Below are 230,686 nucleotides of genomic sequence, written 5' to 3'. Positions count from 1 at the left end.
TGTTCGACCGTTTCGAATTGTGAAAGCTTTTTGATGTCTTCCTCGAAGGTCCTGAGAAAGTTTTCTCTCTGTCCAACACCGTATGGGGCACCATTGAGAAGCTTTCTGTCTCTACGAAAGAAAGCCAAAGTTGGAGAGTTCCAAAGCAGTGTGGCCATCTCGCCACCGACGGTCATCAGAATCGTTTTTTCGAAGTCGTCGCTCACTGCGTTCAACATAACGGCGACCATTCCACCGAGGCAGAAGCCGAACAGGTGCGTTTTGGAATGCCACAGATTCTGTTGTTTCGCCCAGTCGACCACACTGAGAATGTCCACCACGGATTGCTCCCAGAACCTCGCGGCGCGCTCAACGTTCGGATCGAAGAAGTCCTTTCCACTGGTGGATCCGTGCGCGACGCGCGTGAAGTTCCCTGGCAGTATGGGCATGAACACACGAACGCCCGCGTTGGCAAGATGTGTCGCCATCCAGAGCAAAAAAGGAACGTTTGTCGAACCCAGTCCGTGCAGGACGAACAGGTTTCCCACAGCGGTTTCTTTTGGCTCGAATAGGAACGTTTCCACCGTTTCGGTACCCTTCACAGGTTTTTCGTAAAGGGTGCGGAACCTCAACATGGAGGCTCTGAACTTTTTTGCCTTGAATATGTAACCGAGGGTGAAGTCGATGGGTCTTCTTTGATACCCAAACGAAACGTTCGTTCTAACCACCTTCTGTAAGAAATTCTACCGTCCTCTGTAAGATCTCTTTGGTCTTCCCATCCTTCAGGACGAACTCAAAACCGTGATTGGCTTCATGATGTGTCAACAACACGACTCGACAATTGAGTTGTTTGAGCTTCCTGTAAAGTTTCACTGAAGAATCGTACGGGACGACGGAATCTTTCTTTCCGTGGACCAAAAGCACCGGAGGCATGAATTCGTGCACGACGTTGACGGGGGAATACTTCGCAAGTGTCTCGCTCGATCCTGACGGGAACCTCTTCAGTGTGGCGAGCAAGGCGATCTTCGCGAACAACGATGGCGATTCCAAGATGTCCTTCAAATCGCATGGAGCATAATACGCAACCACATTCTTGACAAATTTGTGCATCTTTGCGGCCGTGAGCAACGCCAAATGCCCTCCGGCAGAGAGCCCCATGAGCGAGATGCGCGATTTTGGAAGATTCAACTTGTCGCTGTTCTCATCGAGGAAGATCAAGGCTCGACTGAGTTCCTCGATGAGTTGGTCGATCTTCGCCTTGTAACCTCGAGAATACTCTATCGCCGCAACGATGAAGCCTCTTGAAACCAAGAACCTGTACCAAGAAAGATTGTTGGGTTGTCTTCGATAACCACTGATCCAACCACCACCGTGGGCGAACAAGACCACCCCTCTCGGTTCGCCACGGGGATAGAAGATGTCGACCCACAAGTTTTTCATGTATTCGAAGGTCACAACTCTTGACCAAGGTTTCTTCTCGGTCTTGAAGGGCAGCTTTCCGAAAACCGCGCGACGAATGTAAGGAAGATTGAACAAAAGCACGACGAAGAGAAAAATCGTGAAACCAAAAGAGGCGCTGATGAACAGCACAAAGAGCTTCAACAAGAATTTAATGCGGTTCAGAAATTTCTCTCGTTTCTTCACACGTTACCTCCCTGAACGCAAAACCCTGATGGATCATGATTACAAAAGATCACATCCAAAGCCTCAGAATTTTGAGGACAAATTCCGTCTCTCGGTTCCTGTCACGATACCACACAAATAGACGAGTGAGCCGAGCTCAGAATGAGAATTCTAAAGCTGTTTCGAAATAAAGTCATCTCTTTCGAAATTCGACCAGCTCTGCAACGTATCCTTGTTCTGGTATTTCGAACTTGAGGGGTAGTTCTATCTGCTTCGATGCCACCCAAGTGAAGAGCTTTTGATCGCTCGAGTACAAGCTGAAACGTTTGCCAGTGTACTTGCCGACCTTTTCGTCTTTCTCGTACACGATCTTAATACCGTAGAGGTTGACCGTCGATGGATTGTCCAAATCGATCATTCCTAAGAACGGCAAAAACGCTGGATTGTAGATGTAACTCATCATCAGATACATGTAAGGCACCGCGAAGACTTCGTAGTCGAGCTCGTCTATGACGGAAAATTTCACGGTGTAGATTACTTCGTATCCACCGGTATTGGTTTCGCTGATCTGAAGTGAAATCAACGCCGTTCTGTCCTCCACACTCACTCTGTAGACTACGAGCTCGTAATCGAGCAAGTTCAGCTGGTGTTGCGACACAACAATCGACGCGACCATGAGTACCATCAATGCGAAGATCAGCCTTTTCATCCTATCGCCCCCTCAGTGGAATTTTACAGTTAATTTTACCACATTTGATCCGAAAGTATCAAGCTGTTCTCGTTCGTCGTGAGATCAAGACGATTTGAATTCTTGATTGTACGTTGTGCGAACTGTTTGTAGTTCTTTCAAAGAATAAAATGATTTTATACCGGTAAAACAGCATTTTAATAGTTGACTTAACGATCTAAAATTCATATAATTTTATGGCCGTACCCTTACGTGCAAATTCAACCAATCGATCAAAGGAGGCGTAGGCTGTGAGATCTCTCAGAGGAAAGATGCTGGTTTTGATACTCATCCCCGTGGTGGCAATCGTGGCAGTCATAGCGCTGTTGACCTATTTGCAGGTCAAGACATCTTTCACTTCGACCGTCGAAGAAATGGCGCTCGAAGTAGCAAGTAAAGCTTCCGATATAGTCGATGAATGGCTGAATGGAGTTGTTAAGGAAGTTGAAACGTTCGCCGACACGAACGCAGTCAGAAACGCTCTGAAAACTGGCGATTGGGAAGATCTGATGAAAAACTACCTGCCACCTCGTTTGAAGGACAGAGCTCACATCGAGATGGCTTTCATCGCTTATCCTGATGGTTCTGCGCCGACCACGTTGGGAAGTGTTGCACAAGTTGCCGACAGAGACTATTTCATTCAGATCATGAAACAAGGTCAAGATGTTGCGATAAGCGATGCGCTGGTATCAAGAGCAACTGGTCAGAACATATTCGTTGTTGCAGCTGCGGTGAAGGATGAAAACAACAAAACCATAGGCCTTTTCGGTGCAACGGTGTTGTTGGATACCATAAGCAAGGTTGCCGCAGAAATCAAAATAGGCAAAGCTGGATATGGCTGGGTTGTCGACTCAACCGGTTTGATCCTCGCACATCCGAACAAAGAATTGGTCATGAAGCTGAAAATCACAGAGGCTTCCAAAGAAGGCTACAAGGGATTGGAAGAAATGGCAAAAAAGATGCTTGCCGGCGAAAGTGGATTTGGAAAGATCACAAAACCAGATGGTCAAGTAGATTATGCCTTTTACGCACCAATACGTGTGGCAAAAGGTTGGTCCTTTGCAGTGAGCGTTCCAGAAAAACAAATACTCGCACAGGTCAACCAACTTTCCATAATGGTCTTAACGCTCTTTGTACTTTTGATAGCCGTAGCAGCCTTGCTCATATTCTTCGTTGCTTCATCGATCTCCAAGCCTATCAAAGCTCTCGCAAACAAAGCAATTGAGTTTGGCAAAGGCGACCTCACGGTGAAGTTCGAAGCCAAGGGTAAAGACGAAGTTGCGCAGATGGCACAGGCTTTGACCCAGATGGCAGATGCTTTGAGAGAGTCCATGAAGAGCATAGACGAATCTTCCGTGCAGGTGAACAGCTCTGCACAAAGTTTGGCGAGCACGGCAGAAGAGTTGAGTGCTTCATCCGAAGAACTCGCCTCACAGATGGAAGAGGTGAACAGATCAGCACAGAACGCATCTGCTTCCATACAGGAAGTCACCAGTGGCATAGAAGAAGTAGCAGCCAGTGCGCAGAACGTATCCAAAGCAGCACAACAGCTCACAGAAAGATCGAGCCAGATGAGTATGGCAGCCAAGGAAGGAGACAATGCCATAAAGAGCATCGTGGAGATGATAAAACAAGCCAAAGACAAAGTTGAACAGACTGCGACTGTGGTGAGTGAGTTGAGTGAGCAGGCGAAGAACATAGTACAGATACTGCAGACGATAAACTCCATAGCGGAGCAGACGAACTTGTTGGCATTGAACGCGGCGATAGAGGCAGCCAGGGCAGGGGAGGCAGGCAGAGGCTTTGCAGTGGTTGCGGATGAGATAAGAAAGCTTGCAGAGGAGAGCAAGAAAGCGACGAATCAGATAGGACAGATACTTGGACAGATAAGCCAAGGAGCGATGAGGGCAGACAATGCTACGAAAGAGACAGTGCAAGTAGTGGAAGGTATGAGCAAGCAATCAGACGTTGTAGTGGGAACAATTCAGCAAGATAACAGGGCAGATAAACAGCATGGTGAGTCAGATAGAGAGTTTGGCAGCGAGCGCAGAGGAGCAGAGTGCTGCTGCAGAAGAGATGAGCAGTGCGATGGACACAGCTACCAAATCGATCACAACGATAGCGCAGCAGGTGGAAGAGATGACGCAGGCGGTGAAGCAACAAGCGAGTGGAGCGCAGAACGTGAGCAGTCTGTCGGAGGAACTATCTTCGATAGCAGAAAGCTTGGTGGAACAGGTGAGAAAGTTCAAGATATGAAGAATTCATCCAAACGGGCCCTTCGGGGCCCGTTTTTTATGCGACTTTGGAACCGTCTGGTAACATTAGAGTTCCATTAGAAATAGCCTATCTTTCAAAGTGGGGGTCTAAAATATCGATGACAAACGAATCTGGGAGGGTTGCACATGAGGCGATACGTTGTTCTAAGCCTGATCTTAGTGTTGGTCTATTCGATCTTCGCAGGTGTCCCAGACGCTTTGGAAAGCTTCAAGAACAACAGCCCAGCGTACTTGAAACTCACGTTAGATCGTCAACAAGCGGAGGATGACTATCAAAAGGCGCTGCTCGAGGCGAAGAACAAACGACAAGAACTTTCCGCACAGCTTTCGAAGCTTAAGTCCGACAATTCCCACAGGGAATCTTTGAAAAGTTTCGTCAACGATTTCATCGACACGTATTTTGCGTTGCTGGAAGCTCAATCCGCTCTCGAAACGGCGCAACTGAACTTGCAGATCGCTCAGATCGATTACAACGAAAAGAAGGATCTCTACGAAAAGGGTGTTGGAACGCTTCAAGATCTGAAAAACGCGAGTGCCACTTTGATTGAAGCGAGCAAGGATTTCGATGCTGCGAAGCTGTCTTTCGAACAGGCGAAGCGAGACTTCGAAACCCTCATAGGTGGGAACGTCAAGGTGGAGGAACCGACGAAGCTGAATTTGAATTTCTCCCTACCCACGGTTGACCAGTTGATGGATAAATCTATCACGCTGGCGATGGCCAGATTGAACGTTCAGATCGCACAGATGGATCTCGACGGGCTGGTCAATCCGTCTCAGTACACGAAGAATTATTACGAAAGAAATCTCAAAAAAGCTCAAGCCGATGTTCAATCTTACTTGCAGTCGCTGAGAAAATCTTACGAGAACCAACTTCAAACGATTCAAAATACTGTCAAATCGATACAAGCGCAGATGGAAAAGATAGAAGTTGCAAAACTCCAACTCGAGACCGTGCAGAAGAACTTCGCAGCTGGTGTGGCTTCGGAGAGAGACGTTCTGAACGCAAAACTCTCCCATCTGAATGCGAGAAAAGCTTTCTTGACACAGCTGAAGTCTCTTTTGAAAAACGTGTGTGCCGTCTACATCGATACCGAGCAAGATTTCTCCAAGGTCCTATCGACGATCCTTGGAGAGTGATGCACAATGCTAAGGAGAGTGCTTTTGCTTTTGCTGTTGCCTGTCTTCGCGCTGGCTTCGTTTCTTGACGAGGTTCAGAATAACCTGCGAACGGATGCAAGCTATCTTTCTGCGAAGCTTTCCTACGAGGAAGCGGTGTTTCAGGTTCAAAAAGACAAGAGTGTACTCATACCTTACGTTTCCTTAGACAAGTTCAATTTCAACACCTCGATCTCGGAGAGCACGGTGACTTACGTTGTGAACGTGCCGTTCTCAATAACTTTTTCAAACGTCGCGGGGTTCAATTTCTCCATCTCCAACAGTTGGAAGTATTCTTCTTCAGACGACAGATGGAGCGATTCTGGTTGGACCATTTCTGTTTCGAGGAGTCTGTTTTCAAACTTCGATCTGGACCAGTTGCAAAACCAGAGGAACCTCTTCGATGTCAGCTGGAAGCTTCTGTCGGCGAAGAACAGCGTTTTTGTGAACGTGGCGAACGACGTGTTCAACAGTTTTTATTACACCAGGAAACTTCAGATCACTTCCAGAAGGCTTCAGCTCCTGAACGATCAGGTGGAAGAACTGAGGAAAGTCTACGAAGTCGGTGGCGTTGCCTTCGAGGACATCGTGAACACGCAAAAGCAACTGCAGAACCTTGTCTTGCAACTGGAAAAGATCAGTCAGGCCAAGTTCAGTGTTTCGAAGGACTATCCTCAAACCATGTTGGATGAGATGATGAACCGTCTGTGCGAACTGACGTCCAAACTTCCGACCGAACAAGAAGCGATCGAAGCGATCAAGGCACGCTACGACGTTCAAGCTTCCTACATAGCCTTGGAGATCGCCAGAAGACAGAATGAGAGGGCTTATCAAACGTGGTTGCCGAATCCAATTTTGAGCGCAGGGATGACGTTCAAAGAAGATGGTTATTCCGTCTCACTCGGCTTTTCCTTCAGTTACAACTTGATCGACAGGGGCGAAAGATCGTACAGTTACAAAAGCGTTCAAGACAAGTTGAACCTGCAACGCGCGAGCTACGAAGATAAATTGCGAAGTCTGGAAAAAGCCGTGAAAGACACGTACGCATCGATAAGAATTGCCGAGGTCTCAAAACAGCTCGCCGAACTCGACTTGGAACTGAAGAAAATGAACCTGGACAGGCTGAGCAAGAAGAAAGAGTTCGTTTCAGCACATGACCTTGAGACGGCTACACTCGACGTTGAGGAAGCTGAACTCGAGTTGTTCAAGAGTGAGTTCGACCTTCTCATGAACAAGGTGAACCTTTTGATGATTCTCGGGATCGACCTGATCGAATTTTCAGGAGGTGCTTGAGCGTGCGCAGAACACGTTGGATAGTGATGACTTTGTTCGTGATTCTGTTCTTCGCCGCGTGTAGTAGAAACACCGCACAGACCAGCACCGTTCAAGTGAGCGAATATGTTGTTTCGAAAACGAACCTGACGGATACGATAACGCTCTCCGGGACCGTTCAGGCAAGGGAATACGCTGACATCAAATCGCTCGTTTCCGGTATCGTGAAAAAAGTGAACGTGTCGAAGGGTGATACCGTCAAGGCGGGAGACGTGATCGCCGAACTCGATGATACAGAGTACAGACTCGCCTACATCAAGGCTCTTCAAAACTACGAGACAGCGAAGAACTCTGGTTCGAAACTCTTGATTCAGCAGCGTGAAATCGAGCTCGAACTGGCCAAAAGAGACCTTGAGAACTGCAAACTGCTCAGTCCCATCGATGGTGTGGTGATTTCGATCGACGTCAAGCAAGGTGATCTGGTAAGTTCTGGAAAAACCATCGCCAGGATCGTGAACCTCGAAAAACTCTACGTTTCCGCCTCGGTGGACGAGGTGGATTATTCGAGGATCGCTTTAGGACAGGTTGCGACGGTCAGTTTCGATGCGATAGAAGGCCTCACAGTTGGAGCAAGGGTAACGTACATCTCGAGTGAGGCACAAACATCTCAGGGCATCGTTGTCGTGCCTATAGAACTGGACTTGTTGAGCGTGGATGTTCCACAGTTGAGAAGCACACTGAGTCAAGCTGGAATCGATCCAACTCAGTTCCAGCAAAGATTGCAACAGCTTCGAACTCAAGGTAACTTGGCACAAATGCCTCAGAGACAGCTGCAGAGCGGATCACAGAATCAGAGCACCAGGATCATACCTGGACTTTCGTGCGAAGTGAACATCGTCACCATGAGCAAAGAAAACGTTCTGGCCGTGCCGATCAACGCGGTGAAGTTCAGCTCTGGAAAGGCTTATGTCACCGTGAAGAAGTCGGACGGTTCCACGGAGGAGAGGGAGATAAGCGTCGGAGTGAGAACGAACAACTTTTACGAGGTTGTCAGTGGCCTTCAAGAAGGCGAAGTGGTGCTGGTGACCGGTAGAACAACCACGACGAACAGAACTCAACAGATGCCTGTGCCCGGCGCCAACATCATGTTCAGACCGTGAGGTGGACCGCGTGGTGGAGATCATAAGAGTCGAGAACGTCAAGAAGATATACAGAATGGGCGATAACGAGGTCAAGGCGCTCGACGGTGTGAGCCTCGTCGTTGAAGAGGGAGAATTTCTGATCGTCATGGGACCTTCTGGAAGCGGTAAAACCACCTTACTACATTTGATGGGTTGTTTGGACAAACCCACCGAAGGTGAAATATACATAGCAGCGACAGCGGTTTCCAAACTGAACGACTCACAGCTTGCGAAGATAAGGAACAAGATGATCGGATTCGTGTTTCAGCAGTTCAACCTGCTCCCCCGCCTCACGGCACTCGAAAACGTCGAGTTGCCTATGATCTACGCCGGTGTTCCAAAGGCAGTGAGGAGGAAGAAGGCAAAAGAGTTGCTCGAATTGGTTGGCCTCGGCGATAGACTGCACCACAGGCCAACGCAGCTTTCCGGTGGACAAATGCAAAGGGTCGCGATAGCCAGGGCGCTCGCGAACGATCCAATGGTGCTGCTCGCGGATGAGCCAACTGGCAATCTCGACTCGAAGAGCGGAGAAGAGATCTTGAAGATCTTCTCTGAGCTGAACGAGAGAGGACAGACCATCGTCATAGTCACCCACGATCCAGAGGTTGCGAAACACGGAGATCGAATCGTTCGCATGCGCGATGGAAAGATCGTCAGTGAAGAGGTGAACGTGCATGCTTGACATGCTCAAAGAAGCCCTTCGCTCGATCGCTCACAACAAACTTCGCACGGCCCTGTCCATGATCGGAATCATCATAGGAGTTGCGGCCGTCATAGGAGTTGTGTCTGTGGCCGAAGGTACGAGCAGGAGCATCAGACAGTCTCTGACTTCCATAGGTTCAAACCTCATACTCGTCTCGCCGGGCTTCACGAGAGGCGTGGGTGGACGTACCGCCACAGCGCTCACGGAAGTGCTCGAGAAAGAAGATGCAGACAGGATATCCCAACTTTGTCCTTCGGTCAAGTACGTCACGCCCGTTCAGCAAGGAAACTTCATCGTTCAGTATGAACGTCAGAACAGTATGGCGACGGTCATGGCCGCACGATCCGTTCTGTTCGACATGATAAACGTTAAGCTCGCTCAAGGAGAGTTCTTCGACGAATCTGACGAGAAGGCCAAACGACGTGTGGCCGTTATAGGAAGAGAAGTGGCAGACGAGCTCTTTCCGAACGGGGATGCCATTGGACAAACCATAAGGATCACGAGCGGTTCGATCAGGCAGACCTACGTGGTGATAGGAGTGCTCGAAAAGAGTGGAAATCTACTCTTTCTAAATCCCGACAGATCGATCTTGGTACCGTTCGCCTCTGCGGAGAACAGACTCTTCAGACGCAAGAACGTCTCGATGATAGTCGCTCAAGCGATCTCGGAGAACATGGCAAATCAAGCGGTTTCTGAGATAGATTCTGTCTTGTTCGAGAAGTTTCAAAGCGAAGAAAGGTATCGTATAGTCAGTCAGGACGCACTGCTCGAGACGGTCAATCAGACCATGGCCATGCTCAGCTTCATGCTCGGGAGCATCGCCGGTATCTCTCTGCTGGTCGGTGGTATAGGCATCATGAACATAATGCTCGTCACAGTGACTGAGAGGACCAGAGAGATAGGCGTAAGAAAGGCCATCGGAGCCAGTAGAAGACACATTCTACTTCAGTTCTTGCTCGAATCCGTCGTGCTCACTCTCGTGGCAGGACTGCTCGGTATCGCGGCAGGTTTTGGACTATCCAGGCTCATAGCGAGCATAGGATCGATTCAGACAGCAGTGACACCCACGGTTGTTCTCATAGCGGTGTCTGTTTCCATAATGGTTGGCTTGTTCTTCGGTGTCTGGCCCGCGATGAGGGCTTCCAAACTTGATCCTGTGGAGGCACTCAGATACGAATGAACTGGTGGAGGCGGGGGGAATCGAACCCCCGTCCGAATGTGAGCACCCCCAGGCTTCTCCGAGCGCAGCCTGTGTTTAGTTCTCGGCCCTCAAGAGCCCACAGGCAGGCCCTTGCAAGCCACAGCCCCTGCTAAACCGCTGAAAGTCGGGGCGAACCTTTCAGCGGTCGACCGGCTGTCTCACGCCCCTTCCGCGGGCACCGGTCAGACCTCGCGGGGGACGGCTGCCTATTCTCTATTAGGCAGCGAGAGCCATTTCGTAGTTGGCACTTCTTTTTGGTTCCACCTTTTTTACGAGGTGGTGGAGACCTCGGCTCGCTTCCTGGGGGATCTCACACCCGTCGAAACCTTTCGCCCCCAGCGTAACTATTATACCCCATCTTCTCTGACGGACACACTTCGAAAAAGTTCAAAGCATGTACGCTTCGCTGATCACATGAAGTGCCACGGGTGGAAGCACCTTGAACGGCTCGACCAGCTGACCCTCCACTGGTGAGTAAGCTCTGCTCTTTTCGGCCAGATAGGAGAACAGCACCTGCAGAGATGTTTCATCGAACTGGCTCTTGTGCTGTGAGATGGCCTGAAATTTCCTGTTCAGATGTTCTTGCTCGATGGGATAGAACGTGTTTGGGAACGCCGTGTTGAAGAATCCAATAGCTGTGACGTCGTGGTTCGATGTGCCGGGAACAAGTTTCGGTAGCCTGTACAGACTCACAGCCTGTGCCGTGGACATACCACACCTAAGATGGTCGGGATGAACTTCGTAAGGTGCGAACGGATCCACGGTGAAAACCGCATCAGGCTCGATCTTTCTGATGATCCGTATTAGTTTCTCTCGCACCTGTTCGATCGTGTAATCACCGAGGTCTTCAAAATCGAGCCACAACAGCTCGTGAACACCCAGAATCTCTGCCGCCTTTTCTTGCTCTTTCTTTCTGATCTCAGCCAGCTTCTTTCCGACCAACGATTCGTCACGTGTTCCCGCCGAACCATCGGTCACCGTGACGTAGTAGACCCTGATCCCTTTCTGCGAAAGTTTTGCGATCGTTCCACCCATGGAGATGTCCGCATCGTCCGGGTGAGGCTGTACGCAAAGGACTTTACCGAAAGAATCCAGTTCTGGGAGTTTCATCATGCCCTTGAGCTTATGAACTAAGTGTTGCAAGTTCTTCACCCCTTTCTGAACCAGATCTTCTCAACAGCCCAAGAAAAGATCGTGAGAGACATCGCAATGATACCAAACGTGAGATAAGCAGGTTCTGCTCCCATCTTCTCTACAACAACGCCCCCAACGCTGGAGCCCAAGAGTGGGCCTATACCCTGCAGAGACATCCAGAAGACTATCTGTGTACCTTCCAGTACGTGTGCCGAAAGTTTTTGTCTCATCAAGAACAGCGTGGCGTAGTAGATCACGATGTAAGTCCAGCCATGAAGGAGCTGGGTCAGTAACAACTGCACTTCCGTGGTCACAAACGATGCGAGTATCAACCTCAATCCCACGACGAAAATGGCACTCGATAGCAACTTGAAACTTCCGAACCTTTTTGTTATGCGTTCGGCGAAAAGCAGAAAAGGAGTCTCACTCAGCGCCATCAGTGTGAAACTCAAACCAACACTCGCCGCGTGGAAGTTCTTGGATTTGACGAGCACCGGCAGAAAGACGGTGTTGAACAAATTGAATCCCACCGCGACGGTAACGATAGCGAAGAGCACAGAGAATCTCTTGTCAGTCGCTCGTACCGATGGCCTTCGGTGAAAACTCATCTCGAGCTTGCTCTTCTGCACCAGTAACCCTATCGAGAAGAAAAGCATCGAATAAACTACAAACAACGTCACGAAGCCTTCATTCACCAGGTTGGCCACCAGGAAAGAAGCGGCAGCATAACCGAAGGTACCGAAGAGCCTTATCCTGCCGTAAGAAAGCTGAGCCCGACTTGCAAGTTCTACCAAAGAAGATTCCAGAAGAGGTACCAGACCACCTTGCGAAAGCATCAGCGAGAAACAGAAGACGAATATCATGAAGGCATTCTTCGATAAGAACAAAATCCACAGCGAGGCGATCCCAATTGTCGCAGCGTAAAGGACCACTCTTCTCACGCCAAACCTGTAGGCCAGCAAAAAGTAGAACTGGTTCGCCCAAAGTGCGTTGACAGAAGGAAGGGCCATCAAGACTCCAACGAAGGACGGGGAAAGGCCGATGTGTACAAAATACTGACTCAACAGAGTCATGCAAGCGAGCAAGGCATATGCTAAGAATTCACTTGAGAAAAGCGCAAGCTTTTGTTGTTGTTTCATACGATGATTATACTGTACCTTGTTCTAAAGCCATGTTTCAATACAGAGACATGAATTGAAGCGTCGGACCCATATCACGGTTACATGCTTGATAGAACCCCGAACCCAGCCTTAGTTTGGACCAAAGTATCAAGATCGATCGTGCATGAAGAAGCTTGGCACTATCATTCAGATGGTGAATAAAAAACTCAGGCCGCGACGTTTGCAAGATCTCGATGCGAATTTCAGCTCTTCACTGCCGCCTTTCTCTCCTTCTCAACTTGCTCTTGCTGAGCGTTGGAACCGTACAGGACTTTGAGCTGTCTTGCTTCTCTCAGCATCCTTTCTTTCTCCGCTTCCCTGATGAGCTGGTCATGTCTGATCTTCGCCAACATGTACTCCAACATGCTCCCACCTCCGTGAATAAGTTTATCACCTCCTTCAAATTTTGTCAAGTAGAAATAGAAAATATCAATAACTAATCTGAATATATATTAGTATCCCAGTCTTTCTATCAATATCTTTGAACCATGAGTTCGAGTTTTCAACAAAAAACCCGCCCCATGGGCGGGTCACTCGGTCGAATGTCCCCGATCACTTCTTGTACTTGGTAATCTGTCTCAAGAAATTGTGCCTCCACTCTCTGTCCTTGTCTGACTCAACCCCTTTGACGGCGAAACCGTCCACCACACCTATGACCGACCTACCCTGGTCGGTCTGTACCACCAGCACCTGCAACGGGTTTGCAGTGGCAGCGAATATTCTGCACACTTCCTGAACGTTCTTGATCTGATTGAGTATGTTGATGGGATAACCGTTCCTGATCAAAAGCACAAACAGATGGCCTGCTCCGATTCTTCTCGCGTTGTCGATCGCCACATCGATGAGCTCTTGATCGTTTCCTTCGTACCTCACTAAGCACGGTCCACTCGCCTCGTTGAACGCGAGGCCAAACTTCATGTTCGGGTTGGTCGTCACCACGACTTCGTAGAGATCTTCAACTGTCTTGATGAAGTGTGAGTGCCCTAAGATGACGTTGGTTCCTTCAGGTATGTTCAGCTGAACCACTTCGATGTTCATACGATCACCTCTCGTGAACGCTCGATTTGCTCGAAAAAATTATACACTCGACAAAGCCGATTTTTCCCCTTGCATTGTGGTGGATGTTGGTCTATAATTTGAATTGCTGGGGCCGTAGCTCAGCTGGGAGAGCGCTACCTTCGCAAGGTAGAAGTCGTGGGTTCGAATCCCATCGGCTCCACCAAGCGGGGCAAAATCGCCCCGTTTTTTTGTATGATCTCATTGAGGTGATCTCTCATGCCACTCTTACCCCCGCACAACTTGGAAGCGGAAGAGGCGGTCATCGGAAGCATATTGATCGATCCAAGCGTTGTGAACGACGTTATGGAAGTTCTCAGAAGCAACGATTTCTATTCAAAAAAACATCAAGCGATATTCGCTGTCATGGAGAAGATGTACGAGCGCGGTGACCCCATCGACGTGTTGTCGGTGTGCGAAGAACTGAAGAAGACAGGACAGATGAAGTTCGTCGGTAGTGAACTGGACGTCGCAAGACTTGCAGAGGCTGTGCCGACATCGGCACACGTGATGCATTATGCCAAGATCGTGCGAGACAAATCGATCCTGAGAAGCTTGATAGAGGCTGGCAGAAACATCGTCGAATCGGCCTACGAGGAACGCGAAGTGGACGAGATCTTAGACGAGGCTGAAAGGATCGTCTTCGACATCGCCGAATCGAGGGCCACGAAAACTTACGATCACATCGGCTCGATAATGCACGCAGTTTTTGAAAATCTCGAAGAACTCAGGACGAAAAGTTCTACAGTTCTCGAACCTGGTGCTGTCGTGAGCGGTTTGCCCACAGGTTTCAGAGTGTTGGACAGGCAGACCTCTGGTTTTCACAAGTCTGATCTGATCATCATCGCAGCCAGACCATCTGTGGGTAAGACTGCGTTCGCACTCACGATAGCGCGCAACATGGCCGTCAAATTCAACTTGTCCGTGGGCATATTCAGTCTTGAAATGTCCAAAGAACAGCTCGCACAGAGACTTTTGTGTAGCGAATCGAGGGTGGATCTGCACAAGATCAGGACGGGTTATTTGAGCGATCAAGAATGGGAGAGATTGACTATAGGTGCCTCAAAGCTTTACAAGGCCAACATCGTTGTGGACGATGAACCTTCTCTGGATCCACGTACGCTGCGTGCGAAAGCGAGGAGAATGAAGCGAGAGTACAACATCGATGCCATTTTCGTCGATTATCTTCAGCTGATGCATACACGCGGAGGTGGCCAGGAGAGCAGGCAACAGGAAATATCCGAGATCTCGAGGTCGCTGAAGTTGCTCGCCAGAGAACTCGACATCGCCGTCGTTGCGCTTTCTCAGCTCTCACGTGCTGTGGAAACCCGCGAGGACAAAAGGCCAAGGTTGAGTGATCTGAGAGAATCTGGAGCGATAGAACAGGACGCCGACATGGTGCTGTTCATTTATCGAGAAGAGTACTACAAGAAGAGCGAAAAACTGCACGAACCTCACGAAGCCGAGATAATCATCGGAAAGCAAAGGAATGGTCCCATAGGCACGGTGAAGCTGATGTTCGAACCACAAACAGCCTCGTTTCACGAGGTGGAAAGGATCGAGGTGGAATGAACCTAAGGGTCGGGATAGGCACCGACAGGCACGCATTGAAAAAACCTGGAAAGATGGTCCTCGGTGGCGTCGTCGTGAGCGAAGAGGTGGGCCTCAAAGGTCATTCAGACGCAGATGTGGTCTGCCACGCACTGATCGATGCGCTCCTCGGTGCGGCGGCCCTCGGGGACATCGGTGAGTACTTCGATCAGAGCGAGCGTTGGCGGAACGCTTCGAGCTTGGTGATGTTGAAACGAATGAGAGACCTCTTGGTGGAGAAAGGTTGGACCATAGTGAACGTCGATGTGACTGTGACCTGTGGAGCTGTGAAGCTCTCACCTTTCAGAGAAAGAATGGTTGAAACACTCGCGAACAGCCTGGGAATCGATAAGGATAGTGTGAACGTGAAATTCAAGACGGCCAACAACCTGGGCTTCGAAGCGAGTGAGGGAGCTTCGGCGATCGCGGTCTGTTTGATTTCAAGGAGCTCTTCCGGTTGACGGTCTTTCGCCCTTCAACACCTGCTCGGCAAGCTTCAAGATCCATTCCTCATCACTGAAGACAAGCACGCCCGTCACCGAGAAGGGATCGTTCACCGAAATCTTTTTCACAGAGCGATTCAAAAGCACGATCGCTCCCTCGAGGGCCTTCCTTCTAATCCGCTCGAGGTCTGAAAGATCTATCGGCGGCTTCACGTTCAAAGTTGGTAGCTTTCCGAGCAACTCACCTTTGCCCGTCACGAACACAACATCGAACCCCATTTTTCGCAATGTTTTCGCTTTCTCTTTGTCCTCCACCAAGGTTGGACAACTCATCTTTCGAGTCAGCAACGATCTGACGACATCGGGATTGACCGTCCCGGTCGCGTTCAGTATAGGCACTACACCCGCCGAGACGAAACCTTCTATCATGTAGGAGATGATCTGGGCGGTTATGAAAGGAGATCGAGAGATCTTACCCAAAGGATTTGGATCGTTGTCCGTCAACACGTCGAGTGTTCCAAAAACAACGTACTCAAAGCCGTGAGAGCGTGCCACCATGCCAGCGACGTATGCAACGTCCCTCGCAATCTCCATATTCTGATTACAGCCGAGTGCCAACAGCGATACGTCCTTCAAAAGGTTCTGCAGAGGCGCGTTCAAAACACAGGATTTCTCACAGATTGAAAGTTGTTCACATAGTTCAATCGAACCAGCCGCGATCGAATAGGTCGAGAAGAAAATTGCCAGGACCACCAAGAAAATTCTCCTCGACAACGACATCCGCCACCTCCTTCAGGCTCTTCGTGCCGTTGCGCACAGCCACTCCGAGACCAACGCTCCTCAACAACGCCACGTCGTTGTCGTTGTCACCGAAAGCCACGGCTTCTCGAAGATCAAAGCCGAGTTTCTCAGCCAGGACTTTCAGTGCACGTCCCTTGTCCGTCTGAGACGGAACAAAATCGAGATAGTTGCTGAAAGATTTGAAGATGAGTACGTCATCAAACTCATCTCTGAGCTCAGGAATGATCGCATCGAGCCTTTCTGGTTCAGCTATCGCAAGCAATTTCGTGGCGCCGTGTTCTGCCACGAGCTCTGCAAGATCATCCACGAAGGTCAACTCGATCCCTGAGTGTTCACTGTAGGCCCTCGCATGTTCGTTGTCTTCTTCCACCACGAGTTTGTCATCCACGTAGGCCTGTCTGTGAACGTTCAACGATCTCAGTTTTTGAACTATCTGGGACGCACGCTGTGGTTCTATTTTCAGTTCCATGATCTTGCCGTGCTCATTTGTCCACACGACGGAGCCGTTGTACGCGATGATGGGAAACTCCACATCGAAGTAGCGCTGCAACAGTTTTCTGACCGAAGGGAGCATCCTGCCACTGGCGAAGACGATCTTTTTACCCTTTTCCAAGAGCAGATTTATGGCTTTCAGATTCGAAGGGTGGATGTTGTGAGAATCCATCAGTATCGTTCCGTCCAGATCGAAGACGAATACTTTCAAGGCTCACTTCCCTCCTGCCATATGTGTTCGAAGAACTCTCGATAATGTTGTACTAAGGACGTTTCTCGAATCAACATCATCAACTCCACGTTCCTTTCGTAAGCACTCTTCGTCGCGTTGGCCGAACCGCTCACGACCACTCGCCCGTCGATTATAAACAATTTCGTGTGCAATGTGAATGGTTCAAAGATTCTCAGTTCAATACCAGAGTCTGGAAGATTTTTCAGCATGGAGTTGTTCAAAAACCAACGATCTACGAGCAGTCTGATCTTCACGTTCTTGCTCGAGAGGATTTTCAACATTGACCAGACCTTCGGGTGCGTCAAGGCGAACATCGCAACATCAACGGTCTTGCTCGCTTTGGAGAGCTCCTTCAACAGGAGATCTTCAAGATCAAAATTTTTCAGCAGAATCTTGCCGTGTGACACTTCGAACCGTTTCAGTTCCCCGTTCCACAGGGCATCGAAAAAGCTCGCAAGTTGAAGTCCAACTGCACGATCTTCGATGAACAGAAGATCGTTGATCGATCTTTTCAGGCTGTTTTCCGTGAAGTTCGCAGAACCCAGAACGATTCTTTCTCCATCGACCACGATGAACTTGAGATGCAACAGAGAACTCTCAACATCCATTCTAACGCGAACGTCCTTGGGTGCCACACCTGTTTCGAAGATCACCCTCACATCGACGCCGCGACGCGCCGCCTCACTCAGAGCGTGCAGGAAACTTTTCTCATCGAGCGAATAACTGCACACATAGACGGAGTGTGAAGCCTGATCCACCAGTTCACAGAGCCAGTCCGTCGACTCAATGGGTGTGAACATGATCTGAACACAGAAAGATGAAACTGCCACGAAGCACAGCAACAGCGCTTTCATGGTCTATATTATAAGCCGAGGTGATGTGCGTGCGCATTCTACACATCAACGATTCGATTCGTTGCGTCGTCACAGGGCCTATCGGTACGAACAGCTATGTGATCGATGCAGAACCCATCGTGGTAATCGATCCGGGTTATGGTATAGGAACGTTCGTTCAGAAACCTTGCATCGTGTTGCTCACCCACGGGCATTTCGACCATATCTGTGGCCTGAAAGAGTTAAGAGTCGAAAGGCTTTACATTTCCGAACAGGAAGCATCGTGGTTGGTTGACCCTTCTTTGAACCTGTCACTGTACTTCGGAGAGCGGTTCGTTTTCAATTGCGAAGTTGAATATCTGCCGGAGAACTTCACGATGGGAAAATTGGACTTCAAAGTGTACCGTACACCCGGACACACTCCAGGCTCCGTCATGTTCAAGACCAATGGGGTTATCTTCAGTGGTGATACAATCTTTTTAGACAGCATCGGAAGAACTGATCTTCCTGGTGGCGACGAGGCAACGATGAGGAAAACGTTGATGTTCGTGAAGGAGCTTCTGAGTTCTTTCGAACCGCATGAGCTCGTGCTTCCGGGTCATGGTGAGATCGGGACGGTTGAGGAAGTTTTGAGGGACAATTTGTTTCTCAGGGAGGAAGAAAGGTGAAAAAGATCTTTCTTGCGCTGGTGATCTTGCTGTTTTTGAGCGGTTGTGTGATGAGAATCGCAGAAGTTCCTCCGAGAATTTATTCGCTCGAATCGGCCGTGCAGATTCCCAGCGGTAAGTACAAACTGATACATCTTGAGAGTGTGTCAGGTTATGAGAATATCGAGTTGAAGGGCATGGTCGCTGTCTACAGAGGCCCAGACGGGTCGATGTATCTCTTCTACGGTTTCAAGAGCTTCGACGATGCTCCAAAGAAAGTCTGGAAATCGATCGTCAAGAAGTACGGTGTCTGGAATCTTGGAGTCTACATCGATCTTCCATCGGTTGGTTATTACAGCGTCGAAAAGAAGGACAAACACGTTGTCGCGTGGTGGAAAGATGTGTGGCTGTTCGTCGTTGAATCGAAGGGTAATCCCAGAGATTTCGTGAAGGATGTGATGGACGCCTTCGCTCGACTGGGAGGTATGCTGAGATGATCGTGCTGGGTCACAGAGGCTATTCGGCGCGCTATGTTGAAAATACGATGATCGCGTTCAAAAAAGCGCTCGAGCTTGGTGCGGACGGCATAGAACTGGATCTGAGAGGTACGAAGGATGGCAGAGTCGTTGTCATTCATGACGAAGATCTGAAGAGATTGTGCGGGGTGGATGTGAAGGTCTCCGACCTTACCTTCGAAGAGTTGAAAGAATACAAGCTGAACGGCGAGACCATACCGACTTTTGAAGAGGTGCTTTCGATTCTCGATGACAAGCACATTCTGAACGCGGAGATCAAGGAAGCGAACGTTGCGGAAAGAGCTTTGCAGCTCATAGACGAGTTTCGCCTGACCGACAGCACCGTCGTTTCATCCTTCGACCATGAACTCATCGCACGTTTGATCAGAAAGAGACCCGACATGAAGTTCGGCTTCCTCGTGGGAGAAGAGCTGAGGAACGATCCCATCGGCCTGATAGATAAACTGCTCCAGCACAAACCTTACTCTATGCACCTGCCACACCAGTTGTTCGATTATCCGATGGTTTTCAGAAAGATCGTGAAGATGATAAGGAAAGCGGGCGCGAAGATCTACGTCTGGACCTTGGATGATCTAAAAAAGTATCAGCGGATCGAGAAACATATCGATGCGGTCATAACGAATCAGGTCGAACTCTTCGTGAACGCGTTGAAGAAACCTCAGCGGGCTGAGGGAGCGTGACATGTGCCGCCAATTTTTCGACGAGCCACTGAGTTTGCACACAAGTTTCAGGATCGGTGGCCCAGCGAGGCTGTTCCTGGTGCCGAAATCTGTGGAACAAATGCTGTGTGCTCTGAAGCTGTACCCCGGTGCGAAGTTACTGGGCAAAGGTACGAACGTTCTCGCGCCCGACGAAGGTGTCGACGTGGTGATAAGTACGCTGGGCTTGAGTAATTTTCTCTTCGATGGGGACCTTTTGATCAGCGAAGCCGGGGTCTTGCTCAGTAAACTGTGTGTTGAATCGGCAGAGCGTGGTCTTTCTGGACTTGAGCTGCTTTACGGCATACCCGGTACGATCGGTGGAGCGATCTTGATGAACGCAGGTGCGTACGGAGCCCAGATCGCCGACGTGGTAGAATGGGTTGAATGTTTTGATGGGGAGCAAATGAGGATTCTTCATCGCAGTCAACTGGAGTTCTCTTACAGGGACAGCGTTTTCAAAAAGAGAAACTGGTTGGTGCTGAGAGCCTGCCTGAGGCTGACGAAATCTGACCCCGAAGCGGTTCGTTCAAAAATGGAAAAAATCATGAAAAAACGTTTAGAAACACAGCCACTGGATCTTCCGAGTGCAGGCAGTTTCTTCAAACGTCCACACAGCAACTTTTACGTGGGAAAGGCCATAGAACAGCTTGGTTTGAAAGGTTTCAGAATCGGAGATGCGCAGATCTCAACGAAGCACGCAGGCTTCATAGTCAATCTTGGTTCGGCGACGGCCAAAGACGTCATCGCGTTGGCACAGACGGTGAAGCAGCTGGTCGAAAAACATTTCAACGTTGTGCTCGAACCCGAAGTCGACATCTGGTAGGTGCTGAACGTGAAAATGAACCTCGAGAAGTTCCTTTTGATTTTACTCACGATCTTTGCCTTTCTGTTCCTGCTCAGCTTCCAAATGTTCGTGTCCGCGAGATCTCAGTTGAAGAGGAGCGAGAAGATCTTGGAGGCTTACAGAATGTACGTAGACGAAGACTACGAGAATTTCGAACGATACGTTGAAAAGAACGATCTGAAAGAGTTGAAGAGTCTCAAAGACAGTCTGAGACGGAGGTTGTTTGAGAAGTACTACACTTTGGGTGTCACGAAGTTGAACGCGGGCGATTTTTCTTCGGCCCACGAAGATTTCAAAAAAGCTTTACAGCAGTTGCCACAGCAGGATGAAAGGCGCGCAGAAGTGGTCTATCTCATGGGCCAGAGCCTGGTGAAAGCTGGACGTCTTGTCGAAGCGAAGACCCAGCTCAGCGTGGTGCTCGAGATGCCAAATTCGTTTTACAGGAATCAGGCAATCAAGCTGTTGATAGATATCTACGAACAAACTGGAGAGGGCGCGAAGGCCGAGGAACTGAGAAAAATCTACGAGGGGGTCGTGGAACGATGAAGAACCTTTTCGGAACAGACGGACTGAGGGGTGTCTACGGAGACGACCTGACGGATGAACTCGCCTATAAGCTCGGATTGGCTCTGGGGGAAATGTACGGGCCATCGCTGTTCGTTGTGGGACACGACACGAGAGAGTCTGCGGAACCTCTGCAAAAAGCTTTGGTGAAAGGTTTGCTGGAAAAAGGTGCGAAGGTCAAGCTCGCAGGCGTTCTCCCCACTCCCGCCGTGGCCATGGTCAGCAAACTGCTGGACTGTTTCGGTATCGTGATCTCCGCTTCCCACAATCCTTACCAGTACAACGGAATAAAGGTGCTCAGATCCGGTTTCAAACTGCCGGACGAGGAAGAAAGAAAGATCGAACTCGTCATGGAGACAGTCTCAGCCGGTGTCGAGAAAGGTTTTGCAGAGTTCGATCCGCATCTTCGTGAACTCTACATAGAGACGCTTTTGAAATCCTTCCACGGGCTTGATTTGTCCGGTTTGAAAATCGCAGTGGATTTGGCCAACGGTGCCGCCATCATGACCACACCTGAGGTTCTGAACGCTCTCGGTGCGAACGTGACGTGTTTTTCGAAAGAACCGAACGGAAAGAACATAAACGAGAACTGCGGTTCTCAGCATCCAGAGTTCCTCTCCGAACGCATGAGGGGGTTCGACTTAGGCATTCTGCACGACGGCGATGCCGATAGGTGCATCTTGCTCGGTGAAAATGCCGAAGAAATACACGGAGACAAGATCATGGGAGTCGTCGCGGTGCAACTGAAGCACGAAGGCAGACTCCGCAACGACGTGGTTGTGGCGACGATAATGAGTAACAAAGGTTTAGAGGATTATTTACTGGATAGGGGTATAAAACTCACCAGAGTGAAGGTTGGAGACAAGTATGTCCTCGAGGGCATGATAGAGCTCGGCACGAACTTCGGCGGAGAAAGATCTGGCCACATCATCTTTCTTGACAGATCCACGACTGGCGATGGGCTCATAACAGCCCTCGAGTTCCTGAGGCTTATGCTTTCGACGGGCAAAAGCGCCTCTGAACTTTCGAAAGAGGTGGAAGATTATCCTCAGGTGCTACTGAACGTGCCCGTCGCGGACAAGTCCGTTGCGGAGCACCCGACGCTCAAGAGAGAGATAGAAAAGTATCTTGAACGGTTCAGGATTGTTGTCAGAGCTTCAGGCACCGAAAGGTTGGTCCGAGTCATGGTGGAGGGAAAGGACGAAACCGAAGTGAAAAGGGTGGCGGAAGAATTTTGTAGGCTGGTACGCGAGCTGGATCGGGGGTGATAACACAGATGCGTCTTGCTATCTGTGTGGGTTCGTCCAGCGTATCAACCTTTGGAGAGCAGGGATGGTTGTGGATTCCGCACAGTGGCGATCCTGTTGGGATTGTCAAAAAAATCCTGGAAGATTCACCTGAAGAGCTCGAACTCGTCTTCACAGGTAGAAAGCTGAGAAAGATTTTCAAAGCTCCGAACATTCCCGAGTCGCTCGCTATACAGTACGCCTACAGAAAGCTCAGAGAGAAGTATGGCTGCTGCGATGGTATCGTCAGTGCTGGTGGAGAAAACTTCGTGCTCTATCAACTGGATGAGAACGGTGAAGTGAGCATGATACACGTTGGAAGCAAGTGTGCATCGGGCACCGGAGAGTTCTTCCTTCAACAGTTGAAGAGGATGGGACTGGACCTTTCAACGATAGATTCGGTGAGTGTGGATGGTTTTTACAGACTCTCTTCACGCTGTACGGTCTTCTGCAAGAGCGACTGCACTCACGCCTTGAACAAGGGCATTCCGAAAGAGCTCGTGCTCAACGGCCTCGGCAGGGTCATGGCGGACAAGATCTTACAGCTCGTGGGCAACGCAAAGGTGAGCAAGGTCCTTCTGGTCGGAGGTAGCACAAAAAATAAACTCATGCTGAAACACCTGGACGGCCGCATAAATTACGTGATCCCGGACGAAGCAACATACTTCGAAGCTTACGGGGCTTATCTGTGGTTGATAGAGAATTCGAATCAGAAGATCAAAAAATACCACGTTATACCGAAAGAGATACCATCGGCTTTCCTCAGACTTCCCCCACTGTCAAAGTACGCATCGATGGTCGAGTTCAAAACCATGGAGAGGGCCAAGGCCGAGGCGAACGACGAATGCATTCTGGGTGTCGACGTTGGTTCAACCACAACGAAGGCTGTGCTGTTGAGGGTGAAAGATAAGAAGATACTCGCGAGCAGTTATCTCAGAACACTCGGCGATCCCATCGGCGCAGCGAAAAAATGTTACGAAGAGATCCGTTCACAACTTGATGTTCCCGTGAAGATCGTTGGAGTCGGTGTCACAGGCTCTGGAAGAAAGATCGTGGGTTTGCACGCGCAGACCAAGGCAGTTTACAACGAGATCATGGCGCATGCGAAAGCTGCGGCGCATTTTGATCCAGAAGTGGACACGATCTTCGAGATTGGTGGCCAGGATGCCAAGTACACTTACTTGAACGAAGGTGTACCCTACGACTACGCGATGAACGAGGCGTGTTCGGCTGGAACAGGTTCTTTCTTGGAAGAAGCAGCGCGCGAGTCGTTGAACATAGACTACAGAGAGATCGCAGACTACGCATTGAAGGCAAACAATCCCCCAAACTTCAGCGACCAGTGTGCGGCGTTCATAAACAGTGACATAAAGACGGCGATCCAAGAAGGTATGTCGGCCGAGGACATATGCGCCGGTCTGGTTTACTCTGTCTGCATGAATTATCTCAACAGGGTGAAGGGCAACAGACCTGTAGGGAACAAAGTCTTCGCTCAGGGAGGCACATGCTACAACAGAGCCGTTCCACTCGCCATGGCGGCGCTGACCGGGAAAAAAGTGATAGTTCCCCCCGAACCCGGTTTGATGGGAGCTTACGGCGTTGCATTGATGACACTCGAAAACATAGAAAAAGGCTTGCTGGAAAAAGGTTGTTACGATCTTCGAGAACTCGTGAACCGTGAGGTGAAGTACCTGAAACCGTTCACGTGCATGGGTGGAAGAACGGCTTGCGATAGAAAGTGTACCATCAGCGTGATAGAAGTGAATGGGAAGAGAATACCCTATGGTGGTGCGTGCAACCGTTACGAAGCGTTCAGGGAACACGTCTTTGATCCCTCTGAACTCGACTTCGTTGCGAAGAGGGAAAAGAAAGCGTTCGAGATCGAAGAAAATGGTCACGGAAAGAGGGTGGGTATCAGCAGATCGTTTGGTATGAACGTGTTCTTCCCGTTCTTCTCAACCCTGTTCACCGAACTGGGGTTTCAAGTCATCCTGCCTGACGAGCCTGACGAGTCGGGCAAAGACAGAATGGGGTCAGAATTCTGTTTTCCCGTTGAACTGTCGCACGGTTTCGTACTCTCCCTGTTGAAGAAGAACGTCGACTTCGTTTTCATTCCGAGGATTCGAGGAACAAGGCCTGCTGGTTCGGACAGGAACGGCGTGTACTGTCCGTTCGTTCAGAGCGAGCCTGACTGGCTGAGAGCAGATATCGAAGAGCTCGACGGTGTTGAGGTTCTCACGTGCAACATCGATTTCAACGATCCGGAGGATGTTGTGTTCGAAAACATATTCAACATGTTCAAAACCTTCGGCTTCGATAGAGAAAAGGTCAAAATCGCCTTCGAGGAAGCTAAGAACCGCCAGAAAAGTTTCGAAGCGGACCTGAAACGGCTCGGTGAGGAGTTTTTGAAGAAAGTAGAAGAGATCGGAATGGGTGTTGTTATCGTTGGAAGAGCCTACAACGCGTTCCAGAGTCATGCAAATTTGGGTGTTCCGAGAAAAATCGCCAGCTACAACGTTCCTGTGGCAAGCTTCGACGTTCTTCCGTTCGAATCCAAGCAAGGTTACGAGAACATGTACTGGACCTGGGGAGAAATGATCTTGAAGGCGGCCAGGTACATCAAGGACCATCCGAAAATCTATCCCGTCTTCATAACGAACTTCAGCTGTGGGCCCGATTCGTTCATCCTTTCGTATTTCAAATCGATCATGCAAGAAAAACCCACGCTCGTTTTGGAACTCGACAGTCATACGGCGGACGCTGGTCTCGAGACGCGCATCGAGGCGTTTCTGGATATCGTCAAATGCAGAAAAGAGAAGAAGAAACAGACTTCAAACACCAAACCGCTGGAAGTCATGATCGACAAAAGCGGTGTTTTCATCCTGAAAAATGGTGAGAAGATCTCTTGGACCGATCCCAGGGTGAGACTCGTCTTTCCCACAATGGGTGCGTTTGGGGCCAGATGTTTGGCCGCAGCGATCGCACGTTTCGGTGTTCGAACCCACGTTTGTCCACCGCCAGGCGAGCTCGAATTCAAACTGGGCAGGGGCAATTCGCTGTCCAAAGAATGCTTGCCGTTGCACTTGACACTCGGTTCGTTGATAAATTACCTTCAAGAAAGACCGAAAGATGAGATCACCCTGTACTTCATGCCCACGACGTCTGGTCCATGCAGGTTCGGTCAGTACAGCAACTACATGAAGCTGTGGCTCGAGCAGAACGACGTCAAGGACGTCGGCTTGGTCTCTTTGAACTCCGAGAACGCTTACGGGGGTTTGGGCGTGAGTTTCACCTTGCGCGCATGGCTCGCGATACTCGTATCGGACCTTTACTCGAACGTGGAAAAATCATTGAAGACCTTGATCAAAGACGAAGAATATGTGCGCTCTCTCATTGAGAGACACCACAAGATGATCCTCGAAAGTCTGCAGAAAGATTCACTCTCGGGTTTCTTCAAGACGGTAGATAGAATCTGCGACGAACTCGAATCGCTTCGTCTGAAGGATGCTCACGAAAAGTCTGCCAGAGTGATGATGACCGGAGAGATATACGTCCGTTGGGACGAATTCAGCAGAAAGAGAATGGAGGATCTGTTCGCCCAAGAAGGCATTATCCTGCAGATCTCACCGATACACGAATGGATCTACTACACTTATTACATTTTCATACAGAAACTCGTGAGCAAAAACTCCACAGTTGTTGAAAGAATGAAAAAGCGTGTAGAAATGCAAGTTTTGAGGCACTTCGAGCGGAAGATCAAACAGTTGTTCGCGCGAGCGGGATTGTGTGACGCGCGCATGGTGAACGTAGCACACGTTGTGGAGACGGCAGAAGCTTATCTTTCACCAACTCTGACGGGAGAAGCTATCCTGACCATAGGGAGCACTCTTGCTGAGATCGGTGAATACTACGACGGCGTCGTGGCGGTGGGACCGTTCGCGTGTATGCCGAGCCGCATTGCCGAGTCCATACTCAAGAAAGCTATCGAAGACAAAAAGACAAAGCTTGGAAAGTCCCTGCCGTTCATCTCCATCGAGCTGGACGGAAATCCCTTCACACCATCCATAGAGGCGAGATTGGACGCGTTCATCGCACAAGTCAAGCAACTGAAGAGGGGAAGTGAGGCGGTTGCCAGCGCTCTTTCTCGTCGGTAACGCGAAGGTTCTGAAAGATGAGTACGTGAAGGAGATCTGTGAGAAGAAGAAGCTCAGGAGAATGAAAGTGTCTATCGAAGAGAAAGAGGCAGCGTTCAGTCTGCTGTCTCAGGGAGACCTCTTCTTCGGTGACGTTCTGCTCGACATAGTCGACTTCGATGACTGGAAAAAGGACGAGCGGAAGAAACTTTTGCAGCTGGCGGAAACGGCGAAAATCGATGTGATAGTCAGGACCGAGGAGAGCATCAAAGCCAAGGACGTTCTGGTTCTGGCATTACCCAAACCGTGGGAACAAGATAAATGGACAGACTATGTCCTGGAACGGCTGAAAAAACACGGAATATCGGCTTCACGAAGTGTGGCAGAACTGATCTTGGAGAGAGTCGGACCAAACGACGAACTCATCGAGAGAGAGATCGAAAAATTAGCCTGCGTGACGAACCAACCGACCGAAGAGCTCGTCGAACAGATCATTTCTCTTCATTCAAGGGGTGACATCGAAGAACTTTGTTTCAAGGTCTCGATGGGGAACTTCGAAGAAGCTCATCCACTGCTGAGTACGATACTGAAGAACACCGAAGCGGTGGTCGTGGTGTCGGTGCTCGCCAGACATTTCCTTGATCTGTACAAACTCGTGCTCTTCCTCGAAAGACGAGAAAGTTACCCTTGGCCCGTGATAAAGAAAGCATCCGAAAGTCTCGGTATAGGGCTCGGGAAAACGGCCAGATTTCTGGGCTTCTCCTTCAAAGGTGGCGACAAAGTTTTGAACCACATGATGCTGTACGACACTGAAAAAGTTGAGAAGATTCTGGATAGACTGTACTGGCTCGATTTGACGGTGAAGAGCACCACCACACCGAACTTAGCGATCCACAGCTTTTTAGATCAGCTTCGACAGATCATCGGTGAAGGCGCATGAAGTTGATCTTCAGACAGACAAAGTTCAACCGCTACAGCGTTGTGGCTCTGCTCAGCGCGGTTGTGAGCAAGCTTGACTTTGTTGAGGTTCACATCGCAAAAAAGATCGAAGATGTCCTGACTTTACCCAGTGACAGCTTCGTGGCGTATTCTTTCATGAGTTTCGATCTGAGGCAGGTTCAGGAAGAAGTCAAAATACTCAAGTCGAAGGGTTACACCCTTTTGGCTGGAGGACCTCATGCCACGGCGCGAGCGGAAGATTGTCTCAAAATGGGCTTCGATCACGTCTTCGTGGGTGATGGAGAGGCGAACCTGATCGAGTTCCTGAATGGGGAAAGAAAACCCATTTTCGATGGTCTGAGCAAAAGGGTTGATCTGAACGATTATCCTCCCTTCTGCGTGGAACAGTCACAGTTCATCCCCATCGAAATCAGCAGAGGCTGTCCATTCAACTGTGCTTACTGTGAAACTTCTTTGATCGCTGGAAAGGTCGTTCGACATAGGAGCGTTGAACAGATCGTTCATTACTGTCGACTCGGCCTGAGAAAGCACAAATACGTGGCGAGATTCATAACACCCAATGCTTTTGGTTACGGCTCAAAGGATGGAGTGACACCCAACGTGGAAGCCATAGAATCGCTGCTGTTCAACCTCAGAAGAATAGGTATGCGCGAGATATACTTCGGCACTTTTCCTTCGGACGTGAGACCAGATTCGGTGAACGACGAGGTTGTGGGCATGATCAAAAGGTACGTGAACAACAGGAGTGTAACCATCGGAGCCCAGAGCGGTAGCGATAGGATTTTGAGAATTCTGAGGAGGGGACACAGCAAAGAGGACGTTCTGAACGCCGTTGAAGTTTTGCTGAGACATGGCTTCACCCCGCATGTGGACTTCATATTCGGTTTTCCTTTCGAAACTCGGGACGATCAGCACGAGACGATGCAATTCATCGAGAAGCTGGTCCAGCTGGGATGTAGAATCCACGCACACAGCTTTTTACCCTTGCCCGGCACGGAACTGGAGAAGGCTGGCTGCGCTCGTTTACCCGTCTGGCTCAAGAGAAGTTTGTCCAGGCTTGCGTCCGAAGGAAAACTCGATGGTTACTGGCAGAAGCAGGAACAAATGTCCCACGAGCTGTTTTCGGAAGCCTGAGTACAAGTTCGATGGGCAGATCGTTATATTTTTCGTGAAACGGTGTTAAACTAACGTCACGGTGATCGTGTTACAATGTTTGCACGGAGGGATTTTCATTGCCGGAGAAGTTCTGTTCTTTCTGTGGTAGACCCGCGAGCCAGGTTGGAAAGTTGATAGCTGGTCCGAGCGCTTACATATGTGACGAGTGCGTGGAATTGTTCCACGATCTCTTGACGAGCGACAAACGTGTCAAGAGAGAACGCAGAAAACCCCTTCCAAAACCTGCCGAGATAAAGGCGGAACTCGACAAGTACGTGATCGGCCAGGAGAGGGCCAAAAGAATCATTTCCGTGGCCGTGTACAACCATTACAAAAGAGTTTTCTACGGTGGGAATCTCGACGACGTCGAAATGGAAAAGTCGAACATCATGATGATAGGCCCCACCGGGTGTGGTAAAACGTTGATAGCCCGCGTTCTGGCAAAGATACTGGACGTACCTTTCGCTATAGCCGACGCGACCCCACTCACTGAAGCCGGTTACGTGGGTGAGGACGTCGAGAACGTTCTACTGCGCCTGTTGGAAGTCACTAATTTCGACATAGAGAGGGCTCAATACGGGATCATCTACATAGATGAGATCGACAAGATTGCAAGGAAATCTCCGAATCCTTCGATAACGAGGGATGTTTCCGGCGAAGGTGTGCAGCAGGGATTGCTGAAGATCGTCGAAGGTACCATCGCGAACGTACCACCCCAGGGTGGGAGGAAACATCCGTATCAGGAGTTCATCAAGGTGGACACGACGAACATACTGTTCATAGTGGGTGGAGCCTTCGATGGGCTGGAAGAGATCATCAAGAGAAGGATCCAGAGCTCATCAATAGGCTTTGGAGCTGAGATAAAGAGTAAGAAGCAAATGAGAATCGGTGAGATCCTCGCACACGTCACGCCAGATGATCTTGTCCAGTACGGTCTGATTCCCGAGTTCGTGGGACGCTTTCCCGTCATCGCAACTCTGGACGATCTCACTGAAGAAGATCTTGTGAGGATACTCAGTGAGCCAAAGAATGCGCTGATAAAACAGTACAAAAAGCTGTTCGAATTGGACAACATCCAGCTCGAGATAGAGCCCGAAGCGCTGACTGCTATCGCCAGAAAAGCTCTGTCTCTTGGCACAGGTGCAAGGGCTTTGAGAAACGTTTTTGAAGAGATCATGATGGATGCGATGTTCGAGTTGCCCTCCTCACACGACGTTGAAAAGGTTATCATTACCGCGGCGGCAGTTGAAGGAAAGGAAAAACCAAGACTGGTGATGCGAGAGATCGCGTGATGGTAGTACTCGCCGTAGAGACCTCGTGCGACGAAACTTCAGTTGCAGTGATCGATGAGGAGAGGATCCTTTCAAACGTTGTGTCATCCCAGGTGAAGCTGCACGAACCCTTCGGTGGAGTGGTCCCAGAAGTCGCAGCAAGGCAACATCTGAGGAATTTACCCCAGATCTTTCAAAGAGCTGTCGAGGAAGCGAAGCTCGATTTGAACGAGATCGATCTTGTTGCTGTCACCCATGGTCCCGGGCTCATCGGCGCACTGATGGTCGGCGTTTCCTTCGCCAAGGGTCTCAGCCTGGCTTTGGAAAAACCCATCGTCGGTGTGAACCACCTGTTGGGACACGTCTACGCGGCGAAGTTGAGTTTCCCGCAACTTGAACCACCGTTCCTTGCCCTGCTTGTTAGTGGCGGGCACACCGAGTTGCTTCTCTTCACGGACGATCCCACCAGACCCGAGCTGGTAGGACGAACTGTGGATGACGCTGCGGGAGAGGCCTTCGATAAAGTTGCGAGATTGCTCCAGCTGGGTTATCCTGGAGGTCCTGCGATAGAGAGGGCGGCCAGATCTGGAGATCCGCATCGCTACCATTTACCAAGGGCGATGCTGGAGAAAGACAATTTGGACTTCAGCTTCTCTGGTTTGAAGACAGCGGTGCTTTACCTGCTCAAAGACGAACCGAACGCGAACAGATCTGACGTGGCGGCCTCGTTTCAGGAGGCTGTGGTGGATGTGCTCGTTTGGAAAACCTTGCGCGCCGCGGAGTTGAAGAAGGTAAAGAGGTTGGTCCTGGTGGGTGGCGTGGCTGCCAATCTCAGATTGAGGGAAAGACTCGCGGAGGAATGTTCGAAGAGGAACTATGAATTCTACGTTCCGCCCGTGGAACTCTGCGTGGACAACGCGGCCATGATCGCTCGGGCCGCGATAGAACTCGCGCGTAGAGGAAAGTTTTCTGATCTCAGCTTGAACGCCGTTCCATACCTCTCTTTTTGAGCAACTTCTGTCTTATCCTCGCGGCTTTCTCGGCAAGGATCAACACGTGTCCACTGTCGATGTAGATGGCACTTCTGGCCTGCGCACCGTAGGTCAAATTCACCATCTTGTTCGAGTAGGTTGCGTTTTCTCTGAGTTGCTTGGCTGTCATGTTGTTGACGGGAACTATGGCCCTGATCCTGTCAGCGTTCACGAACACGCCTTTCGTGATCTGTACAAACATACCGTTCACTTCCAATCAGAACCAGTCTCTCATGGAAAAGAGCATCGGTTCTCCATGTGGGTTCAACAGTTTGTGGTTCACGACCAAACCGTTGTAGATCACATGATCGCCACTTTCAAACCTGCCGACGAGCTCACACTCAAAGTACGCGATCACACCTTCGACGATTGGCAACTTCAATTTTTCACTTTCGAACCATCGAACCTTCGAAAATTTGTCCACGTTCCTGCTCGAATAATACCCGAAGAGTTCGCCGATCTCTTTCTGCTTCTTGTCCAAAACCTGGATCGAAAATTTCTTGCTTTTCTCCATGACCTCCGCCGTTTTTCTCGTTGGTCCCAGCGCAACGGCCAACATGGCCGGTTTGAAAGAAGACTGCATCACCCATGCCGCAGCAAGACCAGCCCTCTCGTTCTCCGTACAAGTGGAAACTATGTAGACACCTTGAATCAGACAGTCGAAGGCACTCTTGTACACAGATTCTCACCTCGCGAGAGGTTTTCACAACAATTATACCTCAAACCGAATAGTGCTTTCTCAGCTCTTCGTTGAACGGCAGGCTCAAGATCTCATCGATGACCGCAACGACCTGTTCGTACGATCTGGTTCGTGGGTCTCTGATGAGAATCTCTTCCAGCACTTTTCTGTCTCTCGAGAAGAACGCCTCCAGGTTCCACTCCATCCTCAATATTCGAGGCCAGAGGTAGAATTTCTTTATCCTTTCTGTCAGATCCGGCTCGACTTTCTCTCTGTGAATCCCTTCTTTGTCCACCCACACGGGCAGTTCCATCACCAGATCGTCGGGGAAATCCTTCAACGTTCCCTGGTTTTCCACATTCAAAAACAGTCTGACTTTTTTGTTGTTCGAAATCGCGTTGATGAAAGGAACGTGTTGCTCACCGCTCATTCTGCCCTTCCTGAAGATCTCGGCAAAAGCTTCCGTCAACTTCACACTCGGATCGAGTTCGACTTGTCGTGCGAGCTCTATTAACCTTTTTCTGGCATTCCTCAGCAATTCATGAAGCTTGGGCCTCTCCACTTCGTTGTCTATCCCTCCAAATTCGCCGAACCATCTCCTTTTCGTCTCGAGATTGTAGTGATACTTCCATGTCCCGTTCCTCACGGTGTCACCTATCGGGAGCATGCCGTAGAACCTGTACATGTCCATCGCGCAGGGCGACATTTGAATGTCCCAAGGACTCTTCGCTTTCCAATGTGGAAGTTCCTTCTCTATCCATTCATCCAGAAGTGGATAAGCATCCTTTCCTTCGTATCTGAACCTGTTCAACCAAATGCCGTGGTTCACACCGGCAACCTGCCAATCGACTTTTTCCGGCTCGAGCTTCAGCCTCTCGAAGACTTCGTACACGCCGGCCACACCGTGGCAGAACCCCACGATGTTGACTTTCGTGGTCCGTCTCACCGCCTGCGTGATTTCAAAAACAGGGTTTGCAGTCTGCATGAGATAGGCACTCGGTGCCAGTCTTTCCATCTTTTTTGCGATGTCGATCGCAAGCTTTATGTCCGGATAAGACGAAAGAACGTAGGTGTATGTCGAAACCATGCTCAGCTTTTGACTGTCTATACCCCTGTAATAACCATGTTTCTCGGCGATCTCCGTGACGGCGTCCCACCTTCGAAATCCATCCTCGTGATGTCTTGGGTCGTACGGAAAAGCCGTATTTATCACAAAGTCTGCACCCTCGATGGCTTCGTCCATTTGAGCTGTCTTAACGATCTTGACTGGTGAGCCGAGCTCGTGAACGTACTTCTTCGCAAGGACGTACGATGCGTTCAGTCTCTCCTCGTTGATGTCCATCAAACAGATGTGCGTATCACTCTTGGAGAGTTCCTCCGTCTGTGCTATGTCGCCTATGATTTGTTGCGCAAACCTCACGCTTCCTGCGCCTATTATGGTGATCTTCATGCTCACTACCTCCCCGATTCACGATCCCTTCAACGTGAAGGTCTTATCCGTCAGATTCACCTCGAGCTTGACGTCGCCCGACTTTGTCCCAAAGGCTTCGATCAGGTACGAAGGCTCATCGTTGAAGACGTTCAACACCTTTGCCCTCCCACCGAGCAATCGGAGCGTCTGTTGAAAGATTCTATCGGACGAATCGTCGTAGAGTGACAGATCATCGCTCAGAATTATCATGTTGTCCAGCACAGCACAGGTGTACGCATAGATCTCTCGCTCAGTCTGACTCAGCTCTGTTTTCTGTGATCTGAGCAAAAGGCAATCTGGATCGTTCTGCCAGAGCCTTCTGTTCATGAAAGATCGTGTGATCGCATTCCTCAGCGCCCACTTCGCTGCAGGAATACCACGATCGGGCAGATCCTCTCCCCAGTACGGTGCGGTGTCTGGACCTATCCTCATTCCGTCCACCAAACCGACCGCAGGGAGCAAAGGTGAACCGCAACCCAACACAAAAGCATCTCCGACAGCTTTTCTTATCACTCTCAATCCCTCTCTGAAAGCCTCGACTGGACTGATCGGTCTGAACCTCTCACCAGGAATTGCTCCCGCGAAGAGAAAATCGATCTTGAAGTAAGAAAACCCCATCTGCCGCAACGAGCTGAAGAGGTCGAACAACCACTTTTTGACATCCTCTCTGCTCAAATCAAGCGCGTAGATTTTTCTGTTCCAGTTTCTGTACGCCAGTTTCGGTGCGCCGTTCTTTTTCACCACCCAGTCTGGGTGCTGTTGAAACAGCTTAGAAGTCTCAGAAACACTGAACGGTGCAGTCCATATCCCAGGTTCAAACCCCTTCTCAAGGATTGTCTTTGCAATCTCATCGAGTTTTGGAAAACCCTCTTTCGTGTCCAACCAATCTCCTATGTCTGCCTCGTAGCCATCGTCGATCTGAAAGACCCTCACCGAATATTTCCTCGCCAGTTCCAGATTCTTTAAAACCTCTGGCCAGGTCAAGTCCAAAAAGTAGTGATACCAGCTGCACCATCCAGTGAATCGATCTTCTTTGAAGCGAGCTTCATTCTGTTTCGCCACCATCTCGGCATACCGAGTGAGCAGTTCATAGTTGTCGGAATTCTCCATCAAAACGAAAGTTTCCAGGGGAACGTAGTCTTCAAAAAACGTATCGAAATACTCTAAGTAGGCCACCAAATCTTGATCCTCGAACGCAAAGAATGGATGTGCGAACTTCGAGGTGAGAAAACCATACAGCTTTCCGTCCTCCGCCACAAAATAGTCACTCAAGAGCGTTCTTTCCAGCAACTCAGGCACCAAAGATACTGCGTACTGCCAATCTTTGTCCACACTGCCAACTTGGAATTGCCCAAGATCCATCATCCTACACGGACCCCACGATTGCCAGTTGTTCAGAAAAGCTCGCTTTGGAGCCTTGGTCCTGAAGATCTCGATCCTTCCGACCTTGCCCTTCAACCATCCGTTCAAGATCCAGCCGAAGTCAGTCTTTCGAAGTTCGGCCTTCAAAGAAAAATCTTTCGTTTCGACCTTCAACTCACCCTCCATCATTTTTCTTCCGAAAATCTCCATGTCCATCCCCCCAGTTTCATTCCGAATTTTTCTTGATAAACTCCACGATCTCTTGAACATAACCAAAGGCGAGAGCCACGTAGGTGTCTGCAGCACCGTAGTAAATCGCAAGCCTTCCAGTTTTTCCATCGCACAGCGCCGCGCACGGAAAGACCACATTAGGAACGAAACCACACACTTCGTAGTCTTCTTCGGGTGTCAGCAAATAATACTTGCTCCTGTACAAAACCTTCGCGGGGTCATCCAAATCCAGCAGCGCTGCACCGAAACTGTAAACGTAGCCGTTGCAAGTCAATGTCACACCATGATAGATCAAGAGCCATCCTTCGCTTGTCTCTATCGGTACAGGCCCTGCTCCTATCTTCAAGTTTTCCCACCAGTTGTTGCTACTTCTTCCCATCACCCACCTATGGTTGCCCCAGTGCACCATATCGAAACTCTCGCTCAAGAAGATGTCACCAAACGGTGTGTGGCCCATATCGCTTGGTCTGTTCAACATCACGTACTTGCCGTGAATCTTTCTCGGGAACAGAACTCCGTTTCTGTTACACGGTACGAAGGCGTTCGGTAGTCTGGTGAAGTTCTTGAAATCCTTCGTCATTCCAACTCCTATCGTTGGACCGTGATCGTCCGTGCAGAAGGTTATGTAATGGGTGTCCTCTATCTTCACGAGTCTTGGATCGTACGCGTAGACTACGGGGAAATCTCGACCATCGAGATCTCTCCACTGGATGGGTTCTTCGTCTATCTTCCAATCGATCCCATCTTCGCTCCAGCCGACGTGAAGGAAAGGTTTCGTGTTCTTGTGATCGATTCTGAAGATTCCCACAAACTTACCGTCGTAAGGCAATACTGCGGAGTTGAAAACACGTGCGCCCTTCCTGATGGGATTCCTCTTGGTTATCGGGTTCTTGCTGTATCTCCAAAGAACACCCTCAAAACCTGATGGTCTTTCCTCCCACGGCATGAACGAAAGCTCTTCACAATAGATCTTCAAATTCACCACCCCCGAATGTTCTGCGTTGAACGCACAAAAAAAGCCGCCTGACAGCGGCAAACGAGCCTCGTGAATCAATAACTCGGTGGGCTGACGACCCATACACCGATCGCTGTGACTTTGCCAATGTTTTTCCATCTGTGTGGTACTGTCGAAGGATAGGTTATGCTGTCACCTTCGTTCAACACGACTTTCTTGTCTCCGAGGGTTATCTCCACAGTACCCTGTATCACGATACCAGATTCTATTCCTTCGTGCGCGTAAAACGCATCGCCACTGTCGCAACCCGGTTCGAGGTAGGATATGAACATCAAATAAGCCTTGTTCTTCGCTGAGATCAGTTCGTAAGTCAGACCTGGAGAGACAATCACCTTGCGTCGTTCGTTCTTTCTCACTACCCCCTTGAGTGCCTGCTCGCCCACCTCCTGCTCGACGAGCGAAATGATCGTTTCGCCAAGTGCGGTCAGTATTTTCTTGAGTGTGCTCAGAGAGGGCGACACTCTCCCATGCTCGATCTGGCTGATCAAACCCGGGGTGACTCCCGCAAGGCTTGCGAGCTCTCTCACCGTCATTTGCTTGGCTTGTCTGAGCGCCCTTATCTTTTGACCTATGTTGTCAAGTTCTTCGCCCATCCACTCACTCTCCCATCACCAAACGTGTGAAGTCACCGTAGAGTCTTAGCAATCTCTCGAACTCAGCTTCGTCGTAGAACTTGATTTGTCTTCGACCGAAGTACTTCGCCACCTCAACGCAGAAACGAGCCGCAAGTTCTATATCGACTTCGTGTGAAGCCCCAGTTGCACAACCAGCCACCGGCACCTCAGTCGTTATGGCAACCCCCACGACAGGCGTGTTCGGTGCGACCGTACAAGGTTGCATGATGCTGTTTATGTGATACACGCCGTTGTCATAAGCTGTTATGTCCTGCATGGTGATCGGGAGCACGAACGCTGCCGTGCCACATACCCTTTCGTAGATGTCCAACAAGTCTTCCGACACTCTTAGTATATAACCTCTTAACACAGTTGGTGAAATTGCAAAACCTTTTTTCTTGGCGATCCTGTTTCCCTTCGTCGTGTCGATCGACAGGATCGCATCGACGCGCCTGCTGAGCATGAGTTTCAAAGCTTCCCTGACACCAATCGGTGAGTCCATGAACGGTACGGGTTTGTGCTCTTTAGTTGGCGCATCCGGACAGATGTGCGTGGTGACGAAGACGGTTCCCACGAGCTCTTCACCTTTTTGCTTCATCTGGGCGAGCTTCAGGGCGCAAGCCAGCGCGGCGATCGCTCCATCCGCATCGCTTACCAGTCCCACCATCTCCGGCCTTGCGCCTACTCCACCCAACTGACCAACTATGCCCAAAACTGGTGCCGAAGCATCGCTTCCAGAGATCGTGATTCTCACAATATCCGTCTTGCCACGCGGTGTTTTCACAGTCTCGTACTCTGCATGCACGCCTTCAAAATCTTTGAACAAATCACACACCTTTCGACCGTCAACAGCAGGATCGTCGAGAATCTCCATTGCCGTGAGAACTTGCATCAACATGTTCACACCTCCGCATAAAGATGGCATCTCACCTTTCGGCCTCTGAAGTCTATCAGCGGTGGTTTTTCGTCACATTTGCTGAAAGCGAAATCGCACCTCGTTTTGAAGGGACACCCTTTTGGTGGGTTCAAGGGGCTTGGTATCTCACCTTTGAGTGAGAAATCGTTCAGATTATCAGTTCCAGCGGTCGGAATCGCCGCCACGAGGGCTTTCGTGTAGGGATGTAGGGGATCTTGAATTATCCTTTCCGTCTCTCCCATCTCCATGACCTGACCGAGGTACATCACCATCGTGTGATCCGAGAGATGGTAAACGACCTTCAAGTCGTGCGTGATCAAAATATAAGTCAAAGCGAACTCACGTTTGAGTTCCATCAGAAGGTTCAGTATCTGCGCTTGGACCGAGACATCCAACGCCGATGTGGGTTCATCAAGGATGAGAAGTTTCGGCCTTAAAACCAAACACCTTGCTATCGCCACTCTCTGCTTCTGCCCACCACTGAGCTGGTGAGGATATTTCGACAGCACGTCCTCGGTCAATCGCACAGCCTTCAGGATTTCGAGTACCAGCTTTCGTCTCTCTTCTTTGCTCCCCATTTTCTGTATTCTCAGGCCTTCTTCTATGCTGAACAGAACTGTCTTTCTTGGATCGAGCGAACTGTCTGGATCCTGAAAGACCATCTGTATCTCTCGATGGCCCGATCCCTTCAGAGCTGTCCCCATGAATTGGATCGAGCCCGTTGTGGGTTTGTGTATGCCACAGAGGATACGTGCGATTGTTGATTTTCCAGAACCGCTCTCACCCACTATGCTGAACACGGTGTTCTCTTCGACGGTGAACGAAACATCCTGAACAGCCCTCAAGAACTTGACAGGCCTTCCAAACACATCGAATTCGACAGGAAAATCCTTCGAAAGATTTTCAACTTTCAGCATCGTTCAGATCCCAGCCTTCTCATACAACCAGCACTTGACGATCCTGTCCTTCATTTGAACTTCAGGCGGTTCCTGCCGAGAGCACACTTCCAGCTTCTTGTTGCACCTCGGATGGAACCGACAACCCGACGGTGGGTCGAGCAAGCTCGGCACGTTTCCTTCGATCGAATGCAACTTCGAACCTTTCCTCTTCAGATTCGGCACCGAAGCGATCAATCCCTGAGTGTAAGGGTGCAGGGGATCTTCAAAGAGCTGTTTCGCTGGCGATATTTCACAGATCTTTCCTGCGTACATGACGATGATCCTGTCAGCTATCTGTGATACAACACTCAGATCATGGCTTATGAACAGTATCGAAGTTCTCGAGCTGGATTTCAACTGCTTGAACAAACGCATGATCTGTGCCTGTATTGTCACATCCAGTGCAGTGGTGGGCTCATCGGCGATGAGCAGTTTCGGCTCACACAGCATCGCCATAGCGATCATAGCCCTCTGTCTCATGCCCCCACTGTATTCGAAAGGATACCTCTCGAGCATTTTCTCCGCTTCAGGGATACCAAGTTTTGCCATCGTTTCTATGACCCTCTTTCTGGCCTCCTCTTTGCCCATCTTGAAGTTCTCTTCCAGCACTTCACAAAGTTGTTGGCCTATCTTCATGTTGGGATTCAGCGAATTGAGAGGATTCTGAAAGACCATACTCATCTTCTTTCCCCTGGGATGATCGTTTCCCGAGGTTATGTCGACACCATCGAAGAGGATTCTGCCTCTCGCCACTCTCGCATTCTTGGCCAGCAGTCCCATGATCGCCAGGGCCGTCACGCTCTTTCCAGAGCCGCTCTCACCGACGAGACCTACACACTCACTTTCGAACACGCTGAAAGTAACTCCATCAGGAGCACAGAATTTTCCGAGTCTGGTTTTGAATTCAACCGCGAGATCTTCCACGAGCAGGAGGGGATTCAAAACTCCCTCCTCCTTTCCTGAAAGTACTGCTTCACCTCTTGCAACAGTTTCTCGTCCGTCGCGAGATCGTACACGGTGAACGCGAGTGCCTTTGTCGCTCTCAGCATCGCCTGGTAACCCTCGGGTGAGTTTGCCGCTTTTGCGAATTCTCTCGTGTGCGTCGGTATGGGCTTGCCATTCGTGATGTTTATGTACGCATGGATGGAAGGTACAACGTGGCTCACCTCTCCCATGTCAGTCGATCCAACTCCCTGTTCGTACGTTCTCGGTACAACTTCTTCACCCACGAGCCTGTAGTTCTCTTCCAGCTTCTTGGCGAGCGGTACGTTGACGTACACTTCCAGCATCTGCTCCTGACGAACCACGTTCGATCTGCAGTCGGCCATGTCGCCCGCAGCTCTGACGAGAGTGAAGAACCTCTCTTCGAGCCCTTCAAGTTGTTCAACCCGCAAGGCTCTGATACCGATCTCCGCACTCGTGTACTCCGGTATGGTGTTGAAAGACTGACCTCCATTCGTTATGATCCCGTGGATCCTGACTTTCTCCGGAAGTTGCTGTCTCCAAAGACCTATTGCATTGAACAAGAGAATCATCGCATCCAAAGCGTTCTTACCACTTACAGGATCTGCGGCGGCGTGGGCTGAACGTCCAAAGAATTCCACCTTGTAGCGACGTATCGCATAAGATATGTCGAAACCTGTACTCATGGAAGCTGGATGTATCATCATCGCGACATCAACGTCTTCGAATACTCCCGCCTTTATGAGCTCCTTTTTCCCCGCTCCTTTTTCCTCCGCGGGACAACCCACGACCAACAGCGTGAACTGTAAATCTTGCAAAGCCTTCTTGAGAGCCACCGCGGCTCCACAACTCATGACACCTATCATGTTGTGTCCGCACGCATGGCCTATCTCGGGCAACGCGTCGTACTCTGCGAGCAACGCGATCTTTGGCCTTCCTTTTCCTGTTTCTGCCAAGAACGCGGTGTTCAACCCCGCGACGTTTCTTCTGACCGAAAAATCGTTTTCTTCTAAGAAGTTCGCGAGCAAGCTGGAAGACTCCTTCTCTTCGTAGGAGAGTTCGGCAAGATCGAAGATCTTTTTCGCCAGATCGATGAGCTGTTCTTCCATCGAATCCACCATTTGGGCGATCTTTTCCTTCATTTTCTTTCCCCCTCAGCTCTTCAATCTTGGATCGAGCAGGTCCCTCAACCCGTCACCAAGGATGTTGAAACCAAGACATGTGAACAATATCGCGAGTCCTGGGAACAACGCCATGTGTGGCGCAGTTTGCAGATAGTTCTTCGCCTCAGCTAACATGCTACCCCAAGAGGGCGTAGGTGGTTGAATCCCCAACCCCAGGAAACTGAGAGTCGCTTCACTTATCACCGCACCAGCAAAGTTCAGCGAGCTGTAGATGATCAGCACGGGCACGATGTTGGGTAAAATATGATGAAAGATGATCCAGAGGTGCGAGGCACCCAAGGTTCGAGCGGCCAAAACGAATTCTTCGTTTTTGACGTTCAAAACCGCACTCCTAACTATCCTCGAGAAACTCGGTACCATGACGATCCCTATCGCCAACATCGCGTTGAACAATCCTGCACCAAGTACAGCCATCATGGCGATAGCCAAGAGCACGTACGGAAAAGACAGCAAGGAATCCATGAAACGCATGATCAGTGCGTCGAAGAATCCACCAAAATAACCTGCAACGATGCCGAGCACAGTCCCGATCATCGCGCCTATACCAACAGCAATGACTCCAACAACGAGCGAGATACGGCTACCGTAGACCAGCCTCGAGAATATGTCCCTACCGTAGTCGTCGGTACCGAGGATATGCCCACCTTCGCCAGGTTTGGCGAAGATGTAGAAAAAGTCCATCTCATCGACTTCGTGCGTGGCGATGAGCGGTGCGAAGATGGCGAAGAAGACGTTCAAAAGAACGATCGAGAGTCCGAACAGAATCTGCTTGTTCAATCTCACCTCAGACACCCCTGTAGGTCTGCCTGATCTTCGGATTTATGAAAGCATAGGCTATATCGACGGCCAGATTGACGAAGATGTACAAGATTGCAGTGAAGAGAACTTCTCCCTGAACGAGCATGTAGTCACGCCTGAATATCCCATCGACCATGAGTTTTCCGAGTCCTGGCAACGCGAACACAGTCTCGGTCAAGACGGCACCTGCGAGCAGATTCCCCAACTGCAAACCTATTACAGTTATGACTGGTACAAGTGCGTTCCTCAGCGCGTGCCTGTAGAGGATCAAAGTTCTTCTTAGACCTTTGGCGTAAGCGGTTCTTATGTAGTCTTGGTTCAAAACTTCCAACATGCTCGAACGCGTGAAGCGCGCGATCGTTCCAGTCGAAAGGATCCCGAGTGCTAGCGATGGCAAAATGAAATGACTCACGACGTCCCACAACCCCTTGGTTGGATCGCCCAGGCCAACCGCCGGGAGCCAACCGAGTTCCAAGGAGAAAACTATGATGAGCATCATGCCGAACCAAAAGATCGGCATGGAAAGGCCCATCAATGCCAAGATCGTGACCAAGAGATCTATGAAGGAGTTGTGCTTCATCGCAGCCATGACGCCTGCTGGTATACCTATGCTCACCGCGATCACGAGTGCACACAGACTCAGCGTGATGGTTACAGGAAGCCTTTCCAATATCAACGAGAGTACGCTCTGTCTGTAGACGAGCGATATGCCAAGGTCCCCCATGAGAACCCTCTTCAGGTAGATGAGAAATTGTACCGGCAAAGGTCTATCTAAACCGAGTTGTTGTCTGAATCTGGCGATGTCTTCAGCACGGGCCTGTGGACCTAAGAGAATCATCGCCGGATCGCCCGGGATCAGTTTCATCAACAAGAACGCTGTCAAGATGACGAAGAAGAGCGTGGGTATAAGCTGGATGATCCTCTTCGCAACGTACTTCCCCATTCGATCACTCCAAAGAAAGAGAGGGCGCTCGCGCGCCCTCTATCACTTCTCAACCCATACATTGGTGCCAGGTGCGTACAGTCTGATCATCATGTCCGGTGAAGGTTTGTAGCCCCTCACCTTCTTGTTCACGCCGTTCACGACCAGCTTGTGCCACAACGGGAAGTAGTACAGATCTTTCATGATCAATTCTTCAGCCTTCCTGTAATACTGTGTTCTCTGCTCTTGATCGACAGAAGATTCACCGAGTTCAATCAGCCTGTCCACCTCGGGATTGTTGTATCCACCACCATTTCCGTAAGTTCCCTTTCTCGACGAGTGGAACATGTAGAAGATGAAGAATTCTGGGTCTGGGTACCATGTCCAGCCTATCGTGTACGCGTCCGCATCAGCCTTCGACGTGACGGCGGTGAAACTACCCCACTCGAGTGACTGAACTTCGATTTCGAACCCTACTTTCTTCAACATGGATTGGATAATAACTGCAGCCTTTCTCCTGTTCGGATCTTCGGGCGTGTATATGGTCATCTTCACAGGTTTGCCGTCGTATCCTGCCTCTTTCAACAACTGCTTGGCCTTCTCTGGATCGTATCCTGTGTAGAAGGATTTCACGTTCGGATTGTACGCCCAAGAGCCGGGTGGTATCGGACCGTAAGCAGCGATCCCCGTTCCGTTGGGGAATATGACCTTGACGAGCTGTTCGATATCTATACCTCTGAAGAAAGCTTCTCTGACTCTCTTGTCCGTCGTGGGACCTTTCATCGAGTTCATGTACACGGCATAGACGTTGCAGCCACCCACCGCCATCGCCTGAACGTTGGGGTTGGCGTTCAGCTTCGGTATGTCTTGGTCCAGCACATCGCTGGTGATGTCCACCTCTCCACTGAGCAACGCCATGGTCAACACGGACTTGTCGGGTATGAACTTGTAGATGATCTGCTTCAAGTAGGGCCTTTCTCCCCAATAATCTTCGTTCCTTTCGAACACCATGTGGCTGTCCTTGACCCATTCGACCATCTTGAACGGGCCCGTCCCAACGGGATGCAACGTGAACTGGTCCTTCCAACCTTCACACTCCTCCTTCGGCACGATGGCAGCTCCGACGTCGGTGAGCACTGTCAGGAAAGGTGCGTACGGGTATTTCAGTACGACTTTCACCGTGTAGCGATCGAGCACTTCGACGTGGTCAACCATGTACAACCTCACCATCGGTGAAATGGTGATTGCTCTCTCAAAGCTGTACTTGACGTCTTCTGCCGTCACTTCTCTACCGTCCTGGAACTTGCCCTTCTGGAATCGAACACCCTTTCTCAGTTTGAAGGTCCATTCCTTCAAATCTGGGCTGACTTCCCAAGATTCCGCGAGCAACGGATGGATCTGTTTGACATCCGCGTCGTAGGCGACGAGCGTTTCGAAGACGTTCCTCATGACCTGGGCTGAGGCGAGGTCCTGGTACATCGCTGGATCCATCGTTGTTGGGTTCTGATCCGAACCCACACGGATCACAGAGTCGTAACTCGGTGCAGCAACGAGTGATGCGAAGAATGCCAGAACGATTAACGAAACTGCCAACCTTTTCACGCAACACACCCCCTCTCAGAGTAAAAAATTCCTCAGATAGTTCGCAAGGATTCTGCGTGCACTCAACACGATGCCATTCGTTTTCGTTCTGAAAAGTTCTTCGTGTTTCAACCCAAACCCCATGCAGTCGAGATAGACGAGCTGTTCTTGCGACAAATCCACGTTCAGGTCTGAGCTTCGATAGGGTGAGAACACAACACAGTTCGTTCTCGATCCGACCTTCGACCAACGCTTCATAGCATTCGCACACTGCTGCGGTTCAGGAACGACGACTGTGACTCGGTCCAGCTTGGGCATAGCCGAGAAAAAGGAATCGATAACCCTGTAAGGCAATATGAAACGATCGCTGTCGAACTCACCTGTACAGAGAAGTACGCAAAGACCCTCACACTCGATCTGAGTAAGCTTTTGAATCACCCACTGGTGGGAGATGTAGGCAACAGAACCGTCACGTTTTCTGCTCACCAGCAAATCGTCGTCGTTCGAAGGTTTGTAGATGCTCGGATCCACACCGTCTATGAGTCCTATCTCTCTGTAAGGTAGGTCCGGTTTACCCATCAAGTTCAACAGTTCCGGTATCACATCGTCCCGCGGTGTCTCTCCGATGGTGATGAAGCAGATCAAGAGAAGACCTCCCTCGTTTTGATTTAAATAGTAAACGCCATATAGTTTGTCAATAGAGGACGAGCAGGCTCGAGAACAGTTGAGGGAGGCGACTAAACTTCGAACACCTTGCGTGCGAAATCTTTGAGGAGGCACAGTTGATCGAGCAAATCGAGAACGGTGCATCTTTCCCTTATCGTGTTGGAAACCAAGATCAGTTTCACAATGAATTCGGGATCGTACTGTGCGAACAACTCTTCGACACGGATCGCTTCGAGCGCTGATTCAACTTTTTCGAGGAATTTCTCGTACGTGGGCTTCAAGGTTCTTCTCACGTGATCGAGGTCTATCTGCTTGGGTTCGATCTTCCTCTCGTACAGGTTCATGAACCTCTTCGCTTTCTCCTCCCCAAAGAAATCTGAAAGAACGCGAAACCTTTCCTCGTTAGTCAGGCACGTTCTTTTCAATCTGACATCCTCGAAGATCACCCTGTACGCCTTCAGCGTGACGTAGGTTCCCATCGCCACGGAAAGCCCGTGGAACGGTGGTATTTCGTTTATAGCTTCGTGGTACATCTCGAGCGTGTGAGAAATCAAATGTTCTGCTCCAGATGCCGGCCGAGAATTACCAACAATGGTGATGTTCAAACCTGAAACCAAAAGAACATTCATGAGTCTCAAAACAGCCTCTTTGCTTCTACTGAGTACTCTTTCTGAATCATCCAAAACGACCTCGAGTTCATCTCTCAGCTGGTCCCAAGCGAAGTCGCAGATGGGTTCACCAATCAAAAGATTGCTGAGCATCCAGTCCAGTCTCGCTGTGACCTTCGCCGCGATATCACCGATGCCTGCCCTCAAAAGATCAATCGGGGCTTCACTCAGAATCGTCATGTCCACCACAACTTTCTTTGGAACAACCGCTTGCGCCGTGGTTTTTTCACCGTTCACAAGTATCGCCGCAACGCAGGAGGTGTATCCGTCCACGGAGGGAGCGGTGGGAAAGCATGAAAAACTTTTACCAGCCAGATGCGCAGCGTACTTGGCGATGTCCGTCAAGCTACCGGAACCGACCGAGACGATCAGATCACTTCTGAGTTGTGACATCACTTTCTCGACGTTCTCCATCGTGGCCAGAACTCTGGGAGAACCTTCAAGTTTGATCGTCCTCGCAGCAGGTGTTTCCACCAGCTTCGCGGTGTTTTCATCTACCAGGTAAGTGGCATTCTCGAAGAAATCGTCGATGTTTTTGAATGCGTTCTCTTCAAAAACGATCTCTATCTTCGGCACGCTGTGGACTTTTCCACAGGTGCATTTGAAACTCTCTTTCAGATCTTTCTGCAACGCGATCACCGAAGCAAGTATACAACGTACTTTTGAGCAAGATCGACGAAAAACAAAAAAGCCCCATCTTTGGGGCTGGAACTTCAATATTTATCTGTTCATGTTGCTCGTCTCGTTCGATCAAATGTTGCACACGCTGTTGATGGTACTCTTTCTGATTTTCAATTCTTCGCGTTCGATTCGAGAGATGATCTTTGATCTTTCATGCCGAGGAGCACGATTTTTTTCTAACTCTTCAACGAAGAAAACGTCATTTTAGACCAAGGCCAATGTACGATCCCACCCTCTGAACGGTTCAGTTTCTTGAGGAGCGTTCCCCATAACTTTGTATGCGGACAAAGAACGGTGAAAGTGTTCATTTTCGAGATTGACAAGGCGTGTCGAGCTTGGATCAAGACATTCTGTGACTATAGGTTCATAAAGTTTAAGTACTTGACAGTCAAAACTTTTAACCATATAATCTCCATGGTGATCGATGTGGATAGCAGAAGAATGATCGAGTCCATTGTGGAAATCACGTTGAGGTTTTCGCAGATGATAAAGTTTCACCCAGAGCTGGAGAAACTTCGAGCGGTGGAACTTTACGCGCTCTTCTACCTGATCAAGTATGGACCCTGCAAGATGAAAGAGCTCGCGGACGCACTCTCGATGACAAAAGCGAACGTGACGCACCTCGTCGACGTCCTGGAGAAGAAAGGGTTCGTGAAAAGAACACCCGACGAATCTGACCGCAGGGTGATACAACTTCGCGTCACACAGCATGGTGAAAGAGTCTACAACGAGCTGATCGAGGAACTATCGAAGCTTGTTGACAGAGTTGTGGCTGAACTCGATCCAGACGATTCGATGCTCATATCCAAAGGTTTCGAAAAGTTCCTTGCGATCTTCATCGATTCCAAGGGGGCGGAAGTATGATCGCAGTCACCGGGGCTACTGGACATTTGGGAAACGTGCTCGTGAGAAAATTGGTCGGCATGGGTGAAAACGTCCGCGCACTCGTGGCGCCGTTCGAGGACACTAAACCATTGGAAGGTTTGAACGTCGAGATTTTCAAAGGTGACATAAGGGATCGGCAAACCATCGAGAGGTTCTGCGAAGGTGCACGAACGGTCTTTCACCTCGCGGCTGTCATCTCCATATTTGGAAGAAGAAAACTCGTTTACGATGTGAACATGAACGGGACGAGAAACATCGTTGAAGCCTGCCTCAAAAACAACTCCAAACTCGTCTATGTGAGTTCGGTCCACGCTTTCGCCGAACTTTCCAAAGGTTCGCTCATAGACGAAACTGTGCCCATAGATCCAGCTAAGGTCACAGGGTGCTACGCCAAATCGAAAGCGATCGCCACGAACCTGGTTCTCGAGGCGACCAAACGCGGGCTCGACGCCGTCGTGGTCTGTCCCACCGGGATAGTAGGTCCTTACGATTGGCGTATCTCAGAGATGGGGAATTTACTCTTGCTCCATCTGAGAGGTAGGCTCAAGGTCGCGGTCGAAGGAAGCTTCGATTTCGTCGATGTGAGAGACGTTGCGGACGCATTGGTGTCGGCATCCAAAATTGCAAAGACTGGAGAAATTTACATCGTCGGTGGTACACATGTCACCGTGAAGGCACTCGTTCAAACCTTGGACAAGATAGAGCCCAAACGTTCTGTTAAGATGTTCCTTCCCATCTGGCTCGCATACATCGTTTCGAGTTTCACATCACTCGCACAACTGTTCGGCAAAAAGAGCATCTTCACACCCTACGCAGTCTACACGCTCAGCAGGAACTATGTTTATTCACACACGAAGGCTTCAAAAGAGCTCGGATACACACCGAGGCCCATAGAGGATTCGTTGAAAGACGCACTCGAGTGGTTCAAGCGAGCTTTCCATTTCGAATCGAGAACGGCCATGAACACAGTGTGAAACTCATTCGTTCTTCGTCACGATGAGCGTGTTCCCGCTCGTTGTGGCGGTGCTCGGATTATTCAACCGAAACGAATTCAGAAGGTTGATCGTGGCTTCCAACTTCACAGAGGGATTCTCGTGGATCAAGGTCACCTTCACGTACTTCTTTGGTTTCGGAGGAGGAGAGTTGATGGTCTCGACAAAGAACACAGTCGAAGTCGAAGAAAGATTGATTTCGGCTATGAGCGTTGGCGTTGAATTCGTCGAAGTCTTGACGTAGAACGCTCCGTTTTCATAACCGAAAGCAAGTTCAGTCGCGGTGAGTGTTATCTCTTGTATCGACGTAGTGGTGGCGTTTGCGTCCTCTGCCAGCGTCAGTTCTTTTCTGAGTATCTCGAGCACCTTTCGCATTTCTTCGAAGGTCGTGTATTCTTGCTGTGTGAACTGCGCATTCTTGATGGGAAGATAGAAGAGCATCGAAATTATCGCAAAAACGACACCGAGGATTATCAACACGATCAAGAGTTCTATCAAGGTGAAACCGTCCTTACGAGAGAAGATGAGTTTTGACATTCAAATGCCTCCACGGTTTTATTGAGTTGCTGGCTCGAAGATGAACAGAGCTGTGTTTCCAAATTGATCGGATTTGGGTTTCACGATCTTCACTTCAATCGACGTGGCCAAGGAAGTTGAAGTTATGGTCAACGTCGAAAACTGAAATTCAACTCCGACTGTGGAACCTGTGGAGAAATACTCTTCCAGTTCCGTGTTCGCTTCAAATGTTTTTCTCAATTCGCGATAAACCCTTCCTATACCGCTCAAAGCGTTACTGAGCACTCCAAAGAGTGCGAGCGCACCTATGGCTATGATCAGCAGAGCCGTTATGACTTCGGCGAGCGTGTAGCCTCGCTTCATTGACCCCAACTCCTGTATTTCACGTACAAACCATAATGACCCGTGCTGGTGGCTGACGGATCGAACCCTATTGGGAACCAAGGTATCTGCGTTCCCGACGGATTATCTGGAAGCGCAAGATAAAGATTGTTCTGTACCTCAATTTTTTTAGCTACTATAGCTCCAAAGACATCTTCTTTTTGTTGATTCGGACTGTTTCCTATCTTCACCGACTTTTCTGGCGCATATATGTACAGTCCACCGCCTTTGGCAACGGAAAGACTGTTCCCAAAGTTGAAAGTGCCTGATTTGTTCGAGTAAATGAGCAACCGAAAATGACTTTGGGGTCCTTTAGGTTTTATCTCGATATTATTGCCAGCAGTGATATCACCTTCAACGTATATCATCACGATACCGCTACCATCAACTTCGATCGTCGCGTTGTTCCCAAGAGTGAGACTGGTGGTAGCGATCGAAAGCAACCCTGTCGATGGTATTTTGAGAGTGAGGTTTCTCGACACCTTCAAACCGTCCTGTAGACTATCTGTATAGTACGTTTTATCGCTCTCAGATATCACCGTGCCGTTGAGCTTGACCGCAGGATTCGGGAAAAAGGACGGTGTCGCGGGCAAAGGTGGACTCATTGGTGAACTTGCGTTCACGCGCCTCGAGATTTCATCGAGAACGTAAGCGCTCGATGCATTTTCTGTTTTATCCCCCAGCACTGTAACATTTCTTTCCACTGTTCCAGTAACAATAACGTTGCGCCTTATTGTACCACTACCTGTTACGCTCCCAACGGCCAAAACATCATTCTCGACAACGCTGTTGTTACCCAGAGTCAAGTTTCCATTTCTTAGATATATGTCACCAGTAACAACCGAGTTGTTACCGACATTCAGCGATCCATTCATTAGGTAGATGTTACCCGTAATGGCTGAGTTGTTGCCGATATCGAGCGATCTATCTCTGACGAGTACATCCCCCACGATCTTCAGATTGTTGTTGTTGACTTCCATCGTCACGGTATCGATTGCATATCTGTAGGTCAAACCACCCATCAAAATCAAAGTCAAGCTGTAGCTGTCCTCAACTCCATCGAGTCGTGCAGTACATGTTATTTTGTATTCATTCGAAATGGAAGTCACGCTGCATTTGATCGTCCCACGAAACTCAGGCACAGACAGAGAAGTCGGGGTGGCCGCCAAGTTTTGTACAAGATCCCCCTTGCCTTCAGTGAACCACTTCGCAACGGTCTCAGCCATCGCGTAAGCAGCGCTCTTCGCCACGTTCGAGACGAGTAATTTCTTCTGCTGCAACACATAATTGTTGGTCACTTGAGCGTAGATGGCCAACACCAGCAGAACTGTCAACGCAAGGAATATAACTACAAAGAGGCTCAAGGTGAGGACAGAACCTTTCCTCATGATCTCACCATTTTCATTGTAACGCATTTTATCGTAGTTTAAGCCTTGGTAGTCATCTCAAATTCACAAAACTTCGTGAAACTTAGACAACATTCAATTTCAATCGCTATGCTTGACTTCTCCAACCACCTTCATGATGCGTTCACGCAACTGAGTTTCGTAGTCAGGCTGAATTTTCTCGTACTCACTTTCAAACAAAGGAGAAGAGATCAAAAAGTCCGCCGTGGAACGATTGATCGCCACGGGTATGTTGTAGACCGTCGCGAGCCTTATCAAAGCTTTGATGTCCACATCGTGTGCGAGTGGCTCGAGAGGATCCCAGAAGAATATGAGTATGTCTATCTCACCCTCCGCGATCTTCGCACCTATCTGTTGATCGCCTCCGAGAGGACCACTCTTGAACTTGTGAACCTTCAGATTCGTCCTTTCTTCGATCAACGTTCCAGTCGTGCCTGTGGCGTACAGTTCATGCCTCGAAAGGGTTCCCTTGTTGAACTCGACCCATTCGATGAGATCTTTTTTCATTCGATCGTGCGCGATCAGCGCGATCCTTTTCTTTTTGGCAAGCTTCAACCTCATCACCCCTTTCATTCATTTTAAATCAGTTGCGTTAAAATCGCTCTGAGGTGGGAAGATTGAGCCGCACCAGAGCGGTGTTCTATCTGATTCTGACCTCCGTTCTTTGGAGCCTCGGTGGGTTGTTGATCAAGCTCGTCGATTGGAATCCCATCGCCATCGCTGCAGGTCGAAGCGCTATCTCTGCACTTCTGATTCTCGCGTACGTGAAGAAACCCAAGTTCACTTGGTGTAAGGATCAACTTCTTGCCGCTTTATTCTATTTTGGCACCGTCACGCTCTTTGTGACCGCGAACAAGTTGACGACGGCTGCGAACGCGATACTTCTGCAGTACGGCGCGCCCATCTACGTCGCGATCTTCGCACCCATGATTTTGAAAGAGAAGACCAGAGCTGTGGACTGGCTCGCCATATCGTTCGCACTGTTCGGAATGGTGCTCTTTTTCTTCGACGAACTGAAGATCGAGAACGTCGTTGGCATACTCGTCGCCATCGCGAGTGGAGTTTCTTTCGCACTGTACATCATCTTCATGAGGAAACAGAAAGATGCTTCTCCAATAGAATCAACCTTACTTGGAAACATCTTGACGGCGTTGGTCGGATTCGTGTTCATCTTCAATCAGAGCTTTGAACTTCGAAACATCCTCGGCATAGTGTTGCTTGGCACCGTGCAACTCGGTTTCTCATACATCCTCTATTCGATCGCAATCAAGTACGTCGAAGCACTGGAAGCGATACTGATTCCGATCATCGAACCCATCTTGAACCCCATCTGGGTCTTTCTGGCTTACGGTGAAAGACCAGGCAAATGGGCCTTACTCGGCGGTACCATCGTGCTTTTGTCTGTGACGTTGAGATACTCTCTGCCACTTTTGATGAGGAATTTCAGAACAGCCAGATGATGTCGATTTTGATTCACCAACGCTTAACCACTGGTTCATGTTTCGTGGCACGTTTTGGCTGTAGAATGACTACAAAATAATTATCAAAGCTAATCATAAACTCGAGAGGATGAGTTGAATGATCGTTCGCTGTGGGGTGTTGTTCACTCCGTTCGAAGAATTGAGGAACGTTGATGTACTGATCGACGGAGAAAAGATCAAAGAGGTGCGTCCATCCACGACTGGTAATGATGACAATATCATCGAAGCAGAATACGTGATACCAGGTTTGATCGATCCGCATACCCACATGGGACTCTACAGACTCGAAAACGAAGCGGGTGATCACGGCTTTGAAATTAATGATCCTGTCACACCACACTTGAACGTTTCAGATGCGGTGGATCTGTTCGATCCTGCGTTTAAAGACGCACTCTCGGCCGGTATCACTTGCGTGGGGATCTTGCCAGGCTCGTACATGTCGTTCGGATCCCCCGTCGAAAGAATCACGATCATGCCTGGTCAGGGTAGCGTGTACAAGACCAACGGAAAGTTGATCGAAAGAACTGCTTGCTTCAAAGCCGCCGTGGGTGAGCACGCAAAGAGGTTTCTTTCCGAACAAAAGGCTGTCCCCACCACGAGGATGGGTATCATGGCAGAGTTGAGAGCCATCCTGACGAAGGCGAAAGAGTACGCCGAATCAGAGAAGAAAGACAAGAAAGATCCCAAGCTGGAAGCCTTGATACCACTCCTAAAGGGGGAGATTCCCCTTCGTGTGCACGTTCATGTTGAAAGAGATATTCAGTCCGTTCTAAGACTCGCCAACGAGTTTGGCATCCGTGTCGTTCTCGATCACGCCACGGAAGCTCACATGTTGTCCGATTCACTGCAGAATGTGCCTATAGTTTATGGCCCCATTGTCTTCGCCAGAAGGGGTGTGGAACTCAAGAATCTCGACAGCGCGAATCTTTCCAAGATGAAAGGACTTCAGTTTTCCCTCACAACGGATCATCCAACGATACCGATCCAGTACCTCGATTTGCTCTGCTCGCTCGCACTGGCGCACGGCTACAGCTTGAAGGAAGCTCTGCAGCTCATCACCATCAACGCTGCGCGAGTCTTAGGGTTGGAAGGAAGAATAGGCTCAGTCGAGGCAGGTAAAGATGCAGATCTTGTCCTTCTGTCGGGAGCGCCGTTGGCACCGGAAACGAAGGTCTTGATGACGATCGTCGACGGCCGAATCGCGTTCAAGGCGGGTGAGCGTGAATGATAGCGATCAAAGGTGGAACCGTTTGGACTGGTATCGACACAATTGAAAACGGTGTTGTTCTCATAGAAGATAAGAAGATCGCGGCTGTGGGTCAAAATGTCAGCATCCCGTACGGTTGTGATGTTATCGATGCGCATGGAAAGTTCGTGACACCCGGCTTGATAGACGCACACAGCCACATTGGGTTGATCCCAGAGGGTTTGGATTGGGAATACAGCGATGTGAACGATTTTTATGGACCGATCACGCCCCAGATGCGGGCCATCGACGCGATAGATCTCAGAGACGCAGCCTTTTCGGATGCTTTGAACGGCGGAGTCACCACAGTTTACACGGGTCCAGGCAGTGCGAACGTGATCGGTGGGATTGGTCTGGTACTGAAGACCACAGGTCGCGTCTTGAAAGAAGAGACGGCACTGAAAGCGGCTCTGGGACCGAAGAGATCGAGAGAGTACAGATCGAAAGAGCCCTATCCGAGCACTCGCATGGGAAGCGTGGCTTTGCTCAAGCAGGTTTTGGAAGAAACGAGACTCTGGATGGAGGAACCAAACAAAGTGGATCAAGGCAAGAGGCATGTCTACGCAATCGTGGCTCGAGCCTTACGGCGTGAACTTCCCGTGAAAATCCATTTATCTACATCTCCGGACGAGATAACGGCAGCGATTCGTTTGATCAAGGAATACAATCTGGACGCCAGCATAGATCACGTTTTTGGTGGGGACCTCCTCGCTGAGGAAATCAAAAGAGCTGGCATACCAGTTGTCTACGGTCCCATGATGCTCAGCAGACTCTATTCGGGTTTCAAATACGTCAATGATAGAATCCCAGTAGAACTCTCGAAACACGGTGTCTTGGTAGCCCTCATGACCGATCATCCAGTTATACCTCAAAAGCATCTCAGACTGCTCGCCACCGTTGCGGTGAGAAATGGTGCATCCTACGATGAAGCTCTCAAAATGATCACGGTGAATCCGGCGAAGATCCTGCACATGGATGATTCTGTGGGCACGATCGAGGTTGGGAAAGATGCGGATTTGGTTGTTTGGAACGATCATCCGCTGAGGCCGAGTTCCTATCCAATCTGTGTGGTCGTCGATGGAAAAGTGGTGTTGAGAAACTTCTGAGAGGGAGGTGTTGGTATGAGGAAGTTCCTGGTCGTGGCATTCTTGCTAATGACCGCCGTCTTGTTCTTTGCACAAACGCCCAAGAAGGGCGGAACGTTGGTCATCGCACATTGGTCAGATCCGATCTCTTTCAACCCCTGCGCCAAGATCGACGACGCAGGCTACGGTATATACCATTGTATATTCAGCAAGCTCGTAACCCTTGATCATGACTACAACGTTATTCCAGATCTTGCAGAGAGCTGGGAAGTTTCGCCGGACGGATTGACCTACACGTTCCATCTGAGAAAAGGTGTCAAGTGGCACGATGGACAACCCTTCACATCTGCTGACGTCGTTTGGACGCTCACACAGATCAAGAACCATCCTGAAGCACCTGCATCCAAGCATTTCGAGAAGGTCACAGCGATCGAAGCACCAGACGATCACACTGTGGTCATCAAGATGTCCGAGCCACAGGCGCCTTTCATTGGATTCTTGGCTTGGTACGGCACCTTCATTATGCCGAAGCACATCTACGACATAACCAAGGACGGCCAGCCCGTAGACTGGTTGGACAATCCCGCCAACCAGAAACCGATCGGCACCGGACCTTTCAAGTTCGTCGAATGGGTGAAGGGAGACCATGTCACACTCGTGAAGAACCCAGATTACTACATGGGCGAACCGTACCTCGACAAGATCGTGTTCAAGATCATACCCGATCAAAACACAGCGTTCCAGGCGTTCATGGCTGGAGAAGTGGATGTGAACGGCAATGTGAGCAACGCACATATCCCTCTGTACCAAAAATCACCTGATACTGTGGCTTTGCAGCGACCCGCTCCGAGCAGGTACTACATGGGCTTCAACGTGGCGAGGAGACCTTCGCCCTTCAACGATGTCAAGGTGAGGTTCGCAGCGTCTTACGCCCTGAACAGACAAGAGATATTCGACAAAGCGATAAGGTATGGTTCTGTGAGCGATGGTTTCTACACCCCGGCGATTCCGTGGGCTTACAATCCCAACGCCAAGGCGCCTGGATACGATCCGAAGTTGGCGGAGAAGCTTCTGGACGAGGCAGGTTATCCGAGAGGAAAGGATGGCTACAGATTCGAGGCGGTTCTCGTCTACTTCCAGGGTCAGGTTTGGGCCGACATGGCTGCCGTGATAAAGGAACAGCTGGACAAGGTTGGAATAAAGGTCAAGCTCGAAGAGTACGAGATTGCGGCTTACATTGAAAAGGTTCTGAAAGCTGGAGATTTCGATCTGACAGTTCTGAACGGCTTTCAGGGGCCAGATCCAGACAACCTGAAACTGAGAGTCGGAACGGGCGGAGACATCAACGTCATGGGCTATTCAAATTCGAAAGTGGATGAACTCTTGGACAAAGCTGCAAAGGTTTCGAACCTGGAAGAAAGACAGAAGTACTACTTCGAGGTTCAAGAAATACTCGCGCAGGACCTGCCGTTTTATCCTATCGGAGAAGTCGCCGCGAACTTCGTGCACAAGAAGTACGTGAAGAACATGCCTTACGAACTTGTTGGAAAGGTTGGAATAAACAACTACGCTAAAACCTGGCTGGACAAGTAATGATTGTTCAAGGGCCACCCTGCTTTTGCGGGGTGGCCCATCTCTGTAAGAGGTGAATTTGATGGATGTTCTGTTCGTCAAATATCTGTCCAGAAGGATCCTTTCAGCTGTCCTTCTAATCGTTCTGGTCATAACGATCAATTTCTTTATAATCCATCTCGCACCTGGTGATCCAGCAACGATCATGACGGGACTCGAGAACCCTTCGCCTCAGATCATAGAAGCTTTAAAGAGGAAATACGGTTTGGACAAACCCCTCGTGGTACAGTATCTCAAGTACATGACCAACCTTTTGAGGGGTGATCTGGGATTCTCCTACGTTTACGATCAACCTTCTTGGAAATTGATAGGCCCGAGGGTTTTTCCCACTCTGTCGATAACCGTCACCGCGAGCATCCTCGCATTTGTCCTGGGGACCTATCTCGCTGTGCTCGCGAGTAGGCTGAGAAGGAAATTCGGTGATCTTTTTCTGTCGCTGATTTCGTACATACTCTACGCGATGCCATCTTTCTGGTTAGGTCTCATTCTGATCTTGGTATTTGCATCGAAACTCAAGTGGTTTCCAACTTCCGGCATGTTCGATATGAGGGCATCCTACGAAGGCTTCAGAAAGGTTTTGGACTATCTGCACCATTTGTTCTTGCCGGTCTTCACGCTTCTACTAATACAGCTTCCTGTCTTTTACAGAGTCACGAGAGCGAGCATAGTTCAAAACTTGCGTGAAGACTACGTCACTGTTCTATCGGCCGTTGGCATCTCGAACGACAGACTTTTCAAGAAGTACGTGATGAAGAACTCCATCATCCCAGCGGTCACGATATTCGGTATCACGCTGGGTTTCTCGATCACCGGGGCTGCCCTGATCGAGATCGTCTTCGCTTGGCCCGGCATGGGGAGGCTCCTGCTGGATGCGGTGTTCAGAAGAGACTACCAGCTCTTGTTGAGTATCTACTTTTTGATGGCCGTGTTCATCAGTGTGGCCATGATCGTGACTGATATAGTGATAGCCATCTTGGACCCAAGGGTCAGATTGCTCTGAGAGGTGGTTTTTTTGAGATTCAGAACAGACTTTGCTAAGCGATATCTTTCAAGCAGGTATGGACTGGCTGGACTAATCATGTTCCTTCTGATGTTGATCATGGCGCTCTTCGCACCCGTGATAGCACCCTACAAACCGACCGACATATCCCACGACATGCTCAGTCCACCGAGCAAGGTACATCCGTTCGGAACGGACCACCTCGGTCGAGACGTTTTCTCGCGCGTTGTCTATGGTGCGAGGGTATCACTGACGGTGGGGTTTGTGGCCGCAGGTCTCTCAGCACTCATAGGCATCGTCATTGGGGCGCTGTCTGGGTACATCGGAGGAGTTTTCGACGAAGTGATAAGCAAGATCATCGATTCTTTCCTGATGTTCCCCGTATTCTTCCTGATCCTAATCATAGTGGCCGTTTTTGGTCGGAACTTAGTCTACATAATGCTCGTGATAGGTTTGACTACCTGGCCGTCGAATGCGAGGATAATGAGAGCCCAAACGATGAGCATAAAGGAGAAAGCCTTCGTCAAGATCGCGAGGGCCAACGGTGAGAGCCCAATGAGGATCATATTCACACACATCATTCCCAACGGCATGTACCCCGTCGTGGCCAACAGTGCGATGCAGATAGGCGGAGCGATACTCACCGAGGCCGCGCTGAGCTTCCTCGGTTTGGGTGATCCGAGTGTCGTGAGCTGGGGTAAGATGATAAACGACGCACGAAGCTACATGTCGTTCGCGTGGTGGAGCATCGTGTTCCCGGGGATCTTCACGGTGATAACCGTCGTCACCTTCTCTTTCATCGGCGATGGTTTACAGCAAGCGCTGTACCCCAAGCTCAGCGAGGTGAGAAACGAGTGAAAAACGTTGTGCTGAATGTGCAAGATCTGACTGTGCACTACAAAATCAGTAAGAAAGTGATACATGCAGTCGAAAACGTGAGCTTCAAAGTCGAAGATGGGGAGTTCGTGGGCATCGTGGGAGAATCCGGTTCGGGAAAGAGCACACTGGCTCATACCATCATCCGTTTGCTTCCCATCAATGCGATTGTCGTCGATGGAAGAATAGAACTTCTCGGATACGACGTTCTCTCCTTGGGCGAAGAAGACATGAGAAAGATACGTTGGAAGGAGTTCTCGATGGTTTTTCAGAAATCTCTGAACGCCTTGAGCCCAGTGCACAAGGTCGGAAATCAATTGGCCGATGCGATGAAGGCCCACAATCCCAATCTCACCGAGGAAGAGATCATCGACAGGTTGAAACAACTCCTTCGGATGGTGAATCTTCCAGAACGAGTTCTCAAGGCGTATCCACATCAACTGTCTGGGGGAATGATGCAGAGGATAATGATAGCCCTGGCCCTTCTGAACCATCCAAAATTCATCATCTTCGACGAAGCCACCACTGCGCTCGACGTTGTGACGCAAGGACAGATCATCGAGGAGATCAAATCTCTGGTGAAGAGCCTTTCCTTAACAGGCTTGGTGATCTCGCACGATCTTGGTGTTGTGTCTGAGCTCTGCGATGAGATCGTTGTCATGTACGCCGGCAGGTTGGTCGAACACGGAACAACCGAGCAGATCCTCCAACAGCCACTCCATCCGTACACGCAGGGGCTGGTGAGATCTCTGCCAGATTTTGCTCGTGAAAGAAGACTGTTCGGCATACCAGGCAACCTTCCCGATCTGTCGGAATCAATTCATCGGTGCGTTTTTGCACCGAGATGTCCCATAGCAAACGAAGAATGTTTCACGACTGTTCCGAGTACGGAGGAAGTCGATGGTCGAAGAGTCGCCTGCTTGAAAGTGGGGGCTCGCGTATGAGTCTGCTCAGCGTCAAAAATCTGAAGAAGTATTACTCAGCCGGTCTGATCAAAAAGCATTATTCAGTCAAGGCACTCGACGGGGTTTCTTTTGATATAGAACCAGGTGAACTCTTCGGTGTGATAGGAGAGAGTGGCTGCGGGAAGACGACTCTGGGGCTCGTGCTGAGCAGGTTGGAGCGTGAGACGTCTGGAGAGATAACGTTCAAGGGCCTGAAATTGAGCGGCACGTTGAAGCTCGATTCGGACACCAGAAGACAGATTCAGATCATCTTTCAGAACCCTTACGAATCTTTCGATCCGAGACTTCGTATCGAGCAATCGCTGTTGTTACCGATGAGAATAAACCGCATCTGCGACAACGATGCGGAGAGGAGAGAGAAAATACTGGGATACATGAAAGATGCTGGTTTTGAGCCACCTGATGCGTTTCTGAACCGTTATCCCCACGAACTGTCCGGAGGTCAGCTGCAGAGGATATCCATAATACGTGCGATGTTGCTGAAGCCGACTTTCTTGGTGGCCGATGAATGTGTGTCGATGCTCGATCTATCGGTCAGAGCGAGCGTTGTGAATCTGTTGCTCGATCTGGTCGAGAGGGAAAAAACCACGGTCTTGTTCATCACGCACGATCTGTCACTCGCAGGACACGTGTGCGACCGCATCATGGTATTGTACCTTGGGAAAACTGTGGAACTATCGACGGCGAAGCGCATCGTGGAATCTCCTCTGCATCCTTATACACGCATCTTGATGAGCTATTCTCCCTCGATATTCAAGAAGCGCGAGAAAATCAGTGTTAAGAAGTTGGACGTTGAGACGGCGATTGGCTCAGGTTGTGTTTTTGCACCAAGATGTCCGTACAGTTTTGAAAAGTGCGTGGAGCAGATGCCACCTTTGATCGAGATCGAACCGAGCCATTCAGTGGCGTGCTGGCTCTATCTGAAAACATAGGAGGTGTTCACAGTGAGTGTTCTGGAGAAAGTGATCGAGAACGTACCGAACTACACGGGGTTCATGATCGTGGAAGAGTTGAACGAGTCTTCGAAAGCGTTGGCAAAGCAGTTTCCAAACCTCGTGGAGATGAAACAGGTGGGTGAATCTGTCTCAGGGGAGCCTATTTACTGTCTCAAAATCGGTCACGGGAAGAAAAATGCGTTGCTTTACGGTTTTCCACATCCCAACGAACCTGTGGGAAGTCTCATGTTGGATTATCTGTCCTGGGAGTTGGCGCGGAACGAGGAGCTGAGAAAGCTCTTCGACTTCACATGGTACATCGTGAAGGTGGCGGACGTAGACGGAGCGATGCTGAACGAAGGTTGGTTCAAAACACCGTACTCTTTCAGAAAGTACGTTTACAACTACTATCGTCCCGCGGGAAACGAGCAAGTGGAGTGGTCCTTCCCCATAGAGTACAAAACCTTGAAGTACGATAAACCATCGCCCGAGACGAAGGCTCTCATGGAAATAATCGATTCCGCCAAGCCTGATTTCATCTACAGTCTTCACAACGCGGGTTTCGGTGGGGTGTACTACTACGTGAGTGAGGACGCACCTCTGCTCTATCCGATATTCGAAAAGGCTGCCCAGGACAGAGATGTACCCCTCTCACTCGGCGAACCCGAGGTTCCATTCGTGAAACAGTACCACCAAGCCGTGTTCCAGATGCCCACAACTGTGGATATCTACGATTTCTATGAAAAGTACTCCCAGAGAGATCCCGCAGAGATCATAATGAGCGGTGAGAGCAGCCTTGGCTACGCGAGGAGGTTCAACCCGAACCTCTTCGAAATAGTTTGTGAGGTTCCATACTACTACGACGAAAGAATTTGCAATCTCAGGCAAACGAAATCCGTGCGTCGAGATCTGGTTTTGGAGAATCTCGAGTTCCAGAAAAAAGACATGGACACGCTGAAAGAGATCTACGAAAAGATCAAATCCCACATAGACACCCACACGAAGTTTCAGGACGCACTGGAGTATTTCATGAAATCTTTCGAGAAGGCTTTCGAAGCCGAGAAGAAGTGGGCAGAGACCGCTGAAGAGCTCTCAAGGAATGCCACCGTCGCCGAGAAGTTCGACAACGAGGTCGCGAGCAAATCCTACAGCCTTTTCAAATGGGGTATGCTCTACAGATTGGTCAAAAGCCAGAACAGATTCAAGAAAGATCCCATTCTGAAACAAGCAGCGGGCCAAATCAAGAAGCTGATCGATTCTCGCATAGAGCAACTCGAGAAGAAAACGAAGTTCAAAGTGATACCCGTGAAGAGTCTCGTTCAAATCCAACTCACAGCGGGACTTTACGCCAGCTTGTACGCGTCACTGAGGAGTTAAACTCAAGCCCCCACTCGGGGGCTTTTTCGCTCTCAGTTTGTCTCGGCCACGATCCATCTTCCACTGACCAGCTTGACTCCAAGATAGACAAAGGGTGTGTCTATGATTGCAATGATGAATTTAACGATGTACTGAGAGAAGATCATGCGCACGAGGATTTCTCCAGGCACAACGTTGAGAAATGCTATCGTGATGAACAGGCACGTGTCGATGAACTGAGAAACGAGCGTGGAAAGGTTGTTTCTCACCCAGAGGTGTCTGCCTTTGGTGAGCTTCTTCCAAACGTGAAATGCCCACACGTCGTGAGTCTGTGAAGCTACGTAAGCAACCATGCTCGCAAGGACGATCCTGGGTGTGGAAGAAAAGACCTTCACGAAAGCTTCGTTCCCTTCGAAGAAGTCCGCCGGTGGGTAGACCACAACGATTCTCGAGTACAGTGCCAGAAGGATCGAGACGAAGAAACCCGCCCAGACGATCCTTCGGGCGATCTTTTTTCCATAGACTTCGCTCACTATGTCTGTGATCGCGAAGGTCACAGGATAACAGAGTACAGCTATCGGGACAACGAATCGTCCGAGGTTCACCAACTTCGAAGCCGTCACGTTCGAAGCCACTATGGCGAAGACGAAGATGCTCGTCAGTGTGATGAGCTTTTCATTCAACTTTTCTGTCATGGCCTGCGAGGTCCCCCATCTGGGTCGTGGTCTTTATGCCTCCACGAACGTTGTACACCACGGTGACCCTGAGCCTGTCGGTCTTGAGAAGACGTTTGAGATCTTCGTAGATCCTCTTCGTTGCCTCTTCTTGGTAGATACCAACGTTTCTGAAGCTCACGAAGTAGTACTTCAGCGATTTCAATTCCACGATTTTCCCACCGTCTGGATAGTACTCGATGATCACGCGGCCTATGTCTGGTAAACCCGAGAAGGGACAGACCGCCGAGAATTCATCGGTCTCGATCTTGATGTACTCGTCTTTTCCATCGAAATCTATCGTTTCGAGAAAATCCGTCCTTATGGATTCGTGCCCTTCAAACTGAAAGGTCTTCCCTTCTGCTTTGGGCATATTTGCACCTCCTTCAGCGATCTTTCCAAGTTTTGTGATGACTCAGAGGCACAACGATCTTACTCAACTCTAAGTATACGAACCACGTATACCATATAAAACTCAATTTCCCGTGGTATGTTACCACAAAGTCAGGAAACAGGCAAACCTGAGAACGAACCTGCTATGAAAGCTTGTTCCTCAGGAACCTTTATCTTCTCTCTCGCGAGTTGCTTGCTACCAGATTTGATGTAACTCGTTTTCACGTGGGTATTTTAAGTGAAAGACTCCTTTCCTGAGTAGCCAAAGACCAAAGCCATTGACAGTTGACGTTGCGGAGCGTAGACTTATTTTATACGAAGTGTAACAACAGCGATATACCCACCCATTCGAGGATTCAAAACCGATCCTAAGTTTGCTTTCGGTGAGGATAGCAACAGAGAAGGCGTAGTTTATACAAAAGGTGTACAATCACGTAAGGAGGCCGACACGATGAAGAAGATCTTCCATCTTCTCTTGCTGCTCTCGATCTCCCTCTTGATTACGCAGTGCGCAGCTCCAGTCGAACAACCAAGAGGGTCCGTACGGGGTACTGTGAAGGACAGCGTGAATCAACTGGTGGAAGACGCAACGGTTGTTGTGAACACCACTAATTTGAGGACCGTGACTGACTCACAGGGTTCCTACCAGATATCGAACGTTCCTGCTGGTAAATGGACAATCACGGCATCTAAGAATGGGTACACCCCTGAAAGCAAGGTGGTGTACGTGGAAGCTGGACAGACTGTGACGGTGAATTTCACACTCGCGCCTGTGACCTCCACTGGGACTGTACGAGGTACCGTGAGGGACAACAACGCTCAACCGATACAGGATGCAACGGTTGCTGTGCAGGGCACAGAATTACAGACTACAACCAACTCGGATGGACAGTACGAGATAACAAACGTTCCTGCTGGTCAGAGAACGATTATAGCTTCCAAGAGTGGTTACGTCAGCGAGAGTAAGGCGGTGAATGTAGAAGCTGGACAAGTTGTCACAGTGGATTTCCAGCTCCGACTTCAGGAAGTTCAGCAGGTCGTTTGGCAGAAAGTTTTTGGTGGAAGCAACGACGACAGGGCATATTCTATTCAACAGACAAGCGATGGTGGATACATCGTCGCAGGCTACACATGGTCCTCTTCTAATCGGGAGGAGGTTTACATCCTGAAGCTTGACGCGAATGGAAACAAAGTGTGGGAGAAAACCTTCGGAGGAAGTTACGATGACAGGGCATACTGCATTCAACAGACAAGTGATGGTGGATACATCGTCGCAGGGTACACGTCCTCCGCTGGAGTGGGATCGTACGATGTTTACATCTTGAAGCTCGATACGAGTGGGAACGAGGTGTGGAGCAAAACTTTTGGAGGAAGTTACGATGATCTGGCATGGTCCATTCAACAGACGAGCGATGGTGGATACATCGTCGCTGGATATACATCGTCTTTCGGGGCAGGAAATTACGATGTATACATCATAAAAATGGATGCCAACGGTAACACCGGAGCTTATCCGATGGGTGAAGAATAGCCGGAATCGGCGGAGACGAGGACGAATTCTCGGTAAACACTACTCCCAAGTAGAACGTCGATAAGCGCAAAAGATAGCAAAGCGGGAAAGAATGGAACGCTCGTTGAACGTGGCCAAGTATATTATGTCGTAAAGCACACGAGTCGGGTAAAGGAGACTGTCGTTGCATATCTTCGTGACGTTCTTGAGGGCCTCAGCTGAGAGGATAGATTGGACTGGTGTCTGTTTACATGACGGTACTATAAGGAACCAGCCATCATTTGCCACGCATGCAAGCAGATAGAAGTTTCTAAGCGACTCACAGTGGTGTCATACCGCTTAGAGCTACAGAGTGTCGCGAATTGAAGCGCAAAAAACCTTGCATGTATCGTCGATGATGCGCATCAATGTGTCGGAATGATACCACCGCAAAACTTTCTGCTGATCCTCTTCGAAAAACGGCATTTATGTTAACACAACTCTGGGTAACCCTGTGATATCATAATCGGGGAATATGAATATTGTAATGACATTCTTTTTTGGGGAGGTGTTGCTATGAGGAAGGTCCTTTTACTGGTGCTTGCACTTCTGGCCTGTGCAGTATTTGCAACAGAGTACATGGTACAAGACGAACTTCTGACACCTGATCCATCACCTAAGACCGGGGGGACCCTGAGGCTCGCTTTGGCTTCGACCCCTGAATCTTTCCTACTGTACGGAACACTCGATGGCTCAAGCTACAGTGTCATCATGGGACCCATGTTCTCACCGCTGGTGGAGATGCATCCCGTGACGAACGAGATCAAACCTGCGCTCGCTAAGTCTTGGGTCGTTTCAGCTGACGGAAAAGAAGTTACATTCAGGCTCCGTGAAGCTTACTGGTCGGATGGAACTCCCATCACTGCGGACGACGTGGTGTTCACTTTCCAGTACTTCGTCATGAACCAGTACGCGCGAGGCAATTCGATCGCCAGGTTCACGATACCGGACGAAAAAGGTGTCAACAAGATGATCGAGTGGGTCAAGATCGACGACAAGACCGTCAAGGCCATTCTTCCATCACCTTACGGTGCCTTCTTCACGGTGCTTTCACACGTCTACATTTATCCAAAGCACAAGCTTGAACCTCTCATCGACAAGAACGATCTCGGTTCGGTCAACAAGGTTTGGCTGTCCAACACCGACCCGAAGGAAATCGTCGTGAACGGTCCCTTCAAACCTGTTCAGCTCATCACGGATCAAAAGCTCGTGCTCGAGAGAAACCCGTATTTCTGGAAAGTCGACCGTTTCGGAAACAGACTGCCCTACTTTGACAGAGTGGAATATTTGATCATCAGGGACGCAGAGATAAGACTTGCAAAGTTCATGGCTGGCGAGATCGATTTCATGGCGATCTCCTCGAGAGACTTTCCGATGTTGAAAGAACAAGAATTGACTGGAAAAACACCTTACGTCGTTTACGCGACCCAACCAACTCAGGCAACGCCGAGTCCGATACACATTTCCTTCAACTTCGACGTGGACGATCCAGAACTACGTGATCTCTTCAGAAAACTCGAATTCAGAGAGGCCATGGAGTACGCTCTCAACAGAGAGAGAATCATAGACGAAGTCTTCGCCGGTTTGGCGATACCCGATGCGGGCTTGATACTCCCGTCCAACAAGGCCTTCTACAACCCGAAGGTGGAAGAACTCTTGAGACCGTACGATCTGAAGAAGGCCAACGAACTGCTGGACAAAATCGGCCTGACGAAGAGAGACAAAGAAGGCTACAGGCTCTTTCCGAGTGGCAGGAGAGTCGAGTTCAATCTGCTCGTTCAGAACTCGCCGAAGGAATATCAGGATGTCGCAGTCATATTTGCTGAGGATTTGAAGAAAATTGGGATAAAGGTCAACTTGCAGATCCTCGATGCGTCCCTGGTCGGACAGATGTTCGGCGCGAGCAATTTCCAGGCCGGCATAAGGGCGTTCGGTAACCAACCAGACCTGCAACTCAGAAAAGCCATATGGCAACCTGGAACACAACTCTACTACTGGCACTACTCGACCATGGACAAGACCAAGACGCCTCCACAACCAGTCTTTGAGGAAATGTTAGACTGGGAAAAGAGGATCTGGGAACTGTTCGAAAAGGCTCAGATAGAGATGGATCCTGCCAAGAGAAAGGCTTACTATGATGAAGTTCAAGAGTTGTACCACATCTATCTGCCTGTGATCTTCGTGTGCAAGGGTATGAACATCTGGGGCTTCAACAAAACCTTAGGCAATGCGGGCGTGACAGAAGAGGGCGTGCCCATCTTCACCGTCTGGACCAGCTACAGGAAATGATCATTCTGGGCTCCCCGCCCGGGGAGCCCTTTTCAAAGGTGATCTGAGATGTGGACTTTCATCGTGCGCAGGATTTTGATCATGATACCGATGATGTTCTTCGTGTCTGTCATCTGCTTCGTCGTCACGGAACTTCAACCGGGTGATTTTCTTTCGCAGTATCTCGAAAATCCACGCATCTCTCCCGAACAGATCGAATCTCTGAGAAGGGAATTGGCCTTAGATAAACCAGCCTACCAAAGGTATTTCATGTGGATAAAGAACATCGTCACCAAGGGAGATTTCGGTTATTCCTTTTCCTACCAGAGGCCAGTGGTTGAACTGATATGGGAAAGACTCGGTTGGACCGTGGCGATCTCCGTGCTGACGATAGGTTTTCAATGGCTCTTTGCAACACTCATGGGCATCTATTCCGCGCTGCATCCATACACGCCGGGCGATTACACACTCACGGTTCTGGGATTCATTGGTCTTTCAATCCCAGAATTCTTTCTCGCGCTGGTCTTAACGTATCTCGTACTGAGACTGGGAGGAACTGCGGTGGGTGGTCTGTTTTCACCACAGTTCATAGGCGCTCCGATGAGCTGGGCAAAGTTCATCGATTTGCTCAAGCATCTGTGGTTGCCCATCGTGGTCATAGGTGTGAGTGGGCTTGCTGGTTTGATGAGGATCATGCGTGGAAACATGTTGGACGTGCTGGGTTCACCCTTCGTCACTGCTTTGAGGGCGCGGGGTCTGGACGAAAAAACCGTGAGGAGACACGTGATAAAGAACGCGATGAACCCCTTGGTGAGCATAGCTGGTATGGAGCTTCCCAACGTTTTCAGTGGCACGATCATCGCCTCGATAGTTCTGAACCTCCCGACTATAGGACCGTTCTTCTACAGCGCACTGTTGAACCACGATCAGTATCTGGTGATGGCCTTTCTCCTGTTCATAGCTCTGATAACACAGATTGGAAACTTGCTTGCCGACATTGCCTTGGCTTTACTCGATCCCAGGATAAGGATCAGTTGAGGTGAAAACATGAACACGTGGCAGAGAGTTTTCTACCAGTTCAGAAGACACAAGCTCGGTTTGATCGGTTTTTGGACACTCGTGGTACTGTACGTCTTGATAATCTTCGCAGACTTCATCTCACCATACAACTTCACCGAGACCCACAGTCGTTTCACGTACGCACCTCCCACAAAGATCAGGTTCTTCCACGAAGGAAAATTCAAAGGGCCCTTCGTGTACGGACTCAAAAGAACGAGGGATCCTGTCACGTTCAAAGTGAAGTACGAGGAAGATAGGTCGAAGATTTACCCGATCAAACTGTTCGTCAAAGGTGAAGAGTACGAGTTCTGGGGACTATTCAAGACCGACGTGCACTTGTTTGGGATAGAGTCAGACCCAAATCAAATGATGTTACTACTCTTCGGGGCAGACAGATTCGGCAGGGATCTGTTCTCCAGAGTGCTGCATGGTGGCAGGGTGTCACTCACGGTGGGTCTGGTTGGCACGTTCATCAGTGTTCTCATTGGTTCGATTGTTGGATCGGTATCAGGTTACTATGGAGGTTGGATCGATGTTTTGATCCAAAGATTCATAGAACTGCTGAGGTCTTTCCCGCGAATCCCACTGTGGCTCGCCTTGTCCGTCATACTGCCTCCGAGCTGGCCGAGCACGTGGGTGTACTTCGGCATCGTGATCGTCCTGTCACTCATAGGCTGGATGGGTGTTGCGCGTGTCGTGAGGGGAATGGTTTTGAGTATGAGAGAAAAAGAGTTCGTGCTCGCAGCGAAAGTAGCAGGTGTTTCGAATTTCAAGATAATCACAAGGCATCTGATACCCAACATCATGAGTTATCTGGTGGTCGTTTCAACCTTATCAATACCAGGAATGATCCTGGGAGAGAGTGCGATAAGCTTTCTGGGCTTGGGCATAAAGGAACCCATGACGAGCTGGGGATTGCTGTTGAACCAGGCTCAATCGCTCTCGGCACTTTCGACGAGCCCATGGTTACTGATACCAGGCTTTTTCATCATGGTTTCGGTCTTGGCCTTCAACTTCGTTGGTGATGCGCTCAGAGACGCACTCGATCCCTACAGGACGGTTGAGAAGGTATGAAGCTCCTCGAAGTGAAAGATCTCAAGGTCCACTTCAACACACTCGATGGTTTGGTGAAGGCCGTCGACGGTGTCTCATTCACACTCAACGAGCAAGAAACGCTCGCGATCGTCGGAGAATCTGGTTGTGGCAAGACGGTTACCGTGCTGACGATCCTTGGACTCATCAAGAAGGCGATCGTGAGTGGGAGTATCCTGTATCGTGGTGTGGAATTGACGAAGATTTCACAAAAAGAATTCGAAGAGATTCGCGGTAAAAAGATCTCCATGATCTTTCAAGAGCCGATGTCATCCTTCGATCCACTCTACACGGTGGGAAAGCAGATGATGGAAGTTGCCATGAAGCATTTGAAGATAGATGAAGAGCGTGCGAGGCAGCTGTGCGTAGACATGCTGAAAAAGGTGCAGATACCTCTGGCAGAACGGCGGTTCGATGAATATCCCCACCAGATGAGCGGTGGAATGCTCCAGAGAATCATGATCGCGATCGCTCTGCTCACCAATCCGGACATCGTCATTGCGGACGAGCCCACCACGGCGCTGGACGTCACCATACAGGCACAGGTGCTCAATCTCTTCAAACAGTTGCAGAAACAGTACAAAACGTCTGTGATCTTCATCACGCACGATCTCGGTGTCGTGGCGGAGGTTGCCGACAGGGTGCACGTAATGTACGCTGGAAAGATCGTGGAGAGATCAGATGTCGTGAAACTCTTCAAACAACCCTTGCATCCTTACACGAAGGGATTGCTCGAATCGAGGCTCAAAAAGGAGTACAAGAACAAGAAGCTTCCGTTCATCGAGGGCGTCGTTCCCCCTCCCACGAACTGGCCGAGTGGTTGTAGGTTTCACCCCAGATGTCCAAAGGCCATGGAGATCTGTCGCAGAGAAGAACCTGTGGAAGTTCAGCTGAATGGTTCCTCCGTAGCGTGCTGGCTGTACCACGAAGGTGGTGCTCGATGATAATCTCACTCCGCAAGGTTAAAAAGTATTTCCCCATCAGGGCAGGAGTCTTCTTGCAAGTCATAGGTTGGGTCAGGGCACTCGAAGAGTTGGACCTGGACATAAAAGAGAACGAGACGGTGGGCGTGGTTGGAGAATCTGGCTGTGGAAAAACAACGCTCGGAAGGATCGTTGCGAGAATTCTCCAACCCACTTCTGGCAGGATCGAATTTCAAGGTCTCGATGTGACGAAGAAGGCTCCCAAAGACATCGAAAGACTCTTTCGAAGAACCGTTCAAATGGTCTTTCAAGATCCGTTCAACTCGCTCGATCCGAGGATGACGATCGTGGACGTGGTGAAGGAACCACTCGAGGCGCACAGAATCTTCACATCAAAGAAAGAAATGGAAGACTACGTTACGGACCTTCTGGTGAGAGTTGGATTGCACAGAGAGCACTTGTCACGCTATCCACACGAGTTCTCAGGTGGGCAGAGACAGAGGATAGCCATAGCAAGAGCCATAGCCTTGAAACCGAAGTTGATAGTATGCGATGAGCCGACATCCGCCTTAGACGTTTCTGTGCAGAGTCAAATAGTGAATCTGCTTCAAGAGTTGAGAGAGGAATACAGGATGTCGTATCTTTTCATATCCCACAACCTCGATCTGGTTTATCACATGAGTGACAGACTGATCGTGATGTACTTGGGCAACGTGGTGGAAGAAGGTGAAGCAGTGGAGGTTTTTGAAAATCCACTGCATCCCTACACGAGGGCGCTCATGTCGGCCGTTCCAAGCTGGGACCCGAGGCAAAGGAAGCTGTCGCAGGTGAAACTACACGGAGAACCGCCAAGTCCGGTGAATCCACCATCTGGGTGCGTTTTCTCGACGAGGTGTCCCTACAGACTCGAAAAATGCGAAAAGGAAAAACCACAGTTGCAGGGTGAACAAAAACACAGAGTTGCCTGCTTCCTGCACGAGGGGTGAGGAGATTGAGCGAAAAACTTTTCAGGTGTGTGGACAGGATCGTTGAAGAAGGTTTGAACAGGATCTATCCTGGCGCAACATTGCTGATCGGATGGCCCGACGAAATCGTCTACGAGAAAGCCTATGGAACTCTCGATTTTGAGAGAAAGACCAACATAGACACCATATACGATCTTGCGAGCGTGACGAAGGTCGTTGCGACCACCACCGCAGTGATGAAACTGTTCAGCGAAGGTTATCTCCACTTGCACGACACAGTTGGAAGGTTCTTGAACGTTGAAAAGCCCAAGGCCGACATCACCATCTTGCAGCTTCTTTCACACACCTCAGGCATGCAACCTTACTCGGAACTTTGGAAATGTTTCAGGGGCAGAGAGTTGCTCGAAGAGATAGTGAAAATACAACCCGTCGAAGAACCCGGCAAAAAGATCGTTTATTCGTGTCTCAACTTCACCACACTCATGGCGATCGTCGAGAGGATAACCAATCAACGCTTCGATGAGTTCATCTACGCGATTTTCGAACCACTGGGGATGAAGAACACGAGGTTCTCACCGGGATATGCGGAAAACACAGCGCCCACGTCAGAAAGGGACGGAAAGAGGCTCGTCGGACTTGCGGATGATGAACTTGCTTACTACCTTGGCGGTGTGAGTGGAAACGCGGGTCTGTTCTCGAACGTTAGGGACCTGTTCACGTTCATGAGTTCGCTTTTGACGGGCAAAATAGCGCCGAAACCTGTGGTGAAATTGTTCACTCAAACAATTGTCGAAGCGAGCAACGGAAAAAGACACCTTGGCTGGATGTGCCCGGCGAGTGGTACGAGCAGTGGGGACATGCTGACGGAGAAAGCCTTTGGTCACAGCGGTTTCACAGGCACAACGATCTGGTGTCGCCAGGACGGTCTGTTCGTCATCTTTTTGACGAATAAAGGTTTCATAAAGAGGCACGAAGAAGAGATCATGAGAATCAGGGCACTGTTGCACAACGTGGTGTTCTTGAACATCGATGAGAGAAAAGAACTGTTCGATTGAGATGATTTCTCTCACAAGTAAAAGATCGAGCTCGCAGGCGTTCACTTTTTCGGACAGCGAACAAATGAGGACATTCTGCGATCTTTCCAAACATTTGGACTTCTTTGATATTCGTAGATTTGGTCCATAGAAGATTTGAAATCTGTCATATCGAGTTGACATAAGGTAGGTAGATCGTCTATACTCGTTTCAGATAATGTTTCTTCGCCAGTGGTATGGAGGAGAATTGGAGAAGGCCATACCTCGACAAGGGGTATGGCCAATTTTTTTGAAGGGGGTGTGTCTGCGTGAAGAAGGGTGTTTTCTGGGTCTTGCTCTCGCTCGCATTGGTGTTCGTCGGTTCTCTCATCGCTCACCTGGTCCAGACAGACTTTGGAAGGGTTCAGGTCAAAGACGTGCGTTTCGTCAGCAGCGACGGTAAAATTCTGAGCGCTTTGCTTTTCATCCCCAAAGGTGTCTCTCCCGAGAAACCCGCACCAGCAGTTTTAACCATGCACGGATACATCAACTCTCGAGAAACGCAGAGTGGCTTCAACATCGAGTTCGCGAGGCGAGGTTATGTGGTCTTCGCCATGGACATGGCCGGGCATGGTTATTCTGAGCAGATCAAGGGCGGACTCGCCAACCCTGCGCGCGGTGCGGCCGATGGACTGCTGTATCTGGCCAGCCTGCCATTCGTCGACAAAGACAACATCGCCGTTGAGGGACACTCGATGGGTGGTTGGTCCACGCTGAGTGCGGCCGGAAGATACCCGCACCTGGTTCGAACAGTCATACTCGTTGGCTCTTCTTCGGAAACGTACGGAGCACCGAAGGTGACAGCCGAAACACCGTTCAACTTCGCCGTCATATTCAGTAAATACGACGAGTTCAGTCGGTTGATGTGGGGCGTTGAAAAAGCTTCGGACATCGTCAAGACACAGAAATTGAAAATCGCTTTTGGAACAACCGAAGACGTCGTTCCCAACAAGCTTTATGGTTCCTTTGAAAACAAGTCTGCAAGAAAACTCTACATTCCCAACTGCACTCATCCCGGGGACCACTTGTCGACCGAAGCGATCGGCAACGCCATCGAGTTCTTGCAGGACTCCATCAAGCCACCGAAGTACATAGACCCAAAGAACCAGATCTGGCCATGGAAGGAGTTTGGAACTCTGCTCGGTTTGATAGGAGGTATCATGTTCCTGCTGAGCTACGGTTACTGTCTGCTCCAAACGGCGTACTTCTCGTCTTTGAGAAGCAGACCGATCGGTTTCCAAGTGAACAACAAAGCCTTGAGCATCATCACGTGGCTTGTAGGTTTCTTCCTCGTGACCGCGATCCCAGCGTTCACGTTCTTCAGATTCCAGCAACCGGGTGGGAGGACTCCAACACCAAATGCATTCTGGCCGCAGAGCCTCACGATCGGTTTCGCACGATGGGCGACGTTCAACGCCTTGATCGCGATCGGTTTGTTCATCGTCTGGCACTTCGTGTACCATCGCAGGATCGGTGGGAACTTGGTCAGTTACGGTTTGGCCACGAATCTTGAGAAACCCAAGTTCCACCTTGGACAACTTTGGAAGGCATTCGCGTTGAGCGTTTGTACGGTGTTCGCGACGCACATAGTTTTGTCAATTGTCTATTGGGCGTTCAAGGTGGACTTCCGCTGGTGGGTTATAGCTCTCAAACCGATGGACTTCGCGAGATTTTGGATATTCATCAAATTCCTGCCACCGTTCGCACTGTTCGCCTTCGTGAACGCACTGGTTCTGAACGGTCAACTGAAAGCGAAAGAATCCAAGAGCGAAGTAACTTCCACAGCTGTGTGGATGGTTTCATCCGCACTTGCTAACTGTCTTGGGATACTCATCCTCGTGTTGCTCCAGGTGGGCAAGCTTTTCGCCACACAGACTTTGTACTTCCCAACGCAACCTTTGCTTGGAATCGTCGCGTACCAGTTCGTCTTCTTGACCGCCGTTGTTGGAGCGATATCATCGTTCTTCTACAGAAGGACTGGAAACATCTACGTTGGTGCGTTCGTGAACGCTCTGTTCGTGACCTGGTACATCGTGGCGGGTCAAGCCATACAGTTCGCAGGATAGAGAGTTTGAAAAGCCGGCGCGTACGCGCCGGTTTCATTTTCTATGTCTTTTCAGTTTGAGCCACCGGTTCAAAGACGGATCTGGACAACTCCAGAGCATCGTACAAAGGTTTGAATTTCAACAGTCTCATTATCGCCTCCACCAAAAGGCAAGCTGGCAACATTACGATCAAGAGATTGAATTGATTCGACATTTCACAAACCAAGAGCGCACTCGAGATTGGTATCCTCAACACAGCCGTGAGTGTACAACCCATGCTACAGGCGACGAGAACTGGTAGGTCTTGACCAGCGTCGAAGAACGAACTTGTGAACATCCCAAGCATCGATCCAATAGCGAGTGAGGGAACAAACAAGCCGCCAGGAAGTTTCGCAGCGAAGCAAACCGCAGTGAAAAGCGTTTTGATGAGCAAGAGCGAAATCGTTTTGGTTTGAGGAAGCGTGCTCGACAAACTGGTTTTGATCAGCAACGTACCACTACCAAGTACCTTTGGAGAAAGAATTGCGAGCAGCAGTGTACAAGAGATCGGCAAGGAAATCTTGGCTTTCGAGCTTTTCCAACGGGTCAGGCCAACACAGATTGAAGTCAGAAGAGCTCCCAGCATGGCTGAAAGAGCGGCTAAGATGAAAACGACCTTCACGTTGGAAGGGATCACCACGGAAGCCAAAGGATGATGTGTTTCTCCTTTGAAGATCAACCCGGTCAGGTCAGACAAAACCAAAGTGAAAAACAACAAGAAAACTGTTTGCTTCAACCTTGGTCTGTAACGTAAGCCTTCCACCAAGAAAGCAACGCTGGCCAGAGGCGCATCGAAAGCCGAAGCCATTGCCGAACAAGCGCCAAGAGAGATGAAGAACTTTCGCCTCTCGCGCCCCTGTCGGGACCTTTTTGCAACAAAATGCCCCACCGTCGAGCCGAGTTGAACGGTTGGACCTTCCGTGCCCAAGGAGTAACCACAGAACATGGACAGAACTCCGGCGGAAAACTTGGTCAGAAACACTTTCAGCGGATCGTAATCCAGTTGTCCCGAGAGAACCTTTCTCACCTGTGGAATACCACTTCCGCTCGCGCAGGGTTGTTTCTTCAACATTTTGATGATCAAGAACGTTGCGAAGAGGATCAAAGTGAACCAACATAACAGCAATTTGCCGCAAGACATGAAGAACAAAAGCTCTTCCATTTTGCTTGTGACGAATTTGTACGAACAACCAATGAACGAGGCGATCAGGCCAACTATAATGCTCAATCCCAGGCTCCTCAAAAGAGATCAACTCCGTTTGTCGATCTTCTCCTCAACGATTTTACACAGCCTTTCTTCTTCCTCTGTGACGTTCAAACAAGGAACATCGAGTTCTCGCTCTATGGCCTTCGAGAGCTCACTCAGATCGATCCGTGCCAATGTGTAACCTTCCATCCTTCTTTCCGGGTAACATGGATTCACCGTGACACAGAGGAGCTCCGGTTTTCTCATCACCGCGACGTTCGTCTCGTTCAAGAGTTGTTCGAGTTTGGTGAGGTCATCGGTGAGAAGAAGGTGCATGGGGGATTCCACCAAGACATGCTCACCGCGTAAGGAAGAAAGCTTTTCGAGGCTGACCAATCCCTCGACGATCTTTCGACCTTGTTTGTCAATCGGTAGTCTCAACGTCTTCACGATGACTCTCGTTTCTGAGAGCAGAAAGTCGAGGTTCGTGGACCTCGAAGCTCCAACGGCGAGTATCACGAAGTCTGAGTGTTGGAACGGAACGATCCTGTTTATCGCACCATCGATCAGGAAAACTTCGACCATGTCTTTTTCCAGAACTTCTTTGATCGCGAGCAGATCTTCGCTGCTGTGCGGACCAACCAAAACCACCGTGCCGGATCCTCTGACTCTATACAGACAGATCGATCCCAAAGCCGTTTTGATGTCGAATCTTCTGAGCAGATGCAACCTTGCGGTCGAGTGTTTTGCGGCCTCCTCGCTCGTCACAACGAAGTTTCCTTCCTCTACCAAGACCTTGGGCTTCGGAAGGCCCGTGATGTGGTCGAGGTCCTCTCCATCGAAGCCTATGCTTGTGATGGCTATCGATTTTTCACTCAAACATTTCAGCAATGCGTTGAGCGTGGTCGTCTTACCTGTGTTCTTCGCCGTTCCCAAGACACCAAGGCTCAGCACTTTCTCACCGTACCTCTCCCAGCCCTGCCAGGATTCGCACCCTCTTCACGTGTTCCGAACAAACCTTCGTACAGCGCGGCTACGAAATCTTGCCTTTCCGCCACTTTCTTGAGAGTCTCGTAGATACCGTTCAAGATCTTGTCCGCATACTCCTCTGCCTTCTTCGTTGGTTCTATCTTCGCGTGACCGAAGAATCTGAACGCCTCAGCGATCGCCCTCAGTGTGTCGATGCGTGCAGTCACACTGATCGCACCACGTGCGTAGGCTTCGTCGGTCGAAGCGATCGTTATCGCATCCAGCCCCAGTGAGCTCGCGAGTGCGGCGTGCAGCGCCGTCGTCATGGCGGATTGAACCCTGTCTTCCGTGTGGGTCATGAAACCGATGGGTTCACCGGGCCAGATTGGGGCGTCCATGATGCGCCTGAGTGCCAAGATCTTCGCAACGTTGTAGTCGACGTAGTTGTCTTTCATGTAGTCGTTGATCATCACGTCTGGTGAGTAGCAGAACAAAGGTTTCAGAATGGGCCTCGCACCGAGCTTCACACCAAGGTGCGCCACGACGAGCATGCCCGCGAACGCTTTGTGTGCAGGCACCCCACCGAGTTCCTCGTTCGTGGGTATATCGTAGGGAAGTTTGTACTTGGCCGAGAGCTGTAACGCGTACACACCGTCCACGGTGAGTCTTTCTGGATCTGTACCACCGTTCAGTGAACCGTAGACCATGTTTATCTTCGTCAAGTCTGCACCGGCATGTGCAGCCAGCAAGACAATCTCAGGTGTGTTCAAGCCTCTGTGAGCTCTGACACACCAGAGCGTTGAATCGCTGAGTGCAGATTTGATCAACTTGAGGTTTTCGAGCGTTATTATCGATCCATCCTCTTCGTGTGCTAAGGAACCTTCCAGCAGTCCTTCGCACCTCGCACCCCAAGATGGATCGAAGTGTAACACCCCGTCCGCACCCCACGCCTCGCTCACCTTTATGTGCATCGCGTCCATGAAGGGACAACCCGTTCCGTATTGAACGAAGACGAGAGGTTTATCGAGACCGTGACGAAGGATCTTACCGTCGAAGTTGATCTCACGTACGAGCCGTTCGAACTTCTTTCTTTCTTCTTCGGTTATGAGTCTCACCTTTTTTGGAAGAACGTTCTTTCTGAAGTATGAAACTACGACTTCGTCGCACAACCTCAAATATTCCTCAAGCAAGTGTTCACCTTCGAGCATTTTTTCCTTGATCTTCGCTCTCTCGATCCCAGGACTCGTTCTGTCCTTCGCCCAATCGAGTATTTGATCCGTTATCTTATCGAGCAGTTCTTTGAAAGTTCCATCGCGAACTTCGTAGGTGTAACCACAGGTTATGTCGCGCTTGGTCTTCCTGATTGTGACCTTCTCTCCCTCGAACTTTCCTCCTTCGACGTATGCGATCACTTCTTCCCAGCTCGTTCTCTCACCGAATCCCGCATCGTAACCCAATTCCGCAGCAAGTTTCTTCGTGATCGCCTTGCCACCTACCACCACCTTGCATTTCTTTCTGAGCCCTGCGGCGTCCAGCACGTCTATGAACCTGGCGAGCAATTCTGCAGCACCATAACCCACGGTCCTGCTCACCATGATGAAGTCGGGTATCTCTCTCTGACAAATCTCGACGACCTCTTCCATCTTGGTGTCCGGTGGCAAAAGTACGGTCTGATGCCCTCTCTTCAACAGTTCTCTGTTCAACATCTTGAGTGCAACGTCGTGAACAGGATCGAGTGGAAACAGTACGAACTTCATCATGCATCGCCTCCAAAGATCCAGGCGTACTTGTCACCGGGCCTGAACACGTAGGCACGCAGACGAATCCGAGAGGCGAAACCGGTGTGCTCGACGAACACGACGTCGACATCTTTGAAACCGAGAGACCTCAAATACTGAATGGCCGTGTTCTTCGCGTCTTCCTCGTCCTTAGAGAGCAAAGTCGTTTCGATATCTATGGCGTCCACAATTCTTTCTATCATCAAACCCACCTCGCTTTTGGGTCATTCTTTCCACGCATCGGGTAGGATGTAACCTTCAGCAACAACGCGCGCATCGCCTTGGAGATAGACGTTCTTGAACTCATCGGCGCATCTCTCAAACCCGACCTTCAACTCTCCACCTCTCACCTTCACAGTCACTGGTGGTTCCACAGCATGGATCAGGAACGAAACGATGCTCGAGGCGATCGAGCCAGTCCCACAGGCGAGCGTCTCGTTCTCCACACCCCGTTCGTAAGTTCTGACAATTATGTGAGACGGACCCACAACTTTGACGAAGTTCACATTCGTTCCTCTTGGAAAAACATCCAAAGCGTACCTGATCTTCCTTCCCCAGTTCAGCAAAAGCTCATCTTCCATCGACTCGACGTCTCCTCTGAAGATAACGACGTGTGGTACCCCAACTGTGCCGAAGTGGTACTCGATAGGCCCAAAGCCAAAATCGTGTCTCTGCAAGAGTTTGAAGTCGTTCACCTTGAGATCTGGAAACATTATCTGGACCTCTTCGCCCACGATCACGGCTTCGTGGATACCAGCGATCGTTTCGAATCTCATGTGCTCTTTCGCAACATTCATCAAATTTGCGAACCTCGCGATGCACCGTGCTCCATTACCGCACATTTCACCTTCTGAACCATCGCTGTTGAAGTATCTCATTTTGAAATCAGCGGAATCTGAACGCTCGAGCAACATGAGTCCATCGGCACCTATCGATTTGCCACGTCGACAGACCATCCTGACGAAGTGGCTTATGTCGAAATCTTTGAGCGCGTTCTCTCTGTTGTCGATCACGATGAAATCGTTTCCCGCTCCGTTCATTTTGAAAAATTTGATCTTCACAGTTAAAAAACCTCCCAAAGAAAAGGGGCGCTCGAGGCGCCCCCTTCTTCACATGAGGAACATCGCGACTATCGTTGCAGCAACGTAGCCCAGAATGACGGGCAAGAAGTTCCTCCTCGCGATCTCTTCGGGCTTCGTCTTACAAACGGCTGCGACGGCTATGAGTGCCCAAGGAACGATCGTTCCACCACCGCAGTTCACCGCGGTGAGCTGACCGAGAGCCGCCAAGAACGGTGTCTTCACATTGGCGATGGGCGCCAGACCACCTGCGAGTGTACCCATCAGCGGAAGGCCAGAGAAACCAGAACCGTCCAAGCCTGTTATTGCTCCTACGACGGCCTGCATGGGTGCGACTGCGAACTTGTTCAGAGGCACTCTGTCAGCGAGGGCGTTCGCCAGATCGAAGAGCAAGGGCCTTCCAGCGTCACCAAAGATCTGTTTCGCCGCACCGCTACCCATGTAGAACATTGCCGCGATGATGAAGACTGGTGCGAAGATCTTGACACCGAACATGAAACCATCTCTGAGAAAGCCGACGCCGGTTTCCAAGCCTTCGGTTTTGTACTGCAGTAGCGTAAACACGAACAAGAGCACAGCAGCCGTTCCACCGAGCAACGCCGTAGCATCGCCGCCGCGCAACTTCAGCGCGAGCATCAGAACTATGTTGATCAGGAAGGCGAGACTGACTATTGCGGCTTCCGCTTTGGCGAAGGTGCTGAACTCTTCGCTCTTGGCCTTCATGACGCTCTCACCGAACAGTTCAACGTCCTTGCGAGGATCGTAGTTCTTGTTCGCCTTCATCGTCCAAAAGTAAGCGAGCGGTATCGTCACAACGGCGTAGGCGATGATGAGTGGCACCATTGCGCTCATGACTTCTCCCACACTTATCCCCGCGGCCTTCGCTGTGAGCGTGGGCGCACCCTGAATGACGAAATCCGTCGTGAGAGACACACCGTAGGCGAACATGGCGATCGCGACACCTGCACCCACCGGTGAAAGACCCGCGCTGACAGCCACAAGAACCAACAAGCTACCAATCAACGCAACAGAGGGCGTGGGCCAAATGAACAGTGCGAGTATCGCCGTGATGATGCCGACGAACCAGAACGCAGACCTGGGACCCTTGATGGGTTTACCCAGAGTCCTTATCAGCACGGCGGCAGCCCCACTCTTCTCCATCTGTTTCGAGAGAGCCACCATCAATGAGATGACGACCACGATGCCGAACAATTCGATGCCAGCGACGACGATGGCGTTGAATACGGACTGAAGGGCCCCAATGAACGATTTGGTCACCGCCCAACCGATGAGCAATGAACCAAGCAAACAGATGAGTGGTGTGTCCTTTCGCAGAAACATTGCCACGATGACTGCGATCATGAAAGCCAGATACAACCAGTGGGCCAACGTCAACTCCACCACGACCGAAACACCCCCTCACACCAGTTTGGTGTTAAAGATGTCCTTCAAATTGGCATTGTGTACCCTCTTCTTGATCTCTTCAACGTTCGTGGTGTACAGATTCTTCTGGACCATCCGCTTGAAATAGATCGAGCCTGAGAATGTGTACTTGTACTGACGGCCTTCCTCTTTCTTCATTTCTTCGATAACGTGGTTCACAAAGTCTCCCACGGCGAGTTCATCTGGATATCTGAGCAGCTTCTCACCGATCGCCTTTCTCACTGCGTTGTGTCCAGCCAAACTACCCGTGACGATCGCTTCGGTGTGTCCCACCATGGCTCCTGCCTTCTCACCCGCACAGAAGAGGTTGTCCACCGGTCCGATCGCTTGAAGCTCGGGCGTGCAATTTGCGAAGCCGAAGTATCTCATCGAGTTGCCCTTGCCACCGGCGATGGGATCTTCATAACGAGCCCTCTCCATACCCGGAATCTTTCTGAGTTGCTCGAGTGGGAAGAACGGGGTCATCAGCTTCACCGGGCCCGTGTCGAGCAGAACCAAATTTTCGATGAATTCCGGTAGTGCGTACTGCTGACACGCCTTCATGCTTAACAACTTCTCTTCTTCTCTTACATGTTCGGGCACAGGAACGAGTGCACAACCTTTCTCCTCGAGTTCTCTCACTATACTCGGATCGATCGAGTCTTTGCAGAGTTTGCAAGAACCACTCATGGCACCCAGGCTACCATCCGGCTTCTTTCCGATCCACTCTTCAACGCCGACCCTCGTCGTAAGGCTCACCCTGGGGCCGAAACTGTGGCACCTCAAGATGCACATCGCACAACCGTTGCCGTACTTCGTGCAGTTCGCCGGCACGGCCGATGTACCGGTCGCGTCGACGAACACGTCCCCACGCACGGGTTCATGCTTCTCAACAACGACACACACGATCTTGTCTTTCTCCTTGGCGACGTCTATAACACGCGCGTTGGTCATAATCTGAACGCCGAGACCCGTGAGGTATTCTCGAACGGCGGGTTCGATCTTGTAAACGCTGTACAAGCTTGCGTGCTTGTGTCCGGGAAACTCCACGTTCGTGTGGATGGCGCATCTGTCCATCACGGCGAATATGTCCGCACCCATCTCCAACATTTCTTCTGCCGCCGTGAACCGACCGTTGTTTCTGAATATGCCACCGACGAGGCCGGTTCCGAGCAGCATGTCCGCTCTCTCTATCAAAACGACCTCGGCTCCAGCTTTACGTGCGGCCGCGGCGGCCGCACAACCACCCCAACCTCCTCCAACGACAACCACCCTTGGCACCTTCGCCATACCACCACCCCATCACAGAACGTTCGAATACTTGGCAACGATCTCGATCAACTTCACAAGACCTCTGATAGCCAGTCTTGCTTTGTCTTCGATGATGTCACCGTTTTCGTCTGTCGTACCAAGACCGAGCGAGATGAATATGTTTCCATCGTACGCGATCGTCTGGATGATACCCATCGCATCGGTACCGATCTGGAGTATGTTTGTACCCGCGTACATGTCCTCAATTGGAAAGATCGGGAAGGGCACACCTTTTTCCCAGCAATCGTCGTAGTTGACCTCGACGGCGCCCGAGTTGTAGCTCTTGGAGATCCTGAAGATATGTCTGATGCGTGAATCAAGATTGGAGAACTCCTCGACGGTGATCTCGTAAAGCCTATCGACGTTCCTCTTGAACTTGTCTGCTTTCTCTTTCAGAGCTTTCAAAGCGGCGATCGCGCCGGCGAGCGCCTCTTTTCCTGGATCGAAGGTCACGTAGGCCGCCTTGCCGTAGCTCGACCAAGTTCCGTACCTGTCACCGTGCGTGCCCATTGCTCTCCTTATGGGGACCATGATGTCTTCTCTTCCGATGATCAATCCACAGGTTGGTGCGCCCGCGGCCTTGTCCATGCTGTAGGTCATGACCCACGCACCAATCTTCCTCGGATCCGTCCCAATGAACGGAACACCCCACGCGTTGTCGACGATGTACGGTACGTTGAACTCTTCTGCGAGTTCACCGAGCCTCTTCTGCAGTATCGGCGCACCGTCTTTATCTTTCTCACCGTAGCCATAGCCAAACGTGTCGTATCCGAGAGAAGAGAAACCTGCAAGCATCTCGATGTTCTGTTCCGCCACCTGTCTTATTCGTTTCGCCGTCTCCTCAGCTTTCACACCGCTCAAGAGGATCGTCGGATGGTACTTTATTCCGTGCACCGTGTAGCGCGCCCCAACCATGGGAACGATGACGACATCAACATTTTCAAGTCTCTTGCCATAGAATCCCAGCTCCCCTGCGGTGCAACCTCTATCTGCGAAGATGTCCTTGTACTGAGGTGGGAAGGGTCTACCGTAACCACCGTGATGGTGCAAATGTCTCTCATAAGGCACGATGTATCTGGTTCTGTACTTGTCACCCCTGCCAGTGAACGGTGGTGAGACCAACACGTCGAAGCTCAGCCAGAGAGCCGCCTCACACGTGCTCACGAGCAAAGCATCGTACTCGTCACCGTAGTGATCCTTCACTATGTCCCTGATCTCGTCCGCGAAGACCCTGTTGGGAATGACCTCGCGTGCAACCGCACTGATCGCTTCGTCCACTTCTTTACTGATGAGTCCGTGACAACCCGATATCGCACCGGTGAGGCCGAACTTACCTCTCCATTCCTTGGGGATACCGATCTCATCTGCGGCTTTCCTCGCTTCTTCCAGAATCTTCGGCAAAGACTGTTTCAGATGCCTGTACAGATGGTATCTGTACTTGAACATGCTCATCCCTCCTTTTCAAAAACGATCATCTCGCCAATTTCCAAGCCGAGTTCTTCACCGCTGATCAACTGGTCGGAGTAAATCACGATGTTCTGGTGGTTCGGCATGTGAGTCTCATCGAAACCGACCAGCCTTCCGATCTGTCTGCCATCGCCCAGTCTGACGATGTCGTTCGAGACGATGACGCCAGCCTGAACGATCTCCACGAACGCGATGTATGCCACACGGTTCACCGTTTTTCCCGGGATCGCTTCTTTCTCGTCGGTCATTAAAATTTCGTGGATCTCTCCGATTCTCAGAGCCCTCGAATGAGGTTCTATCAAACTGAGGCTCCTGTTGTCCAATCTGCCCCTAAGAACCACCACCACCCTGCCGATCACAGGTTGTTTCTTCGCATAGGGATCAAACTTCAGCATACCGGTGGAGTACGGTTCTTTCATGATTTTGCCTCCTTGACTGCGATGACCTCGATCTCCACCTGTGCGTTCCTCGGCAACGCCGAAACTTCCACGAAAGATCTGGCGGGTTTGTGAGCGTTGAAGTACTCAGAGTAGACCTCGTTGATCGAGGTGAAGTTGGAAATATCGTTCGTGAAGACTGTGACCTTGACAACGTTGCTCAGATCACACCCTGCAGCAGCCAAGATCGCTTTGATGTTCTCGAACACCCTCTTGGTTTGTTTCTTGATGTCTCCATCGACGAGCTGACCCGTCTGAGGATCGAGCGGTATCTGACCGGACACGAACACGAAACCGTTCGCTTCCACAGCTTGAGAATAAGGCCCTATGGCCTTGGGCGCTCCATCGGTTTGAACGATTTTCACCGCAAACACCTCCTCAAATCATTATTGAGTCGCCCTTCTTCCTCGCTTCTCTCAGATAAGCGTAAACTGTGAACTTCGAATTTCCAAGCTCCTTCGCAAGCATTTCCACGGCACCCTTCAACAAGAAGAAACCTTTCTCGTCGAGCTTCTTGATGACCGCCAGCTTCTCTTCCTTGCTGGCGAATCTGAGTGGTTTTCCCGTCAGACTCTTGATCTCCTGCATCGCTTCGAGGAGCAGTTCCTCAACCTTGCTCACGAACCTCTCTTCTTTGGTACCAGCGATCTCCTCGAGGTTTTGGAACTTCAGATACTGTTCGACGAACTCTTTCACCGCGAACGCTTTGGTCGTATCGTAGTTGATACAGAGAAAACCTATAACCTCACCAGCTTCGTTCCGTATGAACACCGTGGTGGATCGAAGTTTTCTTCCATCGTTGGTCCTCGTCATGTAGTTCGCAACGTAGTCGACGTTCTTGAACCTGGGCGATCTCAGCAAATAGAGGCCAAAGTCCGTGAGTGGAGAGCCGACGGTTCTGCCGGTCACGTGGCCATTCTCTATGGCAACAACAGAACGCTCCGGATCGGAAACATCGTGCAGGACCACTTCACAGTCTGGCCCTAAAGTTTCAGCGAGCGCCTTGACCATCGGAACGAAGGCCTTGAGAATCGGATGCAATCTCTTCATCCTACGCCCCTCCTTATTATACAACCCGTTGATATGGCATACAAATTTTTGTTGTACGAGATACAACAAATTATTTGAAGCGCCCACGAGATCTTTTATGATATTTAAGCATATTCAACCGGATTCTACGAAAAACAACCCGAAACCACCAGAAAGTATTGCAATCATTTGTCGGCGCCGAACGAGGTGATTCTTCCTGCAAGACTTGTCAAATGGCTTTGTTCGTCCGAGTTAGGCAAAATCTCGTTCGTGTTAAATGATTCACAATTTTTTCGATCGGTCTGTACGTTCGCATGCGTTTTGGACTGACAGAATCTATAATTCTTCTGGGAGGTGCTGAGGTGCGAGCTGAACTCTACAGGTTCAAGTACGAATCTCTCTGCAAAGCCGTCAAGCCTATACTTGAGAGAAAGGGCTTTGAAGTGTACATCGCCGAGGACGAAAAACAAGTACTCGAGTTGGTGGAGAAACTCATACCAGCCAACTCGGTCGTGAGTTCGGGAGGTTCTTTAACACTTTCAGAAACGGGTGTTTTGGATCTTCTCAGGTCCGGCAAGTACGTCTTTCTGGACAGGTACAAAGCATCTGACAGGAGGGCCGTTGAGCTTGAAGCCTTCAAAGCAGATTTCTATCTGTGCAGTGCCAACGCTATCACGATGGATGGAGAACTGGTGTTCATGGACGGTTGGGGTAACAGGGTTGCGGCGGTAACCTACGGTCCGAAGAACGTGATACTGATCGTTAGTGCGAACAAAATCGTTGAGGATTTGGATGCTGCAAGAGAAAGGATCAGATACATTGCGCCCATGAACGCGAAGAGATTATCTCTGTCAACACCGTGTGCGGTGACTGGCATGTGCCAGGATTGTGACTCACCCCAGAGGATTTGCAGGCACTATCACGTCATCAACGATTCGAGAAACCAGCCAGGCAGGATAAAGATCATTTTAACGATCAAGGAATTTGGGCTGTGAGGGATCAAAATGCATAAGAAATGGCTTGAAATTTTCGAAGCACTCGTCAACACAGACACGGGCTTCGATCTGGACAGTTCAACGAAACTCGAAAGGACTCAATTTGTAGCGGATTTTCTTGAAAACCTCGGCTTTGAGCTCCACAGAGAAAGAGCCGCACACGTGGCTTTGAAGGGTGAAGCACCGTATCTGACGCTCATAGGACATCTCGATACGGTGTTCAAGGAAGGCGAAGCGGTTCGAAGACCGTTCAAGTTGGAAGACAACGTTGCGAGAGGCCCAGGCGTTGCCGACATGAAGGGCGGAGTAGTGGTGCTTCTCGCCGTGGTCGAGGAAGCAATCAAAAAAGGTTTGGACGGTCTGTGCGTGATCCTCAACGTCGATGAAGAACTGGGTTCAAAAGAGAGTAGAGAGACCTTCGAAAAGTACGCGAGACAAAGTTCATGTTGTCTCTCTTTTGAGCCAGGAGGAGTTCACGGTGAGATAGTTGCTTCGAGGAAAGGTATCGCATCGCTCGACATTCAGGTGAGAGGTATAAAAGGACACGCGTCGAGACTTCAAGAGGGAGCCAACGCCGTCGTCGAAGCATCACACAAGGTTTGTCAGATATACGCACTCAACGGCCAGATAGGAAGTTTGAGTGTGAATCCAACCATCATCAACGGTGGAGAGAAATCGAACATAACACCCGATCTTTGCAGAATCTACTGTGATGTGAGGTTTTCGAACACAGAGGAACTGGAAGAATTCAAACGAAAGCTCTCTGAGATAGCCCGTACCAACCATATAGAACGCACCTCTTGCGACTACAGTCTCAATGAGAGAAGACCAGCGATGGTTCTTATGGAAGAGATGAAGCAAGCGCTCGAAGAAGCATTCCAAAAATTAGGAAAACGTTTTGAGCTTGAACATTCCAGTGGAGGTGCTGATGGTGCTTTCTTCACAGCACTCGGTGTACCCACGTTGGACGGGCTTGGACTGTGCGGTGGAAGGTTTCATTCGGAAGAAGAATTTGCACTCATCGATAGCTTCGAAGAGCGCGTGAGATTATCGTCAGAACTGCTGGATCACTTCGACAAGAAGAGAAGGTGATAACATGAAGTTCGTTGACACAACGCTCAGAGATGGCCATCAGTCGCTCATCGCCACTCGCATGTCTATTAACGATATGCTTCCCGCACTCGAGGCGATGGACCAAGTGGGATTCTATGCACTCGAGATGTGGGGCGGGGCGACCTTCGACGTCGCAGTGAGGTTTCTCAACGAAGATCCATGGGAAAGGATCAGAAAGATCAGAGAGAAGGTCAAGAACGCCAAGCTTCAGATGCTTCTTAGGGGTCAAAACCTGGTGGGTTACAGGCATTATGCAGATGACACAGTAAGGCTCTTCGTCAGAAAGATGGCGGAGAACGGGATAGACATCGTGAGGATCTTCGATGCGTTGAACGACGAGCGCAATCTGATCGTAGCCATCGACGAAGCCAAGAAGTGTGGATTGCACGTTCAAGGTGCGATCTCTTACACCGTGAGTCCCGTGCACACGCTCGAGTACTATCTGAGCTACGCCGAAAAGCTCGTGGAACTTGGGGTAGACTCGATCTGCATAAAGGACATGGCCGGTCTACTCACACCCCAGGATGCGTACAAGCTGGTGAAGGCTCTCAAGGAAAGGTTTGCGCTTCCTGTAGACGTTCATACGCACTGTACGTGTGGCCTTGGACCACTCGCATATCAAGCGGCCATCGATGCGGGTGCAGACATCATCGATACGGCCCTCTCTCCCTTCGCACTTGGCACTTCGCAACCTCCGTTCGAACCGATCTATTACTCGCTCAGTAAAGAAGGCTTGCTCCCACCGCCTAATTGGGACTCGCTATCTTATTTGAACGAACACTTCACGAAGGTGAGGCAGAAATATGCGCAGTACGATGTGAACATGACGAGCATAGATTTTCGTGTGCTGTACGCTCAGGTACCTGGAGGAATGTATTCCAACATGATAAAACAGTTGCAGGAACAGAAGATGCTACACAAACTCCACGAAGTGCTCCAGGAGATACCAAAGGTCCAGAAGGATTTGGGTTATCCTCCTTTGGTCACCCCAACCAGTCAGATCGTGGGCGTTCAAGCTGTACTCAACGTCATGAGCGGTGAGCGCTACGCGAGGGTCACGCGCGAGGTGAGAGATTACGTGAAAGGTCTGTACGGAAGGCCTCCCGCACCGATCGATCCAGAGTTGGTGAAGAAGATCCTGGGAAATGAGAAACCTATAGACGTGAGGCCAGGTGAGTTGATAGAACCTGAAATCGAAAATGCAAGAAAGCAGATAGGCCTGCTGGCGAAAAACGACGAAGAACTTTTGATCTACATCATCTTGGGCGAAGTCGGCAAGAAGTTCTTGCAGAAGCGTTATTACGATCAATTGAAGATAGATCTCGAGCTGGTCAAGGAGTTCGAAGCTCCCGTGCACCCCGTATGATCATCGGAGTCGGCGTCGATGTGGTCGACATCGAAAGAGTCGATGAAAGACTCGCCAAGAGGATCTTGACGGATCGTGAGCTACAAGAATTTCAACGAATTCACAACAAAAAGCAGTTTCTCGCATCGCGCTTTGCTGTGAAAGAAGCGTTCTTCAAGGCGCTGGGAACAGGCTTGAGAGATTTTTCTTTCAAGGATGTCGAACTGACGCACAATGAACTGGGAAAACCTGTGCTCGTCTTTCACAGGGACGTAGGTTTCAACTTCGCCCACGTGAGTGTGTCGCACGACAGAGTCGCGATGGCGATGGTCTTACTCGAGAAACGAGAAGGTGGCATTTACGTTGCGCTGGGCTCGAACATGGGTGAGAGGCTGAAGAACATACAGCGGGCGTGTCGCTTGATGGAAAGCTCTGGCATGAGATTGCTCAGAACTTCTCCGGTGTATGTGACGAAACCCTACGGATTTGCGGATCAACCCGATTTTCTCAACTGTGTCGTCGAGATCGAAACAGAATTGACGCCCTTTCAGCTTCTTGAAGATCTTCTGAACATAGAAAAGTTTCTGGGAAGAGTTCGTGACAGGAAATGGGGACCGAGAACGATAGATTTGGACATCGTCCTGTACGGCAACGTTGTCCTCGAGACTGAGAATCTGACGATACCTCACTACGACCTGACGAACAGACAGTTCGTGCTCAGACCTCTTCTCGACATTGCTGACGTCGAACACCCTTTGAAGGGCAAACTCAGAAACTTCCTGAAAGAAGGTGGAGAATGCCTACTGATGACGAAGAACTGGTACAGCAACTGATACAAATCGAAAGTGAACTCGACAGGGCGCTGGAGCGTGAGGATTTCGAGCGCATGAACATGTTGTTGGAACAACGCGAGTTGTTGCTCAAGACGCTTTCCAAGATCCCTGAAGAACTCGCCAACAACATAATTGAAGCCGACAGGGTGAGGCTGGAAAAGATGAAGAACTTCATGGAGAACATCAAGAATCAGGCGCTTCAGACTCGAACCTCACAGGCTGCTTTGAAAAGTTATTCGAACCTACAAGAAGGAACAAAACTGGACGAAAGAAAATGAAAGCGGGGTCTGCGCCCCGCTTTCTTTTATGGATATATGCCCCTCAGTTTGACCGCCTTTGCCACTCGTTCGATCGCCACGATGTACGCTGCGGTTCTGAAGTCTGTGTTGTACTTCTCCTTCGTCTTCGCCACTTCTGCGAAAGCAGCTTTCATCATCTTGGCGAGCTTGTTCCTCACGTCGTCCAGGTCCCAGAAGAACGACTGCAGATCCTGTACCCACTCGAAATAGGAGACCGTCACGCCACCAGCGTTTGCGAGGATGTCCGGTATGATCGTCACACCCTTTGAGTACAGGATCTTGTCAGCCTCGGGTGTTACAGGTCCGTTTGCGCCTTCCACGATGAGTTTCGCCTTGATCTTGTCTGCGTTCTCCTCCGTGATGGCGTTCTCAAGAGCGGCTGGAACGAGTATGTCCACGTCGAGTTCGAACAGCTCCTCATGCTTGATCTTCTGAGCCTTCGGATAACCGTCGATGAGTCCCTTGTTGCTGTCCCTGTAAGCCATGAGATCGCTGATGTCGATCCCGTTCGGATCGTAGTAAGCCGCTGAAACGTCGCTCACGGCAACAATCTTCGCTCCGAACTCTTCCTGAAGTATCTTTGCAGAGAAGGAACCAACGTTACCAAAGCCCTGAACGGCGACCTTGGCTTTAGAGACGTCCTTGCCCAAAAACTTGCATGCCTCAGCTGCCACCACGGCAACGCCTCTACCTGTGGCTTCGTTTCTGCCGACCGAACCTCCGAGTTCCACAGGCTTTCCCGTCACGACTCCGAGCGCGGTGTAACCAACGTGCATGCTGTAGGTGTCCAGATACCACGCCATGACCTGCGGGTTCGTGTTCACGTCAGGAGCTGGAATGTCCTTGTGTGGACCAACGAACTGCGATATCTCGAAGAAGAACCGTCTCGAAAGCCTTTCAAGTTCACCCTTGCTCAGTTTGCTCGGATCGACTTTGACGCCACCTTTACCGCCGCCGTAAGGCAGGTTGAGCAACGAACATTTCCATGTCATCCAGAACGCGAGGGTCTGGACTTCGTCGAGCGTGACGTTTGGATGGTACCTTATGCCTCCCTTTGCAGGACCGAGTGCCGTGCTGTGCTGACACCTGTAACCAACGAACATTTCGACCCTGCCGTCGTCCATTAAAACCGGGAACTCCACGATTATGGTGCGCTGAGGCCTTTCGAGGAACTTCTGAATGTTGGGATCCAGCTGCATGACTTTAGCTGCTTGTCTGAAGACCTCGAGCGCCTGTTCATACAGTGACTTTTCCATTGAAGAACCTCCTTTCACGTAGGGTGAATAGCTTGTCTCGAGTCATTCGTGAATTAGTTCACAATTGAATTCTACCACCAACCTGTCCGAAACGAAAGCATCGCAAAACAGAACTTTGGCCTTTTTTTGACCATCGTGCTTGAAAAATTTGCACCTTCTGTCTCTAATCTCTTCAAATCTCGAGTATGCACGGGTATGCTCCGTGTGTTAACATAACTTGCTCTTCTTGACGCTGCTGCTTCGAACGTGATAATCTAATGTTGCGGAGGTGGTTTCATGAGGAAGTTGCTCATCGTGGTGATGGTGCTTACGACACTGCTGATCTTTGCGCAGACGAAGCTCACCATCTGGTGCTCCGAGAAGCAGGTCGACATCTTGCAGAGGCTCGCGGAAGAGTTCAAGGCCAAATACGGCGTGACTGTCGAAGTCCAGTACGTGAACTTTTCGGACATCAAGCCGAAGTTCTTGACGGCGGCACCGGAGGGTCAGGGAGCAGACATCATCGTGGGTGCGCACGACTGGGTAGGAGAACTGGTGGCGAACGGCTTGCTCGAACCCATACCGAACTTCGCAGAGCTGACGCAGTTCTTCTCGAGTGGTTTGAACGCCTTCTCGTACGGTGGTAGACTCTACGGCCTGCCCTACGCACTTGAAGCGATCGCCTTGATCTACAACAAAGACTACGTGCCCGAGCCTCCGAAGACGGTGGAGGACATGATCAAGATCGCGAAAGAAATCGATGCAGAATTCGCAGGAGAGGTCAGAGGGCTCATCTTCCCAGTCACTACTTTCTACTTCGTGGTACCTTTCATCTTCGGACACGGTGGTTACGTCTTCAAAGACACTCCAGCCGGACTCGATGTCAGGGACATAGGTCTGGCGAACGAAGGAGCAATAAAGGGAGCCAAGCTTCTCAAGCGCCTGGTGGACGAGAAAGTGGTGGATCCAGCCGACAACTACCAGATCATGGACTCGATGTTCAAAGAGGGCAAGGCCGCGATGATAATCAACGGACCTTGGGCGATCAAAGACTACAAAGACGCAGGCATCGACTATGGCGTGGCGCTGATACCGGAACTTGAGCCCGGTTTGGTTGCAAGACCTTTCGTGGGCGTACAGGGCTTCATGGTGAACGCCAAGTCCACGAACAAACTTCTGGCGATCGAGTTTTTGACCAACTTCATCGCCAAGAGAGACACGATGTACAGGCTCTACCTCGCAGATCCAAGGCTGCCTGCAAGGAAAGACGTTCTCGAACTGGTCAAGGACAATCCAGACGTCGTTGCCTTCACACTGAGCGCAGGTAACGGTATACCCATGCCGAACGTACCGCAGATGGGATTCGTCTGGGGCGCGATGGACGATGCGCTGAACCTCATCGTCAACGGTAAAGCCACACCAGAAGAAGCCCTTAAGAACGCGGTCGAAAGGATCAAGGCTCAAATTCAATGAATCCTCACCCGGGGCTGTCCGCCCCGGGTTTTGGAGGGAGAGTACGTGATCAAAAAGCTTTTGAGCTTTTTCTTTGTCGGCCTTCTGAACGTTTTTTTCTTCTGGATAGCCTTCTTTCTGTTCAACAATGCCTACCACGTTTTGGGTGCGCTGTTTCTGGTTCTCGTGTTTTTGATCGATTTTTTCATTTTCAATCCCAAGGGATACCCATACAGGTACGTTGCCCCCGCGTTGGTCCTGCTGACCGTGTTCGTGATCTATCCGATCTACTTCACCGTGAAAACCGCCTTCACCAACTACGGCACAGGACATTACATGTCGAAAGAAGAGGCCATCGAAAGACTTCTTTATGATCCAGTCTACACGTACACGATCGAGGACAAAACTGTTCAATACAAAGTCTTTGTCGCTTACGACGGTCTGACGCCGATCCACGACGACTTTTTGATTTTGTTCAAAATAGAAGGAACTCTGTTCATAGCTGAAAAACCGATCCCCGTCAAAAAGAAAGGAAAAGACGTGCTTCTGAGTGAAGCTCAGCTGGTACCGATTGAAAGTTCATCCTATCAGCTCGTGCCGTGGTCTGAGGAGCTCACAGAGATCAGAATGATCACTTCGGGAGAAAAAACCTACAGGGCTTTCTACTCACCACGGGAGGAATTTCTCAAACTGAACGCACCTTTGTTCAAGAGCCGAATCGCACAGTTCTACCTTCAGAGGTCGGATTTCGTCCACCCCAGCGGAAACAAATACGCGTTGAGAATAGATCGAACAGGTGAATGGAACTTCCTCAGGATAGAGAGGTTGTACAGGCTCGATCTGGTTCAGACGTTGGAGAACGATAAGCCCAGAACGAAATTGGTCGTTGTGAACAACAGAACGAACAAACCTTTGATCGAGAGGGAAGGTTCTTTCTACGACGTGAACGAGAAGAACGAAGAGGTCTACCTGATAGGCTACATAGACTTCGTCGGTTGGAAGAACTTTCTCAGAATCTTGAGAGATCCGAGAATCTCAGGACCGTTCTTCAAGATCTTCGCTTGGACCTTCTTCTGGGCGTTGTTCAGTGTGGTGTTTTCTTTGGCTGTGGGTCTGCCCTTCGCTTTGGTTTTGAACGATCCAAAGCTCAAAGGAAGAAACATCTACAGAACCTTGCTCATCATACCTTGGGCGATCCCCGTGTTCATCTCGGCGCTGGTTTGGAGGAACGGACTCCTCAACGAGAGCTACGGAGTGATCAACAAGTTCCTGCTGCCTGCACTCAAACTCCCCGCGATCAGATGGATGAACGATCCTTTCTGGGCGAGGGTTGGTGTTCTGCTCGTCAACGTTTGGCTCACCTATCCGTACATGATGACCATCTCGCTCGGGGCGCTTCAGGGTATACCTTACGAACTCTACGAGGCAGCCATGATCGATGGGGCTGGAAAGTTCAGACGGTTCACGGGCATAACCTTTCCGCTGCTCATGACCGTGATCGCACCGCTTCTCGTGAGTAGTTTCGCGTTCAGCTTCAACAACTTCACGATCATCTATCTCATCACGGCTGGAGGTCCACCCATACCAGGTTCGACCACACCCACGGGTTACACGGACATTCTCATATCCTACGTCTACAAGCTCGCGTTCCAGGCTGGAACGGGTCAAGACTTCGGCCTGGCGGCGGCCATATCGATCCTCATCTTCTTCCTTGTCGGTGGAATCAGTTACATCAATTTCAGATTCTCCGGCGTCTTCGAAGAGGTGGGAAGATGAAACTGCACGTGCACGCGATCTTGATATTTCTGATCATCGTCATTCTCTTTCCGACCGTTTGGGTGGTGACGACCTCTCTGAGAAGGGACGAGGCAGCCTTCTCGACCGATCTGTTTTCGAGCAGGCTCACGCTTCAAAACTATGTAGATTTGATCGTTCAGGAACAGAATGTGCCGGTGCTCGTCAAAGAACTTCAAAAGCTGATATCGCGTGTGAGCCCTTACGATAAACTCACCTTGTCACGAGCCCAGGAGAAAGCCTCGGAACTTCTCAAGAAGTTGAGAAACTATCTCAATGAATCCAACAGCAGGAATGATGCTGCCAAGAAATCTTACGAAGCTTTGGTGAAGATCTTCGAGGCGAACGCCGATCGTGCGAAGCAGTCGACCTTGAACGATCTGAAGCAAATCGAAAAGAGTGTGTTCGAAACTTTGAACGAGTTGAAGATCAACGAAGAAGAGCTGACTTTCATCCTTTACGAAGTGTTGAGCAAAGAGAAATTCAACTCCCAGCTGGAAAAGATTTTGAGATCCAACGTTGAGACTATCGTTGGCTTCAAAATCGAAGACGAACAGTCTTACACGCTCGCCTTGGATCGTTTGAGAGGCGTGTACGAAGAGCTCGGTGGAATGTCTTTGAAGGATCTCGAAGCACTATCGACTCAACTTTCTTCGATCAGCTCAGAAATAGAAGCGCTGAGAAAAGCTCTGCAACCTTTGGAACGATCCATCTTGGAGGCGCAGCTTTTACTGAAGGGTGATCTGTTGTCCGAGCTTCGTTCCTTGATCGGTGCCATCGAAGCGCTCAATAGAATGAAGGATTCGCTCGCACGCACGACTGCCAAGAGCATCTTTCCCATCGACGATACGGCGTTCTTGCAGAGTCTTCAAAGCGTCGCTGCTCAACTGAGAAACGCTTCGAACTCTCTACAAGGTTTCGAAGACTTATTGGAAGTTCGAAAGACCACAGAATCGCTTTCTGAAAAACTCCTCGAGCTCACTTACGTGGATCAGCAACGAAAGAACTTGAAAGTTTACGCCGACATGGTGAAGACCTACGAAGAGATCAGACCGAGGCTCGAGAGGATATGCGACGATCTGGGGAGGCTATTGGAACGATACAGCTACGAAGTTTCAAAACTTCGAGAGCTCAACAACTCTATTTTGATGAAAGAATCTGATCTTCAGCAAATCAAGCAGAGAACGGTGAAACTCCAGAGAACGAAAGAATCGCTCGAGGTCAGCCTCACAGAGGAAAGGGCATGGCTGCAGCTCATCCTCTTCGAAAACGATTTGAAAGTCAGACTTTCCACCGTTGAAGCTATCAAATCTTTGTCCAGGACGGATCTTACACGCTACTCTGCTCTTCTCACGTGGCTGAGGAACTTCGCGAATTCCTACGAGCGAAACGACAGAACGAAAGAGAGCGTGCAAAAGGCCATCAACAACCTGAGATGGATCGAGGATTACAGGACTTTCACGTCGCGTTTCGAGAACTACGCGAAGAATTACGAGCAGACCGTCAAGGAATTCGAGCAGGTGATGGTCGACTTCGAAAAGATCTGCAACGATCTGTTAGCGCTCTCTCACAGTGGAACCTTCGTGACCTCGGAGCATCTGACAAGGTTGCTCGATTTGGTGAAGCTCGACTTCGTGAACAAGGTTCGTGCGGACCTCGCGGTGGTTTCGCGCCGAGCAGGTACTCTGATGAAACTCTCCCTCTTTCCCGAAGCACAGAAGTTGTTCCGCAACGTGGACAAACAGCTCTTCAGGATAGATCAGATCTGGAAGGAGAAGATGAAGCACTATTTTGGCTGGTGGGTGCTCAACTCGATAGTCGTTTCCACGATCGTCGCACTCATCACGACCTTCGTTTGCGCCACGGCCGCGTATCCGTTCAGCAGGATGCGTTTCGTCGGCAGGAGGTATGGTATACTGAGCTTTCTTTTGATCCAGATGTTCCCCGGCGTGATATTCATGATCGCGATCTACAACCTGCTCAACTTCCTTGGAAAGTTCGTACCCTTCCTCGGCATAGACACCATAGGTGGTCTCGCATTGGCCTATCTGACGAACATCGCTTACAACGTTTATTTGATCAAAGGCTTCTACGACCTGATACCTGCCTCGCTCGAAGAGGCTGCGATAGTCGACGGCGCCACCAAGTTCCAGAGTTTCTACATGATCGTTCTTCCACTTGCAAGACCCATACTCGTCGTGGTCTTCCTTCTGACCTTCATAGGTACTTTCAACGAGTACGTGGTTGCAAGGATCGTGCTTCAGAACGTTCGAAACTACACCTACGCACTCGGTCTACAATCCTTCGCCGTGGGACCGTACGAAACGGAATGGGGTTTGTTCACTGCTGCCGCGTTGCTCGGCATGTTACCCATGGTGATACTGTTCTTGGCAATGCAACGATACCTCGTGAGCGGACTGACGAGAGGGGCGGTGAAGGAATGAAGGGTCTATGGAAGGTGGGTGTGATAGTCTTGATGCTCTCAAGCCTGGTCTTCGCTTCTGAAAAACCTTTCATCTTTGGTGTCGATGTTTCGATGCTGTACGAAATCGAAAGGCTCGGTGGGCGATTCTACGACGCCGGAGTAGAGATAGACTGTCTTCAGATCCTGAAAGGTTACGGCGTGAACTGGGTCAGACTCCGAATTTGGAACGATCCAACGAACTTGGGCGGTGGGAACTGCAACCACGAGAACATGACCGACTTGGCTGCCAAGGCAAAGAAGTATGGTTTGAAGGTCTTGGTAGATTTTCATTACAGTGATTGGTGGGCAGACCCTGGCAAGCAGAACAAGCCGAAGGCGTGGAACGATCTTCACGGTGAAGATCTACAGAAGGCGCTGTACGACTACACGAAGTTCGTGCTCGAGTACATGAAAGAGCGAGACGTTCATGTGGACATGGTGCAGGTGGGTAACGAACTGAACAACGGCTTTCTCTGGCCCGACGGTCAGATATCTGGTCCCAACGCGGGTGGTTTCGACGGTTTCACAGCACTGCTCAAAGCTGCGGTGAAGGCGGTACGAGATTTCGATCCAAACGTTCCCATCGTGGTTCACCTGGCCGAGGGTGGAAACAACTCACTGTTCAGATGGTTCTTCGACGAACTTGTCAAAAGAGACGTTGACTTCGACATCATCGGAGTTTCCTACTATCCTTACTGGCACGGTACGTTGGAAGAGTTGAGCTTCAATCTGAACGATGTCTCACAACGTTACAGAAAAGATGTGCTCGTCGTCGAGACGGCGTACCCATGGACGTTGCAGGATGCAGATGGTCATGCGAACATCTTCGGTGACGAAAGTCTCCAATGGACGGCAGGTTATTTGGCGACCGTTCGAGGACAGATGAGTTTTCTCAGAGACCTGATCAGAGTTTTGAAACAAGTACCCGAAGCTAGAGGATTGGGTCTTTTCTACTGGGAGGGTGCGTGGATCCCAGTGAAAGGGGCCGGTTGGAAAACTGGTGAAGGAAACCCTTGGGAGAACCAGACGCTTTTCGATTTTCAGGGTAACGCGCTTGAGACTTTGAAGATCTTCCGCAACTACGAAGAATTGCTCGAAGAGAAGGCTGAGCTCGTTCGAGTGTTCCCTGTGAGTTTGGAATCGATCGTGGGCGAGAGGATGGAACTTCCCCAGAAAGTTCAAGCACTCTTTTCGGACGATTCTTTGAGGTCCGTTCGTGTGGTTTGGCAAGTAGAAGAAGAGGAACTGAAGCAAGTGGGGGAACATCGAATAGTGGGAAAGATTCTTGATTACGACTCCACCGTTGAAGCCAAACTGTTGATCAAGGAGCCGACGAACTATCTTTCTAACTGGAGCTTCGAGACGGGCAACTTCGAACCATGGATCGTCGAAGGCAACAAGCAGTCGGTCAAAGTTGTGCGTGCGAATCCTCCACAGAATGCGCACCACGGTGTGTATGCCGTGAACTATTGGCTCGACAAGCCCTTCGAATTCGAAATGTACCAGATCGTACGGGATCTTCCCGAAGGAACATACAAACTCTCGATGTGGATCCAGGGCAGTGGTGGAGATGAGGTTGAACTATCGATCAGCGAGCATGGTGGTGAAAGAGCGTCTGTGAGAATAGAAAACAGAGGATGGCTCCAGTGGAACCATCCTGTCTTAGAGGTAAGGATCACGAGCAGAGTTGTCAAAATCAGCCTTCGTGTGAAAGGCAAAGCTGGAAACTGGGGCTGGGTCGACGAATTTCAGCTGATCAGGGTGAAGTGAACCTGCGGATCAAACCCCTCCTGACGAATTTCACCCCGGTGATAAGACTGTCGCTGTTGAAGATCTTCACGTTGATGGTCAACAGAACGGCGGCGAGGGCGAAGTTGTAAAGACTGCCGTAGATCAACAATGAATAGTTGTCGAAAAGAACGTTCCTCACCGAAGTCATCGCATGGGTGAAAGGAATCGCGAAGACGACGATCTTCAGGGCAGTGGGCATCGTTGAAAGGTCTTTGAACATGGTCAAGAGCATGCTGAAGACGGCCAGTGCGACGAGTGGAAAGGTCAACGTCTGCGCGCTCTTGAAGTCTTTCGAAATCAGTCCCAACAACATGGCGAGGCTTATACCACACAACAACGTTGAGAACATGGACAACGCAACGAACATATAATCGACGACGCTTGTGCCGAGATCTATCCCCGCCGACGCCGGAATTTCGAAAGATCTCATGTATAGACTGAAACCGACCATGTATATGCCAGCCATGACGAGGCCTGCGATCGTGGCAGCCAAGATCTTCGCCAATATTATGTGACTTCTCGCCACGGGCATCGTCAAAAGCGTTTCGAGCGTTTTGTTCTCCTTCTCGAGTCCCAAAGAAGAGATTACGGTGCTTCCAGACATGATGATCAGCATCATGACGACGATGGAAACGATGAGCCACCTGTTGGAGAGGTAATTCAACAGTTGTGACGGGGACATCCCTTCCAGAACCTTACTCAAGTACACCGTCGCCTCCTCTCTGTCGATGGGATCGAGCACGAAGTTCGGATTCTCCACGCCGTACTTCGTCAGCAAGGTGAGAACCATCTGGTGTTCCAAAGCTCCCAGAAACTCCTTGAAGACCTCGGACTGCACGGTATCCATGATGCCCAGACCTTTCAGGATCGAGACTACCTTGACCTTCGCCTGCTGGTTGGAAGTCAGCTTCTCGGTGAAATCTTCCTGCACGATGAGCAGAGCAGAACCGTTGTTTTTCTTCAGTTTTTCCATCGCTTCATCGACATTGTCACCTTTGTAGATCACAGTTGCGTACGACTCAACGGCATCCTCGATCGCTTTTGAAAATTCCCCCTTGTCCAAATTCACAACCGCAACGGTCAGTTTCTTCGAAACTTCTTCCGTTATGCTACCAACGCTTTTTCCTATCATCGCGTATATGAGGGCCATCGCAACGATAGAAATCACGCTCGAAACGGTTAGCACCTCTCTCAACTCTTTTTTCAGCAGGTTCCAGAACATCGAACCACCTCCGCAAATACTTCTTCGATGTTGGAAGCTGAGTATTTGCGCTTCAGTTCTTCTGGCTTTCCGATTTCGACGATCTGCCCGCTGTTGATCAACGCGATCCTATCACAGAGGAACTCCACCTCGAGCATGTTGTGCGAGGACAGAAGGACCGTTCCTCCATCGCCCGCGAAGTTCTTTATGATGTTCCTCATCTCTCGTGCGTTCAGCACATCGAGGCCAGATGTGGGTTCATCGAGTATGGCAAGTTTTGGATTCACCATGAGTGCCCTGGCGATGAGGAGTCTTCTGGTCATTCCCTTACTGTACGTGGACACCTTCGATTTCAACCTCTCGTTGAGGTTCGCGATCTGAACACCTCGTTCCAACATCGCTTGGAATTCCTTTTCTTCTCTTGCAAAAAAACGAGCTACGAACTTCAAATATTCAAGCCCCGTCAGTTCCTTGTAAGCCCCCGCGTCCTCGGGAAGATAACTTATCAGCTTTCGAACCTCGTGAGGTTCCTTCTGCACGTCGTGGCCGAAGACCAAAACTTTTCCTTCGTCTGGTTTCAACAGAGTCGAGATGATCCTGAGCGTGGTGGTCTTTCCGGCGCCATTGGGTCCAATGAGTCCGAATATCTCCCCACGTTCGATCTCAAAACTTATGCCCTTGACTGCCTCTATGGGGCCGAACCTTTTTTTGAGCCTTTCAATCACGACGACCAAATCGAACACCCCCTTGGTGCGATTATGATGGATCGAGATTTCTCTGAAGTGAATCTCTCATTTCCATTCGACCAGTGAAGATCTCGGTCTATGGTACAATGAACAACGAGGTGTGATGTAATGAGAAGAATCATCAATCCCAGCCTGAACGACTTTGAGAGGTTCGTCCTGTTCGAAAAGCGAACAGAACCACCTTTCTCTGGTGAGTACACCGATCATTTCGAAAAGGGCATCTATGTGTGCAAAAATTGTGGAATACCGTTGTACAACTCCTCAGACAAGTTCCATTCTGGTTGTGGCTGGCCCGCCTTCGACGACGAGATACCGGGTGCGATCAAGAAGCAACTCGACCGAGACGGTGTCAGGATCGAGATCCTTTGCTCCTACTGTGGGGCACACTTGGGCCACGTCTTCCACGGCGAAGGATTCACCCAGAAGAACGTTCGTCACTGCGTCAACTCAGTCTCTCTCGTCTTCGTCCCAGAAGGCCAGAAACCACCCATAGATAGGATGTTCTTCGCGGGTGGCTGTTTCTGGGGAGTTGAACACCTTTTCAAACAACTGGAAGGTGTCTTCGACACTCGGGTCGGATACATGGGTGGCAAAAGGAAGAATCCAACCTACGAGCAAGTGTGCACCGGATTGACGGGGCATTACGAGACCGTTGAGGTCATCTTCGACCCCGGGAAGATCGACGAAGAATCGCTCGTCAAATATTTCTTTGAGATCCACGACTTCACACAGGAAGACGGTCAAGGGCCAGACATCGGCGAGCAGTACAAGAGTGTGATCTTCTACACGAACGAAAGACAACGCGAGGTGGCCGAGAGGATAAAGGATCAACTCTCACAAAAGTACAGAGTCGCAACTCAAATAAGAAAAGCGAGCGACTTCTGGCTCGCTGAAGATTATCATCAAGATTACTACGCGAAAACGGGGAAAAAGCCCTACTGTCACTACAGGAGAAAGATCTTCTGATTCGCCATCGTTCATGCTTTCACGGGGAAAGGGGATAAGAGAATGAAGCGCCATGGCTGGATCATCATCGTATTGATAGGTCTCGGTATCTGGACGCTGTTGCCCATACCTGGAGCGAGCAAACCTTGCCTTCTGGGTTACTACGCACACTGCAGTTTCACACCCATCAGCACGATCATGTGTTGGATTCCGGTGGGTATTCTCTACTGGCGCAAGGCAAAACAAAGCGCAAAGTGACCGTTTACTGAGTTGATCGAGCCCGCTATCTCAACTTCAACAACCTCGTCAGTTTATCGACGCTCTGACTCAGTCCGCCCGGTCTGTTCGATTCGAGCCACAGGTTTTTGTATTCCTCGACGATCCTACTGAATCTGGTCGTGAAATCTTTCCAGATCACTTCGTCGATCCGATCGATCCGTCCAAACCTTTTCGCCATCAAGATCCATTCCATCGCGAGTTTGAGCATTTCTGCGTTGTTGACGATCCCATCCACGAAGATCCTGTTGGACTCGTTTCGAAGTTTGAAAAGCTCACGACATACACTCTCTATCTGCTCGAGACTCTCTCTGATCGTTTCGACGTCCTTCTCGTTCAGGGCGTCCAAGTTTTCGAGAAATCTTTCAGGAAACATCAAAGCCATGAAATAGGCACTCGCGTTCGGCAACTGAACGCTCAATTTTTTGTACATGTTCCCGAGGACGCAAAGTTTTTCAGAAAAAGACTCAATCTTAAAGATGTGAAGGTCTGTTTCCTTCGAAAGTTCACTCGTCGGAAGGTCCACCGACGAGTTCCAGCCCAATGTGGCCGCGTAGACGATCGGAAGTATCGAAACCGCAAGATGCTGTGGATGGCCGTTGTCACCCCAGTCGGTGAGAAGAAATCCCAAAGCACCAAACTTTTTTCCATTCTTAACGGCATTTCTTACGTTTCCCAATGCGTTGTCGAGCCTACCCACGAAGGAGTTCCAGCTGGAAGTGCCTGGGCAGACGTAAAAACTAACGCCTTTGCTCGCGAACAGTTCACACTCACTCTCGTAAGGATGATCTTCTTCATAACCCCACAGCAAAGCAATGACGTCTTTTGGAAGTTCACCCACCAACTCTGGATAGTTCTTTATGATATCTCCCCAGAACATCATGGTCTTGCCGTGTCTTTTGACGATTCTGTAGAGATCGAGCAGAAAGTTCAGATAGACCCTGCCCTTCCCCAACCTCTCGCAGAGTTCTTTCGATCTACCCAGCCCCAGATCGAAGGTTTCATCGGCACCGACGTTGACCTTCGTGCTGGAAAAATGTGGCAGAAGCTCTTCCAGCAATGATCCTACGAACTTCAAAGATTCCTCCACTGTGGGCGAAAGCGAAAATGGACCGGATGGAACGCCCCAGGGGAAGACGAAACCGTCGGGACACTCTGCCAGATGTTTGTACTCATCGTGCATGAGCCATTTTTCTAAATGGCCAAAACAATTCTGGTTCGGTACCAGCTCTATGAAACGTTCACGACAGTATTCGTCGAGCTCCAAGATTTCTTCGTGCGTCAGAGGAGAATAATCTTTCCAGACCTTCTCGTGCTTTTCGTAGGCAAACGTGTGTTCCATGTAGAGCTGAAGTTGATTGTATTTGAGTTCAGATAGAAGATCAACGAGTCTCTTCAGCGTCTCCATCTTGGGCACTCTATCTCTGCTTATGTCGAGCATGAAGGCTCTGTTCTCGAAGTCTGGTTCGTCCTCGATCAGAACGGGTTCGAGTGAACCGTTCCGCTCTCTCAAGAGTTGCTTGAAAGTCTGAACCGCGTAGAACAAACCTTGGTTCGTTGCGGCAACGAAACTGACTTTCGATCCTTGAACGACGATCCTGTTACCTTGTGGATGGTTCACCAAGTTCTCGTCGAGCAAAAGCTCGAAGGTTGAACCGTTACTGGAATGTGAGACGATGGAAAAATCTTTCCCCCAGGAAGCTAACTCTCGCTTGAGCATCTTCGCGATCTTGAAAGATTCAATCCTCGAAAAGATCTTCCCAGATTCGGGCAGATGGAAAACTCCTTGAAGCTTGGTGATCCTCTTCGCGGTTGGTATCACAGTCTCACCTCTCTGATATCATTCTCCAAAACCAAAGTTGTGATGAGCTGACACTTGAGATTATACAATTGCTTAAAGTTTCCAACGGTATCCTCCACTGTAGCTCGGTTGTGAGGACCACTTATTAAGTTGGATTTTCAAAATAGATATGCTATAATTCAAATCAGTAGAGTAAACTGTGAGTAAAGAAGTTAGGAGGGGCACCATGGAAAAGAGGAGAAAGAGATGGCTCACGGATTGGTGGCCAAACAGGCTGAATCTGAAAATTCTCAGGCAGAACTGTCCAAACTCGAATCCTTATGGAACCAACCACGATTACGTCAAAGAAGTTGAGGCTCTCGATGTCGATGCGGTGATCAAGGACTTGAAGGAACTCATGAAGACTTCTCAAGACTGATGGCCCGCGGACTTTGGTCATTACGGTCCTCTGTTCATCCGTCTTGCATGGCACAGTGCCGGAAGCTACAGGATCCACGACGGTAGGGGTGGGGCAAGAAACGGAAGTATTCGATTCCCACCCAGAATAAACTGGCCGGACAACATAAACCTCGACAAAGCCATCAGACTCCTTTGGCCAATCAAGAAAAAGTACGGTAAGAAGCTCTCGTGGGCAGATTTGATAATCCTCGCCGGGACAGTTGCTCTGGAAGACATGGGTGTGAAGATATTTGGATTTTCACTGGGAAGGGAAGACATCTTCGAAGCAGATGAAAGCCCAGATTGGGGAGCCGAAGAAGAAATGCTCACGGGGAAAGAGCGGTTCAAAGAAGGTGAGCTCGAAAAGCCGTTCGCGGCAACTGAGATGGGCTTGATCTACGTCAATCCAGAGGGTCCAGGGGGAAAGCCAGATCCCTTAGGATCTGCTGAGGAGATAAGGCTCGCCTTCTCAAGGATGGGTATGAATGACGAAGAAACGGTAGCTTTGATTGCCGGTGGTCACTCTTTCGGTAAGACACACGGCGCTGGATCGAGCAAAGAACTCGGTCCAGATCCCAGCTCCTCACCTTTGGAAGACATGGGCTTGGGGTGGAAGTACGGTTACGAGACCGGTAAAGGACCTCACACCTATACATCTGGCTTCGAAGTCATATGGTCCTCGAAGCCCACACGCTTTGGAATTCAGTATCTGAAGTTCCTCTTGGAATTCGAATGGGAACTCGAAAAGAGCCCAGATGGAAAACACCAATGGGTGGCGAAGAACGCCCCAGAGATAGTTCCAGATCCATTCGATCCCAACAAGAAGCATAAACCGAGGATGCTCACCGCTGATCTTGCCCTCAAGTTCGATCCTGTCTATTCGAAGATCGCGAGAAGATTCCTCGAAAACCCGAAAGAATTTGAAAGAGCCTTCGCTGTCGCTTGGTTCAAACTCACCCACCGAGACATGGGACCCAAGTCATGTTACGTCGGACCTTACGTTCCAAAAGAAGAATTCATCTGGCAAGATCCGTTGCCAACGAGGGACTACGAGCTGATAGACGAGGAAGATATTAAACAGTTGAAAGATAAGATTCTCGGATCTGGTCTGAGCATCCAACAGTTGGTCTACACCGCATGGTCTTCAGCTTCCACTTACAGAGATTCAGACAGAAGGGGCGGGGCAAATGGAGCGAGAATAAGGTTGTATCCATTGAACCAATGGGAAGTCAACCATCCAGATGATCTGAAGAGAGTTATGGCTGTTTACGAAGCGATACAACAACAGTTCAACCAAGAACAAGAGGAAAAAAGTAGTAAAAAGAGAGTTTCCATTGCCGATCTGATAGTCCTTGGAGGATGTGCAGCCATCGAAGAAGCTGCGAGAAAAGCGGGGTTTGATGTGAAAGTTCCGTTCATTCCGGGTAGGGTGGACGCTTCGCAAGAGCAAGTGGAGGTGGAATTCTACAAGGAGATAGAACCTTTCGCGGATGGCTTCAGAAACTACTTCAAAGATCCGAGCAAGATAGATGAGAAAGATGTGTACACCACGCCAGAGTACCATCTTGTTGACAAAGCCGAGCTTTTGAAGCTCAATGTGCCGGAGCTCGTCGTGCTCGTTGGTGGTCTGAGAGTATTAGGAGCGGTCTACAAATACAATAGTCTTGGTGTTCTGACACAAACTCCTGGTGTTCTAACGAACCACTTCTTTGTGAACCTGCTCGACATGTCAATCGCGTGGAAGTCAGCGGATGAACATCGCTACATCTTCGAGGGGTACAACAGAAAGGATGGTTCTCTCAAATTCAGAGCAACGCGAGTGGACCTCATCTTTGGACACCACGATGAACTCCGCGCAGTCGCAGAGGTTTACGCTTGTGACGATGCGAAAGAAAAGTTTGTCCAGGATTTCATAAAAGCGTGGGACAAGGTCATGAATCTTGACAGATTCGATCTCAGAAGATGATCTTTTCAGTTTTTAAAAATTCCCAGCCACTGTGCTGGGAATTTTTTCGCTTCATTATAGGGCGTAAGGTGGTCCAAAGAGTTCTCTGCGAACCTGAAGATCGATCGTGTTATGATGTTCTTGGTGATTCGAATGACACTTAGAGGAAAGTTTCGAAGTATCATTTTCGTCTTGTTCATGGCGCTTTCAGCGTTGCTTTTGACAAACTGTTCAGCACGCAACCTAAATTTTCTGCAACTGTGTATGGGAAGGTCTCTGCGTACGTTGGGGATGTGACGAAATCGATGAGCTTTCCGACTGTTTCATCGTTGAGCAAAAAAGTTGAGTCGGACATCATCGACAATCAGTACGTGGTTCGATTCGATGCAAGATCGAGTGTGAAACAAAAGCTTTCGTTGCTGGGTAAGGTTCTGGATCAACTTCGCGTGCAAGATGAGATCTATTATCTTTTGGAAACCTCCACCGAAATTTCCTCGTTGCGTGAGGAACTTTCCAAAATTCCAGGTTTCCTTGGCATCGAACCCCACCGTCTAATGACCCTTTCGAGCATCACACCGAACGACACTCACTTTCCTCTTCAATGGAACCTTGGACTCATCAGAGTTCCAGAAGCTTGGTCTGTGACAAAAGGTAGCGACATCGTAACGATCGCCGTCATCGACTCGGGTGTGGACTTTTCACACGAAGATCTTCAAGGCATCTTCGTGCCAGGTTATGACTTTGTCGAGAACGACGCCTATCCACAGGACGACAATGGTCATGGAACACACGTGACTGGAATCATCGCAGCTTTGACGAACAACAACAAAGGTGTGGCGGGTGTGACGTGGGGTCAGAGGGTAAAGATAATGCCGTTGAAAGTCCTCCGCGGCGATGGGACTGGCGATGTATTTTACTTTGCCAAAGCCGTCGTCTATGCCGTCGATCACGGCGCGAAGGTCATAAACGCCTCACTGGGTTCTCGAGATCCATCTCCTGAGGTAGAAGCTGCCGTCAGGTACGCTTATCAAAACGATGTCGTCATGGTCTGCGCCGCTGGAAACGATGGAAGTTCTGGTATCGACTATCCTGCCGCCTATCCAGAAACCATCGCCGTTGGCGCCGTCACGATAGATGCCAGAAGAGCCAGCTATTCAGACTACGGACCAGAACTCGACGTCGTGGCACCGGGTGGGGATGAAAATCAGGCGATCTTGAGTACTTACAGAGGTGGAGCGTACGTTTATAGCTTAGGAACTTCCATGGCAGCACCGCACGTGACCGGCATCGTCGCTCTCATGATCTCTCAAGGCATCGTGGGTATCGAGAACATAAGAAACGTTTTGAGGGCAACGGCGATCGACCTTGGCCCTTCGGGACACGATATCTATTACGGCGCAGGCTTGGTAGATGCCTACGCGGCGGTGACTTTTGAAGATGGCTGGAAGCCGTTGATCGTCTTCAGCGTGGATGAGAATGGCAAGTTAGACAACATGACTGTAGCGAACGGTTTGGGTCAGTTCGTTCTCGAAGTCAAAAAACCGAGGGTGAAGATCTACGCTTGGCTTGACTTCGATGGTGACGGACAGTTGAGCTATGGTGATCTTTACGGTTACTATGGCTATGTGGGTGGAAACCCTTCAACAGGTTCAGCCATCGTCTTGACACTCGACATGTTCGAAAATCGTGAGATCAACTTCAACATCGCTCCGATCGTCGATACTTCCAACAGACCGAACCTGCAGGCTCAGGATATGCAAATTCTCACGAATTACAAAAGATCGATCGTTGAGAAACACTATCTGAAGTTGAAGAATCGCTGAAGCGGGGTGATAACGTGAAAGACTATCTCTCGCTCACGTGTGAGGAAGTCTCGAAGCTCGACAGAGAAAAGACCGTCTTCGTTTCGGTCGTTTCTCCCACCGAGACGCACGGAAGACATCTTCCTTTAGGAACCGACGTTTTCATAGCGCGAAGAGTGATGGAAGAGACCTGCCAGATTCTAAAAAAGGATCACGAGGTTGTGAAACTGTTTGAGATTCCTCTCGGCAGCGACGCACAACCCGTCTTCGGCTCGATCTGGTTGAGTTATGGAACGTTCAAAAGACTCATCTTCGAAATAGGCTCTCACCTTGCCAAGATGAACTTCAAACACTGGATCATTTTCGACAACCATGGTGGTCCAAGACACCAGCTCGCACTCGCTGAAGCTTCGAAGAAGTTGAAAGAGAAGTACGGTTTCAACTTGGTCGTACCGTTCCTTCACATCTTCCAAGACATGCTGAACGATTTAGAAGAGATCAAGATTCCCGCAGGTATGAACGGCGATGCGAAAGATCTTCACGCCGGCACGAACGAAACTTCACTGATGCTCCATGTGGATTCAAGCATGGTGAGAACGAAAGATCTTCCACGATACTTTCCAAGTAGAGAAACCTTCCTCGGCAAACTCTTGAGATTTCTCAAAGCCGAGAGTTTGGCGGTTACGGTCGACTGGATCAGTGACCAACAAAATCCTTACTATCTCGGAGATCCCTCGCTGGCCGATCCAGGAAGGGGAAAAAAGATGATCGAATATCATGTGAAAAAATCTGTGGAATTGTTCGAAGAGGCAAAAAGAGGAACCTACCGGCCACCAAAACTGTTCAATCCTATCGTGAAACTTTTGCTAAAGCTTGCCAAATGAAATAAATCCTTTCCCATTTTCCTTTTACAGCGTTACCTCTTCAAGAGATTGGGAGTGTACCAATCTTACCGTCTTTCTTTCGCTCTATCATCACTTCTCACTATCTCGAGCACAGTTTGGACCGCCTGATCGACTCCTTGTAAAACAGAATGGGGATCTGCTCGAATGACTACATCTGGTATCACGCCTCTTTTGTCGTCAAACCCCCCACAGCGAACGAAGTATTTGAAGGATACGCCGAGCCGAAGTCCCGTGTTTGGTAGGGTGAGAGGCAAAACGTCCCCATAACTTGATGCGAGCCCTCCTGTTTCTTCGCCAACTATCGTGGCGATCATTAAGTCCTTCGTCATGGCGGCAAAGTCGGTAGCGGCTGAAAAAGTCTGTGATCCAGTCAGCACAAAGATGTTTCCGTTGAACAACAGATCATTCTTTTTCGGTTTCTTTAGACTGTTTCTGTAAACAATCGTTTCTTGCTTCAGCACCTTGATTCTAAAAAGCAACAACGGATCGAAGATCTTCAATTTTCTGATCGCATCATCCGAATATTTCACGTGTACTTCAGCATAAATTCTGTATGGCTTGTCACTTATAAAGGAATAAAGATATTCCGCAATTCTTGAGTCCCCACCGCCGTTTTCCCTGAGATCTATTATTAAGTTCTGGATGCCTTCTCTCTTCACTCGCTCGAAAGCTTCCTTTATGAACTGTTTAAGATCTTTCTCGTAATACGAGCCAAAGGTATCGATTCTCAAGATTGCCGTGTTCTTCCCAGCTGTTGAAAAATCCCACAACTTTTCGTTCGAGAGATTCAGTTGATCTCTGCGGCTTTTGTATTCTTCAAAGCTCACCGGGGCAAGCTCTATTTTGTGTTGTACACCCTGTTTTGTCGAATATTCGACTCCAAAGCTTTCTGGTTCTTTGAAGATCACCCAGCAATATTGATGAAACAACTTTGAGGCCTTAACATAGGCAAAGGAGACTTTTTCATAACTGATCATCCTGAGAATTTCGTCCTTCAACTCCTCTGCGGGGATTCCGTTCAAAGACATCAGAAGACACGGTTCATTTATCTTTCCTTCGACGTCTGCTAAAATGATTATTCCTTCATCGGTGAAGGAAACTAAGATGGGCACAATTTTGCCATCCGCATCGAGATACTCGTAAAATTGATCGGTGATAGATAAATATGTGTGCCCGTCCTTAAATAGAGCAACAAACTCAGAGAGCAATTTGAAGGCCTCGCGGAGTCCCAAGTACTGTTGAGCACTGAGACGCGATTTCAGTTTGGAAAACTCTTCCTCTGCCTCGATTTCAGAAAACGTATGAAATATGTTGACGTGCACATCTTTCAACTTCTGATAGACAAACTCGGCATCTTGTAAGACCTCAGCGGCAGAAAACATTTGAGCGATCGCACAACTACCAATTAAGAAAAACAAAAACACCACAGATCTCATTCGAATACTCACCATCCGTTGTTAATTTCTTTTATTATACATGAAGCACAACTTTTAAAGGGAAAAGATACACATCTGTTTCATTTACCACCGCACACGGCCGTTCAACGAGAATCCAAATATGGATGAACTTTCCGGCTCGGTTCTGCGGAGATCTTGATCTTTCTCCGGAGCGGAGTATAATGTAATACGTGGAAATGCTGTGTGGTCTTAATAAAGACATCCTGGCATAAGCCAGCCAAATCGCAAGATCGGCGTCTTCAGGTTTAAGGCTCTGTCTGGTTGTGTTAGAATAGATACCAGCACAGGGGCTTTTAGCCTCTCGACGGGAGCGGTTCGGAGAGGTGGCCGAGTGGTCGAAGGCGCTTGCCTGCTAAGCAAGTGTGGAGGTATTCCTCCACCGAGGGTTCGAATCCCTCCCTCTCCGCCAGTGCGTGCCCGTAGCTCAGCTGGATAGAGCGCCAGACTGCGGATCTGGAGGCCGGGAGTTCAAATCTCCCCGGGCACGCCAGTCTCGAAAAATCACCTCAAAGAATTTTTCCTGCCGTCGGTCCTAATAGATCACACGAGAACCACGGCACAAATTTCAGCGACCCCTGACCCAAGGTCTTTGTATTCCTCCTTCTTCCAACATTCTCGCGAGGGTGTGTCTGAAACCCTTCGTTGAAACCTTTATTGATCCACGTTTCGCTATCGCGAGCGCAACGGCGCAGCCTGCAACGATGGTTTTCTCTCTTCCAGCTGGTATGATGTTCCAGCCACGTACCTGCTCGAAGGTGTTTCCCCTTAGCTGTTGGATCACCGCTTCCACATCGTGGTGAGTCAGAATGAGACCTTCGACCGCTTTCAAATCCCACTTTCCTATCCTCATCGAGGCGATCGCGACGAAGGATCCCCCAATACCGACAGGATTCGTAAAAGAAGGAAGCATTTCTTCAACGTGTCTCAGGGCATCTTCGAACTGCTGGATCGATGGAAGTGACAGATCGAAGAGATTGTTCAGAACGTGCGTCCCGAGTGGAAGACTCATGAACCAATCTTTTCTCACCACTTCCAAACTTCCACCACCCAGATCGAACACGGTGATGTCTTTCTCGAAGCTTGGATCCACGCTCATGTAGGTGAAATAAGCTTCGTCTTCCTCAGAGAGTATTTCTCCTTTCAAGCCAAACTTCCGAACGATCCTCTCGAACAGATGTGGCTTTTCCCGAAAGATAGCCGTGCCGAAGACGTGAATGGGTACATCCGAAACTTTGGCTTTGATCTGAGACACCACTCGACTCGCTGATTCGAATGCTTCGTCTTCGTCTCCGATAGACTTCAACCCAACTTCGTACACTTCCTCCAGTAGCGTTTCACCTTCGTGCTGAACCAAGAGTATGAACGAGTTCGAACCCAGATCGACCACCGCCACCACACCGATCACCTCGCAAAGCTTCGACAACAGATACCATACCACCTGTCTGCCACGGAGCGTTTCTCTCATTGTGTCTTGTCACGACCTCGTGACAAAAATTGTCAATGACAAACGCCAGGGCAGAGCCTTCAAAGATGACTGGCGAGCTAAAGTAACATCGGGGCGGAAGTGTGATACAAAGAACGCTGGCTTCGTTCAACGTGATTTTGAGGAAGAGTTTCTTCAAAAACGAGCTCTTCAAGATGTCTATCTTGCACGATCGGATCGACTTTCGATGTGTTGAAGACAAACGCCACAGTTTCAGTGTGCCTTTCAAGGCGATAACCCGCGTTTTGATCTGCAAAACTTCCAACCGTGAGATAGAGATAGACACGATCGAAGAAGTCATCTTCGGAAACTTCAAGTCCAACAAGTCTGTGGATCGAGCCTTCAGACTCCTTGAATCGCTCTTGAAAGAAAGGGTATCGTGCATCGAAGTATGAAATGAAGTTCGGGTGGTATCTGCTGAGCTTTCCAAGGGGCGCGGGGTCGTATCTGTAGAATCTTCTGAACGCCACTTCGGGGCCGTACGGCCCTTTTTTATTAGGAGTTCTCCATCCCTCCAAAGAAAAATCTGTTGGGAGGATCTATTCTGGCAGAAGCGCAGAAGAAAAAGAAAAAATTTGCGGCGTTCCTGAAAGCGTTCGCAATAATTCTTTTCCTGGGTTTCACCGTCTTGGTGTACGGTTATTTTGCCTTCGAGTTTCAGAGGCTTCAGGGTCTTGGTGTGAGACCGATCGAAGACTGGAGAAGCTACATTTCGTTCTTGCTCTCGAAGATACCTTATGTGAACAGATACATAAAGTACGAGCCTCTGCAGATGCTTTTTCCTTCTCAGTATTTCGAAAGAATGGCGAGCGCCACAACGGAGAGAGTACAGCAGCTGCTGCAACAGCTGAACCAGGAGAGAGAACAACTCGATAGAGAAAGACAGCAACTCGAGGCACAGAGAAAGCTCGTCCTCGAGATGAAAAAGACGTGGGAAGAAAAGAACCTGCAACTCGAAGCGGTGTTGAAGAAAATTCAAGTTCCAGAAGACGTCGAGAAGGTCTCTCAAACCATCGCGAGCGCCGATCCAGCGGCCATAGCGTCGGTGCTCGCGAGCGAGAAGTACTCAGTGGAATCCATCGCCATGGCGCTTTCGAAGTTGGATGCAACCACACGCGCAGATGTGATTTCAGAACTCGGGAAACTGAACCCAAACAAAGCTGCCGAGGTTATGAACAACATTGCGAGCTTCGAGTTGGTGAGCAAGAATCTGTCTGAACTGAACAAAGAGCTCGAGGAGAGACAGCGGTACATCAACGCACAGCTCTCTTCACTCATCGAAGCGAGCGTGGTTCAAACACTTTCCATCGAATTTTTGAGACAGATGAGCGACGAGGAAATCCTGAACATGATCGATTCACTGTCTCTGGATGAAAACGCCGTGCTGGTTCTCTTTTCCAAACTTGAGCCTGAACGAACCAGAGAGATCATGAAAAAACTCAAAGACCAAAACGAGCGACTCTTTCAGAAACTCGTTCTCAGGGGGGTGAGTCTATAAAACCTCAACCAGTGAACGAACAAGGTCAAGTGATCGTCGAAACACACAACTTCGTCAAGAAAGGATCCATCTCGTTCGCAGACGTTTTGAAAATGGTACAACAAAAAATACTCAACCAACAAGCCGAAGGCTTCGTCACGTTGCAGAAAGCTCCCAGTTCGACTCAAAGTATCGTCCAGCTCGCACAGAACATCAATAAAGTTTCACTCGAAGGCTTCAACCCGCTCACCATCGAAAAGAAAGCCAATGACGAATCCGCCGAAGGAAAAATGCAGAACGATGTTGATCACTCTTTGAAAGTACCTGTGAAAGACCTCCCCACGAGCCAAGGTCCCGAGGAAGAATCTAACCAATCTGAACCACAGATCAAGAAGGACCTCCCCACAGGTCAGTCAAGCTCGATCGAAACGAAAACTTTTGAGAAACGTGAGAACGAATCAGAACAGGACATCACGGCGAACGTTCAAAAAGTTCACCCCAAGGCACAACATTTCGTATCGAATCCAGACATTTTGAACGCCACGGTCTCGAAGCAGAACCAACTGGTCCAGAACGGCAACGAATCCACACGCACTCAAAGCACCGATCAGAGAGGACAAGTACAACGATCTGTGCAGAGTCAGAACGTGTCGAACGTTACGTCAGTGAAGCAAACGAACCAAGGTGAGCAAATCACACAGATCAGTGAATTTTCACGCGCTCAAGACGTTCACCAAACAACGCAACGAGCTGGACAGAACCAAAATGTTTTGAACGACGCGTTGTTGATACAAACGCAGAAAAACGAACAAGCAGCTTCAAAGAGCGAAGAGCAAAACAGACGAGAAACCGTCGTTGAAACCGCGCAGAAAAACCTGACGAACATCAACGTGAAACCTTCGCATGGTGCGTCGAATTTCAGACTTCAAAGTCAAGAAAGCCAGAACGTCGCGAGGTCCGAAAATCTCACCCAATCTCAAGGCGCTCAGATTTCACAAGCTGCGCAAGTGACGTTCTCACAGGAAAATCTTTCGAACGTGAGCTCAGCCATACAGGTTCAGTTCAACAGAAGTCCGCTGAAGAACAGCGTCGAAACTCAGCAAAGGTTCGAGTCAAAACAACTCCAATTTTTGAAGAAGGAAACCACACACGAGGAATTGAAACCGATCCTTTCAAAGGTTCAAAACCTCGAGGCTGACGCCACCGAGCCAGAACTGGTCTCGCCATCCCGCCAGAAGATCGCGTTGGTTGCACAGCAAATAGAGATCAAGACCAAAGATGTGAAGAACAACGAAGCTGATGTGACGAGCAAGAACGTTTCGATGTCTCAGCCAGGACCCGCGATCGTTCTCAGCGCCGCACAAGTGAGATTGATCGTGGACAACCTTTCTCGCTACGTCAAAGAGGTCAGCAGTGAAGCGACGCAGTTCAAACATCTGAAGAGAGAAATGCCAGAAACGATCAAGGTGAGAGAGCCCATAAAGATAGAAACCTTCAAACTCACGGTCGCGAAAGAGGTCAAGCAGGTTGAACAAGAACCACTTCAGCAAAGAACCGAGAAACTCCAAAGCACTGAGCAACTCAAAGAAACCATGAACAACAAACTCGCCAAGAGAGCTTACGAGCAGGAACAACCATCGATCCAGCATGTCAGAGTCGAACACAAGAGCGTCGATCAGATCGTTGTGAGGGTGGAGCAAGAGCAGAGGTCTCAGAATCTACAAACGATCGTCGAGACCATCAAACAGATGAGAGAAACCTTCAGTGAGAGAGCAGAGCTTCAACTCTCACCACCTTCACTTGGAAAACTCGAAATAGAACTGGTCAAACAACAGGACAGACTGACGATCCTCATGAGAGTTTCAACGCAAGAAGCCAAACAGATGATAGAGAACAGCTCCAAGGAATTGGCCTCGAGACTCTCGAGTTTGGGTTTCAAAGTCGAACAGATCGAAGTGAGGATGAACCCGAAGTTCGAGCAGGAACAGACGAACGAAGAAAGAGAAAACAACCAGCAATTCACACAGCATGAACAGCAGCACCGAAGAAAAGAACAGGAGGGTGATGAAGATGATCAACGCGATTGATCCTTATTCGAGCCTTTATGTTCCCTCCCAGAGAACCGCGAGCAAAGAGCTCGACAAGAACGCTTTCCTGCTTTTGCTCGTGACACAGCTGAAGAACCAAAATCCTCTCGAACCCATGGAGAACAGAGAGTTCATAGCCCAACTCACGCAGTTTTCAACGCTCGAACAGATCACCAACATGACCAAGTCCATCCAAGATTTCCTGAAGCTCCAGCAGGGATCTTTACAAGCCCAAGCCGCTTCGTTGATAGGAAAACACGTCGTGGTTCAGTCGAACCAGATCACTGTTGCCAACCAGCGTGCAGAGAGCATTGTGTTCGATCTCGATGAGAGAGCTCCAGTTGTGGTGAGAATCTACGATTCGAACGGCAATCTGGTCAAACAGGCAACGAGTGGTGTTCTCGACGCTGGAACTCACGCCTACGTGTGGGACGCGAGGAACGATGCGGGGCTTCCCGTAGCCGACGGCACCTACACCTATACCGTCAGCAAGATCACTGAAAGCGGTGAAGTGTTGATCGGAGGTGTTCAGGCTGGAGTGGTGGAATCTGTGAAGTTCAAAAACAACCAGATCTACGTCTACGTCAATGGTAAAGAGTATCCTTTGGCTTCCGTCATCGAGATCTCACAGGAGGTGTGAACTGCCATGATGCGCTCAATGTTCAGTGGCGTTTCTGGAATGAGGAACTTCCAGTACGAGCTCGACGTGATAGGTAACAACATCTCCAACGTCAACACTGTGGGTTTCAAAGGTTCACGCGTCACCTTTCAAACCGCTCTGCTCCAGACTCTCAAAGCCGCGCGTGCTCCGCAGAACAACGTCGGAGGTACGAACCCAATACAGATAGGCCTTGGTTCACAGCTCGCCACGGTGGACAAGATCATGACTCAAGGTTCTTTCCAGAACACTGGTAGAAAACTCGATCTGGCGATCCAAGGAGATGGTTTCTTTGTACTGAGCGACGGTCAAGGTTACTACTACACGCGCGCAGGTGCGCTCGATGTGGACATGAACGGAACGCTCATCCATTCTTCCACGGGTATGAAGGTGCAAGGTTGGACAGCTGTTCAAGATCCAACCACGGGTCAGCGCTACATAGACACGAACCAACCCATAGGGGACATAGTCATAAGTGCGGGAATGACGATGCCGGCGAACGCGACGAGCTTGGCGAGGATGGAGGGTAATTTGAACTCCACTTCGGGCATACTTCCTTTCGCAATGACTGTTACGGACGATAACGGTCAACAACACACCGTGAGGTTCGTGTTTTCAAGAACTGAGGCAGATATTGCAAGGCAAAACGGTCCGTTCACGGAGAATCAGAGCTACACCTGGAGAGCCTACGATGAGAGCAACACCTTGATAGGAGAAGGCTACGTCGTCGTGAACCAGTTCGGCAGGGTGGTGGAGTCTGGAAATTATCTGTTTTCCACCCTTAATCCTACCTCCTCTTACACAATCAACGCAACGGTGAATGGGACTTTAAGTGTAAACGATGCTACTCGGCCGAACGGTACGTACTACGTCATGGTGACGGACAGCAACGGTAGGATAATCTACCAAGGAGAGAATACTTCCACCGGTGGAACGATGACGATAAACGATACGGATATAGTGAGTGGAAGAAGTTACAACGTCTATCTCTACTTCAGGCGAAACACAGTCTCAGGCGTCACTCCTGCAAGCGATGATCAAATCACACATACGGACATAACAAACTCATTGGACATCCCACCAGACGGAACCTACAGGGTGAGGGTGATAGATGAGAGCAACGATCAAGTCATCTTCGAAGGACCCGTGGACGTCAGCAATGGGCAATTCACCATCAGTGATGATGGTATATCAAGCGGTCAAAATTACACAGTCGAGTTCGTCTCGACCGTGTCTTTGCCATTGAACGAAGTCGTTGTTGCCCCCGGTGCGTCCATCTCCATCCCGTCCTCCGGTGAGCTGAGGTTCTACGAATCCGACAGTCCTTCCAACTTCGTCACGGCGAGCTTCGAAAGTCCACGCTACGTCACCGCCGTCGAAGTTTACGACACGCTCGGAAATCCATACTCACTGTACATCGAGTTCATCAGGCTCGGACAGTACGATGACATGAAAAACGCTTGGATCTGGAGGGTCTACACGGCGAGCGGTGAACCGATCACTTACATAGATGCGAACGGTCAAACGAGCTACAACAACACACCTTACATTGGTGGTGTGGTTGACTTCAACGAATCCGGCCGTCTGAGCACCCTGTACGGTATCACCTGGGACGAAAATAATCAAACTTTCCAGGTGAGCGATTCGGAACTTCGCACGATACAGTTCGACGCTTCGCACATGGGTGATGGCACGGTGACGATCGATTTGGACTTGACCGCGCTCACGCAGTTCGCCGGTGCCAACAGCGCCACGTTCACCTACCAGAATGGAAACGCACTTGGAACGCTTCAGTCTTTCGCGGTCAACGAAGCAGGACAGATCATAGGGACCTTCAGTAACGGTTTGACGGACCTGCTTGGGCAAGTGGCGCTCGCCATATTCAACAACCCCGCAGGTTTGACGGAAGTCGGTAATTCTCTCTATGTGCCATCTGCGAACAGCGGTCTTGCGCAGATAGGTGCCGCCGGAACGGGTGGAAGAGGCACGCTCATTCCCGGTGCGTTAGAGATGTCGAACGTCGATCTGGCAGAGGAGTTCACGAAGATGATCATCGCCCAGAGGGGTTTCCAAGCGAACGCGAGGGTGATAACGACCGCCGATACGATCCTTGGAGAACTCGTGGCGCTGAGAAGATAAGGTGATGGTGAATGATCTGGCTGACGCGCCTTAAAGGTCAAAGATTCGTGCTCAACGCTGAGATGATAGAGACCGTCGAAGCTTTACCGGACACGACCATAACCCTGTTCAACGGTAAGAAGTACATCGTTCAGGAGAGCGTCGAGGAAGTCATTCGCCGGGTGATAGAATACAAGAGACAGGCTTACCCGGTGCTCGATCTAATCAAATACATCCCTCGTGAAGGGGAGGGGTGATGCGTGGACATATCGACAATTCTCGGCGTGCTGATGGCCTTCGGCATGATATTCTTTGGAATATTCATCGGTAAATCTGCACCGAGCGCGTTTTTGGATCTACCGTCTGTTTTCATAACCATCGGTGGCGCGTTCGCCTCCACGATCGCCTCTCATCCCAAAGAAAGGAGTTTTCGTATCTTGGGCGTCATCATGTCCACTTTCAAAGAGCCCAAGATCGACAACATCGGACTGGTGAGAACGCTCGTGTCTTTTTCGGAGAAGGCCAGGAGGGAAGGTTTGCTTTCTCTGGAAGAGAACCTGAACGAGATCGAAGATCCGTTCATGAAGAAGGCGTTGCAGTTGGTTATCGATGGAACAGACCCAGAACTTTTGAAGAGCATGATGGAGGCCGAGATGGACTTAATCGAGGAAGACCTCATGGCGAACAAAGCGATGATGGACTCGGCAGGTGCTTTCGCGCCAGCCTACGGAATGATTGGAACACTGATCGGTCTCATAGGCATGTTGAGAACGTTGAACAACCCCGAGACCATAGGTCCGAACATGTCGGTGGCTTTGGTCACAACCTTCTATGGCTCGATCCTTTCGAACGCTGTCTTTCTTCCCATGGGTGAGAAACTCGGAAGGAGGGCCATAAAGATCCTGAGGCAGAAACAGATGATCCTCGAGGGAGTGCTTTCTATTCAAGCTGGAGAAAACCCGAGGGTCTTGGAAGAAAAATTGAAATCGTTCCTCACCAACGAGGAAAAGGCTGCGTACGAAGCATCCCTCGGTAGGGAGGCTGCCTGATGCCTCGCAAGAAAAAAAGTTACGAGGCACCGAAGGCCAGCTGGCTCACCACCTACGGTGACATGGTGACCCTGCTGCTCACTTTTTTCGTGCTTTTGTTCTCAATGTCCACGATAAGCCCTGGAAAGTTCCAACAGATCGTTGTGGGTTTGAGATCACCACTCACAGGTTTACCACCGAGCGTTCTGACTGGTGGCAAGAGCTTGGCCGAAGAACCGTTGATCACGTCGAAACGCGGTGTCTACGAAGAACTCATGAGGATCGCCGAAGAATACAAAGGCAAGATCACCGTACAGGAAAAGGACGAAGGAACAGTCATAATAATGCAGGACATGGCGTTCTTCGAACCGGCGAGCGCGAAACTCACGGTCGAAGCGAAGGAGTTGCTCGGAAGGATAGGCGCCATAGTGATCGAGCACACGATGAACGTGATCAACGTCTACGGTTATGCGGACGATCGACCTGTTCCGGCGGATTCCATCTACGTTTCGAACTGGCATCTGAGTAGCGCGAGGGCTGCGAGTGTTATACAATTCTTTACGGACGAGTTGAAGCGTCGTAGATCCATCGAGAGGCTCGCCGACGTCAGGGCTGGAAGGTTCGATCCAGATTATTTTTACGATCCTCAGCGTTTTTATCCTATAGGTATGGGAGATTGGCCGATAAGAAAAGAGATAGAAGCACTCCAAAAGGAGATCGAGATCGAGAGAAATTTGGTCTTGGAACGCTTCAAGGCTGGGGAGATATCGGCTTCGCAATACACAGCTTCGCTGAACGAGCTCGAAAGACGCTACGAGGCCCGATTGAACCAGTTGAGAAACGTCTACCGCAGGATAGATATACTCATAAAGAGAGAACGAGCGAAGTAGGTGATCCAAGATGGCGGATGAAGAGGTTAAGGAAGCCAAAAAGAAGGGAATCGGCGGTTTGCTGATGTCGATAATCGTGCCGGCGATCGTCGCGGTGGGAGCAACCATCGCCACGATCATGTTGCTGGGTTCGAATCTGACACAACCGAAACAGCAGACAGCAACCCAACCTGCACCCACTGAGATCAAGGCGGTGGTCATCCAATCGGGTACCTACACCACCTTCATGCTGAAGGGTGGAAAAGAAGTTGCCGTCATAGAATCTTTGACGCTCACGGTGGCGAGTGATGCGTGTCGTGCGGCGATCGGCGAACGAAGGGACATGATCATGGACGGGCTCATGCTCATTTTCTTGAGCAAAGAAAGATCTGAACTGAACACGGCCGCGGGCATAGAACTGCTCAAAAAGCAAATACGCGCCATGGTGAACGAAGTGACAGGATTCACCGGTGAAAGGGAAAGGCTCGGGGTCATAGGGGTGTATCTGTACATAAAGGCTATCAGCTCCGTCGAATGAGGGGTGATGGAGCTTGTCCGATGTGCTCAGTCAAGACGAAATAGACAGGTTGTTGCAGGCGCTGAAATCCGGTGAGCTTTCGGCTGAAGAGATCAAGCGAGAAGAGAAAAAGGTAAAGCTGTACGATTTCAAGAGGCCGAGCAAGTTCTCGAAAGAACACGTGCGCGTGTTCGACATGATACATGAAAACTTCGCTCGGTCCGTCTCCACGTACCTCTCCGGTAGAGTGAGAAGTTTTGTGAGCATAAACTTGGCGAGCATAGACCAGATCACTTACGAAGAGTTCATAAGGTCTCTCCCTGCACCGGCGTTCATAGTTGTTTTCTCAGCTCCTGAGTTCGTTGGAAACGCCATTTTGGAAATGAACCTCGAGCTGTTCTACACGATCTTGGATCTGATACTCGGTGGACCAGGTATGCCAAACATAAAGAGGCCACCGTCGGAGATAGAGATAAGTATCATGAGAAAAGAGCTGATGAACATTCTCGCGAATTTGGCACAAGCTTGGAGCGACGTGTTCGGTTTCTCACCGACGATAGAGAGCGTCGAGAACAATCCGCAGTTCGTTCAGATAGCACCACCGAGTGAGATGGTACTGCTTGTTTCGCTCTTCCTCACGGTTGGTAAGACGGAAGGGTTCATGAACATATGTTGGCCTTCGTCTCTGATGGAACCGTTTATGGACCGATTGAGTTCCCGGAACTGGTTCAAGGTGGTAAAGAAGGAACAGGTTTCTGAGAAAATCCAGCAGGATCTGACGGCAAACCTGAGCCAGATGAAGGTCGTTCTGAATGCGGTGCTCGGTGAAGCTGTCTTGACGGTGAGGGAGATCTTGGAACTGGAAGTGGGGGACGTGATCAGGTTGAAGTCCCACAAAGATGAAGACATCGCCGTACACGTTCAAGGCAAGGCTAAGTTTTTGGCAAGACCTGGGACCTACAAAGGCTACAGGGCTGTGAAGATCACCAAGATCGTTGAACCGGAGGTGAAAGAATGAGCGACTTCCTCTCTCAGGATGAACTCGACGCGTTGTTGAAAAGCTTTTCAGAATCTTTGCCCGAAGAAGATAAGAAAATGATAGAGGCCATCGCCACACTCATTTTAGATCCGGCTTCTTCTGCGCTCGGTATGATCGTCGGTAGAGAAACTCGAATAAAACCCGCTCAGATAACACAGACGTCTTTGAAGGACTTCATTACCAAGTCCAAGGAGAAGATCGTGCTTGCGGATGTCAAACTGAGCGATGCTTTGCAACTGAACTTGTCCATCGCGATGCCGGCATCTTTGGTGTTGAAAATAGCCGATCTCATGATGGGTGGATCGGGTGAAGTTACCGATCAGAACGTGGACGAGATAAAGCTCAGTGCTCTGACAGAAGCGTTGAACCAGATGCTGGGGGCGAGCATCACCCTGCTCGCCGAGAAAGCGAAAGGAAAGGTTTCTCTGGGAAAGCTCGAAGTGAAGCTCGTGGACGATGTCGAGAGCATCAGTACCATTTTCAATCCGACAGAACTTCTTGTGTGCGTCGAGTGCCAGCTGGAGATGGAGAACAGTTCTTCTTCAAGCCTCTGGTTGCTCACACAGCTTACGGCGATCAAAGATGTTCATGAGAAACTCTTTCCGTCGAAGAAAGAAAAGGAAGAGGAAAAGGTCAAGGTTCAGCCAGCGAAGTTCGAAGAATTCAGCCCCGCTGAGACCCAGATTCCGCCACAACCGTCTGAGATCCAGCAGAAGCTCGAATTGCTCTTCGATGTGCCTTTGAAAGTAGTGGTCGAGCTCGGCAGGGCACGCATGACGCTCAAACAGGTTATGGACCTAACCATAGGTTCACTCATAGAACTGGACAAGCTCACTGGTGAACCTGTCGACGTGCTGGTCAACGGCAAACTGATCGCCCGCGGAGAAGTGGTCGTCATAGACGAGAACTTCGGTGTGAGGATCACGGAAATCGTCAGTCCGAGGCAGAGACTCTACTCGATAAGAGAAACGAACGGCATATGAGAAAATTTTTCTTCGTGTTCTTCATCCTCTTTACCGTACTGTCTTTTGCGACGAGTTTGCTCTTCGAACTCGTCGAGCAGTTCGCCGGAGTCAGAGACTTCATAGTGGATTTCGATCTCGCAGCGGAAATAAAACTGGACGGTGTCAAGCCTTTCCGTATGTCGGGCCTGCTCGTGGTGAGAAACTTGGAGGACTTTTATTTTCTTGTGAAGAAACCTGATTTCGTTTCGAATCTATCTTTTGCTTACTTTTCACGAATCAAGCGACTCGTTTTTGGTGCGGAAAGCTTTCAGGATTTTGAGAACTTAGAGATTCCGATATCTTCCATCGTGCAGGCGATCCAATCAGCCCTCAGGATGTTGCAGACACCGTTGGTGAGCGTGAGATCGGAAGGTGATTACGCTATTCTGACGTTCTCGAGGTTCGTGGCCCAGCAGTTGCAGGAACCCATAAAGGTGAGGCTCGAGATGAAAGACGCACAACTCAGATCGATCGAGATACTTAGTCCCTCGGAAGAAGAGAAAATAATCCTGAAGATCAACAACCTGATTCTCAACGCGAAAACTGACGAATACTTTCAGCTGCGTCGCTGATGAAGAAGGTTTTCCAAACTCCAGCTGAACAGTTCCGGAAACTTCCTCTTCGAAAAGTTCTCGTCCGACATCGCGTCGTGAAGGTTCAAAGCGCCATCGAGTAGTCTCTTCATTTTCACCAAATAGCGTTGCATCGCTTTGAGACACTCTAAGGTTGCGACTTCACCGTGTCCAGGTACGATCCAGGCAGGTCTCATGTCTTCGATGAACTTCAGAGCAGAGAGCCATTCGTCCAAATCGCTGTCCGCAACGATCTCTGCGTGAAAACCGTTGAAGATCAAATCACCGGCGACCAGAAGTTTTTCCTGTTTGAAGAACACGATGGACGAATCGAGAGTGTGTCCACCAAGACGTTTGATGAACAGATTCTTGTCCTCGTATTCTTCGTCGAAGGTGAAGTTCGGCGTGACGATCTTTTCAATCGGTGGTAATTTTGATAGATAGCGCTCGTCAAAAACCTCCATGAACGACTTGGTGAGCTCGCTCGCGAGTATCTTCGTTCCTTCGAATGCAACGTTTCCAAAGGTATGGTCCGGGTGATAGTGTGTGTTCACGACCATCTCTATGGGTTTTTTGAAGAAGTCGTCCAACAGTTCTTTCACCTTACGTGCTTTCTCAGCGAACAGCGACGTGTCAACAACGATGACGCTGTTTTTCACAAGCACACCTGTGATGTTCGAAGAACCCTCCGCTCCGATGACCACCACACGATCGTTCAGGACCTTTATCAAACGTGAACACCTCCGGTATAATCCAATTGATACTTCTCGCTGAGGAGATGTTTTTCCTTGAAGAGAGCGATGCTGTTCGGTTATTACGGTTACGACAACCTTGGCGATGAACTGCTCTGCGAAGAGAGCATCAGGTTACTCAAAGAAGCTCGTTTCGACAGGATCTACCTCTTGCTGAAAAGGGACAAAGTGAGGGATTTTTCTCAACCACAAATTGTCCCCATCGACAGGTTCAATCCTTTCAAGATCCTGATGGCGATCGCCAAAAGCGATGTGATCGTGTGCGGCGGTGGTGGCATCCTACAAGATCAAACGAGCGTGAAGAGCTTGCTCTATTACGCTTCCATCGTTCTGACCAGCCTGATGTTTCGAAAACCTGTGCTGCTCTTAGCGAACAGTCTGGGTCCTCTGAAGCACAAGCTTTCCAAATGCGTGGTGAGGTTTCTTCTCAGCAAAAAGAATGTCTTCTTCATCGCTCGCGACGAGGTGAGTTACAGGTACGCCAGAATCGTTGGAGCGAAGAACGCATCGCTTGGAACGGACCTTGCGATCGGAGCGATCGAACGCTTGCCGAACTGTGAGAAGCAAAAGAAGATAAGTCTCTGTTTGAAGAGCGAACTGAAACTCGATATCGTCATCGAAACGGCAAAATTGTACGGCTTTGAGACCATCCTTGTTCCTCTCAGTCCACAGGATCGACCAGCATGCGAAAAGATGGCTCGCAAATACGGCCTTTCAATCTCGAACGAATCAATGAAGGAAATTCTGCGTTCTTCGCTTGTTGTTTCCCAACGCTTCCACGGTTGTCTTCTGGCTTGTCTTGTAGGTTCACCCTTCGTTTCCCTGAACAGTTCCAAGAGCAGAAGGTTTTTCGAACGTTACTTTCCAAAGTACGAAGGATTCTGCGCGAAAGAAGACCCAACGCAGATCGCTCTGGCAATCGCTAAATTGAGTAACTCCAGACTCGAATCAGGCAGGATGATCGAAGATTTCAAGAAAATGCGTGATGACGTGATCGCGCTCTTGAAGACTCTCACAAAGAGAAAGAGGGGCTGATCAGCCCCTCAGCACGCACACGGATTTCGGCTCTCTGACAAGCAACGCGATGCTTTCAGACACGGAGAACTCCAACATGTGGTCTTTCGGACCTATGAAACCTATCGACAGATCCTGACCGACTATCAGCGAAGCGTAGAAAGGTGAATCACAGATCAACACCCCGGCATTCTTCAACGCGGGTGCCTTGTAGATCTTTTTGACCATCATGGAAACGTGTTCCAGTTCGGTCTGATTACCGCTCTCGTATCTTCTCATCAGCTTGTTGTATCTGTCCGGCGAGAGTGCGAGTAAGTATGGGCCGTGAAAACCTGACTCGTCGAGCTTCGTGATCGCTTCGATCACATCTTCCGCAGCCTGACCGATCTTGCTCCACTCGCCCATGTTCAGCTGAACGGCCTCGTCGAGGTTCAACAATCCTTTCTGATCTGCCAGACCGTGGAAGATCAGCTTCTCTTCGAATTCGAGACATTCGAGCACGGCTTTCCTGAAACTGGTCAGATCGAGCGTGACCTTTTCCGATTCGAACGCGGCGATGTCTCTCATGGAGAGTTCGAACGTTCTGTGAACGTAGTACAGTGGCAAGCTCTTGGGAGCGAAGACTCCCTCATCGATCTTCACATCACCAAGAGAAACCTGCTTGACTCCGAATCCGAGAGGACCGATCATGTTGAGGAGTTTTCTGCCTGTCAGGTTCGTCTTTGCCAGATCTACCATCACATCGTTCAGCAGTTTCCAAAGCTCTGCACTTATCGGGGCATCTTCCTGCATCAGATACCTGTTCGCCATGTCAGTCACCTTCTTTCAGTGAACCTATAGTCGGTTCTTCATCGTCACCCTCGGACATGAGTTCTTCAACTTCTTTGAAACCTTCTTCCATGAACTTGGATTCATCCTTGGTGAGGATATCCAAAAGTTTTGTGAACTCGCCGATGTGGACTCTCTCTTCGTTCGCTATGTCGATGAGCACCTTCTTCGCCAGAGGATGATCCGTCGCATCTGCAATCGCCATGTACTGATGCACCGCTTCGTGCTCAGCGGCAACGCTCAGTCTTATCGCACGGATGAGTTCAGAAAGCGTGAGTTTCCTTTCTGGAACCTTTCCACTGAACGGATTAACGAATTCTGGCATCTCATCACCCCTATTAGATTTTAGCACAAAAATGTAGCGAAACCATTTGTTATATTCGAGGAAAGGCTCATGTTTGGCTCCACGAATCTTTTGTTCGTTGGGCGAAGCAAGGTTTTGGATTAGAATTTGAATCGGAGGGGAAGAGCTTGAAGAAAGATCAACGCATCTTGCTCAAAATGCAAAAGGCAGAGATGACCGAATACATAGTGTACACGAAACTCGCCAAAATGGACAAGAAGAACTCGGAAGTTCTGTCCAAGATCGCCAAAGACGAGCTGAGCCACTACAAGAAGTTGAAAATACTCACGCAAATCGATGTTGCACCGAGCTGGTGGAGGGTGATCTTCTATCTCTTTCTCGCTAAATTGCTGGGTATAACGTTCGCGCTCAAGTTGATGGAACAGAACGAAGAAAAGGCGCAGAAGAGTTATAAAGCGCTCGAGCAGACAGAAATCCTGAGTGACGAGGAAGAACACGAGAAGGCGTTGTTAAAACTCATAGACGAAGAAAGGATCGAGTACATAGGTTCGATGGTGCTGGGCCTGAACGATGCGCTCGTTGAGCTGACGGGTGCGCTCGCTGGGTTGACGCTCGCAATCCGAAATTCCAAGATCGTGGCACTCTCTGGCATCATCACGGGTCTGGCTGCGGCCCTTTCGATGTCAGCTTCGGACTATCTCTCTCGCAAATCTGAGGGTGGAAACAAAAAGCCTCTCAGATCCGCACTGTACACGGGAATTGCTTATCTGATCACGGTCCTGTTTCTGGTCTTTCCGTACATGGTGCTGGATCGACCCATGGTGTCGCTGTACTGGACGATCGCGAATGCCGTTCTCGTCATATTGATCTTCACGTTTTTTGTCTCTGTGGTGAAGGAGGAGAATTTCAAAAAGAACTTTCTCGAGATGCTTTCGATCAGCATGGGCGTTGCTGTCATTTCGTTCTTCATCGGCATGGTCGCGCGAAGATTCTTCAACATAGAGGTGTGAGCTTTGAAAATTTACTGCGAATCTCTCATGAGAAAGCTTGAATTTCCCGACAAAATTGAAAGAATCGTCAGCCTCGTCTCTGGTTTCACCGAGACCATCTTCGAGATGGGTCACGGTGAAAGAATCGTCGGTGTATCGAAGTACTGTTCGCGCTATGTGAACCATCCAAGTGCCGAAGTGGTTGGAGATTATCTGAAGGTGGATCTTTCGAAGTTGAAATCGCTCAGACCAGATCTTGTGCTTTTGACCACAGGTGTTCAGACGCAACTCGCGCTGGACCTTTTACGCAAGAACCTGCCGGTCTGTGTTTTACCGTTACCTCGGAGCATCAACGGCGTGTGGGAGAACGTGATGTTGATTGGAGGTCTGTTGAACGATGTCAAAAGTGCGCGAGAACTGGTGCTGAAGTGGCAAGAGGTGTTTTTTAATGGTCGCGAAACTCTCTCTGAGCGACCTTCGGCGTATGTTGAGCTGTGGTTTGGAAAACATATGAGAACCGTCGGCGGTTTGAGTTTCGTGAACGATCTTGTAGAATACGCAGGCGTCAAGAACATTTTCAGTGATGTCAATGAAAGCTTCTTCGTACCTCCACTGAAAGAAGTTCACAGGCGAAGGCCGAAGTTCATAATCTTTTTCTACGAACCAGAGTTTCCCATAGACCCTTATCGGATTATAGAGTCGAGAGGTTGGGATTGGAAAGCGAAATTGATAGAATCCACAGTGGAATGTGGAAAGAACCTGATACACGATGGTCCTTCCATGATGAGAACGATCCAGTGGCTCAGAGAACAAATCTGGGGGTGAACCTCGTGGAAGATTTCAAGTACTGGAAGGTGTATCTACTGGGGTTAGGGTTTTTTGGAATAAGCGTGCTGTGGCCACTGTACAACGCTTATGTGCCCATTTTTCTTAAAGACTTCGCCCTGCCATCGTTTCTCATAGGTCTCATCATGACGATCGATAACTTCTTCGCCATCTTCATGTTGCCGTTCATAGGAACACTGAGCGATCAGACAAGGACGAGAATTGGACGGAGAAAGCCTTACATACTCGCTGGTGCTCCACTTGGAGCTCTCTTCTTCGCATTGATACCTCTATGCAAGGACCTTGGTTCGCTCGCGCTCATGATGTTCGTCATCATCCTGATGAACTTCTCGATGGCGCTCTTCAGATCTCCCCTGATCGCCTTCATGCCAGACATAACCCCGTCTGAGAAGCGCAGTCAGGCTAACGGGATCATCAACTTCATGGGAGGTTTTGGGGCGCTTTTGGCTTATTTCGCGGGCAAGCCTCTCTACGATGCGAACAAAGCTTATCCGTTTCTTGCCGGTGCCGCTCTGATGCTCCTGGCCAACCTTCTGGTCGTACTCTTTGTTGATGAACCTTCACAGTATAGAGTCAAAAATGAAAAATTGAATGTCTCAGACACGCTTAGAAGGGGTTCGAAAGAACTAAGAGAGAATCTACGCGACGTGTTCGCCTCGAAGGAAAAGAGTTTGATGATGATGCTCGCCTCCATATTCCTCTGGTTTGTTGGATTCAACGCGATCGAAACCTTTTTCACCAGCTATGCAAAGTTTCACATGAACATAAGTGAGAGCACGGGAGCGCTCGTCTTGGGAGTTTTTTCCTTGTCTTTCATGATCTTCGCTTTGCCCTCTGGCTTCATAGGAGCAAGACTCGGCAGGAAGAAAACCATAAGGCTTGGACTCACGATCATAGTCGTGTGTTTGCTCATCGCCGTCGTATTCTCGCGCCTGTTGAGGGATTCTGCGCTTTTGTTTCTCTTCTATCTCGTCTTTGCGATCAGCGGTGCTGGGTGGGCGCTGGTGAACGTGAACTCTTTGCCCATGGTGGTCGACATGACCAGATCCGAGAAGGTCGGTGGTTACACCGGTCTGTACTACTTCTTCTCGATGGCCGCCAACATCGTCGCACCACCCCTTGCGGGCGCTTTCATAGATCTGGCAGGTTATGGTTCGCTTTTCGTGTTTTCAATAGTATTCCTGGTGACTTCTTACGTGACGATGGGCTTTGTGAGAAGGGGAGAAAGGGCCGAGAGCTGAAGGGAGGAATTGGATGAACGTTTCGGAAAGGATCAAGAACATTGCGGGTTCAAAAACGCTCGAGATCAATGCTCTGGCGCAGTCGATGAAACAAAAAGGTATCGACGTGGTTAACCTCACGGCGGGCGAACCCGACTTTCCAACGCCACAGCCCATAGTGGAAGCGGCGATAGAAGCTCTGAAGGCTGGTCTGACCAAGTACACGGACTCTTCGGGTATCCCACAGCTGAGAGAAAGGATCGCTAAGCACGTTTCAGAAAGGCACAAGGTTCCTTGCACCATGGAGCAGGTGATCGTGACGAATGGTGGAAAACAGGCGATCTACAACTGCCTTGCGGCACTAATACAGGAAAACGACGAGGTTATCATCATAGACCCGTCCTGGGTCAGTTACGAACCGATGGTTCGCATTCTCGGAGGAAAAGCTGTGCACGTGAAAACGAGCTTTGAAAACAACTTCAAACCCTCGATCGAACAGATAGAGAGCGCGATCACTCCCAGAACGAAGGTGCTCGTGCTGAACAGCCCAAACAACCCGACGGGAGTCGTGTACGATGCCGATTTGCTGAGACAGATACACGCGCTTTCGATCGAGAAAGGCATATTCATCATCTCGGACGAAGTGTACGACTGTCTGGTTTACGATGGAGAGTACGCCTCCATGTACAGCATTTCGCAAGGAAACAACGTCGCGCTCGTGAACGCCTTTTCGAAATCTCACTCCATGACCGGCTGGCGTGTGGGGTATCTTGTGGCACCGATCGAGATCGCGAAGGCGGCGGCAAAGGTTCAGGCGCACACCACTTCGAACATAAACACCGTTGCCCAGTACGCCGCGTTGAGGGCCTTCGACGTGGACACGAGTTACATGTTCGAAAGGTTCAGACAGCGACGGGATCTGGTGTGCGAGCTACTTAAAGAGGCTGGATTCAGTTTCGTTCGACCCAGCGGAGCGTTCTACGTGCTCGTCAACGTGAGCGAGTTCGACGAGGATGATGTGCGCTTCTGCACCAAACTTTTGCAGCAAGCCCATGTCGCTCTGGTACCGGGCTCTGCGTTCAACGCACCCGGTTTTGCAAGACTTTCTTTCGCAACGAGCGAGGAGAACCTGATCGAAGGGGTCAAGAGGATGAAGAATTTCGTTGGAAGGTGATCGCGTGCTTCTGGATTTCATAAAGAAATACTGGTACAGATACCTTACAGGCATTTTAACTCTGATCGTTGTTGATCTTCTGCAATTGTACATCCCCAGGTTCATAGGGCGGGTTGTGGACCATCTCAGATCTGAACAGCCCACGATGGGTTTCGTCACCGTGATGGTCAGCTGGATCGTAGGCATCGCCCTGGCGATAGCCATCATGCGTTTCTTTTGGAGGTATTTCATCATAGGTAACGCGAGACGATTCGAATACCTTGCCAGAAAGACCCTGTTCGACAAACTGCTTTCGCTCTCTCCGGGTTACTTCGATAGAACGAGAAGTGGCGATCTGATGGCCAGGTTCACGAACGATCTTCAAGCCGTCCGAATGGCGCTCGCTCAAGGGGTCGTCATGACGGTGGATGCGACTTTCATGGCGATCATGACGGTTCTCTTCATGGGTCGCACGGTGAGTTGGAAACTCACCTGGCTCGCTTCGATACCGCTACCAGCGCTCGCGCTGGTTGCGCTCTTCTTCGGTAGGATCATCCACAACAGATTCATGGAAGTGCAGAACCAGTTCTCCGCAGTGAGCGAGCTGACCGAGGAGACGATCTCCGGGATAAGGATCGTCAAGAGTTTCGCTGCGGACGAAAAGTTCTGGGAAATGTTCAGAGACAGATCCTGGAACAACTACAGGGCGGGCATATCCTTGGCGAAGGTCTCATCGGTGTTCTTCCCTCTGATGATTTTCCTGGCATCCCTGGCACACGCTTTTGCGTTGTTTTTCGGTGGTCCAATGGTGGTGCGGAGCGAGGTCAGCCTTGGTGAGTTCATCGCCTTCAACTCCTATCTGGGCATGCTGACCTGGCCCATGATGGCTCTGGGTTGGGTCCTCAACGTAATTCAAAGTGGCAGGGCTTCTTACAAGAGAATCATGCAGGTAATGAAAGAGATGCCCCAGGTTGAAGAGCCGAAAAATCCTGTGAAGATCGATCGCATCGAAACGATAAGCTTTGTTGATCTGACCTACAGATACCCCTCGAGCCAGAGGGATGTGTTGAAGTGCGTAAGTTTCTCGATAAAGAAAGGTGAGATGGTCGGGATCGTTGGCACGGTGGGTAGCGGTAAGTCTACGATCGTGAAACTCCTGGCAAAGCTTTATCCGGTGGAACGTGGCAAGATCTTCATCAACGATGTGGACATAAACGATATCGCTTCCGAGAACATACGCAGTCTGATAGCCTTCGTCCCACAGGAGTCTTTCCTGTTCTCGGACCAGATAAAGAAGAACATAGCTTTCGCTCAAGAAGATATCGATATGGAAAGAGTCATCGAATGCGCGAAACTTGCCGCCGTTCACGATGAGATAGTGAAGTTCCCAGAAGGTTACGACACCGTGGTCGGTGAGAGGGGAGTCACGCTCTCCGGTGGACAGAGACAAAGAGTCACCATCGCCCGTGCGCTGTACGAAAACAAAGACGTGCTCGTGTTCGACGACTGTCTCTCTGCGGTCGATCCCGAAACGGAGGAAAAGATCATAGACTCGCTGAGGAGCCAGTTCAAGCAAAAGACCATGATCATCATAACGCACAGACTGAAGGTGCTCAGAGATGCCGATCTGATAATCGTACTCGACAACGGCGTGATCGTCGAGAAGGGCACGCACGAAGAACTGATGAATCTGGACGGTTTGTACGCGCGCATGTTCAAACGCCAGATGATCGAAGAGGAGCTCGAAGCATGAGAAACCTGACCTTATTTTTGCTCTTCACGAGCTGTTTGGTGCTCGCTGCGGTGAGCTATCAGTTCAAGAATTCGCAGTTGCTCATCGTGGGCCTTGAAACCTACGACGAGGTCGAGTTGGAGATCGATGGAAAGAAAGTCATTTTGCCCGTTTCTCAGCTGAACATTCCTTGGAGGAAAAACTACAACACGACGCTGGTCCTCACGCCCATCAAAAATGGTGTGAGGGCCTCGCCTGTTCGTTTGTACATAGATGCCAGCAAAGACAGAGCACCAAAGGTGAGACTGAAGGTTCCAAGTTACTACGTACCACTTGGAAAACTGACGCTGGAAGTCTTCGCGGAAGACGACTGGGATGATCCAGAATCGTTGCGTTACAACGTCTATCTTGATGGTGTCAGGATCGATCCTCCGAAAGGAGGAAAACTGCTGCTCGACACCTTTTTCATGCACTCGGGCGAGAGAAGGTTGAGGATCGTTTGTAGAGACAGCGGATCGAACGTCGTCGATCAAACCTACAGGTTCTTTGTGGTGCCGACCCCACCGCGTCCACCACAGTTCAGTCAGGGAAGGATCGTTTCGGACCGCACTCACAGAGTTTACATCGTTCAAGACGGATCGATCGAAACCTACGAGACAAAATCCAGCAACCTGGAAGAACAGCTCGCGTTCGTGTGCGATCTGGATGCAGCCTCGAACGAGAGTATTCCTGTTCTGTACTACAAAGAAATGGAATTTCTTCAGCACCAGAATCCCATTCTCATGAATCTCAACGACAGTTGTTCTCTCTCCTCAGAACACACCGTCTTCGGCAGGGTCGTCGTGCCTCCAGAACAGACAGTCATTTTGAAAGCAGGCTCCACTCTGAGAATAAACAGCGGCTGTGAACTCATAGTGCGTGGAACACTTCTTCTGGAGCGAGGTGCGAAAGTTACGGGATCGGGAAACCTTTTGGTCGTGGAATCCGGTAAACTCATCGCAACCGGTGCGACGATCGAAACGAACGTTTCGGTGGATGGTGCAACAACGTTGTGGCTCTCAGATGTGGATCTTTCGAAAGCGAAACTCGAGATCAACAGATCCTTCTTGACTGCCCTGAAGAATGTCAAGGCTTCCCAAATGATCATCGACAACGTCAGAAAGTTGTGGATTGATTCGTCAAACTTTGGTACCTTGGAGCTTCTCAACTGTGGCGATGCCATCATCATGAACTCGAAGATGTCTCAGCTGAAAGTTTCTCGAGGCAGTCGAGTGAGGATGTATTCCTGCTCGATCTATTCAACAAAGACCGCAGTTTCTGTGTCGGACCTTTCGATACTCGAAACCATCGACAGCTGGATCAGTGGAAAGATCGGCGTGAATGTGGAGAACTTCTCCAAACTTCGTGTGAGAAGCACACAGATCAACGCAGACACCGCTGTCGTAGCGAGCGGTTATTCCGTGATAGACAGTTTCGCATCTGTTCTTGCCGGAACAAAAGCCTTACAGTTAAGAGATGCCAAATTCACATTCTCGAAGACTCAGGTCCTTGGGGGGACGGAGAAGTTTGGGCTCGTCGAGGTCAACGAGAAATGAGTTCGATCCGGACCTGCTGAGGCACGTCCGTATCCCAGACGTCAGTAAAGATCACAGACCGACACACGCATCCACTCTGCTCGCATGGTACACAAGACCTAAGAAAAACGATCTGGTGATCGAGCTGGGCTGTGGTACGGGCATCGTCTCGGCGTTTCTCGCCATGAACCACGATATTCTGGTTCACTGCGTTGAAAAGAATCAATTCTTGGCCGAGTTGGCACGTGAGACAGTCAGGATGAACTCTCTCGAAAACAAAATGTTCATCCACAATGCAACGTGCCAACGGGTGAAAGAACTCTTCGACGCCGAGCAGTTCGATCTCGTGGTATCCAATCCTCCCCACCATCTTGCAGGCGTTCCGAGTCCTTCGAAGTTGAGGAGTGAAGGCAGATCCGCAAGCTTCGATGAAGCTACATCCTTCGTCGAGGCCACGGCTTATCTTTTGAAAAACAGGGGCAAATTCATCTTCGTTTTGTCCTGCGACTATCTCATGTTCTGGTTGAATGAGTTCGTCAAACGAAAGCTGCAGTCCAAAAGGCTCGTACCTGTCTACGGCGACCCCAAAAGACATGCCGTGCTCACGATCGTTGAAGGCGTCAAGAACGGGGGTATCGGCCTGAGGCTCGAACCCCCGATCGTGCTCAAAAGAGTTTGAGTTCCTTCACCTTGTTCTCAACTATGTACTTCGTATCCCGCGCGATCACGAGTTCTTCGTTGGTTGGAACGATCAGAACGGCGACTTTGGAATCGGGCGTGCTTATGATCCTTTCCACACCCTTCACATCGTTCAGTTGTTTGTCGATCTTTACTCCGAGAAAGCCGAGATATTCGCACACCTTCTCCCTGACGTAAGGCGAGTTCTCACCGACACCAGCGGTGAACACGATCGCGTCCACGCCGTTCATCGCAGCAGCGTAAGCACCTATGTACTTGGCGATCCTGTACACGTAGATGTCCAGAGCGAGCTGTGCGATTTCGTTACCTGATTGGGCCGCATCCTCTATGTCTCTCATGTCGGAACTGAGATTGTTCGTTAGGCCCAGCATTCCACTCTTCTTGTTGAGCAGATCGTAGACCTTTTCGACGCTCATGCCCAAGTTCTGCTGCAAGTAAATCACGATCGCAGGATCGATATCACCGCATCTGGTGCCCATGACCAGGCCTTCGAGTGGTGTGAATCCCATGGAGGTGTCGATAGATTTTCCATGCCTCACGGCCGCTATGGAAGCACCGTTGCCCAAGTGGCACGTGATGACCTTGAAGTCGTAATAATCTCTACCGAGTATCTCCGCCGCCCTCTTGGAAACGTACCTGTGGCTCGTGCCGTGAAAACCGTACCTTCTGATCCTGTATTTTTCGTACAGTTCGTACGGCAAAGCGTACAGATAAGCCTTCTTGGGCATGGACTGGTGGAACGCCGTGTCGAAGACGCCCACGTTCGGAACCTTAGGTAGCAATTTCTGAATCGCTTTTATTCCCAATATGTTCGGTGGATTGTGAAGTGGTGCAAGATGAACGTTCTCTTCCAAAGCCTTCATAACCTCTTCGTCGATCAACACTGAGCTTGCGAACCTCTCCGCACCGTGGACGACCCTGTGACCAACCGCATCGATCTCGGACAGATCTTTGATGACCCCGATCTCCGGATCGACGAGGACGTCCAGGACCAGTTTGAGAGCCTCTTCGTGATCCTTCATGTTCCTTTCGATGACGTGTTTGTCGTTGTTTACCCTGTGCACGAGCCTTCCACCTTCTATTCCGATCCTCTCAGCTAAACCTTTGCACAGGACCTTCTCTCCGTTCATGTCGATGAACTGATACTTTACAGAGGAACTACCACAGTTCACAACCAGTATCTTCAACGCGATCTACCTCCCCAAAATATGATAGCGTCCGTCTTCAAGTTTGACCAATTTTCCAGCCAGTTCGTACTCGGTGAGTTTCACCAGAACGTCTGCTGGATCCATCTTGAGCACGCTCACTATCTCATCGAACATCAGCGGACCGATGGAAAAGAGTTTCAAAATCTCGTCCTGCTCCTGGCTGGATTCACCCGACAAACTGAAATACTCCAACAACTCCGAAGGATGAGTGAGTGGAATAGCGCCCATTCTCAACAACCAATTGGAACCCTCGCTCGAAGCTCTGTCTATATCGGCAGGGACTGCGAAAACATCTCTACCCATGTCCGCAGCGAAACGAGCCGTTATGAGCGCGCCACTATCCTTGGGAGCCTCGATGACCACAGTGGCTCTGCTAAAACCAGCTATGATTCTGTTGCGCATCGGAAAGTTCTGTTTCGACGCCCTGGTTTGTAAAGGAAACTCACTCACAACACAACCTTCCTGGACGATTCTTTCGTACAACTTCCTATTCGAAGCTGGATACGGCACATCAACTCCCGTTCCGAGCACCGCGATCGTTTTTCCAGAAGCTTCCAGAGCCGCACTGTGCGCGCAACTGTCTATGCCGAACGCGAGCCCACTCACCACGACCAGACCTGCCCGCGCCACCGCCAAGGCCACTTCGTGTGAGACCTTCTTACCGTAACTGGTCATTTTGCGTGTGCCGACGATCGAGACACACTCTTTCTTCAACAGTTTCTCATCCCCAAGACAGAAGAGCACCACGGGTGGAGAAGAAGATTCTCTCAAGAGTGGCGGGTAAGCTTCATCCCAGAAGCTGATGATCTTCGCTCCGACTCTTTCGGCGAACTTACGTTGTTGATCAGCAAACTTTTGAACGGCATCGAAATCGATCCGCTCCAGCTGGAAAGCTTTGGCTTTCCTTGCTTCTTCCAAGTTGTCGAAAGCCTCGTTGAGATTTTTCAAAGTTTCAAGATCGTACCTTCCAAACTTCCACAGTGCAAAGATCTCAACTGGCTGCATTCTGTTTCAGGATCTCCTTTATCTTTTCCGCCACACCGGCTGCCCTGCCAGGAGTGCACATGTCCGGTGTGACCTTACCTGCAACGACGGCTTTCGCGAAGGCCTCGCAACCGGCATAGCCACAGGCTCCACAATTTGCGCCGGGTAAAGCTTGCTTCACCAACTCAACACGAGGATCTTCTTTGACCTCGAATTTCTTCGCAGCATACGCGAGGAAGGTACCGAAAGCCAAACCAAGGACCGCCATGAGCAAAGTTGAATAGACAACGACCATCGTCGACCACCTCACAGTTTTATGAGACCTTGAAAGCCCATGAAAGCCATCGAAATGATGGATGCCAGTATGAGTGCGATCGGAAGACCCTCGAAGGACTTTGGCAACTCATAGAGTTCCAACCTTTCTCTGATGCCTGCGAAGATCACCAGAGCGAGGAGAAATCCCAATCCCGCGCCAAGCGCATGAAAGATCGCTTCAAGCAAGCCGTACTTTGCTTGAGCGTTCAGTATCGCAACGCCCAATATGATGCAGTTCGTCGTGATCAGAGGAAGGTATATACCGAGCGCCTCGTAAAGCGCTGGGCTGTTCTTCTTTATGACGAACTCGACGAACTGAACGAAGGTCGCTATGACCAAAATGAAGGAAACCGTTCTCAAAAACTCGAGGCCCGAGACGACCAACAACTTGTTCACAAACCACGTTATCACCGAGGACATCACCAAAACGAACGTGGCGGCAAAGCCCATCCCAACTGCTGTATCAAGCTTTTTTGATACACCGAGGAACGGACATATGCCGAGAAAGCGTATGAACACGTAGTTGTTTATCAACAACGCAGAAAACAGTATCAGAAAGACTCTCATTTCTGCTCACCCCTCTTGCGTTTCAAACCGATCGCCGTGAACAGAGCCGCCAACAAACCCAGTGTCATATAAGCTCCCGGAGGAAGTATCATCGCAAACACGTTGAATCCACTCCACAGTCTTACACCGAAGATCGTTCCGTTGCCGAGTATCTCCCTGATCGAGCCCAACAGCACGAGTGAACCTGTGAAACCTAACCCGACACCGAGTCCGTCCAACGCTGAGTTCAAAACGTCGTTCTTCGAAGCGTAAGCCTCCGCACGGCCCATGATGATACAGTTGACAACTATCAGTGGTATGAATATTCCGAGCGCCTTCCAAAGCTCGTAAGTGAAAGCGTGCATGAGTAGATCAACAATGGTGACGAACGTGGCTATCACGGTTATGAATATGGGAATCCTTATCTTGGCGGGTACACCTTTTCTGATCGAAGAAATCACAATGTTCGATAACGTGAGAACCGCTGTGGCCGCAAGTCCCATACCGAAACCGTTGATCGCGTTCGTGGTCACGGCTAAGGTGGGGCACATGCCGAGCACCTGAACGTACGTCGCGTTTTCTTTGAAGAAACCTTTCGTGAACTCCGTCATTCGGCTCATCGTTTCACCCCCGATAGATAATCGAGCATCGCGTTCAAAGCGTTCGCCACCGCACGAGGTGTGATCGTGGCACCCGTCATGACGTCACTCACCTTGGCGACACCTTGCTTTTTCGCTTCATCAGCTGAAAGGTGCGACAGATTCGCATCCTTGTCGACTCGAACCCCGTTCTTCAAAGCAGAAGCCTCCATGGGGTAAAACCTCTTTTGTACTTCTGGATCTCCTATCTTCGCACCCAGTCCAGGGGTTTCTTGCGAAAAATCCGTCACTTTCAAAGAGAAGAGCGAAAAGCCCTCTGGCTTTTTTATGAAACACGCGACTACCGTGACCGGCCCCCCATAGCCCAAACTGGAACCTGTAAGCACGTAGACCTTGCCAAGCTCAGAATCGAATTCGTAAACTGGAGAGAAAACCTTGCCCTTCTCGTTTTCAAAGATCACCTTGACTTCCTGATCGACTTTCTTAACGGCTGATCTCAACAGGTCCAAAGCCACTATGTAATTACCAGATTCGTCCTTCAAAACCTGCTCGACGGCGCCGAGCTTTTCCTGAACCTCGGTCAAGGCGATCCTGTCCTTGGTTATCTGATACACCAAACCGAGTGCCAATCCAGCGACGGCACAATAAATCATCAAAATGAGCCCTGTTTTGATGTATTCTTTCATACTTTGACCTCCCCGAAAATCTTCGGCTTGAAGGCCCTGTCGATCAGAGGCACGAGCGCATTCATCAGAAGGATCGCGAGCGAAACGCCTTCGGGATACCCCGCGAACAGCCTGATGATCATCGTCACAGCACCACAGCCGATACCGAACACCGCTTGGCCCTTCAAAGTCATCGGACTGGTCACCATGTCGGTCGCCATGAACAGAGCTCCCAAGAACAATCCTCCACTGAGTATGTGGAACAGCGGTGTTCCAAACCTTTCTGCGTTCACTAAGTACATGATGCTCGCAAAACCGAAGACCGTGCCTATGTACGTCGCAGGTATGACTGGATTGACGCGCTTCCTGACCAACAGATAGATGAAGCCAAGCAACAGAACGAACGCACTCGTCTCACCGATACAACCACCCACGTTTCCGAAGAAAAGATCGACATAGCTGAACCTCTGGATCGCTTCGGAAAATCCGGAACCCTTGAGTACCCCCAGAGCTGTTGCTGAAGTCATGGCATCCCACGGCATTCTCGTGAAACCCCTGACCGGTGCTGTCCATTTCGTCATCAGGGTTGGGAAGGAGATCAGCAAAAACACCCTCCCAACGAGCGCTGGATTGAAAATGTTTTGACCTATGCCACCGAAGGCGTGCTTTGCGACACCCAGAGCAACCAGCAGTCCTATCAACAAGAGCCACCACGGTGCCGTGGGTGGAAGATTCATCGCGAGCAACAGGCCCGTCACCGCCGCACTGAGATCGAAACTGAAATCTTTCTGTTTGCGCAAAATTCTCACTATGAACCATTCGATCAATTCGCCAACGATGGCACCAAACAAGCAGAGAAAGAGTGCGTACAGGCCAAAAAAGAACGTGGCCACGGCCACAGCTGGGACAAGTGCCAGAAGAACGTCCAGCATTATGGATCTCACGGAATCTTTCGTTCTTATGTGAGGAGCGTCGCTCTGGATGAGTTTCATTTCTTACCACCTCTCAATGCTTGGTAAACCTTCTTCGTGAGCTTTATGACCCTGACATGATCGATCTTCGATGGACAGACGTACGCACAAACGCCACACTCTATGCAAGCCATTAGACCCTCTTCAACGGCCTGATCGTACTTTCTCTTGTTACCGAGCAAGTATAGTAAGTACGGTTGTAGTCCCATGGGGCAAGACACGACACATTTCGTGCACCTGATGCACGGCTTCTTGATTGGTTCTGCTTCGTGAGATAGCACAGTGATACCCGAAGTGCCTTTAAGGATCGGAAGATCGAGTCTGTTCACCGCGATGCCCGTCATCGGGCCACCCATGATCAGTTTTTCGGCATCCTCCTTCAAGCCTCCGGCGAAGTCAACGAGTTGTTGGATCGTCGTACCGATCCGCGCGATCACGTTCATGGGATTGTTGATGGCTTCTCCCGTTATAGTGAGCGCTCTCTCGATCAACGGCTTTCTGTCCACGACGGCTCGTTTTATGGCAATGACCGTTTGAACGTTCTGAACGACGACTCCAACGTCCATGGGCAATCCACCGACTGGAACCTTTCTGTCCGTGATCGCATAGATGAGTTGCTTTTCCGCACCCTGCGGGTACTTGGTCCTCAGAAGTACAACTTCTATCGAGCTGTCGCTACAGAGCCTCTTGAGATGCTCGTACGCATCCATTTTGTTAGATTCGACACCTATGTAGGCTTTCTTGGTACCGAGGATCTTCATCACGATCTTCACACCGAGCACGAGGTCCTCTGCCTGTTCGAGCATGAGTCTGTGATCAACCGTCAAGTAAGGCTCGCACTCGGCGCCGTTCACAATGAAAGTGTCTATGGTCTTACCCGCGGGCGGGTTCAGCTTGACGTGCGTTGGGAACATGGCGCCTCCGAGCCCCACTATGCCCGCCTTCTTGATGACTTCCAGAAGCTGTTCTTTACTCAAACTCTCCCACTCTGAATGATCGAGAAATTGCCAGTCATCCTCGCTCGTTCTCTCGATAACGATGGCTTCCATGGGTCTGCCTTGCACAGGATGATAGAGCTTGTCTATTTTCCTCACCACGCCGGTCACCGGTGAATGCAAGTACGCTGAGATGAAACCGCCAGGTTCGCCTATGATCTGCCCCGTCTTGACCGTATCGTTTTCCTTCACGACGGGTTTGGCAGGGGCTCCAGCGTGGTTCGAGAGGAAAACGTAGACGAACTGGGGTGGATCCATCCTCAACAGGGCTTTATCCTTCGCCAGTTCCTTCTTTTCGGGTGGATGGGTTCCACCTTTGAAGGTTAGGAGCTTCATCCTTTCACCTCCAGCGAATTCAACATCTCTTCCGAATGAACGTTGTAAAGTGGCCCAAGAGGATTCTCGTTGTAATACGGTCTTGTGCAACTGGGACAACCACTCGTCAGGAAGGCCTTTTCAAATCCGCCTGGCAGTTCTTTGAAAGCCTTTATCGAATCTCCTTCAAACTCAACATACTCTTCGAGCCCTCTGTAAATCAAGAATCGCGCCAGCTGAATCTTTCTGTACCTTTCGATTGGTGGTCTTGGATGGTTCTCCAAAGGCGTGCCCCTCAAGGGTGTGAAGGCGAACAGCGCCGTTTCAACGTTGATATCTCTCAGCCAGACCATCGTTTCGAACAATTCTCTATCAGTTTCTCCGAGACCCACCATGAGATGGGTCGTCACCCCGCAGGGATAGAGAGTGGCGAGTTTCTCAATGAATCGTTTCAGACGGTCCAAACTTCCGCCCCTGTACTTTCTGAACAGTTCCCTGTTCACGACATCTATCGCTATTCCAATCCTGTCTATACCAAGCGAAAACAGCTGCCGGACGAACTTCAAATCTGTCGTGCGAACAGACACTGAGATCGCTTTTTTCAAAATCTTCAACTTTTCAACGAGTTCGAGCAGATCCTTTTCGAATTCGCGGTAGGAAACAACCTGAATGCACACTCTTTCAAAATCGCTCTGACTGAGTTTCTCAAGGAAGGCGGGGAAGTCTTCTATCTCGGGCCAGAGGACCCTGCTGAGAAAAGGAAGCTTCGCGACGGTCAAAGCGTGTGTGCAGTAATTGCAGTTGAACTGACACACACCATCGAGCATCAGATACGCCGTTTTGAGCTGCTCCACTGGTCCTTGCCTCAATCCAAGCTTGTACAGCGTGCCCGCCGAAGATCTCAGCTTCAACGTTTCTCACCTTCAAACCGATAACCAAAAACGTGATCGTTGATCTTTAATACAATCTTACCATCGTGGTGAACCAATTCAAAACCGTTGAGTGATGAGAGAATGTCATGTTCCATAAAATCTCTCACTAAAACGTTCACGACCGTTCTCACTGCCAGGTCCGAGATGTACAAACACTCGACGATCGTTCTCTGGTTCTTAGTCCAGAAGAAAACGATCACTGTCATCGCACTTATGATGCACATTCCCACAACGGCATCGATCAACAGAAAGCCTCTTCTGAACTTCATAGCATGAAGAAATAAGACGCGATGAGCAGTATTCCGATTATCAGTAGCGTTATCAAGAAGGCGATCAGAAAATCGCCACTGCCGACTTTCACGGTCGAGCTCACTTTGGGCTCAACACGCTCAATTTGTTTGGGCTTTTCGGAGTTCAACATCTCGTTCAGCTTCTGTTCCCAGTTCTGCTGACCTCTCGCCACGGAGGAAACTTTCTCCTGAAACCGCGAATAATCCGCCATGACCTTGACGGACTTGGGCACCAAACCCTTTCCAACCAATCCTTCTCCAAGATCGACCTTTATCAGGTAGTACTCACCCTTCTTACCCTTCACCAGTTCTTTGGCGACGAGCGTACCGGAGATGGGAACAACGTTCCTCGTTTCGGAAAAGTGTTTCGGATACATCTGCTTCAGCCTCTCGAGTTTATCTTTATTTTTCACACTCAAGATCAAAAAGAAGACCATATCTCCCAGATCGAATTCCGAGAGGGGTTTACCCATCACCGGATCCACCAGCGGAAAGATCTCAGGAAGATCCGCCAGATCCGCCCGCGTCATGACCTCTCCGAGTCCCTCGGCCTCGAAGTCTTCCCAGAACTGCATGTAACTTTCGGCGGATATGTCTTCATAGCTCAGCTGTTTGCATGCGACGTCCACTTCGATCTTCGGTGCCCACTCTTTGAACAACTCCTGAACTATGTACATGACAAGCTCTTCATCGTTGTCTCTCACAGCGGCGGTGAGTTCCGCACCGAGCAGTTGGGGGCCTCTCCTGTTGATGGTGCCTCTGAGATAATTCAAGATCTCCCTGGACATGTCGTCGGTCTCAGGGTACTGAGAGAAGAATCTGTTCTTCTGCTGCGTGAAAGCCTTCATGAACGACCCGTAGTCCGCCCTCAGATCGATGACGAGCTGGTTGGCGAGCCTGGTCGGAACGACAAACACGTCGTATTCGGGCACATCGTTGCTCTTACCGAAGAAAAAACCTATGCCGAATTCCGCAGTTATTCTGCTCTTGAGTCTGTAAGTGACGAAGTAGAAGTCCAGAAATTATCACTCCCCGTGCAGTATGAATCCACCAGACGGGAGTTCCTCCACGCTGAAGTCCTTCTCTGTCACACCCACGCCAACAACACAGTTTTTACCAATACGAATGTTCTCTGGGATCTTCGAGTACATGCCAACCACCGTGATCAAACCCGTGTAAACTTCGGGGTCCAGAGCGCTCGGGGCATCATCACCAACGCCGATCTGAACCTTGTCACCGATCATCACTCTCTCTGCCACGACGCTGTTCTCTATCACACAGTTCTTACCAACGATCGTACCCGTCATGATCACACTGTTCTTGATGATGCTTCCCTCACCAACGTGAACACCCTGAAACAGCACACTGTTTTCCACGGCTCCGTGTATTTCACAACCTTCACTGATGATGGAATTCGAAATCCTCGATTCTGGTGCGCAATAAGCCGGCGGCATCTCTTCGGTCTGCGTGTAGAATCGCCAGTGTCTGTCGTAAAGGTTCAAAGGTGGTAAAGGACGCGTCAGTTCAAGGTTGCTCTCCCAGTAAGATCGGATCGTCCCGACATCTCGCCAGTATCCGGTGAACTTGAAGGCGAAGATCCGCCTACCTTCCTTTATCATTCTCGGAATAATGTCTTTTCCGAAATCGTGTGAACTGCCCTCATCTTCTGCGTCCCTTATGAGGTACTCTCTCAAAAACGACCAGTTGAAAACGTATATGCCGAGCGATGCCAGGTTCGATCTGGGTCTGGGGGGCTTTTCCTCAAAATCCACGATCCGCGACTCAACGTCCGTCACCATGATTCCAAACCTGCTTGCCTCGTCAAGGGGCACTTCCATACAGGCGATCGTTCCTTCGGCGTTCTTGAGTATGTGAAAGTCCAGCATGTCGTTGTAATCCATCGCGTAGACGTGATCTCCTGAAAGTATCAGCACTTGTTCAGGGTTCGCCTCTTCGACGAATTCGATGTTCTGATAAACCGCGTCCGCCGTACCCCTATACCATCCAGCCACACCACCAAGATAAGGTTGCAAGATGACCAAACCACCCTTCTTCCTGTCCAGATCCCAGGGCCTGCCGATTCCGATGTGGCTGATCAGAAGGTGTGGTCTGTACTGCGTCAACACTCCAACGTGATATATGCCCGAATTGACGCAGTTGCTCAGCGTGAAGTCTATGAGCCTGTACTTGCCTCCAAATGGTACTGCGGGTTTGGCGATCTTTTCGGTGAGTACACCGAGCCTCTTTCCATGTCCTCCCGCGAGTATCAGTGCGAGCACACGCCTCATTCGGACCACCTCACAGTACCGCCCTCTTTTCCATCACCGCCAATTTTTCCTTTCCCACGAGTCTGCCCTGCTGTCTGATCAGCACTTCTTTGTCCAGTATCGCGTTCTTGACCACGGCGCCTTCCTCGATCATTGTGTCCTGCATCACTACGGCATTCTCCACAACTGCACCGGCCCTCACCATCACTCCTCTGAAGAGAACAGCATTCTCTACATGCCCGTTGACGATGCAGCCATCCGAGATGATGCTGTTCTTCACGACTGCGCTTGAACCAATCTTGGGTGGTGGCAGGTCCTTCAGTTTCGTGTAGACCTTTCCATGTTTGTAGAAAAGTTCCTCACGAATCTCTTTCCTCAGCGCGTCCATGTTTATTCTGAAGTACTCGTCTATGCCCTTCTTCACGTTCCTCCAATAACCGTTGAAGACGTAACCATGAACTTTCAACTTGCCGAGCTGAGAGATGACGATGTTCAAAAGATCGTTCTCACCCTTCGTCACGTAGTTGTACAGAAGTTCCATCAAGAGGTATTTGTTCATGAAGTAAACGCCTAAGAAAGCCAAGTTACCCCTGGGATTCTGGGGCTTTTCCTCTATCGACACTATCTTGTGATCTTCCATCTGGACAATCCCGTACTTGGTCAGATCGTAGGTCTCGTCGAGATACTTCACCAAAAGTGTTATGTCGGCACCGGTTGAGAAATGAAAATTGAACATTTGTGTGAAATCGATTTTGTATATGTGATCGCCCGAACCGATGAGCACGTAGTCTTCTTCTCCACGCCTCAGGATGGTCATGTTCTGGAAGATGGCATCCGCGGTGCCCTTGTACCAGTACGAACCCTCCGCGCTCACGTAAGGCTGGAGAATGAACAGACCTCCGTTCTTCCTGTCCAGATCCCATTCTTTGCCCGAGCCGAGGTGATCCATGAGGCTTCTGGGGTTGTACTGCGTCAACACACCCACCTTTCTTATGCCCGCATTCACCATGTTACTCAGCGTGAAATCGATGGCTCTGTACTTTCCGAAGACCGGGAGGGCCGCACTCGCACGTTTCGAAACGAGAGATCCAAGCGACTCACTGTGGCCACCCGCTAAAATCAAGCCGAGGACCTTCAAAAGCATCCCTCCGTGATTATTCTACCACTACGATGCTACAATCTTTGAGGAGGAAAGGACATGTGGTATCCGGGTCACATGGCCAAAGCATCGAAACAAATTTCGAAGCTCATCAAACTGGTAGACGTGGTCATAGAACTTCTGGACGCGCGTGCGCCTTTGGCCAGTCGGTCTTACAGCAAAGCACCTTTCAGAGCGAAAAAAAGGCTGATCTTCTTGGGCAAATCGGACATCGCGGATGCGAAGACCACCGAACTCTGGGAGAGACATTTTCAAGCCAGCAACGAGGAAGTATTCGTCTTCGACAAAGATACGGACAGAAGAAAGGTCATAAACTTTCTCGCCAAACACACCGACAGAGGCTCTCTCCTGATCGTCGTTGGTGTGCCGAACGTGGGAAAGTCCACATTGATAAACAAGTTGAAGGGCAAGCGGTCGGCGCAGGTCGGCGCCACACCGGGCATCACAAGGTCTTTGCAGTGGTTCTCGGTCGAAGGTCTGTTCAGAGTTCTGGACACACCCGGGCTATTGTTGCCAGAACTCTGGAGCGTTGAACTCGGTGCGAAGCTCTTGTTGATAGGCAGTTTGAGCGTTGAAATGGTGGACGAGAAAGTCATGCAGCGCGCGTATCAGATATACGCCCGTATCGCAAACCTTGAAGAACGGGATCTCAACGCGTTCTTAGAGAAGTACGCATTAGAGAAGAGAATGCTCTCCAAAGGTGGCGTACCGGATCTGGACAGGGCGCGCGTGAACTTCTTCAACTGGATCGCACAGGGAAAATTTGGAAGAATCAGTTTCGAAACTCCACAGGAGGTGGATCAAGATAAAGGCGATAGTGTATCTTCCGCTCAAAGCTGAGAAGGCAAAACAGTTGAATCTTCCTCTAAAGCTACCGGTTCTCGCCGAAGATCTGGCCTTGATAGCAGATCAAGACAGAATTCCACTGGACGTGATCGTCCGGGGGCTCGAGGCGGAATATTCGATCTCAAAGGATCCGTACTATCAATCGTACCTGATATATTTCTATTACGAAAAAGTGAAGTCGGCTCTGAACGTGGACGATCTCGAGACGGCAAACGACTACGTCGAAAGGGCCGGCAAGTTAGAGAAAGATTATCGCTACGATTTCTTCAAAGGTCTCATCTACGTGAAGAAACAAGAATACGAGTTGGCCGAGATCTGTCTCAGATCTTGTATTTCGAGGAATCCGAACTTTTCATTGGCCCACTACGAGCTCGGCAATATCCTGCGTGCAAAAAAAGAGTTCGAAGACGCCATAGAGGAGTACCAGAAGGCCTTCGAGCTCGATCAAGAATTTCTTCTTCCCGTGGTTCGAATCGGAGATTGCTACTTAGAGATGGGTGAGGTGAGGATCGCCTGCGACTTTTACCAGGTTGCCGCACAGCGAGATCCAAACTTTCATCTTGCCCACGCTCGGCTGGGTGTGGCGTGCAACATGTTGCAGAAATACGACAGGGCCGAGAGGGCGTTTAAGAGGGCACTGGAGTTGAACAGCGAAGATTTCGAAAGCGCGCTCAATTTGACTTACACACTTTCACGGCTTGGAAAGCATTTCGAGGCGTTACAAATTTTCAGAAAACTGCTTGAGAAGAACCACGAAGATCCCGTACTGCTAAACGAGTACGCATTGTGTCTTCGAAGGCTTGGCTTTTACGAAGAAGCGAAGGTTCAGATGGACAAAGCAAGCGAGTTGAGTAACGAGCCTTTTATCGTTTACAACAAAGCACTGCTCACACTGTTCGTGAACGAGCGAGAGGGAATCAAATTGCTCGAGAAGGTGCCCGAGCAGTTTCAAAGCAGGGCGCTCGAACTCATAGACTATCTGAAGTCCTGGACAGGTCCGCTGGTAGCTTCACGATGTGTCGAAGAACTGGTCTTCAAGATCAAAAAATGCATCGTTCGAGGTGAACTGGACCTTCAGAGACTCAGCTTCGTGTTACCGCAGAACGAGAGGACGAACTTGGTGAGAGAAGGTTTCCTACCCATGCAGGACGAACAGATCGACGATGCCAGTTGGATGAAGTTCCTGCTGGCCGTAGCCGTATCGAGCAGCGAAGATCCCATTCAAATGGAAAAGAACGTCACCAAAACCGTCGTCGCGTTCTGCTCAAGCGGTACCATGCTGGCCGTCGCGATAGCCTTGATCCGACTTTTAATGCACGTGAAAGTTCATGGGGGGTTCGATCTGGAATCCTACGTCAACGATACTGTCTTCGATCTTCAAGAATACCACTGGGAGTTCGCGAGAAAGGTTTCGCACACAGACGATGAAACCTTTTCTCTGGATGAGATCGAGAGCAAAACTTTCACGTCGGCCAGCGAACTGTTCTTAGCGCTGCTCAAAGTGCTTTCTGTGAATCCAACCCTGGAGGAAGTGAACACAATGAGGGATGAAAACCTGAAATGTCTCTGCAAGAACGTTCTGGAGGTGATGGGATGTACGACAGACAACAGATCCTGAGCGAACTTGTTCAAACTGCGAGCACCAAGATCGTTCTGCTGTTGATGGATGGGGTCGGAGACGTGCCGGGTGAGAAAGACAAGACTCCGCTTCAGGCTGCCAGGAAACCCAATCTGGATCGCGTCGCGAGGGAGTCCGACCTCGGTCAAACGATTCCTGTGATGCACGGTGTCACACCAGGTAGCGGTCCTGGACATTTGGCGCTGTTCGGCTACGATCCTGTGAAGTACCAGATCGGTCGTGGCATACTCGAAGCGCTCGGTTCGGACGTCGACGTGGGTGAAAAAGACGTCGTCGCAAGGGCCAACTTCGCGACCATTCAAAACAACATCGTTCTCGATCGTAGGGCTGGCAGACCTTCCACTGAGGAAAGCTCGAAGGTCGTCGAAAAACTTTCTAAGGCGATTCAGTCGATCGAAGACGTGAAGGTCTCGTTCTACGCCGGCAAAGAACACAGGTTCGTGGTGAAACTCACGGGTGAAGATTTGGACGACAGACTGTCCGATGCCGACCCACAGAAGGAGGGCAAACCTTTCGTTTACACACAGGCTCTGGCGCCCGAGGCGGAAAGAACGGCGCGCATCGTGAACAAACTTCTCGACGAAATAAAAAGGGTACTGTCGGACGAACCAAAAATGAACTGTGCCCTCATGAGAGGATTTTCAAAGTATCCAAATCTTCCGCAGTTCCCGGCGGTGTACAAACTCAAAGCCGCGGCGATAGCGACCTATCCCATGTACAGAGGCATAGCGAGGCTTGTTGGAATGGAGATCGTTCAGACGGGCGACACCATCAAGGAAGAGTTTGAAACCGTGAAGCGCGCATGGAACGATTACGATTTCTTTTACGTGCACGTGAAGAAAACCGATTCCTACGGAGAAGACGGTAACTTCGAAGCCAAGGTGCACGTTATAGAGGAAGTCGACGAGGCCTTGCCGATCCTTCTCGATCTTCAGCCCGACGTGCTCATCGTCACGGGTGATCACTCAACACCAACTGCCCTGAAGGCGCACAGCTGGCATCCTGTTCCTCTGATGATCCACTCGAAGTACGCGAGAAAAGGCTTGAGCAAGGCCTTCGACGAGTTCGAGTGTGCGAGGGGAACTCTGGGAACCATCTACGCCGTGGATGTGATGGGATTGGCACTCGCACACGCTCTGAGGCTTGAAAAGTTCGGTGCATGAAATACTTCTGGCTCACAGTCTTTTGTGCTCTCTCGGCTGGGGTGATCCTTTCCCCAGCCTTTCCTTTAACTGCATTGGCATTGTTACTCCTGCTGTTCAGAAAGAAATCTCTAACGTTTTTCGCGATATTTCTCTTTCTCGGAAGCTTTCTCGCCACGGTTCACAGAATCAGCGGTACTCACGAAGTCGTGGGGTATGCGAAGATCGAAAGATCGAGCTACGTGATCGCAACTAACGTTAAAATCTTCTCAAACGGTGAATGGAAAGGCCTTCTTCACAATCTCAAACTTTACAGCAAAGAGGTTCACGCAGGTGAGTCCTCCTACGCTGTCGGGAAAATCGAGTTTCATTTTGCATACCCACCTCTAACCATGAAGCCAACCTTCGGTGTGGGAACAGAGTTTGGAAACAGAGGCTTTGAGAAAGTTCATTCAAAACTCGTCGAGTTCAAGAGAAAGATCATCGAATTCTTTCAAATCAACGCGCCCGACTATTCTGAACTCTTCTCCACACTCGTCTTTTCAGATCCTTCCTTCGACGCGTCTCAAGCGGAGAAGGTGAGAAAGAGCGGTCTTGCACACCTGTTCGCGGTCTCCGGGTTGCACGTTGGTATCGTTTATACGCTGTTCGACGTTCTCATCTCTCTCTTCAGCCACAGTCTTTTCGTGAGAAGACCACTTTCAGTACTGTTCACGCTCGTGTTCGCAACCATGACGGGACCTTCACCCTCGGCGCTCAGGGCCGCTCTGATGCTCGTCGTATGGAACTTTTTCAAACTGATCGATTATCCGATCGAACCGCTGAACCTGCTCGGTTTCGTCGCAACGTTGAATTTGTTGTTCGAACCTTTTATTCTTCTATCCCCATCTTTTCTCATGAGCTACTGCGCGGCGGCGACGCTCGTGGGGATGCAGGAACATCTGAAAACCTTCAGAGGCATTGTTGCGAACCTTTTGATCTCTCTCTTCGCCTTCTTGGGTGTGGCACCATTCCTGTCACTGTTTTCAACGATGAACCTACTCGCTCCATTGATCAGTGTCCCGGCGGTTTTGCTTGCAACACCATTGCTCTGGGCCAGCGTTTTGAGCATGTTTCTTTTCGCAATGAATCTTCAAAGCGCTGCAGCCATCCTGATCCGCGGCGCCACACCTTTAGCTTGGGCAATGCAAAAGTTGATCGATCTGTCGTCTTACTTTTTGAACCTGAGTGGAAACTTTTTGGCTTACTCGCTTTCGTCAGCCTTACTCTTGTTCTTGCTCTGGCATTTCGGACACAGCCCGAAGAACTTCACATCGTAGTCCGTCACAACGTATCCTGTTTGCTTCTCCACGTTCTTGACCAGCTGTTTGACAAGTTGTTCGTCTATTTCCAGAAGCTCACCACAGTTTCTGCATATCACGTGCTGATGGACCGTCTCCGCATCCGGTGTCGCCAGCTCGTATCGATAGACCCCCTCACCGAACTCGAGTCTTCTCAGAAAGCCGAGCTTGCTCAACAGTTCCACGGTCCTGTACACTGTCGCCTTGCTTATCCTGTACCTCTTTTCCAGAAGCTTTCTGTAGACATCCTCCGCACCGAGATGTCTCTCGCCGGACTCCGCAAAGACTTTCAACACGATCTCCCTCTGGGCAGTCATTCTGTACTTACGCGATCTCAATTCTTTTCTGAGCGATTCGTAGAGCATGCTTTACCTCCCTTCACACGTTCATGACAGGCTTTATGTCTATCTTCCAACCTGTCACTTTCACTGCCAGCCTCGCGTTCTGACCACCCTTGCCTATAGCCAAAGACAACTGCGTCGGAGGTACCAAGACTCTGGCCGCCTTCCTTTCTGCATCCAGTATCTCAACGCTCACAACCGAGGCTGGAGCAAGCGCGTTCGCTATGAGTTGCTTTGGGTCATCGACCCATTTGAACACGTCCACTTTCTCGCCTCTGAGTTCCTTCAAGATCGAAGAGATCCTGCTACCACCTTCGCCTATGCACGCGCCGACGGGATCAACCTGCGGGTTTGTCGAGATCACACCGATCTTCGTCCTGACACCCGGTTCCCGAGCTATTGCTTTTACCTGCACGATCCCGTTCTCCACTTCCGGCACCTCGAGTTTGAAAAGACCAATCACAAACTCTGGAACGGACCTGCTCACCAGGATCTTTGGACCCTTCCTGTCCTTCAGCACGTCCACAACGTAGACCTTTATCAGATCGCCTGGTTTTATCGTTTCACCGGGAATCCAATCTCTCTTCATGAGTCTCGTTTCTATCTTTCCCACTCGGATGTCCGCCCAATCGGCCGTGACACGAATCACTTCGCACGTTGTAACGGAACCTGCGAGTTCAGAGTAGTGCTCATACTGTCTTTCCTTTTCGAGCTCTCTGATTCTCTGTATGAGCACCTGCTTGGCAGTTTGTGCGGCGATTCTTCCGAATTCCTTGACACTTATTTTCTTGTAAATCTTTTTGCCAATTTCAGCGAGCGGGTCGATCTTGCGCGCATCCTCCAAACTGATCTGCGTTAACTCGTCGGTCACGTTTTCCACCACATCGAAAACTTGGTAGAGCTGAATGTCTCCCGTCATCCTGTCTATCTTCACTTCGACGTTCTTGCTCGTTCCGAAGTTTTTCTTGTACGCACTCACCAAAGCCTTTTCGAGTATCTCCATGATCTCATCTTTCGAGATGCCTTTTTCTTCCTCAAGTTGCTCCAGCGCTTCGAGAAGATTCAAGTTCATATCGTTTCACCTCCTAAAATTCTATTTCGAGACGACTGCGTTTCACGTCCTCTGGCCTGAACGTGATCTTTTCGCCGAGCACATCAAGAACGATCTGATTCTCTTGCGCGCTCTCGATCCTCCCAACGTGCACCTGGCCGTTCACGAGCCAAAACTTTGCAAGTTTTCCGACGAACCTCTTGTAATCGTTTAATCCCCTGAGAGGTCTGTCCAATCCGGGGGAAGAAACTTCCAGCACGTAGCTGTACGGGATCGGATCTTCCCGATCCAGATAATCCGATACCTTCACCGAAACATTCTCACATTGAGCTATACTCACGTAACCGTTCGGATCATCGATGATGATTCTGAGAACCCACCGGCCACGTTCTTTTTTGAACGAGATGTCGAACAGTTCCAAACCCATGCTCAGCAAGATCTTCTCCACCTCGCTCTTTACACTTTCCAGCACGTCTTTCATCGTGACGCCTCCCTACTACTGAAAAACCGGGACCTTTGTCCCGGTACCTGGCGGAGAGGGTGGGATTTGAACCCACGGGTGGCTTTTGACCACCACACGCTCTCCAGGCGTGCGCCTTAGTCCACTCGGCCACCTCTCCAACTGCTTTTTCACTTGTATTTATACCACATCTGGACGGGTCTGTCCAACTTTTCATCTTTTTTTAATGTTACGAAGATTTATGATCAGGCACATTTCGTCGTTTTTGAGATGTATAATATCGAGTCAGTAAAGTGAGAGGGGACGGTAATGAAGACTTTCAAGAATAAAGAATCTGATTTTGATCGAACAACGAATCCTCCCAAGTTGGAAGCCCATCTGAAAAAGAGCATCACCAAGATCGTTTTTCTGTCCGCAGCGTTGTTATCTTTTGTACTCTTCGTTATCACGTTTCTTTTCGTCTACCACATCGTTCAAAACCAACAGTTCGTGCGGATCATTGAACTGGAAAGAAACTGGGCGAACGCGGTGGAATCCTTTGGAAAACTTCTGAACGTCTTTTCCGAACAAACCGAAATCTTCGAAAACGAAGAACGCGTTGTGAATTTACTTCAACAAATCTACGAACATTATCATCCTTTGGTTTCCTACCCAGCGTTCGGTCGATCTGACGGCAAGATGTTCACCTATCCAAAATACGACTACGGACCAGATTACGATCCGAGAAAAAGACCGTGGTACCAAGCTGCGGCGCAGAATCCTGAAGGTCACGTGTTAGTGAAACCTTTCTTGCACGCTTTTCTCAAAGAACCCACCATCGCCTTAGCCAAGGCTGTGTACGATAAAGATGGAAACTTGCTCGGTGTGCTTGCACTGGATCTGCTTGCGAGCCACGTGGCTGAGGCTTTACTCATCGATCGTTCTTACATCGTCGATGAAATGGGACAAATCCTGGCAAAGAAGGGAACACTGAAGACCTTTTCCCATCTCAATTTTGTTGGATTAGAGAAGATCGCGTCTGGTAGGGTTGGTCTCACGAACTACGTTGCAAAACCTTCCATAGCGGGAACTTACGTGGTCGTTGAAGATTCTTTGCTTGACGAAATCTTGATCTCGCTGATAGCTCCTCTGAGTGTCGTGTCAAGTGTTTTCATCGTGAACCTGTTCGCAGTTCGAAGATTGAGAAAAGCACTGAAAAAAACTGTGGTCCAGCCCATGGAAAACATCGTCGAGGCGGCGAGAAACTATCTTTCAGGAAGAGGTTTCGAGATCGAAGAAATCGAAGAACCGACGTACGAAATGAAGATGCTCGCAAGCGAGCTTTCCGACATGGTGACGATCATAGATTCCCAGACCCAGGAACTCAAAGCAAGTTACGATCAACTCGAAGCTTCGCAGAGAGAGATCGAAGAAGCGTACGAAAGATTGAGATTGGAAGAAGAGGAAATAAGGTACGCTTACAATTTGCTTTCAGAGAAGCTCAGCGCCGTGATTGAGAACTTCGACGAGCCGACGGGTGAACACGTCCAAAGGGTGAAAAAACTTTCGAAGTTCTTGGCGGAGAAGTTGAACCTACCACGAGAGCTCGTTGAGCAGATAGAACTCTACGCACCACTGCACGACATCGGAAAGATCAAAGTGCCAAAGGAGATACTGAACAAGCCAGGAAGGTTGACCTACGAGGAATTCGAGATCGTGAAGAAACACGTCCTTTGGGGTGCGGAAATGGTGGGAGACGATGAGAAACTGAAAGTTGCAAGGAACATCGTGCTGTACCACCACGAAAGGTACGATGGTTCGGGTTATCCTTTTGGTCTGAAAGATGGAGAAATCCCCATAGAAGCGCAGATCGTTGGCTTGGTGGATGTGTACGACGCCCTTCGCTCCGACAGACCGTACAAGAAAGCTTTGAACCACGAAGAGGCGCTGAGAATCATCGTTGAGGGTGATGAAAAAACTTTGCCAAGACAATTCTCCCCCGAGCTTCTCGAGATCTTTTCGAAGTATTCGGACGAGATAAGAAGGCTCTGGGAAGAGCTGTGATCTTGGCCAAGACGCTCGATGAGTCTTCGACATGCTTTCGAAGATTTAACCTAAGCGGTAGGCTTTTGCCATATCTTTGGCGTCAATTCTTGCGTTTGTTGCCTCCACGAGAAACCGGTTTCGACAGCGGAACACTTGGTGGAACAGGTGAGAAAGTTTAAGATGTGAAGGAAAAAATTCACTCAGACGAGCCCTTCGGGGCCCGTTTTTATTTTGGAAGGACGGGCGGAGAATCCTCCCGAGGAAAGATTCCAATGCTTTAGAACATTGCAAATTCTTGTTACAAACATTCTGCGCGCAACTCATGTAAAATTCCCTTGGAAAGTTGCATACTTGTTTAGTGAATAGACAAGTATGCAACAATCGGGAAAAACAACGGAGGCCATCTGATGGACCTCCAAAACGGGGGAGGTAAGGTTATGAGGAAGCTCGTCGTCATCGCCGTGATCTTAGCGCTTGTCACCCTGGGCTTCGGTAAGACGAAACTCAGAGTCGCAAGCTGGGCGGGAGCACTCGAGGCACAGCTGGACGAAAAGATCCTCGCAGAATTCATGAGAACGCATCCAGACGTTGAGGTTGTCTATGAGCCCATACCTCAGAACTATTACCAAAAGATCCTGACAGACATAGCGGCCGGAACTCCTCCAGATGTCTTCCTGTTGGACGCAGAAATGGTGCCGAGGTATGCGGAAGAAAAGCTTCTCTTGAACCTGGCACCGTATTTGTCTGGGTTGGCCTCGGAAGGAGTTAGCGGAACGAATCTGAGCGAATACTTCGAAGTTCTCGTTGACATTTTCAAACTCGGCAGGTCTATTTATGCACTCCCCAAAGACACAAGTCCCGTCGCAGTGTTCTACAACAAAAAACTGTTCGACATGTACGGAGTACCTTACCCATCCGCAAAGGGATGGACATTGAAAGAATTCGAGGAGACTGTCTCAAAGCTCGCCAAAGATACCGATAAAGACGGTAAGAACGATGTTTGGGGATTTGCTTTCCCGAGCTGGGTCGGTGTCGCCGTACCGTTGTTGTGGGCTGGCGGAGGAGACGTCTTCTCACCTGATTTCACTCAAACCACAGGTTATCTCAACAGCGAGACGAACGTGAAGACCTACAGCTTCTACGTCGACCTTTTGAAGAAAGGCTATGCGCCAACTCCAGAGGAAGCAGCAGCCCTTGGAGGTGCTTCGTCACTCTTCTTCACTGGAAGAGTTGCCATGGTCATCACTGGTAGGTGGTTCTGGATCAGCGTGAAGAAGCAGATAGAACAGGGCGCACCGATCGATGCAGGTGTTGCTCCGCTCCCGTGTGCTGTGGGTGTTCAAAACGTTACTGTGACCTACGCTTCCGGTTGGGCTGTTCCAGCCAACGTCGCAAACAAGAAGTTAGCCGTCGAGCTGGCAGCATGGCTCTCCAGTGAATACGCACAAAGAGAGAGGTGTTTGGTCGGTGGGCTGGCCATATCTGCCAACAAGAAAATAGCTCAGGAGCAGGCCAAGGCGAGCCCCATAGATGCAGCCTTCATAGAGATGCTGAGTTATGCGAGGGTACCAGTGGGTTCGAGAACGAAGTTCTACAGACCTCTCTTCGAAAGAACATGGGCGGAAGCCGTCGACAGGATCATAATCAAGGGCGAAACGGTAAAACAAGCGTTCGATTGGGCGGCTGAACAGATCGACAAGGCTATAAAAGAGGGCAGAGTGGAATGATCTGAGGAGGGGACAGGATCCCCTCCTTCATTTCTTAAATTGGGGTGACCGATCGTGAGCAAGAAAGCGAAAATGTATGCGATCTCATCTGTGGTATTTTTCACCGCTGTCCTTTTTGTTGTTTCCATTTTTTACACGGAACAGAGCGTCATGAAATACAAAGAAGATCTGGAAAAAGAATCTGTGAGGACCAGCTCCTTCGTTTTGAACAGCTTCTTGTACAGTTTCGAGAAAAGGGTATCTGACATCCTTTTGAAGGAAGATTTGTCCATTTCGAGGTTGGATGAGTTGAATCAAAAGTTCCTGCAATTCTGTTCTTTCGTCATCTGGATGGATCTGGCTGGAAACGTGGTCAAAGATCTTGGCAAGCTACCTGCCGATGATTTGTACAACGATCTTTTGGTCCAAACAGTTCTCTACGAAGACTATGGGACTTTTCTAACGGATCTCTACCCTCTGGGCGAAGGTCTACAGATCAGGACTGCGACGATCCTTCAGTCTTCGGAAGGTGAGGATTTAGTCTTCGTGTCAGGAACCATGCTCCCGAAAGAGTTTTTCTCTCAGATCGAGCGACTGACTCAACGGAAGGTGTTCTTCGTATCAAAAGCTGGAGAGATCTTCGGTGAAGGATTCGCTGTGGACAAAGATGTTCTGAAGAAAGCTTCGGAGAGTCATTCACCCGAAATCCATCTAACTGCGGATGGGAAGTTGTTGACTGTGATACCAATCTTCGATTTCCAAGAATGGAATCTCAAAGGTTTTATCATAAATTGCTTACAGATTGAGCCATTCAAGAGGAGTATTTTCCGATTGCAACTCATCGACTTCTTCCTGTTCCTCGTTTCTTCGATTTCTTTGGTGGTGGGAATACTCGTCGCTGCAAGAAAAGGTGCAAGGGGTCTTCGCTTCTTACCATTGTTTTCTTTTCCGTTGTTCTTGACCGTTCTGTACATCTTCATTTTTCAAATACCTGGAACGATGCAGAGAGAGTACGCGAACTACGTTGAATCAACCGCGAAGGTGCTGAGCGATTGGGGCAACACCTACTTGGAAAATCGACGTTTCGAAGATGTCAAGAAACTGATGAACGTTCAAGTCATGTTGAGTCATAACGGGAGAATCGTTTTATCGACTTTTCGGGGAGGACTTTCGCAGACGTTAGAAAACTGGAAATCAAAATACGAAATCGGAAATGTTGAAGTGGGACAAGTTCACGTAAATAAAGTTCGTTACACTTACTGGAAGATGACCTCGGGTGAGCGAACCTTTATCGCACTGAAGGAAGAAACGCCGCTTGTGAACAGTGCCGCAAAGGTGAGGCTCTTGGGAATGATCGTGGTTGCCGTCTTTGTCATGTTCCTGTGGGTACTCTCTTTTGCGATCAAAAACGCAGAACGACCTCGGTTCCTCAGAGCCACGTTGATCGGATACATCTTTTTGGCACCCGCACTCATCCATTTGATTTGGTGGGCAGTTGGACCGGTTGCCTTCTCCATGATACTGGCTTTCCAAAGGTGGAACGTGGTGGATCCCGCAAAACCTTTCGTCGGTTTGGACAACTTCAGAGAGCTCTTCCGTGACAAACTCTTTTGGAACGCTATGAAGAACACCGCTCTATTTTCTCTGCAGGTCCCGATCAGCATGTTCTTTTCTCTGTTAGTCGCAATCGCAGTCAACAGACCTACGAGAAGTATGGCACTGTTGAGAACTGTATACTATCTTCCCGTGGTCACGGCGGGTGTTTCGACGACGATCGTGTGGAGGTGGATATTCAACAGAGATTTCGGCCTCCTGAACTACATACTGGGTATCTTTGGTGTCCCGAAAATCCCATGGTTGACGTCTCCCAACACTGCTTTGATAGCCATAATGTTGTTGAGTATCTGGCAGTCTTTGGGAAGTCAAATGGTGATCTTCTTGGCGGGTCTTCAAAGCATACCACAAGCATTCTACGAAGCTGCAAGTATAGATGGTGCGAACAGATTCCAAAGATTCAGCAAGATAACGCTTCCTCTCTTGAAACCAACCACCATGTTCGTGTTCATCACGAGCGTCATAGGTTCGTTCCAAGTCTTCACCCCTGTTTACGTACTCACGCAGGGTGGTCCTTTGAGAAGTACGGACGTGGTCTTCTATCACATATGGGAAGCAGCTTGGATAGAGCTGAGAATGGGATACGCCGCAGCACAGTCTTGGATGCTCTTCCTTGTTTTGCTGGTTCTGACGTATTTCCAGTTCAAACTCTTTGGAAAAGAAAGCTGGCAACAGTACTTTTGACGCAAGGAGTGATCGGCTTGATTGCGAAAAGAACATTTTCACGAATCTCGTTGAAAGTCGTTTCGATATTCCTGTTGACAGTTTTAGCCATTTCCACGCTGTTGCCGTACATTGTCATGGTTTCTTCATCTCTCATGGCACAGTTCGAGATATACAGTTTCCCACCGAAGTTGTTCCCAACCACTCCAAGATTTCAAAATTACGTTGAAATGTGGAAGTCCCAACCTTGGGGTAGATACATCTTCAACACAGTCTTTGTGTCCATCTGTGTTCTTGCGGGTCAGCTTTTGCTGGTATCCATGGGAGGGTACGCACTATCGAGGTTGAATTTCCCCGGCAGGGATACCATCTTCAGAATATTCATAGGTTTCATGATGCTACCCGGTGTGGTTACGCTCATACCTGGTTTCATAATACTTCGCAGCCTGGGGTGGATAGATACCTACATGGCGTTGATAATTCCGTCGCTCGGGAACATATGGGGTATGTTTTTGACCAGACAGTACATGCTCACGCTACCACAGAGCTTAGAAGATGCGGCAAGGATAGATGGCGCTTCAGAGTTTACGATCTTCTGGAGAATAATACTGCCGCTGTGTAAACCTGTCCTCGCAACCGTTGCGACATTCACTTTTCTCGGTACATGGAAGTCTTTTCTGTGGCCTCTCATAGTGACCAGGAGCAAAGAGATGAGAATGATAGAGGTCGGGATAGCGATGTTTGCAACGCAGTACACGATAGACTATCCGATACAGCTTGCGGCCGCCACTCTTTCGTCGATTCCTTTGATCGTAGTTTACTTTGTGGCACAGAAATGGCTCCTTCAGGGCATCAAATTGTCCTCGGGTTATGAGAGATAACATCGTTGAGGGCATAGCCCTGACTGGTATGAAAGAATAGATGAAAGAATAGGGGGTGATTCGTACGATCGAGACGAGCAAAGAAAGAAAGGCGAATCTGGTCGCTGAGGCGATCAAGAAGATGATTTTGGAGGAGAACATCGAAAAACTGCCGGGAGAGAACAAACTCGCGGAAACTTTCAACGTGAGTCGAACGATCGTGAGAGAGGCGTTGAGGCTCTTAGAACTGGAAGGCATCACCAAGACGATACATGGGAGTGGCACTTACGTGATTAAAAAGAACGGCTTGAACATCTCCTTCAACATCTCTCTGAAAGTCAAGTCCGACGAGCCGAGAGACATACTGGAACTGTTGGAAGTCAGAAGGTGTTTAGAAAGTGGTGCGATAAGACTTGCCGTTCTCAACGCCACCGAAGAACAGCTGAACGAATTGAAGTTCGTGTTCTCAGATCTTGAGAAATCCATAGAGAGCCATGAGCATCTTGCCGAGACCGATGAAAGATTCCACAGAAAGATATTCGAGATCGCGAACAACAAGATCCTTTTGAGCATCTTTGAAACTCTCTTTCCCATCCTTTCCATCCTCTGGCGCTCACCACTCGGCCTGACGGACTTCGGTGATAGAGGTTTACCTTACCACAGGGAGCTGTGCGAAGCGATACTGAACAGAGATCTTCCGAAAGCGTTAGAAGCCTACGAGAGAATCATAGAGCTTGATGTAGAGGACGTAAGAAACTACGTTCGAACCCACGAGGTGAAAGAAGGATGAAAAAAACCTCAAGACGAGACAGAGGCTCTACTTGGAGAGCATCGGTAAGCGTTCCTGCATGATGGGTTTCTTCGGACAAGGTTGGGAAGTTTGGAGCTGGCCCGTCAAGCTGATCGCCAATCTCAAGACGAGCGTTTGGATTCCCAAGACCATGGACACGCACGATTTGACTCTGTTCACAAACGATATCGTCTTCAGACCCGAGATAGTGAAGATTTCCTACGCACATCCACTTTTTGAACTCGAAGAGCGGGCTTTTGCTCCGATAGATTTTCCAGGTTGTTTTCTGATCTACGATGTCAACGCTTCCACAGATTTGGAGATGATCGTTTCCTTCAAGCCTGAACTGAATCTCATGTGGCCCGGCGCGATCGGTGGTCAGTATTGTCATTGGTCCGATTCCTTGAACGGATTTTTGATCTCCGAACCCACCGACAGCTTTTCTGCGATCGTTCGATCCGTTGGAGCCATCAAGTATTCAAAAGAAGGCGATCACGCCTTCTCTGACAATCCTCACACCTTCAAGTTGCATGTTTCTCGAGGTGTGAATCGTTTCGTGGTGAGCATCGTCGGTGGTGCGATGGGCAAGAAGGCCTGCCAAGAGTTGCTGAAGATCGAGGAGGGTCTGGATCAAGAGATTGAGAAAGCCAACGAACACTACAGAAACTATTCATCGAGCACTCTGAGAATTGAAACGCCAGACGAAGAACTGAACGAATTCTTCGAATGGGGTAAGTTATCGATGCTGAAGGGACTGATCGAGAATCCAAACCTCGGTGAAGGTCTGATCGCCGGCGTTGGTCCCTCGGGCAAGTCCACCAGAGCTGGCTTCGCATGGTTCTTTGCGGGTGATGCTTCCATAAACTCGCTTTCGATCTGTGGATTCAACGATGTGGAGACGGTGAAAAAGAGCCTCGCTTTCTATTTCTCTTTCCAGAACGAGGAAGGTAGGATCCCACACGAGATATCTCAATCTCACGGTTTCATCGATTGGTTCAACAAGTACAAAGGTTTTGCCTTTTTGCACGCGGACACGACAGCGTGGTTCTTGCTCGCGTGCGCGAACTACGTTTTGCATACAGGCGATACGAAGTTCGTTGAAGAGTACAGAGAAAAAATCTTGAAGGCCCTGAAGTTTTACGACTCGTTGTGCGATGAGACTGGTTTGATAGTCAACTACAGAGCCGGTCTTGGAGCGCTGGAAATCAGTGACTTCAGAAGATCGAAGTACGAGATATACACGAGTGGGATCTATCTTGCTGCCATGAAGAAGTTGGAAAGAGTCTTCGAAAGAATGGGGGAAGAAGAAGTCTGCCGTGAGCTGAGAGAAAAGATCGAGAAGGTTGAAACCTCCATCGAGAGATTCTTCTGGGACGAGGTCAAAGGTTCGTATTTTCTGTCCATCAACGCTTCGGATCAACTCTTCCCTTATCTGACCCCTTGGCCTGCCTTTCCAATCTCTTTCGGTGTGCTCGATCCAGACAGATCGAAGCGATCCATGCGGAAGATGTTGAGAAGCGATGTCATGACGAGGTGGGGTGCCAGATCCATAGACGTATGTGAGCATTACGACCCGATAAACTACAACCTCGGTAGCGTTTGGTACTTCATAAACGGGTTCGTTGCCAAAGCTGCGTACGAAACGGACCATATCCTTGAAGGATGGCAGATCGTGAAAGCCGCGCTCAGAGCATTTTCGGAGGAGAATTCAACCCATCTCTCCGAGCTTTTCTCTGGAGACGTTTTTGCTCCAATCATCACGGCAGTTCCCCATCAACTCTTCTCCGTTGGTCCTATTCTTTGGTCTGTTATGGAGGGAACGTTCGGTTTAGAGGTCGATGCGTTCGAAAAGATTCTGCGTTTCAGACCGAGAGTACCCATACACTGGGAAAGGTTCGTCATCGACAATCTGAAGGTCGCGGACAGTACGGTGAGGATCGAGTTCGTGAGAAAAGGTAAGAGCTTTGAATACCGTTTCAAGAATTTGTCGCGGAAACCGATCAAGGTGACTTTCGAACCGAAGAAGCCACGATTTGGGGAAATCGTTGCAGAAACTCCGTTCGAATTTGTCCTCGAAGACGAATTCTCAGTCAGATACAATTTGCAAGGTATTGACTACGCTTTGGAGTACACAAATTTGAAATTCGGTCTTTCCAACGCGAAACCAGCAATTTTAAGTGAAATAAAAAGTGAGAACTCGTTCCGTCTCGAGTGCGAGAACGTCAACGACAGCGTGATCTACTTTTTCTGCCCCGAAGGCTTCGCCGTGAGAACGGAGCCAGATTTGACGGTCTCGAGACTGGACGATTTTCTGTACAGAGTCGAAACGACAGGAACGAAGAATTTGAAGATCACGTTCAGAAAGATTTGAGGGATCTTGCATGAAGAAAAAGATCTTCTACACCTTCGGCAACCACATGCACTGGATCGACATGGAATGGATGTGGGGAATTGGGACTCTTGAGAATTCCACGAAAGACATGCTGAAACTTGTGCAAAAGGGTTTGAAAGGCGCCATCAACTTCGACGCCATCGGTTATGAATATTTGGCCTTCAAACATCCAGACACGTTCGAAAGATTGAAAGAAGCCGTTCGACAAGGAAAGATCGAAATAGCTGCAGGAACGTACACTCAACCTTATCCACATCTCATAGATGAAGAAAGCAACGTCCAACAGATAATCTTCGGAGTCAGAGTTTGTGAGAGACTCTTCGGCGTTCGTCCAAAGCTCTTTTGGGAAGAGGAGTTCTATTTCTTTCCTCAGCTTCCACAGCTCTTGCTCCAAGCCGGTTACGAAGTTTACTGCTTCTTCTTTCAAGAAACCTGGCACACACCGAGCGTTCCAAAGTTCGAAGAACCAACTCTCTTTTGGGAAGGCGCGGATGGTTCGAAGATACGTGCCTTATCTTTCACCGACCTGTGTGTTCACCAATGGCCAGAAGATCTTGAAAGAACGATATCGAAACACGTTGAGAAGAACGAGGAGCTCTTCTTGATACAGTGGCTCGAGCTGATGGACTCACCAAAGTGGATGTGTAGGTCCGAGTTGATCGAAAAGGAACTGGAAAGGTTGCGTCAGATCTTCGAATTCCAACCCATAAGACCTTCCGAAATAGTCGATCTACGAAAACCTGAACGTATCGTTCGTTTCAAATCTACAGACCTTTACCACGGACTTTCCTTAGGCAAAAACGGTGACACGTTGAGGATCGAGAGAAGAAAGATCGAAAACACCATCAACGATGCGCAGATCCTGGCAAGCATAGCGTACGTGAACGGATTATCACCTCAGTGGTCTGCCTATCCAGACTGGGAAATCGAAGAAGCGAGAAGGCTCTTGATGATCTCGCAAGCCCACGACATAGACGAGTGTGAAGGTTTTTGTGGAGACATCGGCAAGGTCTACCTTGAGACTGCGAAAAGTTTGGCCACTCCAATTGTCGAAAGATACATGGACATGTTCTCAAAGAACGTCGACGGGACATCTCAGCTGTGCGTTTTCAATCCCTTACCGTGGAAGCGAAAAGGCTATGTGCGTGTCGAAGGAACAGATCAGATCGTGGCAGTTGAGGATGTGCCAGCGCTCGGTGTCTTCGCTTTAGACGAACAGAATGGCTCTTGCAGAATCGAAGCGTGGGAAACGGAGGAAGGAATCAAAGTCCTCTGGCACGGTGCCCAGTGGACAGTTCAGCCCAACGGGATCGTGAGGACCGAGTCGAACGGGAAAGTCTACGAACTGAACGAGCTGATCTGCGAAGGATACGAAGTTGTCCCCTTGTCAAAACCGACTTTGAAGAGGATCCTGCCAGACCTGATCGACGTGAGAACGAGTGTGAAAGTTGGACCTTACGAATGCCGACAGAGTTTCAGATTCGGCGAGCTGAACGATTATCTGGAAATAGAAACTGAGATCGAAGTGATCGAAAAACCCAAACCAGGTTACGCAGGTGCTCTGATGGTTCGAATGGATTTGAAAGAAGAACTGAAAGAGCTGGTCTACGATTATCCGTTCGGTGTGGAGAGAGGTATACCGAATTTGAAGCACTATCGGTACTATCCGAAGGGAGATTGGATGACCTCGGAGAAGTTCTTCGAAGACGTGGTGAACCACTTCGCGAGCCTCAGGTTCGTTCAGCTTCGTTGCGATGATGCGAACATGTTGTTCCTCCATTCGGGGAATCAAGGGTTCGTGAGGAATGGGTCCGAGCTGTACGCGGTTCTTTACCTGTACGATCCCTGGGATGGTGAGAATTTCGCCAAGAGCGTTCGTACCAGATACGGTATCGCCCTCAACGTAGAGTGCGATCCTTTGAGAATGGCTCAGGAATTCAACAGACCCATGATTGCAAAAAAGGCTCAAGGAAGAGTCGGTTCAAAATCCTTTCAACCTTTCGAGATCGTTGGAGAGATACAACTGAGCGCAATTTACGTCGAAGGAAACTCTCTGATCGTGAGGATCTGGAATCCCAAAGAGGAACAAATCTTTGCGAGCATGGAACCGAAGTTTGATTTCGTGAAGGTCGAAGAGATCAATTTGTTGGGTGAAGTCTTGGAGGAAGTGTCAACACAGATCACGCTCAAACCCATGGAGATCAAAACCTTGAGATTTCATCTTCCCGCACGCGTTGAAAAAGGCTTGGACGAATACAGATACGTTTGGTCAGAGTATCAGAAGAGGGAGTGAGTCTCGGTGAGAGTCTTGCTGGTGAAAAACGATTTCTTCGATCTGTCGCTCGAAAATGTCGAGATCGTTCAGAACGTTGACGAGGCGGATGTGGTTTGGTTTCATGGCATCTTCGATCCTCACATCGTTCAAAGGGTGTTGGGACATCGGCATGCGGTCTTCTACGGAGAAGCTGCAGCTGAGGTGAGCAAGATCATCGAACAGAATGACGTGGTCGAATCCTTCGAGCTGGTGATGTCAAAAGATCCTTGGGACAAACGAGGTTTTCAGTCTTACAAGTACCATCCCATCTTCGAATCGTTGCACGGTGGTTTCTACACCTACCTCGTCTTGGACAAAGACACTTCGGAGAAGGTCTTCTGTTACAGGGGTAAAAAGGCGAGGATCGTGGCGGTCGAGAAAAGGTACATCTCTGTGATCAGGGAAAACGCTTTGATCTGGGAATACGAACTCGATTCGAAGAAGATCCTGTGCATCGGTGGATATCTCAATTTCAAAAGTTCTCACATACAATACAACATCCACGAGGCGAAGCAGTTCGTGAAGAACATCCTCGAGTACATGCTGAGTGGTTCCAAAAAACCAGCTCTTTACTGGCCCAGTTGCTCGAACGAGACGAAACTCGATCGTGGTCTTGAATTCACTAAATTCAGGATCAAACCTCTCAAAGATTTCGAAACATTCGAACTGCTCGTTCACGAAGGTTTCGGTGAAGATTACGCGAACCTCTGTGGACGAAGGATACTTGCAAATCTGAAAGAAAACGGTGAGTTCGATGAAGTTTGGGTTCATCCGTTCAGAATAGTCAAAAGTATTTCGTTCAAGATAGATGAAAAAAAGATCTCCGAGCAGAAGATCTTCCACCGCATCTATCCAGACAGGGTCATCCACGAAACGGAGAACTTCAAACTCACATCCTTCGTGAGCCTCGAAAAACCCATCTTCATGATCCAACTGGATTTCAAAGACGGAAAGACTCAGGAGCTGGAAGTCGATTTCAACATCGACTCTCGCATCATGTGGCCGTTCGATGAAGCTTTCAACTGTGGAAAGTCCTTCAACATCTGCGATGAAACTGGAGAAGTGGTCTTTCAAACCTCCGACGGTATGTTGAAAGCCTTCATAAAGATGAACGTTCCCACGCAGACGAGATGGTCCAACGATGAAAATTCGCTGACTTTCACGATGAGCACGAACGTGGACGATTCTGTTTCCATCTGCCTCGGTGGTTTCTTGGAGCAAGAGCAAGTACCATACGAGGTCGATTTCACTGCGGAACTGATCGAGTACTCATCTTTTCTGAAGAACTATCTGAACACCACACTACAGTTGGAAACGAACGATGAACTCTTCGACAGGATGTTCCAACTGGCGAAAATAGGTACCATAAAGTTCTTAACGTCTGTACCTGGCATCGGTGAAGGATTGATGGCTGGTTATGCGAACAGCAAACCAGGTTGGTTCTCGGCACGACCCGGCTATGCTTGGTACTTCGGTAGGGACAGCGAATGGGTAAGCATGGCACTACTGGACATAGGTGATTGGGAAACGGTCAAGAAGAACTTGCAACTGCTGATGAAGTATCAGAGGATAGATGGAAAGATCTTTCACGAACTGACTTCGAGCGGTGTAGTTCACTTCGATGCGTCCGATTCGACGCCACTCTTTCTCTTGGTTTTCCACCGGTACGTTAACCACAGTGGCGACGTTGAGTTCCTTCGAGAAGATTGGAAGAACGTGGTTAAGGCGTTCGAGTTCTGTCTATCGAGCGATCGCAACAACGATGGACTGATCGAGAACACGATAGAAGGCCACGGTTGGATCGAGGGTGGCAAGCTCTACGGATCGGACGCAGAGCTCTATCTGAACGCCATATGGCTTTCGGCGCTCGAGGGAACGATTGAGCTTGCAGAGCTCATGAACGATTCCGAAGTGAAGAGGAAGGCTGAAGAGGCACTCCAAAGGACGAAGCGAGCGATCGGAAGATTCTACGATGAGAGAACTGGCTTGTACATCCTTGGAATAAAGCACAATGGGGGAAGACTCAACCATTTCACCGTCATGACGGCCGTGGCGGTGTACTTGGGTGCGATAGGTTTTGAGGACGCGAAAAGACAAGTCATTCCCTACGCGAGCAACGATTTCTCAACCGACTGGGGTGTGAGGATCATCTCAAAGAGTTCTGGCATCTTCAATCCGAACGGTTACCACGAAGGGACCGTTTGGCCACTCTTCACAGGCTGGGTCAGTTTGGCCGAGTTCAAAGCAGGTTCGACGCACAGCGGTTTCAACCATCTTCTGTGCAACCTCCTTTCGGCGAGACACTTCGCGAAGGGTTACATAAGCGAAGTGTATCATGGCGAAGTTTACAAGCCGTCCGGCATATGTCCGCACCAAGCTTGGTCCGAAAGTATGGCGATTCAACCCTTGGTCGAAGGTTTGCTGGGTTTCGAAGCGAATTTTCTGAATAGAAAGATACTCTTGTCCCCACAGATCCCCTGGAACATGAACGAGCTCAGGGTGAAGAATTTGAAAGTGGCAACAGCTTCAGCTGAACTTTCGTTCAAGAGAATTCGAACAGACGAGAACCACTTCCAAGAAGTCTACCAAACTGAAGTTCCAGAGGGGTATCGAATGGATTTTTCGGTCTGGGTCCCCAAGCAAGCAGAAAACATCGATGTACTGTTGAACGGGCAAAGAGTTGATTTCGAAGTTTTGGAGGGTGTGTTCAACAAAAAGCTGAGGCTGAAAGAAGAAAATTGCTCTGAATTGAACGTGATCGTATCCTACACGTTACCCTTCGAGCTCGCTGCCGTTCAGCCTGATCCGTCGCCGTTCTGTCCTTCGAGCACTTTCAGACTCGTTTCGCTGACGAAGGACGAATCGGACTATCGACTCTTACTCGAAGCGAGTTCAAAGGATGAAGCGCTGGAAGAACTCTCAAAGATTTTCAAGGTCCACAGAGGTTTCACTTTCGACGTCTTCGAAGAAGCTCCGCGGAAGAATACCTTCTGCGTCTTGGTGAAACGCAACGAGAGGTGATGGCTTTGAGTTCGAGAATCGTGTCGAAGTTTAAAGAGATCGATCTGGGATACGTGAAACCAACCGGATGGTTGAAGAAGCAACTCGAACTTCAGGCGGAAGGTCTCACGGGTCACCTTGACGAGATTTGGCCCGATGTTGGCCCGAACAGCGCGTGGTTGGGTGGAAATGGGGAAGACTGGGAAAGAGGTCCTTACTATTGTGACGGGCTGGTTCCACTGGCGTACATCCTCTCTGAGAAAGGTCTGATCAGCAAAGCTGAGAAATGGATGAACTCAGTCCTCTCGAGTCAAACAGTGGAAGGTTTCTTTGGACCGAAGAGCAACGTCGATTGGTGGCCGAGGATGGTCATGTTGAAAGCCCTGACGAGTTACTACGAAGCGACGAAGGATTCGAGGGTTTTGAGCTTCATGATCAGATATTTCGAGTATCAGTCGAAAGAGTTGAAGTACAGACCTCTCGAACACTGGGCTTGGGCGAGAGGATTTGAAAATCTCATTCCGATCTTTTGGCTGTACGAAAGGACCAACAAGCCTTTTCTGTTGAAACTGGCAAAAGAGATCTTGAAACAGACCATCGACTGGTCCAGCTTGTTCCAGAACTTTCCTTACGTTGAGCCCACGGAGAGATACCTTCCCAAGGAGTTCATGAAAATGCTCGGAACGTACAACGGATGGAAAGAACTACTTCGTGATCCTGCAAAGGTTGGACTGACGAAGGAAGAGATCGAGAAACTGTTCTTCATTTACCACACCACACACGTCGTGAACGTCGCCATGGCGTTCAAGGAACCCGCCTTGAGATACGCACTTTCGCACGACGAACGCTTTCATTCGGTCGCCTTGAAAGGTCTCGAATCGCTGACGAAACATCACGGTCAACCGAACGGGATGTTCAGCGGTGATGAGCATCTGAACGGTAGAAAGACAACACAGGGCACCGAACTGTGCGCAGTCGTGGAATTCATGTACAGCTTGGAGAACCTTTTCAAAGTGTTCGGAGATCCTTTGTTCGCAGACAGACTCGAAGTGGTCGCGTACAACGCACTGCCTGCAACGATTAGGCCTGGTTTTTACGCACACCAGTACGACCAACAGGTCAACCAAGTTCTGTGCAATGTTCAAGAGAGGAACTGGTACAACAACAAAGAGGATTCGAACATCTTCGGTTTAGAACCGAACTTTGGTTGCTGCACGGCGAACATGCATCAAGGTTGGCCAAAGTTTGCAAAGAGTCTCTGGATGAAGTCGTCTGAGGATTGCTTCGTCAAAATGGCCTACGCTCCATGTGTTTTGGAATACAAATGGAACGGCTCTGAGTCGGTTCAGATCGTCGAGGAAACGAACTATCCCTTCGATGACGCCGTCGAATTCTTCGTCACCACGGACAGAGAAATAAGACTCATGTTGAGGATACCTTCTTGGTCTCGAAGCACAACTGTGGTTTTCAACGATGAAAGAAGAGAGTACGACAACACCCAGTTCGCTGTGCTCCACTTACCCAAGGGAAAGAGCAGGGTAAAGGTCATGTTCCACTTCGAAATCCAGACCATACCTTGGTCCGATCACACCGCTTTCGTTCAGAGAGGACCCTTGGTGTTCAGCCTCAAGATAGAGGAGGAATGGAGAAAGATCAAAGGGAACGAGCCCTTCGCAGACTACGAAGTCTATCCCAAGAGCGATTGGAATTACGCACTCATCTTGCCCAACGAGTTCAACCTCGAAAGAAACGTCGCGAAGCACTCCACGCCATTCGAAGGAAAAGAACCGTTGATGAAGATCAAAGTCAAGGCTTTCAGAGTCGAAGGTTGGACCTTGTTGAACGGTTCGGCCGCCGAGCCACCGCGAGTTGACAAGAACACACTTAAGAACGCCAAAATCGAAGAGATCGATCTGGTTCCTTACGGTTGCACTGCGCTCAGGATCACGGAATTTCCAATCCTCTTCTCAAACGGGGGGTCAAAAGATGAATGACACTTTCCTCATGCGTTGCGAAGAAAGCCCAGCCGCTCTTTTAAAACCTGTTGCCTTGGAAAACGTACGTATCAACGGTTATCTGGGACGGTACTTGGAGAGGGCTTTAGAGATAACCATTCCAAGCCAGTACGAGCTACTCGAAAGCACGGGGAGAATAGACAACTTCAGGAGGGCGAGTGGAAAAATAAATCGTGAATTCCAAGGGTACTTCTTCAACGACTCGGACGTCTACAAGTGGGTCGAAGGTTGTTCTTACGCTCTCATCTATGCAAATCCTGAACAGCGCGAGAAGTTGAAAGCCATGCTCGACGAGGTCACAAAAGAGATCGCCGACGCGCAATCTCCAGATGGGTATCTGAACACGTATTTCACCTTCGAAAGAGAGAAAGATAGATGGACCGATCTTGCCAACATGCACGAGCTTTACTGCGCAGGCCACTTGATCCAAGCGGCGATAGCACACCACAGAGTGACCAAGGAGAAGACATTGTTGAACGTGGCATTGCGATTTGCAGATCACATAAACAAAACTTTCGGCCCGGATAAGAAAAAAGGTGCGAGCGGACATCCAGAGATCGAGATGGCGCTCGTGGAGTTGTTCAGGCAGACCAAGAACCGAGATTATTTGAATCTGGCACGCTTCTTCATCCTCGAGAGAGGCAAAGGATACGCCGGCGGCAAGGAATACACGATAGATCACAAACCTTTTTTGGAATTGAACGAGGTCGTGGGCCATGCCGTGAGGATGTTGTATCTGTGCTGTGGTGCTACAGATCTTTATTTGGAAACGAAAGAAGAGAGTTTCTTCAAAACTCTGATCGAACTCTACAACAACATGATCACGAAAAAGATGTACATCACTGGTGGAGTTGGATCGAGGTACGAAGGAGAGTCCTTCGGCGAAGATTACGAGCTTCCCAATCGAAGGGCGTACGCAGAGACGTGCGCCGCGATAGCCAATTTCATGTGGAGCTGGCGAATGCTCTTGGCAACTGGAAAGAGTGTTTTCGCCGACACGATGGAACTTGTCCTCTACAACGGTCTGCTCTCGGGCATCTCCATAGATGGGAAGCATTACTTCTACGTGAACCCGCTGGAGGATTCTGGCAAGCATGTCAGACAAGAGTGGTTCAAATGCGCTTGTTGCCCCACCAACTTGGCACGCTTTTTGCCGAGCATGACGAACTATCTGTACACGGTGTCAGACAAAGGCCTTTGGGTTCATCTCTACGAGAACAGTCACTGTGAAGCTACCTTGAACGGTGAAAAGGTTTCGATCTGGCAGAACACACATTATCCTTTCTCGAGCGAAGTAGAAATACTCGTGAAAACAGAAGATCCTGTTCGTTTCGATCTGTTCTTGAGAATACCGAGTTGGGTGGAGGACTTCGAGATTTTCTTGAACGATGGAGAAGTGGATTTCAACCTCGAGAACGGTTATGCGAAACTCTCACGAGAGTGGAAGGGTTTGAACAGAATCGTATTGAGGCTCAAAATGAACGTGAGATTGGTGCAGTCTCACCCGTACGTTAGAGAGAACACCGACAAGATAGCGGTCTTCAAAGGACCAATTCTTTTCTGCGCAGAGCAGATCGACAATCCAGACGTTGACGTGTGGACCTTCACGCTGGATCCAAACGAACCTCTCAAAGAGAACGTAGAATACGACTCGACGTTGGGAAGGACAACATTCTTGACAGGCCGAGGCTTTGAAATAGAAAAAGACATGCAGCTCTACAGACCATATTCGAGGTGCACTCTCAAGACAGAACGAAACATCACGTTGGTGCCGTACCATCTTTGGTGCAACAGACAGGCTGGAAAGATGGCGGTTTGGTTGAATTGTACGTGATCCGAAAAAGAGCCGTGAGATTCACTCACAAATGCGAATGAGTGTTCGTTGAAATTCCGATGTTGCAACGCTGTTCACTTTTAGAGTGTACGCATTATATTTGATTTTGTTCACATCAAGCTTCTTTATACTTTCCTTTCGTTCTTGTTTACTTACTCGTTTAATTACATTCATTTTTTCTAACGTTGTGCTTGTTAGTTTATTCAAAGTGACAACTTTCCCCATTCAACTTGGAAGCAAAACCTAAGGAGGTTGTGCAAAATGAGATTGTCTCTGAGGGTCTACGGCATAATACTCGTCGTCGCCGTTACGCTCATAGGTTTGGTCCCACTTTTCATGGCGACGAGCTTGCAAAACAAAAGGACCATCTCCAACGTCACTGATGAAATGTACACACAGCAGATCAACGGCGCACTCGAAGTTCTAAAAGAATACGTCAAAAGCGAGTACGGAACGCTCTCTTTGAAAGACGGTCAACTCGTGGACAAGGACGGTAAACCAATCAAAGACAGATTCGAAGTGGTTGACAAGATAAGCAAGCAGATGAACGTGGTCGCAACGATCTTTCAAGCCGAAGGCGACGACTTCAAAAAGGTTTCAACTTCCATCCGTAAAGACGACGGAACGAGAGCCGTTGGAACTTTCCTTGGAAAGGAAAGCGCAGCCTATAAACCAATAACGCAGAGACAAAGGTATGTGGGACCATCGAAGATCTTGGGCAAAGATTATTTCACAGCCTACGATCCCATCTTGGACGAGAGAGGCAACGTCATAGGAATACTGTTCGTGGGCGTGCCACAACAGAGGGTGAACGAGATCATTTCGGCTGGTAACAAGACGTTTTTGAGGAACGCGATCATCGTTGTTGTGATAGCCGTAGTCGCAGCGGTGGTGATAGGATATCTCTTCATTCAAATCGTGTTGATCAAACCGTTTGGCGCACTATCATCGTTCATCGTCAAGACCGCTCAAGGTGATCTAACACAAAAACTCGAGGCAAAGTTCAGAAGCAAGGAATTCTACGAACTATCACAGGCCCTCCAAAAGATGCAGCAGGATCTGAACGGTATGGTGACGGAGATATCCCAAAGTTCTGACAGAGTTGCATCCTCGAGTGAACAGTTGGCCTCGTCAGCTCAGCAGCTGAGCGTTTCTTCAGAAGAGCTTTCATCACAGATGGAAGAAGTCAACAAATCGGCACAGAACGCATCTGCTTCCATACAAGAAGTCACCAGTGGCATAGAAGAAGTAGCAGCGAGCGCACAGAACGTATCCAAGGCGGCACAACAGCTCACAGAAAGATCGAGCCAAATGAGCATGGCAGCCAAAGAAGGTGAAAGTGCCATAAAGAGCATCGTGGAGATGATAAAACAAGCCAAAGACAAAGTGGAACAGACAGCTTTGGTGGTAGGAGAACTGAGCGAGCAAGCGAAGAACATAGGTCAAATACTGCAGACGATAAATTCCATAGCAGAGCAGACGAACTTGTTGGCGTTGAACGCTGCGATAGAGGCAGCCAGAGCAGGAGAAGCAGGCAGAGGCTTTGCAGTGGTTGCGGATGAGATAAGAAAGCTTGCAGAGGAGAGCAAGAAAGCGACGAATCAGATAGGACAGATACTTGGACAGATAAGCCAAGGAGCGATGAGGGTAGATGGAGCTACGAAAGAGGTAGTGAACGTTGTTGAGGGTATAAGCAAGCAATCACAGATGGTGTCAGAGCAGTTCGGCAAGATAATGGGGCAGATAAACAGCATGTTGAGTCAGATAGAGAGTTTGGCAGCGAGTGCGCAGGAGCAGAGTGCGGCTGCAGAAGAGATGAGCAGTGCGATGGACACAGCTACCAAATCGATCACAACGATAGCGCAGCAGGTGGAAGAGATGACGCAGGCGTTGAGACAGCAGGCGAATGCTGCACAGAACGTGAGCAGTTTGTCTGAGGAATTGAGTTCGATAGCAGAAAGCTTGGTGGAACAGGTGAGAAAGTTCAAAATTTAACATCAAAGAGGGCTGACGACCGAGCCTGTTTTGTTTAATTCTTTATTATCTTTTTACCCGAGGCGTAGTACATCACTTCTTCTTGGGTAACTTTCTTTTCCCTGTTGTCGAGAACGGCGTTTATCTGACCTTCCCACATGACGATGATTCTATCGCTCAGGTTCAATATTTCCGGTAGTTCTGAGGAAATCAGTATCACTCCCTTTCCTCTCGCAGCGATCTCTCTTATCATCCTGTGTATTTCGGCTTTAGTTGCGACATCGATACCCCTGGTTGGTTCGTCGAAGATGATTATTTCCGGATCTGTTGCCAACCATTTCGAGAGAACGACCTTTTGCTGATTCCCTCCAGATAGATTCTCAACAATCTGGTTTACTGATGGGGTTTTCACGGAGAACTTTTGGACTAAGGATTCTGAAACTTGAATCTGCTTGGCTTCGTTGAGAATGAATCTAAATCTGCTTATTTTTTCAAGAACAGGTAGGCAAATGTTGTCTTTAACAGTCATTCGGAGGATCAAACCTTGCAACTTTCTATCTTCTGGTATCAAAGCTATGCCTTGTTCAATAGCATCCTTGGGAGAATTTATCTCGACCCTTTCTCCATTTATGTATATTTCCCCTGAATCCTTTTTGTTTATGCCGAACAGAAGGTATGCAGTCTCAGTTCTTCCGGCTCCTATCAATCCGGCAAAACCGATCACTTCGCCTCTTCTGAGATAAAAGGAGACATTTCTCACCTTGTTTTTCCACGACAGGTTCCTGACTTCGAGTAGGATCTCCTTTGGGTTCGTTTCCAAATGCGGAAAGTATTCGATGTTCCTACCGACCATCAGTTGTATTATACTATCTTCGTTGAACTCGTCCTTGAACAATGTTCCAACCCTTTTTCCATCCCTCATGACGATGATCCTGTCGCTGATTTCCATCACCTCGTTGATCTTATGAGAAACAAACACGACGGATATGCCTCGATCTTTGAGCATTTTAATGATCTCGAATAGTTTTTTCGTTTCTTCCAGCGTCAGAGATGAAGTTGGCTCATCCATGAAAATTACCTTCGGTGAACGCGTCAGAGCTTTGCAGATTTCGACCAACTGTCTTTGCGCCGTACTCAGGTCTCGGACTAACATCCGTGAAGAAAAGCGTGCACCTATCATCTCGAGGAGTTCTTGAGACCTGTCGTACATACTTTGGTCGTTCACAACACTTGTCAAGCTGTAGCTCTTTCCTTTTATCATCTCATGTGCCAAGAACATATTCTCGGCGACTGTCATGTTGTCACAGAGGTTTAATTCTTGGTGAATGACGCTTATACCCTTTTTGAAAGCGTCTGCGGGACTGTGAAATTCTATTTTCTCGCCACTCAAGAAGATCTCTCCCGCATCTTTTTTGTATACGCCCGAGAGGACTTTTATGAGGGTTGACTTCCCAGCCCCGTTTTCACCTATGAGAGATAAAATTTCACCCTCTTGAACCTCAAAATCTACTCCGTCGAGCGCTATCACACCAGGAAACCTTTTCGTGACCTTCTTCGCCACAAGAAGTTCTTGCATACAACTATCAACTCTCCTCCATGTCAAAGAAGGGGGATGAACCCCCTTCTTTTTCAAAACCTTATTGGAATGCCCAATGTTTCCATTTCTTTCAGATACTCCGACAAATTCGCTGGGGTAACCACATCGACGCCCGTGTCGATCATGTAATCGGTTTTACCATCGACGGTGACCTTTGGTAGTAAGGCTAGAGTGTTTTGCACGCCTATCTTGTTCATTAAGAACAAGACCGTGACAGACAAGTAACCCATCATGTACGGTCTCTGACCGATCGTAGCTTGTATCACACCATCTTTTACGTAAGAAAGGATATCTGGTGTCGTGTCAAAGCACACGATCTTCACTTTGTCTTTCTTACCAGCGTTGGCCACGACCAAAGCTTGACTTGGACCGTTATATGCGTACACACCGAAAAACGCTGACAGATCTGGATGAGCGTTTAAAGCAGCTTCCGCGAGTGCAACGGCCCTCGCACCATCTTCTTCGTCGTTCAGTATGTCAATTATCTTTATATCAGTATCAGCGATTGCATCTTTGAAACCTTGAATCCTCTCGAGAGAGTTCATCGCAGTCAGAGAACCTGTCCCAATCATGACTTTCCCTTTTCCTCCAAGCAGTTCTTTCATCATGGTACCGGCGACGTACCCAGCATTGTAGTTGTTTGTACCGATGTAAACGTATCTCCCACTCCCGGGTGAATCCGTATCGAGTGTTATAACAGGTATACCGAGCTTTAAAGCTTTCTCAATGACGGGTATAACAGCGCTCGGATCTGAAGGAGCTATCGCTATACCGTTGAATTTTTGAGCAATGAAGGCCTCGAGCATCTGAAGTTGGGCGTTAACGTCTTCCTTCGAGGGAACGAAGAATCTGACGTTAATCCCCAGGGCTTTACCGGCTGCTTTGACGCCTTCCTCAACTTGCGACCAGTATGGGTGAACGGATTTGCCAATAACCCCTACTGTGAGAGCCAAAGAGATAACCCCTACCAAGGCTGTTAGTACAGCAACCAGAAAGAGCCTTCTCATAAAAACACCTCCCATTAGGATTGCGAGGGAATAGTCATCCCCCGCTTGATCTTTTCCTCAAAACGTCGAGCGTGACCGCAACGACTATTACTAAACCTATGACCACGTTGTGCCAATAGGTCGAAACGTTTAGCATGACGAGGGCGTTCCACAACAAGCTTATTACGCTTGCACCTATAACAGCTCCGATTATGGTTCCTTCACCGCCTCCCAAACTCGTTCCTCCGATCACCGAAGAAGCGATCGCAAATAGTTCGTAAGAAGTTCCAACACCTGGTTGACCTTGGGATAACCTCGAAGCCACTATAATCCCAACGAGTCCAGAGAGTAAAGCGCACACGGTGAACGCTATGAATCTGACTTTTTCTACGTTAACTCCGGAAAATCTCGCAGCGACTTGGTTGCCTCCCACGGCGCGTAAATGCTTACCATAAACGGTTTTTGTGAGAAAGAAATGAGAAACCACAGTAATAATCGCGAATATCCAAAAAGATATCGGCACACCCATCCAATTCTCTTGACCTATGGTCAAGAAACCTCTGGGTAAACCCACGATTGGCCAGCCTTTGGTTATCACAGCTGCAGCTCCTCTGGCGATCGTCAACGTGCCGAGCGTGACAATGAAGGCTGGCACTTTCAACTTTGTCACGGCAAGACCATGCCACATCCCAATGACATTGCAGATGAGTAAAACCAGTAGAATGCTCAACCAAATAGAGAGTTGCTGCTTCATAAACCAGGCAACCAAGACTCCACTGAGAGCAACCACAGAGCCGGCTGACAGATCTATTGAACCACCACCAGAGATGATCACGAACGTTTCTCCAATTGCTAAGAGACCAAAAATGGCAATCTGTCTTCCCAAGGATTGCAAATTGAAGGACGTCAAAAACCTCGGATTGACGATAGCTGTGAAGGTAAAAAGTGCAACAAACGCTACAAGTGGTCCAAGTTCTTTGGAAAATCTCAGTTTGAAAATATCATTTTGCTTGACCAAAATGCATCACTCCTCGATTTGTGCTTTTTATTTTTTTACAGAGCTGAGCAATTCCATCGAAGTACCTAAATTTTTCTCTACAAAAAAATTATGATTTTGATTAAAAAAAGTCAAGGATCTTGAAAAGTGATAATCAATTGTCTGACGTAAAAAGCGCTGATTAATCGGCAAAAATTCCCTTTTTCTCACGGAGGCTCGTTTTTTCTTTGGGAATGTGGGGTTTTTATGTTGTGAAATCACATCGGTAGAATAGGTTAAGAATTTGGGTAGAAATATTCCTGCTTGGAGTTAATTTAACCTGACGAGACAAACACACGATTTCTAAGGGGAACGAAGGAAGATGCGAAAAGATCAACAGATAACCTTGACGATCCAACAAAGATACAAAGTGGACGATAGAACGTCCTACGCACAATAGCTTGGATCGAGAATGGAAAGTTACGTTGTATCTCCCAATTCAACCCTTGAGTTCTATGTGGACGACGTTGTGATGATAGACAACGAAGATCGAGTCCAAGTGGAAAATATCGGGTTGGTACAAATTAAAGTATAGTGCGGCCAAATTTGGCAACCTAAGAGTTTTTGTGAAATAGTGAGCTTCAAAATCGACGGATGTCTTTGAAGATCACCTTCGTCGGCGCTGGAAGTGTGAGGTTCTCATTACGACTAGTGGGAGATGTAATCCAAACCGATGAGCCCTCAAAACCGACTGAGGTATGTTTGATGGGTATAAACGAAGAACGATTGAACGCTTCGTTCACCCTTGCGAGGAAGTACGCGTGGGAAATGGGATCAGATGTCAAGATCGAGAAAACCATGGATTCGAGCAGGATGATTGTTGGTTCGGGTTTCGTGATAAACACCGCATACCCGTATTCACCAAGGTACCACCCGGACGGTGTCGAGAGTGGGATGTAATGACGAAGATCAGAGAAAAACACGGATACTACAGGGACATAAACAGTCAAGAGCTCCACATGGTTTCAATCTATTCATACATTCTTGCCTTCTTATTCATCCTGGATGTAGCAGAGATGATGGAGGCATCCGCTCCAAACGCTTGACTTTTGCAAACCGCCAATCCTGTCTTTGAAATTACCCAACTCGTTCGCACTTCACCGAACGCAGAAGTCGTTGGTTTTTGCCATGGTTTCTCCGGTTTTACGGAGTCTTCAAAGTCTTGAACTTGGATTCAAGCGAAGTTGATTGGCAAGTTACCGGCGTCAACCACGGTATTTGGTTGACAGGTTCTTGTACAAAAGGGGATGGGATTCTTAGCAGCCCGTCAGGCTGCCTTCCACGGAGCGGTTGTTTACGCCCAAGTAGTTGTGGGGTAGGATACACCAGAACTTTTGGATTCCACTCATGCGGTCTGTGCCATGGAGTTAAGATAACTCGGTGTAAGACAGCCTGAGAGCTACCAAAAATCCCATTCTCACAACAAAGATCGCGTTGGTGTGGAGCAACAAACAATGGTTATTGAGCTTCCTAGGTTGAATCCAAAGAAAAAGATGTTCCAGGGCATCAGTTATGGATTCAAGAGCTTGGTCATTTCGATTTTCAAGGTGATTGTCTTGCAGGTGTTTTTCGCCTATCTGTGAGGGAGGAAGAATCTATCTGAACTTCTGCATCAACAGAGAAAGCAAGGTTCGGCAGAAGAGCACGCCAACCTTCACTTGTGTCAAATCCGTGGCCTTGAAGAGCTCATCAAAGTAGTGAGTGTTCAAAAGCTCGAAGGTGTACAGATCTTTCTTTCCATCACCTATGTCTTGTTGAGTTGTTAAAGAATCTGCATCGACGAGTATCTGACCTAAGCCCACCGAAATTGCTCGAACTGTGCCGTCTTTGATCTCACATCTGAAAGCTCCAGGAAAGAACTTCGATTCGACGTAGCAGATCGCCAAGACGAGCTCGGTTGGAACCAACGAGAGGTCGACTTCGTCTGTGAAAAAGGTGGAATATCCTTCTGATGTCTTTTTCAACGTCAGTTTCGAGGATGCTTCACAAGCGTTCACCAAGAACTGTGCATAGAGGCTCAGATCTTCTTCACTCACACCGATGGAATACTTCTCACACCAGCTGTAGAAGAATCCTTTGATCTTCCAATCGTTCAACAGAAGCGCGTGAACCCTCTGCACCAAGTCTTGATCGATCTGGTCCACTTGTGGATCCCACTCGTTTTTGGCAGGAGGTTCATCGAACGCGTCGATGATCGTTGCAGAAGCTGTTTCATCGATGGGAAGATTTTCCTTCAAGATGTTGAGGATCCTTTGATCGTAAATTTCCGCAGCCTTGGTTTGGAAGAATTTCGGTAGATTTCCTGTCCTGAAATACTCGTAGTAAGCGAGCACTTCATCGTCGTAGCTCGTACGCTCGGCGATCTGCAAGAGTTCTTCTTCACTCAGATTGTAGCCGAACCTGTACGCAAGTACGACGATGCGAAGGTTCTCGTCGCTCGATGGTTCGTTCAACACAATACAGGAAGAGAGAAACACCAACAACACAACGATCAGAACGAATCTCATACCATTTATAATAGCATTCAAGGGGGTGTCCGATGTGGATTTCACCAAGCTTGAAGATTTCATCTTAGAGAAGATGAGACAGACCAAGATGCCTGCTCTGAGCATCGCGTTGATCAGCGATGGAGAGATCGTCTACAAGAGGGGTTTCGGCTTCAGAGTTTTAGAAAGCTATGCGCCCGCCGATGAAAACACCATCTACGGTGTCGGATCCATAACGAAGAGCTTCACTGCGTTGGCAATCGTCAAACTTGCAGAGGAAGGAAAGATCGATCTTGAAAGACCCGTTGAAGATTACTTACCGTTGAGACTCAGAGCATTCGGTGAACCAATACGTGTGAAACATCTGCTCTATCACGCTTCGGGTATTCCGTCGCTGGGTTATGCGGAGGCTTTCATAGATGGGATGTTCAACCTCGGAGAAGGTTGGCTTCCCGTGAAGGATCCTGAAGATGTGTTGATGTTCGCGAGGGACGCAGAATCTTGGGCGTTCACAAAGCCTGACGAAAGGTTCTTCTACTCGAACAGCGGTTACGTGATGCTGGGAAGGATCGTTTCGAAGGTCACAGACATGAAGTACGAAGACTACGTAAAAAAGTACATTCTCGAACCCTTAAAGATGACGAGGTCTCACTTCTACAGAGAAGAGGTCGAAAAGGATCCCAACGTCGCGGCAGGTTATGTACTCGATCCACAGAGCCACACACACGTGAGGAAGCCGTTCCCCTACGGTATCAGCTCGGATGGGGGACTGTTGAGCAACGTGCTGGACCTCAGTAAGTACTTGCTTTTCTACATCAACAAAGGTGAGTTGGAAGGAGCGCGCATCGTTTCCAAAGAATCGATCGAATCCATGGAGGAAGGCCGTATCCCTGTGCCTTGGGAGAGCTTCGGCGATGAGAAGTACGGTTTTGGTTGGATCATCCATCCGAACTTTCTGGGTGAAAAACTCGTCGAACACAGTGGCTCGGTCTTGATCTACACAGGTTTTGTTGGTTACATACCAGCCAAGAAGATCGGCGTTGCGGTGCTGTCGAACTGTGCGGGCTATCCTCTATCGAACATCGGCATGTACGCGCTCGCGCTGATGCTCAAGAAGGACCCCGACGAAGAGTTCGACTTCGTCAAGTTCGACAAGATCTTGCACAAGTTGGTCGGCAGATACGAAGGTTATAAAAAGAGTGTGGCCTTCGATGTCAAAAGGAATGGAGATTTCTTGCTCATGGAGATGGTGAGCAGGAACTTGAAGTTGAGCTCGGTCCTCGTTCCCGAAAAGGTAGAGAAAGAATATGTCAAGTGTTTCACGCTCCAGAACTTCAGAAAGATGGACGTCGAGTTCTTCATCGAACCGAACAGGGTCACGATGATCTACGAGAGGTACAAGCTAATCAAGTCCTGAAACGTTCATCAGAACTGATTCAATTTCGAGCGAGAGCACAAAAACATCCTTGCCTGTGATCGGGTTGTCCGATTCGCCGTGGATCAAGATCTGACCGGCCCAGAGCACGACACCTCTGACCGTTTGATCGTTGGACAGAGGGACAATGTTTTTGTTGTGCAAGCTTCCATCTCTGTTGATTGCGAGCATCACAGGATCGAAACGTGTTTCTCGGTTCCACACCACACCGTACACGATGATCCAATCTTCGATCGCGAGCAATCCAGATGGAGAAAAGTCTGAACCGAGATCGAGAAGATGCTCTTTGATGAGCTTTCCACCGAGCGACATTTCGAGCAACAGACCAGACCTGTACGGGGTGTGAGAATTCGTCCAACCCAAGACGAAGATTCTATCGTTGAATTCGAGCGCATCGATCGCTTTGTCCCAATCTGTACCACCGAAGCTCGTTTCGAAGATCTTTCTTCCGTTCTCGTCGTACAGAACGATCAACATATCGGCCTTGCCCTTGGTCTTGCTCTCGGTTGAACCCACACACAAAAGCTGTGAGTCAACGCGCTTCACGCGGTGAAACCAATCGTCCGACAGACCTCCCGTGGTCCTGCTCCAAACGACTTCAAAGTTCCAATCCAATTTCAACAAAAACGCATCGAACCAACCTTTCTTGAGCGTGTTGTAACCACCAGCGAGGTAAATGCCTTCTTTGTCGAGAACGAGCGCTTCGGCCCACGTCTCGGCACCGGGAAAGTTCAGAAGCTTCTGTTTCAAAACATTTCCATCAAGATCAATCAGACAGACGTAGACCGATCTTTGGTTTGGTCGGATCGAGGAATGACCCACCAAGATCAACTCATCATCGAACAGGGCGACATCGTTGATCCTGTCGGGCCTCACATGCGCCAATCTCACGATTCTCGAAGGTTCGAAGGTCTCACTGAGAAATATTAGCAAGATCTCTTTGCCATCGTCTTCCTGTGCGATGAGCAAAGGACCTCCATCGATCATAAACAAACCGATGGAGCGCTCTTGATTGACAAGCGGTATCGACGATCCGACGAGAACGGCTGGCAAGAGCAGAAGAACCACGGTGCGCAAGTGTATCCCTCCGATGTCCTGCGATGATATGATAGCATTTAGCGTGTGGAGGTGATCTTGCGACATGATTGGTTTTCTGACAGATTGGTCCGTGAGAAGTCATTACGTGGGCGTGGCGAAGGCTGTGATGAAACGCATAAACCCTTCGGCAGAGATCATAGATATAACGCACGAGATAGAACCTTTCAACGTGAGGATGGCTTCGCACATCCTTCTGAGGGCATCGAAAGATTTCCCAGAAGGTTCCATCTTCGTCGCAGTGGTCGACTACGGTGTCGGAACGAGCAGGAAGGCCATATGCATGAGGACCAAGAACGAACAGTACTACGTGGGCCCAGACAACGGTATATTCACGCACGTCGCGCTCGAATACGGTGTGAAACAGATCAGAGAACTGAACAACAAGAAATACCACTACGCTTCTTCCTACACCTTCCACGGCAGAGATATTTTCGCACCCGTGGCGGCACACTTGTCGAAAGGCGTGCCGTTCGAAGATTTGGGTGACGTGCTTCCCAACTTCGTAGTCCTGCCAACGAAACAGGCGCAGATACTCAACGAATCCGTCGTCGGGGAGGTCGCTTACTTCGACAGCTTTGGAAACATTCAGACGAACGTTCCGATCGAGCTGGTAGAAAGGCTCGATTGGCAGATGGACGATACGATTGTTATCAACGACAAATTCGAAGCGAGCTACGTTAGAGCTTTTGGCGATGTGGCGAAGGGTCAGTTGCTGATCCATCCAGACAGCTCTGGATTTCTCGAAATTGCTATCAATCAAGGTTCCGCTGCTGAAAATCTTGGATTGAAACAAGGTCAACAGATAACCCTGAGGAGGAAGAAATCTTGAAGCTCATCGTCGGGCACAGGAATCCAGATTTCGATTGTTTCGCTTCGTGCGTAGCGGCGCAAAAACTCTATCCGGACCACGTGGTGTTGATGAGTGGTGCTCCTCAGCAAAACTTATCGCAATTTTTGGGTATCTACGAAGAAAAGTACAACTACATCACGGAAAGCGATCTCACAGACGAAAACGTGGAATCCCTCATCGTGGTGGACACGGCCTCTTCTGACAGGCTCGGCCAGAAGGTTCAAAAGATCGTGGAAAAGGCGGCGAGGATCGTCATTTACGATCACCATCCCGAGATCAAGGAACAAACGATACGCGGAGAAAAGCAGATAGAGAACATCGGTGCAACGGTTACATTGCTCGTCGAGGAAATCATGAAGAGAAACATCGAGATCGATTCCATCGACGCCACGCTCTTCGCCATCGCGATATACGAAGACACTGGCAGTCTTCTTTACACCAGCACGACGCTGAGAGACCTCGAAGCAGTTAAGTTCTTGCTTCAGAAAGGTGCAAACCTCGCAGAAGTTGCAGAGTACATAAGGTACGATCTGAGCTTCGAGCAAAAGCAACTGCTCGAACAGTTGCTTTCAAACGTCGAAACCCACCAGATAGACGGTTTGACGGTGCACGTGGCGAGCGCAGAAACCGAAAAATTCATTGGTGGGCTCGGTGTCGTAGTGAGCAAGCTCTGGAGTCTGGAGAACGTGGAAACTCTTGTCTGCATCGTGAGAACGGGCAAGAAATCCCACGTGATAATGAGAACTTCCTCAAACGAAGTGGATCTGGGGGGCGTGGCGAATGAACTCGGTGGAGGCGGTCACAGGAAGGCTGCGAGCTTCACGGTGAACGAATCTGATATTTCTTCGATCAAGAAGATCGTTCTCGAAACGTTGAAGCGCTATGTCAACAGGGGCGTTCTTGCGAAAGATATCATGTCTTCACCTGTGCGCGTGGTCTATTCGGACATGACCATAGGTGAGGTCAACAAGATCATGGAAAGGACGGGCCACAACGGTCTGCCAGTCATCGAATGGAACAGACTGGTGGGGATCGTGACGAAGAAGGCCGTTGACAAAGCGATGAACCATGGCATGCAGAATCATCCCGTGAAGGCCATAATGTCGAGCAAGCTGATCGTCGTGGACACCAACACACCATTGAGCAGGGTGAGACAGATCATGGTGGAAAACGATATCGGTCGTATACCTGTGCTTGAAAACGGCATACTGGTGGGCATCATAACGAGAACCGATGTGATGAGATCGAGCTTTGCAGATGCTGTGAAGAAAGCCCCAAGGAAGGCCGTTTTCGAAGAGGACCAACAACAGTTCGTGAACGTCAGAGATTTGCTGATTTCGAGACTCCCGAAGAAGGTGTCCGATCTGCTGAGACTACTCGGACGCTTCGGAGACGAACTGAACCTTCCTGTTTACATCGTTGGGGGGTTCGTCAGAGACCTGCTCATGGGAAATCCAAACCTGGATTTGGACGTTGTCGTGGAACGCGACGGACTCTCCTTCGCAGAGCACGCCGCGAAGAGACTCGAAGCCACCCTTGTCAAACATGAAAAATTCCTCACCGCTTCGTTATTCTTGAAAGATGGCACCAGAATCGATGTGGCCACCGCACGAACCGAGTACTACGAGGCGCCAACGGAACTACCACAAGTGGAGGTCAGCACCATAAAGAAGGACCTCTACAGGCGAGACTTCACGATCAACGCGATGGCGATAAAGCTGAACCAGAAAGATTTCGGCCTGTTGCTCGACTTCTTCGGTGCCAAGAAGGACCTCGAGAACAAAGTGGTGAGATGTTTGCACACGCTCAGCTTCGTGGAAGATCCAACGAGAATTCTGAGGGCGGTCAGGTTCGAAACGCGTTTCAGCTTTCGCATAGAAGAGAGAACTTCTCAGCTCATGCTCGAGGCCGTAAGGCAGGGTTATCTCGAGAAGGTGAGCGGGCAGAGGTTGAGACAGGAGTTCGAAAAAATCCTGGAAGAGCCAAAGTGGCTCGCCGCACTCAAGAGACTGTCCGATTTTGAAGTGATCAAACGCATGTTCCCGGGTGTTTTCTACACAGTCACCATGGAGCAGAAACTCAGATCTTTGGCAGACTTTCTACCTTGGGCCGAGGAATTCTTCGGCAACGTTCAAAGATTTTACGCCGTGATGTTCGTCTTTTTGGAGTATCACGGCGATACGGCGATAGAAGAGATCAAGGCGAGGTACGGTCTGTCGAGCAAGTTCGTGGACGAACTGAAATTGCTGAAGAAAATGATCGTACCGCTGTCGAAGGTCATCTCGAACAAGCTGAACTTCTCAGACATCTACAAAATGACCAAGGGTATCTCACCCGAAGGTTTCTGCTACATCGCCGCTTATCTCGATCCGGAATCGCAGGAGTACCTCAAGCAGTTCTTGACCAAACTGAGAGAAACGAAGCTAAGGTATGTGGACGGTAGAATCATCGTGCAGAAATTCGCACTCAAACCATCCAGGCTGATCGGAGAACTGCTTGAAGAAGTTTACTGCGCGAAGCTCGATGGATCGATCGACGACGATCAAGAAATGCAGTTCGTCGAGAAGAAACTCAAAGACCTCGTCTCTTCAAAAGCTCCTGCACAATGAAGTTTGCCACTTCACTCGGTGTGGTCCCACTGCCGAAACCTGCATCGTACCCCAGTTCGAGTGCGAGCTCGTGTGTTATCCTTGGACCACCGACTATGACGAGCAGATTGTCCCTCAAATTCTCCGCATAGAGCAGTTCCATCAGTTCGGTGAGGTGCTGTATGTGAATGTTTCTCTGGGTTACCACCTGAGAAACGAGCACCACGTCCGCGCCCACTTCCCTGACCTTTCTGACCAGCTCTATGGGTGGAACCTGCGCACCGAGGTTGTACACCTTGAAGGCCTTGTACCTCTCCAGCCCGTAATCGCCGTGGAAACCTTTCATGTTTAGAATCGAATCGAGCCCCACAGTGTGTGCATCAGTGCCGATCGTCGCACCCACGACCACGATGGGGCGTCTAAACTTCTGCAGGACCAGCTCGTCGATTTTCTCTCTCGGAAGTCTCTGAATTTTGGGTGCAATTACCTTTATCGATGAAATATCCACCGCCATGTCCGTTTTTCCATATACAACAAAAAACGTGTAACCCTCATGCAGATCTTCCATTGTGGCTATCGTGACCTCGTAAAAACCAAGCTTTTCGCAGAACTTTTTCGCTGCTTCCCTCGCCAGAGGCCCGAACTCAATGGGTAACGTGAAGGAAAGCTGTACCGCTCCATCGTTCAACTGGTCACCGTACGGTTTGACGAGCTTCTGCTGGCTCATCCTTTCACCCCCAGCTCTTGTTCAAGCGCGTCTCGAATTGGGTTCTCGTAAGCTTCACCTTTCTTGAACACACCCTCCAGCCCCTTACCGGCTTCCCTGCTCCTTCTTATGTCGGCGAAGATTCCTTGCTCTATCGCACTGAACAATCCCACATCGCTTATGTGCTCGAGTAGTTCCACCGCCTTTTTCAGCACCTCGTTCGCCCTCTTCTCGATGAATCCACCGGGTTTGAAGAGTATCTCGTCACCCAGGTGCCTCGCGGCTGAAAAGACGTAGTTGGCGTTGACGAGCGCGAGGTATCTGTCGTGCATGTAGGGTGTGTGTATCGCTTCTGTCAGAATTCCCAGAAGCTGAATCGATTGACCCGTCATCGAAGAGACAAGATTGAAGAGTGTGTTCATCGCGTACCCTTTGAATATGTTGCCCGTCATGTATCTGGTGGGAGGCATGTACTTGACTGGACAATCTGGAAAGAGCTCACGCGAGAGCATGGCATGCGCAATCTCGTACAGGAGCGAGTCTTCGATGTCGGGATTTATCTCGAAAGCGTGTCCAAGGCCCATCAAGTGTGGCTTCAGACCCGCCTTGATCGCGAACTGTTCGTTGATGAGCTGTGAAGCGGTCACCGTGTGGGCCTTCTCTATGGCGTCCGCAGTCGTCAGGTAGTTGTCCTCGCCGGTGTTTATAGTGATGTTCGCGTAAGCGCAGACCAGCCTGGAGATGTACTGATCAGTGAAGGTCCTGAGCATGTTGATGTCTCTGAACAGGATTCCGTACATGGCATCGTTCAAAAGTATGTCGAGCCCCTCGAGTGCCGCCATGACAGCGATCTCGGGCATGCAGAGACCTGACGCGTAGTTCACCTGTCTTATGTAACGTCCAACCTTTCTCGCCGCATCGTCAAGGGCTTGTCTCATGATCCTGAAGTTCTCCTGTGTCGCGTAGGTTCCTCCGTAACCTTCTGTGGTCGCCCCGTAAGGCACATAGTCGAGCAGACTCTGCGCCGTGGAACGTATCACGGCGATGATGTCTGCGCCCTGAAAGACGGCTGCGCGTGCCTGGACAACGTCCTCGTAGATGTTTCCAGTTGCCACAATGAGGTACTTGTAAGGCTTTGGAGGATCACCGAGCTCTCGAAGCAATGCGTCTCTCTCTTCACTCTTTCGCTTTATCCGCATCAGAGCCTTCTCGACCAGCTCTTGTGAGAACACCTCGTAGATATGCCGCTTCGGCTGTGGTAATGTGCGCAGGTCCAAACCGTCCGCTATCGCCTCACAAACCTGCTGAACATCTTTGTCCAAGACGATCGCAGCGCTCACGACAGGCTTGAACGCACCTTGATCCAGCATGTTCCATTCTTTGAGCTTGTCCAACACGACGTTCACCAGAGGCACTTGGTCTTCACCAACGACGCCGTCCACACCCAGAAGTCTCAATGTTGCACGCTCGGTGGAGACGGTTGAGTGTTCGTCGATGATCATTTGAACGTCGTCGGTGATCTTCTTCGCAAGAGATCTGGCATACTGAACAAGCTTTGAATCCAGTTCGATCGTCGGTCTACCCACCCAACCACCTCCGGTATTATCGTATCATATCTGTTTCGTGAAGGTGAATTAGTGAAACATCGATGCAAAAATGGTAGAATCTTTGCTGGGTGATCGCCAACGAGACTTTTTCTCAAGATTCTCATCTACATGGTTCTCTTCTCTGTTCTCCACTTTGGTCACGAACTCACAGGTTGGGATTTTCTCAAAATCTTCTGTGGTACGGACGAATCCGTCTTCGAGCACATCAAGATGGGATTCTGGGCTTACCTCTTTACGAGCGCCATCGAGTTCTTTGTGTTCAAGAAGAAACAGAATTTTTGGTCATCGAGGTTGTTCTCAACTTCACTCGTACCATGGTTCATAGTAGTGGTGTGGTATATGGTGCCGGCGATTTTCGGAAAAATCGAGGCCGTTTGGATTGAACTCATCTGGGCCTTTGCAATCGTCATCATCTCTGGTCTCTTCGCTACGGTGGTAGAGAGACAGGTCGAGACTTTGAAGATTTCAAAAGGTTTCAAGACAGTGATGGTTGTTCTCGTTGCCGTTTCGATCATCTTTTTCGTGCGCTTTTCCTTCGCAAAACCGTGGATCGACGTTTTCGTTGACCCGTACACGTTGTAAAACTTTGCGGTATTATTTTCTAAAAGGGAGAACACAGGAGGTTGATGTATGCTGCGGACACACACTTGCGGAGAACTCAGACTCAGCGATGTGAACAAGAAGGTCGTGCTGGCGGGTTGGATCGACAGAATCAGAGACCTCGGTGGCGTGAAGTTCGTCATGCTCAGAGACAGGTACGGTCAGACACAGATCGTGCTGTCGAAGGATTTCGATCTGGACCTGAAGCGCGAAGCGGTGGTTCGTGTGGAGGGTGTGGTCAGAGAAAGACCAAAGGATACCGTCAACAGAGAACTCCCAACGGGTGAGATCGAAGTGCTCGCCGAACGCGTTGAGGTCCTCTCTTCACCACAGAGAGAGCTTCCTTTCTATCCTGGAGAACCGAACCTGCCGAGTGAAGACGTCAGGCTCAAGTACCGTTACATCGATCTGAGAAGGAAAGAGATGACGGACAGGATCATAACGCGTCACAGGGTGGCCCAGGCCGTGAGGCAGTATCTGAGTTCTTTAGGATTCATAGAGGTGGAAACACCTTTTTTGACCAAGAGCACTCCTGAAGGTGCGAGAGACTTCCTGGTACCATCCAGACTCAAACCCGGAACTTTTTACGCACTCCCTCAGTCTCCACAGCTGTTCAAACAACTCCTCATGGTTGGAGGCCTGGACAGATACTTCCAGATCGTTCGTTGTTTCAGGGACGAAGATCTGAGGGCGGACAGACAACCGGAATTCACGCAGATAGACATTGAGATGTCCTTCGTCACGAGAGAAGACGTTCTGGAAACGGTTGAGGGCATGGTCAGATACGTCTTCAAGCAGGTCCTCGATATAGATCTAGCTGAGAAGTTCGACAGACTGAGTTATCAATACTGTTTGGACACTTACGGTTCGGACAAGCCGGACAGAAGGATCGGCATGGAGTTCGTCAACCTGACCGAACATTTCAAAAACAGCGATTACAACGTGGTGAAGAACATCGTAGAGAACGGTGGGGTTGTGAAGGGCTTCGTTGTCAAGAACTTCGCTTCCAAGATGAGTAGGAAAGTCGCAGAAGAGTACGAAACGATCGTAAAGAAGAACGGACTCGGTGGTATACTGTGGTTCGCGCTCGAGAATGAGATGAAAGGCAGCGCACTGAAGCATTTGAAAAACATCTACGAAGAAATCTCCAGGGCGACTCGAATGAATCAAGGCGATGTGTGTTTGATGGTGGCGGGAAAACCGACCGATGTGAATGCTGCCCTTGGTGAACTGAGGAAGACCATAGGTGATATGCATTTTGCCCATCTGAAGGTTGGCTTCGATGTGTTCTGGGTTTTAGACTTTCCCATGTTCGAGTACAGTGAAGAAGAGGGTCGGTATGTCGCGCAGCACCATCCCTTCACGATGCCCAACCTCGAAGATCTTGATCGATACAAAGACGAGGATCTGTCGAAGATAAGAGCACAATCTTACGATTTGGTCATCAACGGCTACGAAGTAGGCTCTGGAAGCATCAGGATACACAACAGAGATTTACAAAGAGAAGTGTTCAGGCTCATGCAGCTCTCTGAAGAGGAAATCAGGATCAAATTCGGCTTTCTCCTGGAGGCCTTTCAGTACGGTGCCCCACCGCACGGTGGTATCGCGCTCGGTCTGGACAGGTTAGTTGCTATAATCTGTAATGTCTCGTCGATAAGAGAAGTGATAGCATTTCCAAAGACTGCGAGCGGTGTGTGCCCACTGACGGGTGCACCGGACGTGGTGAGCGAACAACAATTGAGAGAGCTAAAAATAAAAATAACTGGAGGGAACGAAGTATGATCGATGTGAACATCAAGTTCGAGGAGCAGAACGACAGATTGCTTTGCAAGGTCAACGGAGACTTCGACGCGTATCATTCTGCGGAGATCAAGAAACAGATAAAGGACAGGATGGAGAGCTCCAAGATGTCGAAGATCGTCATTGACATGTCTGAAGTGCCATACATAGACAGCGCTGGCCTGGGTGCAATGGTGGCCATACTGAAGGACGCGAGGCACCTCGGTAAGGAAATAGTCTTGGCGAGCCTGAGGCAGAACGTGAAGAGGATCTTCGAGATGACGCGCTTGGACAAAGTTTTCAAAATCGTCGAAGTTCTGGAGGAGGCTTGAATTGAGCAACTTTCTCGTCGCCATAGATGGCCCCGCTGGCTCTGGAAAATCAACCATAGCAAAACTGCTCTCTGAGAGACTCGGTTTCAACCACCTCGACACGGGTGCCATGTACCGTGCAATCGGAGTTTACTTGGATTCGAAGGGGTTCACACCCGACAACGTTCCTGATGAAGAACTGGAAAAGATAGATATGCAATATGTAAACGGCGAACTGTATCTGAACGGTGAGAAGGTGCGTGAGGAAGTGATAAGATCAGCGAAAGCCGGCCAGCTCGCCTCAAGCTTCGCGGTCGTGCCGAAGGTCAGGGAAAAGTTGACCCAGCTACAGAGGAGAATCTGTGAAGGTGGAAACTTCGTCGTCGAAGGCAGAGACATCGGTACCGTCGTTCTGCCCCACGCTCAGGTTAAGATATTCCTCACCGCATCCTTCGATGAAAGGGTGAAGAGGAGAGCCGAGGAGCTCAAAAGCAAAGGTATCGAGCTCCCCTTGGAAGAGGTGGCGAGACAGATAGAGGAACGCGACAAGCGAGATTCCTCCAGAGACCTCGCTCCATTGAAACCCGCCCAAGACGCCATAGTCATAGATACAACAGCCAAGAGCGTCGAGCAAGTGCTTGAAGAGGTCATCGAGATCATCAACAGGAGGAAAACGGATGAAGCTGTGCGTTGCTGAGAACATCGGTTTCTGCTTCGGCGTGGAGAGAGCTTTGAAAACGGTGGAAGAATATCTCAAGAAAGAACGAAGTGTGTACAGTCTTGGTGAGCTCGTTCACAACAGAAATGTCGTCGAGAGATTGGAGGAGAAAGGACTCAAAGTCTTGCACGACAACGATCCGATCCCAGAAGATGCGAAAGATTCCGTGCTGGTCGTGAGGGCCCACGGTGTGCCACCGAGGATCTTGAAGGAACTGGAAAAGAATTTCAAACGAGTGATAGATGCGACCTGTCCGATCGTCCTTAAGTTGTTCGAAAGGGCGAAGGCTGCAAAAGAAGCTGGTTACACAGTGATCGTCTTTGGTGATGAGAACCACGACGAAATGAGGGCTTTGAAGGGACACGTCGAAGACGCGATCATTACTACACGTCCCCTGGCTCTGCGAGGGAGAATCTGTGTTCTGTCACAAACGACGATGTCGTTGGATGATTTCCTGAGCTTCGGTGCTGAAATTTTAAAGGCCTCCGAACCGACGGAGTTTCTTTTTTTGAACAGTGTGTGTGAGGTCACACACAGACGTGAGGTGGAAGTGAAGAAAATGGCTTTCGAGTGCGATCTCATTGTTGTCGTTGGGGGTAAGAACAGCTCCAACACTAAAAAACTCGCAAGAATCGCTTCGAAGACGACAAGAGTGTTGCACGTGCAGGATGCTTCGGAACTTGAAGGGTTCGATTTCAAACGTTTCAGGAAGATAGGTGTGACGGCCGGAACGTCCACGCCTCTGGAGGATGTCAATCTGGTCGTTAAGAAAATTCGCTTGGGAGGATGAGCGTATGGAAAAAGAAAACGCGAGCATGAAGGATTTTGAGAAATATCTGGACCTTGCCGGATTTGGGCCGGGTCAGGTTGTTGAAGCAACCGTAACTGGCGTCGACCCGGCTGAGGGTTTGTCGGTGGACTTCGGTGGAAAGCAGGAAGGCAGGATACAACCTTCGGAGCTTGTGAGGGAACCTTCGAGCTACAAGGTTGGTGAAAAGATCACGGCTCAGATATTGAAGATAAACGACGAAGAAGGTTACGCTATGCTCTCCGAACTGAGACCCCACAGGAGGATGGCTGAACGCAAGGTCAGGGAAGCGAAGGATTCCGGAACGCCCGTCAAAGGTTACTTCGTGCAGCAGGTCTCTGGTGGTTACATCGTCAAGCTCTTCAACGTGTTGGATGCCTTCCTTCCAGGTTCCGAGTCTCTGCTCAGAAGGGACGCGGAAATTCCACAGGGTGAACACGATTTTCTAATCATCGACTACACTGCGGGCAGGCGTGGCAGGATCGTCGTTTCGAGAAAAGCACTGGTTGAAAGGCAAATTCAGACCTTTTTTGAGTCGCACAAAGTCGGCGACGTCGTTGAAGCGAAGGTAGAGCGAGTGAGATCTTCTGGAGCCACACTGAAGATCGGGCCACTGACGGCTACGCTCCCGAGGGAAGAAGTTTCCCACGATCCTTCTGTTTCCATACACGACGCGCTGAAAGAGGGAGAAACCATCAAAGTGAAGATCGTAAAGCTCGATCCTGCACAGCGTCTGATCGAAGTCAGCCTGAAGGCGCTCGAACCCGATCCATGGCAAACCGCGGCCGAGAAGTACAGAGTTGGCACGATCGTGCGGGGAGTGGTGAAGAACATTGTCCCATTTGGCGTCTTTGTGAATCTTGAGCCAGGGCTGGATGGACTCATACACGTTTCGGAGATCTTCTGGAGCAGCAAGAAAGTCGATTTGAAAAAGTTCTTCAAGCCCGGTCAGATGGTCGAAGCCGAAGTGGTGGAGGTCGATCCAGAGAAACGCAGACTCGCGTTGAGTTACAAGAGGGCGCAGGGAGATCCCTGGGAGAACGTGATGGAACGCTACAAGGAGGGTGACATCGTCGAAGGCACCATCGTGAAGGTCCTTCCCACCGGTTTGATAGTCGAGATCGAAGACGGTGTAACGGGGCTCGTGCCAAAGTCGGAGCTCTCGTGGAACAAGGTGAGTGATCCGGGCAAGCTGTTCAGAGAAAGACAGAGTCTGAAGATGAAGATACTCTCCATAGATTCGCAGAACAGAAGGATGAGACTCAGCGTGAAGCAGACGACTCCAGATCCATGGGAAAAGGCCGCCGAGAGTCTGAAGGAGGGCAGCGTCGCACGGGCGATCGTGAAGGCAAAGCTCAATTCAGGTTACGTGCTCCAGTTGAAAGATTTCTCCGTGGAAGCGTTCATGCCATCCAGCCACGCACCCGAGGAGATGAAGGAAGGAGCAGAGATCGAAGTCCTCGTACTGAGGATAATACCCGAACGCAGAAAGATCCTCGTCAGTCAGAAAAAACTGGAAGAGATGAAAGACTACGAGGAATACAAGAAACAGATGGGAGGTTCTCAGAAAACGCTCGGCGATTTTCTGAAGAAGTGAACCATGGCAAAGGTGGTCATTGCGGGAAAGACAAACGTTGGTAAATCGACGCTCTTCAACAGGCTCATAGGCAGGAGGAAAGCGATCACTGAAAAAGAAGAGGGCGTCACCAGGGACACACTCAAAGGTATCGTGGTGCATGGTGACACCTTCTTCATGTTATTCGACACGTGCGGCGTGTACGAAAAGGCCGACGATGAGATGCTCCAATCCATGAAGCAACGTGCGTTGAAGGCTTTCGAAGAAGCCGATCTGATCCTTTTCGTCGTCAGTGCGAGGGAAGGGATCACGTCAGAAGACGAATACATCGCACAGGTGTTGAGAAAAATCGGAAAAAGAGTGATACTTGTGATCAACAAAGCGGAGAACATGAAGATCGTCGAAGAGAATCTGCCCGACATCTTCAGACTCGGCTTCGACGATTACGTGCTCGTCTCGGCGCAACACAATATCAACGTGGACCAATTGCTCGAAAAGATCGTCAACACTCTGAAGGAAATGAACGTACCGCTCGACCAACCCGCCAAGGATAGAGATTATCCTTCCATAGCCATAGTCGGTAAACCCAACGTGGGCAAATCATCATTGTTCAACGCCATTTTGAATGAAGACAGGGTCAACGTCACACCGATTCCAGGAACCACAAGAGATCCGGTGGATGAACTGGTAGAGATCGATGGCAAAAAGTACGTTTTCATCGACACGGCAGGTTTGAGACGCAAGAGCCGGATAGAAGAGAAGAGCTTGGAGTACTTCAGTGTGAAACGCGCCATAGACGCCATGGAATCAGCAGATGTAGTGGTTTTGCTCATAGACGCTGTGGAAGGCGTTTCTCGACAGGACAAGAGGATCGCCCGTCTCGTGTTGGATCGAGGTAAGGCTCTGGTGATCGATGTGAACAAGTTTGACCTGATCGACGTGAAAAAAAGCGAATACGAGCGTGCCGTCAGGGCGGAGATGCCGTTCGTGGATTTCTGCAGGATCGTGTTCACGAGCGTTGTGAAAAAACAGGGTTTGAAGTCTCTGCTGAGTGCCATAGACGAAGCATACGCATCCTACTGTAGGAAGGTCGAACAATCAAAACTGAACAAACTGCTCCTGCAGCTTCCAGTCCTCGTACCGAATCTATCGGACGTGAGGGTGTACGCGATCAGACAGGTGAAGATCAAGCCGCCGAAGTTCGTTTTCACCGTGAACAGAAAGGAAAGAATTAGACCAGAAGCGCAAAATATGTTGCAAAGACTCATCAGAGAACGCGTTGATCCCTTCACTGGCTCACCCATCTTTTTCGAGTTCAAACCAAGGGGGTGAAATCCTTGGAGTATTTTCTCGTGGGGTTGATTTCTTATCTGTGCGGTGCCGTTCCTTTCAGCTACCTTTTGCCCAGGCTGAAGAAAATCGACGTCAGAAAAGTGGGAAGTGGAAACGTGGGGGGCACCAACGCGTTGAGGGCGGCTGGACCCGTCATAGGTTTCACATGTATGGTTCTCGATGCTCTCAAGACCTTCATACCCGTGCTCGTCTTTGCCCAACTGTACAATTTTGACAAGAACTTCGTTGGAGTCGCCTCCATCGCCGCGGTGCTTGGTCACGATTTTCCCATCTTCTTGAAATTCAAAGGTGGTAAAGGCGTCGCGAGCACCTGTGGCGTCTTCTTCGCACTGTGTCCCGCGTGCGGTTTTGTTTTTCTTGGAAGCTGGTTGATTTTGACGATTCTCACCAAGTACGTTTCACTGGCATCGATCTCGAGTCTTTTCCTCGCATCGATCGTTGCACTGTTCTTCGACAAAGATATCGCGGTTCTGTTCTTCCTTCTTTCGGCGTTCTCAACCTTCAGACACTCGGACAACATAGAGAGACTGCTGAAGGGTGCGGAAAGGAAGACCGATCTCATCGGCATGGTGAAGAAGAGATGAAACAATTCGTTTTGGTCCTTCTGGTCATCGCGTCGCTTTGCCTTGCCATCATCAACGAAGAACAGGCGAGAGAACTGTTCGCTCGCGCTTTGGAAAGCTGGTACGCTGGAGATGTCGTGGCAGCGAGGGAGTCGATGTCTCAAGCGCTTTCGGGTCTGATCTACATCACGGACATACCAGAATTTTGGTTCTTCACCGCCAAACTGGACATAGACTCTGGTAATGTGGCGAGGGCTTTGGAAGATCTTAGAACCTTACTCGTGCTCGCGCCCACGAAGGACGAGGCAATCTCGCTGGTCAAAGAGATAGAGACCTTCACCAATCCATTGGCTCCTTCGACACCCACTCTGTCGAGTGAAATCTTGAAGATCGAAGGTTTCAAGAACAGTGTAGAGTACTTCTACTCACCCGTTTCCGTGACGACGCTGGGACGAAATGTTTGCATCGCGGACAAGGTGAATTATCGGCTCATCATCTACGGTCCAACTGGCTACATTGTTCACAAACTGAGTTTCAAGCCTGAGAGCGTCATTTCCAACGCATTCAAGTACCTCTACGTAGCTGGTGAGGACAAGATCGCACTGCTCGATTTAGAGAACAACCGCGTTGAAGTGCTCGCTTCGAACCTGTTGAAACCTGTTTTGGCTGGCTTCGATCGACTCGGAAGACTTTGGGGTGCGGATGTGGACAGATTGTTCTGTCTGGAAGACGGCAAGATCAAATTCTTCGAACTTGACGATTTTTATTCGATCCAGGACGTCGAGGTCGGTTTGAAGGGCATCTGGATTCTGGACATCTTCAAGAACAGGATCGTGCTGTTCGATTTCAACATGAGGAAGATGCTCGAACTTCCCGCGTATGGATCTTGGAACTTCGAACTCACAGTGTTCGAAGAGCCTTTCATTTTGAAGGACGACACACTCTTTCTCGTCCGAAAAGATGGACTCTTCGAGCTGGGAAAGTTCCCACAAGCCTTCGTGACGATGGAGTACAACTATCCCTTCTTGTTCTTGATGGATTTCAAGGACCACAGTGTTTATGTGGTACCTTTCAAAGGTAACGAGCCGATCTTGGTGAAGATAGATTCGTTGAGCTTCGATCAAGACTCGTTGATTTTGTCGGTGCGAGTCGAGAACATCTTCGCAGATCCCATTCCCATACTCGGTGACATGTTCCAAGTGAGGGAGGGTGGAGGTCCCGTCTTCTCCGAACTGAGTCTGTCTCACAGAAAGGCCGTTTGGCTCAACGCGGATAAGGATTTCTTCAAGAAAACGCTGCCCACCCTGAAGCGTGGCAGTAGCTACGCTGTCGTTGTGAAAGATGTGAGTCAGCTGAAAAGAGACATCATAGTCAGCTTGCGTGGCAAGAACGTACGAATTTTCACCGAAGATGGGGCAAATGAGGAAGTCATCCTCAGCGGTGGTTTTGGACACTTCAAATCCAGTTTCGAACTGCTGCAACCCGTGTGGAACGTCAAGTTCACGAGGACAAGGCCGACGCCTTCGGACATCGTCCCCGTCAAGTTCGAGATACGTCTGGTGGGCGAGGTGTTTTCCGACACAGTCTATTACACCAAAGGAATGATCGCGAAATGATCGAGGAGCTCTTCAAGAAGGCTTTCGAGGCAGCCAAGGTAGGAAAGTTCGAAGAGGCCGAAAGGTTCTACAGAGAGTGCCTCAAAATTCGCGAAACTCCAGAGATCTGGAACAATCTCGCGAACGTGTACGTGCGCATGGAGAGGTTCGCGGAGGCGATGGAATGTTACAGAAAGGCCATCGCATGCGATCCTTCCTTTACGATGGCCTACGTGAACCTTGCATCCCTGCTTCTGAACCTCGAGAGGTTCGCCGAGGCCAAGCTCCTGCTCCTGAGCCTGCTCGAAAAGGGCGTGAAGAACGAACAGGTGCTGGCCATGCTGATCGTTTGCGATCTGGTTTTGAACGATCTTTCTCAGGTCGTGCAACTCTACAGGGAGAACGCTTCGGAGGCTTTGAACCGAGAACTCGCAGAGTACGGAGTTTTAGAGAAAGTTCTTGAACTGATCTGATCATCTTTCTTCGAAGAAACTTCTGAGAATTACGGGGTCTATCTTTTCCTTCACGACCCTTTTCACCTTTTGAACGGTGTTGTCCACCTTCTTGAAGTTCACACCCAGTGCTTGCTGTATCTCTTCGTAGCTGAACCCATCGAGCCACATCTGGAATATATCGATCTCGATCTCGTTGAGAAACGCCTTCACCCGCTCCACGATCATCTCCGCCAGAGCATCACGCGCAGTCGACCTGACACCATCTTCGAAGGAGTAACCCGTCTCCTCGGAATCTTCAGACGAGGCGAGTAAATCGACGCTGAGCGCATCGGTGAGGAGTTTGTTCTTCTTCCTGTTCAGAAACGTCAAGAACGATTTCAGTTCGGATTCCACACTCCTCCATGCGAAAGAGGTGAAGCCACTTCTATCTGGTTGATAGTAATACACCGCCTTTATGAGCCCCACCAAAGCGCTCTGAACCATGTCGTCGAACTCCGCCCACGGTGCATAGTACTTGGAGCATATTTTGCAGACCATAGGATAGTAACGCTCCACGATGAGATCGAGCGCTTCTTTCAAACCTGCCTGTGCGAGGTTCACCAACTCTTCGTTCCGCTTCGCCCTCAGTCTGTGCTTTACGGACAAGGCATCAACCTCTCTCGAGCATTCTCGCCAGAACAGCTATATCTTCAACGACGAGGTGTGGTTTGGTCGAACTCCTTTCGAAGTCTTCCCTCGTTGTCTCACCGCTGAGCACTAAGATCGCCATCGCCCCGGAGCGAATGGCGAACTCCATGTCCGTGTAAAGTCTATCACCCACCATGGCGATTTTCGAAGTCGGAAGGTTGAACCTCTTAGACACTATCTGCATCATCAAAGAGTTGGGTTTTCCCACCACGTAGTCTGGAAGTCTGCCCGTGGAACGTTCGATCAAGGCGATGAAGGAACCTGTGTCTGGCAAAGGACCCTCCTCCGAAGGACAGTTTATGTCGGGATGAGTCGCAATGTACGGTAGGTTTCTTCTGATCAACAGACAAGCTCGAGCAAGCTTTTCGTAAGTCACCTCCGTATCGTAACCCAGCACGACGAGCTGTGGATCTCTCCATTCTATCGTGTGGCCGTACGAGCAGAGGGTTTCTTCCAGAGCTTTGGTGCCCACGAGGAAGAGTTTCGTTTTGCCGTAGCGTTCGAGTAAGAACAGCGCCGTGGCTTCGCCCGAGGTGAACACATGAGTTTCGTCGACGTTCACACCGAGCCTTCTGAGTTTCTCAACGTACTGTCTCGGACCTTTGGAGGAGTTGTTCGTGAGAAAGAGAAAGTTTTTCCCCTGAGACTTCACCACGTCGAGGAACTCCAAAGCACCTCGAATGAGCTTGTCCCCGAGGTAAAAAGTGCCATCCATGTCCAGCAGGAAGAGTTCTACATCGCGCAATTTCAAAGCTTGCACCTCCTAAACAAAAAGCAGGGCCTTTTGGCCCTGCTGTTTTATATTATACCACAAACACCAATTTTTGTCAAGAACATTTTTCACTCCCTCGTCTGTTTTTATCATAGCACAGTTTCCTGGTCAGCGCAAGCTGTTACACCTCCACGAGCGCACCGAGGAACTGACTTCTGTAAAGCTGTGCGTAGAAACCTCCGTTCGCGAGCAACTCTTTGTGCGTGCCCCTCTCTATGATTTTTCCTTCGTTCATGACCAGGATGAGATCGGCGTTCTTTATCGTTGAAAGTCTGTGGGCTATGATGAAGCAGGTTCTTCCCTTCATCAGCTCGTCCATCGCCTTCTGAATGTATATCTCGGTGAGCGTGTCGACGTTACTTGTGGCCTCGTCCAGTATGAGCACGTCTGGGTTGGCTAAGAACGCCCTCGCGATGGTTATGAGCTGCTTTTCGCCGTAGGATATGTTCGTCGCCTCTTCGTTGATCACGGTGTCGTAGCCATCCGGCAGAGCCATGATGAAGTGGTGCGCCTGTGCCATTTTCGCAGCCTGTATTATTTCCTCTTCTGTGGCGTTCTCCTTTCCGTACGCAATGTTTTCCCTTATCGTGCCGTTGAAAAGCCACGTATCCTGCAGAACCATGCCGAAACATTTTCTCAGATTGTTCTTGTGTATGTCTCTGATGTCTATCCCATCGAGCTTGATGCTTCCTTTCTGTATTTCGTAGAACCGCATCAACAGATTGACCAACGTCGTCTTCCCGGCACCCGTTGGACCAACGATCGCGATCCTTTGGCCACTGAAGACTTCTATGTTCAGATCCTCTATGAGCGGTTTCTCTGGCACGTAGCTGAAGTGCACGTTCTCAAATCTGACGTCCCCCTTCACCTTTTCGATTCTCAGCGCGTCGGGCTTTTCGGGCTTTTCTTCCTCTTCATCGAGTATTTCGAAAACCCTCTCAGCGGCCGCAATCGTCGATTGAATGAGGTTGACGATGTTTGAGATCTGCACGATGGGTTGCGTGAACTGTTGAGAGTACTGTATGAAGGCTTGAACGTCGCCTATGGTTATGGCCCTCCTCGTGACGAGGATACCTCCCACCACCGAGACGATCACATAACCCAGATTGCCTATGAACCGCATCAACGGCATGATCATGCCAGACAGAAACTGTGCCTTGTGGCTCGCATCGCAGAGTTGCTCGTTTATCCCTTCGAACTTCTCGGTGATATCCTTCTCTCTGCAGTAGGCCTTCACAACGATGTGACCGGCATAAACTTCCTCCACGTGCCCACTCAGTTCTCCAAGCTTCTTCTGCTGTCTGGAGAAGAACCTTTGCGAATGTTTCGCGATGAAGATCGTCGTGACGATGCTCAACGGCAATGTGAGTACCGTAACACCCGTGAGCAGAGGACTTATCGTGAGCATCATGATCGTGACACCCGCCACGGAGACTATCCCAGAGACGAACTGAACGAGACTCTGTTGCAGCGTATTGCTGATCAGATCTATATCGTTTATCACCCGGCTCAAAATTTCACCGTGAGTTCGAGAATCGTAGAATTTCAAGGGCAATCTCGCGAGCTTTTCAGAGACGTCCTTTCTCATCTTCATCACGATCTTCTGAGTGACTCCCGCCATGATGAACTGCTGCAGATACATGAGTAAACCGCTCAGAGAATAGATTGTGCCCACCTGAATGAGTATCTTCGCCACGTACGAAAAATCTATCTTCGCGTTGGGGAGTCTGAACATCTTCGCCATCACGCCGCGAAAGATCTCGGTCGTTGCCCTTCCGAGAATCTTCGGTGCGATTATCGTCAAGACTGTTGCGGTGATCGTGAGACCCAGAACTATGATCATGGGCACGAGATAGGGCCTGAGATAAGCGATCAATCTCCTCAGAGTTCCCTTGAAGTCCTTGGCTTTCTCCGCGGGTATGCCTATTGGGGGACCACCCGGACCCGGTCTTCTCATCGGCAGTCTCGTTGGTTGGGCTGGCTTTTTTTCATCTGCCATTGAGTCCACCTCCGATCGTTGCTTCCTCCTCAGAGATCTGTGAGAACACGATATCTCTGTACACCAAACAACTTCTCATGAGTTCCTCGTGCCTGCCTATGCCTTCCACCCTGCCATCCTTCAACACCACGATTTGATCGGCATGCATGATCGTGGCCACTCTCTGTGCGACGATTATCACGGTCGCATCCTTCAATTCCTTCATGAGCCTCGCACGGATCTTCGCGTCCGTTCTGAAATCGACAGCTGAGAAAGTGTCGTCGAAAAGATAGATTTTGTGCTTTCCCGCAATCGCGCGCGCTATCGAGATCCTCTGCTTTTGCCCACCGGACAGGTTCGTCCCACCCTGCGCGACCTGGGCGTTGAGTCCTTCAGGCAACTTCAAAGCGAACTCGTTCACCTGTGCAATATCGGCAGCTTTGAAGATGTCATCATCGGTGATTTCCCTTCGACCGAACCTTATATTTTCAGCGATCGTACCTGAGAAAATGATCGGCCTTTGTGGCGCATAGCCTATCATCTTTCTCAGCTTTTCGAAAGGTATCTTTCTGACGTCCACTCCATCGATCTTGACGGAACCTTCAGTGACATCGTAGAACCTCATTATGAGATTGAGAATCGTGGTCTTTCCAGAGCCTGTGTTCCCAATGATTGCTGTCACCTGTCCGGGTTTTGCGATGAAGGAAACGTTTCTGAGCGCTGGTTCCTTCGCTCCTGGATAGTGGAACGTCACGTTCTCGAACTGCACCACACCTTCACCTGCGGGTTCTTCGAACTGTTCTGGTTCCCTCACGGACGGTTCGGTTGCGAGCACTTCGAGAACCCTCTGTGCAGAAACCGAAGCGCGGGGTAAAAAGACGAATATGAGCGATATCATGATGAACGAGAACAACACTTGCATGACGTACTGCATGACGGCCATCATGCCACCGACTTGGAGCTGTCCAGCGTCTATCTGTTTGGCCCCGAACCATATCAAGGCAACGATCGTGAAGTTCATGATGATGGTCATGATCGGAAAGACGATGGCTCCTATTCTGTTCACTTTCAGTGCCGTGCGCGTCAAATCCAGGTTCGCTTCTTCAAACCTGTTTTTCTCGTACTCTTCCTTGTTGAACGCCCTGATCACTCGAATTCCCGTGACCCTTTCTCTCAGAACGAGGTTGAGTCGGTCGATCTTCTTCTGCATGCTCTTGAACAGAGGCATGACCTTTGAAAAGATCAGATAGAGCGCAAGCGAAGCTAAAGGAACAGAAATCAACAGTATCATGGTGAGTTTGGCGTTCTTCGAAATCGCCATGAAGATGCTCCCAACCGCGACGATGGGAGCCCTTATCACCATTCTTTGGATCATGACGAGCGCCTGTTGTATCTGGGTTATATCGTTGGTCGTTCGGGTTATCAGAGAGGCCGTACTGAATTTGTCGATCTCCGCGAGTGAGAAACTTTGGATTTTCTTGAAAAGATCGGCCCGAATATCTCTGCCGGCACACATCGCCGCTCTGGAGGATGTGTAACTCATCACTACGATCGCGACAACTTGGATCAGAGAGACGAGCAGCATCTTGCCACCAATCTGCCATATGTAGTCCACATTGCCTTTCGTGATTCCCTTGTCCACAATTTGTGACATGAGATCCGGTAAGTACAGCGTCACGTACGAATCGACGATGACCAGCGAGACCGTCACGATCACCAACCACAGATAGGGCTTCAGATACTTCAGGATCTTAATCATCCGAATCACCTCTCGTATGATTCTTGAGATTGTGGATGATCCTGTCCAAAAAGTTTGTGAGTTGGAGCTTTTCTTCCTCGCTGAATCCCTGCGTGGCTATGCTTTCCATTCTCTGCATCTGCTCTTTCAAGAACTCGCAGTGAGATCTTCCTTTTTCCGTCAAATAAACCCTCTGAATCCTTCTGTCATTCTCATCCTGCTTTCTGTGTATCAGTCCTGCCTTCTCCATCCTCCTCAGCATGATCGCGACCGTCGCAGGCCTCAGGTTCAGTTTCTCGGCGATCTGGTTCTGTGTCATGCCTTCATGTTTTGAGATGATCATGATCATCGGTGGTTGACCCGGATGAATGCCGTGCTTTTCCAACTCTCTGTGGAGGATGTGAAAGTGCAATCTTTGGATCACGAAGAATCTCTTCAAGATGGTGTCCTCGTTCATGCTGTCACCCTTCCGATTGACGTCAAACATTTAGACGTCAATATATTATCACCGAACATCGTCCTCGCCAAGCCCTGCTCGAAAAGACCGTGAGCAGATGGGAACTTCCTCGATCAACCAAAGCAAAAAGCCCCATTTCTGGGGCTTTGGTTTTTATCATCGACCTTTCGTTCTGTTGTTGTGTGCATCAGTGATCTGACGATCCATCTGGATCTTCAACGAAAATCTTTCTCATCGGGAGCGCTTTTATCCTTTTGAACGTATCTGAAGAGCAGATCAACGAGTTAGACCAATACCAATGTAAACGGATACCGTCTGCACGGTTGAGTTCCTTTTGGAGCGCTCCCATTGTGATGTATACGAACGTGCGGGTTGGAAAAGGTAACAGAATGAAGAAAAAAAGATGAACCCACACATGCGTGAGTTGACATATATATTCATTCGATATATAATATTCCCGGAGGTGATGAACATGTACGGTCCTAAACCTTGGTGCTGGGGTCTGGGAATGCAATACAGACACGGCTGGTCTTGGCACAGACCGAGGTTCTTCCGCTGGGCTTTTCATCCCTGGTACAGACCGAGTAAGGAATCGCTCCGCGAATACAGAAGATGGCTCGAAGAAGAAATGAAGCTCGTCGATGAAGAGCTCAAAAGGGAAGAAGTGCAGTGAGACACTGTCACGGTCACGGAATGGGGCGCGGGGGCCATTTTCTTGAGGCCCTCGTGCTCCTCTTGATCGCAGAAGAACCAGCTCATGGCTACGAAATCGCCAAGAAGTTGAGCGAGCTCGGCGTGGGATTCGAAGGCGTGGGTCCCATGGGGAATCTCTACAGGTTGCTCGCGCGTCTCGAGGCTGAAGGTTTGGTGCAGTCCGAATGGGACGTGCTCGGTGGGGGACCCGCCAGGAGAATGTACAGGATCACCGAGGATGGCAAACAGAGACTTTCTTTCCTGGCAGACAGACTGAGATTTCAAAAGAATTTGCTCGAAGAGTTTTTCAAAAGGTACGAGCAACTATTTGGCCAGGGAAGAGAGTGAGAGACAGACTCTGAGCAATCTGTAAGCTTCCAGATAATTTTTGGCCGTGTATCGGATGGTTCTGGCGTCGAGTCGCTCAACGTTCGGAAGAAGTGAAGCAGTCTCAGCAAAAGCAGAACTGTAGAAGGTGAGTTTCACTTCCACAGGCTCTCGCTCGACCGTTGGCTTGAACTCTTTCAATCTGCGCATCGCTTCTTCGACGCCAGCCTTCAACTTTTCTTCCACAACCTCGAACGGATAGATCTTCGCTGCGTACCTTCCGACGGCTTCTTTGACGATCACACCGACGAAATCGTTCAGTTCCTGTTTAGCACACTCTATGGTGAGTTGATCTCCCGTCACGAGCGCGACGGGAACGTTGAAACAACCTGCGATCCTCGCGTTCAATCCAGCTTCGCTCAATTTCTTTCCATTCACCTCAACACAGAAGACTCTTCCAGTGTAAGTGTGGTCCATGATTGCGGGCGCGCTTCCTGCCCTTGCGTGGTAACCCACAAAGAAAACGGCATCGAAACTCTCATCTATGCCTTCCATCATGCTCATGGGCTTTGGACTACCGCTGATGAGCACAGCCTTAGGATGCAATTCTTCAATCAAGATGTTGTCCATCGTGTTGTGAGAATCGTTGATCAGAACTTGCTTCGCTCCACATTGGACCGCTGCCTCTACGACTGCGTTCACCTCACGAGTCATCAGTTTTCTGAACCTCTCATACTCTTTATCTCCAGGTGAAACGTGACCCAGCCCCACAACGCCGGAGATACCCTCCATGTCGGCAGAAATGTAGATCTTCACGTTCGATCACCCCTTCTTTGCACATTCTTCAACGAAACGCCTGAACAGTTCGAAGTGTTCTCTGTGTCGTTTGAACATTCTTTCTGGATGCCACTGGACTGCCAGGACAAATCTGTCGTTGTTGGATTCCACCGCCTCGACGACGCCATCCTGTGCCCTCGCAACGATTCTCAAGGCTGCCGCGACATCTTTCACAGCCTGATGGTGGAAACTGTTGACTCTCAAACTTTCCCTCTTCACAATGGAGAACAACAAGCTGTCCTTTTCGATGGACACCTCGTGCGTTGGACTGTGGGCTGGGGCTTCTTGGTAGTGTTTCAGGACCTTAGGTAATTGTGTCTTTATGTCTTGATAGAGTGTTCCACCGAGCGCAACGTTGATCAACTGAATACCTCTACAGATGCCGAAGATGGGCCTTTTCATTTCGTAGAGGATTCTGCACAGCGTTATTTCCAGTTCGTCTCTCTCTGGTGTTATCTGTCCCAAACCTAGGTGTGGCTCTTCGTTGTAGTGGTGAGGATCGATGTCCACTCCACCGGAAAAGATCATTCCGTCCAGAAGATTGGCCAACTGGTACAGGTTATCTTGCTCTTTGAGGATCGGTACGAGGATGGGCAAACCACCGGCTTCCTCGACGGCTTGGTAATAGTTCATGTTGAGTTTTAAAGACTCTTCATCCATCGAACAGCTGATGCCCACGATCGGTCTCACGGTTATATGTTAACTCAAAACTCACTGAACATCGAGCGCTTCGTTCGTGTCGAAATCGAAAAGCATCAAATCTTTTATATCAACACACAAAAACAGCCTTTGACCCACCTGGAACTTTTCTTCGGAGGGCCTCAGCACTTTCACCATCGTCTGTTCTATAGAAACGGTCACGATTTGTTCTCTTCCCATGGATTCGACCTCGTAAATCTGTACCTCGATACCGACGGCGTTCTCTGTGATGCGATCAAGTAAGATTCCCTTCTCTGGCCTGAAGCCCAGAACGATCCTTCTTCTGCCAGAGATCTTCTGCAGCAATTCGACCGGGGCCTGGAAAGTTTTAGTCTGTATCGTCAATTTCGTTCCATCGAACTCAACGTTCAAGAGGTTCGCGGGTGGATTTCCCACAAAGCCGGCCACGAACGTGTGTCTCGGTTTGTAATAAATTTCCTCCGGTGTGCCCACTTGAATCAGTTTTCCATTGTTTATCACTGCAATTCTGTCTGCGATCGCCAAAGCTTCAGCTTGATCGTGCGTGACGTAGACCGAGGTGATCTTCAAATCTTTCTGTAACCTTTTCAGTTCCGTCCTGACACCGATTCTCAAAAGCGCGTCGAGGTTGCTCAGCGGCTCATCGAACAGAAGGATCTGAGGTTGCTTCACCAATGCTCTCGCAATGGCGACACGTTGTTGTTGCCCACCGCTCAACTGCCAGGGGTATCTCTCAAGGAGGGCTTCTATTTTGAGCATGCTTGCCACTTCGTGAACCCTTTGTTGGATCGTGTTTCTGTCAGTCTTCTTCAAGGTCAGAGGGAAGGCTATGTTGTCGAACACCTTCATGTGAGGATAGAGCGCCCAGTTTTGAAAGACCAGGCCCACATTTCTCTCCTTTGGAGACAGGTTCGTCACGTCCCTTCCGTCGAAGAGGATGCGTCCAGAAGTTGGTCTGTAGATGCCTGCGATCAGGTACATCAACGTGGTTTTGCCGCTACCCGATGGACCGAGCAACACGATGAACTCGCCGTCGTCTATCTGTAAATTCACCCCATCGAGCGCCGTAACCTTGCCGAACTTCTTCGTGATGTTCTCGAGCACGATGGATGCCAAGACCCTTCACCTCCTGATGCCACCCGCGTAGACTTTGAACAGAAGCTTCTGAGAACTTATGTAGAAGAAGATCGTGGGTAAAAGATAAAGCGTGGCTGCAGCGGCGAGCAGAGGCATGTAAGCCATCTCAGCTTCCAGATTCGATTCGATGAAGGTTGCGAGCGTCTTGTCTATGAGAAACGTTCTGACATAGATGATGTCCTGCCAGCCAGCGAGAAAACCAAAGATCAGTATAGCCACCACACCGGGTTTTATCAAGGGCATCATGATCTTCGCCCAAGTCTTGAGTCTCGAAGCACCATCGACCAGCGCGGACCACTCTATCTCCCAGGGCAGCAGATCGAAAAAGCCCTTCATGAGCCACACTGAGAGTGGAACTTCGAGTGCGGCGCGGGCGATGATGACATAGAAGAAAGAAAAATATCGGAGCGCGTTGAGACTCGTCGGCATCCACAGCCTGTAGAGAAAGTAGACTCCGACGATGAGGATCGAACCGGGCAGAGCGTGCAACATGAGCATCATCAAGAGTACGAACTTTCTCCCTTTGAACCTGATCCTTGAGATCGCATAGCCAGAAAGAGTCCCAACGAGCGTGGTGACGATGGCCACTCCGAGTGCGACGATCGCCGTGCTGATTAAGTAGAGGAATATGTTCTCCCTCAGCCCTCCAGTTATGGCGATCCTGCCCTGAAACAAAAGTTGCCAGTTCTTAAGCGTGAATCTCACCTTGGAAAAGTCGAAGTTCGTCACCATCTGGTTTGCGAAGCTCGAAAGAACGAGCATGGAAAAGGCCATGATCACCGGCACGGAGAAGGCTATTAGAATGATGGAATAAAAGATCTGTCTGCTCTTGCTTCGAACTTCCACATCGCCCAGACTCATCAGATATCACCACGCGGCTCCGTCATGAGCTTTCCAAAGCCCAGTATTCTGAGCGTCATCAGACCGAGCAGTCCTCCCACCAGGACCAGAAGGGTTCCCGCCGCGGCCGCCAATCCTTGGTCGAACACACCTGTGAACGCAAGATCGTACACATATAGAGCCCAGGGGGTTCCGTAAGACTTGTTCACCAATCTCCAGCTCACCAGAAGGTACGTGTGCGCGTAAGAAGTGAGCAGACTCAGCAATTGCCATGTGGTGACGTACATGATGTGCCATTTGATTTGAGGTATCAAAACCCTCCTGCAGATCTGCCAGTCCGTCGCACCATCGACCCTCGCAGCGATGACGAACTCGCTCGGAATGCTCTTGATGGCCGAAGAGAGCACGATCATTCCGAAACTCACACCCACCAGCCCGTTGACGAAGATGATCACGCTCCACGGACCATAGGGAATGAAGGCCTGACCCCAAGCGACGGGTTTGTCGATGAAACCGAGTTTCAAAAAGAGGGAATTCAAAGTGCCCACACTGCTGCCATGGAAGAAATAGTACCAGACCAGTCCGTACACCGCGATGGGTGACATTCTTGGTAACAACCAGATCGTGCTCGCGATAGAGTTCGTCCTTTTATCAACGAAAAAGGTGAGCAAAGCTAAGATCAAACCGCCGAGCACGTTCACAAGCAACGTGCAACCGACGAAAACTGCGGTCGTCAAAAAGACCGCCCTCACCGACGGATCGTTCGCTATGGCGTGGAACAATTTCTGATAGTTGTAAAAACCAATCAGTCTCGTCGCGTAACGTTGTATGTTCCAGTTTCTGAGAGGGGTGAAGCTGGTGTATACAGTCAAGATGAGCGGTACGACGTAGAATATCACCACAACAACGAGAGCCGGGGCCAAGAAGGCCCACAGCTCCCACTTTCTTGAGTATCTTTCCTTGGTCATTTACCAGCAAATCTCCAATCTTTCGGTATCTCGTTGATGATCTTCACGCTGGCCTTGAGATCGAGATCCGCGTTGATTTTACCAATGGCGTAGTCGATCGCTTTGGCCGGATCCATCTGACCTCTCAACACGTAGTCGACCACCTCTGCGAAGATCGCCGCAAGCTTCGCGTACATCGGGTGTATCGGCGGGAAGTTGGTGTGATCGAGCATGTAGGAAACATCGGACAAGAATTTTGCGTTGATTGGATTGACAGTCGCTTTGACGATGCCAGCGATCTTCTCTTTCACGCTCGGATCGAGGTCGATTTGGAGGTTGTACAGTTTGTCGAGCCATTCTTTGTTGGCGAGCAACGCGGCCGAAGCTTTTCCAACTGGCAAGTGCGCACTTATGATGCTGTGTATGGCGTTGATCTCTGGATCGGACGCCTTAGCGACGATCAGGAAAGCGAGTTCATCGTAGGTGGACTTCAGAGCGCTGTACTTGGGGTTCTGCGCGCCGGCCTTCGAACTGACCATCCACATGAACGGCTGGCTCAGCGTCACGGGTTTCTTTCCAGGTTCTCCCGCCGGGAACAGCGTGTAGTAGAACCACTGCTCGACCTCTTCGGGTTTCAATCCCCTCATCTGCCCGGTCTTCGGATCGGTGTAGTAATCCTTGGTTTGCCACTCTGTCCAGTACCAAGTCCCACCGATGTCGAACAGAGTCTTTCCATCAACTATGGCCGGATGAACCTGCTTTGCCCAATCCCAAGCCATCATGTCGGACGGAAGCAGTTTCTCTCTCGCAAAGACCCACTCGATCGTGAGCCACTTGTAGATCGCTTCTTTGTCGAATACGAGCTTCCCATCTGCAGGATCGTACAGTTTGCTTCCAAAGGCGAGTATGAACTGCATCAGGTCAGGATGTGCGCTTCCTCTTCTGTGAATCAGACCCCACTGCGAGGCTCCCAACTGAACAGTCTTCTTCGCCCACTCGTAGACATCGAACCAGGTGAACTCACCTTTCAAGACCTTCTGGTCCAAGCCGTGCAGGTCGAGTCCAACCTTGGCTGCGATGTCTTTCCTGATGTAGAAGGGTCTCGCCTCGGTGTCCTGTGGCAGGCCGTAGATCCTTCCTTTGTACTTGGCCACTTCGATGTGAGAGGCAAAGAAGTCATCGAGGAGCTCTTTGTGTTTCTCGAGGTACGGCGTCAGATCGAGCAGATAACCTTCTTCGGCGAGCGGTGCGATGTACACGTACGAGTTCACCAGAAAATCACCAGCAGTTCCAAGAGGTTGCTTGCTCAAAAATTCCTGATACATCTGCGTGAAGTCCAGTTCGTAACGCGTCTCTCTGATGATCACCTTGACGTTGATGTTGTTCTTAGCCCAGATGTCGTTGATGCGCCTCGCCGCCTCAACGATACCCAGAACCCTGAGCACGCTGTTGGGATCTCCAGTGCCCCATACCGCGTAACGTACCTCGTTGATTCCGTTCTTCTCGAGCGTGCGTCCCACTTGAACGATGCTGTCCTCAACGCTTGCGAAGAGCAAGACCGCTGCGCACAACAGTACCACGAAGAGCAACCTTCTCACACAAATCCCTCCTTTTAGAGATAGAATAAGACTGAAAGATCAGACCAAGTTCAAGGAACGACAGGATATCTTAACAGACACCCAAAGGTTCAAGTGGTGGACGGTACTTTTTCTCTGAGGTCTATGAAGCCATCTATAATAACTATAGCAAAGGTTACGATTGGTGTCAATCCATTACAGACTGTTTCGAAAAATTACAAAAGACGAAGGTGACAGTGTGGTCAGATTGATTGGAATAAACATCGACACGAAGCGTCTGTCTGGTTCAGAAGAGAAATTCAAAGAAGAACTCGAGAAGTTTGAATGTCTTGGGTTCGACTGTGTCGAGATTCCCCCCGCAGGTCTGGATGTCATCTTTAACGGTGAGATCGTCCCCGAAAGATTGAACCGTATCGCACAGGTTCTGAAGCGTTCGAGTCTGAAGTTCACAGTTCACGGACCAGACCCTGTGGATCTGACTTCAGACAGGAAAGAAGATCTTCAGATCCTCTCGGCGACCATTGACTTCGCTTCCAGTATAGGCGCGCTGACGGTCGTCCATCACTCCGGTTGGTTTGGTAAAGACGAAGAGAAAAAACGTAGAGAGATCGAGAATCTGAAAAGACTCTGCACCAAACTTGAGAGGACGAACGTCTGTCTTGTCGTTGAGAACACCAAACAGCTGGTGGAACACACTTTGCAGATTGTTACAGCCGCGAACCATCCGCAGGTGAAACTCTTGATCGATGTGGGACATCTCTTCCTGAGAGTGAAAGGGGACGAGCAAAAGTTATTGGAACAGCTCACTCTCGGACTTCCCCATACTTTCGAACTGCACGTTCACGACAATTTTGGAAAACCAGAAGACGATGCTGAAAGTTCACTCTCGAGAGAGCTCCATTTCGCTTACTTGTACGGGGTGGGGGATTTACATTTACCTTTAGGACTTGGAAAAATTCCGTTCGAGCGAGTGTTCGAACTGGTGCGTGAAAGATTCGATGGCATAGTCGTTCTCGAGATAAACGATTTGAACAGGTTCGAAAGGGACATTCCTGAAACATTAGAAAAGTTGAAGGCCTTGTCGAATGTTGGGGGTGTTCAACGTGCATGAGTTCCTGGTGTGCGGCATTCCTGAGAACGTGCGACGGTTCGAAGAGATCGGCGACTGGGAAGCGGCGATGGCGTTGATTGACAGGTGGTTAAGAGACACACGGATCAGCGATCTACAAAGGCAGCGACTCGAGTACGAAAAGTTCAGGATCAAGAGATTGCTCGCTGCATACCCGTACGACGAATCGGACGCTCTGGAAAAAGCAAAAGAAATGATCAGAGATCTCGATTACGAAGAATTCTACAGACTCATCGACGAAGGTTGTGTTGACTTCATACTCGTCAACAGAAAGAGAAGGTTCTTCGAGAGGTTCATTCAGAACATCGGTTTCGCTCGGCCAGAGTACAAGAACAGGATGAAAAGAGATCCGGAGGAAGAAGAACACAGAGAGTTGATCGAGCGAAGAATAAGGGCGCTAGCCGAAGGGGCTGCACCAAAGACTTACACGATACAAGTGAAATTGAAGGTGAAAGTGGATTCACACGATGACTACTTCAGAGTCTGGCTTCCGTTTCCAAAGAAGGGTCTTCAAGTAGAGGATGTGAAATTGCTCTACGTCAGCGACGAGAATTATTTCTTGGCGGACAATGATGTTCCACAGAGAACGATCTTTTTCGAAGGGACAAGCAAGGAATACGTTGTAGAATTCGGATACAAGATTCGAGAGTGGATCAACAAGATAGATCCTTCTGAGGTTCAAACGTGCGACATGGATGAATTCTTGGATGAAGAACCTCCCCACATAGTTTTCACGCATTACATAAGACATCTCACTCAGCAAATCGTGAACAACGAAACGAACCCTTATCTGAAAGCTAAACGTATTTACGACTGGATCACGACTAAGGTGAGGTATTCTTACGTGAGACCCTACTCAACTTACGAAAACATATCCCAATACGTCGCAGAGAACCTGAGAGGTGATTGTGGCTTTCAAGCGCTCTTGTTCATAACCATGTGCAGGATCGCGAAGGTTCCTGCGAGATGGCAGTCGGGTTGGTACGTGACACCTTACTTTGTCTCGCCACACGATTGGGCGCTCTTTTATGTCGAACCGTACGGATGGCTCCCTGCGGATCCCTCTTTCGGTGGTGCGAGGAGGTACGATGAGAAACTCCGCAGCTTTTACTTTGGGAACCTCGACGGCTTCAGAATGGTCGCCAACGACGACTTCATGAAACAGTTCGTGCCCGAACCGAGGTTCTACAGAGAAGATCCCACGGACAACCAGCTTGGCGAAGCCGAGACGCACAACAAGAAAGTGCACCTCGAAACACACATAGAAGTGGTGCGCTTTGAAGGTTGGGAGGTGTGAAGGTTGGGAAAGATCAAAGATGTTCGCCTCATTTTGAAAAAGTACACTTACAGAAAACCTTTCCACATCACTGGTAGCGTATCCACGGAGGCGAACAACGTTGATGTGGAGTTGCTCCTGGACAGCGGCATCGTGGCACGCGGTGAGGCATCTCCATCCTTCAGAGTCAACGGCGAGAAAGTGGAGATGCTCTTGACGATGGAAGACTTTTTGAGGGAGAATCTGATCGGTCTGGACGTGCGCAACTACGCAAAGATTTTCGAGATCACAGATAAGCTCTTGGCGACGCCAAGTTTGAAGGCCGCCGTTCAGTTCGCCGTTCTCGATGGGCTGTGCGAAGAGCTGGGTATAACCGTGGCGGAGTTCTTGGGTGGTGCAAAAGAAGAGATCGAGACGGACAAAACGGTGGGCATAGACACGGTTGAGAACAGAGTGAAGGATGCGGAAGAGATCTTCAAAGAGGGTTTCAGAACTATCAAGGTAAAGGTGGGGGAAAATCTGAAAGAAGACATCGACGCAATGCTGGAGATCGCGAGAGTAACGAAAGGAGCCGACTACATAGTCGATGCGAACATGGGTTACACGCCCAAGCAGGCTGTCGAGTTTGCGAACGTTCTGTACCGCTCTGGCGTGGACATCGCAGTCTACGAACAGCCCGTGGTTTGGTACGACGTCGAGGGGCTCAGGTACGTGAGGTTCCACTGTCCCTTCCCCGTGGCGGCGGACGAGTCTGCCAAGAGGAAGTACGACGTGTTGAGATTGATCAAAGAAGAAGCGGTGGACTACGTCAACATAAAGCTCATGAAGAGTGGTATCAGCGATGCGCTCGCGATCGTCGAAATGGCAAAAGCTTCCAACATTAAATTGATGATCGGATGCATGGCTGAGTCGAGCCTTGGGATCAATCAGAGCGTTCAATTCGCACTGGGAACTGGCGCCTTCGATTTCCACGACTTGGACAGCCATCTGTTGCTGGAAGAACCTTCCTTCAGAGGAAAGTTCGTCCAGGATGGTCCAAAGATGAAGCTGAGGTGATTTTGGTGAGAATAAGAGAGTTGCTGAAACTGTATGCGCAGAGAAAAATCAGACCCCGAGAGGTCGTCGAAGAATGTTTCAGGAAGATAGAAGAAACGAAGCACCTTGGAGTCTTCATCAGTCTCGACTACGATGGAGCGATGAGAACTGTGCAGATATTGGAAAAATCTCTCACAAAGAAACTTCCACCGTTGTACGGAGTGCCCATAGCCGTGAAAGATCTGATCGACGTTGCGGGTTTGAAGACAACGGCCGGAAGCCTGTTCTTCAAGGATAATTTTGCGAAAGATGATGCCTTCGTGATACAACAATTGAAGAAGGCGGGGGCAATAATCGTTGGAAAGACGAACCTGCACGAGATTGCTCTCGGTGTGACGAACAACAATCCACACTTCGGACCGTGTAGAAATCCACACGATCCAAAAAGGATCTCGGGTGGTTCGTCTGGAGGTTCTGCGGTCGCAGTCGCCACAAACGCGGTACTGGCAGCGCTCGGCACGGACACCGGCGGTTCCATAAGGATTCCCTCGGCACTGTGTGGCGTCGTGGGATTGAAACCCACCTACGGTAGGATCAGCGTGAGGGGTGTAATGCCTCTCTCTTGGCATCTGGATCACGTCGGACCGATCGCAAACTCTGTCGAGGATGCTTGGATCGTGCTGAAAGTGATTTCGAAACACGACGTGCAGGATCCTTTCTCTCAGAGAGCACCGCTCAGAGAGCCCGATTTTGAGAAGTTTCCCAAAGGAATAAAGGTGCTGAAAGTTGCGGGTGATTTTGTTTCCAAAGCCGACGAGAGAATCTTGAAGATCGTGGATGAAGCGTGTCATGTGCTGAAGCGACTTGGTGCGGTCATCGAGGAGAAACCTTTGGAATGGCTCAAGGACGCAGCGGCGGCCAACGGTTTGATCACCCAGACAGAGGCAGCGGCCTTCCACAGAGAGAGGTTGAAAGATCGTCCAGAACTCTTTTCCGACGATGTCAGACAGAGACTCATGGAAGGAGCTTCAACGAGCGGTGTCGATTATGCTCAGGCGAGGAAGGTTCAAACGATGACAAAGCACAATTTCAAACAGCTCTTCTCACAATACGATCTTTTGGTGCTCCCAACCGTGCCCATCGTTGCCCCGTTCATTGAGGGCGAAAATGCCGTCGAGATGGCAAGGCGTTTGACACGCTTCACAGCCGAGTTCAACATTTCTCATCTTCCAGCTATCAGTGTACCGTTCGGTCGCGTGGACAACTTACCAGTCGGTGTCCAATTCGTCACGAAGTGGTGGCGGGAAGATCTGCTTGTTCAAATTGCGCACGCGTTCGAGCGCGCGACGAGGGAGGCACCTTGAAGTTTGAACCTTCCCGATGAACCAAGCCTGTTCTTCTTGGGTCAAAGTTTTTGACCACGGAGGTGAACAGATGGCAAAGTGGATTGCCTGTCTGGTCGTGTTTCTTGGTTTCACGGCATTCGGGCAATCTCACTTGTTTTTCTGCACCAGCTTCGTTCAAGAAGACTACGGTTTTGCAACGTTGGAAGCACAGGAAGGTGTGACTGAGAGAGCGGTCCTTCCGATCGAATATGATTCTGGTGGTTTTGTACATTGGCACGCTGTTCTGACCGTTTTTGAGAACCGCGTGGCTTCACTCACACGTGAGATGCCGGAAGGTCCCAGAACCGTGTACCTCAAAGTCGAAGAAAGTGATTTGGCCTTGATCTTGAATTACGTTTGCAGCATGGCACAACAACAGATAGGAGAACCAGAAGTGAACAGCGACCTCTACAGAATAAAATGCTTAGAAAAGGAAGATGCCGAATTGATCATCTACGTTTCTCCTCGTTATTACGAGACCAAAGATCATCCCGTCGCGCAGTTGATCGAAGTTCTGAGAAAATGGCTCCGGTCAGACGAACACTGAAAAGGTCTCTCTGAAGAATGTCCCGTTATCTTGTGAATGCCTTCACTTCGGAGATCAACTTTTGATCCGCAACCTTCTCGAAGTGGTCCCAGAGCTTTGGATCTTTCATCGTCAGCATTGAGATCGCCTGTACGATGTCTTTCTTTATGTCCTGGGTGAATCGCTCGTCTCTGTAAGCTCTGGCGAGCACTTCTATTGTTCGTGGTGTTGGAACGTGTGAGAGTGCCATGATGACCTGCGTGGCAAGCTCTTCTCTGTATTCATCCTCAAGCAGATAGTATGCGAGCACGTCGAGGATCTTTTCGCCGTCTTTGAGCTTGCAGATCGCTTCGTATATGACGAGCTGGGCGGACTCGTCGTCGTACTTGCTCAGAAGATTGTACAGATCCTTCTTTATGCTCGTTTCACCAAGATCAGAGAGTATGTCCACAAGATAGAGCAACACCACATCGTTCTGTTGGCACATCTTGATGTGCTCTCTGTACTTCTGTAGTAGAATGGGACGCGCGGTGTCACCGAATCGGTATATGATCTGCAAGACCGTCTCTCGAACCTTTTCGTCCTCGTCCGTGAGGAGGTTTATCAAACTCGGTATCGCCTCGATTCCTTTTTCCGATATTATTCTCTCAACGAGCCGTTCGACATCGTCGTTCACGTCCATCGCAGTTTACCACCCTTCTCAACGATCAACTTACGGTCGAAGTAATCCGCAAACTCCGGTTCGTGTGTGACAAAGCCTATAACCTTATTGAGTCTTTCGAGTCTCTTCAATGCGTCTGCGACCTTCAACTTGTTGTCGCTGTCCAAGCTCGAAAAACCTTCGTCGATGAAGAAAGCTTCCATCTCGCCTGTGGCTTGCTCTGCGATGCTCATCGCCAAGGCTATCGAAACCAAGGTCTTTTCACCGCCGGAAAGCCCGTTCGCATCCCTTTTGACAATCCCATCTCTCACGACGAAACCCGAGTCGTCGATCGAGAGCGAGAACCTTCCATCGGTCAGGAAGTCCAGCAAATGGTTCGCGTGTTCCACGATCTCACTCAGAACCGTGTTTGCCACGTAAGATTGAAATTCTCTCGCTGCGAGCGTCTCTCTTACCATGGAAAGTATCGAAGATAGCTTGCGCGCCTCTTCGAACCTTTCTTGGAGTTTCTCCAACTGCTTGGACAGTTCCTCTTTTCTTTCCATGAAATGCTTCACGATCGCTCTTCTGTTGATTTTTTGATCTCTCTGGTTCTTCAAAACCTCCAGCTCCTGGCGCAGCGACCTCTCCATTCTCTGACATTCTTCTCTGCTTTTCTTCACCGACCCCTTCAACTGTTCTATCTGACTCTCGAGCTGTCCTATCTCTGCGTCTATCCTGGAAAGCCTCTCCTGCGCGCTCACTGCGGGCAAATCTTTCACGACGTACTGTTTGAAGGTTTCGAAGTCCATACCGATCTTCGTGAGTGACAGGAGCAATTCATTTTCCACGCTTTGTTTTCGCGAGGTCAGCTCTTTCTGCTCTTCGACAAGAGCCTTCAAATCCTCTTCGAGTTCCTTCAACCTCAATTGAAGTTGCTGCTTTGTGGCTTCTTTCTTCGAAACGTCCGCGGCCAGCGCAGATTTTTTCATCAGAAGTTTCTGAAGCTGAACGTTGAGCTCTCTGAGTTTCTTCTTAATCTGTGGTGTGTAGCCGAGCTCGTTGAGCTTTTGAGAGATCTGACCTTCCTCCAACTCGATTTGGCGTAACTGTTGTTGAACCGCGGTGAATTCTTCGTTCAGCTTGCGGTCAGTCTCGGAAAGGTTTTCAAGTTCTGTGAGAATCTGCGCTCTTTTCTCTTTCAACTTTTCGATCGTCTCGCGTATCTGTTTGTATTTTTCTAAATCATATTCGAACTTGCCAACGCTTCTCTTTTTGTACGTTCCACCGCAGACGGGGCATCTGTCACCATCCTGCAGTTCTTCTGCGATCTGATCGGCCATCCAGAGAATGGCTGAGGATTTGACTCTCTCGAACTCTTCGGTCAAGGAATTCAACTCACGTTCCAGTTCAACGTGTTCCTTCTTTTTTTCTTGAATTCTCCTCGTCGTTTTTTCGAGATCCTGCTTTCTGTTTTGAAGATGTTGTTCCAGCATTGTCCTGCGCTCTTTGAGATTGGACGATCTTTCCACCAGTTGTTCGCACTGCTCGTCGATCTTCGAGAGCCTTTCGATCTCTTTCTGAGTCTCTTGAACCACGGCATCGCACTGAGAAATTTCTAGACTGGCCTTTCGCACCTCTTCTTCGAGTCTCTGCAGTTCTTGCTGAATTTTGGAGCGGTTCACCTGAAGCTTCTCGATGTTGCTTTCCACCTTCTTGAGCGATTCACTCGCGTGGAGAAGTTCTCGATAGGGCAGCTCGAGCGATTTGGCCGAAGATATCTTTCTCTCCTCCTCGAGCAGAATCAAAAGTGTCTTTCTCTCATCGACTTTGGAACGCAACACCTTTTCAAGAGAATCTATCTGTGAATGCATCTGAAGATCGCGCTCGACACTCTTGAGCTCTTCTTCTTTCGAAGATATCTGTCTGTCCAGATTCTTGATCTCGCTTTCCAAAAGGTCTAAGGGCGTCTCTTTGATATGCGAGTCCAGTCTTTCGATCTCGTCTTTCATTTCGTTGACCCTGCGCAGAAGTTCATCCCTATCGCGCTGAGCGTCTTTGAAGGCGTCGTTCACCTTTTCGATGACCTTCGCGAGTTTTTTCTTCTCGAACAGCACATCGAAAACAATGTCGTTTATCTTTGAACGCGTTGCTGTGAGCAAACTCGAAACCATACCCTGCGGCAGAAAGAAGGTGCTCGTAAAACTCTCATAGCTCGCTCCCATGATCTCTTTGAGTTTCTCGTCGACTAAACTTCGTTGGGAGGCCAAGATTCTGTCGTTCACGAAGAGCACGGCTTCGCTCGATCTGTCTTTCGTTCTGACGCGCCTCACGACCTCGTACTTTTTCCCACCCCTCAAGAAGGAGAACTTCACCTGGCAGTGATCCGCCCCAGACCTCACGTAGTCGAGAGGACTCCTCTTACCGTACCGAACGCCCACACCGTACAGCGAAAAGACGATCGCCTCAAGCAATGAAGACTTTCCTGCGCCGTTCTGTCCGAGGATGAGGAACACACCATCTTTGAAATCGAGCACACATTCCTCGATACCGAGAAAGTTCTCTATCTCAATCCTGAGCGGTCTCAGATTGCTCGACCTCCCTCAACAGTTGTTCAACGATCTTGACTATTTCTTCCTCGAAGTCCGGATACTTCCCCTTAACGTAGTCACGGTACATTTCGATCAAACTCTTCTTCTCCACGGGTCTGTCGGCACCACGTTCCTGCCAGTCCGTCTCGAATTCCACCTTCACGACGGATTCATAGCGTTCGAGCAAGTGTTTCCTCACCTCGTTGGATGGAACGCATTTGAACAGGACGCGCGCATAACCCGAGAAGTTCTCGAGCTCCGACTCGAGTCTGTTCAGGTTCGAAAGGCTGTAATCTTCGTACACGAAGGTCTTCAGAGTCACATGGGGTGTCCTCACGGGTTTGACGATGGTCCTCTGCGAAATCTCGATGAGCAGTGCGCCCTTCACATCCTTCTCTTCACCGAAGTCGAGAGCTATCGGTGAACCGCAGTACCAGCCGATCGGTTGTTGCAAAATCTGCATTTGGTTGTGCACATGGCCCAGCGCCACGTAATCAAAACCCGTTGGAAAACTGCTGGGTTTGAGATCGTAGAGTATCGCGTTTTCTCTCTCCGATTCGAAGCAACCTTCCAGCATTGCGTGCGCAACGAGCACGTTCGCCTTGTTCGATGAGATGCGTACTCTGAAATCGTTGAGATAAGAATCTAAGAGGTCCCTCATGGCTGAGATCGGATCTTTAGTCACACCGAGGAGCCTTTGATAATCGGTGTACGGTAGAAAGGACAGGACCACGTCGTCCAGCTCGATCGTGGTCGGTCTCTCGATGATGTGAAGGTTTTTCAGCTGAAAGTTCTTCCAGCAGTTCAACCCTTGCCAATCGTGGTTTCCGAAGACCAGAAACGTGGGAGCAATCGCCGCGAACCTCGCCACCACCTCGCTCAGAACGTTCAAAGCATCGATCCTTGGATTGATTCTGCTGTGTATCACATCCCCCGCGATGAGCACAAGATCGACTCTCTCTTTTTCCGCAACGTCCACGAGAAAATGAAGAGCCTGCCTGGTCTCCTCGAGCCTGTCCACGGCCTTGGAGCCGACCCATGACTGAAGTCCCACGTGCCAGTCCGAGGTGTGAAGGATCTTCATTCAGTTTCCTCCCAGCCTGAAGACGTTTTCCTCAGATGGAAACTCTCTCGTTCGAACTTCCTCTACGTACTGAGAGATAGCTTTGAGCGAAATCTCGTACAGATTCGCATACCTTTTTGCAAACTTCGGCAAGAATGCAGGGTTCAAACCGAGCGCGTCGTGCAACACGAGCACCTGTCCGTCACAGTATCTGCCCGAGCCTATGCCTATGGTTGGCACGTTCACACTCTCGGTGATCTGTTTCGCCACCTCTTCGACCACCATTTCGAGCACGATCGCAAAAACTCCAGCCTCTTCGAGCGCTTTGGCGTCCTCCAAGAGTTTCCTGGCAGTGTTTTCGTCTTTGCCCTGGACCCTGTAACCTCCAAAAACGTTCACGGACTGCGGCGTGAGACCCAGATGTCCCATCACGGGAATTCCGCTCTCCACCATTCTTCTTATCAAAGGTGCGAAACTGGAACCCCCTTCGAGTTTGACCGCGTTCGCACCGCCTTCCTTCAGGAATCTTCCCGCGTTCCTGATGGCCTCGTCCTGTGAACACTGATAGGAAAGGAAAGGCATGTCACCGATTATGAACGCGTCCGGCGCACCTCTCCTGACCGCTTGTGTGTGCCTGATCATGTCGTCCATCGTGGCGGGTAACGTGTCGGAGAAACCCAGAACGTTGTTCGCGAGAGAATCTCCGACCAATATGGCATCCACACCCGCCTCGTTCACGATGCGTGCGAAAGGGGCATCGTAGGCGGTTATGAGAACTATTGGTTGTTTTCCCTTCATCGAGATGAATTTCTGAACGTTCATGCTCACAGTCTTCCCTCCTTGAGACTCCTCAGCAGTTCCACCATCTGGTCATAGAACGATGCAAACTGAGGAAAGATACTTTTGAACAGCTCCCTTTCTTTCTTCACCACTTCCCAATCGCCCCTCGCCACCGGTCCTGTCAGCGAGCCTGCCACACCCTTGATCTTTATGTTCTGCGCCACGCTGTCGATCAGATTGCCCATCAGTTCGCGAGATTCCTCGACGCCGCTCTTCTCGTATATCCTTTCCGCAAGCGCGGCAAGACCCACAACGAAGTTCGAGCACACCACCGCCGCGAGATGATAGCCAGCCTTTCCATCCTCCGGCAGAACCACGTACTTGCCGGATATGTCCTCAACTAATTCTATCGCGATTCTCAATCCCTCTGCGTCCCCTTCGACGCCGAAGATGCAGTTCAAAAGGTTCGACTGAGCGACAACAGGATCGGCGAAGGAAAGGTTTGGATGCATCGATGCCCTATGGAAACCGAGTTTTTCAGCATTTGCGAAAATCTTCGACGAATGAAAACCGCTGAAATGTATCAGACAGGTGCCCGGCAAGATCCTATCTTTCGTTCGCTCATAAACCTGCGCGATGGCAGAATCCGGCACGGCGAAGAAAACGACGTCTGAAAGTTTTTCTATTTCATCGTAAGTTATTGGAACGCCGCTGCCGATGTCTTTGACGAACCGTTGTGCGTTCTCCTTGAAGCGAGAAACGACGAAACCAACCGTGTGGGATTTCTCAACGAGCCTACGACAGATGGTCAGTGCCACCTTGCTGGTACCGAGAACGTTTAGTTCCACACGAGCTCACCCGATAAGTTTTTAACACGTGGCTCAGCTTTTGTTGCGCCTCCGATTCAACAGATGTTTCAGGGTGAGCAGGCTCTGCGTGATGTCCTCGTTCACCACGAGCACGTCCTCGGGCACTTCGAGCTCGATCGGGGCGAAGTTCCAAATACCTTTGATGCCACAGGCAACGAGTAGGTTCGCAACTTCCTGTGCCGATTCCTTCGGCACGCATATCACACCGATCTCGACGTTGAACCTCTTCACCACTCTTTTCAGATCCTTCAAGGGAAGCACGACGAGGTCCGATACGAACTGCCCGATCTTTTCTGGATCTTTATCGAAGATCGCGACGATCTCTATTCCATACTTCGCAAAACCCTGATAATTAGCAAGGGCGGAGCCGAGCCGGCCCGCCCCAACTATGACGACGGCCGTCTCTCTCTTGATGCCGAAGAGTTCGTCCAACTCTTTCTTCAGCTCCTCGACCTTGTAGCCAACCTTAGGTTTTCCCGTCGTCTTGAGATAGCTCAGATCCTTCCTGACCTGCTCGGGCTGTATCTTGAGCAACCTGGCTATGGTTTCAGACGAGATGTACTCCTCCTCAACGTCGAGGAGGAGTCTGTGATAGAGTTTGAGTCTCTCAAACGTTGGTTTGGGAAGCATCATGAACCCTTCGTTGGAGTTGTTTTTCAATCTCGGCTTCCACCTTTTCAAGGTTCGCTTCACCTATCAGTTTATCATCCACGAGCACGTTTGGTGAGTGGTCACAGTTCTCCAGACAGAAGGTACCCACTATTTCCACGGACGAGTAGTCTTTGCGCTTCGCAAGTTCGATCAACTCTGAAAGCAATTTGTAGGAACCTTTCAGATAACAAGAGGTCCCAAGGCACACCTTCACCATCACTTTTTCGCCGTTCGACGCTGGCAGAACTTCCACGTCTTCCTGCACGATACGCTTTCTCGGTCTGTAGGTTGTGTGTATCAGCTCATGCAGGTTGGGGACCTCTTCGTAGAGTTTCCTCATGTGGTAATTCTCCGTGGGTGAGATGAGGCTCTTAACGGCTACGAGTTCTTTCAACTGTTTGGATCTGCTCTGTCTGGCTTGAGTGTCGTTCGGATAAGGCTGACCTCCTCCACCTACGCAGCCGAAGTTACAGGCCATGACCTCGACGACATCGACGTTCATCTTTGCTTCGAGGATATCATTGACCACTTTCCTTGCGTTTGCGAGTCCGAAAACCATCAAGCCTCTGATGGTTCTACCGTCCTTGGTCTTCGCTTCGATCTGTCTGATGCCTTTTTCGAGTTCGAAAATTCTTTCATCTTCGATTCCAATTTCATCGTTCAGGACCGTGATGACGCTCGAGAGCACCCCACCGCTCTTGCCGAAGTCGAGCCCACCTTGCGAAGAAACACCGTAAGGACGATCGAAAGGTTGCGGTTCGAGCTTTCTCAGATCGATCCTGCTGGCCTTTATGAACTGCGACAGCTCCTTGGTGGTGAGCACCAGATCGACTATGCCGACGTGTTCCTCTCGCTCGGCCTCGAACTTCTTCGCAGTGCAAGGCATGAACGAAACCAGACAGATCCGTTCAGGATCGAGGTTCAATTTTCTTGCGTAGATTCTCTTCACAACGCTACCCAGAGCCTGCTGAGGAGACTTCACGCTGGACAAGTTGTTGGTGAGCGTTGGATAGAATTGCTCCACGTACTTGACCCAGGCTGGGCAACAGGAGGTGAACAGAGGCAGTCTCTCGTCGTTGGAGAGGCGCTCCAAAAGCTCGTGTGCCTCTTCGAAAGCCACAAGGTCTGCTCCGAACGCCACATCGAAGACCTTGAAAAAGCCTGAAAACTTCAAAAAGCTCACCAATCTCTCTGCGATGAACGGATCTTTCTCAATGCCGAACTCTTCCGCGAGAGCAACCCTCACGGCGGGTGCGATCATGCCTATGACGACTTTGCCATTCGAGAGCGCCTCGTAAAGTTTTTCCAGATCGTTCCTCGCATACAGTGCACCCGTCGGACACACCGAAACGCACTGACCACAATAAACACACTCGGTCTCCGAAAGATTCGCTTCGAAGGCAGGGGAAACGCGCGATTCGATACCACGATACGCAAAGTCAATGGCACCAACGCCTTGAACCTCTTCGCACATTCTCACGCAATCCCCACAGAGAATACACCTGCTCGTGTCCCTCACGATCGGGCTCGATGCGTCGATGAACCTGGGTTTGGGAAGTTCATCGAAACGTACGTTTCTGATTCCGAACTCTTCCGCATACTTCTGAAGCTTGCAACTACCGTTCCTCTCACATACGGTGCAGTCCCTGTTGTGACTGGCGAGTATGAGCTCGAGGATACCCCTTCTCAACTGTTGAATCTGTGGTGTGTTTGTCTTGACGTGCATGCCTTCCCTCGGTTTCGTCGTGCACGAAGTTACGAGCTGTCCGTCAACCTCCACAAGGCACATCCTGCAGGCACCGTAGACCGATGTCTCTGACAGATAGCACAGATTGGGTATCTCGATGCCGACTTCTTTCAGAGCCTCGAGCAAGTTGCTCGCATTTGGATCTATCTGAACTTGTCTACCATCCACGTAGACTGTCATGCCCTTCACCTCCCATCAAGCGACCCTTATGGCTTTGAACTTACACTTTTCAACGCACAAGCCACACTTGACACACTTTTCGGGGTCTATCACGTACGGTTTTCCCCTCTCCCCGCTGATGGCACCGTTCGGACAGAATCGGGCGCACAAACCACAGCCTTTGCAGAGTTTTTCGTCGATCACGTATTTTTTGAAGGCGGTGCATGAACCACTCGGACAGACCCCACGTAGGTGCGCCTCGTACTCGGATCGGAACCACCTCATGGTGCTGAGTATGGGATTTGGCGCGGTCTTTCCCAAACCACACAGGGAAGCAGTCTTGATGAGTTTCGCCAGAAACTCCAGATTCTTCAGATCTTCCTCGTTAGCCTTAGCGTTGACGAACTTTTCCAAGATCCTGTAAGCCTGCGCGGTACCTTCACGGCAGGGTACGCACTTGCCGCAGGATTCTCGCTTGGTGAAATCGAGGAAGAACCTTGCGACCTCCACCATACAGGTCTTCTCACTGATCACCACGATGCCTCCAGAACCAACCATGGCATCAATGGATCTCAATGTGTCGTAATCCAGGGGCATGTCGAGATACTGTGGTGGCAAACACGCACCCGATGGACCTCCTATCTGAACCGCCTTGATCTTCTCGTTGTTCGCAAGCCCACCGCAGATGTCGTATATGATCTGTCTCAAGGTCGTGCCGAACTGCACCTCAACGATTCCTGTCATCTTCACTGGTCCCGTGACGGAGAACATCTTGGTGCCTGGGGAGTTCGCTGTTCCGAGTCTTCTGTATTTCTCCACACCGTCTCTGATGATCCTTGGAACGTTCGCGTAAGTTTCCACGTTGTTGATCAGAGTCGGATATCCCCACAGACCCGATTGCGCAGGGAATGGGGGTCTCGGCCTGGGCATACCCCTCTTTCCTTCGATGGAAGCAAGCAGTGCGGTTTCTTCACCGCAGACGAACGCGCCCGCACCTTCCTTGATCTCCAGATCGAAGGAAAAGCCTGTGTTGAGTATGTTCTCACCGAGCAAACCGAGTCTCTTGGCGTCGTCTATCGCCTTTTGAAACATCTGTATCGCTATGGGGTACTCCGCACGCACGTAGGCGTAACCTTTTTGAGCGCCAACAGCATAAGCTGCGATGATCATACCTTCCAAAACCAAGTGCGGATCTCTCTCGAGCAAGGTTCTGTTCATGAAGGCGCCGGGATCTCCCTCGTCACCGTTACAGACGACGAACTTGATGTCGGACTTGCTCTTTCTCGCCGCCTCCCACTTGAGACCCGTCGGAAAGCCTCCACCACCCCTACCTCTCAGACCAGAAGCCTTGATGGTTTCGATCACTTCCTCTGGCTTCATAGATGAGAGAACCTTCAACAGCGATGAGTAACCGCCTCTGCCCATGTAATCTTCGATGCTGTCGCATTCGCTTTTGCCGATGTCCTCCATGATGTAGAAATTCTGTCTCTTGTAGAGCTGGGTGTCCTCGAGCGATTTGACACGCTGGTTGGTCTCAAAATCGATCATCAGCAGTTCTTCAATGACCTCTCCCTTTTTCAGAGTTCTCTCAACGATCTTTTCGACGTCATCCACACCGACGTGCGCGTAGAAATAACCATAAGGCTGAACGCTCACCAACGGACCTGAAGAACAGCGACCGCAACAACCGGTCTTTTTCAAAATGCCATCGTGCGCGTCGTCTATCTTGAAAACGCTCACGTTCAGATTCTCGCGTTCGATCAATTCCTTGAATTTGTTGTACACCTTGAGCGCACCTTTTGCGGTACAACCGGTTCCCACACACACATAAACAGAAACGCTCTGCAACTTTTTGTTCCTGATCTCTTTCTGCTTTTCTATGAACCGGTAAGCATCAGTTAGATTTTTGAGCATCGTCATCACCCCTCAAGCTCCGCAGAATCTCTTTCACCTTTTCCGCCGTCAGGTTACCGTAAACTTCTCCGTTTATGACCATCGCCGGCGCGAGCGCACACGCTCCGAGGCATCCGACACAATCTACACTGAACTTCAAATCCTTCGTGACCTCTCCAGGTTTGATGCCTATCTCTTCCTCTATGGCTTTGATCAGGCTCGTGGAACCTTCCATGTGGCAAGCAGTTCCATCGCACACCAAGATCGTGTACTCTCCTTTCGGTTTCAGAGAGAACTGCGCATAGAACGTGGCCACACCGTAGACTTTTGCAGGTGGAAGTTGCAACGCGACGGCAACGTAGTGTATGACGTCCTTCGAAAGGTAGCGATGAAGTTTTTGAACCTCAAGCAGTATCTTCACGAGATTCTCCTTTTTGTAGTTGTACTTCCTCAAAATCTGCTCGACGGCTTCGTAGGTCCTCTCCAAGGCCCTCACCTCCTCAGCAATATTCGATGTTCACAATCTTTCCCCGTTCTCTCAGAATTCGAGCGATATCGTGCACGAGTCTGAATTTCAACGAAACATCGTGGCTGAACAAAGGATTCTGATGCGCCGGATTGATCGCTCTCCCCACAACGAAGTTGATCTCGTCGGCCTCGAACAAAAGGTCCAGAAGCTTCTGAGTGGCGAGTCCAATTTGGTTCTGCTGGTTTTCAAGGTATCTGAACACCTGAGTCAGTGTGACGATGCCCTCGGTAACGAGTTCGAAGCCTTCGAGTTTTCCGAGCGGTGGAGAATCGAAAGATAAGGTGTCGAGCTCTATCTGAACCTTCTTTCCAAGCACGCGTTCGAAGATCTGCGCCGTGGTACCACCGCAGATGACTTTCTTGCCAGGCAGACTCAAAAATCTTTTGACCATCGCTTCGTCCTTGCTCTTGTCTTCGGGTGGGCCGATGAAGATGTTCAAGACGTGCAGAGGTCTGAACTGTGCCACCATCGCGAGTGCATCGTCCCCTCTGGTCCCCCTGTCGAGATGCTCGGCAAGTTTCACGAGGTGTCTGACGATGTCGCTGGGTGGAAGTCTGTGTTTGAGAAGTGATTGAATCTCTTTGAGAATGTTCTTCAAGCCAAGACCGAGGGGAAACTGTGGTGTTCCCATACCAGCTTGTGAAACTCCGTCCGTCATGACGAAGAGCAGATCGTTTTCTTGGGGTGTGATCTTGCTCAGCAATATGTTTCTACCTTCGATATTCCTCTCTTCTTTCTCAAGGTTCACCAGCTCACCGTTTCTCAAATACAGCACAACGGGAAATTCGTACTCGACCACGACGCATTCGTTGATCGTCGCATCGTACACCACACAGCACAAATTCGCGTAGCTTATCCTTCTCACTTTACAGATCGGCAGCGTTTTCAGAATCGATGTGAAGACCTCATCGAAGGGAACATCGTGAAAGAGCATCGTGGCAGCCATCTTCGTCGTGAGCGTCGAGAGTATGTTCGCTTTTACACCGCTTCCGAGACCGTCCGAGACGCAAGCCACCACTCTGCTCGAGCTTTTCTTCACGCATATCGAATCTCCACAGATTTCCTCGCCTGGTTTGCTCTTCTTTGCGTGTTCTATCTGACAGGTGAGCACGGTTCATTCCTCCAGAGACGTTCTCAGCTCGACGAAACTCGCCTTTATTTCGGCGACGGTTTCACCGAGCAGACCCGCCACTTCCTGAACGACCCTCATCTGTTTCGAGAGCATTTCTTCCATCTTCTGGATTGTCTCTTTCTTGATGCGCCTCAGGGTTTCTTCCTGTTGTCTTTCTTTTGTTACATCCACGAGCAAGTAAACATCTGCCTTTTCCTCAGGAAGGATGAAGAACTTGACGTAGTAGAGGTTCGGTCCTATCTGGACAGGTTGGCCCTTGAAGAAGGATTCTCTCAACTCCTGAACGAATTTCTCTTCCGCGCCGTTTCTGAAGATGTTCGAAGCACTCTTGTTCCGGTAAATTATCTTTCCATCCTTGACCATGAGAATCGCGTTCGGTGATTCTTCAACGATCCTGTGCGTCGCGGCTTTGAGCTTGTCCACCAAGTAAGTGATGCACATCTCTTTTTCTGCCCTACCCAAAAGTACCGCGATGGCTTTGTCTTTACAGCTGTCATAACCACACGCACCACAGTTCAACCTCTTCTTTTCATCAGCCTTACCCATCTCCGTCAGAACTTCTTCGATCTTCGGTTCATCTATCTGAATGGTTCTCTTCTTCACGGAGAAGTCCCGATCGATGTTGATCTGAACCTGGATCGAACCCTGTTCCAGCTGAGACATTTTCCTGGCGTGTCGCACAATTCGAAGACGTTTCTCCGCGAGACTGAGATCCTTTCTGATGGCTGGCCCGTTTATGCACCCACCATGGCATGCGGAAGCTTCGATGAAGATCTTTTGTTCTTGGGATGGAAAGTTTTCGAAAAGTTCGATCAGATTCTCAACTCCCTCGACGACGATGTGCGCGTCGAAGTCTATGCGAACCGTGTAGTTGATGCCGCCGGAGGTCGGATACATCCTCGCGTACGAAGGATATGGTCCTTCGGGAAACTGCTCGTCGAACTGGGACAGATCTACCTTCTCTTCGTTCATGAGCGCATCGAGTTCTTCGAAAGTCAATGCGACGTCAACAGTCCCTTCGGCTTTCTTCGCGATACATGGTCCTATGAAGACGACTGGCAAGTCTCCATGAAGCTGTTTCAAAATTTTGGTGTGCGCAGTCATCGGCGAGTCCACGTGAGCTAAGTGCGCCAAAATCGAAGGAAAGTGCTTTTCGGCCAGTTCCACTACCACAGGACACGCGGTGCTGACGATCGTTTTCTGTTGTTGGAAAAGGTGAGAATACTCTCTGGAAACCAGCTCTGCACCTACAGCGGTCTCTTGAACGATCTTTGCTCCCCAGGACTTCAGCAGCGAGATCACACGGTAGGGCTCATCGTAATGGGCGAAGAAGGATGGAGCGATCGAAACGAGGAAAGAATTCTCGCGCAATCTTTTGAAATCTTCGATATTCTTCGTGTACCTCTTCGCTTTCTGTGGACAGATTGAAACACATCTACCACAGTGAACACATTCTTCTTCTATCACCCAAGTCTTGCCCGCGGAGAAAGATATGGCTTTCACCGGGCAATTCCTCAAACATTTGTAGCAATACAGACATTCTGCTTCACTCGAAACGATCAGCGACATTTTTTCACTCCCAAGAGTTGCTCGAGTTTTTCGGGGGTGACGTTCGTGTGCAGTTGACCGTCGATCTCGACACAAACACCCTCAGCACACCTGCCAAAGCAGAGAGAGCCAAAGATGTCGAGTTCGAATCCGCTCTGCTTCAACTCCTGAAGCTTCTCGACGATAGCGTAGGAACCTTTCAAATGACAGGAACTACCCATGCACACTTTCACCAACATCCCATCACCCCAAATCGTGAAAGTTTTATCGTTATCTTTTTCACGATTTATTCTAAGGCCTTTCTGAGAAACAAAAATGAAGCGACTGGAAAATCCTTGAGACACTTATGTGAAAAACTTCACAGGTATGCCCGTCTGCGCCGAGAGACACGTGTTGTAGAATATTTTTGTGTGGAAGGAGGAGAAGAGATGAAGTGTAAGAAATGTTCGCAGACCGCCGTTATCCACTTACCTCAGCACAACGTCGCTTACTGCGAGGAACATTTCAACGATTACTTCCTGAACAGGGTTCAGAAGGCGATAAGAAAGTATTCCATGATAGAAGAAAACGAAAGAGTGCTCGTCGCAGTTTCGGGTGGCAAAGACAGTGTCTCACTGTGGCACGCTCTGGTGAAGCTCAACTACAACTGCGACGCACTCTTTCTCGACACGGGTCTGGGTACGCCCAAGCTCGAGGAACTTGACCAGCTGGCAAAAAAAGTGGGCAGCAATTTCATCATCTACGACGCTCACGAAGATCTGATGGGACTGGACATACCCAAGATCGCGAAAATTTTGAAAAGACCCACATGCTCGGTGTGCGGTAACGTGAGAAGATATTTGATGAACAAGTTCGCAGTTGAGAACGGTTACGATGTTTTAGCGACCGGACACAATCTCGACGACGAAGTTTCGTTCTTGCTTGGGAACCTTCTGAACTGGCAGACGGGTTATTTGGCGAGACAATCACCGACGCTCCCAAAGACTCACGAGAAGTTCGTGAAAAAGATCAAACCACTGGTGCTTCTCACGGAGAAAGAAACCTACGCTTACGCACTGATCAACGATTTACCCTTTTCCGAAGAGAAGTGTCCCTTCTCGAAGAATGCGAGCTCGCTGTTGTACAAGAGAGTTCTGAACGAGATAGAGATGGCGCAGCCCGGAACCAAACTCAGATTCTACGCAGGTGCACAGGAATTCTTCAAGGAAAAAGAACCGGTGCAGTTGCGCGAGTGCGCCGTGTGCGGTTATCCAACGACGGAGGAAGTGTGCAGCTTCTGTAAGATGAGAGAGAGGTTGAAGAATGCCTTGGGAGAATAAGAGATTTGAGCTTTTTCTTCCAGTCACGGTGGTCTGTCTGATGATCGTTGGTCTTCTGGCTCTGTACAGCGCCACGAGAGATCTCGGTCTGAGTTTCGTCCGAAAACAATTGGTATGGGATGTTCTTGGTGTCGGTGCCATGTTCTCGATGCTCTTCGTTCGTGAGCGATACTTGAAGATAGCTGGTAAAGCGCTCTACTTTGTCTCGCTCTTCCTCCTTGTTATGGTCCTCTTCTACGGCACGGTCTCCGGTGGAGCACGTCGTTGGTTCGATCTTAGGTTTGGTTATTTTCAACCTTCAGAATTCGCAAGGCTCGCCCTTTTAGTGTTGAACGCCACCTTGCTCGCCGAGCCGAACAGAAAGAACTTCTACAGCTCTTTCTTCCTGACCATGATTTGTGTGGGACTCGTTGCCATAGAGCCAGATCTGGGAACGGCATTGCTCATGGCCGGCATATGGTTTTCTATGGCCCTCGCGAGTCAGGTGAAGATTAAAAGGTTGTTGAAAGTCGTCGCTGTGATCAGTGTCATGGCGGTGCTCTTCTTCTTTTTCGGATTGAAGGATTATCAGAAAGACAGGATCACATCTTTCCTCAACCCCGGTAGGTATGCGCAGGGAAGCGCCTATAACATGCTCCAGTCGATCCACACCGTTGGTTCTGGAGGATTGCTTGGTAGAGGATTTCTCAAAGGTCCTGCGACGAGACTGAAGTTCGTTCCAAAGAACCACACAGACTTCATATTCTCAGTCATCGGAGAAGAGTTCGGTTTCCTTGGGACTTTGGTCTTACTCGTTCTGTACTTCGTCGTGTGCTGGCGCATTGTGAGAGCGGTCAAGTTGGCGAAGGATGAATTTTGGAGACTTCTGTGCGTTGGAGCGCTCGCAACTTTTTCGCTTCAAGTGTTCATAAACATCGGTATGTGTATGGGAGTGGCTCCCGTGACAGGCTTGCCACTACCGTTTGTGAGCTACGGTGGCTCGGCAACGCTGTTTCTGTCGATCCACATAGGTCTGGTGATGAAGAGTATCGCGATCGCCAAAAGTGGTGTGGAGATTCAAGTGTGAGAGGAGGTGCCAGCAATGCCCATCACGACAGGAACCGGGGGAAGAAAAAAAGGTGATTTTCTTACAAGCTTTCTGGTGTTTTTGTTGATCAGCGTGTTCATCTGTGGCTTCGCACTGTCCATAGTTTCATTCTTCTACTATCTCAACCAGAGGAAACAGAACGAAAAGAATCTCGCAGCTCTGTCCCAGAAGATAGACACTCTATCGAGCCGCATTTCGAAAATCGAGGAACTGCTCAAGGCAGGTACGGGTATAGAGAAAATCATAACCTCCGCGAACTATCTGTCGAATTTGTCCGTTGATCTCGAACGAATCCTTGAAGAAATGGTGGACGATCCCACCACAGGATACATAAGGCTATTCGTCATAGGTCAAGAAAACGTCTGGGTCACTTTCAGAAAGGGAAATGAAATTTACTTTTCAAGGGAACTGAAGCCCGGTTTGGCACCGTACAAGTTTTATTACTTCAAAGAACCATCCATACAGACTCAGTATTCAATAAAAATTCCGCGTGACTGCACGATCGTGATCGGGAAACCTGGAACTGTGTATTTCCTCGTTTATGGTGTTGGAACAACCAAACATCCCACAAAGGTCGTCATATGGAAAGAACCCCGGGTTGAAAACCTGGAGCGGGACTTTTCGCTCTACATACCAAGATAGACGGAGGGCCTGCTGGCGCAGACCCTCCGTCGTTTCTTGGTTCCATCCAAGGGGGGATAGGGGGGCTATCCAAGCAATATCCTAAACCAAACTTGTTACGGGGTTATGAAACGAAATAAACGCGGAGTTTAAAGGAGGAATGAAAACATGAACCTCATACGTGAAAAGCGTAAACTGGCACCGGGTGTGTACGAGTTCTGGATAGAAAATAATCACATAGTTAAATACGCACAACCTGGTCAGTTCGTCGTGATGAGATTGCACGAGAAGGCGGAACGTATCCCCATAACCATAGCGGGGAAGAAAGGTGATTGTTTCCGTGCCGTCGTCAGGGCGGTGGGCAAAAGCACCTACGAACTCTGCATGGTGAAAGAAGGCGATTCGATAATGGACATCGCAGGACCGCTCGGAAGACCCAGCGAGATAGATTTCTATGGGAACGTGATGCTCGTCGGAGGAGGTGTTGGCATCGCCACTCTTCTGCCCATTGCAGAGGCACTGAAAGCTCAGAATAACAGGCTTTACGTTGTGCTCGGTGGGCGCAGCAAGGAGTACGTGATAATGCTCGAGGAATTTTCGAAGCTCGCAGA

211 protein-coding genes, 4 tRNA genes, 1 other RNA gene and 1 pseudogene (2 of these 217 cut by a window edge) are annotated in these 230,686 nt (G+C 49.7%); 118 read left to right on the top strand and 99 right to left on the bottom strand.

The genetic code is table 11. From position 1 onward, the window contains the following. The 3 genes from AJ81_RS07335 to AJ81_RS07325 all read right to left on the bottom strand — a co-directional run. Positions 1 to 614 carry the 5' portion of an alpha/beta hydrolase gene (locus AJ81_RS07335; RefSeq protein ID WP_231845489.1) on the bottom strand. Its footprint begins 304 nt before the window's first position, so only the first 614 of its 918 coding nucleotides appear in the window; its start codon is at positions 612 to 614; its stop codon lies beyond the left edge, outside the window. Between the two features lie 85 nt (positions 615 to 699). Then, positions 700 to 1,623 (bottom strand): alpha/beta hydrolase family protein, encoded by a 924-nt coding sequence (locus AJ81_RS07330; protein ID WP_031504268.1) that lies wholly within the window; start codon positions 1,621 to 1,623, stop codon positions 700 to 702. Between the two features lie 172 nt (positions 1,624 to 1,795). Then, positions 1,796 to 2,311, bottom strand: a complete 516-nt coding sequence (locus AJ81_RS07325) for a hypothetical protein (protein ID WP_031504270.1) — start codon at positions 2,309 to 2,311, stop codon at positions 1,796 to 1,798. Positions 2,312 to 2,580: 269 nt separating this feature from the next. Between AJ81_RS07325 and AJ81_RS07320 the strand changes: the two genes are divergently transcribed. The 6 genes from AJ81_RS07320 to AJ81_RS07295 all read left to right on the top strand — a co-directional run bounded on the left by AJ81_RS07320 (position 2,581) and on the right by AJ81_RS07295 (position 10,096). Beyond that, a complete protein-coding gene (locus tag AJ81_RS07320) occupies positions 2,581 to 4,665 on the top strand; it encodes a methyl-accepting chemotaxis protein (RefSeq protein WP_231845465.1) in 2,085 nt (694 codons plus the stop codon). A gap of 66 nt (positions 4,666 to 4,731) precedes the next feature. After that, positions 4,732 to 5,742 (top strand): TolC family protein, encoded by a 1,011-nt coding sequence (locus AJ81_RS07315; RefSeq protein ID WP_031504272.1) that lies wholly within the window; start codon positions 4,732 to 4,734, stop codon positions 5,740 to 5,742. Between the two features lie 6 nt (positions 5,743 to 5,748). After that, on the top strand, positions 5,749 to 7,053 hold the full coding sequence (locus AJ81_RS07310) for a TolC family protein (RefSeq protein ID WP_031504274.1): 1,305 nt from the start codon (positions 5,749 to 5,751) through the stop codon (positions 7,051 to 7,053). Between the two features lie 2 nt (positions 7,054 to 7,055). Further along, complete coding sequence (locus AJ81_RS07305; protein ID WP_031504276.1) at positions 7,056 to 8,192, top strand: efflux RND transporter periplasmic adaptor subunit; 1,137 nt, start codon at positions 7,056 to 7,058, stop codon at positions 8,190 to 8,192. Between the two features lie 10 nt (positions 8,193 to 8,202). After that, positions 8,203 to 8,895 (top strand): ABC transporter ATP-binding protein, encoded by a 693-nt coding sequence (locus AJ81_RS07300; RefSeq protein ID WP_407636278.1) that lies wholly within the window; start codon positions 8,203 to 8,205, stop codon positions 8,893 to 8,895. After that, a complete protein-coding gene (locus AJ81_RS07295; protein WP_031504280.1) occupies positions 8,888 to 10,096 on the top strand; it encodes an ABC transporter permease in 1,209 nt (402 codons plus the stop codon). The genes AJ81_RS07300 and AJ81_RS07295 overlap by 8 nt, the downstream gene beginning before the upstream one ends. A gap of 2 nt (positions 10,097 to 10,098) precedes the next feature. On the opposite strand, the gene ssrA is transcribed toward AJ81_RS07295, so the two are convergent. The 5 genes from ssrA to AJ81_RS07275 form a co-directional block, all read right to left on the bottom strand. Continuing rightward, positions 10,099 to 10,454: a transfer-messenger RNA gene (gene ssrA / locus AJ81_RS07290) on the bottom strand. A 50-nt stretch (positions 10,455 to 10,504) separates the two neighbouring features. Beyond that, a complete protein-coding gene (locus AJ81_RS07285; RefSeq protein ID WP_231845464.1) occupies positions 10,505 to 11,260 on the bottom strand; it encodes a PIG-L deacetylase family protein in 756 nt (251 codons plus the stop codon). Between the two features lie 5 nt (positions 11,261 to 11,265). Further along, positions 11,266 to 12,390 carry an MFS transporter gene (locus tag AJ81_RS07280; protein ID WP_031504283.1) on the bottom strand — a complete coding sequence of 375 codons (1,125 nt, stop codon included), beginning with the start codon at positions 12,388 to 12,390 and terminating at the stop codon, positions 11,266 to 11,268. A 224-nt stretch (positions 12,391 to 12,614) separates the two neighbouring features. Continuing rightward, the gene (locus AJ81_RS10830) at positions 12,615 to 12,776 is read right to left on the bottom strand and encodes a hypothetical protein (RefSeq protein WP_154655778.1); all 162 of its coding nucleotides are present in this window, start codon (positions 12,774 to 12,776) and stop codon (positions 12,615 to 12,617) included. 187 nt (positions 12,777 to 12,963) lie between these two features. Then, positions 12,964 to 13,449 (bottom strand): adenosine-specific kinase, encoded by a 486-nt coding sequence (locus tag AJ81_RS07275; protein WP_031504286.1) that lies wholly within the window; start codon positions 13,447 to 13,449, stop codon positions 12,964 to 12,966. A 108-nt stretch (positions 13,450 to 13,557) separates the two neighbouring features. Here AJ81_RS07275 and AJ81_RS07270 point away from each other — a divergent pair. The 3 genes from AJ81_RS07270 to ispF all read left to right on the top strand — a co-directional run bounded on the left by AJ81_RS07270 (position 13,558) and on the right by ispF (position 15,518). Further along, a tRNA-Ala gene (locus AJ81_RS07270) sits at positions 13,558 to 13,633 on the top strand. Positions 13,634 to 13,686: 53 nt separating this feature from the next. Then, positions 13,687 to 15,039: a replicative DNA helicase gene (gene dnaB, locus AJ81_RS07265; protein ID WP_031504288.1), complete on the top strand. Its 1,353-nt coding sequence runs from the start codon at positions 13,687 to 13,689 to the stop codon at positions 15,037 to 15,039. Next, entirely contained in the window at positions 15,036 to 15,518 is a 483-nt protein-coding gene (gene ispF, locus AJ81_RS07260) for a 2-C-methyl-D-erythritol 2,4-cyclodiphosphate synthase (protein ID WP_031504290.1), read from the top strand. Before dnaB ends, ispF begins: the two co-directional genes overlap by 4 nt. On the opposite strand, the gene AJ81_RS07255 is transcribed toward ispF, so the two are convergent. Genes AJ81_RS07255 through AJ81_RS07245 form a run of 3 tightly spaced genes read right to left on the bottom strand, consistent with a single transcriptional unit; the run spans position 15,498 to position 17,879 of the window. Further along, positions 15,498 to 16,274: a glycoside hydrolase family 3 protein gene (locus AJ81_RS07255; RefSeq protein WP_231845462.1), complete on the bottom strand. Its 777-nt coding sequence runs from the start codon at positions 16,272 to 16,274 to the stop codon at positions 15,498 to 15,500. The two genes, ispF and AJ81_RS07255, sit on opposite strands and share 21 nt — an antisense overlap. Next, entirely contained in the window at positions 16,201 to 17,004 is an 804-nt protein-coding gene (locus tag AJ81_RS07250) for a Cof-type HAD-IIB family hydrolase (RefSeq protein WP_031504294.1), read from the bottom strand. Before AJ81_RS07250 ends, AJ81_RS07255 begins: the two co-directional genes overlap by 74 nt. Beyond that, positions 17,001 to 17,879, bottom strand: coding sequence for a phospholipase D-like domain-containing protein (locus AJ81_RS07245; RefSeq protein ID WP_031504295.1), 879 nt, complete (start codon positions 17,877 to 17,879; stop codon positions 17,001 to 17,003). Before AJ81_RS07245 ends, AJ81_RS07250 begins: the two co-directional genes overlap by 4 nt. A gap of 29 nt (positions 17,880 to 17,908) precedes the next feature. Between AJ81_RS07245 and AJ81_RS07240 the strand changes: the two genes are divergently transcribed. From AJ81_RS07240 to tsaD, 11 genes are all read left to right on the top strand, one after another. After that, positions 17,909 to 18,526 (top strand): MBL fold metallo-hydrolase, encoded by a 618-nt coding sequence (locus tag AJ81_RS07240; RefSeq protein WP_051368746.1) that lies wholly within the window; start codon positions 17,909 to 17,911, stop codon positions 18,524 to 18,526. Then, complete coding sequence (locus AJ81_RS07235) at positions 18,523 to 19,002, top strand: DUF3242 domain-containing protein (RefSeq protein WP_031504298.1); 480 nt, start codon at positions 18,523 to 18,525, stop codon at positions 19,000 to 19,002. Before AJ81_RS07240 ends, AJ81_RS07235 begins: the two co-directional genes overlap by 4 nt. Beyond that, positions 18,999 to 19,721, top strand: a complete 723-nt coding sequence (locus AJ81_RS07230; RefSeq protein WP_031504300.1) for a glycerophosphodiester phosphodiesterase family protein — start codon at positions 18,999 to 19,001, stop codon at positions 19,719 to 19,721. The genes AJ81_RS07235 and AJ81_RS07230 overlap by 4 nt, the downstream gene beginning before the upstream one ends. A gap of 1 nt (position 19,722) precedes the next feature. After that, positions 19,723 to 20,565 (top strand): UDP-N-acetylmuramate dehydrogenase, encoded by an 843-nt coding sequence (gene murB, locus AJ81_RS07225; RefSeq protein ID WP_031504302.1) that lies wholly within the window; start codon positions 19,723 to 19,725, stop codon positions 20,563 to 20,565. A gap of 15 nt (positions 20,566 to 20,580) precedes the next feature. Beyond that, positions 20,581 to 21,132 carry a tetratricopeptide repeat protein gene (locus tag AJ81_RS07220; protein ID WP_231845488.1) on the top strand — a complete coding sequence of 184 codons (552 nt, stop codon included), beginning with the start codon at positions 20,581 to 20,583 and terminating at the stop codon, positions 21,130 to 21,132. Continuing rightward, the gene (locus AJ81_RS07215; protein ID WP_031504307.1) at positions 21,129 to 22,418 is read left to right on the top strand and encodes a phosphoglucosamine mutase; all 1,290 of its coding nucleotides are present in this window, start codon (positions 21,129 to 21,131) and stop codon (positions 22,416 to 22,418) included. The genes AJ81_RS07220 and AJ81_RS07215 overlap by 4 nt, the downstream gene beginning before the upstream one ends. Positions 22,419 to 22,426: 8 nt before the next feature. After that, complete coding sequence (locus tag AJ81_RS07210) at positions 22,427 to 26,590, top strand: acyl-CoA dehydratase activase (protein ID WP_038059750.1); 4,164 nt, start codon at positions 22,427 to 22,429, stop codon at positions 26,588 to 26,590. Then, positions 26,556 to 27,509, top strand: coding sequence for a DNA polymerase III subunit delta (gene holA, locus AJ81_RS07205; protein ID WP_144316862.1), 954 nt, complete (start codon positions 26,556 to 26,558; stop codon positions 27,507 to 27,509). Before AJ81_RS07210 ends, holA begins: the two co-directional genes overlap by 35 nt. Continuing rightward, positions 27,506 to 28,663: a TIGR04013 family B12-binding domain/radical SAM domain-containing protein gene (locus tag AJ81_RS07200; RefSeq protein WP_031504314.1), complete on the top strand. Its 1,158-nt coding sequence runs from the start codon at positions 27,506 to 27,508 to the stop codon at positions 28,661 to 28,663. The genes holA and AJ81_RS07200 overlap by 4 nt, the downstream gene beginning before the upstream one ends. Positions 28,664 to 28,761: 98 nt before the next feature. Further along, on the top strand, positions 28,762 to 29,976 hold the full coding sequence (clpX, locus tag AJ81_RS07195; RefSeq protein WP_031504316.1) for an ATP-dependent Clp protease ATP-binding subunit ClpX: 1,215 nt from the start codon (positions 28,762 to 28,764) through the stop codon (positions 29,974 to 29,976). After that, the gene (gene tsaD, locus AJ81_RS07190; RefSeq protein WP_031504318.1) at positions 29,976 to 30,965 is read left to right on the top strand and encodes a tRNA (adenosine(37)-N6)-threonylcarbamoyltransferase complex transferase subunit TsaD; all 990 of its coding nucleotides are present in this window, start codon (positions 29,976 to 29,978) and stop codon (positions 30,963 to 30,965) included. The genes clpX and tsaD overlap by 1 nt, the downstream gene beginning before the upstream one ends. On the opposite strand, the gene AJ81_RS07185 is transcribed toward tsaD, so the two are convergent. The 15 genes from AJ81_RS07185 to AJ81_RS07115 form a co-directional block, all read right to left on the bottom strand. Then, positions 30,931 to 31,188: a DUF370 domain-containing protein gene (locus tag AJ81_RS07185; RefSeq protein ID WP_031504320.1), complete on the bottom strand. Its 258-nt coding sequence runs from the start codon at positions 31,186 to 31,188 to the stop codon at positions 30,931 to 30,933. The genes tsaD and AJ81_RS07185 overlap by 35 nt on opposite strands. 15 nt (positions 31,189 to 31,203) lie before the next feature. Further along, complete coding sequence (locus tag AJ81_RS07180) at positions 31,204 to 31,665, bottom strand: flavin reductase family protein (protein ID WP_051368744.1); 462 nt, start codon at positions 31,663 to 31,665, stop codon at positions 31,204 to 31,206. Positions 31,666 to 31,705: 40 nt separating this feature from the next. After that, positions 31,706 to 33,115: an alpha-glucosidase AglA gene (gene aglA / locus AJ81_RS07175; protein ID WP_031504326.1), complete on the bottom strand. Its 1,410-nt coding sequence runs from the start codon at positions 33,113 to 33,115 to the stop codon at positions 31,706 to 31,708. An 18-nt stretch (positions 33,116 to 33,133) separates the two neighbouring features. Further along, complete coding sequence (locus AJ81_RS07170; protein ID WP_031504328.1) at positions 33,134 to 34,708, bottom strand: glycoside hydrolase family 36 protein; 1,575 nt, start codon at positions 34,706 to 34,708, stop codon at positions 33,134 to 33,136. 16 nt (positions 34,709 to 34,724) lie between these two features. Beyond that, complete coding sequence (locus AJ81_RS07165) at positions 34,725 to 35,675, bottom strand: glycoside hydrolase family 130 protein (protein ID WP_193789292.1); 951 nt, start codon at positions 35,673 to 35,675, stop codon at positions 34,725 to 34,727. Between the two features lie 104 nt (positions 35,676 to 35,779). Next, complete coding sequence (locus tag AJ81_RS07160; RefSeq protein ID WP_031504332.1) at positions 35,780 to 36,337, bottom strand: cupin domain-containing protein; 558 nt, start codon at positions 36,335 to 36,337, stop codon at positions 35,780 to 35,782. A 4-nt stretch (positions 36,338 to 36,341) separates the two neighbouring features. Beyond that, positions 36,342 to 37,256: a DUF1177 domain-containing protein gene (locus AJ81_RS07155; protein ID WP_031504334.1), complete on the bottom strand. Its 915-nt coding sequence runs from the start codon at positions 37,254 to 37,256 to the stop codon at positions 36,342 to 36,344. 2 nt (positions 37,257 to 37,258) lie between these two features. Beyond that, the gene (locus AJ81_RS07150) at positions 37,259 to 38,191 is read right to left on the bottom strand and encodes an ABC transporter ATP-binding protein (protein WP_031504335.1); all 933 of its coding nucleotides are present in this window, start codon (positions 38,189 to 38,191) and stop codon (positions 37,259 to 37,261) included. A gap of 3 nt (positions 38,192 to 38,194) precedes the next feature. After that, complete coding sequence (locus tag AJ81_RS07145; RefSeq protein ID WP_031504337.1) at positions 38,195 to 39,154, bottom strand: ABC transporter ATP-binding protein; 960 nt, start codon at positions 39,152 to 39,154, stop codon at positions 38,195 to 38,197. Beyond that, complete coding sequence (locus AJ81_RS07140; protein ID WP_031504339.1) at positions 39,151 to 40,317, bottom strand: M20 family metallopeptidase; 1,167 nt, start codon at positions 40,315 to 40,317, stop codon at positions 39,151 to 39,153. The genes AJ81_RS07145 and AJ81_RS07140 overlap by 4 nt, the downstream gene beginning before the upstream one ends. A 12-nt stretch (positions 40,318 to 40,329) precedes the next feature. Further along, positions 40,330 to 41,142, bottom strand: a complete 813-nt coding sequence (locus AJ81_RS07135; protein WP_031504340.1) for an ABC transporter permease — start codon at positions 41,140 to 41,142, stop codon at positions 40,330 to 40,332. Between the two features lies 1 nt (position 41,143). Further along, positions 41,144 to 42,100, bottom strand: a complete 957-nt coding sequence (locus AJ81_RS07130; RefSeq protein WP_031504342.1) for an ABC transporter permease — start codon at positions 42,098 to 42,100, stop codon at positions 41,144 to 41,146. A 42-nt stretch (positions 42,101 to 42,142) separates the two neighbouring features. After that, positions 42,143 to 43,681, bottom strand: a complete 1,539-nt coding sequence (locus AJ81_RS07125; protein WP_031504344.1) for an ABC transporter substrate-binding protein — start codon at positions 43,679 to 43,681, stop codon at positions 42,143 to 42,145. A gap of 15 nt (positions 43,682 to 43,696) precedes the next feature. Beyond that, positions 43,697 to 44,305, bottom strand: coding sequence for an AroM family protein (locus AJ81_RS07120; RefSeq protein ID WP_031504346.1), 609 nt, complete (start codon positions 44,303 to 44,305; stop codon positions 43,697 to 43,699). 92 nt (positions 44,306 to 44,397) lie between these two features. Beyond that, complete coding sequence (locus AJ81_RS07115) at positions 44,398 to 45,624, bottom strand: iron-containing alcohol dehydrogenase (protein ID WP_031504348.1); 1,227 nt, start codon at positions 45,622 to 45,624, stop codon at positions 44,398 to 44,400. Between the two features lie 534 nt (positions 45,625 to 46,158). On the opposite strand from AJ81_RS07115, the gene AJ81_RS07110 reads away from it, so the two are divergent. Together AJ81_RS07110 and AJ81_RS07105 are read left to right on the top strand one after the other, a co-directional pair. Continuing rightward, a complete protein-coding gene (locus tag AJ81_RS07110; RefSeq protein ID WP_157724361.1) occupies positions 46,159 to 46,539 on the top strand; it encodes a MarR family winged helix-turn-helix transcriptional regulator in 381 nt (126 codons plus the stop codon). Continuing rightward, positions 46,536 to 47,534 (top strand): NAD-dependent epimerase/dehydratase family protein, encoded by a 999-nt coding sequence (locus tag AJ81_RS07105; RefSeq protein WP_031504352.1) that lies wholly within the window; start codon positions 46,536 to 46,538, stop codon positions 47,532 to 47,534. The genes AJ81_RS07110 and AJ81_RS07105 overlap by 4 nt, the downstream gene beginning before the upstream one ends. A 3-nt stretch (positions 47,535 to 47,537) precedes the next feature. Here AJ81_RS07105 and AJ81_RS07100 read toward each other — a convergent pair whose 3' ends face one another. From AJ81_RS07100 to AJ81_RS07085, 4 genes are all read right to left on the bottom strand, one after another. Then, a complete protein-coding gene (locus tag AJ81_RS07100) occupies positions 47,538 to 48,089 on the bottom strand; it encodes a prepilin-type N-terminal cleavage/methylation domain-containing protein (protein ID WP_038059752.1) in 552 nt (183 codons plus the stop codon). An 18-nt stretch (positions 48,090 to 48,107) separates the two neighbouring features. Further along, positions 48,108 to 48,431: a type IV pilus modification PilV family protein gene (locus tag AJ81_RS07095; protein WP_031504353.1), complete on the bottom strand. Its 324-nt coding sequence runs from the start codon at positions 48,429 to 48,431 to the stop codon at positions 48,108 to 48,110. After that, positions 48,428 to 49,837 (bottom strand): DUF7305 domain-containing protein, encoded by a 1,410-nt coding sequence (locus tag AJ81_RS07090; protein ID WP_144316861.1) that lies wholly within the window; start codon positions 49,835 to 49,837, stop codon positions 48,428 to 48,430. The genes AJ81_RS07095 and AJ81_RS07090 overlap by 4 nt, the downstream gene beginning before the upstream one ends. Positions 49,838 to 49,936: 99 nt before the next feature. Beyond that, positions 49,937 to 50,416: a methylglyoxal synthase gene (locus AJ81_RS07085; RefSeq protein WP_096325189.1), complete on the bottom strand. Its 480-nt coding sequence runs from the start codon at positions 50,414 to 50,416 to the stop codon at positions 49,937 to 49,939. Positions 50,417 to 50,472: 56 nt separating this feature from the next. Between AJ81_RS07085 and AJ81_RS07080 the strand changes: the two genes are divergently transcribed. From AJ81_RS07080 to AJ81_RS07040, 9 genes are all read left to right on the top strand, one after another. Continuing rightward, entirely contained in the window at positions 50,473 to 51,315 is an 843-nt protein-coding gene (locus tag AJ81_RS07080) for a DMT family transporter (protein ID WP_031504359.1), read from the top strand. A gap of 118 nt (positions 51,316 to 51,433) precedes the next feature. Then, positions 51,434 to 52,564, top strand: a complete 1,131-nt coding sequence (locus AJ81_RS07075) for an amidohydrolase family protein (protein WP_051368742.1) — start codon at positions 51,434 to 51,436, stop codon at positions 52,562 to 52,564. Further along, positions 52,561 to 53,688: an amidohydrolase gene (locus tag AJ81_RS07070; RefSeq protein WP_031504362.1), complete on the top strand. Its 1,128-nt coding sequence runs from the start codon at positions 52,561 to 52,563 to the stop codon at positions 53,686 to 53,688. Before AJ81_RS07075 ends, AJ81_RS07070 begins: the two co-directional genes overlap by 4 nt. A gap of 15 nt (positions 53,689 to 53,703) precedes the next feature. Then, positions 53,704 to 55,260, top strand: coding sequence for an ABC transporter substrate-binding protein (locus tag AJ81_RS07065; RefSeq protein WP_031504364.1), 1,557 nt, complete (start codon positions 53,704 to 53,706; stop codon positions 55,258 to 55,260). A 61-nt stretch (positions 55,261 to 55,321) separates the two neighbouring features. After that, positions 55,322 to 56,299: an ABC transporter permease gene (locus AJ81_RS07060; protein ID WP_031504365.1), complete on the top strand. Its 978-nt coding sequence runs from the start codon at positions 55,322 to 55,324 to the stop codon at positions 56,297 to 56,299. Positions 56,300 to 56,311: 12 nt separating this feature from the next. Continuing rightward, on the top strand, positions 56,312 to 57,157 hold the full coding sequence (locus AJ81_RS07055) for an ABC transporter permease (RefSeq protein WP_031504367.1): 846 nt from the start codon (positions 56,312 to 56,314) through the stop codon (positions 57,155 to 57,157). Next, positions 57,154 to 58,119, top strand: a complete 966-nt coding sequence (locus AJ81_RS07050) for an ABC transporter ATP-binding protein (RefSeq protein WP_031504369.1) — start codon at positions 57,154 to 57,156, stop codon at positions 58,117 to 58,119. Before AJ81_RS07055 ends, AJ81_RS07050 begins: the two co-directional genes overlap by 4 nt. Next, a complete protein-coding gene (locus AJ81_RS07045; RefSeq protein WP_031504371.1) occupies positions 58,116 to 59,072 on the top strand; it encodes an oligopeptide/dipeptide ABC transporter ATP-binding protein in 957 nt (318 codons plus the stop codon). The genes AJ81_RS07050 and AJ81_RS07045 overlap by 4 nt, the downstream gene beginning before the upstream one ends. Before the next feature lie 12 nt (positions 59,073 to 59,084). Continuing rightward, on the top strand, positions 59,085 to 60,452 hold the full coding sequence (locus AJ81_RS07040; protein ID WP_031504373.1) for a M14 family zinc carboxypeptidase: 1,368 nt from the start codon (positions 59,085 to 59,087) through the stop codon (positions 60,450 to 60,452). A gap of 32 nt (positions 60,453 to 60,484) precedes the next feature. Here AJ81_RS07040 and AJ81_RS07035 read toward each other — a convergent pair whose 3' ends face one another. After that, positions 60,485 to 61,126 carry a queuosine precursor transporter gene (locus tag AJ81_RS07035; protein ID WP_031504375.1) on the bottom strand — a complete coding sequence of 214 codons (642 nt, stop codon included), beginning with the start codon at positions 61,124 to 61,126 and terminating at the stop codon, positions 60,485 to 60,487. Then, positions 61,107 to 61,517, bottom strand: coding sequence for a preQ(1) synthase (gene queF, locus AJ81_RS07030; RefSeq protein ID WP_031504376.1), 411 nt, complete (start codon positions 61,515 to 61,517; stop codon positions 61,107 to 61,109). The genes AJ81_RS07035 and queF overlap by 20 nt, the downstream gene beginning before the upstream one ends. A 471-nt stretch (positions 61,518 to 61,988) precedes the next feature. Between queF and AJ81_RS07025 the strand changes: the two genes are divergently transcribed. From AJ81_RS07025 to AJ81_RS06990, 8 genes are all read left to right on the top strand, one after another. Then, a complete protein-coding gene (locus tag AJ81_RS07025; protein WP_031504377.1) occupies positions 61,989 to 63,068 on the top strand; it encodes a carboxypeptidase regulatory-like domain-containing protein in 1,080 nt (359 codons plus the stop codon). Between the two features lie 534 nt (positions 63,069 to 63,602). After that, positions 63,603 to 65,375: an ABC transporter substrate-binding protein gene (locus tag AJ81_RS07020; protein WP_031504378.1), complete on the top strand. Its 1,773-nt coding sequence runs from the start codon at positions 63,603 to 63,605 to the stop codon at positions 65,373 to 65,375. Between the two features lie 48 nt (positions 65,376 to 65,423). Beyond that, entirely contained in the window at positions 65,424 to 66,392 is a 969-nt protein-coding gene (locus tag AJ81_RS07015) for an ABC transporter permease (protein WP_031504380.1), read from the top strand. Between the two features lie 9 nt (positions 66,393 to 66,401). Continuing rightward, on the top strand, positions 66,402 to 67,487 hold the full coding sequence (locus AJ81_RS07010; protein ID WP_031504382.1) for an ABC transporter permease: 1,086 nt from the start codon (positions 66,402 to 66,404) through the stop codon (positions 67,485 to 67,487). Continuing rightward, positions 67,484 to 68,449: an ABC transporter ATP-binding protein gene (locus AJ81_RS07005; protein ID WP_031504384.1), complete on the top strand. Its 966-nt coding sequence runs from the start codon at positions 67,484 to 67,486 to the stop codon at positions 68,447 to 68,449. The genes AJ81_RS07010 and AJ81_RS07005 overlap by 4 nt, the downstream gene beginning before the upstream one ends. Continuing rightward, complete coding sequence (locus AJ81_RS07000; RefSeq protein WP_031504386.1) at positions 68,446 to 69,414, top strand: ABC transporter ATP-binding protein; 969 nt, start codon at positions 68,446 to 68,448, stop codon at positions 69,412 to 69,414. The genes AJ81_RS07005 and AJ81_RS07000 overlap by 4 nt, the downstream gene beginning before the upstream one ends. Next, positions 69,411 to 70,448, top strand: a complete 1,038-nt coding sequence (locus AJ81_RS06995) for a serine hydrolase domain-containing protein (protein WP_231845461.1) — start codon at positions 69,411 to 69,413, stop codon at positions 70,446 to 70,448. The genes AJ81_RS07000 and AJ81_RS06995 overlap by 4 nt, the downstream gene beginning before the upstream one ends. A 287-nt stretch (positions 70,449 to 70,735) precedes the next feature. Further along, a complete protein-coding gene (locus tag AJ81_RS06990) occupies positions 70,736 to 72,532 on the top strand; it encodes an alpha/beta hydrolase family protein (RefSeq protein WP_031504390.1) in 1,797 nt (598 codons plus the stop codon). A 40-nt stretch (positions 72,533 to 72,572) separates the two neighbouring features. Here the strand turns inward: AJ81_RS06990 and AJ81_RS06985 are convergent, their stop codons facing one another. From AJ81_RS06985 to AJ81_RS06935, 11 genes are read right to left on the bottom strand one after another with little or no spacing between them, the layout of a single operon-like run. After that, positions 72,573 to 73,793: a chloride channel protein gene (locus tag AJ81_RS06985; protein WP_031504391.1), complete on the bottom strand. Its 1,221-nt coding sequence runs from the start codon at positions 73,791 to 73,793 to the stop codon at positions 72,573 to 72,575. Positions 73,794 to 73,799: 6 nt separating this feature from the next. Continuing rightward, on the bottom strand, positions 73,800 to 74,690 hold the full coding sequence (locus AJ81_RS06980) for a hypothetical protein (protein WP_031504392.1): 891 nt from the start codon (positions 74,688 to 74,690) through the stop codon (positions 73,800 to 73,802). Continuing rightward, on the bottom strand, positions 74,684 to 76,462 hold the full coding sequence (locus AJ81_RS06975; RefSeq protein ID WP_031504393.1) for a cobalamin-dependent protein: 1,779 nt from the start codon (positions 76,460 to 76,462) through the stop codon (positions 74,684 to 74,686). Before AJ81_RS06975 ends, AJ81_RS06980 begins: the two co-directional genes overlap by 7 nt. Next, a complete protein-coding gene (locus AJ81_RS06970) occupies positions 76,462 to 76,686 on the bottom strand; it encodes a hypothetical protein (RefSeq protein ID WP_031504394.1) in 225 nt (74 codons plus the stop codon). The genes AJ81_RS06975 and AJ81_RS06970 overlap by 1 nt, the downstream gene beginning before the upstream one ends. 21 nt (positions 76,687 to 76,707) lie before the next feature. After that, positions 76,708 to 77,544, bottom strand: a complete 837-nt coding sequence (gene dapF, locus AJ81_RS06965; protein ID WP_231845460.1) for a diaminopimelate epimerase — start codon at positions 77,542 to 77,544, stop codon at positions 76,708 to 76,710. A gap of 48 nt (positions 77,545 to 77,592) precedes the next feature. Continuing rightward, positions 77,593 to 78,963, bottom strand: a complete 1,371-nt coding sequence (locus tag AJ81_RS06960) for a transporter permease (protein WP_031504398.1) — start codon at positions 78,961 to 78,963, stop codon at positions 77,593 to 77,595. 18 nt (positions 78,964 to 78,981) lie between these two features. Next, a complete protein-coding gene (locus AJ81_RS06955; protein WP_031504400.1) occupies positions 78,982 to 80,274 on the bottom strand; it encodes an FAD-dependent oxidoreductase in 1,293 nt (430 codons plus the stop codon). Between the two features lie 12 nt (positions 80,275 to 80,286). Then, positions 80,287 to 81,741 carry a hypothetical protein gene (locus tag AJ81_RS06950; protein WP_197536861.1) on the bottom strand — a complete coding sequence of 485 codons (1,455 nt, stop codon included), beginning with the start codon at positions 81,739 to 81,741 and terminating at the stop codon, positions 80,287 to 80,289. A 2-nt stretch (positions 81,742 to 81,743) separates the two neighbouring features. Beyond that, positions 81,744 to 82,181: a DUF6917 domain-containing protein gene (locus AJ81_RS06945; RefSeq protein WP_031504405.1), complete on the bottom strand. Its 438-nt coding sequence runs from the start codon at positions 82,179 to 82,181 to the stop codon at positions 81,744 to 81,746. Next, positions 82,178 to 82,564, bottom strand: coding sequence for a RidA family protein (locus AJ81_RS06940; RefSeq protein ID WP_031504407.1), 387 nt, complete (start codon positions 82,562 to 82,564; stop codon positions 82,178 to 82,180). The genes AJ81_RS06945 and AJ81_RS06940 overlap by 4 nt, the downstream gene beginning before the upstream one ends. 13 nt (positions 82,565 to 82,577) lie before the next feature. Next, on the bottom strand, positions 82,578 to 83,249 hold the full coding sequence (locus AJ81_RS06935; protein WP_031504409.1) for a helix-turn-helix transcriptional regulator: 672 nt from the start codon (positions 83,247 to 83,249) through the stop codon (positions 82,578 to 82,580). A 341-nt stretch (positions 83,250 to 83,590) separates the two neighbouring features. On the opposite strand from AJ81_RS06935, the gene AJ81_RS06930 reads away from it, so the two are divergent. Genes AJ81_RS06930 through AJ81_RS06910 form a run of 5 tightly spaced genes read left to right on the top strand, consistent with a single transcriptional unit; the run spans position 83,591 to position 87,792 of the window. Next, complete coding sequence (locus AJ81_RS06930) at positions 83,591 to 84,223, top strand: lactate utilization protein (protein WP_031504411.1); 633 nt, start codon at positions 83,591 to 83,593, stop codon at positions 84,221 to 84,223. A gap of 9 nt (positions 84,224 to 84,232) precedes the next feature. Next, positions 84,233 to 85,315 carry a M20/M25/M40 family metallo-hydrolase gene (locus AJ81_RS06925; protein WP_031504413.1) on the top strand — a complete coding sequence of 361 codons (1,083 nt, stop codon included), beginning with the start codon at positions 84,233 to 84,235 and terminating at the stop codon, positions 85,313 to 85,315. Positions 85,316 to 85,319: 4 nt separating this feature from the next. Beyond that, complete coding sequence (locus tag AJ81_RS06920) at positions 85,320 to 86,702, top strand: pyruvate carboxylase subunit B (RefSeq protein WP_031504415.1); 1,383 nt, start codon at positions 85,320 to 85,322, stop codon at positions 86,700 to 86,702. Then, positions 86,699 to 87,514 carry a 2-amino-4-hydroxy-6-hydroxymethyldihydropteridine diphosphokinase gene (folK, locus tag AJ81_RS10760; protein WP_031504417.1) on the top strand — a complete coding sequence of 272 codons (816 nt, stop codon included), beginning with the start codon at positions 86,699 to 86,701 and terminating at the stop codon, positions 87,512 to 87,514. Before AJ81_RS06920 ends, folK begins: the two co-directional genes overlap by 4 nt. Beyond that, positions 87,478 to 87,792, top strand: coding sequence for a hypothetical protein (locus AJ81_RS06910; RefSeq protein WP_031504419.1), 315 nt, complete (start codon positions 87,478 to 87,480; stop codon positions 87,790 to 87,792). The genes folK and AJ81_RS06910 overlap by 37 nt, the downstream gene beginning before the upstream one ends. A gap of 26 nt (positions 87,793 to 87,818) precedes the next feature. Here AJ81_RS06910 and AJ81_RS06905 read toward each other — a convergent pair whose 3' ends face one another. After that, positions 87,819 to 89,069, bottom strand: coding sequence for a Glu/Leu/Phe/Val family dehydrogenase (locus tag AJ81_RS06905; protein ID WP_031504421.1), 1,251 nt, complete (start codon positions 89,067 to 89,069; stop codon positions 87,819 to 87,821). 276 nt (positions 89,070 to 89,345) lie between these two features. Here AJ81_RS06905 and malE point away from each other — a divergent pair, with 276 nt between their 5' ends. Genes malE through AJ81_RS06885 form a run of 4 tightly spaced genes read left to right on the top strand, consistent with a single transcriptional unit; the run spans position 89,346 to position 96,528 of the window. Next, on the top strand, positions 89,346 to 90,521 hold the full coding sequence (malE, locus tag AJ81_RS06900; RefSeq protein ID WP_031504423.1) for a maltose/maltodextrin ABC transporter substrate-binding protein MalE: 1,176 nt from the start codon (positions 89,346 to 89,348) through the stop codon (positions 90,519 to 90,521). Between the two features lie 48 nt (positions 90,522 to 90,569). Then, complete coding sequence (locus tag AJ81_RS06895) at positions 90,570 to 92,276, top strand: ABC transporter permease subunit (protein WP_031504425.1); 1,707 nt, start codon at positions 90,570 to 90,572, stop codon at positions 92,274 to 92,276. Then, on the top strand, positions 92,273 to 94,738 hold the full coding sequence (locus tag AJ81_RS06890; RefSeq protein ID WP_031504427.1) for an ABC transporter permease subunit: 2,466 nt from the start codon (positions 92,273 to 92,275) through the stop codon (positions 94,736 to 94,738). Before AJ81_RS06895 ends, AJ81_RS06890 begins: the two co-directional genes overlap by 4 nt. Then, positions 94,735 to 96,528: a glycosyl hydrolase 53 family protein gene (locus AJ81_RS06885; protein ID WP_031504430.1), complete on the top strand. Its 1,794-nt coding sequence runs from the start codon at positions 94,735 to 94,737 to the stop codon at positions 96,526 to 96,528. The genes AJ81_RS06890 and AJ81_RS06885 overlap by 4 nt, the downstream gene beginning before the upstream one ends. Here the strand turns inward: AJ81_RS06885 and AJ81_RS06880 are convergent. Further along, positions 96,515 to 97,771, bottom strand: a complete 1,257-nt coding sequence (locus tag AJ81_RS06880; RefSeq protein WP_031504432.1) for an ABC transporter permease — start codon at positions 97,769 to 97,771, stop codon at positions 96,515 to 96,517. The two genes, AJ81_RS06885 and AJ81_RS06880, sit on opposite strands and share 14 nt — an antisense overlap. Further along, complete coding sequence (locus tag AJ81_RS06875) at positions 97,753 to 98,484, bottom strand: ABC transporter ATP-binding protein (protein WP_031504434.1); 732 nt, start codon at positions 98,482 to 98,484, stop codon at positions 97,753 to 97,755. The genes AJ81_RS06880 and AJ81_RS06875 overlap by 19 nt, the downstream gene beginning before the upstream one ends. A 120-nt stretch (positions 98,485 to 98,604) precedes the next feature. Between AJ81_RS06875 and AJ81_RS06870 the strand changes: the two genes are divergently transcribed. Continuing rightward, positions 98,605 to 99,462: a bifunctional methionine sulfoxide reductase B/A protein gene (locus AJ81_RS06870; RefSeq protein ID WP_031504436.1), complete on the top strand. Its 858-nt coding sequence runs from the start codon at positions 98,605 to 98,607 to the stop codon at positions 99,460 to 99,462. 42 nt (positions 99,463 to 99,504) lie between these two features. Next, positions 99,505 to 99,699, top strand: coding sequence for a hypothetical protein (locus AJ81_RS06865; protein ID WP_031504437.1), 195 nt, complete (start codon positions 99,505 to 99,507; stop codon positions 99,697 to 99,699). 25 nt (positions 99,700 to 99,724) lie between these two features. Here the strand turns inward: AJ81_RS06865 and AJ81_RS06860 are convergent, their stop codons facing one another. After that, on the bottom strand, positions 99,725 to 101,539 hold the full coding sequence (locus tag AJ81_RS06860; RefSeq protein WP_031504439.1) for a beta-N-acetylhexosaminidase: 1,815 nt from the start codon (positions 101,537 to 101,539) through the stop codon (positions 99,725 to 99,727). Positions 101,540 to 101,744: 205 nt separating this feature from the next. Here AJ81_RS06860 and AJ81_RS11025 point away from each other — a divergent pair, with 205 nt between their 5' ends. The 4 genes and pseudogenes from AJ81_RS11025 to AJ81_RS06845 all read left to right on the top strand — a co-directional run bounded on the left by AJ81_RS11025 (position 101,745) and on the right by AJ81_RS06845 (position 106,587). Further along, the gene (locus AJ81_RS11025; RefSeq protein ID WP_231845459.1) at positions 101,745 to 101,936 is read left to right on the top strand and encodes a hypothetical protein; all 192 of its coding nucleotides are present in this window, start codon (positions 101,745 to 101,747) and stop codon (positions 101,934 to 101,936) included. A gap of 12 nt (positions 101,937 to 101,948) precedes the next feature. Continuing rightward, positions 101,949 to 103,922: pseudogene (katG, locus tag AJ81_RS06855) on the top strand (catalase/peroxidase HPI); the annotation flags it as partial. Between the two features lie 272 nt (positions 103,923 to 104,194). Continuing rightward, a complete protein-coding gene (locus tag AJ81_RS06850) occupies positions 104,195 to 105,724 on the top strand; it encodes a S8 family peptidase (protein WP_051368739.1) in 1,530 nt (509 codons plus the stop codon). 14 nt (positions 105,725 to 105,738) lie between these two features. Further along, positions 105,739 to 106,587, top strand: a complete 849-nt coding sequence (locus AJ81_RS06845; RefSeq protein ID WP_031504443.1) for a creatininase family protein — start codon at positions 105,739 to 105,741, stop codon at positions 106,585 to 106,587. A 65-nt stretch (positions 106,588 to 106,652) separates the two neighbouring features. On the opposite strand, the gene AJ81_RS06840 is transcribed toward AJ81_RS06845, so the two are convergent. Beyond that, positions 106,653 to 108,044, bottom strand: a complete 1,392-nt coding sequence (locus tag AJ81_RS06840) for a S41 family peptidase (protein ID WP_031504444.1) — start codon at positions 108,042 to 108,044, stop codon at positions 106,653 to 106,655. Between the two features lie 338 nt (positions 108,045 to 108,382). Between AJ81_RS06840 and AJ81_RS06835 the strand changes: the two genes are divergently transcribed. Then, positions 108,383 to 108,474 (top strand) — tRNA-Ser (locus AJ81_RS06835). Positions 108,475 to 108,478: 4 nt separating this feature from the next. Next, a tRNA-Arg gene (locus AJ81_RS06830) sits at positions 108,479 to 108,555 on the top strand. 75 nt (positions 108,556 to 108,630) lie between these two features. Here AJ81_RS06830 and AJ81_RS06825 read toward each other — a convergent pair. Beyond that, entirely contained in the window at positions 108,631 to 109,530 is a 900-nt protein-coding gene (locus AJ81_RS06825; RefSeq protein ID WP_038059759.1) for a Ppx/GppA phosphatase family protein, read from the bottom strand. Positions 109,531 to 109,631: 101 nt separating this feature from the next. Between AJ81_RS06825 and AJ81_RS06820 the strand changes: the two genes are divergently transcribed. The 12 genes from AJ81_RS06820 (at position 109,632) to AJ81_RS06765 (ending at position 120,917) form a co-directional block, all read left to right on the top strand. Next, positions 109,632 to 109,943: a hypothetical protein gene (locus AJ81_RS06820; protein WP_031504447.1), complete on the top strand. Its 312-nt coding sequence runs from the start codon at positions 109,632 to 109,634 to the stop codon at positions 109,941 to 109,943. 134 nt (positions 109,944 to 110,077) lie between these two features. After that, positions 110,078 to 111,046, top strand: coding sequence for a magnesium transporter (locus AJ81_RS06815; RefSeq protein WP_231845458.1), 969 nt, complete (start codon positions 110,078 to 110,080; stop codon positions 111,044 to 111,046). 29 nt (positions 111,047 to 111,075) lie between these two features. Beyond that, positions 111,076 to 113,112: a flagellar hook-length control protein FliK gene (locus tag AJ81_RS06810; protein ID WP_144316859.1), complete on the top strand. Its 2,037-nt coding sequence runs from the start codon at positions 111,076 to 111,078 to the stop codon at positions 113,110 to 113,112. Next, a complete protein-coding gene (locus tag AJ81_RS06805; protein WP_031504453.1) occupies positions 113,096 to 113,752 on the top strand; it encodes a flagellar hook assembly protein FlgD in 657 nt (218 codons plus the stop codon). Before AJ81_RS06810 ends, AJ81_RS06805 begins: the two co-directional genes overlap by 17 nt. A 6-nt stretch (positions 113,753 to 113,758) precedes the next feature. Then, a complete protein-coding gene (locus AJ81_RS06800; RefSeq protein ID WP_031504455.1) occupies positions 113,759 to 115,909 on the top strand; it encodes a flagellar hook-basal body complex protein in 2,151 nt (716 codons plus the stop codon). An 11-nt stretch (positions 115,910 to 115,920) separates the two neighbouring features. Then, on the top strand, positions 115,921 to 116,145 hold the full coding sequence (locus tag AJ81_RS06795; protein WP_031504457.1) for a flagellar FlbD family protein: 225 nt from the start codon (positions 115,921 to 115,923) through the stop codon (positions 116,143 to 116,145). A gap of 3 nt (positions 116,146 to 116,148) precedes the next feature. After that, the gene (locus AJ81_RS06790; RefSeq protein WP_031504458.1) at positions 116,149 to 116,937 is read left to right on the top strand and encodes a motility protein A; all 789 of its coding nucleotides are present in this window, start codon (positions 116,149 to 116,151) and stop codon (positions 116,935 to 116,937) included. Next, positions 116,937 to 117,806, top strand: a complete 870-nt coding sequence (locus tag AJ81_RS06785) for a flagellar motor protein MotB (RefSeq protein ID WP_031504460.1) — start codon at positions 116,937 to 116,939, stop codon at positions 117,804 to 117,806. Before AJ81_RS06790 ends, AJ81_RS06785 begins: the two co-directional genes overlap by 1 nt. Before the next feature lie 10 nt (positions 117,807 to 117,816). Further along, positions 117,817 to 118,323 (top strand): flagellar basal body-associated FliL family protein, encoded by a 507-nt coding sequence (locus AJ81_RS06780; RefSeq protein ID WP_031504462.1) that lies wholly within the window; start codon positions 117,817 to 117,819, stop codon positions 118,321 to 118,323. Positions 118,324 to 118,336: 13 nt separating this feature from the next. Continuing rightward, positions 118,337 to 119,320, top strand: coding sequence for a flagellar motor switch protein FliM (fliM, locus tag AJ81_RS06775; RefSeq protein WP_031504464.1), 984 nt, complete (start codon positions 118,337 to 118,339; stop codon positions 119,318 to 119,320). Beyond that, positions 119,317 to 120,324, top strand: coding sequence for a flagellar motor switch protein FliN (gene fliN / locus AJ81_RS06770; RefSeq protein WP_031504466.1), 1,008 nt, complete (start codon positions 119,317 to 119,319; stop codon positions 120,322 to 120,324). The genes fliM and fliN overlap by 4 nt, the downstream gene beginning before the upstream one ends. Continuing rightward, on the top strand, positions 120,321 to 120,917 hold the full coding sequence (locus AJ81_RS06765; RefSeq protein WP_031504468.1) for a hypothetical protein: 597 nt from the start codon (positions 120,321 to 120,323) through the stop codon (positions 120,915 to 120,917). Before fliN ends, AJ81_RS06765 begins: the two co-directional genes overlap by 4 nt. On the opposite strand, the gene AJ81_RS06760 is transcribed toward AJ81_RS06765, so the two are convergent. After that, a complete protein-coding gene (locus AJ81_RS06760) occupies positions 120,902 to 121,648 on the bottom strand; it encodes an MBL fold metallo-hydrolase (protein WP_031504469.1) in 747 nt (248 codons plus the stop codon). The genes AJ81_RS06765 and AJ81_RS06760 overlap by 16 nt on opposite strands. Before the next feature lie 57 nt (positions 121,649 to 121,705). Between AJ81_RS06760 and AJ81_RS06755 the strand changes: the two genes are divergently transcribed. Beyond that, complete coding sequence (locus tag AJ81_RS06755) at positions 121,706 to 122,704, top strand: polysaccharide pyruvyl transferase family protein (protein WP_031504471.1); 999 nt, start codon at positions 121,706 to 121,708, stop codon at positions 122,702 to 122,704. On the opposite strand, the gene AJ81_RS06750 is transcribed toward AJ81_RS06755, so the two are convergent. After that, entirely contained in the window at positions 122,705 to 123,493 is a 789-nt protein-coding gene (locus tag AJ81_RS06750) for a family 1 encapsulin nanocompartment shell protein (protein ID WP_031504473.1), read from the bottom strand. 1 nt (position 123,494) lies between these two features. Further along, complete coding sequence (locus AJ81_RS06745; RefSeq protein WP_031504475.1) at positions 123,495 to 123,836, bottom strand: ferritin family protein; 342 nt, start codon at positions 123,834 to 123,836, stop codon at positions 123,495 to 123,497. Between the two features lie 176 nt (positions 123,837 to 124,012). On the opposite strand from AJ81_RS06745, the gene AJ81_RS06740 reads away from it, so the two are divergent. From AJ81_RS06740 to AJ81_RS06710, 7 genes are read left to right on the top strand one after another with little or no spacing between them, the layout of a single operon-like run. Continuing rightward, positions 124,013 to 124,825, top strand: a complete 813-nt coding sequence (locus AJ81_RS06740; protein ID WP_031504477.1) for a VIT1/CCC1 transporter family protein — start codon at positions 124,013 to 124,015, stop codon at positions 124,823 to 124,825. Between the two features lie 3 nt (positions 124,826 to 124,828). Next, positions 124,829 to 125,629, top strand: coding sequence for a helical backbone metal receptor (locus tag AJ81_RS06735; RefSeq protein WP_051368738.1), 801 nt, complete (start codon positions 124,829 to 124,831; stop codon positions 125,627 to 125,629). Positions 125,630 to 125,634: 5 nt separating this feature from the next. Beyond that, on the top strand, positions 125,635 to 126,891 hold the full coding sequence (locus AJ81_RS06730) for an SLC45 family MFS transporter (RefSeq protein WP_038059762.1): 1,257 nt from the start codon (positions 125,635 to 125,637) through the stop codon (positions 126,889 to 126,891). Between the two features lie 13 nt (positions 126,892 to 126,904). Continuing rightward, positions 126,905 to 128,044 (top strand): aspartate aminotransferase, encoded by a 1,140-nt coding sequence (aspC, locus tag AJ81_RS06725; RefSeq protein ID WP_031504483.1) that lies wholly within the window; start codon positions 126,905 to 126,907, stop codon positions 128,042 to 128,044. Between the two features lie 4 nt (positions 128,045 to 128,048). After that, positions 128,049 to 129,776, top strand: coding sequence for an ABC transporter ATP-binding protein (locus AJ81_RS06720; RefSeq protein WP_038059765.1), 1,728 nt, complete (start codon positions 128,049 to 128,051; stop codon positions 129,774 to 129,776). Then, positions 129,773 to 131,350, top strand: a complete 1,578-nt coding sequence (locus tag AJ81_RS06715; RefSeq protein WP_031504487.1) for a hypothetical protein — start codon at positions 129,773 to 129,775, stop codon at positions 131,348 to 131,350. Before AJ81_RS06720 ends, AJ81_RS06715 begins: the two co-directional genes overlap by 4 nt. Next, positions 131,322 to 132,008, top strand: coding sequence for a tRNA1(Val) (adenine(37)-N6)-methyltransferase (locus AJ81_RS06710; protein WP_031504489.1), 687 nt, complete (start codon positions 131,322 to 131,324; stop codon positions 132,006 to 132,008). The genes AJ81_RS06715 and AJ81_RS06710 overlap by 29 nt, the downstream gene beginning before the upstream one ends. On the opposite strand, the gene ackA is transcribed toward AJ81_RS06710, so the two are convergent. From ackA to glgD, 13 genes are read right to left on the bottom strand one after another with little or no spacing between them, the layout of a single operon-like run. After that, positions 131,995 to 133,215, bottom strand: a complete 1,221-nt coding sequence (gene ackA, locus AJ81_RS06705; protein ID WP_031504491.1) for an acetate kinase — start codon at positions 133,213 to 133,215, stop codon at positions 131,995 to 131,997. The genes AJ81_RS06710 and ackA overlap by 14 nt on opposite strands. A 6-nt stretch (positions 133,216 to 133,221) precedes the next feature. After that, positions 133,222 to 134,241 (bottom strand): DNA-processing protein DprA, encoded by a 1,020-nt coding sequence (dprA, locus tag AJ81_RS06700; protein ID WP_031504493.1) that lies wholly within the window; start codon positions 134,239 to 134,241, stop codon positions 133,222 to 133,224. Then, complete coding sequence (locus AJ81_RS06695; RefSeq protein WP_031504495.1) at positions 134,228 to 134,515, bottom strand: RnfABCDGE type electron transport complex subunit B; 288 nt, start codon at positions 134,513 to 134,515, stop codon at positions 134,228 to 134,230. Before AJ81_RS06695 ends, dprA begins: the two co-directional genes overlap by 14 nt. An 11-nt stretch (positions 134,516 to 134,526) precedes the next feature. Then, positions 134,527 to 135,102, bottom strand: a complete 576-nt coding sequence (gene rsxA / locus AJ81_RS06690; RefSeq protein WP_031504496.1) for an electron transport complex subunit RsxA — start codon at positions 135,100 to 135,102, stop codon at positions 134,527 to 134,529. Beyond that, the gene (gene rsxE / locus AJ81_RS06685) at positions 135,099 to 135,701 is read right to left on the bottom strand and encodes an electron transport complex subunit RsxE (protein ID WP_031504498.1); all 603 of its coding nucleotides are present in this window, start codon (positions 135,699 to 135,701) and stop codon (positions 135,099 to 135,101) included. Before rsxE ends, rsxA begins: the two co-directional genes overlap by 4 nt. Further along, complete coding sequence (locus AJ81_RS06680; RefSeq protein ID WP_031504501.1) at positions 135,698 to 136,366, bottom strand: RnfABCDGE type electron transport complex subunit G; 669 nt, start codon at positions 136,364 to 136,366, stop codon at positions 135,698 to 135,700. The genes rsxE and AJ81_RS06680 overlap by 4 nt, the downstream gene beginning before the upstream one ends. Further along, positions 136,363 to 137,337, bottom strand: a complete 975-nt coding sequence (locus AJ81_RS06675; protein ID WP_031504502.1) for an RnfABCDGE type electron transport complex subunit D — start codon at positions 137,335 to 137,337, stop codon at positions 136,363 to 136,365. Before AJ81_RS06675 ends, AJ81_RS06680 begins: the two co-directional genes overlap by 4 nt. Next, the gene (gene rsxC, locus AJ81_RS06670) at positions 137,334 to 138,647 is read right to left on the bottom strand and encodes an electron transport complex subunit RsxC (RefSeq protein WP_031504503.1); all 1,314 of its coding nucleotides are present in this window, start codon (positions 138,645 to 138,647) and stop codon (positions 137,334 to 137,336) included. The genes AJ81_RS06675 and rsxC overlap by 4 nt, the downstream gene beginning before the upstream one ends. After that, complete coding sequence (locus tag AJ81_RS06665) at positions 138,644 to 139,537, bottom strand: radical SAM protein (protein WP_031504504.1); 894 nt, start codon at positions 139,535 to 139,537, stop codon at positions 138,644 to 138,646. Before AJ81_RS06665 ends, rsxC begins: the two co-directional genes overlap by 4 nt. After that, on the bottom strand, positions 139,534 to 139,803 hold the full coding sequence (locus AJ81_RS06660) for a hypothetical protein (protein ID WP_031504505.1): 270 nt from the start codon (positions 139,801 to 139,803) through the stop codon (positions 139,534 to 139,536). The genes AJ81_RS06665 and AJ81_RS06660 overlap by 4 nt, the downstream gene beginning before the upstream one ends. A 20-nt stretch (positions 139,804 to 139,823) precedes the next feature. Further along, entirely contained in the window at positions 139,824 to 140,867 is a 1,044-nt protein-coding gene (locus AJ81_RS06655; protein WP_031504506.1) for a DUF4899 domain-containing protein, read from the bottom strand. Between the two features lie 6 nt (positions 140,868 to 140,873). Beyond that, the gene (locus tag AJ81_RS06650; RefSeq protein ID WP_031504507.1) at positions 140,874 to 142,136 is read right to left on the bottom strand and encodes a glucose-1-phosphate adenylyltransferase; all 1,263 of its coding nucleotides are present in this window, start codon (positions 142,134 to 142,136) and stop codon (positions 140,874 to 140,876) included. A gap of 10 nt (positions 142,137 to 142,146) precedes the next feature. Beyond that, positions 142,147 to 143,253 carry a glucose-1-phosphate adenylyltransferase subunit GlgD gene (glgD, locus tag AJ81_RS06645; protein ID WP_031504508.1) on the bottom strand — a complete coding sequence of 369 codons (1,107 nt, stop codon included), beginning with the start codon at positions 143,251 to 143,253 and terminating at the stop codon, positions 142,147 to 142,149. A 60-nt stretch (positions 143,254 to 143,313) separates the two neighbouring features. Between glgD and AJ81_RS06640 the strand changes: the two genes are divergently transcribed. Genes AJ81_RS06640 through AJ81_RS06625 form a run of 4 tightly spaced genes read left to right on the top strand, consistent with a single transcriptional unit; the run spans position 143,314 to position 148,220 of the window. Next, positions 143,314 to 144,114, top strand: a complete 801-nt coding sequence (locus AJ81_RS06640; RefSeq protein ID WP_031504509.1) for a YlqF/YawG family GTPase — start codon at positions 143,314 to 143,316, stop codon at positions 144,112 to 144,114. Then, entirely contained in the window at positions 144,038 to 145,738 is a 1,701-nt protein-coding gene (locus AJ81_RS06635; RefSeq protein WP_231845457.1) for a tetratricopeptide repeat protein, read from the top strand. Before AJ81_RS06640 ends, AJ81_RS06635 begins: the two co-directional genes overlap by 77 nt. Next, positions 145,714 to 146,922: a 2,3-bisphosphoglycerate-independent phosphoglycerate mutase gene (locus AJ81_RS06630; RefSeq protein WP_031504512.1), complete on the top strand. Its 1,209-nt coding sequence runs from the start codon at positions 145,714 to 145,716 to the stop codon at positions 146,920 to 146,922. The genes AJ81_RS06635 and AJ81_RS06630 overlap by 25 nt, the downstream gene beginning before the upstream one ends. Beyond that, complete coding sequence (locus tag AJ81_RS06625) at positions 146,919 to 148,220, top strand: ComEC/Rec2 family competence protein (RefSeq protein WP_031504513.1); 1,302 nt, start codon at positions 146,919 to 146,921, stop codon at positions 148,218 to 148,220. The genes AJ81_RS06630 and AJ81_RS06625 overlap by 4 nt, the downstream gene beginning before the upstream one ends. On the opposite strand, the gene AJ81_RS06620 is transcribed toward AJ81_RS06625, so the two are convergent. From AJ81_RS06620 to AJ81_RS06605, 4 genes are all read right to left on the bottom strand, one after another. After that, a complete protein-coding gene (locus AJ81_RS06620) occupies positions 148,145 to 148,606 on the bottom strand; it encodes a Fur family transcriptional regulator (RefSeq protein WP_031504514.1) in 462 nt (153 codons plus the stop codon). The two genes, AJ81_RS06625 and AJ81_RS06620, sit on opposite strands and share 76 nt — an antisense overlap. A 13-nt stretch (positions 148,607 to 148,619) precedes the next feature. After that, complete coding sequence (gene nusA / locus AJ81_RS06615) at positions 148,620 to 149,654, bottom strand: transcription termination factor NusA (protein ID WP_031504515.1); 1,035 nt, start codon at positions 149,652 to 149,654, stop codon at positions 148,620 to 148,622. A gap of 13 nt (positions 149,655 to 149,667) precedes the next feature. Further along, entirely contained in the window at positions 149,668 to 150,114 is a 447-nt protein-coding gene (locus AJ81_RS06610; RefSeq protein ID WP_031504517.1) for a ribosome maturation factor, read from the bottom strand. Positions 150,115 to 150,162: 48 nt separating this feature from the next. After that, positions 150,163 to 150,253 (bottom strand) — tRNA-Ser (locus AJ81_RS06605). A 149-nt stretch (positions 150,254 to 150,402) separates the two neighbouring features. Between AJ81_RS06605 and AJ81_RS10755 the strand changes: the two genes are divergently transcribed. The 11 genes from AJ81_RS10755 (at position 150,403) to AJ81_RS06550 (ending at position 171,301) form a co-directional block, all read left to right on the top strand. Next, positions 150,403 to 152,136 carry an HD domain-containing phosphohydrolase gene (locus AJ81_RS10755; protein ID WP_081708851.1) on the top strand — a complete coding sequence of 578 codons (1,734 nt, stop codon included), beginning with the start codon at positions 150,403 to 150,405 and terminating at the stop codon, positions 152,134 to 152,136. A gap of 419 nt (positions 152,137 to 152,555) precedes the next feature. Continuing rightward, on the top strand, positions 152,556 to 153,845 hold the full coding sequence (locus AJ81_RS06595) for an ABC transporter substrate-binding protein (RefSeq protein WP_031504520.1): 1,290 nt from the start codon (positions 152,556 to 152,558) through the stop codon (positions 153,843 to 153,845). 54 nt (positions 153,846 to 153,899) lie between these two features. Beyond that, positions 153,900 to 156,122 carry a carbohydrate ABC transporter permease gene (locus AJ81_RS10750; protein ID WP_051368737.1) on the top strand — a complete coding sequence of 741 codons (2,223 nt, stop codon included), beginning with the start codon at positions 153,900 to 153,902 and terminating at the stop codon, positions 156,120 to 156,122. A gap of 17 nt (positions 156,123 to 156,139) precedes the next feature. Continuing rightward, complete coding sequence (locus AJ81_RS06585) at positions 156,140 to 156,982, top strand: carbohydrate ABC transporter permease (RefSeq protein WP_051368736.1); 843 nt, start codon at positions 156,140 to 156,142, stop codon at positions 156,980 to 156,982. 55 nt (positions 156,983 to 157,037) lie between these two features. Then, positions 157,038 to 157,751, top strand: coding sequence for a FadR/GntR family transcriptional regulator (locus AJ81_RS06580; RefSeq protein ID WP_031504523.1), 714 nt, complete (start codon positions 157,038 to 157,040; stop codon positions 157,749 to 157,751). A 31-nt stretch (positions 157,752 to 157,782) separates the two neighbouring features. Then, a complete protein-coding gene (locus AJ81_RS06575) occupies positions 157,783 to 160,122 on the top strand; it encodes an amylo-alpha-1,6-glucosidase (RefSeq protein ID WP_031504524.1) in 2,340 nt (779 codons plus the stop codon). Between the two features lie 10 nt (positions 160,123 to 160,132). After that, positions 160,133 to 162,436, top strand: a complete 2,304-nt coding sequence (locus AJ81_RS06570; protein WP_031504525.1) for a glycoside hydrolase family 38 N-terminal domain-containing protein — start codon at positions 160,133 to 160,135, stop codon at positions 162,434 to 162,436. Between the two features lie 6 nt (positions 162,437 to 162,442). Beyond that, entirely contained in the window at positions 162,443 to 165,478 is a 3,036-nt protein-coding gene (locus AJ81_RS06565; RefSeq protein WP_031504526.1) for an amylo-alpha-1,6-glucosidase, read from the top strand. A gap of 5 nt (positions 165,479 to 165,483) precedes the next feature. Continuing rightward, positions 165,484 to 167,451, top strand: coding sequence for a beta-L-arabinofuranosidase domain-containing protein (locus AJ81_RS06560; protein ID WP_157724360.1), 1,968 nt, complete (start codon positions 165,484 to 165,486; stop codon positions 167,449 to 167,451). Next, entirely contained in the window at positions 167,444 to 169,306 is a 1,863-nt protein-coding gene (locus AJ81_RS06555; protein WP_031504530.1) for a glycoside hydrolase family 127 protein, read from the top strand. The genes AJ81_RS06560 and AJ81_RS06555 overlap by 8 nt, the downstream gene beginning before the upstream one ends. A 261-nt stretch (positions 169,307 to 169,567) precedes the next feature. Beyond that, the gene (locus tag AJ81_RS06550) at positions 169,568 to 171,301 is read left to right on the top strand and encodes a methyl-accepting chemotaxis protein (RefSeq protein ID WP_051368734.1); all 1,734 of its coding nucleotides are present in this window, start codon (positions 169,568 to 169,570) and stop codon (positions 171,299 to 171,301) included. Between the two features lie 34 nt (positions 171,302 to 171,335). Here AJ81_RS06550 and AJ81_RS06545 read toward each other — a convergent pair whose 3' ends face one another. From AJ81_RS06545 to AJ81_RS06535, 3 genes are read right to left on the bottom strand one after another with little or no spacing between them, the layout of a single operon-like run. After that, positions 171,336 to 172,856, bottom strand: coding sequence for a sugar ABC transporter ATP-binding protein (locus AJ81_RS06545; protein WP_031504533.1), 1,521 nt, complete (start codon positions 172,854 to 172,856; stop codon positions 171,336 to 171,338). Positions 172,857 to 172,909: 53 nt separating this feature from the next. Further along, positions 172,910 to 173,884, bottom strand: a complete 975-nt coding sequence (locus AJ81_RS06540; RefSeq protein ID WP_031504535.1) for a sugar-binding protein — start codon at positions 173,882 to 173,884, stop codon at positions 172,910 to 172,912. 34 nt (positions 173,885 to 173,918) lie between these two features. Further along, on the bottom strand, positions 173,919 to 174,881 hold the full coding sequence (locus AJ81_RS06535) for an ABC transporter permease (protein ID WP_038059770.1): 963 nt from the start codon (positions 174,879 to 174,881) through the stop codon (positions 173,919 to 173,921). Positions 174,882 to 175,493: 612 nt separating this feature from the next. On the opposite strand from AJ81_RS06535, the gene AJ81_RS11020 reads away from it, so the two are divergent. The 3 genes from AJ81_RS11020 to AJ81_RS11085 are packed head-to-tail and all read left to right on the top strand — an operon-like array spanning position 175,494 to position 176,065. Then, entirely contained in the window at positions 175,494 to 175,799 is a 306-nt protein-coding gene (locus tag AJ81_RS11020; RefSeq protein ID WP_231845456.1) for a family 4 glycosyl hydrolase, read from the top strand. Further along, entirely contained in the window at positions 175,799 to 175,945 is a 147-nt protein-coding gene (locus tag AJ81_RS11015; protein WP_231845455.1) for a hypothetical protein, read from the top strand. The genes AJ81_RS11020 and AJ81_RS11015 overlap by 1 nt, the downstream gene beginning before the upstream one ends. Positions 175,946 to 175,948: 3 nt before the next feature. Continuing rightward, positions 175,949 to 176,065, top strand: coding sequence for a hypothetical protein (locus AJ81_RS11085; protein WP_306452424.1), 117 nt, complete (start codon positions 175,949 to 175,951; stop codon positions 176,063 to 176,065). 429 nt (positions 176,066 to 176,494) lie between these two features. Here AJ81_RS11085 and AJ81_RS06525 read toward each other — a convergent pair whose 3' ends face one another. Then, the gene (locus AJ81_RS06525) at positions 176,495 to 177,406 is read right to left on the bottom strand and encodes a hypothetical protein (RefSeq protein WP_031504537.1); all 912 of its coding nucleotides are present in this window, start codon (positions 177,404 to 177,406) and stop codon (positions 176,495 to 176,497) included. Between the two features lie 34 nt (positions 177,407 to 177,440). Between AJ81_RS06525 and AJ81_RS06520 the strand changes: the two genes are divergently transcribed. Further along, positions 177,441 to 178,802, top strand: coding sequence for a serine hydrolase (locus tag AJ81_RS06520; protein ID WP_031504539.1), 1,362 nt, complete (start codon positions 177,441 to 177,443; stop codon positions 178,800 to 178,802). Here AJ81_RS06520 and AJ81_RS06515 read toward each other — a convergent pair. Further along, positions 178,788 to 179,897 carry a hypothetical protein gene (locus tag AJ81_RS06515; protein ID WP_031504541.1) on the bottom strand — a complete coding sequence of 370 codons (1,110 nt, stop codon included), beginning with the start codon at positions 179,895 to 179,897 and terminating at the stop codon, positions 178,788 to 178,790. The genes AJ81_RS06520 and AJ81_RS06515 overlap by 15 nt on opposite strands. Before the next feature lie 64 nt (positions 179,898 to 179,961). On the opposite strand from AJ81_RS06515, the gene AJ81_RS06510 reads away from it, so the two are divergent. Together AJ81_RS06510 and AJ81_RS06505 are read left to right on the top strand one after the other, a co-directional pair. After that, on the top strand, positions 179,962 to 180,747 hold the full coding sequence (locus tag AJ81_RS06510) for an SAM hydrolase/SAM-dependent halogenase family protein (protein WP_031504542.1): 786 nt from the start codon (positions 179,962 to 179,964) through the stop codon (positions 180,745 to 180,747). After that, positions 180,744 to 183,377, top strand: a complete 2,634-nt coding sequence (locus AJ81_RS06505) for a CBS domain-containing protein (protein ID WP_031504543.1) — start codon at positions 180,744 to 180,746, stop codon at positions 183,375 to 183,377. The genes AJ81_RS06510 and AJ81_RS06505 overlap by 4 nt, the downstream gene beginning before the upstream one ends. On the opposite strand, the gene kamE is transcribed toward AJ81_RS06505, so the two are convergent. Then, the gene (gene kamE / locus AJ81_RS06500) at positions 183,340 to 184,083 is read right to left on the bottom strand and encodes a lysine 5,6-aminomutase subunit beta (protein WP_031504545.1); all 744 of its coding nucleotides are present in this window, start codon (positions 184,081 to 184,083) and stop codon (positions 183,340 to 183,342) included. The two genes, AJ81_RS06505 and kamE, sit on opposite strands and share 38 nt — an antisense overlap. Next, positions 184,080 to 185,648: a lysine 5,6-aminomutase subunit alpha gene (kamD, locus tag AJ81_RS06495; protein ID WP_031504546.1), complete on the bottom strand. Its 1,569-nt coding sequence runs from the start codon at positions 185,646 to 185,648 to the stop codon at positions 184,080 to 184,082. The genes kamE and kamD overlap by 4 nt, the downstream gene beginning before the upstream one ends. Before the next feature lie 117 nt (positions 185,649 to 185,765). Between kamD and AJ81_RS06490 the strand changes: the two genes are divergently transcribed. Genes AJ81_RS06490 through AJ81_RS06445 form a run of 10 tightly spaced genes read left to right on the top strand, consistent with a single transcriptional unit; the run spans position 185,766 to position 195,445 of the window. Continuing rightward, on the top strand, positions 185,766 to 186,251 hold the full coding sequence (locus AJ81_RS06490; protein ID WP_257008776.1) for a DUF6512 family protein: 486 nt from the start codon (positions 185,766 to 185,768) through the stop codon (positions 186,249 to 186,251). Positions 186,252 to 186,299: 48 nt separating this feature from the next. Next, positions 186,300 to 188,051 carry an aspartate--tRNA ligase gene (aspS, locus tag AJ81_RS06485; RefSeq protein WP_031504550.1) on the top strand — a complete coding sequence of 584 codons (1,752 nt, stop codon included), beginning with the start codon at positions 186,300 to 186,302 and terminating at the stop codon, positions 188,049 to 188,051. Next, complete coding sequence (locus tag AJ81_RS06480) at positions 188,048 to 188,380, top strand: STAS domain-containing protein (protein ID WP_031504552.1); 333 nt, start codon at positions 188,048 to 188,050, stop codon at positions 188,378 to 188,380. The genes aspS and AJ81_RS06480 overlap by 4 nt, the downstream gene beginning before the upstream one ends. A gap of 1 nt (position 188,381) precedes the next feature. Beyond that, positions 188,382 to 189,056 (top strand): (d)CMP kinase, encoded by a 675-nt coding sequence (cmk, locus tag AJ81_RS06475; RefSeq protein WP_031504553.1) that lies wholly within the window; start codon positions 188,382 to 188,384, stop codon positions 189,054 to 189,056. Beyond that, positions 189,037 to 189,867, top strand: coding sequence for a 4-hydroxy-3-methylbut-2-enyl diphosphate reductase (gene ispH / locus AJ81_RS06470; RefSeq protein ID WP_031504554.1), 831 nt, complete (start codon positions 189,037 to 189,039; stop codon positions 189,865 to 189,867). Before cmk ends, ispH begins: the two co-directional genes overlap by 20 nt. 4 nt (positions 189,868 to 189,871) lie before the next feature. Then, entirely contained in the window at positions 189,872 to 191,482 is a 1,611-nt protein-coding gene (locus AJ81_RS06465; protein ID WP_031504557.1) for a 30S ribosomal protein S1, read from the top strand. 3 nt (positions 191,483 to 191,485) lie between these two features. Then, the gene (gene der / locus AJ81_RS06460) at positions 191,486 to 192,793 is read left to right on the top strand and encodes a ribosome biogenesis GTPase Der (RefSeq protein WP_031504559.1); all 1,308 of its coding nucleotides are present in this window, start codon (positions 191,486 to 191,488) and stop codon (positions 192,791 to 192,793) included. A gap of 5 nt (positions 192,794 to 192,798) precedes the next feature. Further along, a complete protein-coding gene (gene plsY / locus AJ81_RS06455) occupies positions 192,799 to 193,398 on the top strand; it encodes a glycerol-3-phosphate 1-O-acyltransferase PlsY (protein WP_031504560.1) in 600 nt (199 codons plus the stop codon). Beyond that, positions 193,395 to 194,993, top strand: a complete 1,599-nt coding sequence (locus tag AJ81_RS06450; protein ID WP_031504561.1) for an NHL repeat-containing protein — start codon at positions 193,395 to 193,397, stop codon at positions 194,991 to 194,993. The genes plsY and AJ81_RS06450 overlap by 4 nt, the downstream gene beginning before the upstream one ends. After that, positions 194,990 to 195,445 (top strand): tetratricopeptide repeat protein, encoded by a 456-nt coding sequence (locus AJ81_RS06445; RefSeq protein WP_031504563.1) that lies wholly within the window; start codon positions 194,990 to 194,992, stop codon positions 195,443 to 195,445. The genes AJ81_RS06450 and AJ81_RS06445 overlap by 4 nt, the downstream gene beginning before the upstream one ends. On the opposite strand, the gene AJ81_RS06440 is transcribed toward AJ81_RS06445, so the two are convergent. The 5 genes from AJ81_RS06440 to AJ81_RS06420 form a co-directional block, all read right to left on the bottom strand. Beyond that, positions 195,446 to 196,072, bottom strand: a complete 627-nt coding sequence (locus AJ81_RS06440; protein WP_031504565.1) for a sigma-70 family RNA polymerase sigma factor — start codon at positions 196,070 to 196,072, stop codon at positions 195,446 to 195,448. Between the two features lie 4 nt (positions 196,073 to 196,076). After that, the gene (locus AJ81_RS06435; RefSeq protein ID WP_231845454.1) at positions 196,077 to 196,874 is read right to left on the bottom strand and encodes an HAD-IIA family hydrolase; all 798 of its coding nucleotides are present in this window, start codon (positions 196,872 to 196,874) and stop codon (positions 196,077 to 196,079) included. A 133-nt stretch (positions 196,875 to 197,007) separates the two neighbouring features. Further along, positions 197,008 to 198,885, bottom strand: coding sequence for an ABC transporter ATP-binding protein (locus AJ81_RS06430; protein WP_031504568.1), 1,878 nt, complete (start codon positions 198,883 to 198,885; stop codon positions 197,008 to 197,010). Next, positions 198,875 to 200,623: an ABC transporter ATP-binding protein gene (locus AJ81_RS06425; protein WP_031504569.1), complete on the bottom strand. Its 1,749-nt coding sequence runs from the start codon at positions 200,621 to 200,623 to the stop codon at positions 198,875 to 198,877. Before AJ81_RS06425 ends, AJ81_RS06430 begins: the two co-directional genes overlap by 11 nt. Continuing rightward, a complete protein-coding gene (locus AJ81_RS06420) occupies positions 200,616 to 201,059 on the bottom strand; it encodes a MarR family winged helix-turn-helix transcriptional regulator (RefSeq protein WP_031504571.1) in 444 nt (147 codons plus the stop codon). The genes AJ81_RS06425 and AJ81_RS06420 overlap by 8 nt, the downstream gene beginning before the upstream one ends. 472 nt (positions 201,060 to 201,531) lie before the next feature. Between AJ81_RS06420 and AJ81_RS06415 the strand changes: the two genes are divergently transcribed. Further along, on the top strand, positions 201,532 to 201,732 hold the full coding sequence (locus tag AJ81_RS06415; protein ID WP_031504572.1) for a DUF5320 domain-containing protein: 201 nt from the start codon (positions 201,532 to 201,534) through the stop codon (positions 201,730 to 201,732). Positions 201,733 to 201,785: 53 nt separating this feature from the next. Then, entirely contained in the window at positions 201,786 to 202,100 is a 315-nt protein-coding gene (locus AJ81_RS06410; protein ID WP_051368732.1) for a PadR family transcriptional regulator, read from the top strand. On the opposite strand, the gene AJ81_RS06405 is transcribed toward AJ81_RS06410, so the two are convergent. Genes AJ81_RS06405 through AJ81_RS06380 form a run of 6 tightly spaced genes read right to left on the bottom strand, consistent with a single transcriptional unit; the run spans position 202,077 to position 208,116 of the window. Beyond that, a complete protein-coding gene (locus tag AJ81_RS06405; protein ID WP_031504576.1) occupies positions 202,077 to 202,895 on the bottom strand; it encodes a M55 family metallopeptidase in 819 nt (272 codons plus the stop codon). The two genes, AJ81_RS06410 and AJ81_RS06405, sit on opposite strands and share 24 nt — an antisense overlap. Positions 202,896 to 202,901: 6 nt before the next feature. Beyond that, positions 202,902 to 203,606, bottom strand: coding sequence for a gamma-glutamyl-gamma-aminobutyrate hydrolase family protein (locus AJ81_RS06400; protein ID WP_031504579.1), 705 nt, complete (start codon positions 203,604 to 203,606; stop codon positions 202,902 to 202,904). A 21-nt stretch (positions 203,607 to 203,627) separates the two neighbouring features. Next, positions 203,628 to 204,710 (bottom strand): ABC transporter ATP-binding protein, encoded by a 1,083-nt coding sequence (locus AJ81_RS06395; RefSeq protein ID WP_031504580.1) that lies wholly within the window; start codon positions 204,708 to 204,710, stop codon positions 203,628 to 203,630. Positions 204,711 to 204,716: 6 nt separating this feature from the next. Then, positions 204,717 to 205,592: a carbohydrate ABC transporter permease gene (locus tag AJ81_RS06390; RefSeq protein WP_174375501.1), complete on the bottom strand. Its 876-nt coding sequence runs from the start codon at positions 205,590 to 205,592 to the stop codon at positions 204,717 to 204,719. Beyond that, positions 205,592 to 206,539: a carbohydrate ABC transporter permease gene (locus AJ81_RS06385; RefSeq protein WP_031504584.1), complete on the bottom strand. Its 948-nt coding sequence runs from the start codon at positions 206,537 to 206,539 to the stop codon at positions 205,592 to 205,594. The genes AJ81_RS06390 and AJ81_RS06385 overlap by 1 nt, the downstream gene beginning before the upstream one ends. Beyond that, the gene (locus AJ81_RS06380) at positions 206,536 to 208,116 is read right to left on the bottom strand and encodes an ABC transporter substrate-binding protein (protein ID WP_031504585.1); all 1,581 of its coding nucleotides are present in this window, start codon (positions 208,114 to 208,116) and stop codon (positions 206,536 to 206,538) included. Before AJ81_RS06380 ends, AJ81_RS06385 begins: the two co-directional genes overlap by 4 nt. A 217-nt stretch (positions 208,117 to 208,333) precedes the next feature. Here AJ81_RS06380 and AJ81_RS06375 point away from each other — a divergent pair, with 217 nt between their 5' ends. From AJ81_RS06375 to AJ81_RS06355, 5 genes are all read left to right on the top strand, one after another. Next, positions 208,334 to 209,206 (top strand): sugar phosphate isomerase/epimerase family protein, encoded by an 873-nt coding sequence (locus AJ81_RS06375; protein WP_051368731.1) that lies wholly within the window; start codon positions 208,334 to 208,336, stop codon positions 209,204 to 209,206. Then, positions 209,199 to 210,521 carry a transglutaminase-like domain-containing protein gene (locus AJ81_RS06370; RefSeq protein ID WP_231845453.1) on the top strand — a complete coding sequence of 441 codons (1,323 nt, stop codon included), beginning with the start codon at positions 209,199 to 209,201 and terminating at the stop codon, positions 210,519 to 210,521. Before AJ81_RS06375 ends, AJ81_RS06370 begins: the two co-directional genes overlap by 8 nt. A gap of 3 nt (positions 210,522 to 210,524) precedes the next feature. Beyond that, positions 210,525 to 211,556, top strand: a complete 1,032-nt coding sequence (locus AJ81_RS06365; RefSeq protein ID WP_031504588.1) for an L-Ala-D/L-Glu epimerase — start codon at positions 210,525 to 210,527, stop codon at positions 211,554 to 211,556. A gap of 5 nt (positions 211,557 to 211,561) precedes the next feature. Further along, complete coding sequence (locus AJ81_RS06360) at positions 211,562 to 212,899, top strand: Asp-tRNA(Asn)/Glu-tRNA(Gln) amidotransferase GatCAB subunit A (RefSeq protein ID WP_031504590.1); 1,338 nt, start codon at positions 211,562 to 211,564, stop codon at positions 212,897 to 212,899. A gap of 70 nt (positions 212,900 to 212,969) precedes the next feature. Continuing rightward, positions 212,970 to 213,467, top strand: a complete 498-nt coding sequence (locus AJ81_RS06355) for a hypothetical protein (RefSeq protein ID WP_031504592.1) — start codon at positions 212,970 to 212,972, stop codon at positions 213,465 to 213,467. Positions 213,468 to 213,492: 25 nt separating this feature from the next. On the opposite strand, the gene AJ81_RS06350 is transcribed toward AJ81_RS06355, so the two are convergent. Genes AJ81_RS06350 through AJ81_RS06295 form a run of 12 tightly spaced genes read right to left on the bottom strand, consistent with a single transcriptional unit; the run spans position 213,493 to position 227,287 of the window. Continuing rightward, positions 213,493 to 214,128, bottom strand: coding sequence for a HEAT repeat domain-containing protein (locus AJ81_RS06350; RefSeq protein WP_031504593.1), 636 nt, complete (start codon positions 214,126 to 214,128; stop codon positions 213,493 to 213,495). Continuing rightward, positions 214,119 to 216,623, bottom strand: a complete 2,505-nt coding sequence (locus AJ81_RS06345) for an AAA family ATPase (RefSeq protein WP_031504595.1) — start codon at positions 216,621 to 216,623, stop codon at positions 214,119 to 214,121. The genes AJ81_RS06350 and AJ81_RS06345 overlap by 10 nt, the downstream gene beginning before the upstream one ends. A 31-nt stretch (positions 216,624 to 216,654) precedes the next feature. Next, the gene (locus AJ81_RS06340; RefSeq protein ID WP_031504596.1) at positions 216,655 to 217,761 is read right to left on the bottom strand and encodes a metallophosphoesterase family protein; all 1,107 of its coding nucleotides are present in this window, start codon (positions 217,759 to 217,761) and stop codon (positions 216,655 to 216,657) included. Continuing rightward, entirely contained in the window at positions 217,762 to 218,562 is an 801-nt protein-coding gene (panB, locus tag AJ81_RS06335; protein WP_031504597.1) for a 3-methyl-2-oxobutanoate hydroxymethyltransferase, read from the bottom strand. Positions 218,563 to 218,564: 2 nt separating this feature from the next. Continuing rightward, positions 218,565 to 219,368 carry a Rossmann-like and DUF2520 domain-containing protein gene (locus AJ81_RS06330; protein WP_051368730.1) on the bottom strand — a complete coding sequence of 268 codons (804 nt, stop codon included), beginning with the start codon at positions 219,366 to 219,368 and terminating at the stop codon, positions 218,565 to 218,567. 33 nt (positions 219,369 to 219,401) lie between these two features. Beyond that, positions 219,402 to 220,022, bottom strand: coding sequence for a redox-sensing transcriptional repressor Rex (locus AJ81_RS06325; protein ID WP_197536863.1), 621 nt, complete (start codon positions 220,020 to 220,022; stop codon positions 219,402 to 219,404). Continuing rightward, positions 219,997 to 221,967 (bottom strand): [Fe-Fe] hydrogenase large subunit C-terminal domain-containing protein, encoded by a 1,971-nt coding sequence (locus tag AJ81_RS06320; RefSeq protein ID WP_031504603.1) that lies wholly within the window; start codon positions 221,965 to 221,967, stop codon positions 219,997 to 219,999. The genes AJ81_RS06325 and AJ81_RS06320 overlap by 26 nt, the downstream gene beginning before the upstream one ends. Positions 221,968 to 221,982: 15 nt before the next feature. Continuing rightward, positions 221,983 to 223,860, bottom strand: a complete 1,878-nt coding sequence (locus AJ81_RS06315) for an NADH-ubiquinone oxidoreductase-F iron-sulfur binding region domain-containing protein (RefSeq protein ID WP_031504604.1) — start codon at positions 223,858 to 223,860, stop codon at positions 221,983 to 221,985. After that, complete coding sequence (gene nuoE / locus AJ81_RS06310; protein WP_031504606.1) at positions 223,841 to 224,326, bottom strand: NADH-quinone oxidoreductase subunit NuoE; 486 nt, start codon at positions 224,324 to 224,326, stop codon at positions 223,841 to 223,843. Before nuoE ends, AJ81_RS06315 begins: the two co-directional genes overlap by 20 nt. Before the next feature lie 13 nt (positions 224,327 to 224,339). After that, positions 224,340 to 225,479 (bottom strand): SpoIIE family protein phosphatase, encoded by a 1,140-nt coding sequence (locus tag AJ81_RS06305; RefSeq protein WP_031504607.1) that lies wholly within the window; start codon positions 225,477 to 225,479, stop codon positions 224,340 to 224,342. A 3-nt stretch (positions 225,480 to 225,482) separates the two neighbouring features. Beyond that, a complete protein-coding gene (locus AJ81_RS06300) occupies positions 225,483 to 227,069 on the bottom strand; it encodes a [Fe-Fe] hydrogenase large subunit C-terminal domain-containing protein (protein WP_031504609.1) in 1,587 nt (528 codons plus the stop codon). Continuing rightward, the gene (locus tag AJ81_RS06295; protein ID WP_031504611.1) at positions 227,060 to 227,287 is read right to left on the bottom strand and encodes an NAD(P)H-dependent oxidoreductase subunit E; all 228 of its coding nucleotides are present in this window, start codon (positions 227,285 to 227,287) and stop codon (positions 227,060 to 227,062) included. The genes AJ81_RS06300 and AJ81_RS06295 overlap by 10 nt, the downstream gene beginning before the upstream one ends. Before the next feature lie 189 nt (positions 227,288 to 227,476). On the opposite strand from AJ81_RS06295, the gene AJ81_RS06290 reads away from it, so the two are divergent. The 4 genes from AJ81_RS06290 to AJ81_RS06275 all read left to right on the top strand — a co-directional run. Further along, positions 227,477 to 228,367 (top strand): ATP-binding protein, encoded by an 891-nt coding sequence (locus tag AJ81_RS06290; RefSeq protein WP_031504613.1) that lies wholly within the window; start codon positions 227,477 to 227,479, stop codon positions 228,365 to 228,367. Next, complete coding sequence (rodA, locus tag AJ81_RS06285; protein WP_031504614.1) at positions 228,351 to 229,433, top strand: rod shape-determining protein RodA; 1,083 nt, start codon at positions 228,351 to 228,353, stop codon at positions 229,431 to 229,433. Before AJ81_RS06290 ends, rodA begins: the two co-directional genes overlap by 17 nt. 15 nt (positions 229,434 to 229,448) lie before the next feature. Beyond that, a complete protein-coding gene (locus tag AJ81_RS06280) occupies positions 229,449 to 230,096 on the top strand; it encodes a hypothetical protein (RefSeq protein WP_031504615.1) in 648 nt (215 codons plus the stop codon). Between the two features lie 147 nt (positions 230,097 to 230,243). Then, on the top strand, positions 230,244 to 230,686 hold the 5' portion of the coding sequence (locus AJ81_RS06275; protein WP_031504616.1) for a sulfide/dihydroorotate dehydrogenase-like FAD/NAD-binding protein. It continues 394 nt past the right edge of the window; 443 of the gene's 837 nt are visible here — the first part of the coding sequence; it begins with the start codon at positions 230,244 to 230,246; its stop codon lies beyond the right edge, outside the window.

The organism is Pseudothermotoga hypogea DSM 11164 = NBRC 106472 (genome assembly GCF_000816145.1).
GTDB lineage: Bacteria > Thermotogota > Thermotogae > Thermotogales > DSM-5069 > Pseudothermotoga_A > Pseudothermotoga_A hypogea.
The sequence above is the reverse complement of the archived record's forward strand: the minus strand, read 5'-3'. Positions and strand labels throughout refer to the sequence as shown.

Excerpts from the sequence above, each read along its gene's own strand:
- aspC (WP_031504483.1), top strand. The coding sequence starts at position 126,905 with ATGAACGTTTCGGAAAGGATCAAGAACATTGCGGGTTCAAAAACGCTC.
- AJ81_RS06620 (WP_031504514.1), bottom strand. The coding sequence starts at position 148,606 with ATGCTCTACGAATCGCTCAGAAAAGAATTGAGATCGCGTAAGTACAGA.
- AJ81_RS06880 (WP_031504432.1), bottom strand. The coding sequence starts at position 97,771 with ATGTTCTGGAACCTGCTGAAAAAAGAGTTGAGAGAGGTGCTAACCGTT.
- AJ81_RS06840 (WP_031504444.1), bottom strand. The coding sequence starts at position 108,044 with ATGAGATCTGTGGTGTTTTTGTTTTTCTTAATTGGTAGTTGTGCGATC.
- AJ81_RS06920 (WP_031504415.1), top strand. The coding sequence starts at position 85,320 with ATGAAGTTCGTTGACACAACGCTCAGAGATGGCCATCAGTCGCTCATC.
- dnaB (WP_031504288.1), top strand. The coding sequence starts at position 13,687 with ATGCCACTCTTACCCCCGCACAACTTGGAAGCGGAAGAGGCGGTCATC.
- AJ81_RS06905 (WP_031504421.1), bottom strand. The coding sequence starts at position 89,069 with ATGGAAAAGTCACTGTATGAACAGGCGCTCGAGGTCTTCAGACAAGCA.
- AJ81_RS07070 (WP_031504362.1), top strand. The coding sequence starts at position 52,561 with ATGATAGCGATCAAAGGTGGAACCGTTTGGACTGGTATCGACACAATT.
- ispH (WP_031504554.1), top strand. The coding sequence starts at position 189,037 with ATGAAGCTGTGCGTTGCTGAGAACATCGGTTTCTGCTTCGGCGTGGAG.
- AJ81_RS06825 (WP_038059759.1), bottom strand. The coding sequence starts at position 109,530 with ATGAGAGAAACGCTCCGTGGCAGACAGGTGGTATGGTATCTGTTGTCG.
- AJ81_RS06750 (WP_031504473.1), bottom strand. The coding sequence starts at position 123,493 with ATGGCGAACAGGTATCTGATGCAGGAAGATGCCCCGATAAGTGCAGAG.
- AJ81_RS06510 (WP_031504542.1), top strand. The coding sequence starts at position 179,962 with ATGATTGGTTTTCTGACAGATTGGTCCGTGAGAAGTCATTACGTGGGC.
- AJ81_RS06465 (WP_031504557.1), top strand. The coding sequence starts at position 189,872 with ATGGAAAAAGAAAACGCGAGCATGAAGGATTTTGAGAAATATCTGGAC.
- AJ81_RS06280 (WP_031504615.1), top strand. The coding sequence starts at position 229,449 with ATGCCCATCACGACAGGAACCGGGGGAAGAAAAAAAGGTGATTTTCTT.
- AJ81_RS06545 (WP_031504533.1), bottom strand. The coding sequence starts at position 172,856 with ATGCAAGAACTTCTTGTGGCGAAGAAGGTCACGAAAAGGTTTCCTGGT.
- AJ81_RS07075 (WP_051368742.1), top strand. The coding sequence starts at position 51,434 with ATGATCGTTCGCTGTGGGGTGTTGTTCACTCCGTTCGAAGAATTGAGG.
- AJ81_RS07140 (WP_031504339.1), bottom strand. The coding sequence starts at position 40,317 with ATGAAGGAAAAGATCGCCCAAATGGTGGATTCGATGGAAGAACAGCTC.
- AJ81_RS06425 (WP_031504569.1), bottom strand. The coding sequence starts at position 200,623 with ATGATTAAGATCCTGAAGTATCTGAAGCCCTATCTGTGGTTGGTGATC.
- AJ81_RS06785 (WP_031504460.1), top strand. The coding sequence starts at position 116,937 with ATGCCTCGCAAGAAAAAAAGTTACGAGGCACCGAAGGCCAGCTGGCTC.
- nusA (WP_031504515.1), bottom strand. The coding sequence starts at position 149,654 with ATGAACTTGAATCTTCTCGAAGCGCTGGAGCAACTTGAGGAAGAAAAA.
- AJ81_RS07315 (WP_031504272.1), top strand. The coding sequence starts at position 4,732 with ATGAGGCGATACGTTGTTCTAAGCCTGATCTTAGTGTTGGTCTATTCG.
- murB (WP_031504302.1), top strand. The coding sequence starts at position 19,723 with ATGTGCCGCCAATTTTTCGACGAGCCACTGAGTTTGCACACAAGTTTC.
- AJ81_RS07020 (WP_031504378.1), top strand. The coding sequence starts at position 63,603 with ATGAGGAAGGTCCTTTTACTGGTGCTTGCACTTCTGGCCTGTGCAGTA.
- malE (WP_031504423.1), top strand. The coding sequence starts at position 89,346 with ATGAGGAAGTTGCTCATCGTGGTGATGGTGCTTACGACACTGCTGATC.
- AJ81_RS06675 (WP_031504502.1), bottom strand. The coding sequence starts at position 137,337 with ATGAAACTCATCCAGAGCGACGCTCCTCACATAAGAACGAAAGATTCC.
- AJ81_RS06625 (WP_031504513.1), top strand. The coding sequence starts at position 146,919 with ATGAAATACTTCTGGCTCACAGTCTTTTGTGCTCTCTCGGCTGGGGTG.
- rsxC (WP_031504503.1), bottom strand. The coding sequence starts at position 138,647 with ATGAAGCTCCTAACCTTCAAAGGTGGAACCCATCCACCCGAAAAGAAG.
- AJ81_RS06300 (WP_031504609.1), bottom strand. The coding sequence starts at position 227,069 with ATGTCGCTGATCGTTTCGAGTGAAGCAGAATGTCTGTATTGCTACAAA.
- AJ81_RS06295 (WP_031504611.1), bottom strand. The coding sequence starts at position 227,287 with ATGTTGGTGAAAGTGTGCATGGGTAGTTCCTGTCATTTGAAAGGTTCC.
- der (WP_031504559.1), top strand. The coding sequence starts at position 191,486 with ATGGCAAAGGTGGTCATTGCGGGAAAGACAAACGTTGGTAAATCGACG.
- AJ81_RS07065 (WP_031504364.1), top strand. The coding sequence starts at position 53,704 with ATGAGGAAGTTCCTGGTCGTGGCATTCTTGCTAATGACCGCCGTCTTG.
- AJ81_RS11020 (WP_231845456.1), top strand. The coding sequence starts at position 175,494 with ATGTCTTTGAAGATCACCTTCGTCGGCGCTGGAAGTGTGAGGTTCTCA.
- AJ81_RS06865 (WP_031504437.1), top strand. The coding sequence starts at position 99,505 with ATGAAGCGCCATGGCTGGATCATCATCGTATTGATAGGTCTCGGTATC.
- AJ81_RS06430 (WP_031504568.1), bottom strand. The coding sequence starts at position 198,885 with ATGGCAGATGAAAAAAAGCCAGCCCAACCAACGAGACTGCCGATGAGA.
- AJ81_RS06695 (WP_031504495.1), bottom strand. The coding sequence starts at position 134,515 with ATGGTCGTTGTCTATTCAACTTTGCTCATGGCGGTCCTTGGTTTGGCT.
- AJ81_RS06870 (WP_031504436.1), top strand. The coding sequence starts at position 98,605 with ATGAGAAGAATCATCAATCCCAGCCTGAACGACTTTGAGAGGTTCGTC.
- AJ81_RS07170 (WP_031504328.1), bottom strand. The coding sequence starts at position 34,708 with ATGGAGATTTTCGGAAGAAAAATGATGGAGGGTGAGTTGAAGGTCGAA.
- AJ81_RS06795 (WP_031504457.1), top strand. The coding sequence starts at position 115,921 with ATGATCTGGCTGACGCGCCTTAAAGGTCAAAGATTCGTGCTCAACGCT.
- queF (WP_031504376.1), bottom strand. The coding sequence starts at position 61,517 with ATGCCCAAAGCAGAAGGGAAGACCTTTCAGTTTGAAGGGCACGAATCC.
- AJ81_RS06340 (WP_031504596.1), bottom strand. The coding sequence starts at position 217,761 with ATGAAGATCCTTCACACCTCGGACTGGCACGTGGGACTTCAGTCATGG.
- AJ81_RS07310 (WP_031504274.1), top strand. The coding sequence starts at position 5,749 with ATGCTAAGGAGAGTGCTTTTGCTTTTGCTGTTGCCTGTCTTCGCGCTG.
- AJ81_RS06950 (WP_197536861.1), bottom strand. The coding sequence starts at position 81,741 with ATGTTCAAGTACAGATACCATCTGTACAGGCATCTGAAACAGTCTTTG.
- AJ81_RS06955 (WP_031504400.1), bottom strand. The coding sequence starts at position 80,274 with ATGGCGAAGGTGCCAAGGGTGGTTGTCGTTGGAGGAGGTTGGGGTGGT.
- AJ81_RS06385 (WP_031504584.1), bottom strand. The coding sequence starts at position 206,539 with ATGACCAAGGAAAGATACTCAAGAAAGTGGGAGCTGTGGGCCTTCTTG.
- AJ81_RS06415 (WP_031504572.1), top strand. The coding sequence starts at position 201,532 with ATGTACGGTCCTAAACCTTGGTGCTGGGGTCTGGGAATGCAATACAGA.
- AJ81_RS06445 (WP_031504563.1), top strand. The coding sequence starts at position 194,990 with ATGATCGAGGAGCTCTTCAAGAAGGCTTTCGAGGCAGCCAAGGTAGGA.
- AJ81_RS07210 (WP_038059750.1), top strand. The coding sequence starts at position 22,427 with ATGCGTCTTGCTATCTGTGTGGGTTCGTCCAGCGTATCAACCTTTGGA.
- AJ81_RS06715 (WP_031504487.1), top strand. The coding sequence starts at position 129,773 with ATGAGAAACCTGACCTTATTTTTGCTCTTCACGAGCTGTTTGGTGCTC.
- fliN (WP_031504466.1), top strand. The coding sequence starts at position 119,317 with ATGAGCGACTTCCTCTCTCAGGATGAACTCGACGCGTTGTTGAAAAGC.
- AJ81_RS06390 (WP_174375501.1), bottom strand. The coding sequence starts at position 205,592 with ATGAGTCTGGGCGATGTGGAAGTTCGAAGCAAGAGCAGACAGATCTTT.
- AJ81_RS07160 (WP_031504332.1), bottom strand. The coding sequence starts at position 36,337 with ATGGGCGAAGAACTTGACAACATAGGTCAAAAGATAAGGGCGCTCAGA.
- aglA (WP_031504326.1), bottom strand. The coding sequence starts at position 33,115 with ATGAAGATCACCATAATAGGCGCAGGAAGCGTGAGGTTTGCGCAACAA.
- rsxE (WP_031504498.1), bottom strand. The coding sequence starts at position 135,701 with ATGAGCCGAATGACGGAGTTCACGAAAGGTTTCTTCAAAGAAAACGCG.
- AJ81_RS07280 (WP_031504283.1), bottom strand. The coding sequence starts at position 12,390 with ATGAAACAACAACAAAAGCTTGCGCTTTTCTCAAGTGAATTCTTAGCA.
- AJ81_RS06325 (WP_197536863.1), bottom strand. The coding sequence starts at position 220,022 with ATGATGCTTCCCAAACCAACGTTTGAGAGACTCAAACTCTATCACAGA.
- AJ81_RS06680 (WP_031504501.1), bottom strand. The coding sequence starts at position 136,366 with ATGAAAGAATACATCAAAACAGGGCTCATTTTGATGATTTATTGTGCC.
- AJ81_RS07105 (WP_031504352.1), top strand. The coding sequence starts at position 46,536 with ATGATCGCAGTCACCGGGGCTACTGGACATTTGGGAAACGTGCTCGTG.
- AJ81_RS06935 (WP_031504409.1), bottom strand. The coding sequence starts at position 83,249 with ATGAAGAGATTGCATCCGATTCTCAAGGCCTTCGTTCCGATGGTCAAG.
- AJ81_RS06640 (WP_031504509.1), top strand. The coding sequence starts at position 143,314 with ATGTGGTATCCGGGTCACATGGCCAAAGCATCGAAACAAATTTCGAAG.
- AJ81_RS10755 (WP_081708851.1), top strand. The coding sequence starts at position 150,403 with ATGAAGACTTTCAAGAATAAAGAATCTGATTTTGATCGAACAACGAAT.
- AJ81_RS06780 (WP_031504462.1), top strand. The coding sequence starts at position 117,817 with ATGGCGGATGAAGAGGTTAAGGAAGCCAAAAAGAAGGGAATCGGCGGT.
- AJ81_RS06650 (WP_031504507.1), bottom strand. The coding sequence starts at position 142,136 with ATGAGGCGTGTGCTCGCACTGATACTCGCGGGAGGACATGGAAAGAGG.
- aspS (WP_031504550.1), top strand. The coding sequence starts at position 186,300 with ATGCTGCGGACACACACTTGCGGAGAACTCAGACTCAGCGATGTGAAC.
- AJ81_RS07200 (WP_031504314.1), top strand. The coding sequence starts at position 27,506 with ATGAAGTTGATCTTCAGACAGACAAAGTTCAACCGCTACAGCGTTGTG.
- AJ81_RS06925 (WP_031504413.1), top strand. The coding sequence starts at position 84,233 with ATGCATAAGAAATGGCTTGAAATTTTCGAAGCACTCGTCAACACAGAC.
- panB (WP_031504597.1), bottom strand. The coding sequence starts at position 218,562 with ATGAACGTTCAGAAATTCATCTCGATGAAGGGAAAACAACCAATAGTT.
- AJ81_RS07150 (WP_031504335.1), bottom strand. The coding sequence starts at position 38,191 with ATGCTGAAAGTTGAAAATCTTTCGAAGGATTTTCCTGTCGAATTCGAT.
- AJ81_RS06420 (WP_031504571.1), bottom strand. The coding sequence starts at position 201,059 with ATGAACGAGGACACCATCTTGAAGAGATTCTTCGTGATCCAAAGATTG.
- AJ81_RS07000 (WP_031504386.1), top strand. The coding sequence starts at position 68,446 with ATGATAATCTCACTCCGCAAGGTTAAAAAGTATTTCCCCATCAGGGCA.
- AJ81_RS06315 (WP_031504604.1), bottom strand. The coding sequence starts at position 223,860 with ATGCTCAAAAATCTAACTGATGCTTACCGGTTCATAGAAAAGCAGAAA.
- AJ81_RS06525 (WP_031504537.1), bottom strand. The coding sequence starts at position 177,406 with ATGAGATTCGTTCTGATCGTTGTGTTGTTGGTGTTTCTCTCTTCCTGT.
- AJ81_RS06805 (WP_031504453.1), top strand. The coding sequence starts at position 113,096 with ATGATCAACGCGATTGATCCTTATTCGAGCCTTTATGTTCCCTCCCAG.
- AJ81_RS07215 (WP_031504307.1), top strand. The coding sequence starts at position 21,129 with ATGAAGAACCTTTTCGGAACAGACGGACTGAGGGGTGTCTACGGAGAC.
- AJ81_RS06970 (WP_031504394.1), bottom strand. The coding sequence starts at position 76,686 with ATGATAGAAAGAATTGTGGACGCCATAGATATCGAAACGACTTTGCTC.
- AJ81_RS07130 (WP_031504342.1), bottom strand. The coding sequence starts at position 42,100 with ATGGGGAAGTACGTTGCGAAGAGGATCATCCAGCTTATACCCACGCTC.
- AJ81_RS06885 (WP_031504430.1), top strand. The coding sequence starts at position 94,735 with ATGAAGGGTCTATGGAAGGTGGGTGTGATAGTCTTGATGCTCTCAAGC.
- AJ81_RS07090 (WP_144316861.1), bottom strand. The coding sequence starts at position 49,837 with ATGAGGAAAGGTTCTGTCCTCACCTTGAGCCTCTTTGTAGTTATATTC.
- AJ81_RS07220 (WP_231845488.1), top strand. The coding sequence starts at position 20,581 with ATGAACCTCGAGAAGTTCCTTTTGATTTTACTCACGATCTTTGCCTTT.
- AJ81_RS06555 (WP_031504530.1), top strand. The coding sequence starts at position 167,444 with ATGAATGACACTTTCCTCATGCGTTGCGAAGAAAGCCCAGCCGCTCTT.
- AJ81_RS06975 (WP_031504393.1), bottom strand. The coding sequence starts at position 76,462 with ATGAAGTTCGTACTGTTTCCACTCGATCCTGTTCACGACGTTGCACTC.
- ispF (WP_031504290.1), top strand. The coding sequence starts at position 15,036 with ATGAACCTAAGGGTCGGGATAGGCACCGACAGGCACGCATTGAAAAAA.
- AJ81_RS06480 (WP_031504552.1), top strand. The coding sequence starts at position 188,048 with ATGATCGATGTGAACATCAAGTTCGAGGAGCAGAACGACAGATTGCTT.
- AJ81_RS06570 (WP_031504525.1), top strand. The coding sequence starts at position 160,133 with ATGAAGAAAAAGATCTTCTACACCTTCGGCAACCACATGCACTGGATC.
- AJ81_RS10830 (WP_154655778.1), bottom strand. The coding sequence starts at position 12,776 with ATGTTGGAGTACATGTTGGCGAAGATCAGACATGACCAGCTCATCAGG.
- AJ81_RS06290 (WP_031504613.1), top strand. The coding sequence starts at position 227,477 with ATGAAGTGTAAGAAATGTTCGCAGACCGCCGTTATCCACTTACCTCAG.
- AJ81_RS07010 (WP_031504382.1), top strand. The coding sequence starts at position 66,402 with ATGAACACGTGGCAGAGAGTTTTCTACCAGTTCAGAAGACACAAGCTC.
- AJ81_RS06945 (WP_031504405.1), bottom strand. The coding sequence starts at position 82,181 with ATGAAAGAACCGTACTCCACCGGTATGCTGAAGTTTGATCCCTATGCG.
- AJ81_RS06630 (WP_031504512.1), top strand. The coding sequence starts at position 145,714 with ATGTACGACAGACAACAGATCCTGAGCGAACTTGTTCAAACTGCGAGC.
- AJ81_RS06610 (WP_031504517.1), bottom strand. The coding sequence starts at position 150,114 with ATGAAAGACGTGCTGGAAAGTGTAAAGAGCGAGGTGGAGAAGATCTTG.
- AJ81_RS06800 (WP_031504455.1), top strand. The coding sequence starts at position 113,759 with ATGATGCGCTCAATGTTCAGTGGCGTTTCTGGAATGAGGAACTTCCAG.
- AJ81_RS11025 (WP_231845459.1), top strand. The coding sequence starts at position 101,745 with ATGGAAAAGAGGAGAAAGAGATGGCTCACGGATTGGTGGCCAAACAGG.
- folK (WP_031504417.1), top strand. The coding sequence starts at position 86,699 with ATGATCATCGGAGTCGGCGTCGATGTGGTCGACATCGAAAGAGTCGAT.
- AJ81_RS06450 (WP_031504561.1), top strand. The coding sequence starts at position 193,395 with ATGAAACAATTCGTTTTGGTCCTTCTGGTCATCGCGTCGCTTTGCCTT.
- AJ81_RS06740 (WP_031504477.1), top strand. The coding sequence starts at position 124,013 with ATGCAAAAGGCAGAGATGACCGAATACATAGTGTACACGAAACTCGCC.
- rsxA (WP_031504496.1), bottom strand. The coding sequence starts at position 135,102 with ATGAGAGTCTTTCTGATACTGTTTTCTGCGTTGTTGATAAACAACTAC.
- AJ81_RS07165 (WP_193789292.1), bottom strand. The coding sequence starts at position 35,675 with ATGCCGTGGGAGGAAAGACCATCAGGTTTTGAGGGTGTTCTTTGGAGA.
- AJ81_RS06540 (WP_031504535.1), bottom strand. The coding sequence starts at position 173,884 with ATGAGAAGGCTCTTTCTGGTTGCTGTACTAACAGCCTTGGTAGGGGTT.
- AJ81_RS07100 (WP_038059752.1), bottom strand. The coding sequence starts at position 48,089 with ATGTCAAAACTCATCTTCTCTCGTAAGGACGGTTTCACCTTGATAGAA.
- AJ81_RS07015 (WP_031504380.1), top strand. The coding sequence starts at position 65,424 with ATGTGGACTTTCATCGTGCGCAGGATTTTGATCATGATACCGATGATG.
- AJ81_RS07185 (WP_031504320.1), bottom strand. The coding sequence starts at position 31,188 with ATGTTTGTACAGATCACGAAAGGCGTGTTCGTGAACGCTGACAGGATC.
- AJ81_RS06320 (WP_031504603.1), bottom strand. The coding sequence starts at position 221,967 with ATGACAGTCTACGTGGATGGTAGACAAGTTCAGATAGATCCAAATGCG.
- dprA (WP_031504493.1), bottom strand. The coding sequence starts at position 134,241 with ATGCAGCCAGTTGAGATCTTTGCACTGTGGAAGTTTGGAAGGTACGAT.
- AJ81_RS07035 (WP_031504375.1), bottom strand. The coding sequence starts at position 61,126 with ATGACAGAAAAGTTGAATGAAAAGCTCATCACACTGACGAGCATCTTC.
- AJ81_RS06355 (WP_031504592.1), top strand. The coding sequence starts at position 212,970 with ATGGCAAAGTGGATTGCCTGTCTGGTCGTGTTTCTTGGTTTCACGGCA.
- AJ81_RS06550 (WP_051368734.1), top strand. The coding sequence starts at position 169,568 with ATGAGATTGTCTCTGAGGGTCTACGGCATAATACTCGTCGTCGCCGTT.
- AJ81_RS07095 (WP_031504353.1), bottom strand. The coding sequence starts at position 48,431 with ATGAAGCGAGGCTACACGCTCGCCGAAGTCATAACGGCTCTGCTGATC.
- AJ81_RS07275 (WP_031504286.1), bottom strand. The coding sequence starts at position 13,449 with ATGAACATCGAAGTGGTTCAGCTGAACATACCTGAAGGAACCAACGTC.
- kamE (WP_031504545.1), bottom strand. The coding sequence starts at position 184,083 with ATGAGCCAGCAGAAGCTCGTCAAACCGTACGGTGACCAGTTGAACGAT.
- AJ81_RS06765 (WP_031504468.1), top strand. The coding sequence starts at position 120,321 with ATGAGAAAATTTTTCTTCGTGTTCTTCATCCTCTTTACCGTACTGTCT.
- AJ81_RS07060 (WP_031504365.1), top strand. The coding sequence starts at position 55,322 with ATGGATGTTCTGTTCGTCAAATATCTGTCCAGAAGGATCCTTTCAGCT.
- AJ81_RS07325 (WP_031504270.1), bottom strand. The coding sequence starts at position 2,311 with ATGAAAAGGCTGATCTTCGCATTGATGGTACTCATGGTCGCGTCGATT.
- AJ81_RS07245 (WP_031504295.1), bottom strand. The coding sequence starts at position 17,879 with ATGAAAGCGCTGTTGCTGTGCTTCGTGGCAGTTTCATCTTTCTGTGTT.
- AJ81_RS11015 (WP_231845455.1), top strand. The coding sequence starts at position 175,799 with ATGACGAAGATCAGAGAAAAACACGGATACTACAGGGACATAAACAGT.
- rodA (WP_031504614.1), top strand. The coding sequence starts at position 228,351 with ATGCCTTGGGAGAATAAGAGATTTGAGCTTTTTCTTCCAGTCACGGTG.
- AJ81_RS07155 (WP_031504334.1), bottom strand. The coding sequence starts at position 37,256 with ATGTTGATGCAAGTTCTCACGGCAATGGAGATTCTCGACGATCCTGCT.
- AJ81_RS07085 (WP_096325189.1), bottom strand. The coding sequence starts at position 50,416 with ATGAGGTTGAAGCTTGCCAAAAAGAAAAGGATCGCGCTGATCGCGCAC.
- AJ81_RS06595 (WP_031504520.1), top strand. The coding sequence starts at position 152,556 with ATGAGGAAGCTCGTCGTCATCGCCGTGATCTTAGCGCTTGTCACCCTG.
- AJ81_RS06910 (WP_031504419.1), top strand. The coding sequence starts at position 87,478 with ATGCCTACTGATGACGAAGAACTGGTACAGCAACTGATACAAATCGAA.
- AJ81_RS06350 (WP_031504593.1), bottom strand. The coding sequence starts at position 214,128 with ATGGACGTGAACGACGATGTCGAACGGCTCGTTGAGAGAATAATATCG.
- AJ81_RS07025 (WP_031504377.1), top strand. The coding sequence starts at position 61,989 with ATGAAGAAGATCTTCCATCTTCTCTTGCTGCTCTCGATCTCCCTCTTG.
- AJ81_RS07110 (WP_157724361.1), top strand. The coding sequence starts at position 46,159 with ATGATAAAGTTTCACCCAGAGCTGGAGAAACTTCGAGCGGTGGAACTT.
- AJ81_RS07295 (WP_031504280.1), top strand. The coding sequence starts at position 8,888 with ATGCTTGACATGCTCAAAGAAGCCCTTCGCTCGATCGCTCACAACAAA.
- AJ81_RS07230 (WP_031504300.1), top strand. The coding sequence starts at position 18,999 with ATGATCGTGCTGGGTCACAGAGGCTATTCGGCGCGCTATGTTGAAAAT.
- tsaD (WP_031504318.1), top strand. The coding sequence starts at position 29,976 with ATGGTAGTACTCGCCGTAGAGACCTCGTGCGACGAAACTTCAGTTGCA.
- AJ81_RS07045 (WP_031504371.1), top strand. The coding sequence starts at position 58,116 with ATGAGTCTGCTCAGCGTCAAAAATCTGAAGAAGTATTACTCAGCCGGT.
- AJ81_RS06890 (WP_031504427.1), top strand. The coding sequence starts at position 92,273 with ATGAAACTGCACGTGCACGCGATCTTGATATTTCTGATCATCGTCATT.
- AJ81_RS06745 (WP_031504475.1), bottom strand. The coding sequence starts at position 123,836 with ATGCCAGAATTCGTTAATCCGTTCAGTGGAAAGGTTCCAGAAAGGAAA.
- AJ81_RS07005 (WP_031504384.1), top strand. The coding sequence starts at position 67,484 with ATGAAGCTCCTCGAAGTGAAAGATCTCAAGGTCCACTTCAACACACTC.